At 74.8% G+C, this 225,875-nt stretch carries 196 protein-coding genes, 1 tRNA gene and 14 pseudogenes (1 of these 211 only partly in view); 109 read left to right on the top strand and 102 right to left on the bottom strand.

Annotation, left to right across the window (positions count from 1 at the left end; all coding sequences use genetic code 11):
• The 7 genes in view from IE287_RS17805 to IE287_RS17775 are tightly spaced (at most 1 nt apart) and all read left to right on the top strand, a layout consistent with a single transcriptional unit that may run on beyond the window.
• Positions 1 to 589: the 3' portion of an NAD-dependent epimerase/dehydratase family protein gene (locus IE287_RS17805; RefSeq protein ID WP_189850028.1), read on the top strand. The gene continues 437 nt to the left of window position 1, outside the view; only the last 589 of its 1,026 coding nucleotides appear in the window; its start codon lies beyond the left edge, outside the window; the stop codon is at positions 587 to 589.
• Positions 577 to 1,860 carry a DUF4910 domain-containing protein gene (locus IE287_RS17800; protein ID WP_189850027.1) on the top strand — a complete coding sequence of 428 codons (1,284 nt, stop codon included), beginning with the start codon at positions 577 to 579 and terminating at the stop codon, positions 1,858 to 1,860. The genes IE287_RS17805 and IE287_RS17800 overlap by 13 nt, the downstream gene beginning before the upstream one ends.
• Complete coding sequence (locus tag IE287_RS17795) at positions 1,857 to 3,158, top strand: MATE family efflux transporter (RefSeq protein WP_189850026.1); 1,302 nt, start codon at positions 1,857 to 1,859, stop codon at positions 3,156 to 3,158. The genes IE287_RS17800 and IE287_RS17795 overlap by 4 nt, the downstream gene beginning before the upstream one ends.
• A complete protein-coding gene (locus IE287_RS17790; protein WP_189850025.1) occupies positions 3,155 to 4,111 on the top strand; it encodes a glycosyltransferase family 2 protein in 957 nt (318 codons plus the stop codon). Before IE287_RS17795 ends, IE287_RS17790 begins: the two co-directional genes overlap by 4 nt.
• A complete protein-coding gene (locus IE287_RS17785) occupies positions 4,108 to 5,340 on the top strand; it encodes a polysaccharide pyruvyl transferase family protein (RefSeq protein WP_189850024.1) in 1,233 nt (410 codons plus the stop codon). The genes IE287_RS17790 and IE287_RS17785 overlap by 4 nt, the downstream gene beginning before the upstream one ends.
• Positions 5,337 to 5,888, top strand: a complete 552-nt coding sequence (locus IE287_RS17780; protein WP_189850023.1) for a dTDP-4-dehydrorhamnose 3,5-epimerase family protein — start codon at positions 5,337 to 5,339, stop codon at positions 5,886 to 5,888. Before IE287_RS17785 ends, IE287_RS17780 begins: the two co-directional genes overlap by 4 nt.
• Before the next feature lies 1 nt (position 5,889).
• On the top strand, positions 5,890 to 7,215 hold the full coding sequence (locus IE287_RS17775; protein WP_189850022.1) for a glutamate-1-semialdehyde 2,1-aminomutase: 1,326 nt from the start codon (positions 5,890 to 5,892) through the stop codon (positions 7,213 to 7,215).
• A gap of 7 nt (positions 7,216 to 7,222) precedes the next feature.
• Here IE287_RS17775 and IE287_RS17770 read toward each other — a convergent pair whose 3' ends face one another.
• Positions 7,223 to 7,879: a phosphatase PAP2 family protein gene (locus tag IE287_RS17770; protein ID WP_229883549.1), complete on the bottom strand. Its 657-nt coding sequence runs from the start codon at positions 7,877 to 7,879 to the stop codon at positions 7,223 to 7,225.
• Between the two features lie 151 nt (positions 7,880 to 8,030).
• Positions 8,031 to 9,287, bottom strand: coding sequence for a serine hydrolase domain-containing protein (locus IE287_RS17765; RefSeq protein ID WP_189850021.1), 1,257 nt, complete (start codon positions 9,285 to 9,287; stop codon positions 8,031 to 8,033).
• Positions 9,288 to 9,612: 325 nt separating this feature from the next.
• On the opposite strand from IE287_RS17765, the gene IE287_RS17760 reads away from it, so the two are divergent.
• From IE287_RS17760 to crcB (IE287_RS17745), 4 genes are all read left to right on the top strand, one after another.
• Positions 9,613 to 10,263 carry an HdeD family acid-resistance protein gene (locus IE287_RS17760; protein ID WP_189850020.1) on the top strand — a complete coding sequence of 217 codons (651 nt, stop codon included), beginning with the start codon at positions 9,613 to 9,615 and terminating at the stop codon, positions 10,261 to 10,263.
• 59 nt (positions 10,264 to 10,322) lie between these two features.
• Complete coding sequence (locus tag IE287_RS17755; protein ID WP_189850019.1) at positions 10,323 to 10,802, top strand: SHOCT domain-containing protein; 480 nt, start codon at positions 10,323 to 10,325, stop codon at positions 10,800 to 10,802.
• Between the two features lie 303 nt (positions 10,803 to 11,105).
• Complete coding sequence (crcB, locus tag IE287_RS17750) at positions 11,106 to 11,618, top strand: fluoride efflux transporter CrcB (RefSeq protein ID WP_189850018.1); 513 nt, start codon at positions 11,106 to 11,108, stop codon at positions 11,616 to 11,618.
• Positions 11,615 to 11,989 (top strand): fluoride efflux transporter CrcB, encoded by a 375-nt coding sequence (gene crcB, locus IE287_RS17745; RefSeq protein WP_189850017.1) that lies wholly within the window; start codon positions 11,615 to 11,617, stop codon positions 11,987 to 11,989. Before crcB (IE287_RS17750) ends, crcB (IE287_RS17745) begins: the two co-directional genes overlap by 4 nt.
• Positions 11,990 to 12,032: 43 nt before the next feature.
• On the opposite strand, the gene IE287_RS17740 is transcribed toward crcB (IE287_RS17745), so the two are convergent.
• Positions 12,033 to 12,578: an EF-hand domain-containing protein gene (locus IE287_RS17740; RefSeq protein ID WP_189850016.1), complete on the bottom strand. Its 546-nt coding sequence runs from the start codon at positions 12,576 to 12,578 to the stop codon at positions 12,033 to 12,035.
• A gap of 172 nt (positions 12,579 to 12,750) precedes the next feature.
• On the opposite strand from IE287_RS17740, the gene IE287_RS17735 reads away from it, so the two are divergent.
• The gene (locus tag IE287_RS17735) at positions 12,751 to 13,956 is read left to right on the top strand and encodes a S8 family peptidase (protein ID WP_189850015.1); all 1,206 of its coding nucleotides are present in this window, start codon (positions 12,751 to 12,753) and stop codon (positions 13,954 to 13,956) included.
• Between the two features lie 38 nt (positions 13,957 to 13,994).
• Here the strand turns inward: IE287_RS17735 and IE287_RS17730 are convergent, their stop codons facing one another.
• Positions 13,995 to 15,554 carry an alpha/beta hydrolase gene (locus IE287_RS17730; protein ID WP_189850014.1) on the bottom strand — a complete coding sequence of 520 codons (1,560 nt, stop codon included), beginning with the start codon at positions 15,552 to 15,554 and terminating at the stop codon, positions 13,995 to 13,997.
• Positions 15,555 to 15,780: 226 nt separating this feature from the next.
• Here IE287_RS17730 and IE287_RS17725 point away from each other — a divergent pair, with 226 nt between their 5' ends.
• Entirely contained in the window at positions 15,781 to 16,218 is a 438-nt protein-coding gene (locus IE287_RS17725; protein WP_189850013.1) for an SRPBCC family protein, read from the top strand.
• A gap of 136 nt (positions 16,219 to 16,354) precedes the next feature.
• Positions 16,355 to 17,464 carry a MerR family transcriptional regulator gene (locus tag IE287_RS17720; RefSeq protein ID WP_189850012.1) on the top strand — a complete coding sequence of 370 codons (1,110 nt, stop codon included), beginning with the start codon at positions 16,355 to 16,357 and terminating at the stop codon, positions 17,462 to 17,464.
• A gap of 96 nt (positions 17,465 to 17,560) precedes the next feature.
• Here IE287_RS17720 and IE287_RS17715 read toward each other — a convergent pair whose 3' ends face one another.
• From IE287_RS17715 to IE287_RS17685, 7 genes are all read right to left on the bottom strand, one after another.
• Positions 17,561 to 18,028: a hypothetical protein gene (locus IE287_RS17715; RefSeq protein WP_189850011.1), complete on the bottom strand. Its 468-nt coding sequence runs from the start codon at positions 18,026 to 18,028 to the stop codon at positions 17,561 to 17,563.
• Between the two features lie 72 nt (positions 18,029 to 18,100).
• On the bottom strand, positions 18,101 to 18,928 hold the full coding sequence (locus tag IE287_RS17710) for a DUF1295 domain-containing protein (protein ID WP_189850010.1): 828 nt from the start codon (positions 18,926 to 18,928) through the stop codon (positions 18,101 to 18,103).
• Between the two features lie 49 nt (positions 18,929 to 18,977).
• Positions 18,978 to 20,267, bottom strand: coding sequence for an SAM-dependent methyltransferase (locus IE287_RS17705; protein ID WP_189850117.1), 1,290 nt, complete (start codon positions 20,265 to 20,267; stop codon positions 18,978 to 18,980).
• Between the two features lie 83 nt (positions 20,268 to 20,350).
• Positions 20,351 to 21,172 (bottom strand): DUF1365 domain-containing protein, encoded by an 822-nt coding sequence (locus IE287_RS17700; RefSeq protein ID WP_189850009.1) that lies wholly within the window; start codon positions 21,170 to 21,172, stop codon positions 20,351 to 20,353.
• Positions 21,169 to 22,428: an NAD(P)/FAD-dependent oxidoreductase gene (locus IE287_RS17695; protein ID WP_189850008.1), complete on the bottom strand. Its 1,260-nt coding sequence runs from the start codon at positions 22,426 to 22,428 to the stop codon at positions 21,169 to 21,171. The genes IE287_RS17700 and IE287_RS17695 overlap by 4 nt, the downstream gene beginning before the upstream one ends.
• Positions 22,429 to 22,577: 149 nt before the next feature.
• Positions 22,578 to 23,420, bottom strand: coding sequence for a sigma-70 family RNA polymerase sigma factor (locus tag IE287_RS39445; protein WP_189850007.1), 843 nt, complete (start codon positions 23,418 to 23,420; stop codon positions 22,578 to 22,580).
• Positions 23,421 to 23,597: 177 nt separating this feature from the next.
• Entirely contained in the window at positions 23,598 to 24,971 is a 1,374-nt protein-coding gene (locus IE287_RS17685) for a cryptochrome/photolyase family protein (protein WP_189850006.1), read from the bottom strand.
• A 223-nt stretch (positions 24,972 to 25,194) separates the two neighbouring features.
• Here IE287_RS17685 and IE287_RS17680 point away from each other — a divergent pair, with 223 nt between their 5' ends.
• Positions 25,195 to 27,201, top strand: coding sequence for an ATP-binding protein (locus IE287_RS17680; RefSeq protein ID WP_189850005.1), 2,007 nt, complete (start codon positions 25,195 to 25,197; stop codon positions 27,199 to 27,201).
• A gap of 101 nt (positions 27,202 to 27,302) precedes the next feature.
• Here the strand turns inward: IE287_RS17680 and IE287_RS17675 are convergent, their stop codons facing one another.
• The 5 genes from IE287_RS17675 to IE287_RS17655 all read right to left on the bottom strand — a co-directional run bounded on the left by IE287_RS17675 (position 27,303) and on the right by IE287_RS17655 (position 31,286).
• Positions 27,303 to 27,713, bottom strand: a complete 411-nt coding sequence (locus IE287_RS17675; RefSeq protein WP_229883548.1) for a UBP-type zinc finger domain-containing protein — start codon at positions 27,711 to 27,713, stop codon at positions 27,303 to 27,305.
• Positions 27,710 to 29,215: an SDR family oxidoreductase gene (locus IE287_RS17670; protein ID WP_189850004.1), complete on the bottom strand. Its 1,506-nt coding sequence runs from the start codon at positions 29,213 to 29,215 to the stop codon at positions 27,710 to 27,712. The genes IE287_RS17675 and IE287_RS17670 overlap by 4 nt, the downstream gene beginning before the upstream one ends.
• A 14-nt stretch (positions 29,216 to 29,229) precedes the next feature.
• A complete protein-coding gene (locus IE287_RS17665) occupies positions 29,230 to 29,808 on the bottom strand; it encodes a fasciclin domain-containing protein (protein WP_189850003.1) in 579 nt (192 codons plus the stop codon).
• Between the two features lie 161 nt (positions 29,809 to 29,969).
• Positions 29,970 to 30,563, bottom strand: a complete 594-nt coding sequence (locus tag IE287_RS17660) for an Rv1733c family protein (RefSeq protein WP_189850002.1) — start codon at positions 30,561 to 30,563, stop codon at positions 29,970 to 29,972.
• Between the two features lie 129 nt (positions 30,564 to 30,692).
• Positions 30,693 to 31,286, bottom strand: coding sequence for a TetR/AcrR family transcriptional regulator (locus IE287_RS17655; protein ID WP_189850001.1), 594 nt, complete (start codon positions 31,284 to 31,286; stop codon positions 30,693 to 30,695).
• A gap of 73 nt (positions 31,287 to 31,359) precedes the next feature.
• On the opposite strand from IE287_RS17655, the gene IE287_RS17650 reads away from it, so the two are divergent.
• Complete coding sequence (locus IE287_RS17650; RefSeq protein ID WP_189850000.1) at positions 31,360 to 31,890, top strand: GNAT family N-acetyltransferase; 531 nt, start codon at positions 31,360 to 31,362, stop codon at positions 31,888 to 31,890.
• Positions 31,891 to 31,963: 73 nt separating this feature from the next.
• Here IE287_RS17650 and IE287_RS17645 read toward each other — a convergent pair whose 3' ends face one another.
• The 3 genes and pseudogenes from IE287_RS17645 to IE287_RS17635 form a co-directional block, all read right to left on the bottom strand.
• Entirely contained in the window at positions 31,964 to 32,800 is an 837-nt protein-coding gene (locus tag IE287_RS17645) for an alpha/beta fold hydrolase (protein WP_189849999.1), read from the bottom strand.
• 102 nt (positions 32,801 to 32,902) lie between these two features.
• A complete protein-coding gene (locus IE287_RS17640; RefSeq protein WP_229883547.1) occupies positions 32,903 to 35,014 on the bottom strand; it encodes a helix-turn-helix domain-containing protein in 2,112 nt (703 codons plus the stop codon).
• Between the two features lie 103 nt (positions 35,015 to 35,117).
• Positions 35,118 to 36,857: pseudogene (locus IE287_RS17635) on the bottom strand (amidohydrolase); the annotation flags it as partial.
• Between the two features lie 284 nt (positions 36,858 to 37,141).
• On the opposite strand from IE287_RS17635, the gene IE287_RS17630 reads away from it, so the two are divergent.
• Positions 37,142 to 37,723, top strand: a complete 582-nt coding sequence (locus tag IE287_RS17630; RefSeq protein ID WP_189849998.1) for a Dps family protein — start codon at positions 37,142 to 37,144, stop codon at positions 37,721 to 37,723.
• 202 nt (positions 37,724 to 37,925) lie between these two features.
• On the opposite strand, the gene IE287_RS17625 is transcribed toward IE287_RS17630, so the two are convergent.
• From IE287_RS17625 to IE287_RS17600, 6 genes are all read right to left on the bottom strand, one after another.
• Entirely contained in the window at positions 37,926 to 38,444 is a 519-nt protein-coding gene (locus IE287_RS17625) for a hypothetical protein (RefSeq protein ID WP_229883546.1), read from the bottom strand.
• Between the two features lie 109 nt (positions 38,445 to 38,553).
• Positions 38,554 to 40,020: an amidase gene (locus tag IE287_RS17620; RefSeq protein ID WP_189849997.1), complete on the bottom strand. Its 1,467-nt coding sequence runs from the start codon at positions 40,018 to 40,020 to the stop codon at positions 38,554 to 38,556.
• A gap of 290 nt (positions 40,021 to 40,310) precedes the next feature.
• A complete protein-coding gene (locus IE287_RS17615; RefSeq protein WP_189849996.1) occupies positions 40,311 to 40,976 on the bottom strand; it encodes a DsbA family protein in 666 nt (221 codons plus the stop codon).
• Between the two features lie 408 nt (positions 40,977 to 41,384).
• Positions 41,385 to 42,056: a hypothetical protein gene (locus tag IE287_RS17610; RefSeq protein WP_189849995.1), complete on the bottom strand. Its 672-nt coding sequence runs from the start codon at positions 42,054 to 42,056 to the stop codon at positions 41,385 to 41,387.
• 73 nt (positions 42,057 to 42,129) lie between these two features.
• Positions 42,130 to 42,810, bottom strand: coding sequence for a nucleoside deaminase (locus IE287_RS17605; RefSeq protein ID WP_229883545.1), 681 nt, complete (start codon positions 42,808 to 42,810; stop codon positions 42,130 to 42,132).
• A 13-nt stretch (positions 42,811 to 42,823) separates the two neighbouring features.
• Positions 42,824 to 44,689: a flavin-containing monooxygenase gene (locus IE287_RS17600; RefSeq protein ID WP_189849994.1), complete on the bottom strand. Its 1,866-nt coding sequence runs from the start codon at positions 44,687 to 44,689 to the stop codon at positions 42,824 to 42,826.
• 175 nt (positions 44,690 to 44,864) lie between these two features.
• Here IE287_RS17600 and IE287_RS17595 point away from each other — a divergent pair, with 175 nt between their 5' ends.
• The gene (locus IE287_RS17595) at positions 44,865 to 45,506 is read left to right on the top strand and encodes a PASTA domain-containing protein (RefSeq protein WP_189849993.1); all 642 of its coding nucleotides are present in this window, start codon (positions 44,865 to 44,867) and stop codon (positions 45,504 to 45,506) included.
• Positions 45,507 to 45,677: 171 nt separating this feature from the next.
• Here IE287_RS17595 and IE287_RS17590 read toward each other — a convergent pair whose 3' ends face one another.
• Positions 45,678 to 46,037 (bottom strand): hypothetical protein, encoded by a 360-nt coding sequence (locus IE287_RS17590; RefSeq protein ID WP_189849992.1) that lies wholly within the window; start codon positions 46,035 to 46,037, stop codon positions 45,678 to 45,680.
• A 226-nt stretch (positions 46,038 to 46,263) separates the two neighbouring features.
• On the opposite strand from IE287_RS17590, the gene IE287_RS17585 reads away from it, so the two are divergent.
• A complete protein-coding gene (locus IE287_RS17585; protein WP_189849991.1) occupies positions 46,264 to 46,662 on the top strand; it encodes a hypothetical protein in 399 nt (132 codons plus the stop codon).
• 79 nt (positions 46,663 to 46,741) lie between these two features.
• Here IE287_RS17585 and IE287_RS17580 read toward each other — a convergent pair.
• Positions 46,742 to 47,139 (bottom strand): annotated as a pseudogene (locus tag IE287_RS17580) (RidA family protein).
• Positions 47,140 to 47,321: 182 nt separating this feature from the next.
• Between IE287_RS17580 and IE287_RS17575 the strand changes: the two are divergent.
• Positions 47,322 to 48,298, top strand: a pseudogene (locus tag IE287_RS17575) (helix-turn-helix transcriptional regulator).
• Positions 48,299 to 48,863: 565 nt separating this feature from the next.
• Here IE287_RS17575 and IE287_RS17570 read toward each other — a convergent pair.
• Positions 48,864 to 49,847 (bottom strand): GlxA family transcriptional regulator, encoded by a 984-nt coding sequence (locus IE287_RS17570; protein WP_229883544.1) that lies wholly within the window; start codon positions 49,845 to 49,847, stop codon positions 48,864 to 48,866.
• 252 nt (positions 49,848 to 50,099) lie between these two features.
• Here IE287_RS17570 and IE287_RS17565 point away from each other — a divergent pair, with 252 nt between their 5' ends.
• The 6 genes from IE287_RS17565 (at position 50,100) to IE287_RS17540 (ending at position 58,313) form a co-directional block, all read left to right on the top strand.
• On the top strand, positions 50,100 to 50,939 hold the full coding sequence (locus IE287_RS17565) for a dienelactone hydrolase family protein (protein WP_189849990.1): 840 nt from the start codon (positions 50,100 to 50,102) through the stop codon (positions 50,937 to 50,939).
• A 121-nt stretch (positions 50,940 to 51,060) separates the two neighbouring features.
• Positions 51,061 to 51,570: a DoxX family protein gene (locus IE287_RS17560; protein WP_189849989.1), complete on the top strand. Its 510-nt coding sequence runs from the start codon at positions 51,061 to 51,063 to the stop codon at positions 51,568 to 51,570.
• 406 nt (positions 51,571 to 51,976) lie between these two features.
• The gene (locus tag IE287_RS17555) at positions 51,977 to 53,632 is read left to right on the top strand and encodes a PucR family transcriptional regulator (RefSeq protein ID WP_189849988.1); all 1,656 of its coding nucleotides are present in this window, start codon (positions 51,977 to 51,979) and stop codon (positions 53,630 to 53,632) included.
• A gap of 134 nt (positions 53,633 to 53,766) precedes the next feature.
• Positions 53,767 to 55,134, top strand: a complete 1,368-nt coding sequence (locus tag IE287_RS17550) for a type III PLP-dependent enzyme domain-containing protein (protein WP_229883543.1) — start codon at positions 53,767 to 53,769, stop codon at positions 55,132 to 55,134.
• A gap of 42 nt (positions 55,135 to 55,176) precedes the next feature.
• On the top strand, positions 55,177 to 56,613 hold the full coding sequence (locus IE287_RS17545; RefSeq protein WP_189849986.1) for a Na+/H+ antiporter NhaC family protein: 1,437 nt from the start codon (positions 55,177 to 55,179) through the stop codon (positions 56,611 to 56,613).
• Between the two features lie 59 nt (positions 56,614 to 56,672).
• Positions 56,673 to 58,313, top strand: a complete 1,641-nt coding sequence (locus IE287_RS17540; RefSeq protein ID WP_189849985.1) for an N-acyl-D-amino-acid deacylase family protein — start codon at positions 56,673 to 56,675, stop codon at positions 58,311 to 58,313.
• A gap of 211 nt (positions 58,314 to 58,524) precedes the next feature.
• Here IE287_RS17540 and IE287_RS17535 read toward each other — a convergent pair whose 3' ends face one another.
• Positions 58,525 to 59,379: an NAD(P)H-binding protein gene (locus tag IE287_RS17535; protein WP_229883542.1), complete on the bottom strand. Its 855-nt coding sequence runs from the start codon at positions 59,377 to 59,379 to the stop codon at positions 58,525 to 58,527.
• An 87-nt stretch (positions 59,380 to 59,466) separates the two neighbouring features.
• Between IE287_RS17535 and IE287_RS17530 the strand changes: the two genes are divergently transcribed.
• From IE287_RS17530 to IE287_RS17520, 3 genes are all read left to right on the top strand, one after another.
• A complete protein-coding gene (locus IE287_RS17530) occupies positions 59,467 to 60,063 on the top strand; it encodes a TetR/AcrR family transcriptional regulator (RefSeq protein WP_189849983.1) in 597 nt (198 codons plus the stop codon).
• Between the two features lie 140 nt (positions 60,064 to 60,203).
• On the top strand, positions 60,204 to 60,635 hold the full coding sequence (locus tag IE287_RS17525; RefSeq protein WP_189849982.1) for a hypothetical protein: 432 nt from the start codon (positions 60,204 to 60,206) through the stop codon (positions 60,633 to 60,635).
• A 317-nt stretch (positions 60,636 to 60,952) separates the two neighbouring features.
• Positions 60,953 to 61,900 (top strand): SDR family oxidoreductase, encoded by a 948-nt coding sequence (locus IE287_RS17520; RefSeq protein WP_189849981.1) that lies wholly within the window; start codon positions 60,953 to 60,955, stop codon positions 61,898 to 61,900.
• A gap of 303 nt (positions 61,901 to 62,203) precedes the next feature.
• Here IE287_RS17520 and IE287_RS17515 read toward each other — a convergent pair.
• Positions 62,204 to 62,285: transfer RNA gene (locus tag IE287_RS17515), tRNA-OTHER, on the bottom strand.
• 240 nt (positions 62,286 to 62,525) lie between these two features.
• Here IE287_RS17515 and IE287_RS17510 point away from each other — a divergent pair.
• The gene (locus IE287_RS17510; RefSeq protein WP_189849980.1) at positions 62,526 to 63,695 is read left to right on the top strand and encodes a hypothetical protein; all 1,170 of its coding nucleotides are present in this window, start codon (positions 62,526 to 62,528) and stop codon (positions 63,693 to 63,695) included.
• Here IE287_RS17510 and IE287_RS17505 read toward each other — a convergent pair.
• From IE287_RS17505 to IE287_RS17495, 3 genes and pseudogenes are all read right to left on the bottom strand, one after another.
• Positions 63,633 to 64,115, bottom strand: a pseudogene (locus IE287_RS17505) (helix-turn-helix domain-containing protein); the annotation flags it as partial. The gene IE287_RS17510 and the pseudogene IE287_RS17505 overlap by 63 nt on opposite strands.
• A gap of 17 nt (positions 64,116 to 64,132) precedes the next feature.
• Positions 64,133 to 65,014: a YegS/Rv2252/BmrU family lipid kinase gene (locus IE287_RS17500; protein WP_189849979.1), complete on the bottom strand. Its 882-nt coding sequence runs from the start codon at positions 65,012 to 65,014 to the stop codon at positions 64,133 to 64,135.
• A 31-nt stretch (positions 65,015 to 65,045) separates the two neighbouring features.
• Positions 65,046 to 66,641, bottom strand: coding sequence for an FAD-binding oxidoreductase (locus IE287_RS17495; protein WP_189849978.1), 1,596 nt, complete (start codon positions 66,639 to 66,641; stop codon positions 65,046 to 65,048).
• A 74-nt stretch (positions 66,642 to 66,715) separates the two neighbouring features.
• Here IE287_RS17495 and IE287_RS17490 point away from each other — a divergent pair, with 74 nt between their 5' ends.
• The 3 genes from IE287_RS17490 (at position 66,716) to IE287_RS17480 (ending at position 70,847) form a co-directional block, all read left to right on the top strand.
• Positions 66,716 to 67,315 carry a TetR/AcrR family transcriptional regulator gene (locus tag IE287_RS17490; RefSeq protein ID WP_189849977.1) on the top strand — a complete coding sequence of 200 codons (600 nt, stop codon included), beginning with the start codon at positions 66,716 to 66,718 and terminating at the stop codon, positions 67,313 to 67,315.
• The gene (locus IE287_RS17485; RefSeq protein WP_189849976.1) at positions 67,312 to 68,898 is read left to right on the top strand and encodes a glycerol-3-phosphate dehydrogenase/oxidase; all 1,587 of its coding nucleotides are present in this window, start codon (positions 67,312 to 67,314) and stop codon (positions 68,896 to 68,898) included. Before IE287_RS17490 ends, IE287_RS17485 begins: the two co-directional genes overlap by 4 nt.
• A 215-nt stretch (positions 68,899 to 69,113) precedes the next feature.
• A complete protein-coding gene (locus tag IE287_RS17480; RefSeq protein WP_189849975.1) occupies positions 69,114 to 70,847 on the top strand; it encodes an alpha/beta hydrolase in 1,734 nt (577 codons plus the stop codon).
• Positions 70,848 to 71,091: 244 nt separating this feature from the next.
• Here IE287_RS17480 and IE287_RS17475 read toward each other — a convergent pair whose 3' ends face one another.
• The 5 genes from IE287_RS17475 to IE287_RS17455 form a co-directional block, all read right to left on the bottom strand.
• Complete coding sequence (locus tag IE287_RS17475; protein ID WP_229883541.1) at positions 71,092 to 71,874, bottom strand: CPBP family intramembrane glutamic endopeptidase; 783 nt, start codon at positions 71,872 to 71,874, stop codon at positions 71,092 to 71,094.
• A 172-nt stretch (positions 71,875 to 72,046) separates the two neighbouring features.
• A complete protein-coding gene (locus tag IE287_RS17470; RefSeq protein WP_189849974.1) occupies positions 72,047 to 73,159 on the bottom strand; it encodes a tetratricopeptide repeat protein in 1,113 nt (370 codons plus the stop codon).
• A gap of 188 nt (positions 73,160 to 73,347) precedes the next feature.
• Positions 73,348 to 74,979, bottom strand: a complete 1,632-nt coding sequence (locus IE287_RS17465) for an ADP-ribosyltransferase domain-containing protein (RefSeq protein WP_189849973.1) — start codon at positions 74,977 to 74,979, stop codon at positions 73,348 to 73,350.
• A gap of 70 nt (positions 74,980 to 75,049) precedes the next feature.
• Positions 75,050 to 75,856: a macro domain-containing protein gene (locus tag IE287_RS17460; RefSeq protein WP_189849972.1), complete on the bottom strand. Its 807-nt coding sequence runs from the start codon at positions 75,854 to 75,856 to the stop codon at positions 75,050 to 75,052.
• A gap of 80 nt (positions 75,857 to 75,936) precedes the next feature.
• The gene (locus IE287_RS17455) at positions 75,937 to 76,605 is read right to left on the bottom strand and encodes a class I SAM-dependent DNA methyltransferase (protein WP_189849971.1); all 669 of its coding nucleotides are present in this window, start codon (positions 76,603 to 76,605) and stop codon (positions 75,937 to 75,939) included.
• A 325-nt stretch (positions 76,606 to 76,930) separates the two neighbouring features.
• Between IE287_RS17455 and IE287_RS17450 the strand changes: the two genes are divergently transcribed.
• Positions 76,931 to 77,305 (top strand): hypothetical protein, encoded by a 375-nt coding sequence (locus IE287_RS17450; protein WP_189849970.1) that lies wholly within the window; start codon positions 76,931 to 76,933, stop codon positions 77,303 to 77,305.
• 190 nt (positions 77,306 to 77,495) lie between these two features.
• Entirely contained in the window at positions 77,496 to 77,888 is a 393-nt protein-coding gene (locus IE287_RS17445) for an ArsR/SmtB family transcription factor (protein WP_189849969.1), read from the top strand.
• Positions 77,889 to 78,107: 219 nt separating this feature from the next.
• Here the strand turns inward: IE287_RS17445 and IE287_RS39440 are convergent.
• Positions 78,108 to 78,344, bottom strand: a pseudogene (locus IE287_RS39440) (LysR substrate-binding domain-containing protein); the annotation flags it as partial.
• A 280-nt stretch (positions 78,345 to 78,624) separates the two neighbouring features.
• Here IE287_RS39440 and IE287_RS17435 point away from each other — a divergent pair.
• Complete coding sequence (locus tag IE287_RS17435; protein WP_189849968.1) at positions 78,625 to 80,679, top strand: phosphocholine-specific phospholipase C; 2,055 nt, start codon at positions 78,625 to 78,627, stop codon at positions 80,677 to 80,679.
• Positions 80,680 to 80,820: 141 nt separating this feature from the next.
• A complete protein-coding gene (locus tag IE287_RS17430) occupies positions 80,821 to 81,855 on the top strand; it encodes a saccharopine dehydrogenase family protein (protein ID WP_189849967.1) in 1,035 nt (344 codons plus the stop codon).
• A 76-nt stretch (positions 81,856 to 81,931) separates the two neighbouring features.
• On the opposite strand, the gene IE287_RS17425 is transcribed toward IE287_RS17430, so the two are convergent.
• Both IE287_RS17425 and IE287_RS17420 read right to left on the bottom strand, forming a co-directional pair.
• Positions 81,932 to 82,936, bottom strand: a complete 1,005-nt coding sequence (locus IE287_RS17425) for a HEAT repeat domain-containing protein (protein WP_189849966.1) — start codon at positions 82,934 to 82,936, stop codon at positions 81,932 to 81,934.
• A 3-nt stretch (positions 82,937 to 82,939) separates the two neighbouring features.
• Positions 82,940 to 83,662 (bottom strand): HEAT repeat domain-containing protein, encoded by a 723-nt coding sequence (locus IE287_RS17420; protein WP_229883540.1) that lies wholly within the window; start codon positions 83,660 to 83,662, stop codon positions 82,940 to 82,942.
• Positions 83,663 to 83,928: 266 nt separating this feature from the next.
• Here IE287_RS17420 and IE287_RS17415 point away from each other — a divergent pair, with 266 nt between their 5' ends.
• The 11 genes from IE287_RS17415 (at position 83,929) to IE287_RS17365 (ending at position 95,313) form a co-directional block, all read left to right on the top strand.
• Positions 83,929 to 84,573 carry an SDR family NAD(P)-dependent oxidoreductase gene (locus IE287_RS17415; protein WP_189849965.1) on the top strand — a complete coding sequence of 215 codons (645 nt, stop codon included), beginning with the start codon at positions 83,929 to 83,931 and terminating at the stop codon, positions 84,571 to 84,573.
• 324 nt (positions 84,574 to 84,897) lie between these two features.
• A complete protein-coding gene (locus IE287_RS17410; protein WP_373307861.1) occupies positions 84,898 to 85,752 on the top strand; it encodes an alpha/beta fold hydrolase in 855 nt (284 codons plus the stop codon).
• Complete coding sequence (locus IE287_RS17405; RefSeq protein ID WP_229883539.1) at positions 85,749 to 87,017, top strand: MFS transporter; 1,269 nt, start codon at positions 85,749 to 85,751, stop codon at positions 87,015 to 87,017. Before IE287_RS17410 ends, IE287_RS17405 begins: the two co-directional genes overlap by 4 nt.
• Positions 87,014 to 87,694 carry a 4'-phosphopantetheinyl transferase family protein gene (locus IE287_RS17400; RefSeq protein WP_189849963.1) on the top strand — a complete coding sequence of 227 codons (681 nt, stop codon included), beginning with the start codon at positions 87,014 to 87,016 and terminating at the stop codon, positions 87,692 to 87,694. Before IE287_RS17405 ends, IE287_RS17400 begins: the two co-directional genes overlap by 4 nt.
• 182 nt (positions 87,695 to 87,876) lie before the next feature.
• The gene (locus tag IE287_RS38560; RefSeq protein WP_229883538.1) at positions 87,877 to 88,290 is read left to right on the top strand and encodes a hypothetical protein; all 414 of its coding nucleotides are present in this window, start codon (positions 87,877 to 87,879) and stop codon (positions 88,288 to 88,290) included.
• Positions 88,287 to 89,117, top strand: coding sequence for an SDR family NAD(P)-dependent oxidoreductase (locus tag IE287_RS17390; RefSeq protein WP_189849962.1), 831 nt, complete (start codon positions 88,287 to 88,289; stop codon positions 89,115 to 89,117). Before IE287_RS38560 ends, IE287_RS17390 begins: the two co-directional genes overlap by 4 nt.
• A 159-nt stretch (positions 89,118 to 89,276) precedes the next feature.
• Positions 89,277 to 89,963 carry a hypothetical protein gene (locus IE287_RS17385; protein ID WP_189849961.1) on the top strand — a complete coding sequence of 229 codons (687 nt, stop codon included), beginning with the start codon at positions 89,277 to 89,279 and terminating at the stop codon, positions 89,961 to 89,963.
• 367 nt (positions 89,964 to 90,330) lie between these two features.
• Positions 90,331 to 93,039 carry a class IV lanthionine synthetase LanL gene (gene lanL / locus IE287_RS17380; protein ID WP_189849960.1) on the top strand — a complete coding sequence of 903 codons (2,709 nt, stop codon included), beginning with the start codon at positions 90,331 to 90,333 and terminating at the stop codon, positions 93,037 to 93,039.
• A 43-nt stretch (positions 93,040 to 93,082) separates the two neighbouring features.
• Positions 93,083 to 93,238: a VenA family class IV lanthipeptide gene (locus IE287_RS17375; protein ID WP_189849959.1), complete on the top strand. Its 156-nt coding sequence runs from the start codon at positions 93,083 to 93,085 to the stop codon at positions 93,236 to 93,238.
• 177 nt (positions 93,239 to 93,415) lie between these two features.
• A complete protein-coding gene (locus IE287_RS17370; protein WP_189849958.1) occupies positions 93,416 to 94,462 on the top strand; it encodes an ABC transporter ATP-binding protein in 1,047 nt (348 codons plus the stop codon).
• The gene (locus IE287_RS17365) at positions 94,459 to 95,313 is read left to right on the top strand and encodes an ABC transporter permease (RefSeq protein ID WP_189849957.1); all 855 of its coding nucleotides are present in this window, start codon (positions 94,459 to 94,461) and stop codon (positions 95,311 to 95,313) included. The genes IE287_RS17370 and IE287_RS17365 overlap by 4 nt, the downstream gene beginning before the upstream one ends.
• A gap of 31 nt (positions 95,314 to 95,344) precedes the next feature.
• Here IE287_RS17365 and IE287_RS17360 read toward each other — a convergent pair whose 3' ends face one another.
• Positions 95,345 to 96,295, bottom strand: coding sequence for a helix-turn-helix transcriptional regulator (locus IE287_RS17360; protein ID WP_189849956.1), 951 nt, complete (start codon positions 96,293 to 96,295; stop codon positions 95,345 to 95,347).
• Between the two features lie 39 nt (positions 96,296 to 96,334).
• On the opposite strand from IE287_RS17360, the gene IE287_RS17355 reads away from it, so the two are divergent.
• Entirely contained in the window at positions 96,335 to 96,856 is a 522-nt protein-coding gene (locus tag IE287_RS17355) for a hypothetical protein (RefSeq protein ID WP_189849955.1), read from the top strand.
• Positions 96,853 to 97,383 (top strand): hypothetical protein, encoded by a 531-nt coding sequence (locus tag IE287_RS17350; protein ID WP_189849954.1) that lies wholly within the window; start codon positions 96,853 to 96,855, stop codon positions 97,381 to 97,383. Before IE287_RS17355 ends, IE287_RS17350 begins: the two co-directional genes overlap by 4 nt.
• A gap of 202 nt (positions 97,384 to 97,585) precedes the next feature.
• Here IE287_RS17350 and IE287_RS17345 read toward each other — a convergent pair whose 3' ends face one another.
• A complete protein-coding gene (locus IE287_RS17345) occupies positions 97,586 to 98,230 on the bottom strand; it encodes an NADPH-dependent F420 reductase (protein WP_189849953.1) in 645 nt (214 codons plus the stop codon).
• A 73-nt stretch (positions 98,231 to 98,303) separates the two neighbouring features.
• Between IE287_RS17345 and IE287_RS17340 the strand changes: the two genes are divergently transcribed.
• The 3 genes from IE287_RS17340 (at position 98,304) to IE287_RS17330 (ending at position 99,996) form a co-directional block, all read left to right on the top strand.
• A complete protein-coding gene (locus tag IE287_RS17340) occupies positions 98,304 to 98,690 on the top strand; it encodes a winged helix-turn-helix transcriptional regulator (protein WP_189849952.1) in 387 nt (128 codons plus the stop codon).
• A 110-nt stretch (positions 98,691 to 98,800) separates the two neighbouring features.
• Positions 98,801 to 99,217 carry a VOC family protein gene (locus IE287_RS17335; protein WP_189849951.1) on the top strand — a complete coding sequence of 139 codons (417 nt, stop codon included), beginning with the start codon at positions 98,801 to 98,803 and terminating at the stop codon, positions 99,215 to 99,217.
• A gap of 107 nt (positions 99,218 to 99,324) precedes the next feature.
• Positions 99,325 to 99,996 carry a LamG domain-containing protein gene (locus IE287_RS17330; protein WP_189849950.1) on the top strand — a complete coding sequence of 224 codons (672 nt, stop codon included), beginning with the start codon at positions 99,325 to 99,327 and terminating at the stop codon, positions 99,994 to 99,996.
• Positions 99,997 to 100,032: 36 nt separating this feature from the next.
• Here the strand turns inward: IE287_RS17330 and IE287_RS17325 are convergent, their stop codons facing one another.
• The 6 genes from IE287_RS17325 to IE287_RS17300 all read right to left on the bottom strand — a co-directional run bounded on the left by IE287_RS17325 (position 100,033) and on the right by IE287_RS17300 (position 105,311).
• On the bottom strand, positions 100,033 to 101,268 hold the full coding sequence (locus IE287_RS17325; RefSeq protein WP_189849949.1) for a hypothetical protein: 1,236 nt from the start codon (positions 101,266 to 101,268) through the stop codon (positions 100,033 to 100,035).
• Positions 101,269 to 101,382: 114 nt separating this feature from the next.
• Complete coding sequence (locus tag IE287_RS17320; protein WP_189849948.1) at positions 101,383 to 101,889, bottom strand: hypothetical protein; 507 nt, start codon at positions 101,887 to 101,889, stop codon at positions 101,383 to 101,385.
• A 160-nt stretch (positions 101,890 to 102,049) separates the two neighbouring features.
• Positions 102,050 to 102,937: a hypothetical protein gene (locus tag IE287_RS17315; protein WP_189849947.1), complete on the bottom strand. Its 888-nt coding sequence runs from the start codon at positions 102,935 to 102,937 to the stop codon at positions 102,050 to 102,052.
• A 299-nt stretch (positions 102,938 to 103,236) separates the two neighbouring features.
• Positions 103,237 to 103,500: a helix-turn-helix domain-containing protein gene (locus IE287_RS17310; protein ID WP_229883537.1), complete on the bottom strand. Its 264-nt coding sequence runs from the start codon at positions 103,498 to 103,500 to the stop codon at positions 103,237 to 103,239.
• A gap of 300 nt (positions 103,501 to 103,800) precedes the next feature.
• The gene (locus IE287_RS17305) at positions 103,801 to 104,241 is read right to left on the bottom strand and encodes a VOC family protein (RefSeq protein ID WP_189849946.1); all 441 of its coding nucleotides are present in this window, start codon (positions 104,239 to 104,241) and stop codon (positions 103,801 to 103,803) included.
• A 140-nt stretch (positions 104,242 to 104,381) separates the two neighbouring features.
• Positions 104,382 to 105,311 carry a zinc-binding dehydrogenase gene (locus tag IE287_RS17300; RefSeq protein ID WP_189849945.1) on the bottom strand — a complete coding sequence of 310 codons (930 nt, stop codon included), beginning with the start codon at positions 105,309 to 105,311 and terminating at the stop codon, positions 104,382 to 104,384.
• A gap of 88 nt (positions 105,312 to 105,399) precedes the next feature.
• On the opposite strand from IE287_RS17300, the gene IE287_RS17295 reads away from it, so the two are divergent.
• On the top strand, positions 105,400 to 106,104 hold the full coding sequence (locus IE287_RS17295) for a TetR/AcrR family transcriptional regulator (protein WP_189849944.1): 705 nt from the start codon (positions 105,400 to 105,402) through the stop codon (positions 106,102 to 106,104).
• 56 nt (positions 106,105 to 106,160) lie between these two features.
• Here the strand turns inward: IE287_RS17295 and IE287_RS17290 are convergent, their stop codons facing one another.
• Positions 106,161 to 107,345, bottom strand: a complete 1,185-nt coding sequence (locus tag IE287_RS17290; RefSeq protein ID WP_189849943.1) for a PP2C family protein-serine/threonine phosphatase — start codon at positions 107,343 to 107,345, stop codon at positions 106,161 to 106,163.
• A 215-nt stretch (positions 107,346 to 107,560) separates the two neighbouring features.
• On the bottom strand, positions 107,561 to 108,520 hold the full coding sequence (locus IE287_RS17285; protein ID WP_189849942.1) for an SMP-30/gluconolactonase/LRE family protein: 960 nt from the start codon (positions 108,518 to 108,520) through the stop codon (positions 107,561 to 107,563).
• A gap of 106 nt (positions 108,521 to 108,626) precedes the next feature.
• On the opposite strand from IE287_RS17285, the gene IE287_RS17280 reads away from it, so the two are divergent.
• The gene (locus tag IE287_RS17280) at positions 108,627 to 109,079 is read left to right on the top strand and encodes an Lrp/AsnC family transcriptional regulator (protein ID WP_189849941.1); all 453 of its coding nucleotides are present in this window, start codon (positions 108,627 to 108,629) and stop codon (positions 109,077 to 109,079) included.
• The gene (locus tag IE287_RS17275) at positions 109,076 to 109,525 is read left to right on the top strand and encodes an HAD hydrolase-like protein (protein ID WP_189849940.1); all 450 of its coding nucleotides are present in this window, start codon (positions 109,076 to 109,078) and stop codon (positions 109,523 to 109,525) included. The genes IE287_RS17280 and IE287_RS17275 overlap by 4 nt, the downstream gene beginning before the upstream one ends.
• A gap of 489 nt (positions 109,526 to 110,014) precedes the next feature.
• Here the strand turns inward: IE287_RS17275 and IE287_RS17270 are convergent, their stop codons facing one another.
• The 5 genes from IE287_RS17270 to IE287_RS17250 form a co-directional block, all read right to left on the bottom strand.
• Positions 110,015 to 110,434, bottom strand: coding sequence for a subtilase-type protease inhibitor (locus tag IE287_RS17270; protein WP_189849939.1), 420 nt, complete (start codon positions 110,432 to 110,434; stop codon positions 110,015 to 110,017).
• A 1,253-nt stretch (positions 110,435 to 111,687) separates the two neighbouring features.
• On the bottom strand, positions 111,688 to 112,431 hold the full coding sequence (locus IE287_RS17265; protein WP_189849938.1) for an amino acid ABC transporter ATP-binding protein: 744 nt from the start codon (positions 112,429 to 112,431) through the stop codon (positions 111,688 to 111,690).
• Positions 112,428 to 113,318 (bottom strand): amino acid ABC transporter permease, encoded by an 891-nt coding sequence (locus IE287_RS17260; protein WP_189850108.1) that lies wholly within the window; start codon positions 113,316 to 113,318, stop codon positions 112,428 to 112,430. The genes IE287_RS17265 and IE287_RS17260 overlap by 4 nt, the downstream gene beginning before the upstream one ends.
• 118 nt (positions 113,319 to 113,436) lie before the next feature.
• A complete protein-coding gene (locus IE287_RS17255; protein ID WP_189849937.1) occupies positions 113,437 to 114,309 on the bottom strand; it encodes an ABC transporter substrate-binding protein in 873 nt (290 codons plus the stop codon).
• Between the two features lie 214 nt (positions 114,310 to 114,523).
• Positions 114,524 to 115,366, bottom strand: coding sequence for an SAM hydroxide adenosyltransferase (locus IE287_RS17250; protein WP_189849936.1), 843 nt, complete (start codon positions 115,364 to 115,366; stop codon positions 114,524 to 114,526).
• Between the two features lie 627 nt (positions 115,367 to 115,993).
• On the opposite strand from IE287_RS17250, the gene IE287_RS17245 reads away from it, so the two are divergent.
• Positions 115,994 to 116,287: an SgcJ/EcaC family oxidoreductase gene (locus tag IE287_RS17245; RefSeq protein WP_189849935.1), complete on the top strand. Its 294-nt coding sequence runs from the start codon at positions 115,994 to 115,996 to the stop codon at positions 116,285 to 116,287.
• Here IE287_RS17245 and IE287_RS17240 read toward each other — a convergent pair.
• The 3 genes and pseudogenes from IE287_RS17240 to IE287_RS17230 form a co-directional block, all read right to left on the bottom strand.
• Positions 116,236 to 116,568 (bottom strand): annotated as a pseudogene (locus IE287_RS17240) (response regulator transcription factor); the annotation flags it as partial. The gene IE287_RS17245 and the pseudogene IE287_RS17240 sit on opposite strands and share 52 nt — an antisense overlap.
• A gap of 194 nt (positions 116,569 to 116,762) precedes the next feature.
• On the bottom strand, positions 116,763 to 117,563 hold the full coding sequence (locus tag IE287_RS17235) for a response regulator (RefSeq protein WP_189849934.1): 801 nt from the start codon (positions 117,561 to 117,563) through the stop codon (positions 116,763 to 116,765).
• Positions 117,560 to 118,759, bottom strand: coding sequence for a sensor histidine kinase (locus IE287_RS17230; RefSeq protein ID WP_229883536.1), 1,200 nt, complete (start codon positions 118,757 to 118,759; stop codon positions 117,560 to 117,562). Before IE287_RS17230 ends, IE287_RS17235 begins: the two co-directional genes overlap by 4 nt.
• 778 nt (positions 118,760 to 119,537) lie before the next feature.
• Here IE287_RS17230 and IE287_RS17225 point away from each other — a divergent pair.
• Together IE287_RS17225 and IE287_RS17220 are read left to right on the top strand one after the other, a co-directional pair.
• Positions 119,538 to 120,992 (top strand): Gfo/Idh/MocA family protein, encoded by a 1,455-nt coding sequence (locus IE287_RS17225; RefSeq protein WP_189850107.1) that lies wholly within the window; start codon positions 119,538 to 119,540, stop codon positions 120,990 to 120,992.
• A 35-nt stretch (positions 120,993 to 121,027) separates the two neighbouring features.
• Positions 121,028 to 122,068 (top strand): beta-sandwich domain-containing protein, encoded by a 1,041-nt coding sequence (locus tag IE287_RS17220; RefSeq protein ID WP_229883535.1) that lies wholly within the window; start codon positions 121,028 to 121,030, stop codon positions 122,066 to 122,068.
• Positions 122,069 to 122,352: 284 nt separating this feature from the next.
• Here the strand turns inward: IE287_RS17220 and IE287_RS17215 are convergent, their stop codons facing one another.
• Positions 122,353 to 123,159, bottom strand: a complete 807-nt coding sequence (locus tag IE287_RS17215; RefSeq protein WP_189849932.1) for a DeoR/GlpR family DNA-binding transcription regulator — start codon at positions 123,157 to 123,159, stop codon at positions 122,353 to 122,355.
• A 160-nt stretch (positions 123,160 to 123,319) separates the two neighbouring features.
• Between IE287_RS17215 and IE287_RS17210 the strand changes: the two genes are divergently transcribed.
• The 5 genes from IE287_RS17210 (at position 123,320) to IE287_RS17190 (ending at position 129,426) form a co-directional block, all read left to right on the top strand.
• Positions 123,320 to 124,270 (top strand): SIS domain-containing protein, encoded by a 951-nt coding sequence (locus IE287_RS17210; protein WP_189849931.1) that lies wholly within the window; start codon positions 123,320 to 123,322, stop codon positions 124,268 to 124,270.
• 228 nt (positions 124,271 to 124,498) lie between these two features.
• A complete protein-coding gene (locus IE287_RS17205) occupies positions 124,499 to 125,335 on the top strand; it encodes a class II fructose-bisphosphate aldolase (RefSeq protein WP_189849930.1) in 837 nt (278 codons plus the stop codon).
• A 273-nt stretch (positions 125,336 to 125,608) separates the two neighbouring features.
• Positions 125,609 to 125,902 carry a hypothetical protein gene (locus IE287_RS17200; protein WP_189849929.1) on the top strand — a complete coding sequence of 98 codons (294 nt, stop codon included), beginning with the start codon at positions 125,609 to 125,611 and terminating at the stop codon, positions 125,900 to 125,902.
• A 177-nt stretch (positions 125,903 to 126,079) separates the two neighbouring features.
• Positions 126,080 to 127,210 carry a hypothetical protein gene (locus IE287_RS17195; protein ID WP_373307858.1) on the top strand — a complete coding sequence of 377 codons (1,131 nt, stop codon included), beginning with the start codon at positions 126,080 to 126,082 and terminating at the stop codon, positions 127,208 to 127,210.
• A gap of 68 nt (positions 127,211 to 127,278) precedes the next feature.
• On the top strand, positions 127,279 to 129,426 hold the full coding sequence (locus IE287_RS17190) for a hypothetical protein (RefSeq protein ID WP_189849928.1): 2,148 nt from the start codon (positions 127,279 to 127,281) through the stop codon (positions 129,424 to 129,426).
• Here the strand turns inward: IE287_RS17190 and IE287_RS17185 are convergent.
• Positions 129,416 to 130,891, bottom strand: a complete 1,476-nt coding sequence (locus IE287_RS17185) for an extracellular catalytic domain type 2 short-chain-length polyhydroxyalkanoate depolymerase (protein ID WP_189849927.1) — start codon at positions 130,889 to 130,891, stop codon at positions 129,416 to 129,418. The genes IE287_RS17190 and IE287_RS17185 overlap by 11 nt on opposite strands.
• Positions 130,892 to 131,069: 178 nt before the next feature.
• Between IE287_RS17185 and IE287_RS17180 the strand changes: the two genes are divergently transcribed.
• From IE287_RS17180 to IE287_RS17160, 5 genes are all read left to right on the top strand, one after another.
• Positions 131,070 to 131,522, top strand: a complete 453-nt coding sequence (locus tag IE287_RS17180) for a cupin domain-containing protein (protein ID WP_229883534.1) — start codon at positions 131,070 to 131,072, stop codon at positions 131,520 to 131,522.
• A 590-nt stretch (positions 131,523 to 132,112) separates the two neighbouring features.
• The gene (locus tag IE287_RS17175) at positions 132,113 to 132,685 is read left to right on the top strand and encodes a hypothetical protein (RefSeq protein ID WP_189849926.1); all 573 of its coding nucleotides are present in this window, start codon (positions 132,113 to 132,115) and stop codon (positions 132,683 to 132,685) included.
• Between the two features lie 484 nt (positions 132,686 to 133,169).
• Positions 133,170 to 134,411 (top strand): MFS transporter, encoded by a 1,242-nt coding sequence (locus IE287_RS17170; RefSeq protein ID WP_189849925.1) that lies wholly within the window; start codon positions 133,170 to 133,172, stop codon positions 134,409 to 134,411.
• Positions 134,412 to 134,436: 25 nt separating this feature from the next.
• A complete protein-coding gene (locus IE287_RS17165) occupies positions 134,437 to 134,634 on the top strand; it encodes a hypothetical protein (RefSeq protein ID WP_189849924.1) in 198 nt (65 codons plus the stop codon).
• 14 nt (positions 134,635 to 134,648) lie between these two features.
• Complete coding sequence (locus IE287_RS17160) at positions 134,649 to 135,506, top strand: aldo/keto reductase (RefSeq protein ID WP_189849923.1); 858 nt, start codon at positions 134,649 to 134,651, stop codon at positions 135,504 to 135,506.
• A gap of 142 nt (positions 135,507 to 135,648) precedes the next feature.
• On the opposite strand, the gene fabG is transcribed toward IE287_RS17160, so the two are convergent.
• The 10 genes from fabG to IE287_RS17110 all read right to left on the bottom strand — a co-directional run bounded on the left by fabG (position 135,649) and on the right by IE287_RS17110 (position 145,473).
• Positions 135,649 to 136,461, bottom strand: a complete 813-nt coding sequence (gene fabG, locus IE287_RS17155) for a 3-oxoacyl-ACP reductase FabG (RefSeq protein ID WP_189849922.1) — start codon at positions 136,459 to 136,461, stop codon at positions 135,649 to 135,651.
• A gap of 148 nt (positions 136,462 to 136,609) precedes the next feature.
• Positions 136,610 to 137,296, bottom strand: a complete 687-nt coding sequence (locus IE287_RS17150) for a hypothetical protein (protein ID WP_189849921.1) — start codon at positions 137,294 to 137,296, stop codon at positions 136,610 to 136,612.
• 3 nt (positions 137,297 to 137,299) lie between these two features.
• Positions 137,300 to 137,815, bottom strand: coding sequence for a SigE family RNA polymerase sigma factor (locus IE287_RS17145; RefSeq protein ID WP_189849920.1), 516 nt, complete (start codon positions 137,813 to 137,815; stop codon positions 137,300 to 137,302).
• Positions 137,816 to 137,954: 139 nt separating this feature from the next.
• Positions 137,955 to 138,242: a hypothetical protein gene (locus tag IE287_RS17140; protein ID WP_189849919.1), complete on the bottom strand. Its 288-nt coding sequence runs from the start codon at positions 138,240 to 138,242 to the stop codon at positions 137,955 to 137,957.
• Between the two features lie 73 nt (positions 138,243 to 138,315).
• Positions 138,316 to 139,302 carry a UbiA family prenyltransferase gene (locus IE287_RS17135; protein ID WP_189849918.1) on the bottom strand — a complete coding sequence of 329 codons (987 nt, stop codon included), beginning with the start codon at positions 139,300 to 139,302 and terminating at the stop codon, positions 138,316 to 138,318.
• Positions 139,299 to 140,198 (bottom strand): class I SAM-dependent methyltransferase, encoded by a 900-nt coding sequence (locus IE287_RS17130; RefSeq protein ID WP_189849917.1) that lies wholly within the window; start codon positions 140,196 to 140,198, stop codon positions 139,299 to 139,301. The genes IE287_RS17135 and IE287_RS17130 overlap by 4 nt, the downstream gene beginning before the upstream one ends.
• Positions 140,195 to 141,808 carry an AMP-binding protein gene (locus IE287_RS17125; RefSeq protein WP_189849916.1) on the bottom strand — a complete coding sequence of 538 codons (1,614 nt, stop codon included), beginning with the start codon at positions 141,806 to 141,808 and terminating at the stop codon, positions 140,195 to 140,197. The genes IE287_RS17130 and IE287_RS17125 overlap by 4 nt, the downstream gene beginning before the upstream one ends.
• Positions 141,805 to 143,157 (bottom strand): protoporphyrinogen/coproporphyrinogen oxidase, encoded by a 1,353-nt coding sequence (locus IE287_RS17120; RefSeq protein WP_189849915.1) that lies wholly within the window; start codon positions 143,155 to 143,157, stop codon positions 141,805 to 141,807. Before IE287_RS17120 ends, IE287_RS17125 begins: the two co-directional genes overlap by 4 nt.
• Before the next feature lie 55 nt (positions 143,158 to 143,212).
• Positions 143,213 to 144,394 (bottom strand): DegT/DnrJ/EryC1/StrS family aminotransferase, encoded by a 1,182-nt coding sequence (locus IE287_RS17115; RefSeq protein WP_189849914.1) that lies wholly within the window; start codon positions 144,392 to 144,394, stop codon positions 143,213 to 143,215.
• A complete protein-coding gene (locus IE287_RS17110) occupies positions 144,391 to 145,473 on the bottom strand; it encodes a DegT/DnrJ/EryC1/StrS family aminotransferase (protein WP_229883557.1) in 1,083 nt (360 codons plus the stop codon). Before IE287_RS17110 ends, IE287_RS17115 begins: the two co-directional genes overlap by 4 nt.
• A 338-nt stretch (positions 145,474 to 145,811) precedes the next feature.
• Between IE287_RS17110 and IE287_RS17105 the strand changes: the two genes are divergently transcribed.
• Genes IE287_RS17105 through IE287_RS17080 form a run of 5 tightly spaced genes read left to right on the top strand, consistent with a single transcriptional unit; the run spans position 145,812 to position 151,683 of the window.
• Positions 145,812 to 146,843, top strand: coding sequence for a Gfo/Idh/MocA family protein (locus IE287_RS17105; protein ID WP_189849913.1), 1,032 nt, complete (start codon positions 145,812 to 145,814; stop codon positions 146,841 to 146,843).
• The gene (locus IE287_RS39290) at positions 146,827 to 149,064 is read left to right on the top strand and encodes a M20/M25/M40 family metallo-hydrolase (RefSeq protein ID WP_308436872.1); all 2,238 of its coding nucleotides are present in this window, start codon (positions 146,827 to 146,829) and stop codon (positions 149,062 to 149,064) included. The genes IE287_RS17105 and IE287_RS39290 overlap by 17 nt, the downstream gene beginning before the upstream one ends.
• Entirely contained in the window at positions 149,061 to 150,212 is a 1,152-nt protein-coding gene (locus tag IE287_RS17090) for an Ldh family oxidoreductase (RefSeq protein WP_189849912.1), read from the top strand. The genes IE287_RS39290 and IE287_RS17090 overlap by 4 nt, the downstream gene beginning before the upstream one ends.
• A complete protein-coding gene (locus IE287_RS17085) occupies positions 150,209 to 151,234 on the top strand; it encodes a Gfo/Idh/MocA family protein (protein ID WP_229883533.1) in 1,026 nt (341 codons plus the stop codon). Before IE287_RS17090 ends, IE287_RS17085 begins: the two co-directional genes overlap by 4 nt.
• Positions 151,231 to 151,683 (top strand): DUF6917 domain-containing protein, encoded by a 453-nt coding sequence (locus IE287_RS17080; RefSeq protein ID WP_229883532.1) that lies wholly within the window; start codon positions 151,231 to 151,233, stop codon positions 151,681 to 151,683. Before IE287_RS17085 ends, IE287_RS17080 begins: the two co-directional genes overlap by 4 nt.
• An 85-nt stretch (positions 151,684 to 151,768) precedes the next feature.
• Here the strand turns inward: IE287_RS17080 and IE287_RS17075 are convergent, their stop codons facing one another.
• The 8 genes from IE287_RS17075 to IE287_RS17040 form a co-directional block, all read right to left on the bottom strand.
• Complete coding sequence (locus IE287_RS17075; RefSeq protein WP_189849911.1) at positions 151,769 to 152,308, bottom strand: EF-hand domain-containing protein; 540 nt, start codon at positions 152,306 to 152,308, stop codon at positions 151,769 to 151,771.
• 117 nt (positions 152,309 to 152,425) lie between these two features.
• Positions 152,426 to 153,682 (bottom strand): nucleotide sugar dehydrogenase, encoded by a 1,257-nt coding sequence (locus IE287_RS17070; RefSeq protein WP_189849910.1) that lies wholly within the window; start codon positions 153,680 to 153,682, stop codon positions 152,426 to 152,428.
• Positions 153,683 to 153,724: 42 nt separating this feature from the next.
• Positions 153,725 to 154,024: a hypothetical protein gene (locus tag IE287_RS17065; RefSeq protein ID WP_189849909.1), complete on the bottom strand. Its 300-nt coding sequence runs from the start codon at positions 154,022 to 154,024 to the stop codon at positions 153,725 to 153,727.
• A 72-nt stretch (positions 154,025 to 154,096) separates the two neighbouring features.
• Positions 154,097 to 155,857, bottom strand: coding sequence for a class I adenylate-forming enzyme family protein (locus IE287_RS17060; RefSeq protein WP_189849908.1), 1,761 nt, complete (start codon positions 155,855 to 155,857; stop codon positions 154,097 to 154,099).
• Between the two features lie 226 nt (positions 155,858 to 156,083).
• Positions 156,084 to 157,847: a CoA transferase gene (locus IE287_RS17055; protein WP_189849907.1), complete on the bottom strand. Its 1,764-nt coding sequence runs from the start codon at positions 157,845 to 157,847 to the stop codon at positions 156,084 to 156,086.
• A 292-nt stretch (positions 157,848 to 158,139) separates the two neighbouring features.
• Positions 158,140 to 158,580: a hypothetical protein gene (locus IE287_RS17050; RefSeq protein ID WP_189849906.1), complete on the bottom strand. Its 441-nt coding sequence runs from the start codon at positions 158,578 to 158,580 to the stop codon at positions 158,140 to 158,142.
• A 62-nt stretch (positions 158,581 to 158,642) separates the two neighbouring features.
• On the bottom strand, positions 158,643 to 159,821 hold the full coding sequence (locus IE287_RS17045; protein ID WP_189849905.1) for an amidohydrolase: 1,179 nt from the start codon (positions 159,819 to 159,821) through the stop codon (positions 158,643 to 158,645).
• On the bottom strand, positions 159,818 to 161,263 hold the full coding sequence (locus IE287_RS17040) for an MFS transporter (RefSeq protein ID WP_189849904.1): 1,446 nt from the start codon (positions 161,261 to 161,263) through the stop codon (positions 159,818 to 159,820). Before IE287_RS17040 ends, IE287_RS17045 begins: the two co-directional genes overlap by 4 nt.
• Before the next feature lie 469 nt (positions 161,264 to 161,732).
• Between IE287_RS17040 and IE287_RS17035 the strand changes: the two genes are divergently transcribed.
• The 5 genes and pseudogenes from IE287_RS17035 to IE287_RS17010 all read left to right on the top strand — a co-directional run bounded on the left by IE287_RS17035 (position 161,733) and on the right by IE287_RS17010 (position 171,798).
• Complete coding sequence (locus IE287_RS17035; RefSeq protein ID WP_189849903.1) at positions 161,733 to 162,716, top strand: Lrp/AsnC family transcriptional regulator; 984 nt, start codon at positions 161,733 to 161,735, stop codon at positions 162,714 to 162,716.
• 134 nt (positions 162,717 to 162,850) lie between these two features.
• The gene (locus IE287_RS17030; protein WP_229883531.1) at positions 162,851 to 164,293 is read left to right on the top strand and encodes an acyltransferase domain-containing protein; all 1,443 of its coding nucleotides are present in this window, start codon (positions 162,851 to 162,853) and stop codon (positions 164,291 to 164,293) included.
• The gene (locus tag IE287_RS17020; protein WP_189849902.1) at positions 164,290 to 170,388 is read left to right on the top strand and encodes an SDR family oxidoreductase; all 6,099 of its coding nucleotides are present in this window, start codon (positions 164,290 to 164,292) and stop codon (positions 170,386 to 170,388) included. The genes IE287_RS17030 and IE287_RS17020 overlap by 4 nt, the downstream gene beginning before the upstream one ends.
• Positions 170,375 to 170,887, top strand: a pseudogene (locus IE287_RS39435) (4'-phosphopantetheinyl transferase family protein); the annotation flags it as partial. The gene IE287_RS17020 and the pseudogene IE287_RS39435, both read left to right, overlap by 14 nt.
• A gap of 137 nt (positions 170,888 to 171,024) precedes the next feature.
• Positions 171,025 to 171,798 carry an SDR family NAD(P)-dependent oxidoreductase gene (locus tag IE287_RS17010; RefSeq protein ID WP_189849901.1) on the top strand — a complete coding sequence of 258 codons (774 nt, stop codon included), beginning with the start codon at positions 171,025 to 171,027 and terminating at the stop codon, positions 171,796 to 171,798.
• Positions 171,799 to 171,899: 101 nt separating this feature from the next.
• Here IE287_RS17010 and IE287_RS17005 read toward each other — a convergent pair.
• From IE287_RS17005 to IE287_RS16985, 5 genes and pseudogenes are all read right to left on the bottom strand, one after another.
• Positions 171,900 to 172,106: pseudogene (locus tag IE287_RS17005) on the bottom strand (ROK family protein); the annotation flags it as partial.
• Positions 172,107 to 172,268: 162 nt separating this feature from the next.
• The gene (locus tag IE287_RS17000) at positions 172,269 to 174,182 is read right to left on the bottom strand and encodes a helix-turn-helix domain-containing protein (RefSeq protein WP_189850099.1); all 1,914 of its coding nucleotides are present in this window, start codon (positions 174,180 to 174,182) and stop codon (positions 172,269 to 172,271) included.
• 251 nt (positions 174,183 to 174,433) lie between these two features.
• Positions 174,434 to 175,801, bottom strand: a complete 1,368-nt coding sequence (locus IE287_RS16995) for an MFS transporter (protein ID WP_189849900.1) — start codon at positions 175,799 to 175,801, stop codon at positions 174,434 to 174,436.
• A gap of 191 nt (positions 175,802 to 175,992) precedes the next feature.
• Positions 175,993 to 176,784: a 3-hydroxybutyrate dehydrogenase gene (locus IE287_RS16990; protein WP_189849899.1), complete on the bottom strand. Its 792-nt coding sequence runs from the start codon at positions 176,782 to 176,784 to the stop codon at positions 175,993 to 175,995.
• A 94-nt stretch (positions 176,785 to 176,878) separates the two neighbouring features.
• Positions 176,879 to 178,312 carry a 3-hydroxybutyrate oligomer hydrolase family protein gene (locus tag IE287_RS16985; protein ID WP_189849898.1) on the bottom strand — a complete coding sequence of 478 codons (1,434 nt, stop codon included), beginning with the start codon at positions 178,310 to 178,312 and terminating at the stop codon, positions 176,879 to 176,881.
• 543 nt (positions 178,313 to 178,855) lie between these two features.
• Here IE287_RS16985 and IE287_RS16980 point away from each other — a divergent pair.
• The 3 genes from IE287_RS16980 (at position 178,856) to IE287_RS16970 (ending at position 181,626) form a co-directional block, all read left to right on the top strand.
• Positions 178,856 to 179,635 carry a CoA transferase subunit A gene (locus IE287_RS16980; protein ID WP_189849897.1) on the top strand — a complete coding sequence of 260 codons (780 nt, stop codon included), beginning with the start codon at positions 178,856 to 178,858 and terminating at the stop codon, positions 179,633 to 179,635.
• Positions 179,632 to 180,291 (top strand): CoA transferase subunit B, encoded by a 660-nt coding sequence (locus tag IE287_RS16975; protein ID WP_189849896.1) that lies wholly within the window; start codon positions 179,632 to 179,634, stop codon positions 180,289 to 180,291. Before IE287_RS16980 ends, IE287_RS16975 begins: the two co-directional genes overlap by 4 nt.
• Before the next feature lie 219 nt (positions 180,292 to 180,510).
• Positions 180,511 to 181,626: a substrate-binding domain-containing protein gene (locus IE287_RS16970; RefSeq protein ID WP_189849895.1), complete on the top strand. Its 1,116-nt coding sequence runs from the start codon at positions 180,511 to 180,513 to the stop codon at positions 181,624 to 181,626.
• On the opposite strand, the gene IE287_RS16965 is transcribed toward IE287_RS16970, so the two are convergent.
• Positions 181,583 to 182,059, bottom strand: a complete 477-nt coding sequence (locus IE287_RS16965; protein WP_189849894.1) for a MarR family winged helix-turn-helix transcriptional regulator — start codon at positions 182,057 to 182,059, stop codon at positions 181,583 to 181,585. The genes IE287_RS16970 and IE287_RS16965 overlap by 44 nt on opposite strands.
• Positions 182,060 to 182,381: 322 nt before the next feature.
• Between IE287_RS16965 and urtA the strand changes: the two genes are divergently transcribed.
• From urtA to urtE, 5 genes are read left to right on the top strand one after another with little or no spacing between them, the layout of a single operon-like run.
• Entirely contained in the window at positions 182,382 to 183,635 is a 1,254-nt protein-coding gene (gene urtA / locus IE287_RS16960) for an urea ABC transporter substrate-binding protein (RefSeq protein WP_189849893.1), read from the top strand.
• Between the two features lie 54 nt (positions 183,636 to 183,689).
• On the top strand, positions 183,690 to 184,574 hold the full coding sequence (urtB, locus tag IE287_RS16955; protein ID WP_189849892.1) for an urea ABC transporter permease subunit UrtB: 885 nt from the start codon (positions 183,690 to 183,692) through the stop codon (positions 184,572 to 184,574).
• Positions 184,571 to 185,716 (top strand): urea ABC transporter permease subunit UrtC, encoded by a 1,146-nt coding sequence (urtC, locus tag IE287_RS16950; RefSeq protein ID WP_189849891.1) that lies wholly within the window; start codon positions 184,571 to 184,573, stop codon positions 185,714 to 185,716. Before urtB ends, urtC begins: the two co-directional genes overlap by 4 nt.
• The gene (urtD, locus tag IE287_RS16945) at positions 185,713 to 186,564 is read left to right on the top strand and encodes an urea ABC transporter ATP-binding protein UrtD (protein ID WP_229883530.1); all 852 of its coding nucleotides are present in this window, start codon (positions 185,713 to 185,715) and stop codon (positions 186,562 to 186,564) included. The genes urtC and urtD overlap by 4 nt, the downstream gene beginning before the upstream one ends.
• The gene (gene urtE / locus IE287_RS16940; protein ID WP_373307857.1) at positions 186,561 to 187,262 is read left to right on the top strand and encodes an urea ABC transporter ATP-binding subunit UrtE; all 702 of its coding nucleotides are present in this window, start codon (positions 186,561 to 186,563) and stop codon (positions 187,260 to 187,262) included. Before urtD ends, urtE begins: the two co-directional genes overlap by 4 nt.
• 42 nt (positions 187,263 to 187,304) lie before the next feature.
• Here urtE and IE287_RS38545 read toward each other — a convergent pair whose 3' ends face one another.
• The 4 genes from IE287_RS38545 to IE287_RS16920 all read right to left on the bottom strand — a co-directional run bounded on the left by IE287_RS38545 (position 187,305) and on the right by IE287_RS16920 (position 191,019).
• Positions 187,305 to 187,958, bottom strand: coding sequence for a DUF3592 domain-containing protein (locus IE287_RS38545; protein WP_308436871.1), 654 nt, complete (start codon positions 187,956 to 187,958; stop codon positions 187,305 to 187,307).
• Positions 187,959 to 188,901: 943 nt separating this feature from the next.
• Positions 188,902 to 189,081 carry a hypothetical protein gene (locus IE287_RS16930; protein WP_189849890.1) on the bottom strand — a complete coding sequence of 60 codons (180 nt, stop codon included), beginning with the start codon at positions 189,079 to 189,081 and terminating at the stop codon, positions 188,902 to 188,904.
• Positions 189,082 to 189,229: 148 nt separating this feature from the next.
• Positions 189,230 to 189,859, bottom strand: coding sequence for a GNAT family N-acetyltransferase (locus IE287_RS16925; RefSeq protein WP_189849889.1), 630 nt, complete (start codon positions 189,857 to 189,859; stop codon positions 189,230 to 189,232).
• Positions 189,860 to 189,927: 68 nt separating this feature from the next.
• Positions 189,928 to 191,019 carry an EamA family transporter gene (locus IE287_RS16920; protein WP_189849888.1) on the bottom strand — a complete coding sequence of 364 codons (1,092 nt, stop codon included), beginning with the start codon at positions 191,017 to 191,019 and terminating at the stop codon, positions 189,928 to 189,930.
• Positions 191,020 to 191,061: 42 nt separating this feature from the next.
• On the opposite strand from IE287_RS16920, the gene IE287_RS16915 reads away from it, so the two are divergent.
• The 6 genes from IE287_RS16915 (at position 191,062) to IE287_RS16890 (ending at position 195,796) form a co-directional block, all read left to right on the top strand.
• Positions 191,062 to 191,583, top strand: coding sequence for a MarR family winged helix-turn-helix transcriptional regulator (locus IE287_RS16915; RefSeq protein ID WP_189849887.1), 522 nt, complete (start codon positions 191,062 to 191,064; stop codon positions 191,581 to 191,583).
• A gap of 188 nt (positions 191,584 to 191,771) precedes the next feature.
• Positions 191,772 to 192,491, top strand: a complete 720-nt coding sequence (locus tag IE287_RS16910) for a class I SAM-dependent methyltransferase (protein ID WP_189849886.1) — start codon at positions 191,772 to 191,774, stop codon at positions 192,489 to 192,491.
• 77 nt (positions 192,492 to 192,568) lie between these two features.
• Positions 192,569 to 193,255 carry a VanZ family protein gene (locus tag IE287_RS16905; protein ID WP_189849885.1) on the top strand — a complete coding sequence of 229 codons (687 nt, stop codon included), beginning with the start codon at positions 192,569 to 192,571 and terminating at the stop codon, positions 193,253 to 193,255.
• Positions 193,256 to 193,264: 9 nt separating this feature from the next.
• On the top strand, positions 193,265 to 194,062 hold the full coding sequence (locus IE287_RS16900; protein ID WP_229883529.1) for a response regulator transcription factor: 798 nt from the start codon (positions 193,265 to 193,267) through the stop codon (positions 194,060 to 194,062).
• Positions 194,055 to 195,188: a sensor histidine kinase gene (locus IE287_RS16895; protein WP_189849884.1), complete on the top strand. Its 1,134-nt coding sequence runs from the start codon at positions 194,055 to 194,057 to the stop codon at positions 195,186 to 195,188. Before IE287_RS16900 ends, IE287_RS16895 begins: the two co-directional genes overlap by 8 nt.
• Positions 195,185 to 195,796, top strand: a complete 612-nt coding sequence (locus IE287_RS16890; protein WP_189849883.1) for a GNAT family N-acetyltransferase — start codon at positions 195,185 to 195,187, stop codon at positions 195,794 to 195,796. Before IE287_RS16895 ends, IE287_RS16890 begins: the two co-directional genes overlap by 4 nt.
• Here IE287_RS16890 and IE287_RS16885 read toward each other — a convergent pair.
• Together IE287_RS16885 and IE287_RS16880 are read right to left on the bottom strand one after the other, a co-directional pair.
• Positions 195,780 to 197,021 carry an MFS transporter gene (locus tag IE287_RS16885; RefSeq protein WP_189849882.1) on the bottom strand — a complete coding sequence of 414 codons (1,242 nt, stop codon included), beginning with the start codon at positions 197,019 to 197,021 and terminating at the stop codon, positions 195,780 to 195,782. The two genes, IE287_RS16890 and IE287_RS16885, sit on opposite strands and share 17 nt — an antisense overlap.
• Entirely contained in the window at positions 197,018 to 198,361 is a 1,344-nt protein-coding gene (locus IE287_RS16880; RefSeq protein ID WP_189849881.1) for a GH1 family beta-glucosidase, read from the bottom strand. The genes IE287_RS16885 and IE287_RS16880 overlap by 4 nt, the downstream gene beginning before the upstream one ends.
• Positions 198,362 to 198,770: 409 nt before the next feature.
• Here IE287_RS16880 and IE287_RS16875 point away from each other — a divergent pair, with 409 nt between their 5' ends.
• From IE287_RS16875 to IE287_RS16850, 5 genes and pseudogenes are all read left to right on the top strand, one after another.
• On the top strand, positions 198,771 to 199,376 hold the full coding sequence (locus tag IE287_RS16875) for a VOC family protein (protein WP_373307856.1): 606 nt from the start codon (positions 198,771 to 198,773) through the stop codon (positions 199,374 to 199,376).
• A gap of 269 nt (positions 199,377 to 199,645) precedes the next feature.
• On the top strand, positions 199,646 to 205,897 hold the full coding sequence (locus tag IE287_RS16870; RefSeq protein WP_308436870.1) for a DNRLRE domain-containing protein: 6,252 nt from the start codon (positions 199,646 to 199,648) through the stop codon (positions 205,895 to 205,897).
• Between the two features lie 116 nt (positions 205,898 to 206,013).
• A complete protein-coding gene (locus IE287_RS16865) occupies positions 206,014 to 206,241 on the top strand; it encodes a hypothetical protein (protein WP_189849880.1) in 228 nt (75 codons plus the stop codon).
• Between the two features lie 458 nt (positions 206,242 to 206,699).
• Positions 206,700 to 207,098: pseudogene (locus tag IE287_RS16855) on the top strand (transposase family protein); the annotation flags it as partial.
• A gap of 155 nt (positions 207,099 to 207,253) precedes the next feature.
• Positions 207,254 to 207,667, top strand: a complete 414-nt coding sequence (locus IE287_RS16850; protein ID WP_189849879.1) for an Imm10 family immunity protein — start codon at positions 207,254 to 207,256, stop codon at positions 207,665 to 207,667.
• Between the two features lie 37 nt (positions 207,668 to 207,704).
• On the opposite strand, the gene IE287_RS16845 is transcribed toward IE287_RS16850, so the two are convergent.
• The gene (locus tag IE287_RS16845; protein ID WP_189849878.1) at positions 207,705 to 208,736 is read right to left on the bottom strand and encodes a hypothetical protein; all 1,032 of its coding nucleotides are present in this window, start codon (positions 208,734 to 208,736) and stop codon (positions 207,705 to 207,707) included.
• Between the two features lie 211 nt (positions 208,737 to 208,947).
• On the opposite strand from IE287_RS16845, the pseudogene IE287_RS16840 reads away from it, so the two are divergent.
• Positions 208,948 to 209,482 (top strand): annotated as a pseudogene (locus tag IE287_RS16840) (hypothetical protein).
• Positions 209,483 to 209,492: 10 nt separating this feature from the next.
• On the opposite strand, the pseudogene IE287_RS16835 reads toward IE287_RS16840, so the two are convergent.
• Together IE287_RS16835 and IE287_RS16830 are read right to left on the bottom strand one after the other, a co-directional pair.
• Positions 209,493 to 210,319: pseudogene (locus IE287_RS16835) on the bottom strand (IS5 family transposase).
• Between the two features lie 3 nt (positions 210,320 to 210,322).
• On the bottom strand, positions 210,323 to 210,910 hold the full coding sequence (locus tag IE287_RS16830) for a hypothetical protein (RefSeq protein ID WP_189849877.1): 588 nt from the start codon (positions 210,908 to 210,910) through the stop codon (positions 210,323 to 210,325).
• Positions 210,911 to 211,425: 515 nt separating this feature from the next.
• Here IE287_RS16830 and IE287_RS16825 point away from each other — a divergent pair.
• Positions 211,426 to 211,986, top strand: a complete 561-nt coding sequence (locus IE287_RS16825) for a hypothetical protein (RefSeq protein WP_229883527.1) — start codon at positions 211,426 to 211,428, stop codon at positions 211,984 to 211,986.
• 396 nt (positions 211,987 to 212,382) lie between these two features.
• Here IE287_RS16825 and tpg read toward each other — a convergent pair whose 3' ends face one another.
• A complete protein-coding gene (gene tpg / locus IE287_RS16820; protein ID WP_189849876.1) occupies positions 212,383 to 212,934 on the bottom strand; it encodes a telomere-protecting terminal protein Tpg in 552 nt (183 codons plus the stop codon).
• Positions 212,935 to 213,726: 792 nt separating this feature from the next.
• Between tpg and IE287_RS16815 the strand changes: the two genes are divergently transcribed.
• The 4 genes and pseudogenes from IE287_RS16815 (at position 213,727) to IE287_RS16800 (ending at position 216,514) form a co-directional block, all read left to right on the top strand.
• Positions 213,727 to 214,893, top strand: coding sequence for a DNA topoisomerase subunit B (locus tag IE287_RS16815; protein WP_189849875.1), 1,167 nt, complete (start codon positions 213,727 to 213,729; stop codon positions 214,891 to 214,893).
• A gap of 74 nt (positions 214,894 to 214,967) precedes the next feature.
• Positions 214,968 to 215,261: a hypothetical protein gene (locus tag IE287_RS16810; protein WP_229883526.1), complete on the top strand. Its 294-nt coding sequence runs from the start codon at positions 214,968 to 214,970 to the stop codon at positions 215,259 to 215,261.
• A gap of 31 nt (positions 215,262 to 215,292) precedes the next feature.
• Positions 215,293 to 216,112: pseudogene (locus IE287_RS16805) on the top strand (IS5 family transposase).
• Between the two features lie 28 nt (positions 216,113 to 216,140).
• A pseudogene (locus tag IE287_RS16800) lies at positions 216,141 to 216,514 on the top strand (hypothetical protein).
• Positions 216,515 to 216,522: 8 nt separating this feature from the next.
• Here IE287_RS16800 and IE287_RS16795 read toward each other — a convergent pair.
• On the bottom strand, positions 216,523 to 216,882 hold the full coding sequence (locus IE287_RS16795) for an NUDIX hydrolase (protein WP_268254987.1): 360 nt from the start codon (positions 216,880 to 216,882) through the stop codon (positions 216,523 to 216,525).
• Positions 216,883 to 217,234: 352 nt separating this feature from the next.
• On the opposite strand from IE287_RS16795, the gene IE287_RS16790 reads away from it, so the two are divergent.
• The 5 genes from IE287_RS16790 (at position 217,235) to IE287_RS16770 (ending at position 222,380) form a co-directional block, all read left to right on the top strand.
• Positions 217,235 to 219,004 carry an ATP-binding cassette domain-containing protein gene (locus tag IE287_RS16790; protein WP_229883554.1) on the top strand — a complete coding sequence of 590 codons (1,770 nt, stop codon included), beginning with the start codon at positions 217,235 to 217,237 and terminating at the stop codon, positions 219,002 to 219,004.
• A gap of 142 nt (positions 219,005 to 219,146) precedes the next feature.
• Complete coding sequence (locus IE287_RS16785) at positions 219,147 to 220,031, top strand: phosphotransferase enzyme family protein (protein WP_229883524.1); 885 nt, start codon at positions 219,147 to 219,149, stop codon at positions 220,029 to 220,031.
• Entirely contained in the window at positions 220,028 to 220,504 is a 477-nt protein-coding gene (locus IE287_RS16780) for an NUDIX domain-containing protein (RefSeq protein ID WP_189849872.1), read from the top strand. Before IE287_RS16785 ends, IE287_RS16780 begins: the two co-directional genes overlap by 4 nt.
• A 20-nt stretch (positions 220,505 to 220,524) precedes the next feature.
• Entirely contained in the window at positions 220,525 to 221,799 is a 1,275-nt protein-coding gene (locus IE287_RS16775; RefSeq protein WP_229883523.1) for an MFS transporter, read from the top strand.
• The gene (locus tag IE287_RS16770) at positions 221,796 to 222,380 is read left to right on the top strand and encodes a class I SAM-dependent methyltransferase (RefSeq protein WP_189849870.1); all 585 of its coding nucleotides are present in this window, start codon (positions 221,796 to 221,798) and stop codon (positions 222,378 to 222,380) included. Before IE287_RS16775 ends, IE287_RS16770 begins: the two co-directional genes overlap by 4 nt.
• A 128-nt stretch (positions 222,381 to 222,508) precedes the next feature.
• Here IE287_RS16770 and IE287_RS16765 read toward each other — a convergent pair whose 3' ends face one another.
• The 6 genes and pseudogenes from IE287_RS16765 to IE287_RS16740 all read right to left on the bottom strand — a co-directional run.
• On the bottom strand, positions 222,509 to 222,814 hold the full coding sequence (locus IE287_RS16765) for a sulfurtransferase TusA family protein (RefSeq protein ID WP_189849869.1): 306 nt from the start codon (positions 222,812 to 222,814) through the stop codon (positions 222,509 to 222,511).
• Entirely contained in the window at positions 222,811 to 223,476 is a 666-nt protein-coding gene (locus tag IE287_RS16760) for a class I SAM-dependent methyltransferase (RefSeq protein ID WP_189849868.1), read from the bottom strand. Before IE287_RS16760 ends, IE287_RS16765 begins: the two co-directional genes overlap by 4 nt.
• A gap of 36 nt (positions 223,477 to 223,512) precedes the next feature.
• On the bottom strand, positions 223,513 to 223,821 hold the full coding sequence (locus IE287_RS16755) for a hypothetical protein (RefSeq protein WP_189849867.1): 309 nt from the start codon (positions 223,819 to 223,821) through the stop codon (positions 223,513 to 223,515).
• 30 nt (positions 223,822 to 223,851) lie between these two features.
• Positions 223,852 to 224,154 (bottom strand): annotated as a pseudogene (locus tag IE287_RS16750) (cation efflux transmembrane domain-containing protein); the annotation flags it as partial.
• Positions 224,155 to 224,299: 145 nt separating this feature from the next.
• On the bottom strand, positions 224,300 to 225,013 hold the full coding sequence (locus tag IE287_RS16745; RefSeq protein ID WP_189849866.1) for a VOC family protein: 714 nt from the start codon (positions 225,011 to 225,013) through the stop codon (positions 224,300 to 224,302).
• A gap of 74 nt (positions 225,014 to 225,087) precedes the next feature.
• The coding region (locus IE287_RS16740) for a transposase (protein WP_189849865.1) at positions 225,088 to 225,875 on the bottom strand (788 nt) is incomplete at its 5' end.

The raw sequence follows: 225,875 nt of genomic DNA, 5'->3' as shown, positions 1-225,875 counted from the left end.
GGTCGAGGACGACCTGCACGCGCTGGCCGACGACGACTTCACCCCGGTGTACATGCGCAACGCCACGGCCTTCGGCCACTCCCCCCGGCTGCGCGCCGACATCGTGCTGAACAACCTGGTGGGCCACGCCCTGCTCTCCGGAGAGGTCCTGGTCCTCTCGGACGGCACCCCGTGGCGTCCGCTGGTGCACGCCGACGACATCGCGCGGGCCTTCACGGCCGCGCTGGCCGCGCCCCGGGAGGCGGTGCACGACCGGGCGTTCAACATCGGCAGCGAGACCAACAACGTGACGGTCGCCGAGATCGCCGGGCAGGTCGCCGAGGCGGTGGACGGCGCGAAGGTGGTCATCACCGGGGAGAACGGCGCCGACCCGCGCTCGTACCGGGTGAACTTCTCCCGCTTCCGGGAGGCGGTTCCCGGCTTCGACTGCGCGTGGACGGTGAAGCGGGGCGCGCTCGAACTCGCCGACGCCTACCGGGAGCACGGGCTGACCCGGGAGGACTTCGAGCGGCGCTTCACCCGTCTCGCCGTCCTGCGCTCCGCGTCCGAGGCCGGCACCGTCGACGACACCCTGCGGTGGCGCCGATGACGACGCCCGGCGAGGAGATGCACGCCCTGGTGGAGCGGCTCTACCCGCTCTGCCGGAGCATCACCGGCGACGGGGTGCGCGCCACCCTGGACGTCATCGGCGAGTACCTGCCGCTCCAGGTCCACGAGGTGCCGACGGGGACGCGGGTGCTCGACTGGACGGTGCCGCAGGAGTGGAACATCCGGGACGCGTACGTCGCCGACGCGACCGGCCGGCGGGTCGTCGACTTCGCCGCGTCCAGCCTGCACGTGCTCGGCTACAGCGTGCCGGTGGCGGCGACCATGCCGCTCTCCGAGCTCCGCGCGCACCTGCACACCCTGCCGGACCAGCCGTCGCTGGTGCCGTACCGCACCAGCTACTACAAGCCGGCCTGGGGGTTCTGCCTGGCGCAGGAGACGCTGGACGCGCTGCCGGACGGCGACTACGAGGTGCGGATCGACTCGACCCTCGCCGACGGGCACCTCACCTACGCGGAGCACGTGGTGCCCGGGCAGGTCGCCGACGAGGTGATCGTCTCCTGTCACGTCTGCCACCCGTCGCTGGCCAACGACAACCTGGCCGGCGTCGCGGTGGCGACGTTCCTGGCCCGGGAGCTGGCGGAGCGCACCCCGTACCACACGTACCGGTTCCTCTTCGCGCCCGGCACCATCGGGGCGATCACCTGGCTGGCGCGGAACGCGGAGCGGGTGGAGCAGGTCCGGCACGGCGTCGTGCTGGCCTGCGCGGGCGACCGGGGCGCTCTGACGTACAAGCGGAGCAGGCGAGGCGACGCCGAGATCGACCGGGTGATGCGGCACGTCCTGACCGCCTCCGGACGGCCGCACACCATCAGGGAGTTCACCCCGTACGGCTACGACGAGCGGCAGTTCTGCTCCCCCGGCTTCGACCTCGGCGTGGGCTCGCTCACCCGGACGCCGTACGCCGGGTACCCGGAGTACCACACCTCGGCGGACGATCCCTCCTTCGTCGCGCCGGAGGCGATGGAGGACACCCTGGCGGTCCTGCGGGAGGCCTTCGGCGTCCTGGACCGCAACCGGCGGCACCTCAACCTCAGCCCCTACGGCGAACCGCAGCTGGGACGCCGGGGACTGTACGGGGCGCTCGGCGGCCGCAGCGACACCCAGGAGGCCCAGATGGCGATGCTGTGGGTGCTCAGCCTCTCCGACGGCGGGCACGACCTCCTCGACGTCGCCGAGCGGTCGGGGCTGCCGTTCGACACGGTCGCCACCGCGGCGGACGCGCTGCGCGACGCCGGGCTGATCAAGGCATGACGCGGATGACCACCGGGGAGGGGACGGCGGAGGCGCCGGCCCGGCGGACCGCGAAGCGGGCCGTCGCGGGCCGGCTGTCCTGGGGCCTGGCCGACCAGGCGGCCTCCAGCATCTCCAACTTCGCGGTGGGGATCCACGTGGCCCGGTCGCTGGGGCTGACCGCCTTCGGCGTCTTCAGTCTGGCGTGGGTGACCTACGGCGTCGTGCTGAACGTCTCCCGCGGCCTGGCGACCGACCCGCTCGTGGTGCGCTTCAGCGGCGTGCCGGAGCCGTCCTGGCGCACGGCGGTGACCCGTTCGTCGGGGACCGCGCTCGGCACCGGCGTCGTGCTCGGCGCGGCCTGCCTGCTCGCCGGCCTCGCGGTCGGCGGGCGGGTCGGGACCGCGTTCGCCTGCCTCGGGGTCGTCCTGCCGGGGCTGCTGCTCCAGGACGCCTGGCGGTTCGCGTTCTTCGCGGCCGGGGCGGGGCGGAAGGCGTTCGTCAACGACGTGGTGTGGGCCGTCGCGCTCGTCCCGGCCATGATCGTGGCGGCCCGGGTGGGCAGCGTGGCCGCCTTCGTGCTCGCCTGGGGGGCGTCCGCCGCGGTCGCCGCCGCGTACGGCTGCCTCCAGGCGGGCCTCCGTCCCCGGCCGGGCGGGGCGCGCGCCTGGCTCGGCGACCACCGCGACCTCGGCTCCCGCTACCTGGTCGAGAACGTCGCCAACAGCGGGGCGAGCCAGCTGCGGGCGTACGGACTCGGCGCGATCGTCGGGGTCGGCGCGGTGGGCGTGGTGCGGGGCGCCGAGCTGCTGCTCGGGCCGTTCCTCGCCGTGCTGATGGGGCTGTCCCTGGTCACCGTCGCCGAGGCGGCCCGGGTGCTGCGGCGGGCCCCGCACCGCCTCGGCGCCTTCTGTCTGATGCTCGGCGGCGGGCAGGCCGCCGCCGCGCTGCTCTGGGGCGGGGCGCTGCTCCTCCTCCCCGACCGGCTCGGGGAGTTCGTGCTCGGCGGCGTCTGGGCCGCCGCCTCCGAGCTCGTCGTGCCGGTCACGGTCGGCGTCGCGGGCGCCGGCCTCGGGACCGGCGCGGCGGCCGGACTGCGCGCGCTCGGCGCCGCCCGCCGCAGCCTGCGCAGCCAGCTGATCGCCTCCGCCTGCTACGTCGCCGGCGGGCTGGGCGGCGCGGTCGCGGCCGGCACGGTCGGCTCGGCCTGGGGCGTCGCCGCCGCCACCGTCTGCGGCTCGGCCGTGTGGTGGCTGCAGCTGCGCTCCGCCCTGCGGGAGCACCACCGGAAACCGGACCACGAAGTGAGGACCCCATGACCGCCCGACCCCGGCTGAGCATCGGCCTGCCCGTGTACAACGGCGAGGAGTACCTCGCCGAGTCCCTCGACGCGCTGCTGGGCCAGACGTACGAGGACTTCGAGCTGGTCGTCTCCGACAACGCCTCGACCGACGGCACGCGGGACATCTGCCTCCGGTACGCCGAGAAGGACGCGCGCATCCGGTACATCCGGCTGCCCCGGAACATCGGGGCCGCGCCCAACCACAACTACGTGTTCACCGAGTGCCGCGGCGAGCTCTTCAAGTGGGCCTCGCACGACGACCTGTACGCCCGGGACCTGCTGCGCCGGTGCGTGGAGGCGCTGGACGAGCGGCCCGAGGTGATCCTCGCCCACGCCGACCAGGCGGTCATCGACGAGGAGGGGCGGGTGAAGGTCCCCTACGCCTACGGGCTCGCCACCGCCTCCCCGTCCGCCCCGGAGCGGTTCCGCAGCATGCTCTTCGAGCCCGGCGGCGACGACTTCTACGGGGTGATGCGGGCCGACGTGCTGCGCCGGGTGAAGCCGCACGACAGCTACCACCACGCGGACCGCACCTTCGTCTCCGAGATCGGTCTGCACGGGCCCTTCCACCAGGTGCCCGAGCTGCTGTACTTCCGGCGCGACCACCCCACCCGCGCCGAGCGGGCCAACCCGTCCAAGCGGTCCCGGTGCGTCAACCTGGACCCGCGCCGGGCGGGCCCGCTGCACCCGACGCCCCGGCTGCTCGCCGAGTACGTGGGGGGCTACGTCTCGGCGATCCGGCGGGCGCCGCTCTCCTCGGCCGACCGGCGCGCCTGCTACCGGCACCTGGCCGCGTGGGCGGCCAGCCGGGCCCGGCCGGGGGCCGGGGAGCGGGTCGAGGACCGCGCGCCGGTCGACCCGGCGAAGCTCTCCGTCTCCGTCGACGGCCTGGTCGCCGGGCGCGAGGGCCGTGCGGGGAGGCGGCCGTGACGCCGACCGGCGGGAAGCCGGTGCGGGTCGGCGTGTTCGGCCTGCTCGGCTCCGGCAACCTCGGCAACGACGGGTCCCTCGAAGCCGTCCTTGGCCGGCTCCGCGCCGCGTGCCCCGAGGCGGTCGTGGACGCGCTGTGCGGCGGCCCCGAGACGGTCACCGCCCGGTACGGCGTCCCCGCGACGCGGCTGCACTGGTACCGGGGGGAGTACCGCACCGCGTCCCGCGCGGGCGCCGTCGCGGGCAAGGGGCTCGGCAAGCTCGTGGACGCCGTCCGCACGGCCGCCTGGGTGCGCCGGCACGACGTGGTGGTCGTGCCGGGGATGGGCGTGCTGGAGGCCACCCTGCCGCTGCGGCCGTGGGGCTTCCCGTACGCGCTGTTCCTGCTGTGCGCCTCCGGGCGGCTGCTGCGCACCCCGGTGGCGCTGGTCGGCGTCGGCGCCGGCCCGATCGCCGACCGGCCGACCCGGGCGCTGGTCCGCTGGTCGGCGCGGCTGGCCGCGTACCGCTCCTACCGGGACGAGCTGTCCCGGGACGCCCTGCGCGCGATGGGCGTGGACACCGCGGGGGACGCCGTCCACCCCGACCTCGCCTTCGCCCTGCCGGCGCCGGCGGTGCCGGCGGAGCGTCCGGCGGGACCGCCGGGCCCGGTCTGCGTCGGGGTCATGGACTTCCACGGCGGGAACGACGACCGGGCCCGGGCGGAGGAGATCCACCGGCGCTACCTCGACGGGACGACCCGCTTCGTCCGCGCGCTCGCGGCGGAGGGCCGACGGGTCCGGCTGCTCACCGGCGACGCCTGCGACGCACGGGTGGTCGACGCGATCCTCGACGCGGTGGACTCCCCGCTGGTCACGGCTTCCGGCGCGGCCTCGCTGGCCGAGCTGATGGAGGAGGCGGCCGCCGCCGACGCCGTGGTGGCGACCCGCTACCACAACCTGGTCTGCGCGCTGCGGGCCGGGACGCCGACGCTCGCGCTCAGCTACGCCGCGAAGAGCGACGCGCTGATGGCCGGGATGGGCCTCGGGGCCTACCGCCACCCGGCGCGCGAGGTGGACGCCGACCGGCTCATGGAGCAGTTCCGGGAGCTGGAGAAGGACGCGGCCGGGCTGCGGCGGACCCTCGCCGAGCGCAACCGCTCCGCCGCCCGGCGCCTCGACGCCCACCTGGCCGCGCTGACCGCCTTCCTGTTCCCGCACACCCTTCCCACTCCGCGAGAGGCACCATGAGAGCGACCGAAGTCCCGGCGATCGCCGGGGCGTTCCTGTTCGAGCCGACGCCGCACGCCGACGAGCGCGGCTCCTTCTGCCGGACCTTCGACGCCGAGGTGGTCCGCTCGGTGGGCATCGACCCGGACGCCTTCGTCCAGGACAGCCTGTCCCGCTCGGCGCGGGGCGTGCTGCGCGGCCTGCACCTGCGGTCCGGGGCGGGCGAGGCGAAGCTGGTGCGCTGCTCGTACGGAAGGATCTTCGACGTCGTCGTGGACCTGCGGCCCGGCTCGCCGACGTACCGGACGGTGGCCACCTTCGAGCTCTCCGGCGAGACGCAGACGACCCTGTACGTCCCGGCGGGGTGCGCGCACGGCTTCCAGGCGCTGACCGGTCCCGCCGACGTGTCGTACCGGATCGACCGCCCGCACGATCCCGCCGAGGACGTGACGATCGCGTTCGACGACCCGGAGCTCGCGGTGGAGTGGCCGCTGCCGGTCGCCTCGGTGTCCCGGCGGGACCGGGAGGCGCCGAGCCTCGCCGAGGTGCTGCAGTCGAGGGAGGGCTGAGATGGGCGGGACGGACGGGGAGTTCGGCCTCCCCCGGTCGCGGGCGGCGAACGAGCGGCTGCACGCCCTCGTCCCCGGGGGCGCGCACACCTACGCCAAGGGCGACGACCAGTATCCGGAGGGACTCGCGCCGGTCATCACGCACGGGCGCGGGGCCCACGTCTGGGACGTCGACGGCAACCGGTACGTGGAGTACGGCTCCGGGCTGCGGTCGGTCAGCCTGGGGCACGCGCACCCCCGCGTGGTCGAGGCGGTGCGGCGGGAGATCGAGCGGGGCGGCAACTTCGTCCGGCCGTCCGTCGTGGAGGTCGAGGCCGCGGAGCGCTTCCTGGCGACCGTGCCGACCGCGGAGATGGTGAAGTTCGCGAAGAACGGCTCCGACGCCACCACCGCCGCGGTGCGGCTCGCCCGGGCCGTGACCGGGCGGGCGCGGGTGGCGCTCTGCGCCGACCACCCGTTCTTCTCCGTCGACGACTGGTTCATCGGGACCACGCCGATGTCGGCGGGGATCCCGGAGATGGACCTGACGGTGACGTTCCCCTACGGCGACCTGGCCGCCACGGAGGACCTGCTCGCGCGGCACGAGGGCGAGATCGCGTGTCTGGTCCTCGAACCCGCCACCCACGCCGAGCCCCCGCCGGGCTATCTCGCCGGGCTGCGCGCGCTGGCCGACCGGCACGGCTGCGTCCTGGTCTTCGACGAGATGATCACCGGCTTCCGCTGGTCGGAGGCGGGCGCCCAGGGCCTGTACGGGGTGGTGCCCGACCTCTCCACCTTCGGCAAGGCGCTGGGCAACGGCTTCGCCGTCTCCGCGCTGGCGGGACGCCGCGAGCTGATGGAGCGCGGCGGGCTGCGCCACTCCGGCGAGCGGGTCTTCCTCCTGTCGACCACGCACGGCGCGGAGACGCACGCGCTGGCCGCCGCGATGGCCGTGCAGACCGCCTACACCGAGGAGGGCGTCACGGCCCGGCTGCACGCGCTCGGCGAGCGGCTCGCCGCCGGTGTCCGGGAGGCCGCCTCCGGGATGGGCGTCGGCGACCACGTCCTCGTGCGGGGCCGGGCCAGCAACCTGGTCTTCGCCACGCTCGACGGGGACGGCCGGCCGTCGCAGGAGTACCGCACCCTGTTCCTGCGGCGGCTCCTCGCGGGCGGGGTGCTGGCGCCGTCGTTCGTGGTGAGCGCGGCGCTGGACGACGCCGACATCGAGCGGACCGTCGACGCGGTGGCGCAGGCGTGCGCGGTGTACCGCAAGGCGCTGGACGCCGGCGACCCGACGCCCTGGATGGGCGGGCGGGCGGTGAGACCGGTCTTCCGCCGCCTGGCCTGAGCGGGTGTCAGGCGGGGCCGCGCCGCCCCGTCCCGGCGGGGCGGCCGGCCTCCCCGGCGGCCGCGCGGTCGATCAGCCACGCCGCCGCCGGCACCACCACGAGGGCGGTGCACCAGCCGCCGAGGGCGTCGGTCGGATAGTGCGCGCCCGTCACGACCTGCGCCCAGCCCATGGCGGCGCCGGCGAGCAGCGCCGCGGCGAGGACGAGGCACCCGCCGGCCGTCCGGCCGAGGCGGAAGCGGCCGGCCGCGCCCAGCGCCACCGCGAGGGCGAAGGCGGTGAGGAAGCCGGTGTGCCCGCTCGGGTAGGACAGGAATCCGCCGTGGATGGTCCGGCCCACCAGCGGCTTGAGGAGCGTCGTCGCCGCCACCGTGAGACCGGTGCCGGCGACGACGAGCACCGCCGCGCGCGGGTGGCGCAGCAGCAGCGAGGCCGTGACGGCGGCCGCGACCAGCGCCGCCGCGCCCAGCGGCTCGCCGAGGAAGTCGGTGGCGCGGGCGAGGTGCCATCCGGCCGGGCCCGCGGCGTCGGTGGCCGCCCGGAGCCGGGTGTCGAGCGCGCCGGGCCCGTCGGCACCGGCGTACCGGAGGCCGAGCAGGGCGCCCAGGAGCGCGGCGAGGACGGCGACCGGCCCGAGCCAGGGGCGCGACGACGGGGGCAGCACCGCGGGCGTGTTCCGGATCTCGGCTCCTCGGGTCGGAGGTCGGGCGGGGCCGCACGGCACCCGCCGTCCCAGTCAACCACGGTGCGGGGAAAGGCAGTCGGCGGCCGCGCCGCCTCCGGGCCGGACCTCCGGCGGGGCCGGCGACCCGGGTTCAGGACCGGTCGTCGCCGTACCCGGCGTGCGGGGCGTGCGGGTCCTTTCCTCCCCTGCCGTCCTTCAGGAGCGCGCAGACGAAGCGCTCCTCGGTCGCGCGCAGGCGGGCCAGGAGCGCGGGGTCGAGGGTGACCTGGCTGGTGACGGAGACGGTCACGGTGCGGCGCCCGTCGGGGGTGGCGGCGGCGAACTGGGTGTACCCGGGGGTGTTCCCGGTGTGGCCGTGGACGGTGCCGCAGCGGGTGGTGTAGCGGAAGACGCCGAGCCCGGCGGCGTTGACGCCGGGTCCGGCGGGCTGGGACTCGCCGGGCACGAAGCGGGTCTGCGCGTACCGGGTGGCCGGGGAGAGCAGGGCGGGCCCCGCGTAGCCGCCGAAGAAGGCTCCCAGGTCGGCCGGGGTGGAGACGATGCCGCCCGAGGCCCAGGCGCCGGAGGCGCTGACGGCCTCGCTGACGTCCTCGGGGTCCTCGCCGGGGGCGGTGGAGTAGCCGTGCAGGAAGGGGCGGGGCAGCCGGAACCCCGAGGGGAGGCTGGTGTCGCGCAGGTGCAGCGGCCGGTACACCAGCTCCCGCAGCAGGTCCTCGTAGCGCCGGCCGGTGGCCTGCTCGGCCATGAGGGCGACGGCGATGTTGTCGGAGTTGGAGTAGGCGTACCGGCTGCCGGGCGGGAAGGCGAGCCCCTCGCCCGCGGCGAACTCCAGCAGGCGCCGGGAGACGAAGCGGTGCCGGGGGTCGGCGCGGACGATCGCCTGGAACCGCTCGGTGCGGCTGTAGTCGGGCAGTCCGCTGGTGTGCTGGAGCAGCTGACGCAGCGTCACGGCGTGCCAGGCCTCCGGGAGGTGCGGCAGCCGCTGCCCCAGGGTGTCGTCCAGGCCCAGCGCCCCTCGGTCCACCAGGCTCAGGGCCACGGCGCCGCTGAACGCCTTGGCGACGCTGGCGATCCGCATGTGGTCGCCGGTGCGGGGCGGGCGTCCGGTGCCGACCTCGGCGGTGCCGGCGCGGTAGACCCGCTCCACGCCGTCCCGGGTGAGGACGGCGATCGCGCCGGGCGGTCCGCCGGGGGCGGCGACCAGCTCGGCGAGGGCCCGGCGGAGCTCCCCGTCCGAGGGGCCGGAGCCGCCGGCGCGGGGCGCGGGCCGCTCGCCGGCCGCGGCCTGCGGGAGGAGGGGACCGGTCAGCGCGGCGGCGAGGAGCAGGGCGGTGACGGCGGCCCGGCGCGGGCGGTGCGGGAGCGGGGCCGGGGCGGATCGGGGCATGCGGAACCTCCTGGACGGGTCGGCGGCGGGTCGCGCCGGTCCGTCCAGCTTCGGCGGGCGGTCCGTCCCGGGCGCGCGCTCCTGAGCCACCCGGCGGTGCGGAACCCCCCGGGGGAAGGGCGGGCGGCCCCGGCGGGGGCGCTCCCCCGCCGCCGTGCCGGGAGGCTCCCCCCGCTCCGGTCCTGCGGGCGACAGCCCGTGCCCGGGGCGGTACCGTCGGAAGGCATATACCGGAAGGTACGCACCGAAAGGTGCGTACCGGACACGGTGGCCGGCGCGGGCGGTCCCGCACCGCCGCCGCCGTCCCGGTTCGGGAGGAGGAGGGATGACGACCTCTCCGTACGGCTCCGGCCCCGCCGCGGACACGGCTCCGTCCGGCGCCGATCCGGCGGATCAGCTGGCACGGCTCGGGCGCTCCTGGCTCTGGCTCCTCGGCGCGGCGATCGCGACCCTGGTGCCCGGGATCGTGGCTCTCGTCTGGCCCGACGCCACCCTCCACGTGCTGGGTGTGGTCGTCGGCCTCTACCTGCTGGTCGTGGGCGGCTTCCGCTTCGTGATGGTGTTCGGCCGCCGGACGGCCGGCGAGCGCATCCCGGGGCTGCTGGTGGCTGTGGTGTTCATCCTGGGCGGGGTGCTGTGCCTGCGGCATCCGCTCCAGACGATCGGCGTGCTCTCGCTGGCGGTGGGCGCCGTCTGGCTGGTGTCGGGCGTCGTCACGCTCTACGGCGCGATCGCCGCCGAGGGCCTGCCGCACCGCGGACTGGTCATCGGCGTCGCGGTGCTCGGCATCGCCGCCGGAATCGTGGTGCTGGCCCTGCCGGCGGAGTCGGCCCGGGTGCTGACCCGGCTGCTCGGCCTCTGGCTGGTCCTGCTGGGACTGGCCGAGACGGCGCTCGCCCTGGCGTGGCGCTCCACCCTGCGCAAGGCGGGGATCCCCGGACGTGACGGCCCCGACGGGCCGGTCACACCCGTCTGACGGGCGGGGCGGTGCTCCGGGCCACGCGTCCGGGGAGGCGGCAGAACGGAGAGAGGGACATGTACCTGGCCTACGACTATCCGCTGCTCAGCGTGTTCTGGAGCATGCTCTGGTTCTTCCTGTGGGTCCTGTGGTTCATCCTGCTGTTCCGGATCATCACGGACATCTTCCGGGACCACGAGATGAACGGCTGGGCGAAGGCGGGCTGGCTGGCCTTCGTCATCCTCCTGCCCTTCCTCGGCGTCCTCGTCTACATCATCGCGCGCGGCAAGAACATGGGCCGCCGCGAGATCGCCCAGGCGCGGGCGCAGCAGCAGGACTTCGACGCGTACATCCGCAGGACCGCCTCGGGAACGGCCCGGCCCAGCAGCGCCGACGAGCTGGCGCGCCTCTCCGACCTGCACGCGCGGGGCGCCATCACGGACGAGGAGTTCCGCCGGGCGAAGACCCTGGTGCTGACCGACGACCCGCGCCCGGCGGGCGACGACCGGCCCCCGATGCCCGCCCCCGCCGCGGAAGAGCCCCGGCGGGCCGCCTGACCCCGCGTCCGGGAACGCCCCGCCGCCCCGCGTCCGCCCCCGGACGCGGGGCGGCGGCCGGTTCGCGGTGCCGCTTCGCCCCGAGGCCCGCGGGGGTGGGGGCGGTGGCCCCGCCGGCTCGGACGAGACGGTCCGATCGCCCCCGGGTACCCTGGGGCCGGCGGCCGTCCCGAGGGCCGGTCGCGCGGCGCTGGGGCCCGCCGTACCCCCACCGCGGCAGGTGCCGCCGACGGTCCCTCCCCGCGGTCACGCGCACCCCCCGGCGTGGAGGGCGAGCGGCGAGCAGGAGGAGAAGGACAGCCGATGAAGGTCCCCCGGTCCCCCTCCGACGAGCCGGTCGACCCCGGCGCCGCCCCTGCCGGACACCCGCCCGGCGCCGGTTCCCCGGGCTCGCCCGGGGCCGCCCGGGGCGAGCGGTTCGCGGTCGTGGGCGCGGTCGCGGCGGGCGGTGCGCTCGGCGCCACGGCCCGCTACGCGGCCTCCCTCCTCTGGCCGACGCCCGACGGCGGCTTCCCGTGGACGACGCTGTGGGTCAACGGGGCCGGCTGCGCGGTCATCGGCGTCTTCATGGTGATCGTCACCGACGTGTGGGCGGCGCCCCCTCTGGTCCGGCCGTTCTTCGGCACCGGCGTGCTGGGCGGTTTCACGACCTTCTCGACCTACGCGACCGACGTCCAGCAGCTGGCCGACGGCGGCCGGCCCCTCCGGGCCCTGGCCTATCTGGCGGGGACGCTCCTGGTGGCGCTGGCGGCGGTGTGGAGCGCGGCGTGGCTGACGCGCCGGATCGTGGCGGGGCGCCGGGAGGGGGCGCGGTGAACTGGCTGCTGGTGGTCCTCGGCGCCGCGGTCGGCGCGCCCCTGCGCCACCTGACCGACCGGGCGGTGCGCGGGCGCCACGACTCCGCCTTCCCCTGGGGCACCTTCACGGTCAACGTGTCCGGCAGCTTCGTCCTGGGCCTCCTCACCGGCGCCGCCGTCCACGGCGCCGCGTCCGAGTCGCTGCGGCTGCTCCTCGGCACCGGCCTGTGCGGCGCCCTGACCACGTATTCGACGTTCTCCTACGAGACCCTGCGCCTGGCCGAGACCGGGGCGAGGTTCCTCGCCGCGGCCAACGTCGTCGCGAGCGTCGTCGCCGGACTCGGCGCCGTCCTCGTCGGCACCACCCTCGCGGACGCGATCTGGGCCTGACCGGCGCGGGCGGCGGCACCGCCCGCGCCGCGTCGGTCCGGCGTCAGGTGCGGGCCGGGACGGGGCCGCAGAGCTGGTTGCCCGGCTCGGCGGGATCGTCGCTGGTCCAGAACTGGATCCACAGCGCGGTGAACTCGGGCCGGCTCAGGTGGCCGTCCCCGTCCTGGTCGAGCAGGCCGAAGACCCCGGTGACGTCGACGCTCTCGCCGTGCCAGGTGTCCACCAGCCGCTGGTGCTCGGCGGGCGAGATCCGTCCGTCGCCGTTCTCGTCTACGGCGTCGAAGACGGTCTCCGCGGTCGCGGCGACCTCCTCCCGCAGGGTGGGCAGCAGGTCCACCATGGCGAGGAGTTCGTCCAGGTCGATCCTGCCGTCCCCGTCCGTGTCCACGTGGGCCGCGAGCCGGTCCCACCACCCCAGCATGACCGCGTCCACCCGCGCGGCGAGCCCGGCTCCGGTCCGCACCCTCGGGAGCCTCCGCCACCGCTCCGCGAGGGCCTCGAAGTCCGTCCGGTCGAGATGGCCGTTCCGGTCGGCGTCGAAGGCGCGGAACATGTTGACGAGCTTGTCGCGCTGGAACTCACTGGCCACGATCGGTCTCCCTCCGGCCCCACCGTTCCTGGGGTCCCCACCGATCCTGCCCGGCCCCACCCGCATCCCAACGGCGCCCGGGAGACCCATTGTGATGATGTTTCAGGCATCCGTTTGAATCGGGCGCGGATGTCGTAGGGGCTGATCGTTTCTGCATGATGCGCTCCCCTGTGTGAACACACGTACCCGACTCGCCCTGGCGAGCGTCACCCTCTCCGTCCTGCCCCTCACCGCCCTGACCGCCCCCGCCGCGACGGCCTCCGATCCCGGTGCCGGGCCGGAACCCGTCCCGGCACCGCTCGTCAGCGCCGCCGACGCGGTGCCCGGGGAGTACATCGTGACCCTCGACAGGACGGCCGACGCGGCCGCGGTCGCCGAGAAGCTGGGCCTCACGCCCACATTCGTCTACAAGAAGGCGCTCAACGGCTTCGCCGCCCCGCTGACCGCGGCCCAGCTCGACGCCGTCCGCAGGACGCCGGGCGTGGCGTCGGTCGAGGAGGACGCGGTGACCCCCGCCCCGCCGCGGCCGGCCCTCCCGGACGGCGCCCGGAGCCCGGCCTCCTCCTGGGGCCTGGACCGGATCGACCAGGCGAACCTGCCGCTGGACGGCGACTTCACCACCCTCGGCAGCGGCGCCGGCGTGACCGCCTACATCCTCGACACCGGCATCGACTACGCCCACGACGAACTCCGGGGCCGCGCCTCGTTCGGCTTCGACGCGATGGGCGACGGACGCTCGGGCCAGGACTGCAACGGGCACGGCACGCACGTCGCCGGCACGGTGGCCGGCAAGACGTACGGCGTCGCCCGCAAGGCCGCCCTCGTCAGCGTCCGCGTCCTGGGCTGCGACGGTCGCGGCTCGTACTCGGGCATGATCGCCGGACTGGAGTGGGTGGCGCGCAACGCCCGGCAGCCCGCCGTCCTGAACGGCTCGCTCGGCGGTGCCAGGTCCGCCGCCCTGAACAACGCGACCACCGCCCTGCGCAACGCCGGCGTGCTGCCCGTCCTCGCGGCCGGCAACGACGCGAAGGACGCCTGCGACGTGTCGCCCGCCTCGGCCGAGGGCGCGGTCACCGTCGCGGCCTCCAACGCGTGGGACGAGGAGACGTCCTTCTCCAACTACGGCAGGTGCGTCGAGCTCTACGCCCCGGGCCAGGACATCGTGTCGGCCCGTCTGGGCGGCGGATCCGCCTCCCTGAACGGCACGTCCATGGCCGCCCCCCACGTCACCGGCGTCGCCGCGCTCTACAAGGCCGCGCACCCCTCGGCCGCCCCGGCCGAGGTCGCCGCGTGGCTCGACGAGCAGTCCACCAAGGACGTCCTGACCAACGTCAGCAACGGCACCCCCAACAAGCTCCTCCACACCGGCGGCCTGTAGCCGGGAGCGCCCGCCCCGGCCGGCCGGCAGGACACCCCTCAGCAGCGGATGTCGGTGGCCGGGCGGGTGCCGGTCAGCAGGAAACGGGTGACGGCGCGGTCGCCGCAGGCGTTGCCGGCGCCGCCCGCGGCCGTCAGGTAGACGCCGTGGCCGCCGCGGTCGACCGAGACCAGGCGGGCGCGGTCGCCGAGGGCCTCGCGCATCCGCAGCCCCGAGGAGTGCGGGGTGGAGGGGTCGCGGAGGTTCTGGATCATGAGGATGTTGGACGGGCCGTCGTCGGTGAGGCGGACCGGCTTCTCCACCGCACCGCCCTTCCAGAAGGCGCAGGGGGTGGTGTTGACGGGCATGCCCCCGGTGAGCGGGTGCCGGACCCGGTCGGCGGCGACCGCGCGGGCGTACGCCGGCACGGAGCGGGGCCAGTCGACGTCGTTGCAGATCACGCCCACGGTGATGGCCGCGGCCTCGTCCGGCATCGGCCCGGCCAGCTCGGGCGGCAGCACGGGCACGCCCTCCGGGTCGAGGACCTGGCCGACGAGCCGCGCGAAGCCGGGGAAGGCGGCGTCGGAGTAGAGGGCGCTCTGCAGGGCCTGGCGGAAGGCGGCCCCGGTGAGCGGTGCGCCGGCCGCCCCGGTGGCACGGGGCTCCCGGTCGAGGCGCGCGGCGAGTTCGAGGACGAGCGCCCGCACCCCCTCCGGGGTGTCGGCCAGGCGCGCTCCCCCGGCCGCCCGGTCCGGGTGGGAGGCCCAGGCCGCGAAGTCCGGGAAGCGGTCCTCGGCGCCCTTCGCCATGTCGGCGAGCCAGCCGTACGCGACCCGGCGCGGGTCCGGGTCCGCGCTGCTGTCCAGGACCCAGCGGTCGGTCCGCTCCGGGTGCTCCTGCGCGTACCGGGCGGCGACGTAGGTGCCGTACGAGGTGGCCCAGGCCGACAGCTTCTCCTCGCCGAGGGCCCGCCGGAGCAGCTCCACGTCCCGCACCTGGTTGGCGGTGGTGAGGCTCCGCAGCACGGGGCCGCCGTTGCGGGCGCAGGCGTCGGCGATCCGGCGGGCCCGCTCGGCGGTGGCACCGATCGTCCCGTCGGCGGCGGGCCAGGAGCGCAGGGTCACCATCCACCGGTCCTCGTCCGCGAGACCGCACCGCGCCTTCGCCGAACCGCCGACCCCGCGCGGGTCGAAGGCCACGAGGTCGTACGCCCCGCCGGTCTCCTCCGCGAGCGCGGCGCCCTTCTGGGCGAGCCGCTGCACCCCGGAGCCGCCGGGTCCGCCCGGGATGACGAGCAGCGTGCCGCGCCGCTCCTCCGGGCGGGTGCCGGCGAGGCGCGAGACGGCGAGGCCGACGCGGGGGCCGGTGGGGTCGGCGTGGTCGAGCGGCACCGAGAGGGTCGCGCAGCGCTGCCCGTCCGCGGGCTTCACCGAGGCCGGACAGTCGCCCCACCGGAGCGGGCCGCCGACGGCGGCGTCCACCGTCGCGGCCGCCCGGCCGGCGGCGCGCGGGGCGGGGCGGTCGGCGGTCGCGCTCGCCGGGGCGGCGGAGACGAGCGCGGCCGCGGCGAGGACGACGGCGGAAGCGGCAAGGGGCGTGTGCGCCGGGCGTGTTGTCATGCCCCCACCCTCCCGTCCGACGGCCCGTCACCTCCATCCGGCCTCCGGGCCCGTCCGGGGTGGGGACGGCCCCCGTCGTCGGGGAGGGAGGAAAAGAGGCGGGGGGGTGAAGAGAGGGAGGAGGAACCGCGCGCGGGGCGCATCCGCCGGAGGCCCGGCGCGGGAAGTGGGGGTGTCCGGGGCCGGTGCCCCGGCATCGGAACCGGACCGGAAGGAGGACCGTGCGGTGATCAGCGTGGAACGGGTGATCGTGGTGCGACGCCCCCTGAGCGAGCTCGTCGCCTATATGGAGGACTTCACCCGCACCGAGGAATGGGACCCCGGCACCGTCCGGTGTGTCCGCCTCGACGACGGACCGGTGCGGCAGGGGGCCGGCTGGCGGAACACGTCACGGTTCCGCGGCCGGGAGACCGAACTGCGCTACGAGCTCACCGTGCGCGAGCCCGCACGGCTGGTGTTCGTCGGAGAGAACCGGACGGTGACCGCGGTGGACGACCTGTGGTTCCAGCCGGAGGGCACCGCCACCCGGCTGCGCTACCGGGCCTCCCTGACCTTCAAGGGCCTCGCCCGGCCGCTGGCCCCCTTCCTGCGTCCGGAGTTCGAGCGGCTCGCCGACGCCGTCGCGCGCCGCCTCCCGGAGGCCGCGGGAGAACGGATCCCCTGATCCCGCGCGTCCGACCCGGACCTCGCCCCCGGCCCTGTCCCCGCCCCGTCCGGCCCCGGCCCCTCCCGGGGGCGAGCCGGTGCCCCCATGAACCCGCCCCGAGTTCGCAGCGTTTCCGCATCGTATGGTGGATGACATGTCCGACACCGCTCACGGGATCACGACCGGCGCCGTGGCCCGGCGCCTGGGGGTCTCCCCCACCACGGTGCGCTCCTGGGACCAGAGGTACGGCATCGGTCCCGCCGTCCGCGCCGACGGACGCCACCGGCGCTGGAGCCCCGAGGACGTGGCCCTGCTGGAGGAGATGTGCCGCCTGACCGCGTCGGGCGTCCCGCCCGCCGAGGCGGCGCGGGCGGCCCGGGGCACCCGGCCCCCCACGGAGGGTCCCGGCCCCGCCGGGGCCGCCCCGCACGTGCCGCCCCCGCCGGAGGAACCCGGCCGGACCGGGGGGACCGACCGGCCCGGGGAAAGTGCGGAGCCGGTCACCGCGCCGGAGCCCGTACGGGCGAACAGGGTGAACGGAGCGCACGCCGGAGCGCACGGCGGCGGGCCCGGCAGCGGGCTGCCGCTGGGGGACGTACGGCGGGAGTGCCGGGGACTCGCCCGGGCGGCCGTGCGCCTCGACGGGCCCGCGATGGAGGCGCTGCTCCAGCAGGTGCTGGCCGAGTACGGGCTGGTCACCGCGTGGGAGGAGATCATGGCGCCGACGCTGCACGCGGTGGGCCGGAAGTGGGAGTCGTCCGACGACCGGTACGTCGAGGTCGAGCACCTGCTCTCCTGGCACGTCTCGACCGCCCTGCGGCGGGTCTCGGTCACCGCGCCCGTGGTCGCCCCGACGGCCGCCCCCGTGGTGCTGGCGTGCGTCCCCGGGGAGCAGCACACGCTGCCGCTGGAGGCGCTGACGGCGGGACTGGCCGAACGGGGCCTGCCGACGCGCATGTTCGGCGCGGCCGTCCCCGCGGAGGCCCTCGACGCGGCGGTCCGGCGGTCGGGCCCCGCCGCCGTCGCGCTCTGGTCGCAGGCGCGGTCCACCGCGAGCCACTCCCTGGCCCGGCACGTCGCCGGGACCGCCTTCGGGGTCCGGGGGGCCCGGACCGCCCCGCTGGTCCTGCTGGCGGGACCGGGGTGGCTCGGCCGGCCCCCCGGCCCCGGCATGGCCCGGCCCGCCGGGCTCCGCGAGGCGATCGGCGTGATCGCGCGGCTGTACGGCGGCGGTGGCGGGCCGGGCGGGAACGCCGAGGGCTGAGGAGGTCCCGCCGGGCGGAAGCGGGTTTCCCACGGCCGGCTCCCGGTTCCACGGGGTCCCCGTTCCACCGGGCCCCGGCTCGACGAGGTCCCCGCCCTACGGGACCCCGGCCTCGCCCTCCGCGGAGGCCTCCCGCCCGCCCGGGTGCGGTCGGCAGCACGTGCAGGGGGTGAGCGACGAGGCCCGGATGGCCTCCCGGCCCCCGGGATAGCCCAGGTCGACCTGGGGAGCCCGGTCGAAGGGGAAGCCGACCGGCACGAGCCGCGCGGCCGCCGCGACGTCCGCGGGCAGCTCGGACACCCCGAGCGGTCGTGCCGGCACTCCGGAGCGGACGTAGCGGGAGTCGTGGTGGTCGTCCCAGTCGAACAGGTACGGTGCCCGCCCCAGCCCGACGGGGCAGTGCGAGGGGCAGTCCTCCCCTCCGCAGTCCAGGTCGAACCACTCCGGGTGGCGCTTCCTGGCCCACGCCGCCGCCTCGTCCATCGTCCGCGCCTGCGCGTGGGCCGCGGTGGGCACCTGGCCGAAGGCGGACCGGAACAACCCGACCCGGTCGAACGGGTCCACCGCCCACCAGTGGAACCGGAGTCCCCAGCGGGGATGCACATAGGTCGTGGGGCGAGCGTACGAGGGGCGCCGTCACCCCCTCCGGGCCTCCGTGCCCGGCCCGCGGCGGGGCGGCAGCGGGACGAAGCCGCTGGTGCGGGCCCGGTAGGCGGCGTAGCCGGGGCGGTCGGCCATGTGCTGTTCCAGGAGGCGCTTGCCGCTGCCCCAGATGAGGAGGCCGCTCATGACGAGGGGGGAGACCAGGGTGAGGAGGGCGGTCTGCCAGGTGGCGCAGGCCGTCAGGTACAGGCCCCACCAGACGAGGAAGTCGCCGAAGTAGTTGGGGTGGCGGGTCCAGCTCCACAGGCCCCGGTCCATGACGCGGCCCCGGTTCGCCGGGTCCGCCTTGAAGCGGGCGAGCTGGTGGTCCCCCACCGCCTCGCAGGCGAGGCCCGCCGCCCAGAGGGCGAGCCCCAGCAGGGCGGTCGCCTCCACGGGTTGGGGCAGCAGGACCGCGACCTGGACGGGGAGGGAGACGAGCCAGACGAGGGCGCCCTGGAGGAGGTACACCTTCCGCAGGGCGTAGAGGGTGGGGTTGCCGCGGGCGCGGGCCAGCATCCGCGCGTACCTCGGGTCCTCCCCGTGGCCGCGTCCCCGGCGGGCGATGTGGAGGGTGAGCCGCAGTCCCCAGACGACGGTGGCGAGCGCGACGAGGGTGCGCCGCGTGTCGTCGCCGTGGCCCGCCGCGAGGGACCAGGCCACGACCGCGACGGCGGCGAAGGCGAGGCCCCAGGCGACGTCCACGATCCGGTGCAGGCTCTTCGCCGTGCCGACGGCGAAGGCGACGAGCATGACGGCGAGCGCGGCCGCCGCCGAGGCGGCGAGGACGACGCCGAGGGTCCCGGTGTCGACGGCGCTCATCGCCGTGCCTCCGTCCCGTGGCCGCGTACGGGGGTGCTCGTCGGGCCGCTCATCGGCCCGCTCCCGTCGCGTCGGCGGTCAGCCGCAGCTGGCGCACGTCGAGGTACCGGGCGCGGAAACCGGCCTCGGAGTAGGCGAGGTAGAACTCCCACATGCGCCGGAAGACCGGGTCGAAGCCGAGCGCGTCGACCTCCGCCTCCGCGCGGAGGAAGCGGGCGCGCCACTGGTGCAGGGTCTCGGCGTAGTGGTCGCCGTAGCCCTGGTCGTGGGTGATGCGCAGCCCGGCGGCCGCGCTCTCGCGGGCGAGGGCCGTCGGCGAGGGGATCAGGCCGCCGGGGAAGACGTACTTGCTGATCCAGGTGTGGGTGCGGGCGGTGGCGAGCATCCGTGCGTGCGGCATGGTGATGGCCTGGAGGGCGACCCGGCCGCCGGGGGCGAGGAGCCGGCGGAGCGCGGCGAAGTAGTCGGGCCAGAACTCGGCGCCGACGGCCTCGATCATCTCGACGCTCACGACGGCGTCGTAGCGGCCCCGGACGTCCCGGTAGTCGCGGAGCTCGACGGTGACCCGGTCCGCGAGGCCCGCCCGCTCGACGCGCCGGCGCGCCAGGGCGAGCTGTTCCTCGGAGAGGGTGACGGTGCGGACGCGGGCGCCGCGCGCGGCGGCCCGGATCGCGAGTTCGCCCCAGCCGGTGCCGATCTCCAGGAGCGTGGTGCCGGGGCCGGCCTCCGCCAGGTCGAGGAGGCGGTCGATCTTGCGGTGCTGGGCGGCGGTGAAGTCCTCGTCGGGGAGGAGCGCGGGCCCCTCGGGCAGGGCGTCGAAGACCGCCGACGAGTAGCTGAGGCCGGGGTCGAGGAAGAGGGAGAAGAGCTCGTTGGAGAGGTCGTAGTGGCGCCGGATGTTGGCGCGGGACCCGTCGGGCGTGTTGCGGTCGGCCCCGGGCCTGCGCCGGACCCAGGCGCCCCGCAGGGCGCGCAGCGGGGCGGGGACGAGGTCGTCGACGTGCCGGGCGAGGACGGTGAGGAGCCCGACGAGGTCGTCGGAGTCCCACTCCCCCGCCATGTACGACTCCCCGAAGCCGATCAGGCCGTCGGCGCCGATCCTGCGGTGGAAGGCGTCCGGGTCGTGGAGCGTGAGCGTGGGGAGGGCAGGGGAGCCGGCGGAGACCGGGGCCGGAGGGCCGGGGACGGGGCTCGGGGCGGTCCGTATCCGCAGGGGCATCCGGGAGAGGGCGCGTTCCACCAGGCGGCGGGCGACGGCGGTCCGCGGGGCGGAGGCCCGGGGCGGGCGGGCGACGTCGGGCCAGCGGCCCGGGTCCACCGGGATCCGGTCCGCGGGCATGCGCTGCGCCGGGACCGGGAGGTGGTCCGCCGGGACGTCGCCGGGGTGGGCGGCGGGCGGCGTGGCCGGGGGGAGCGAGAGGGTCACGAGGTGCCTTCCTGCGGGGTGGAGGGGGTACGGGGGCGGACGCGGAGCCCCTTGAGCCAGAGGCGGACGCCGTGGCGGCGGATGCCGAGGGAGACGGCGGCGGTGGACCAGGGGTGGCGGAGCGCGGCGGCGAGCAGGGTGCCCGGCCGGGCGGGGCGGTGGGTGCCCCGGACGGTGGCGGTCAGCGGACGGGTGCCGTCGGAGTGGCGGAGCTGGACGGTGAGGTCGAGGCGGTCGCCCGGGAGCGGGAGCCTCATCCGGTAGGCGCCCTCGACGTCCAGGAAGGGCGAGACGTAGAAGGCCTTGGCGGCCTCGGCCCGGCCCCGTCCGTCGGGGCGCAGCAGGTAGGTGTGGCGCCCGCCGTAGGTGTTGTGCACCTCGGCGACGACGCAGACGGGTCGGCCGGCGCGGTCGTGGCACCAGTAGACGGTGAGCGGGTTGAACACGTGCCCGAGGACGCGCGCGTGGGTGAGCATCAGCGCGGGCCCGTCCGCGTCCCGCACGCCGTGGGCGGCGAGGCAGGCGTCGAGGCCGGCGCGCAGCGTGGGGGCGTGCCCGTCGAAGTGGTCGCGCGGGTCGAACCGGGCCAGCGGGCGCAGGGCCCGGGGCAGTACGGGGAGTTCGTCGACGTCCACCAGCCACATGTACGTGCGGTGGCGGAGCGCGTAGGAGAAGGGCGTGGTGCGGGTGTGGGCGATCTCGGTCTCGTACAGGGCGGGGACCGGGGGCGGGGCGGCGGGCGACCGCCCGGCGGTGGCCGGGGCGGGGGCGGCCGTGCCCTCGGCGGTCGGGCCGGGGGCGGCCGGGGGGACGGTCATCGCGGATCCGCCCCCAGGTGACGGGCGGCCTCGAAGCCCGAGCGGCAGCCGTCCTCGTGGAAGCCCCAGCCGTGGTAGGCGCCGGCGTAGGCGGTGACGGGGCTGCGGAGGGTGGGCAGGAGCCGCTGGGCGGCCACGGACTCCGGCGTGTAGACGGGGTGCTCGTAGGTCATGCGGGCCAGGACGGTGGAGGGGTCGACCCGGTCGCCGGGGTTGAGGGTGACGAGGTGCGGCTCGGCGGCCGGGAGCCGCTGGAGCCGGTTCATGTCGTAGCTGACCTGGACGGATCCCGGGCGGGCGGCGCAGGAGGGCAGCCAGTAGTTCCAGGAGGCGCGGGCGTGCGGCGAGCGCGGCAGGAGGGTGGTGTCGCGGTGCAGGACGGTCGGGTTGCGCGAGTAGGTGAAGGCGCCGAGGACGCGGCGCTCCTGCTCGGTGGGGTCGGCGAGCAGACGCAGGGCCTGGTCGGGGTGGACCGCGACGACGACGGCCGCGTGCTCGGCCGACTCGCCGTCGGCGGTGACGACGGTCGCCCGGTCCGCGCCCCGGACGACGGCGCGGACCGGGGTCGCGGTCCGTACGGAGGCGAGGCCCTTCGCGATCCGCTCGACGTAGGCGGCCGATCCGCCCGTCACCGTCTTCCACTGCGGGGAGCCGGTCACCGAGAGGAGGCCGTGGTGGTCGAGGAAGCGGAAGAGGTACGCGGCCGGGTAGCGCAGCGCGGTGTCGGGGGCGCAGGACCAGACGGCGGAGACGAGCGGGATCGCGAAGTGGCCGACGAAGTACTCGGGGAAGCGGTGGTCGCGCAGGAAGTCCCCGAAGGTCCGGGTGGTGTCGTCGGCGGCCAGCAGGCGGCGCGCGGCGCGGTGGAAGCGGGGGACGTCGGCGAGCATCCGCAGGTGGCGGCCGCGGAGGGCGTTGCCGCCGCCGAGGAGGCCGGAGAGGCCGCGCGCGCCGGCGTACTCGAGGCCGCAGCCGTCGCAGCGGACGGACATGCTCATCTCGGAGTCCTGGGTGGCGACGCCGAGTTCGCGGAAGAGGCGCAGCAGGTGCGGGTAGGTGCGGTCGTTGTGGACGATGAAGCCGGTGTCCACGTGGAGCGTGCCGCCCTCGCGGGCCGGCAGCTCGTGGGTGTGGGCGTGGCCGCCGAGCCGGCCGTCCGCCTCGTAGAGCACCACGTCGTGGGCGCGGGACAGGAGGTGGGCGGCGGTCAGTCCCGCCACACCCGCCCCCACCACCGCGACGGTCCGTCCGTTCATCGTCTCCACCCCTAGTGTCGTTCGTTCTTTTGTTTGTCGATAGGTCGGTACGTCGGCCGCTGTGCGGGCCGCCGCGTCCGCCGGTCCTTCCGGCGGGCGGGCCGGTGGGCCGTCCCGTGCCCGGGCGGGCGCGCCGGTCCGTCCTCCGGTCAGCCGCCGGTGGCGGCGGGCGCGAGGCTGTGGCGCATGCGCTGGAGGCCCCGGCGCGCGTGGCTCTTGACCGTGCCGAGCGGCATGCCCGTGCGGTCGGCGATCTGCGTCTGGGTGAGGTCGGCGAAGTACGCGAGCGCCAGCACGTCCCGCTGGACGCGGGGCAGCCGTGCCAGCTCCTCGGTGACGACCAGGCGGTCGAGGATCCGCTCGGGGCTCTCGTCCGTCCGGTCGGCGTGTTCGAGGGTGGCCCCGAGGGTCGCCGCGAGTTCGACGCGGCGGGTGCGGCTGGTGAGCGCGTCGGCGATCTTGCGGCGGGTGATGCCGATGAGCCAGGCGGGGAGGGATCCCCGCTCGGGGCGGAAGTTGGCCCGCCCGTGCCAGGCGGCGACGAACACCTGCTGGGTGACGTCCTCCGCCTCGCGCGGGTCGCCCAGCGCCCGCGCCGCGAGCGTGTGGACGAGCCGTCCCCAGCGGTGGTAGGCCGCGGCCAGGCAGTGCTCGTCGCCCCGGACCAGCCCGCGGGCGATCCAGTCGAGGTCGTCGTCCGCGGAGGCGGCGGCACGGGCGTCGCCGCGCGCCCCGCCCTCCGCGCGGGAGCCGGCACGGGCCGCACGGCGGTCCTCGCCGTCCGCGTGCTCCGTGGGGCCGGCGTACTCCGTGTGCCCCGCGCGGTCCGCGCGGTGGACCCCGGCGGCCGTGTGCGCGTCCGCGCTGCCCCCGCGGTGGGCGTCGCCGACGACCCGGCCGCCCCCCTGCGCCTCCGCGCGGGGGGCGGCGTGCGGCGGGTGGCCGGACGGGGCGGGGGTCGCGAGGTCGGCGGTGATCCGGGGTGCGGTCATGGCGCTTCCTCCTCCGGGTGGTGGAGCGGGCGTCCACCGGGCTGACCGCCGCTGCGGGAGCGGTGGCTCCGGGACCTCGTCGGCCCCGTGCCCCTCACGTTCCGGTTACCGGCCCCCTCACCACAAGTCGCATCGTTTTCGCATCGAAACGATGCAGCCGGCTCCCCGCGGGCCCGGTCAGCCGATCCCCCGGATCTGCCGGAAGCGGTCCAGGCCGTCCGCGAGCCCGATCAGCGGCTCCGGGTAGTCGAGGGCCGCGCGGTCGGGCCCGGTGAGCTTCCACGGCTCGTGCACGGCCGGACCGTCGAGTCCCGCGAGCTCCGGGACCCAGCGCCGGACGTAGGCGCCGTCGGGGTCGTGGCGCCTGCCCTGCGCCACCGGGTTCAGGACCCGGTTGGGCCTGGTGTCGGTGCCGGTGCCCGCCACCCACTGCCAGTTGAGCTGGTTGTTCGCCACGTCGCCGTCGACGAGCAGGCCGAGGAAGTGGCGCGCGCCCTCCCGCCAGTCGACGCAGAGCGTCTTCGCCAGGAAGGAGGCCGTGATCAGCCGGCCGCGGTTGTGCATCCACCCCTCGTGGGCGAGCTGCCGCATGGCGGCGTCGACCACCGGATATCCGGTCCGCCCCTCGCGCCAGGCGGCGAGGTCCGCCTCGGCGTCGGCGCCCGTCCTCCAGCCGCCGGGGCGCGTGCGGTAGTCCTCGGCCGCCGCCTCGGGACGGGCGGCCAGGACCTGGTGGTGGAAATCGCGCCAGCACAGCTGCCGCACGAACGCGTCGGCGCCCGCGCCGCCCCGCCGGCGCGCCCGGTGCACCGCCTCTGCCGCGGAGACGGCGCCGAAGTGGAGGTAGGGCGAGAGGCGGGACGTGGCGTCGCCGGCCAGGTCGTCGTGGCGGTCCTCGTAGGCGTCGCCGTGGTCGGAGAGCCACGAACCGAGCCGCTTGCGCGCCTCGCTCTCCCCGCCCGCGACGAGGGCCGGCGAGACGTCCGCGACGTCGGAGCGGCGCGGTACGCGATCGGAGCGCACGCCCGGCGGCACCCGCAGCGTCCTCGGGGCCTGCAGCGGCGTCCGGGGCGGCTGGTCGCTCCAGCGCCGGTAGTAGGGCGTGAACACGGCGAAGTGGTCCGAGCCCTGCGGGACGACGTCCCCGGGGGGCACGACGGTGACCACGCCGTCGTGGACGTACAGCCGGCGCCCGTCGTCCTCCAGGACCTTCCGCAGCCGTGCCTCCCGCGCGGCGGCGAAGGCCGTCACCCCGGCGGCCATGTGCACCTCGTCCGCCTCGGTCTGGCGCACCAGGGTCAGCACCTCGGCCACCGTGTCGCCCTCCCGGACCACCAGGCGGCCGCCCCGCTCCGTGAGCCCCCGGTCCAGGTCCGCGAGGCAGTCGGCGAGGAAGGCCAGCCGGTTGGGCGCGGCGAACCCGGCCCGGTCGACGGCCGGGTCGCGGACGAAGACCGGCACCACCTCCTGCGCCCCGTCGAGCGCGGCCCGGAGCGGCGGATGGTCGTGGACCCTCAGGTCCGAGGTGTACAGAACGACGGAGACGGTCATCGCGCCCTCCCTGTTCGGCCGCCGGGGGCGGGCGCGGACGCGCCGGTCCGGCGTACTGCGTACGGACTCCTACACTCGCGCTTCCCGCGCGCGTCGCCCGCCGGATGCACGCGACGCGCCCTCCGGACCCCGCCACCGCCGCCCGGGAGGGCGACCGGCCGAAAACAGTCCCCTCTCGGCGTCCGTGGTCGGAGGGGGGCGCGTTCTGCCGGAGAATGCGCGGATGGATTCGTGGGCGCCGCCGGAGAGCGGTCCGTTCGTCGGGCGGAAGCGGGCCGTCGAGGAAGTCGTGTCCCGCGTGCGGACGGGGCGGCTCGTGACGCTGGTGGGCATGGGCGGGATCGGCAAGTCCCGGCTCGCCGCGCGGGTCGTCGACGTGACCGGGCGGGACGGCTTCACCGGCGTGCACTGGGCGCCGCTCTGGACGATCGGCAACCCCGCGCTGCTGACCTCCCTGGTGGCCGACGCCTGCGGCCTGTCCGACCACTCGTCCGGCGACCCGGTGGAGGGCCTGGCCCGCTGGATCGGTTCCCGTCGCGTGCTGCTGGTCCTGGACTCCTGCGAGCACCTCGTCCGGGCCTGCGCGGCGCTGGTGGGGGCGCTCCTCGCCCGCTGCCCCGCGCTCGTGGTGCTCGCGACCAGCCGCGAGCCGCTGGGGACGGAGGGCGAGGAGCCGTACCGCGTCGGCCCGCTCTCCCCCGACAGCGAGGCGATGGAGCTGTTCACCGCGCGCGCGGCCGCCGCGGGGGCGCGGTGGACGGCGCCGGAGGACCTCGTCGCCGCCGCCGAGGTGTGCCACTGGCTGGAGGGGGTGCCGCTGGCGCTGGAGCTGGCCGCCGCGCAGCTGCGGGAGCGGCCGGTGGGGTCGATGGCCCGGCTGCTGCGCGGCCGGCTGGCGCTCGCCGAGGGACCGGAGAGCCGGATCCAGCCGGCGCGGCACCGCGCGCTGCGGACCACGATCGGGTGGAGCCACGAACTGTGCGAGCCCCGGGAGCGGCTGCTGTGGGCCCGGCTCTCGGTGTTCCGTTCGGGGGCCACGACGGCCGACGTGGCGTGGGTCTGCCGCGGCGGGCCGCTGACCGGGGACGGGCTGGCCGAAGCCCTCGACGGGCTGGTCCGCAAGAGCGTCGTCTCCCTCTCCGGCGACCGGCTGCACGTCTACGACACCGTGCGCGAGTACGGGGCCCTGTGGCTGGCGGAGCTCGGGGAGACGCGGAGCCTGGCCGACCGGCACGCGCTGCGCTTCCACGCGCTCGCCCTGACCGTCGAGGACTCCTGGTGGGGGCCGGAACAGGCGCGCACCTACGCGCGGCTGACCGCCTGTCACGCCGATCTGTGCGCCGCCCTCGAACACCTGCTGGCGACCGATCCGGTCAGGGCCGGGGAGCTGGCCGGTGCCGTCGGCTTCCTGTGGGCGTGCTCCGGGCACCTCCACGAGGCCGCGCACTACCTGGAGGAGTGCCTCCAGGCGGTCGCCGGTCCCCCGGCCCTGCTCTCCCGGCTGTGCTGGGCGCTGGGGGTGGTGCGCTGCCTCCGCGGCGAGTACGTCACGGCGGCCCGGCTGGCCGGGCGCGCCGACGAGGAGGCGGTACGGGCCGGGGACGCGGCGCTGCTCGCGGACGCCGCCTATCTGCGCGGGCTGGTGATGCTGCTGCGGGGCGAGCCGCTGGACGCGCTCGCCGTCGCCGACGCCGCCCTGACCGGACCGGCCCGCCCGGCGCCCTCGGTGGCGCGCTGCCGGCTGGTGCGCGTCTTCGCCCTGACGGCCTCCGGGGCGCTGGGAGAGGCCCGGGCGGAGGCCGAGGCACTGCGGGACGACTCCGCGTCGGCCGGGGAGCACTGGACCCGCTCCTACACCGAGTACCAGCTGGCGGTGATAGCGGTCCTGGAGGAGCGGGCGGCCGACGCCGCCGCGCACGCGCGGGCCATGCTCCGCGACAAGCTCCTCATCGGCGACGCCTTCGGGCTCGGGCTGGGCCTCGATCTGCTGGCGGTCTCCTTGGCCGCGCTGGACCAGGGCGAGGAGGCGGCGGTCGCCTACGGGGCGGGCCAGGTGTTCTGGGAGATGGTCGGGCATCCCCAGCGCGGGACCCCCGAGCTGGGGCCGCTGCGGGTGCGGGCCGAGCGGGAGGCGCGCCGTCGGATCGGCGACGGCGCCTACGAGGAGGCGTACGGTCTGGCCCGCCTGACGGACCCGTTCGTGACCCTGGGGGCGATGCTGGCGGAGTGAGCCCCGGCGGGCGCGGGGGCGTCGCCCGTCCGTGCGGACGGGGTTTCCGGGAGGGGCGGGGCCGTGTCGCCCCCGCCTGCGGGGACCCGGGCGCGGCGGTGTCACCGGCCCGTGCGGGCGGCGCTCCCCGGGCGCGGCGCCGCCCTCCCCGGCTCGTCGTCCCGTGCCCGCAGCAGGAACAGTTCGTCCACGAAGCACCAGGCCCAGTCCTCGTCGGGGGCGAGCGAGACCGCCACCGGATGTCCGGTCGCCGTGTGATGGGCGTGGCTGTGGGCGCCCGGGGAGCTGTCGCAGCAGCCGACGTGGCCGCACGCGGCGCACCGGCGCAGGCGCCGCCAGGCGGTCCCGCGCGCCGCGCACTGCGCGCAGACCGCCCCGGCCGCCGCGCCGGCGGGCGGGACGGGGGCGTCGAGGTGGGCGCAGTGCGCCGGAGCCGTACGGCCGGCGTCGGGGGCCACCGTCCAGGCGGGGCCGTCCGGCGGGGGTGCGGTGCGCTGGTCCGGCGGGGTCACCGCTGCTCCTCCGTCTCCGCGGTGCGGGCGATGTTCCTGGCCATGCCGCCGAAGACGACGGCGTGGAAGGGGGCCACGCTCCACCAGTAGGCCTGTCCCGCGAGGCCCCGGGGGTGGAAGAGCGCCCGCTGGCGGTAGGAGGTGCGGCCGCGGTCGTCGCGGTCGACGGACATCTCCAGCCAGGCGAGGCCCGGCAGGCGCATCTCGGCGCGCAGCCGCAGCAGGCGTCCGCGGTCGATCTCCTCGACGCGCCAGAAGTCCAGCGCGTCGCCGACCCGCAGGCGGTGCGCGTCCCGGCGGCCCCGGCGCAGTCCGACGCCCCCGACGAGGCGGTCGGCCCAGCCCCGCACGGCCCAGGCGAGCGGGAAGGAGTACCAGCCGTTCTCGCCGCCGACTCCCTCGATGACCTTCCACAGGGCTTCGGGGCTCGCGTCGACCGGCCGTGAGCGCCGGTCGGTGTAGAGGCTGCCGCCCGCCCAGTCGGGGTCGGTCGGCAGCGGGTCGCTCGGCGCCCCCGGCGTCGAGGCGGAGGACCAGCGCGTGGTGACCCGGGCCTCGCGCACGCGGCGGAGGGCGAGTCGGAGGGACTCGTCGAAGGGGATGGGTCTGCCCGGTCCGTCGGGGACGTACCGGGCGATGTCGTGCTCGGCGCAGACGACCTCGTGGCGGAGGGATTCGGTGAGGGGCCGCGCGAGGGAGGCGGGGACCGGCGTGACGAGTCCGATCCAGTGGCTGGAGAGCCGGGGGGTGAGGACGGGCACGGGGACGATGAGGCGCTTGCGGAGCCCCGCGGTCTCCGCGTACCGGGTCATCATCTCGCGGTAGGTGAGCACGTCGGGTCCGCCGACGTCGAAGGCCCGGCTGACGTCCGGGGGCATGGCGGCGCTGCCGACGAGGTACCGCAGGACGTCGCGGACGGCGATGGGCTGGACCCGGGTGCCGACCCAGCTCGGGGTGACCATGACGGGCAGGCGTTCGGTCAGGTAGCGGAGCATCTCGAAGGAGGCGGATCCGGACCCGATGACGACGGCGGCGCGCAGCACGGTGGTGGGGACGCCCGAGTCGAGGAGGACGCGCCCCACCTCGGCGCGGGACCGCAGGTGCGGGGAGAGCTCCTCGTCCGGTACGCCGCGCGGGGAGAGGCCGCCCAGGTAGACGATGCGCCGCACGCCGGCCGCCCGCGCCTCGGCGGCGAAGGTGCGCGCGGCGCGGCGGTCGGTGCTCTCGAAGTCGGCGGACGAGCTCATCGAGTGGACCAGGTAGTAGGCCACGTCGACGCCGCGGAACGCGTCCCGCAGGCTCGCGGCGTCGGTGACGTCGCCGCGCACGGTCTCCACCCGGTCGGTCCAGGGGAAGTCGCGGAGCTTGTCCGGATGGCGGGCGAGGCACCTGACGGCGTACCCGCTGTCGAGCAGTTCCGGCACGAGACGGCCACCGATGTAGCCGCTCGCGCCGGTGACCAGACAGCGGGCGCCCTCGGACGGCGGGGTGGGAGCGTCCATTCCCTTCGGCCTCCTCACTTCGGCATGAGCACGGTGTCGATGACGTGGACGGTGGCGTTGGAGGTCTGCACGTCGCCGCAGACGACGGTGGCGGTGTCGTTCACCTTGTAGGCGTCCCCCGAGCCGTCGGTGGTCAGCGTGCCGCCCTGGAGCGTCTTGAAGGAGCCGTCGGCGAGGTCCGCCTTGTCCACCGGTTCGTCGACGACGTGGTAGGTGAGGATCTCGGTGAGGGTGGCCTTGTCGGCGAGCACCTTGTCCAGGTCGGCCTTGGGGATCTTGGCGAAGGCCTCGTCGGTCGGGGCGAAGACCGTGATGTCCTCCGCCTCGTTCAGGGTGTCGACCAGGCCGGCCTTCTCGACGGCCGCGGCCAGCGTCGACAGGGCGGGGTTGTTCGAGGCGGCCGTGGCGACGGGGTCGTCGGCCATGTCGGCGGCGGAACCGGCCCCCTCCTGCGGCAGCGCGGCGCATCCCGGGCCGAACGGCGCGTCGGCCTCCGCGGCGGAGGCGTGCGGCGCGAACGCCCCGAAGGAGACGGCGAGGGCGGCTGCGGCCAGGGCGGACGAGACGCGGCGGCGGGTGAACGTGGTGTTCATGACGTCCTCCTCCCACGGGCCCGGACGGGGGTCCGCGGCCGTGGATCGGGTGTCCTGTCTGTCACCCATGCCTTCCGCCCGAAGGGGCCGTCCGGATGGGGTCGGCGGAACTTTTTCCTCCGGTACCCGGCGGGGGCCGTTCCGTGCGGCCGCCGGCCCGGTCACGCGTCGTCCGCGGGCGGGCCGCTGCCCCGCCGGAGGCGGCCGGTCCAGACGGGCTCCACCTGCTCCCACTCGCGCTCCAGGGCCGCCAGGGTCCGGCGGTCGGCGCAGTACCGGACGAGGGCGACGACGCCGGCTCCCGCCGCGCCGGCCGCCCCGGCGGTCGCGACGCCCCCGGCGAAGGTGACGAGCAGGCGGTCCGCGTTCCCGCCCGTCCGGTGGACGAGCGCGCCCGCGTCGTCCACCCACACGGCCACGGTCCCTCCGGGCGGCGTGCGGGGCGGGACCTCGACCGTCCCGGTGCGGCGGACGTCGTCCGGGTACTCCCAGACGGCGGGTGCGACGGCGACCGGATCCGAGCCGAGGCGCAGGGCGGCCTCCGGCTGCGCGGCCCGCCCCGTGGTGGTGGCGGTCACGCGGTGCAGGTCGGCCGCGCGGGCCCGGTCGACGCCGGTGGCGAAGCTCCACAGGTACGCGCCGCCGAGGACGCCGCAGACGAGCGCGGCGAGGAGGACGAGGAGCACGGCGGTCCGCCGGCCGGGGTCGGCGTACGACGGGTCCGGTGCCCGTCCGTACGGGTCACGCTCGCTCATGGCTCACCTCCGGGCGGGTCCGCCCCGCCGGCCGCGGCCCCTGCGGGGCGACACTCCCAGGCTGGCACCACCTCGGCCGGACGGCGAGGCAGCGGGGTCCCGCCGGTCCGGCCGCCGGCCGCGGGCGGGCTACTCCGGGGCGGCGTCGCCGGACCGGAGGGAGGCCGTGTAGGAGGTGACGGCGGCGGTCGCCCGGAGCGCGTCGTCGGTGGCGAGGAGGTCGAGGAGCGCTCCGCGCAGGACCGCGAGGGTCAGCGTGCGGCGCAGGGTCCCCTCCTCGCTCTCCCGCTCCGGTGCGGGCTGGCAGGCGGCGAGGACGTCGAGCCAGTCGGTGACGGTCGCCCGCGCGAATCCGGCCCAGGGGCCGTCGGGTTCGACGAGGGAGCGGGCGTACGCCTCGGCCCACAGGCGCAGCAGGGCGCGGTGGTCCGGGGCCGCGAGCCACGCCCAGACCTCGTCTGCGGCCTGGGCGAGTCCCGCGGGCCGGTCGGCCCGGAGGCCGGCGAGGAGTTCCAGTTCGTCGGCGCGGGCCCGCTCCAGCAGGGCGTGGACGAGTCCGTCCTTGTTCCCGAACAGGAACATCAGCACGCGGGTGCTGGAGCCGACGGCCTCGGCGAGCGGACGGAGGGACAGGGAGGTCAGGCCGTGGGCGAGGACGTACCGGTAGGCGGCTTCGAGCAGCTCGGTCCGGCGGGCCGAGGGGTTTGCGGCATCGGAGGACATGGATCTAGCCTAGAGCTACTGACACACTCGTGTCAGTAGCTCTCAGTGACGCAGGGGTGCCGGAGTGTGTGAGATGTCAGACGGAGCCGACGACCGGCGGCGGGTCGTGGTCCGCCGCGCCGACCGGCCGGGCGACCTGGGCTGGGTGGTGATGGTCCACGGGGAGGTCTACGCCCGGCAGTTCGGCTGGAACACCGACTTCGAGGCCCTGGTCGCACAGGTGGTGGCCGGGTACGCGGCCGGGCACGACCCCGCGCGGGAGGCGGCGTGGATCGCCGAGGTCGACGGCGCACGCGCGGGCTGCGTCCTCCTCGTCGACGGCGGCGGGGAGGGACTCGCGAAGCTCCGGGTCCTGGTCGTCACGCCGGCGGCCCGGGGCCTCGGCCTGGGCACGCGGCTCGTGGGCGACGCGCTGGCCTTCGCCCGCGAGGCCGGGTACCGGCGCGTGACGCTGTGGACCACCGGCAACCTGACCTCCGCGCGCCGCATCTACGAGCACTTCGGCTTCGCCCTCGCCGACGAGGAGCCGGTCCACCGCTTCGGCCACGACCTCGTCGGCCAGAACTGGACCCTGGCGCTCGACGCCGGTCCCGCCGCGCGCTGACGCGCGAGGACGGCCGTCCGCCGCGGGCCGGCCCCCGGAGGACCGGCCCGCGGCGGACGGCGTGCGCTTCCGCCTACCGGGCCAGGAAGGCCAGCAGCGCCTCGTTGACCTCGTCCGCGTGGGTCCACAGCAGTCCGTGCGGGGCGCCTTCGATCTCCACGTAGTCGGCGGACGGGAGAGCGCGGTGGAAGGGGCGGCCGGTGTGCTCGACCGGGAGGATGCGGTCCGCCGTGCCGTGCAGGATGAGCGCCGGGACGTCCACCGCCGGGATGTCGGCGCGGAAGTCGGTGTACCAGGTGGACGGGGCGGCCGAGGCGGCGAAGGAGCCGCCGCGCGCGGCGGTGAGCCAGCTGTTGCGGAGCGCCTCCTCGCTGATGCGGCTGCCCAGGTTCTCGTCCAGGTTGTAGAAGTCCTGGAAGAACGCCGTGTAGTAGGCGTACCGGTCGGCCTCGACCGCCGCGACGACGCCGTCGAAGAAGTCCTGGTCCGCCGCCCCGTCGGGGTTGTCCTCGGTCTTCAGGAGCCAGGGCTCCAGGGAGGCGAGGAAGGCCACCTTGGCGATCCGCCCGGTGCCGTACCGGGACACGTAACGGGCGACCTCGCCGGTGCCCATGGAGAAGCCGACGAGGACGGCGTCGTGCAGGTCGAGGGTCTCCAGGAGGGTGTGGAGGTCGGCCGCGAAGGTGTCGTAGTCGTAGCCGGTGGCCGGCTGCGAGGAGCGGCCGAAGCCCCGCCGGTCGTAGGTGACGACGCGGTGGCCGGCGGCGAGCAGCGCGGCGGTCTGGCGCTCCCAGGAGCGCCCGTCGAGGGGGAAGCCGTGGATGAGGACGACCGGCTGTCCGGTGCCCTGGTCCTCGTAGGAGAGGTCGATGGGGGCGGAGTTCTCCCGGCCCACGGTGATGTACGGCATCGTGCGTTCCTTACGTCGCTGGATCGGACGCCGTCAGGCTAGGTGCGGCGGCACGGCGCCGCTTGTCCGCGGGCGCACCGCCGGCGGTCCGATCGTGCCCGGTCAGCCCTGCTCCGGAGGGTCCCCGAGGGCGTCGCGCAGCTGGGCCCTGGCGGTGACGCCCAGCTTGGGGAAGATCTTGTGGAGGTGGAAGCCGATGGTGCGCGGCGACAGGTAGAGGCGGGCGCCGATGTCCCGGTTGGTGAGGCCCGCCGCCGCCAGCCGGGCGATCCGGAGCTCCTGCGGGGTGAGGTCGGCGGCCTCGGAGGCCCGGGGCTCGGTGACGGCGACGCCGGCGGCGCGCAGTTCGGCGGCGGCGCGGTCGGCCCAGGGGCGGGCGTCGAGCCGTTCGAAGGCGTCGAGCGCGGCGGTCAGCGGCGCGCGGGCCTCGGCGGCCCGGCGGCGGCGGCGGCGCAGCCACTCGCCGAAGTCGAGCTGGGTCAGGGCGTGTTCGAAGGGCCACCGGGCGCCGGCCGGGTCGTCGAGCGCGGCGCGGAAGTGCGGCTCGGCCTCGTCCGGGTCGGCGAGCAGGGCCGTGGCGCGGTGCACGACGGCGTCGAGGCGGGCGGAGCGGGCGGAGCCGAGCTCGGCGGTGGTGGAGCCGAGCACGGCGCGCGCGTCGTCGGCGCGTCCCGCGCGGACGGCGGCGGCCGCGAGGTCGGCGAGCTGGTGGACCGAGGTGTGGTGGTGCACGGGGACGGGGTGGAAGTCCCGGGTGAAGGAGCGCCGCAGGTGGGCGTAGGCGGTGGCGTGGTCGGCCTCGGCCGCGGCGGCGAGGCCGAGGGCCTGGCGGTGGCGGACGTACAGGCTGCGGGAACCGCGCAGGTCGACGCCGTGGACGGCGCCCGCCGCCCGGGCCCTCGCCCCGTCGCTGTCGCCGCGGACGGCGCGCAGGGCGGCCTGGAGGATCGGCGCGCCGACGGTGACGTTGTCGGCGCCGGCCTCGGTGGCCATGGCGAAGGCCTCCTCGGCGGCGGTGGCGGCCGCGGTCCAGGCGCCGCGCTCGAAGTGGGCGAGGGCGAGGGCCTGGGCGACGGTGCAGTTGGCTCCGGCGGTGGCGGCGTGCCGGTGGTGGTCCCTGGCCCGGCCCAGGAGGCGCACGGCGAGTTCGGTCTCGTCGAGGATCCAGGCCGCGGCGCCGAGGACGACGAGGTCGGAGAGGGTGGGCTGCGAGGTCTCGGCGGTCAGCCGCCGCAGTTCGGCGAGGGTGGCGTCGCGGTCGGCGAAGGGGTCGGCGACGAGCCGGGTCCAGAGACGGCCGGGCGGGAGCGGCCCTTCGGGTATGAGGGCGGCGAGGCGGCGCAGTTCGGCGCGGTGGAAGGGGGATCCCGCGTTGTACGCGGGGGTGGCGCCGGTGCTGAGGGCGCCCATCGCCAGCTCCGGGGCGGCGGTCGCCATCCGCTCGGCGACGGGCAGCAGGAAGGCGAGGGAGTCCTCGTGCCGGAGGGTGACGGCGAGCGACCAGCCGCCGAGCAGGGACGATTCGGCGAGGTGGGCGGGGTCGTCGGTGAGGGTCGCGACGCGGAGGGCGAGGTCGCCGACCCAGCGGGGGTGCCCGGCGAACATCGCGGCGGTGGCGGCGGCGACCAGCCGGCCGGCCCGGCGGTCGGTGTCCGGGGTGAGGTCGGCGGCGCGTTCGAGCGCGGTCGCGGCGGCGGCGTACCCGCCGCGCCTGCGGGAGCGTTCGGCGGTCTCGGCGAGGGCGCCGGCCGCCTCCTCGTCCGGCCCGGGGGCGGCGGCGGCCAGGTGCCAGGCGCGCCGGTCGGGTTCCCGGGCGAGGGCGTCGGCGAGGGCGAGGTGGACGGCGCGGCGCTCGGCGAACGACGCCGCCTGGTAGACGGCGGAGCGGACCAGGGGGTGGCGGAGCCGGACGTGACCGGCCTCGACCCGGATCAGCCCGGCCCGTTCGGCGGGCTGCCACACCGCGGGGTCGTCGAGCTCGGGCAGCGCCCGCCGGAGGTCGGGCAGCCGGTCGGGGCCGGCCGCGGCGGCGGTGAGCAGCGCGCGGCGGGTGACGTCGGGCAGGCCGGGGAGGCCCGCGGCGAAGAGGCGTTCCAGCCGGGCGGTCAGCGGCAGGGTCCCGTCCGGTCCGGCGACGGCGCGGTCGGGGGTGCGGGCCACGGCGCGGGCCAGCTCGACGAGGGCGAGCGGGTTGCCCGCGGCCTGGTCGAGCACGAGGGCGCGGTACTTGCCCCGCGGCGGATGCGGCTGGGCGTCGAGCAGCCGTCCGGCGGCGCTCCGGTCGAGGGGCTCGGCGATCAGGTGGGGGAAGTCGTGGTCGGTAGCCGCCGAAGCGGGCGACCGGGCTCCAGGCGGGGCTGACCGGCGGGAGTTCCTCGTCGAGGCCCTCGTACTCGGCGGCGGCGTACACGATCCGCCCGTCGACCACGGTGAGGAGGGACTCGATGCGGGCGATATCGGGCTCGGGGACGGTGAAGTAGTCGTCGGAGAGGACGGCGAGGTCGCCGAGGAAGCCGGGGCGCAGCACGCCCTTGACGTCCTCTTCGCCGGTGAGGACGGCGCCCGCCCGGGTGAACATCGCGAGGGCGGTCCCGCGGTCGACGCGGTTGCCGGGCGGCCGGAGGACGAGGTCGCCGACGGAGCGGCCGGAGACCAGCCAGTGCAGGGCGATCCACGGGTTGTAGGTGGAGACGCGGGTGGCGTCGGTGCCGCCGCCGACGGTGAGGCCGCGCTCCAGCATGGCCCGCAGCGGCGGGGCGTCGGCGGCGGCGCCCGGTCCGTACCGGCCGAGGAAGGCGCCGCCCTGGAAGGAGAGGCGGTTCTGCACGGCGACGGCGCCGCCGAGCGCGGCGATCCGGTCGAGGCTGGCGGCGGAGACGGTCTCCGCGTGGTCGAAGAGCCAGCGGTTGCCGGCCGGGAAGAGGCCGTCGGCCGCGAGGCGTTCGAAGACGGCGAGGTCGCGGCGGATGGTCTCGTCGTAGGTGGCGTGCAGGCGGAAGCCCCAGCCGTTCTCCATGAGGAGGCGGACGGCCCGCTCGAACTCGTCCTCGTAGCCGGGGGCGAGTTCGGGCCGGGGCTGGGCGAAGTTCTCGAAGTCGGCGGCGGCCCAGGTGAGGTTCTCCCCCGCGCCGTTGAGCCGCAGCCAGGCGTCGCCGTCCCCGGGGCGGACGGTGGCGACCCAGCGGGTGAGGTCGGCCAGTTCCTGCCCGGCGGTCTGCGGGAAGAGGTGGTAGGCGATGCGCAGGGTGAGCCGTCCCGCCGCGGCGAGCCCGACGACCGTGGCGTAGTCGTCGGGAAAGCTCTGGAAGCCTCCGGCGGCGTCGATGGCCGAGGTGAGCCCGAAGCGGTTGAGCTCCCGCAGGAAGTGGCGTGTGGAGAGCGCGCGTTCCTCCTCCGGGAGGGCGGGCGCCTTGGCGAGGGTCGAGTAGAGGACGAGGGCACCGGGGGCCGCGAGGAGCATTCCGGTCGGTTCGCCGTCCCGGCCGCGCACGATCCGTCCGCCGCGCGGGTCGGGGGTGTCGCGGGTGAATCCGGCGGCGCGCACCGCGGCCCGGTTGAGGACGGCGGCCTGGTAGAGGTGGAGGACGAAGACGGGGGTGTCGGGGGCGGCGGCGTTCAGCTCGGACACGGTGGGCATCCGGCGCTCGGCGAACTGCTCCGCCGACCAGCCGCCGACGACCCGCACCCACTGGCCCCTGGGCGTCCGCGCCGCCTGTTCGCGGAGCATGGCGAGCCCTTCGCGGAGGGTGGGGACGCCGTCCCAGCGCAGCTCCAGGACGTAGTTGAGGCCGCCGCGGATGACGTGCAGGTGGGAGTCGTTGAGTCCGGGGACGACGCGGCGGCCCAGCGCGTCGACCACGCGGGTCGCCGGACCGATGTGCCCGGCGACGGTGCGGTCGTCGCCGACGGCGAGGATCCGTCCGTCGCGGACGGCGAGCGCCCGGGCCGCCGGGTGGGCCGGATCGCCCGTGTGGATCTTCGCGTTGCGGACGACGAGGTCGGCCGCGTCTTCCTCGGTGGCGCGGGGCACGAGCCCCTCGACCGGCATGCTGGACACCTTCCGGAACCCTCCTGGGAAGGGGACCGCGCCTCTCCGGACCGGCCCTCCTCGACGGGTCCGTCCCGGAGGCGGTGCCGGTCCGGCCGGGTCCCGCTGACGACCCGAAACGTACGGCGGCGGCCGGCGGGCGCCTTGGCCGTGGGCGCACCGGGTGCGGCCCTCCCGCGCACCGGGGTGTGCGCTCCCGGCCGGGCGTGCGTGCGCCGCCGGACAAGCGGCGGCGCGCCGGCCGCCTAGCGTCCCCTTCCGTACCCGGTGGACCGGACCGCAGGAGGCGGCAGATGGACAGTGCGAACGGACAGGCGTGGGACGGGGGCCGGCCGGCCCTCCCCCAGGAGGGGCGGATCGTCCAGGAGTTCGGGACGGTGAAGGGGTTCCCGGTCGGTCTGGCGCAGGAGGCCCGGACGTACGCGTGCGGGCGGCTGAACAAGGTCCTCGCGGACACCCAGATCCTGTACGGGCTCTACAAGAAGCACCACTGGCTGATGCGGGGCGCGACCTTCTACCAGCTGCATCTGGTGCTCGACAAGCACGCGGGCGAGCAGCTCGCCCTGGTCGACGCGCTCGCGGAGCGGGTCCAGACGCTCGGCGGCGTCGCGGTCGGCGACCCCCGGCACGTCGCGGAGCTCACCACCGTGCCCCGGCCCCCGGACGGCGTCGAGGAGGTCCCGGCGATGCTCTCCCGGCTCCTGGAGGCGCACGAGGCGATCCTGACCGACGCGCACGACGCCGCGGCGCGCACGGCGGCGCTCGGCGACGACGGCACCAACGACCTGCTGGTGTCCCAGGTGATCCGTACGGGCGAGCTCCAGGCGTGGTTCGTCGCCGAGCACCTGGTCGACACGCCGCTGGTCCGGGCCTGACCCCGCGCCGCCGCACCGGCCGGCGGCCTTCCGGCCGTCATCGCCGCGGCCGCCCTCCCGGCCGTCGCCGGCACGGGCGGCGCGCCGGGCGCCGGCGGCCGCCCCGCCCCGGACCGTCGGGGGGCCTCGGCGCCCCGGACCGTCACGGGGCTCCGCGCCCCGGGCGGGCGGGGCCCGTGGTCCCCGCCCCGCCCGGAGGGGGTCACGTGAAGTACCGGCCCGCCTTCTCCAGCACGTGCTTCGTGAACAGCCCGCCCCACACGACCCGGCCCCGGTACAGCGTGGTCCGGCTGACCCCGCGGCCGCACTCGACCGTGACCGGACGGCTGACCACGGTCGAGTCGACGGTCCGGGCGTCGTGGGCCGCCCACTGCGCCGCCTCCGGCTGCACCCGCGCGCTCACGAGCGCGGGCAGCACCAGGGTCACGTTGCGGGCGCCCGGTATGCCGCCCCGCAGGCTCTTGGCCCGCTCCATGGCCCACAGGGTGAACCCCTCCAGCGCGGCCACGTCGGCCTGGGGGACGGCCGCGGCGAGGACGAACAGCTCCGCCTTCGTCCCGAACCACCGCGCCCTGCGGTCCGCCCGGTGGGCGGCCACCACCGGACAGCCGCGCCACTCCGAGTCGGTCACCGTGCAGCCGTCGGCCGTCAGCCGCGCGCGGAGCCCCGCCAGGTAGGCGGCCGACGCCCCGTCCGGCTCGTGGGATGCGTTCTGAGTCATGCCCGGATCCTCCAACGCCCCACGGGGCGAGGGGAAGTGGCGCCGGGGACGAACTTCCGCCGATCCGCGGCCGGACGGCGGCGGACGGCGCGGCGGACGGCGTCCGCGCTCAGAGGGGCGGGCGGCGGGCACTCCACGGACGGGCCGCCTCGACGGCCGCGGCCACCCGGAAGACGGTGGTGTCGTCGTAGGTCCGGCCCACGATCTGGACGCCGGTCGGAACGCCGGTGGAGGCGAGCCCGGAGGGGACGCTCAGGACCGGGCAGCGGCCGGCGATGTTGAAGGCCGTGGTCATCGCGGCCTCCAGGTAGGAGTCCAGCTCGACCCCCTCGATCACGATCCTGGTGGAGAGGTGGTCGTCGTCGGCCTTCAGCGCCGGGACGGCGGTCGTCGGGCAGAGCAGGACGTCGTGACGGGTATGCAGGAGGCCGAGCCTCCGCTGCACGCCCGCCTCCAGCTCCAGGCCGCGCATGACGCTGCCGGGCTCGCGGGCGGCCTCGGCGGTGCGCGCGGCGAAGTCGAGCGCGTACGCGGTGAGCAGGTCGCCGTGGTCCGCGGCGACCGACGCGACGTACGGCCCGAAGACCGTGCCGAAGTGGATCATCGCCGCCTCCCTCACCTCCGCGCGGGTGATCGGCACCTCCACCTCCTCGACGACGGCTCCGGCCGCGCGCAGGGCCTCCGCGACCGCGCGGGTGTGGGCCTCGACCTCGGGGTCGACCGGCCAGTCCCCGAGGGTCACCGACAGCGCCACCCGCAGGCCCTCGACCCCCTCGAAGCCGTCGGGCAGCGTGAACCGGGGGCGCAGCGAGACGGCGTCGAGGGGATGGGGGCCCGCGATGACGTTCTGCAGGAGGGCGCAGTCGGCGACCGTCCGTGCCATCGGCCCGTCGTGGCAGTACGTGTCGAGGTTGAAGGGCGCCATCGCCGGGACCCGGCCGTACGGCGGCTTGTAGCCGACGGTGCCGGTGCAGGAGGCGGGGATCCGGATGGAGCCGCCGATGTCGGAGCCGGTCGCGAGGGTCGTCGTGCCCGAGGCGAGCGCCGCGCCGGCGCCGCCGGACGAACCGCCGGGGCTGAACTCCAGGTTCCACGGGTTGCGCGTCACGCCCCACAGGCGCGACTGCGTGAAGGCCGCGCAGCTGAACTCCGGCGTGGTGGTCCGCGCGTGCACGATGCCGCCGGCCGCCCGGACGCGCTCGACGACCGGGTGCGTCTCGTCGGCGATCTCGTCCCGGAAGGCCAGCGAGCCGTCCGTGCTGCGGCGCCCCGCGATCGGCTGCTCCTCCTTCGTCGCGACCGCCAGGCCCTCCAGCGCCCGGGGTGCCGGCCCCTTGCCCAGGTACCGCGCCTCGGCCTCGCGCGCGGCGGCGAGCGCCTCCTCGAAGGTCCGCTCGGCGAGGGCGTTGACCTTCGGCTCGACGGCCTCGGCGCGGGCGATGACGGCGGTCATCAGCTCGACCGGCGACAGGGAGCGGTCCCGGAAGCGGGCCAGGGCCTCGGTGGCGGGCAGGTAGGCGAGTTCGGCGTGCGCGCTGCCGTCGCCGGGGGCGGCGAGGTCGGTGCGGTGGGTCATGGGCGTCCCTTCCAGGTGCGGCGGAGGCGGCCGGCCGGACGGCCGGCCCCCTCGTCGGCAGCATCGAACCGCCGCCCGACACCGAGCGTCAACGGCGTTGACGTAAGGGGGAGAGGAGGCCGGGACACCGCGAGGACATCGGGATCGCCGACGCCGGAGGACGGCGCCGGTGATCCCGTCGTGCGAGGGGAGGGCCCCCGGCCCTTACGGGCGCGGGGCCTGCGGGCACCGGGCCCCCGGGCACCCGGCGGAGCGGGGACGGCCCGTCCGCCGTGCCGCCGCCGCCCGCCTCACCGGGCGAGCCTGGCGTCGATGAGGGCCTCGAACTCCTCGTACGTCCGCGGGGTTTCGATCCTCAGCCCGTCGACGAAGAAGGTCGGGGTGCCCTGCACGCCGAGGCCGAGGCCGTCCTGCTGGTCGGCCTCGACCCGGCGCAGCGTGCCCGGGTCCTTCACGGCGGCGTCGTACCGGTCCGTGTCGAGGCCGAGGCCGGCGGCGTACTCGCGGAAGAGTCCCTCCTTGGACTCCTTCGACTCGCCCCACTCCTTCTGGGTGGCGAACAGCTTGCGGTACATGGCCTCGAACCCGCCCTGTCCGGCGGCGGCCTCGGCGGCGAGGGCGGCGGCGGTGCTGTTGCGGTGGCCGGGCATCGGGAAGTGGCGGGCGACGAAGGTGACCCGGTCCCCGTACGCGGCGCGCAGCTTCTCCACGGTGGGATGGACGGCGCCGCAGCCCTCGCACTCGAAGTCGAGGAACTCCACCACCGTCAGCTCGCTCCTCGCCGGCGAGGTGAGGCGGTGGCTGGTGTCGCGGACGGCCCTGGCGTCGGCCGCGGGGCCGGTGTAGGGGCCGGTGGCGGGGTCCTGGGGGGCGAACAGCAGGAACGAGCCGAACGCGACGGCGAGCGCGGCGACGAGGACGCCGGCCGCGAGGAGGTTCTTCTTCAGCGTGGTCATGATGCCTCGGAGGGGGAGGGGAAAGGGAAAGGGAGAGAGGAAAAAGAGGAAGGGGGAGAGAGAAGGTGCACGGAGGGGCGCACGCGGAGCGCGGCGGCCCGCGCCGGGCCGAGCGTCCCGCTCCGGACCGAGCGGCCCCCCGTCGCGCTCTCGGGCGCCCCGGTCCGGCCACCCGCCCCGGTCCGACCCGGCCCGGCTCGGCTCGGCTCGGCTCGGCTCGGCTCGGCTCGGCGGGCGAGGGTGCCCGGGGACGCCCGCCGTCGCGGGGACGGCACGCCGCCCCGGCGGGCGAGAGCACGGCGGGTGGGGGGCACGGCGGGTGGGGGCACGGCGAGTGGCTCCGGGACCCCTACGCGGGAGCCGGTCCGCGGGGGACTCGGGCCGGGAGGCTCCGGGCCCCGCCCCCGGTCACGCCGCGAGGGCGAGGGAGGGCGATCGGCGGGCCCCGGCACGGCCGTGGAGCAGGACGCGGCCGGAGGGGCCGCGCGGCGGTGCCCGGCCGGTGACCGGTCGCGGGACGAGGGCGGAGTGCGGGAGCGGCGCGTCGGACGGCCGGCACGCCGGTGCGGGACCGGCGCCCCGGACGACGAGGAGCGGCCGGAGGAGGCCGAGGAGCGCGGCGACCCCGGCGAGGACGGCCGCGGAGTGCCGTCGCAGCCGCGCCTCGGCGCCGATCAGGCGCGCGGCGAGGACGAGGGTGACGAGGTGCCCCGCGAGGAAGGCCTCCGGCGGGATTCCGGCGGCGGTGGCGTGACCGGCCGCCGCGCCGGCCCCGCCGGGGAGGCCGACCGCGGCGCAGGCGCCGGGCAGGGCGTAGGCGAGCTGGTGGGCGGCCTGGGCGCCGAGGAGCGCGGCGAGCCGCTGGGGGTCGGACAGGCGGCGGCGCGTGAGCGCGTACGCCCCGGCGGCCGGTGTGCCGAGCAGGACGGCCGGGAGCGCCCACCGGGGCAGGTGGCCCTGGGCCAGCAGGTGGCCGGCCATGGGGAGGAGGACGCAGAGGGCGGCGACCGCCGATGCCGCGAGCCCCTGTCCGACGCCGCGGGCTCGCGCCGCGGGGCGGGTCGGGAGGGGTGCGGGCATCGGGTCGGCGCTCTCGTCGTCCGGAAGGGCGTCCTCGCGGCGGCGCGGGCGCGCCGGGACGTGTCCGGGCAGGCTATCCCGTGCGGTGGGGCCTGCCGCGGCCGCCTCCCCCGTGCCGGCCGGCGGGCCGGGCGAGCGCGGCGGCGGCGACGCCGGGCCACAGCTCCCGCAGCCACGCCTCGGCGGTGGGTGCCGAGGGCAGTCCGGGCGGCAGGGAGTCGTGCAGGGCGGCGGTCTCGGGCTCCAGTTCCCGGCAGCGGACCAGCGTCGCCGGCTCCTCGGGGCCCCGGGCGGCGACCGCGACGCTCCGCAGGAACATGACGTTGGCCGCCACCAGCCAGGGCTGCTGCTCCAGTCCCGCCACGCCGGAGGAGCCGTGGTTCGCGCTCGCGAGCGCCCACGGGTCGGGGGCGAGGTACCGCACCGCCCCCACGCCCGTGAAGGCCGCGGCGGCGGTGCACATGGAGCAGGGTTCCTGGGTGCTCCACAGGGTGAGGGTGCCGAGGTCCCACTCGGTCCGCGCGGCGGCCAGCGCGTTGAGCTCGGCGTGCGCCAGCGGCGTGCCGCGCAGGGCGCCGGCTCCGGGACCGTCGTCGTACGCCTGGTTGCGCCCCTCGGCGCGTACCGTCCCGTTCGCGTCGGTGAGCACGGATCCCACCGCGAGTCCGCCCGCCCGGAGCGCCTCGTAGGCCAGCGCCAGGCAGCGCCGGACCGCCTCGGGCGCCGCCGGCCATGCCTCGTCGAAGATCGTCACAGCGAGCAAGATCTCACAGCGGGGTCGCCGCGCGGAGCCCGGGGTTCGCCTCGGGACCCCCGAACTCCTCGCCCCCGTAACGCACTTCGCCGGTCTTCCCGTCGGCGTCGAGGTCCTGGGCGGTCTCCTCGGCGAGGGGCGGTCCCCCCTCCCCGTCCACGGGGGCTCGTCCGGGGGCGGGTGCGGGCCCGGCCGGGACGGAGGCGCGGTCGGGCGCGGTCGCGGCACGGGCGGCCCGGTCGGGGACGGGAGCGGTCGCGGCACGGGCGGCCTGGTCGGGCACGGGAGCGGTCGCGGCACGGGCGGCCTGGTCGGGCACGGGAGCGGTCGCGGCACGGGCGGCCTGGTCGGGCACGGGAGCGGCCCGGTCGGGCGCCGGGGCGGTCGCGGCGCGGGTGGCGGGGCCCGAGAAGCGGAGGTGCCCGTCGGCGATCTCCTCCTGCCGGAGCAGCCTGCGGTCGCCGTGGTAGCTCGTCGACGTCGCCCAGGGCGCCTCGGGGCCCTGCCGGGGAAGGTGGTCCAGCGCGCGCCGGACGTAGCCGGCCCCGAAGTCGAGCATGGGGCGGGTGGGCAGGCCGGGTTCGCTCTCGGGCCAGGCGGTGTCGTGGCCGTGCCGGTCCATGTGGGCGAGCAGCCGGCAGACGTACGCGCAGAGCAGTCCGATCTTGAGCGTCCACGAGGCGTGGGTGTACCCGATGGCGAGGTTGAGGTTGGGGACGCCGGACAGCATCGTGCCCCGGTAGAGCAGCGAGTCGGCCGGCGAGACCTCCGTGCCGTCGACGGTCAGGCGTATGCCGCCCAGGAGCCGGAGGTCGAGTCCGGTGGCGGTGACGATGACGTCCGCGGGGAGCTCCCGGCCGGACGCGAGCAGGATCCCGTCCTCGGTGAAGGTGGCGATCCGGTCGGTGACGACCGAGGCCCGGCCGGAGCCGATGGCCTTGAACAGGTCGCCGCCGGGTGCCGCGCAGAGCCGCTGGTCCCAGGGGTCGTACGGCGGGGAGAAGTGTTCGTCGACGGGGAAGCCGGCGGGCAGGAGGCGGGCGTTGGCCGCGCGGATCAGCTTCCGGGTCGCGGTGGGATGGCGGCGGGAGAGCCGCCAGAACAGCTGCTGGCGGACGATGTTCTTGCGGCGGCTCAGGGCGTGGCCGCGCTCGTCGCCCAGCAGACCGCGCAGTAGCCGGGCGAGCCGGTCCTCCTTCGGGACGGGCACGATGTACGTCGGTGTCCGCTGGAGCATGGTGACGTGCGCCGTCTCCTCCGCCATCGCCGGGACCAGCGTGACGGCGGTGGCGCCGCTGCCGATGACGACCACGCGCTTGCCGCGGTGGTCGAGGTCTTCGGGCCAGTGCTGGGGGTGGACGATCCGCCCGCGGAAGCGGTCGCGGCCCTCGAAGCGCGGGGTGTGGCCCTCGTCGTACCGGTAGTAGCCGGTGGCGCAGAAGATCCACCCGGCGGTGAGGTCGACCCGCTCGACCGCCCCCGTCTCCGGGTCGGTGCGCTCGGTCCGGACGGTCCAGCGGGCCCGGTCGGACGACCAGTGGGCATCGAGCACCTTGTGGTGGTACCGGATGTGCGCGTCGAGGCCGTTCTCCGTCACCGTCTCCCGGAGGTACGACAGGACGCGCGAGCCGGTGGCGATCGACTCCCGGTCGCGCCAGGGCTTGAACGCGTAGCCGAAGGTGTAGAGGTCGGAGTCGGAGCGGACTCCGGGGTACCGGAAGAGGTCCCAGGTCCCGCCGGAGGCGCCCCGGGCCTCCAGGATCGCGAACGATCTGCCCGGATGCTCCAGTCGCAGATAGCGGCCGGCGCCGATGCCGGAGATCCCGGCGCCGACGATCAGGACGTCCAGGTGCTCCACGCGCGGCTCGTACGAAGTCATGGGGAAGAGCATGCGTCACCCGCCGCCGCGTCCTCACGGCGGGCCGCCCGCGGGACGGCGGACGGGGCTCCCGGGGGACGGCGGACGGGGCTCCCGCGGGAGGGCGGACGAAGCGCAGGGTCACAACCTGGTGAACCCCGCCCACCGACCGTGACCGCTCCGTCAGGCTGGACCGATGCGCCTCACGAACACCGCTCTCGTCGCCGGCACCGCACTCCTGGTCCTCACCCTCTCCGGTTGCGAGGAGGGCGGCGGGACCGGCTCCGACAAGCCGGCCACCGGCCGCACCGGCACGCCGGCCCGCACGCCGGCCGCCACGCCGGCGACCGGCGACGACGAGGTGGGCACGCTGGCGGACATGACCGGCAAGGGCCTCCAGTCCGCCCAGGACCAGGCCCAGGCCGCCGGCTTCTTCGCCCTGCGCTCCCACGACGCCCTCGGCCGGGGACGCGCCCAGGCGCTGGACCGCAACTGGAAGGTGTGCGGCCAGACGCCGGGCGCGGGCGAGCACCCCACCGACGTCACGGTCGACTTCGCGACGGTCAGGCTGGAGGAGGAGTGCCCCGGGAAGGACCAGGGCGCCGCCGAGCCGGAGACGGCCACCACCATGCCGGACTTCACGGGGAAGTCCGTCAAGATCGCCCGGCGGTCCCTGGACTCCTCGACGAGCCTCACGGTCACCGACGCGTCCCCGCAGGGCCGGATGATCCTCGTGGAGTCCAACTGGCGGGTCTGCACCCAGGACCCGGCCGCCGGGACCGCGCTCGACGGCCGGCCCGTCGCCCTCACCGCCGTGAAGTTCGACGAGACCTGCTGACCCTCGCGGCGGGCGGGCGACAGGCGGGCGAGCGGGGGCGGGCGACAGGCGGTCGAGCGGGCGGTGGGCGGACGGGTGCGGAACCGGCCCCGAGTCCGGTCCGCGCCTTCACCCTCACCCCCGTCCACCCCCTGCCCCCCGCCCACCGCCCACCGCCCACCGCCCAGGGTGTTACCGGGCGGCCGGGGCGTCGAAGCGCACCGAGCGGAGTTCCAGGGTGTCCTTGGCGGGCTTGCCGTGGGCCCGCAGCCGCCACTCGGCCCCGGTGCAGCTCGCGCCCAGGTAGACGGTGACGGCCGCGTCGGTGTCGTTGTGCGGGCCGTAGCCGGGGAGCTCGTCGTCCTCGCCCACGGCGTGGAGGTTGACGCACTTGCCGCCGTGCGGGTCGTGGAGGGTGACGTGGCGCTCCTGGCCGTAGCCGTCGACGTACTTGTAGTGGAACTCGCCCTGGGCCGCCTGGGCGGAACCGGCCGTCGACAGGAGGAGCGCGAAGGCGCCGAGGGAGGCGCCGAGCGTGGTGCGCAGCTTCATGGCGGGAAACCCTTCCGGAGATGATCAAGGAGGAAGGGCCTCACCCTACGAATGGGGCCGGAAGGCGAATCGATCCGCCGGACCGCCCCCTCCCCCGTGTCGCGGCGGCGCCACCCGATCGGCCCCGCCGGAGCCCGCGGACCGACCCCCTCCATACGAGCGGCGGGCCGGACGATCCGCGTGTCGCCGCGAACGAGATCCACTGATGAAACGTATCTCTCATTGCATGACTCCTGACATGGAACACCCGCTGCACGCACACCTGCGCGAGCGCTTCGGCCACGAGGACGGATGGACGGAGGCGACCTCGCTGATCGCGCCCTACCTGCGGATCGTCGTCGACGCCCTGGAGCCGGAGGACGCCGTGACGTTCCTGACGGCGGTGCGCGAGGCGCTGAACGAGGAGGCCGCACGGGCAGGAACGATTCACCTCGGGTTCGGCGCGCACCTCTGGTCCCGGCTCGACGCCGGGTTCTGGGACGCCTCGCCCGCCAAGGCCTCGGCGTGGGAGGCGGCGCTCGCCATGCACCGCCTGGCGACCCTCGTCCCCTCCCCCGGCCTGCCGGACCTGGTCGACACGGGCCTGCGCTGCTGCCGGAGCGTACGGATCCCGGTGGGCCGGTAGCGGCCGGACGGTCCGTCCGCCGGACGCGCGGCGGGGCGGCCGCCTCCGGAGCGCCCGGTGGCGGCCGTCCCTCCGGGCGTCACGCGACGGCCGTTCCCTCCAGCTCCACCAGCTGGCCGGGGACGGCCAGCCGGGTCACCCCGAGCATCGTGGTGACGGGGGCGACGCCCGCCGCGGCCAGCCGGCCAGCACGCCGTAGTGCGGGAGGAGGGCGTCGACGTCGACCGTGTGGACGTTGAGGCGGACGAGGTTCGCGAGGGTCATGCCGGCCCCGGCCAGCACCGCCTCCACGTTCTCGACGGCGACCGCCGGCTGTGCCGCCATGTCGCCGTCGTGCAGGGGCCTGCCCTCGGCGCTCGTCGCCGTCTGGCCCGAGAGGTAGAGGGTGCGGGTCTGACCGGTGACCAGTTCTCCCTGGTTGAAGCCCCATTCCTCGGACCACACCACCGGGTTGACCGCGGTTCGCTCGATCGTCATGTCTGCTCCGTTCCGTTCGTCGCGTGCGCCGCGTCCGTCGGGCTCGATGCGTGCGCCGCGCGGCCGCGTGGTCGCGTGCGATGCGTGTGCTTTCGCGTCTTCGCCGTGCCCGCGGCGTCGTGGGAAGGAGCCTGCCAAGGAATCACGACACCCTTCGTCATGTATGCCGGTACGGTTCCCGCGTGCGCGCCGACCGGCTGGTTTCCCTGGTGCTCCTGCTGCGCCGACGGGGCCGGATGACCGCCGGCGCGCTCGCCCGCGAGCTGGAGGTGTCCACCCGTACCGTGCTGCGCGACATCGAGGCCCTGTCCGCGGCCGGCGTCCCGGTCTACGCCGAACGCGGCCGGCACGGCGCTTCGCACTGCTGCCCGGTTTCTGGACCGAGCCGACCGGGGTGAGCCACGAGGAGGCCATCGCCCTGCTGGCGGCGGGACCGGGGCGCGGGGAGCGGGCGTTCGGTCTCGGGGCGGCCCTCGCCTAGGCGCTGCGGAAGGTGGTCGACGCGCTGCCCGAGGACCACCAGGCCACCGCCGGGGACGCGGCCCGGCGCTTCCTCGTCGAACCGGAGACCGACCTCCTCGCGCGCCGGGCGGTCACGGAGGACGTGCCCGCCACCGCGATGGGCGAGGTCCGGCGCGCGGTGCTCTCCGGACGCAAGCTGCGGATCCACTACGCGGCCGCCGACCGGCCCGCGCGGTGGCGGACCGTCGACCCGATCGGCCTGGTGACCGTGCGCGACCGGACCTACCTGCCGGCCACCCGGGCGGGCGCGGACCGCACCTACCGCCTGTCGCGGGTCCTCGCCGCCGAGGAACTGCCCGAACCGGCGGAGCGGCCCGACCAGGTCGACCTGGACCGGATCTGGCGGGAACGCTCGGCCGTCTTCCTCTCCGGCGGCGACCACCTCACCGTCCTGATCCGGCTGGATCCCGTGCGGCGCGAGGAACTCCTCGACACCGTGCTGGCGGTCCGGGCCGAGGAGCCCGCGGCGGACGGGCGGCTCCGGCTGGAGGTGGTCTTCCAGGACGCGCGCCACGCCCTCTGGGCGCTGTGGCGGCTCGGCACGGACGCGGAGGCCCTGGCGCCCGAGTCCCTCCGCGCCTCGCTGCGCGAACGCGCCGCCGCGTTCGGCGCCTTGTACGGCACCCCGCCACCCTGAGGACCGCCCGGCCCGGGAATCCGGCCCGGGAATCCGGCCGGGGGATCCGGCCCGGGGATCCGGCCCGGGGATCCAGCCCGAGGCTCCGGCGGCCCGGGGATCCGGCCCGAGGCCCGGCCCTGGCGCCGGACCGCCGGAGCCTCGGGTCGCCCGCCCGCCGGTCCTTTCGGCACGCGGGGGCCCGAAGCGCCCGTCAGGCGGAGGCGCGCGCTCCTCGGATCGGGCCCGCTCCACGCGGTCGGTGACCTCGACGCCGATCGGGGCGGCGAGCCGGGCGACGCGCGCGCCGTCCTCGTACCCGTCGGCGTGGACGTGGACCGAGTGGTCCGGCGACGGCTCTTCCGGACAGGGGTCGCGGGAGTGCGGCGAGAGGGTGAGGTGCGCGAACTCCCGGGAGACGGCCAGCAGCCCCGCTTCCGGCACCGCGGGTCAGGCGTCCAGGTCCGAGCGGACGACCGCCGGAGCGTCGCACACGCGGGGAACCCGCGGACCGCCGGGCCGGCGGCCGCGCCCCGGCGCGGGGGCGGCGGCGGGAGCGGCGGCACGGGCGGGCCCGTGTGCGGTGTCAGGTGGCGCGGTGGGGGTCGGGGGGCGTGCGGCAGGCGCTGGGGCGGCGGCCGGTGTGCCGGACGAAGAGGGTGGTGAAGGTGCCCGCGTCGCGGTAGCCGACGTCGGCGGCGATCGCGGCGACGGTCCTGTCGGTGGTCTCCAGGAGGTGGCGGGCCCTGCGAACGCGCGCGGAGTGCAGGTAGGCGAGGGGGGTCCGGCCGGTCTCGGCGCCGAAGCGGCGCAGCATCGTCCGGGTGCTGACGCCGAACTCCCGGGACAGGGCCGGCAGGTCGTACCGCGCGGCGAGGTCCCGGTCGAGCCGGCGCATGACGCCGGCGGCGAAGCCGTGCCCGGGCGCGGGGAGGAGGGCGGTGTCGACGTAGGGCGTCTGGGAGGAGCGCGTGTCGTCGAGGAGGGCCACGCGGGCCGTCGCCCGGGCGACACCGGGGCCCTCCCGGTCGCGGACGAAGGACAGGGCGAAGTCGTACATGGCGCTGAAGGCGGCGGTGGTCGTCACTCCGCGGTCGGTCACCACCAGCCGCTCCCTGCGCAGCAGGACCTCGGGGTACCGGCGGGCCAGGCGGTCCGCGTACAGCCAGCCGGTCGTCGCCCCCCGGCCGCGGAGGAGTCCGGCCTCGGCGAGGAGGAAGGCCCCCACGCAGACGGCCACCACGGCGGTGCCGGCGGCGGCCTGCGCCCGGATCGTGGCGAGCTCCGGGCCGAGGCCGGCGAGCGCCGCTTCCGGCTCGCCCGCCGGGGTGGGTTCGAAGCCCGGCACGACCAGGACGTCGGCCGGGCGCACCGCGGCGACGTCGAGCCGGAAGCCCCCGGAGGCGACGACCCGGCGGCGGGGCGAGACCACGGCGGTCTCGTACGCGGCCCGGCCCGCGCCCCGTGCCGCGGCGACGTGCGCCGCCATGGTGAGGAGGTCGGGGACGCCGTACACCTCGGAGGCGAAGACGCCGGGGTAGGCGAGCACGCTCACGCGCACGGGGGTCACGGGCCACCTCCGACGGGCCGGGGGACAGCGGACGAGGAGCCACGGGCGACGGACGACGGACGACGGACGACGGGCCGGGAACCACGGCACCGCCGTCCGACCGCCGACCACCGACCACCGACCACCGACCACCGACCACCGACCACGATGTACGGACAAGGGAACGACCACCACACCCGTGGCGGGATCCCCCGGGGATCAGGCGACATCGCCGGTTCTCCGGGAGGCGTCGCTCCCCCCATCCTGCCTGTCATGACGAGCGGACAGAAACAGGACGACGACCCGCTGGACGACTTCGGGCGGCGGGACGTCGAGGTGGAGGGCGTCGGCAAGCGCGTGTACGTCTCGGGCGCGGGACCCGCGGTCGTCGTCATGCCGGAGATGCCGGGCATCAGTCCGGACGTGGCGCGGTTCGCGCGGTGGGTGCGGGACGCGGGGTTCTCCGTGTACGTGCCCTCGCTGTTCGGGGTCGACGGGGCCTATCCGCGGACCGCGCCGGCGGAGGGCGTCCTGCGGCGCGCCTGCGTCGCCGCCGAGTTCCGGGCCTTCGCGGGCGGGGGCACGAGTCCGGTGGTGGCGTGGCTGCGGGGCCTGGCGCGGGCGGCGCACGCGGAGCGGGGCGGGCCGGGGGTCGGGGCCATCGGCCTCTGCTTCACCGGCAACTTCGCCCTCTCCATGGTGCTCGAACCCGCCGTCGTGGCACCGGTGGTGAACCACCCGTCGCTGCCGCTCGACGATCCGGCGGGGCTCGAACTGAGCGCGGCCGACGCCTCGGCCGTGGCCGACCGGGTCCGGCGGGACGGCCTGAAGGTGCTCGCGTACCGCTTCGAGGACGACCGGTGGTGCACGGGACGGCGGTTCGCCGCGTACCGCGCGCTGCTCGGTGACGCGTTCGACGGGCGGGTCCTGCCGGCCGGCGCGGCGAACCCGGACCCGCCGCCCTTCTTCCGCGACGCCGTGGGCTCCGCGCACAGCGTCGTCACGGCCCATCTCGTGGACACGGCCGGCCACCCCACCCTGCGGGCCCGCGACGAGATCATCGCCTTCCTCGCGGAGCGGCTCGGCAACCGGGGCACGACGCCTCGCAGGTGAGCCGAAGGAGGCGAACTCCCTTCCCCCACGGCGCCGTTCAACTCCTCGCCCCCCTCAATGGATAGTAGAGAGTGCTATTATCCATTGTTGGCGTCCTCGACGACCGAAAGGGGTCCGCTCCATGTTCGGCACGCTCATGCTGCTCGCCGTCCCCTCCGTGCTCTTCCGGCTGCTCGGCGCGTGCGGCGTCCGCCGCTTCGCGACCTGGCGGGAGTCCGTGGTGCACGGCCTCGCCGTGATGCTCGTCTTCACGGCGAGCGCGCACTTCGTCCCCGCGGACTTCGGGCCGATGCCCGGCCACGCGGATCTCGTGGCGATGGTCCCGCCGTTCGTGCCCCTCCCCCACCTGGCGGTGTACGTCACCGGCGTGCTGGAACTCGCGGGCGCCGCCGGACTCCTCCGGGCGTCCACCCGGCCGGCGGCCGGACTCGGGCTGGCCGCGCTGTTCGTCCTGATGCTGCCGGCCAACATCCACGCGGCCGTCTCGGACGTCCCCTTCGACGGAGGACCGGCCACCCCGCTGTGGTTCAGGATCCCGGAGCAGCTGCTCTTCATCGGCATCGCCCTGTGGGCGCACGGACCGGTGCGACCGACGGGGACGCGGAGGGCCCGCGGGGTCCCCGCCGGTTAGGTCGCGCTTCCGACCGGGTTCCGGTCCGCACCTCGCTTCGCGATGATCATGATGGGGGCATGGGGGGTCTTCCCGACGAGCAGTGGATCAGTGCTGGAGTCCTTGTCGCCTGCGGCGGGTATGCGTCGCAGGTCGCCGGGTCGGCGGCGGCGGGTGGGCGGTGTGCGGCGGCGGGTGTGCGGCGGCGGGCGGGGCGGTCCACCAGCCGCCGGGGCGACAGCGGGTCCGGTCGGCGCGGTGACGGCGGTGCCGGCGTGGTCGTCTGCACCGCCGTCACCGCGCCGACCGCGCCGTTCGCGGCCGGACCCGGCGGTGGGGCGAACCCCGGGGGCCGAGCGTGCGCGGCGTGCGATCAGCCGCCGGGCACCGGCCCGGGGCGGCCGGCACCGGTTCGTATGCTGGCGGCATGATCCCCGCTTCCCCGCCGACGGACGTCACCCTGCGTCAGCTGCTCGCCCACGACGAGGACGGCCTCCTGCGTCTGCTGCTGGCTCCCACCGGGCAGGACGTCGTCGTGCGGGGCGTGGTCATCGGCGACGAAGGGGCCGAGCGGCCGCACGACGGGCGCGTCGTCCTGGCGGCGGGGCCGGGGAGCGAGCCCGGGGCGGCGGCGGGCGCCGTGCGGGAGGCAGCCCGGCGGGGCGCCGCCGCGGTGGTCGTCAGAAGCCGCGGCGCCGAGCCGCCGTTCGAGGAGGTCGTCGCGGCCGCGCGGGAGACCGGCGTCGCGCTGCTGGAGCGGGCCGCGTGGGCGGACTGGGCCGACACCGTCGAACTCCTCCGCTCGGCAATGGCGTTCGCGGCCGTGGGGAGCGGGGACCGGCTCGCGGGGGACATCGCGGGCGGCGGTCTCGCCGTACTGGCCCAGGAGGTGGCCCGCTACTGCCGGGCATCCATCACCATCGAGGACACCCGGTTCCGTCTGCTCGCGCACTCCGCGACCAGCACCGCCGCCGACCCCGAGCGCACCTCGACGATCCTCGGCGGCAAGGTGCCCGACCGGCGCGTCGCGCAACTGCGGCGCAGCGGACTGCTGCGCGCGCTGTGGACCTCCCGCGACGTCATCCACCGCGCCGCCGACGAGGGCGACCCCGAGCGGCTCGTCGTCGCCATCCGCAGCGGTGGGGAGATGCTCGGCTCCATCTGGGCGGCGGCCGACGGCAGCAGCTTCTCCCCGGACGCCGAGGAGGCGCTGCGGCGCGCCGCCGACGTCGCCGTGCCCCACCTCCTGCAGCACCGCCTGCGGACGGCCGTCAACCGGCGCCGGGAGGAGCACGCGCTGCGCGGCCTGCTGGGCGGCGAGGGCGACGCGGGCTCGCACCTGTGGTCGCTCGGACTGGCGCCCGAGACGCCGTGCGCCGTGGTCGTCGCGGAGCGGGACCGCCCGACGGGCGATGCCACCGAGCGCAGCCTTCAGGCCCTGTGGCTGCAGGCGACGGCGCACCGTCCCGACGTGCGGGTCATGAGGGAGAGCGACCGGATCACCGTGCTGCTGCCCCTGCCCGAGGGGGACGGGCGCGAGGCGCTGGGACTTGCCCGCGAACTCGACTCCCTGGCCACCGCCCTGCCCGACGCGCCCCCGGTGTGGATCGGCGTCGGCCCCATGGTCCCGACGCCGATCCACGCCGCGGACTCCTGCGAGCAGGCCCGATGGGTCGTCCGTGCCCTGCGCGAGCGCGCGGCACGCCCCTCCGGGGCGTCAGTCCCTGCCGCGCGGTACGCGGGCCACGGCGACGTGGCGCACACGGTGACGGTGCTGCGGCTCCTCGACGCCGTCCGGCCCGTGTGGCAGCGGCACGGCGGGGCGGTTCACGACCTGCTCACGGCCGACTTCTCCGCCGGAGGAGAGCTGGTCCGCTCGCTCGCCGCCTACCTCGACGCGGGCGGCGACATCCCGCGCGCCGCGCAGCGCCTCGTCGTGCACCCCAACACCCTGCGCTACCGGCTGCGGAGGGCGCGCGAGCGCTTCGGGATCGACCTCGACGACCCCGACACCCGGCTGGTCGTCACCCTGGCGGTCCGCCTCGCCGACACCGCCGACGGACGGCCACCGGAAAGCACTTGATCCGTTTTGTCGCGGTGTTGTTCCTGGTGGACAGGGAATCGCCGCGGTTTTGTCCGGGGCGACGAAGACGCGGAGCCCGCCGACACCGGAAGCTCGTGCCACTTCCTTCCGCACCCCACGACGAAAGCCGGCACGTGAACGCGCATCCTGACGCCGTCCCGCACCCGCCCACCGCATCCGTCGACCGGGTCTCCCGGGTCCTTCGGCACGCGCTCGACCACGGGCTGCTCGGCACCCACCAGCCGGTGGCCGGATTCATCGACACGGACGGCGTCCGCGCCGGCGTCCGCGCCCTGCGCACGGCCTTCGACGCGGTCCCCGACGTGCTGCACACCTTCGCGGTGAAGGCGTCCTCCCTGGTACCGGTGCTGCGGCTCCTCACCGACCAGGGCATGGGCTGCGAAGTGGCGAGCCCCGGCGAACTGCGCCTCGCCCTCGACGCCGGATGCGACCCGGCCCGCATCGTGCTCGACTCGCCCGCCAAGACCCGCGAGGAGATAGCCGAGGCACTCGCCCTCGGCATCGCCCTCAACGCCGACAACCTCGACGAACTCGACCGCATCGACGCGCTTCGCCCCGCCGGCTGCGCCTCCGTGATCGGGCTGCGCGTCAACCCCCAGGTCGGCGGCGGCTCCATCGGCGCGATGAGCACGGCGACGTCGACGTCGAAGTTCGGTGTGGCGCTGCGCGACGAGGGCGCCCGCGAACGCGTCCACCGGGCGTTCGCCGAGCGGCCCTGGCTGACGCGGCTGCACGCCCACGTCGGCTCCCAGGGCTGCCCGTTGGAGCTGATCGCCGAGGGCATCGCCGAGACGTACCGGCTCGCGGAGGAGATCAACGACCGCCTCCGCCGGCGCCAGGTCACGAGCCTCGACATCGGCGGCGGCCTCCCGGTGAACTTCACCGACGACGCGGTGCGCCCCACCTACGACGACTACGTCACCGCGTTGCGCACCGCCGTGCCCGCCCTGTTCGAGGGCCGCTACGGCCTGGTGACCGAGTTCGGCAGGTCGCTGCTGGCCAAGAACGGCTTCATCGCCGCCCGCGTCGAGTACGCCAAGGAGGCCGGCGGCCGCCGGATCGCCGTGACCCACGCGGGCGCGCAGACCGCGACGCGCACGGTCTTCATGCCGGAGGCCTGGCCGTTGCGGGTGGGCGCCTTCGACGCGGACGGCAGGCCGAAGCACGGGCCGACCGTGCCCCAGGACCTCGCGGGACCGTGCTGCTTCGCGGGCGACGTCGTCGCCTCCGCACGCGAACTGCCCGTCCTGGAGGAAGGCGACTTCGTCGTCCTCCGCGACACGGGCGCCTACTACTTCTCGACGCCGTGGGCGTACAACAGCCTGCCCCGCCCCGCCGTCCACGGGTACGCCCTCGACGGCGGGACCGTGCGCTGCGCACCCGTACGCGACGCGCAGACCCTCGACGAGATCGCCGCGGAGAGCGGCGCCCGGCACGCCGACGGGCTGCTCGCCCTGACCACGGCGCGAACCGCCTCCTGATCCCCACGCCCCGCCCCCGCACGCGCGATCCGAGGACCGACCATGCCCGTGTCCGCCGCAAACGGCACCCACACCGACGCCCCTCCCCGCCCAAAGCCACGCCGTCGCGTCGTCCTCCTGCCGGCCGCGGCCGTCGCCCTCGCGGCCAGCCTCGTGGTGGGGCTGCTCACCCACGGCCCGACGGCCTGGGGCCTGTTGCCGATCGCCCTGTACGCCGTGCTCGCCCTGACCGGCATGGACCTCCTCCTGGTCACCGCTCTCGCGCTGGCCGGCTCCGTCCTCGTCGCGCTGCCGCCGCCCGCAGAAACAGGCGACGTCCTCGCGGCATCGGTGATCGACCCGGTCACCGTCATCGGCGTGATCATCGTGTTCGGCGCGGCGACCGGCGAGGTGCTTCGGGTCACGGGCGTCGCCGACGCCCTCGTGCGCGGCATCATGCGGATCGTCGACGGACACGGCACCACGGTCCTCATGTACGGCATGCTGCTCGCCTGCCTGGTGCTGGTCGCCGCGCTCGGCACGCTCGCGGGAGCCCTCGCGATCGCCGCGCCGCTGCTCGTCCCCATCGCCGCGAACGCCGGGTTCACCCGGTCCGCCACGGCCGCGACCATGTTCCTCGGCGGGTGCGCGGGCCTCGCCCTCGCACCGTTCGCCGGCTCGAACATCGCCATCATGAACACCGCGGACGTCGGTTACCTCACGTATGTCACGGTCGGCGCCGGTCCCCTGGTCCTGCTCTCCCTGGTGCTCGCGGCGGTCGTCGTGCCCTGGGTGCAGCGCAGCAGCGCGGCCCGCGAGGACTTCTACCACCCCGGCGAGGTCACCGGACCGAGCGCGAGCACCGGCGCCGGCCCCACGGCCCGCACCCGGCGTGCGACGTGGGCCTTCGCGCTGGCCCTCGCCGTGACGGTCGTCCACGCCACCGCGACCAAGGCGGGCACCACCTTCCCGCTCGTCGCCCTGCCGCTGATGGCGCTGGTCACGGCGACGGCGGCCGGACTGTCGCCACGGCGCGCGGGCCGGGCCCTGCTCACCGGGGCCCGCCGCATGCTGCCGATGCTGGTGCTGTTCTGGATGCTGGCCGCCCTCTTCGGCTTCATCGACCTGCTCAAGCCGTACGACGTCGTCCTGGACACCTTCGGATCGCAGCTGTCCCACATGGCGGCCCTGCCCCTGGCCCTCGCCGTCGCGGCCCTCGGCTGGGTCGGCGTGCCCGGCGCCACCGCCGCCCAGGTCATCCTGATCGGCGAGGTGTTCGGCCCGCTCGGCACGGAGCTGGGCATCGGTCCGGCCGCCTGGGTGATCGTCCTGCTGTGGGCGTCCAAGGCCGACACGTACGGCCCCCTGCCCAACGCCAACATGGTCGGCGCCATGGGCCTGGCCCGCGCCGACCGGCTGCCCTACCTCCTCGGCACCGGCTGGGCCCTGCTCGTCCCGGCGTGTGCGCTGTACACGGCGCTGCTGGCGCTGATCCTGTGAGACCCCGGCCGCCCACCGCCCTTTCCTCGACCGCACCACCCTCCGGAAGCGAGCGCGACATGCCCGAACAGACCGCCCCGTACGACGTGCTGATCACCGGTGGAACGGTGATCGACGGGACGGGCGCGGCCCCGCGCCGCGCAGACCTCGCCGTGCGCGGGGGCCGTATCGTCCACGTGGGGGAGCCCGCCCCGACGGCGACCGCCACCACGGTGCTGGACGCGGCCGGACTCACCGTCACCCCGGGCTTCATCGACCTGCACTCCCACGCCGACTTCTCCGTCCTGGCCATGCCCGACGCCGAGGCCTGTCTGCGACAGGGCGTGACGACCCTCGTCACCGGCAACTGCGGGCTGTCACCCTTCCCGCAGGCCCCCGACGAGGGCCGGGACGCGGCGGGTCCCGGCACGCCCGCCGGTGGCCGGTGGTACGACCTCGACGCCTTCGCGGCCGCAGTGGACGAGGCCCGCCCCGCGCTCAACATCGCTCCGCTCATCGGTCACGGCGCCCTGCGCACCGCCGTGATGGGAACCGGGCGCGCCCCCGCGGGGGACGCGGAACTCGCTTCCATGCGCGCCCTGTTGGCGACCGCCGCCGCTCAGGGGGCCTTCGGGATGTCCACCGGACTGATCTACGCCCCGGGCTCCTTCGCGAGCACCGACGAGATCGTGGCGCTGGCCCGCGAGGCGGCAGCCCACGACCTGCTCTACGCCACGCACATGCGCGACGAGGGCGACCACCTGATCGAGGCCGTGCGGGAAGCCCTCGACGTGGCGACCGCTTCCCGGGTGCGTCTCCAGATCTCCCACCTGAAGGCGATGGGGCCGGCCAACCACGGCGCGGTGGACACCGCCCTCGCGATGATCGACACGGCGGTGCGCGACGGCCTGGACGTGGCCTGCGACGTGTATCCGTACACCGCCTCCTCGACCCGGCTGACCTCCCGGCTGCCCGACTGGGCCATGGACGGCGGACCCGCCGCGCTCCTGGAACGCCTCGCCGACCCCGAGACCCACGAACGGATCCTCGCCGGCCTCCGTCCGGCGGTGGGCCGTACCTTCCTGCCCGAAGGTGTCGTCCTCGCCATGATGGGCCCGGGCCGCTACAGCGACCGGATCGGCGACAGCATCGCCGACGTCGCCCGCGACGAGGACGTCGAGCCGGCCGCCGCGGTCCTGAACGTGCTGGCCGCGCACCGGGGCGAGGTGATGATCGTCAACCACGCGATGGCGGAGGACGACGTCGACACCGTGCTGCGCCATCCTTCCAGTGCCGTCGCCAGCGACGGCTGGGTCCTGCACGCCCCGGGCGACGGCCACCCCCATCCGCGGAACTTCGGCACCTTCGCCCGGGTCATCGGCCACTACGTCCGCGAGAACCGGGTCCTCGAACTCGCCGACGCCGTACGCAAGATGACCTCGCTGCCCGCGTCCCGCCTTCCGCTGCCCGACCGGGGCACCCTGGCCCCCGGCCAGGTCGCGGATGTCGTCGTCCTGGACCCGGCCGCCGTGACCGACCGCGCCACCTTCGCCGACCCGTGGCAGTACGCGACGGGTGTCCGCGACGTGCTGGTGGCAGGGGAGTGCGTGCTGCGCGGCGGCGAGGTGACGGGGGCACGGCCGGGACGCGCGCTGCGCCGGGACGCCGCGCGGAAGAGCCCCATCCGCAACCGGGGAACGATCGCCGGGCGGCCGGCGTGACCATGGCATCGGGCCGCGTCCTCCCGTCGCGGAGCGGACCGGCCGCCACAGAGGACGGCACCGGCGCCGCTCGGTCCACCGCGAGGCCCGAGCGATCAGCCGTCCCCCTGACCGAGCGCGCCGGCCCGGCAGGTCCGCGGTGTCCCGGATACGGCCGGGGCCTCGCGCCCCGCGGCGTTCCGAAGCCTTCCGGACGAGCGGGTTCCTCCGCTCACGGAACCCTCGTGAACGCCTCGGAGTGTTCGACGGCCCACTGGCGAAACGTGCGCGGGGGCGTTCCGAGGACGTCGGCCACCGTGTCGGTGAGGTACGCGGGCCGCTCGGCCGCTGCGCTCCACGCGGCGAGCAGCATGTCGATGACCGGGCCGGGCGCTGCGCCCTCCCACAGGCTTCGGAACTCCTCCGGCGTCATCTCCTCGAACGCGATCCGGCGTCCCAGGACGTCACCGATGACGCCCACCTGCGCTGCCTGAGTCAGCGATTCGGGGCCCGTGAGGACGTAGTCGCGTCCCGAGTGGCCGCCCTGAGAGAGCGTTCGTGCCACAACGGCCGCGACGTCGCGGTCGTCGACCGGCGCCGACTCGGCAGCGCCATGGGGCCATCGGACGACGTCGCCGGCCCGGATCGCGGGCGCCCACCAGGCCAGCGCGTTGGACGCGAACATTCCCGGCCGGATGACCGTCGACTCGAGTCCGGTGGCCGCGATGAGCCGCTCGATGTCGGCGTGGAGCACCGCCATGGGATTGGGCTGCCGGAAGAGGGGGTGCGCGGTCCGGTGCGGGGAGGAGAGGAAGACGACCTTCCGCACCTGGGCCGCCAGTCGCCCGACGACTGGCGCCGCGGTCCGGGGCGGGGCGGTCCAGACGAGGAAGACCGCACCCGTACCGCTCAGGGCGGGGTCGAGCGACTCGGGCACGGTGAGGTCGCCGGTGAAGACCTCGACCTCCGCCGGCAGCGTCACGGCGGCCCGAGGGCGACGGACGAGAGCGCGGACCGGTACGCCCGCGTCGAGGAGGTGGTCGACGACGAGGCGGCCGACCCGGCCCGTGGCCCCGGTGACGAGCACGGGAGGAGTGTCTGTCCGATCCATGGAGCCCATAAAAACGTTACCGGGTTAAAAATGCAACCAGGTACCGAATGTTACGGTGGGCGGGTGAGCGAGTCGCCGGGACTGCGGGCCCGCAAGAAAGAACGCACGCGCGACGCCATCGGCGACGCGGCCGTATCGTTGTTCCTGGAGCACGGCTTCGACCACGTCTCGGTCAACGACATCGCCGCAGCGGCCGAGATCTCCAAACCGACCCTCTTCCGGTACTTCCCCACCAAGGAAGACCTGGTGCTGCACCGGTTCGCGGACCACCAGGGCGAAGCGGCGCGCGTCGTACGCGACCGCACGGCCGGCGTCGGGCCGGTGGCGGCACTGCACCGGCACTTCCGGGCCGGCCTCGATCGACGGGATCCCGTCACCGGCCTCAGCGATCACCCGGAGGTCGTCGCCTTCCACCGACTGGTCTTCACCACGCCGAGCCTGGCGGGACGCCTGATGCGGTACCAGATCGAGGACGAGGAGGCGCTCGCGGACGCCCTTGGCGAGGGCGTCCGGGCGCGTCTGCTGGCCGCCCAGGTGCTCGCGGTCCAACGGGTGCTCGCCCGGAGCAACTGGCAGAAGATCGCCGACGGCCGCACCGCCCACGACGTCCACCCCGAGGCCGTGACCGATGCAGACCAGGCATTCGACCGTCTGCGCTGACCTGGCCGCTCCCCGGCGGGGGGCGGCAGGGCGGCGGCTTTCCCGCACGCCGTCCGGGCCGTGCCCCGAGGATGCCCTGCCGTTGGCCGTACCTCGGAATTCGATGGCCGTCGGCCCTTCGCATGCGGAGATACTTCGGCATGAGCAGAATCGCCGAGGTCATCGTGCTGGCACCGTTCGCGGGCGAGGTGATGGAACCCCTGACGCGGCCGGACGACTCGCGCGAGTGGGGAGGCCGCTTCGAGCGGCTCCACCAGGTCGACGGATGGGTGGCCGAGTTCAACCGTGCAGGGGGGCGATCCGGTCTGTTTCGATGCCTGGAGTCCCTGGCGTGGCCGAACCCCGCGAGCGTGCAGGTGCTCGTCCACGACGAGGAGGACGACTGCTTCGGGCTGTGGATGATTCAGGACGGCGTGCTGACCGAGGTGGCACTTCCCGGCCACAGGCGTCTGCACCCTCCCGCGCCGGCCACCGCGGAGCACCCACCCGAGCCGGGCCTGCTGTGGCGGACGGACACGACCGCTCCGCCCGGTTTCTCCACCGAGCGCCAGGATCCACGCCCGGCCTGGTAGGGCTCGCCCATCCACCCGCTTCCCGGTGCCGGGTGCGGTCGGAGAACCAGTGCATCGCCACCGGCTCCGCCTCCTGGACCGGCGAACGGGTCCGCATCCGATGCGTCGCGGGCGTGTCGGGAACCGGATGCGCCCGCACGACGGACCTCCGGTTCCCCTGGAGGCACGGATCACACCGCGTCCCTGTCGGCACCGGCCCGACCCTCGAAGAGCCGGCATCGCCTCGGCGAGGGGAGATCGGCATGCGCGCACCTGCCGAAGGAAACCCCATGGAAATCCGGACAGTGGTTGTCGGCTTTGGGCGAGATGCTCGGCGCATGGAGAACGCACAGGCACTCGAGGGAAAGATCACCCTGGTCGCGGGCGCGACGCGCGGCGCCGGGCGGGCCATGGCCGTGGAACTGGGACGCGCCGGAGCCACCGTGTACGTCACGGGACGCACGACCCGTACTCACGTCAGCGAGGTCGGCCGGTCCACCGAGACCATCGAGGAGACCGCCGAACTGGTCGACGCGGCGGCCGGCGCCGAAGGCCGGGGCATCGCCGTGCCGACCGACCACCTGGAGCCGGAGCAGGTACGGGCACTCGTCGCCCGCATCGACCGGGAACAGGGCCGTCTCGACCTCCTCGTCAACGACCTCTGGGGCGGCGACGTCCACTTCGACATGGAGTTGCGCGAGCAGCCGAAGCTGTGGGAAATGGACCTCGACAAGGGACTGCGGGTCCTGCGCCTCGGCATCGAGTCGCACATCGTCACCAGCCACTGCGCCCTGCCGCTCCTGGTCCGCAACCGCGGCGGACTGCTCGTCGAGGTCACCGACGGCACCGAGGAGTACAACCGCACCACCTACCGCGAGCCGTTCTTCTACGACCTCGCCAAGACGACCCCGATCCGCATGGCGTACGGCCTGGGCGAGGAGTTGAAGGAGTTCGGCTGCACGGCCGTGTGCCTCACGCCGGGCTGGCTCCGCTCCGAGGCGATGCTCGACAGCGCCTTCCGCGTCACCGAGGAGAACTGGCGGGACGCCTGCGAGCAGGCTCCGCACTTCGCCATCTCCGAGTCGCCCGCGTACATCGGACGGGCGCTGGCCGCTCTCGCCGCCGATCCCGATGTGGCGCGCTGGAACGGGCGGTCCCTCTCCAGCGGGGGCCTGGCCCGGGAGTACGGCTTCACGGACACCGACGGCTCCGCGCCCGACGCCTGGCGCTATATCGCCGAGGTCGATCAGTCGAGCGCGTCCGCGGACGTCACGGGCTATCGGTGACCCGCGCGCCGCAGCACGCCACCGACCGCGCGAAGCGCTACCGCGGTCCGGACGGTCGAGGCCTCGAACAACGCTTGCTGACAGACCGGCCGAGATCTGTCCCTGGACGCGCCGGACGGCAAAAGCTCCGTACCCGGAGTCACGACGGCCGGCGCTTTCGGAAGACGGAGGGAGCCCGGGAAATCAAGGCGGCCCTCGGTGAGGGCGCCGTGGCGGCACAAGGCGGCGAGCGCCCCATGCGCCCTCGCGCTGCGCAGGTCGGGGCGTGATCGCATACGAGCACGCGCCCCCCGGAAGGGGCGTGGTCTCCACCGGGATTCGAACCCGGGTTTCCCGTTCCGGGCGAACCGGAGACGGGTGTCCTCGGCCGCTGGACGACGAAGGCCACGGCAGCAGCGTACGCGCCGCGGGACCGCGACCCGAAGGATTTCCTTCCCGGAGGGCGGCGGCCGGTGCCGTGGACCCCAGCGTGCGGCGGGTGCCCCTGCTGATCGTGTCGGCCCACTCGGCGCACACGGCGGAACGGGCGGACGGTCCCGGCGGCCCGCGCCGGGGCGAGGTGATGGTGATCGTTTCGTGACCGCGCGGCGGGCAACCATCCGCCCCGCGTGACCGTCATCGGAACATGCCCAAGAGAATCGTCCGCTCCGCCGCCGTGCTCGCCACCGTCTCCCTTCCGCTGAGCGCCTGTTCGGCCGGCGGGCAGGGCGCCGCACCACCGTCCCCGTCGGCGGCCGCCGCCCACCCGGTCTTCGGGCAGAAGACGGAACGGCAGGTCTTCCTCGCGGTGCGCGAGACGCAGAAGGCGCCCACGGCGCGCTTCGCCCAGAAGCTGACCTTCACGGGGAAGAAGGGCAGCATCGTCCGGACCACCACCGGCGGCCTGGACTTCGCCGGCGACCGCGGCCACGCCGAGGTCTCCTGGGACCTCCCCGCCAGGACCTCGGGAAAGGCGCGCACCGCCGTCCTCGGCGTCACCCCCGCACGTGAGGACGGCGAGACCGCGGGCACCTATCTGGTCGACCGCCAGCGGATCCGCTACCGCGCGGCCTCCTCCCCGTACTGGATCGACTACGCCCCCGCGGACACCTCCGGCGGCTCCGGCGGGCTCACGGACAACGATCCCCTGGAGTTCATGCGCGGCAGCGAGTCCCCGGTCGGCGGCACCCTCCTGGAGGCGCTGACGGCCGGAAAGGCGACCTCGTACCGGCAGACGCCGGCCGGCGGCCGCGCCTACCGGGCGGAGCTGTCCGACAGCGCGCTGTCCGTGCTCTTCCCTCACGACCTGCACCCCCACGTCGTCCTGTCCGGCCCGAGCGCGAGCCGGCGCCCGCCCGTCCCGCTCACCGTCGAGGTGGACGCCCGGGGCCGGATCACCCGGGCCGGGATCACCGTGGAGGACGCCTTCCGCAAGGACGGCGGCCTGGCGGACTTCACCACCCTCACCCTGGACCTCTCCCTGTCCGGGTACGGGTCCGGCGCACCCTCCCCGGCCGCCGCCGGCCGGGTGCTGAAGGCGGCGGACAGCGTGCGGGACATCGGTGAGGTCCGCAAGGGCGGCTGCATCGACTTCGCCACCGGGCAGCTCAGCAGCCGTCAGGTGGTGACCGTCCCCTGCTCCGGCTCCCACGACGCCCGCGTCCTGGGCCAGCACCGGATCGCGCCCGGCGCGGACGACGACGCCACCCGGGTCCGCAGCCGGGCGGTCTGCGGCCCCGACGCCTGGGCCTGGTGGGCGCGGCCGAAGGACGGCACCGGATCCGAGGTACGCACCACCTGCTACGACGTCTCCTGAAGGGTGCGGCAGGAGGTCCGACTCGCGCCGGACATGCGCGCCGGCCTTGTCGCCCGGCGCCGGGCGGGCCGCCTCGATGACCAGGCGGGTGTCCGCGTCGATGGCGACCCGCACGTTCGCCGGGAACCGGTGGTCGCGGGACGAGTCGCCGGCCTTCCGGTCGCGGACCGGGACCAGGGTGCCGTCCGCGGTCCACAGCCGTTCGGTGTCCGCCACCGGCCGCGGAGCCCGTTCGAGCGCCGGCAGCGGACGGAGTCGCCTGGTGGCCCGGCAGACCGTGGCGGGCGGGATGCCGAACAGCGGTGCCGGCTGCCGCATGGTGAGGTTGGTGCGGCAGTGGACGGCCACCAGCAGGACCCGGTCGGCAGGCGGCAGGCACCACGGCCTGCCGCCGCCGGGACCGTTCCCGCCCCGCTCCTTGTCCGGGCGGGGTCGGGTCAGGCCAGGACCCGGAGGGCGGCGGGTCTGACCCGGAGGGTCACCGGGAGGGTGGCGTCGACCTCGCCGTCCGCGCCGTACGGGAGCGGGCGGTCGGCCTCGATGCGGATCTCCTCGCCGCGCAGGATCTCGACCTGGGGACGGGCCAGGTGCGCCCCCGTCTTCAGCTCGTTCATCATCGCGAAGAAGAGGCGCTTCGGGGCCTGCCGGATCACCACCACGTCGAGCGTCCCGTCGTCGACCCGGGCGCCGGGGGCGATGTTCCTCCCGAAGCCGTAGAAGCCGGAGTTGGCCACGACCACCGTGTAGCCGGTGCGGTCGTGGCGCACCCCGTCGACCGTGATGCGGTAGTCGGCGGGCTTCCAGGCAACGACCGCCCGCAGGCCGCCGGCGTAATAGGAAGCCGCGCCCCGCAGGATCCGGGAGGCGTTGGCGTGGCGGTTGGCCACCGCGTCCACGCCCGCGTAGACGCTGCCCAGGACGCAGGTGCGGGCGTGGGTGGCGGACTCGACCTCGATGGTGTCGACGGCGCGCGGCTCGCCGCCGAGGAGTATCTCCGCGAGGCGCGGGGCGTCGGCGGGCAGTCCGAGGGCGCGGGCGAAGTCGTTGCCCCGGCCGGCCGGCACCAGGCCGAGCACGGTGTCCGTGCCGCTGAGCGCGCCCCCGACGCCGCCGGCCATGCCGTCGCCGCCGACGGCGAGGACGACGTGCCCCCGCTCTCCGGCGCGCAGGGCGAGTTCGCGGGCGTGCTCCAGGCTGCGGCTGTACACGGTGTCGAGCCGGGCGCCCGCCTCCCGCAGCAGACGGGCCAGCGGGAGCAGGCCGGCGGTTCCGCTCGAACCCCCTGCGGTGGGGTTGACGACGGCGGTGAACTGTCGCATGGATCAGACCTCCGGGCGGCAGGAGAGGGGGTCAGCGGACGGGGACGAGCACACCGGGGTTGAGGACGCCCGACGGGTCGATCTCGGCCTTGACGGCCTGGATCATGCGGATGCCGAGCGGGCCGGCCTCCCGGACGTAGCCGTCGCGGTGGTCGGTGCCGACGCCGTGATGGTGGCTGATGGTGCCGCCCGCGGCCAGGATGGCGTCGTTGGCCGCGCGCTTCGCCGGCGCCCAGTGGGCCACGGGGTCCTCGCCCTGCGCCGAGACGACGGTGAAGTAGAGCGAGGCGCCGTTCTCGTACGTGTGCGAGATGTGGCACATGACCAGCGGCGGGGTGCCCGCCTCGGTGAGGGTGGTCGTCAGCGCGTCGCGGACCGCGGCGTAGAGGCCCGGGATCGCGGACCAGAAGGCGGCCGTCTCCAGGGTCTCGGCGAAGGCGCCCGCGTCGAGGAGGGAGTCGCGCAGGTAGGGGGCGTTGTACCGGCCGTGCTCCCAGCGGTCGCCGGGCTCCTCGCCGAGGTACTCGCCGTCGCAGGCGAGCAGGACCTCGCGGGCGGCGGCGCGGCGGGCGGCCGTCTCCTCCTCGGTGCCCTCGTATCCGACGACGGCCATGCAGCCGGGGTCCTGCGGGAGTTCGGCGCTGCCGATGGCGTCCGGCTGGGCGAGCCCGACGAAGGTCTCCGACTCGTCGGAGAGGCGCAGCACGGTGGGCCGGGGGCCGTCCTGGGCGAGCCGGCGCAGCGCCGCCGTGCCGGCCTCGAAGGAGGTGAAGCGCCAGCCCTCGTAGATCCGGCGGGCCGGGAGCGGGCGGACGCGGACGGTCACGGCCGTGATCACGCCGAGGGCGCCCTCGGAACCGAGGATCAGCTGGCGGAGGTCGGGGCCGGCCGCCGAGCGCGGGGCCCGGCCGGCCTCCAGGGTGCCTTCGGGGGTGGCGACGGTGAGGCCGAGGACCATCTCGTCGAAGCGGCCGTATCCGGCGGAGGCCTGGCCGCTGGAGCGGGCCGCGGCGAAGCCGCCGACCGTGGCCCACTCGAAGGACTGCGGGAAGTGACCGAGCGTCCAGCCCCGGGCGTTGAGCAGCTCCTCGCAGCGGGGGCCGCGCAGGCCCGGCTGGAGGGTGGCGGTGCGGGAGACCTCGTCGACGGCGAGGAGCCGGTCCATCCGGCGCAGGTCGAGGGCGACGAAGGGGCGCTCGGTGGTGGGCGCGAGGCCGCCGACGACGGAGGTGCCGCCGCCGAAGGGGACGGCGGCGAGGCCGTGGTCGGCGCAGACGGCCAGCACCGCGAGGACCTCGTCGTGGCCGGCCGGGAGGAGGACGGCGGCGGGGAGGTCCGCGACCTCGCCGGCGCGGATGCGCAGCAGGTCGGGGGTGGACTTGCCGCGGGTGTGCCGGATGCGGCTCTCCGCGTCCTCCCGCAGGGCGTCCGGGGCGGCGACGGCCTTGCGCAGCGCCTCGCGCGCCTCGTCGGTGAGGACGGGGGCGGGCGCCTCGATGTCGGCGAGGGCGGCGGGGCCGCCCTCGCGCGGGGTGACGCCGAGCAGTCGGCGCAGGAGGTCGGTGACCGCGTCGGGCAGGGGTGCCGCCTTGGCCGGGTCGCCCCAGCCGCTCCACAACATGTCCACTTAGAAGGCTTCCTCACGGTCTGTTTCACGGACGGCTCTGCCGCTCGACCCGTACTGGCATTACACTGTGACAGATGACGCCCATTCGTCACAACCATGCAGACGCAGATCCCGTGCTCGACGCCGCACGCGACTGCGTGCTCGCCGTCGGCGTACGGCGAACCACCCTCACCGACGTCGCCCGGCGCGCGGGGGTGTCCCGGATGACGCTCTACCGGCGCTGGCCCGACGTGCGCAGCCTGGTCGGCGACCTGATGACCCGTGAGTGGATCGGCGTCGCCGCGGACGCCATGCCCCCGTCCGACGACGACCGGCCCGAGCGGGAGCGGATCGTCGAGGGGCTCGTCGCCGGAGCCGCCGCCTTCCGGGCCCACCCGCTCTTCCACAAGATCGTCGACGTGGACCCGGAGCTGCTGCTGCCGTACGTCCTCGACCGGCGCGGCGCCAGCCAGGACGCCCTGCTCGGCCTGCTCCACACGGCCCTGGAGGACGGCCAGGAGGACGGCTCCGTACGCCGTGTCCGGGTCGACCTCCAGGCCCGCTCGCTGCTCCTCGTCGTCCAGTCCTTCACCCTCTCGCTGCGGACCATGACCGACGAGACCGATCCCGAACTGAGCGAGACCGCCTTCCTGGGCGAGCTCCGCACCCTGCTGGAGAGGACCCTCACCCCGTGAACCCCACGAGCGGCACCGCCCTGCCCGGCTCCTCGCTCGACGCCGGACGGCGCCGGCGGGAGCTGGACCGGATCGCCGACGGAGCCGACGGCACCGGCGGCATCCTCGACGTCCTCGTCGTCGGCCTCGGCGCCACCGGCGCCGGAGCCGCGCTCGACGCGGCCACCCGCGGCCTGAGCGTCGCCGCGATCGACGCCCACGACCTCGCCTTCGGCACCTCCCGCTGGAGCTCCAAGCTCATCCACGGCGGACTGCGCTACCTCGCCTCCGGCCAGCTGGACGTCGCCCACGAGAGCGCCGTCGAGCGCGGCGTCCTCATGGAGCGCACCGCCCCGCACCTGGTCCGGGCCCAGCCCTTCGTGCTGCCGCTCACCCCGCTCGTCAGCCGCGGCCAGGCGGCCCTCGCCCGGGCCGGCTTCCTCGCGGGCGACCTGCTGCGGGTCGGCGCGCGCACCTCGCGCTCCACGCTCCCCCGGCCGCGCACGCTCTCCGCCGTCGAGACCCGCCACCTCGCCCCGGCCCTGCGGTCCACCGGACTGCGCGGCGGCCTCCTCTCCTGGGACGGCCGGCTCTGCGACGACGCGCGGCTGGTCACCGCGGTCGCGCGCACCGCGGCCGCCCACGGCGCCCGGATCCTCACCCGCGCCCGCGCCCTCGAACTGCACGGCGACGGGGCGCTGGTCCGCGACGAGACCACCGGCGAGACGCTCCGGATCCGTGCCCGCGCGGTCGTCAACGCGACCGGGGTGTGGGCGGGCGGCCTCGTCGGCGACGTCCGGCTGCGGCCCTCGCGCGGCACCCACCTCGTCCTGCGCGCCGAGGACCTCGGCCGCCTCTCCAGCGGCCTGCACATCCCGATCCCCGGCGAGTCGAACCGCTTCGTCCTCGTCCTGCCCCAGGGCGACGGACGCGTGTACGTGGGCCTCACCGACGAACCCGTAGACGGCGACGTCCCCGACGTGCCGGAGGTCCCCGAGACGGACATCGGCTTCCTCCTCGACGTGCTCGGTTCCGCGCTCGACGTCACCGTCCGGCGGTCCGACGTGATCGGGGCCTTCGCCGGTCTGCGGCCGCTGCTCGAGACCCGGGACGCGTCGGGCCGCACCTCCGACATCTCGCGCCGGCACGCGGTGCTCACCTCCCCCGACGGCGTCGTCACGGTCGTCGGCGGCAAGCTCACCACCTACCGCCGGATGGCGCAGGACGCCGTCGACGCCGCCGTCGACGCCCGCTCCCTGGACGCCGGCCCCTGCCGCACCGCGTCCGTGCCGCTCGTCGGCGCCGCCGCGCCGCGGGTCCTCGCCGGACTCGACGTGCCGTCCCGGCTCGTGCACCGGTACGGCTCCGAGGCACCGGCCGTGCACGCCCTCGGCCTCCGGGACCCGGGGCTGGCCGAGCCCGTCGTGCCCGGACACCCCGTCACGGGCGCCGAGCTGGTGTGGGCCGTCCGCCACGAAGGCGCCCTCGACGCCTCGGACCTGCTCGACCGGCGCACCCGGATCGGCCTGGTACCGCGGGAGCGCGCCACGGCCGAGGAGGCGGCCCGCGCGGCGCTCGCCGACGCCCACCACGAGGTGGGCTGACCAGCACGGACGACCGCACGGCAGGGCGGGCGGGCAGGAGGACGGCGGGGCGAGACGGGCCGGGGCGGGCGCCAGCCGGACGACGGGACGAGGCGAGGCGGGCGTACGGGCAGGAGGACGGGGCGGGCGGCGTGCGGACGGTGGGGCGGGACGGGCTGCGGGCCCGGGTGGCACCGCGCACCGCCCCTTGCGACCATGGGCCACGGAGGACAGCCATGACTCCTGACCCGCGCGACTCCGTGCCGCCCGGCCGCCCGGCCGACGAGCGGACGGAGCCGGAGACCGACGACACGAGCCCGGCACCGGCCGCCGGGAAGCGCCGCCGGTCGCTCCGCCTCACGCTCCCGGGCTGCTGGGGCGCCCTGCTGCTCGCCGCCCTCTCCTTCACGCCGTCGCTGCTCCCCCGCGGCGGCGTGCTCCAGGGGCTCGTCTGCGGCATCGGCGCGGCGATCGGCTACGGCCTGGGCGTGACCGCGGCGTACGTGTGGCGCGCCTTCGCCGACCGGAAGGCGCGTACCCCGTCGACCCGGTCGTGGCAGCTCTTCGGGCTCTCCGCGGTCGTGCTGCTCGGCCTCGCCTTCGGGTGGGGGCAGTACTGGCAGCACGAGATCCGCGGGCTGATGGGCGTCACGGACTACAACGTCCTCACCACCCTCGCCTGCCCGTTCGTCGCCGCCGCCGTCTTCCTGCTGCTCCTGGCGGCGGGCCGCGGGCTCCGGCGGCTCTACCGGTGGGTCGCCGCCCTGCTCCGGCGCTGGATCGGTCCCCGGGCCGCCCGGGTGGTCGGCTGGCTCGTCGTGGCGGGCCTGGCCTGGTCCCTGGTCAGCGGGGTGCTGCTGTCCGGGTTCGTGGGCGCGGCCAACGAGGCCTTCTCGCTGCGCGACACCGAGACCCCCGAAGGCGTGCGGCAACCCGTCTCCGCCCTGCGCTCCGGAGGCCCGGGCTCCCTGGTGCCGTGGGACACGCTGGGCCGCCAGGGCCGGGTCTTCACCGGAAGCGGCCCCACGGCCCAGGAGATCACCGCCTTCACCCACCGCCCGGCGAGCGAGCCCGTCCGGGCCTACGCGGGGCTCGCCACCTCCGACGACGCCGAGACGCGCGCGGAACGGGCCGTCGCCGACCTCCAGCGCGCCGGCGGGTTCGCCCGCGCGAACCTGCTCGTGATGACCACCACGGGAAGCGGCTGGGTCAACGCCGCCGCCGTGGACTCCTTCGAGTACCTCGGCGGGGGCGACGCGGCCACCGTGGCGATGCAGTACTCCTACCTCCCGTCCTGGCTCTCCTACCTCGTCGACCAGTCCAAGGCGCGGGAGGCAGGCCGCGAGCTCTTCGACGCGGTCTACGACGTCTGGTCCAAGCTGCCCCGGGACGAGCGTCCGCGGCTCTTCGTCGCGGGCGAGAGCCTCGGCTCCTTCGGCGGCGAGACGGCCTTCAGCGGCGAGTACGACCTGAGGAACCGCACCGCCGGAGCCGTCTTCGCCGGACCGCCGAACTTCAACACCCTCTTCCGCGAGTTCAGCGACCACCGCGAGCCGGGCAGCCCCGAGATCGAGCCGGTCTACAAGGACGGGCGGACCGTCCGCTTCACCGACGACCCGGTCGCCGGCATCGGGCCGGCGGACCGGCCGTGGGACGGCACCCGGGTGCTGTACCTCGTGCACCCCTCCGACCCGATCGTCTGGTGGAGCCCGCGGCTCGCCCTCTCCGAACCCGACTGGATCGGCCAGGCGCCCGGCGGCGACGTGCTGGAGGAGATGGTCTGGATCCCCTTCGTGACCTTCTGGCAGGTCACCGCCGACCTGCCGTTCTCCACGGGCGTGCCGGACGGCCACGGCCACTCCTACAAGGCCGCGTACGTGGACGCCTGGAACGCCGTCATGCGGCCGGCCGACGTGACCTCGCAGGACCTGGAGCGCCTGCGCGAGATCATCCGGTCCCCGGATCGGTGACACGGCCGCGGTGGCGGCCCGGGCGGAACGGCGGAGCGGGACGGGCCGGGCCGGGCGGACGAAGCCGACGGGCCGGGCGGACGGGCAGACAGGCGCACGGACGGACGGGCAGACGGACGGGCGGACGCCGGGGCGGGCCGGGCGGGCGGGCGGGCGGCAGGGGCGTCGGAGCGGGGCGGGCGGGCGGCAGGGGCGCCGGAGCGGGGCGGGCGGGCGGAGCGGGCGGGCCCTCGGGCCAGGGTCCTCAGGGCAGGACGAACCCGGCGACGTAGCCGAAGGAGTTCAGCGCCCAGTGCAGCCCCATGGGGGCCAGCAGGCTGTCGCTGCGGCGGCGCAGCTCGCAGAAGACCGCGCCGCCCGCCGCGGTGAACAGGACGGCGGCCGCCACCGCGAGGGCGGACCCGAGCGCGGACTCCCCGAAGACGTCCGTCAGCACGGGCTTCGCGGTGGACAGGTGCAGGGACGGCACCACGTGCCACAGGCCGAACAGCAGGCTGGACACCACGGTCGCGCGGACCGCGCCCCCGGTCCGCCGCACCAGCCCGTAGAGCACTCCGCGGAAGGCGACCTCCTCCACCAGCACGGTGCCGACCGGGACCACCACGAGCACCCGCACCGCCAGCTCGGCTCCGGACATCCCCTCGTACCGCTGGTCCTCGAAGAGCGGGCGGGTGGCCGGCAGCAGCGCGGCGACGGCGTAGCAGACCCCCACGATCCCCATGAGGGCGAGCGCCCACCGGGCCCCGCGCGCCCGGGTCCCGGGCGCCAGACCGGCGTCCGCCCAGGTGCCGCCCGCCCCTCGCAGCACGCCGAGCAGCAGGGCGGTGACCGCGACGGCCGCCGCCAGCCGGAGCGGACCGGTCCAGTGGTTCAGGAGGAGGTTGGCCGCGGCGAGGACCGCGACGACGAGGACGACCGCCCACCGGGTGCCGAGGGGCCCGCGCCATCCGCTCCGCGGCGGTCGGCGCGCGGAGCCGAGGTCCTGCACGGGGCGCGGCTCGGCGTCGCCCGGATCGCGGGAAGACACAGGGAAGTTCCGTCCTTCGGCGGCGCCGGCGGTTGGTCTCGCCCTCCCCGCCCACTACGCTACCCGCCGCCCTCCCCCCGCGCCCGGCGGCACCGGCGGGGAGGGACGGGGGCGCGGGGCACCGTGCGGTCCCTCCCCGCCGGACGCGGCGGCCCGTGGGTGCCGCGTCGGGTCAGTGACCGATCCCGTGGGTGCGGGCGGCCGGGGCGGGACGGGTGCGGGAGAGCCTCGCGGCGGTGCCGCGCGCCGTCTCGAAGGCCACGACGGCGTTGCCGTCCTTGCGCCAGGGCTGGGCCCCGCACCACGGTCCGATGAGGCGGAACTGCTCCAGGGCGGGGCCGTAGAGCCGGGCCCGGAGCATGGAGTGGGCGAGGAGGTGGCGGAGGGCGGGCAGGCGCTCGTCGTCGGGCGCGACGTGCTCGAAGGAGGCGGCGACCTGCTTCAGCAGCCGCTGCGCCAGGGGGGTGGAGGGCACGGAGCCGGAACCGGAGCGTTCGGCGATCTCGCCCAGCGCGTGGAGGTAGATGCCGGCGAGCGGGCTGCCGGGCGGGGCCTTGCGGACGGCGCCGCGGGCGAACCGCAGCATCAGCCGGTCGCTGCCGAACCACTTGGCGCACCAGTACTGGAGGGCCTGCCAGTGGCCCTCGTAGTGGTGGGGAGCGCGGGCGACGAGCCCGTCCCAGAGCGGCCTGAACCGCGCGCGGTCGTACTGCGCTCCGCGTGCCGCCGTGACCATGACGACCCAGGGGCCCGGGTTCGCGGGGTCGAGCAGCGCGGCCTTCCGGGCCTCCTCGATCGCGGCGGGGAGCATGGCCCGGAAGCGGTCCATGTCGGAGGACATGACCTCGTGGGCGTAGCCGCCGCCGCGGATCGCCCAGGCGCGGTGGACCATGAGGCTCGCCTGGAGCGTCGCCGCGTCGCAGTCGCCGGGTTCGGCGGTCCGCCAGGCGTCGAGCCAGGAGTCGTCCTCCCCGGCGATGTGCTGGAGGAGTTCGATGCGGCTCCAGCGCTCGTCCCAGTCCTCGCCGGCCGCGCGGACGTGTCGTGCGGCGCGCTGCCAGTCTCCCGCCCAGGCGGCGTCGGCGACGGCCTGGCACTCCTCCCCGCGGTGCGGCGGCGGGGGCGGGCCGGCCCGCCGGGCGTCGAGGACCTCGCGGGGCGGGAGGCCGTAGTCGGTGGCGACGAAGTGCTCCGCCACCCAGGCCTCGGCCTGTCGGGGGCCGAGGAAGAGGCGGTACAGCACGACGAGGAACAGGCCGAGCGCGGCGGCGAACAAGAGGGTCACGGCGGGGAATCATTCCCGAAACGATCACTCTCCGCAATAGTCCAGGCCAAAGGAAAGCCGAGGTCAGGGGGCGGACGCCCGCCCGCCCGGCCGCCCGCCGGGCCGGCCGGTCACGGTCGGCGAGCGGCTCCCCCGCGGAGGTCTCCCCGGGCGCGGAGCCGCGTCCGGGGAGACCTCCGCCGCCGGTGTCAGGAGACGAGCCGGGTCTCCACCTCCCTGAGGCTCACCGTGCACAGGCCGCCCCGCTCGGCCTTCACGTCGGTGACCTCCAGCTGGGTGCCGGGGGCGAGGATGTACTCCTCCTCGCCGGTGAAGGCGGAGAAGCTGCGGATGCCCACCGCGCGGGCCGGCGTCACCTCGAACAGGGTCCGCTTGCCCCGGCCGCCGAGGAAGGCGCGGGCGACGCCCAGCTCGGAGGTGCAGGAGGAGACGCCCCACCAGGTGACCGTCCCGCCGACCGGGTACTGGCGGCGCAGGTCCAGGTTGACCCCGCGCCACAGGGGCTCGGTGCGGACCGGCAGCGACTCCACCGCCGAGAACAGCAGCCGCAGGTAGGGCAGGTAGGGCACGACGCGGTCGCGGTCCGGGGAGCGGAGGACGGCGTTGATGTTCCGGTAGAAGCCGGACTCGCAGGTGTAGAGGAAGAGCGCGGCGATGGCGTCGGCGGAGAGCCCCGCGCCGGCCTGCTCGTCGGCGCGCCGCTTGCCGAACTCGCGGGAGCGGTCGATGTGTCCGCCGAGCCCGCGCAGCACCCGGGCGACCGGGGCGACCGCGTCCTCGAAGGGCATGAGCGGGGTGTCGAACACGCCGGTGAGCGGCGGCAGGACGTGGCCCTCGTCGCGGACGCTGGTGAGCCGCTCCAGGTAGAGCTGGTGGAGCTCCATCGTGGAGGCGATGAAGGCGCCCATCCGGGCGGCGACGTCGCCGTCCTGGCCGCCGGAGGCGGCGGTGTCCGCCCCTGCCGGGGGCTGGTTCCAGCCCTTGCTGGGCAGCCAGTCGACCGGGTCCGCGCCGAGCGACTGCAGGGCGTCGTTCACGGTCGCGAGGTGGTCGCCCTCGCAGAACAGGTCGCCCTGCGCGGCCGGGTTGGCGTGGTCGAGGTGACGGACCTCGACGCCCGGGTACTTCTGCTCCAGCCGCCGCACGGTCGACTTCAGGCTGCGGGCGTGGGCGCCCCACCAGGCGAAGACGACGCCCCGGTCCTCCGGGTCCTCGGCCTCCTGCTTGGCGCGCAGGATCTCCTCGACGATCCGCTCGGCGACGGGCCGCCAGAAGCGGGTGTGCTCGTCGGTGGCCATGGCGCCGTCGGCGCTGGCGGTCAGCGAGGCGTTGAGGAGCAGCACGCCCTGGGTGAGCATCGCCTGGAACCACTCGGGCGGCTGGACGGTGTCCCGCTCCTTCAGCAGGGCGCGGACGTCCTTGATGGGGGTCTTCTTGACGATGCCGTACTTCCACATCGCCGCCGCCTTGATGAGGCAGCGGATGCTGACGACCCGTCCGAACTGGCTGTCCTTCCAGTCGTTGAAGGTGTTGTCGAACATGGCGATGCCGGTGGCGCTCTCCGGCCTCGGGTACGGGTTCTGCCCGAAGACGACCACCTTCCACTTGTGCGGCGGGTGGGGCTTCAGCGCCTGGAAGGTGAGCTCGCGGACCGGGACCACCTGCGGGCTGCGGCCCGGTCCGATGAACCGGTCGGCGTCCGCCCGGGCCTCGATGGCGGGCTTCAGGAGGGGCAGCCAGGCCTCTCCGCCGCCGGTGAACAGCCCGGTGAGGGCCAGGGGGTCGTTCGGGTCGGGCTGGGTGGCGGGCGCGTCGCTCATGGCGGGGGAACTCCCGGTGGTCGTGCCTGTGGCGGGCTGGGTCGGTGCGGGGTCGGCCGGTCCGGCCTGCTCAGCAGCGGGGGAAGACCCCGGCGCCGCCTGCGGCGGGCCCTCCTTCGACACCTGCTCCTTTGGCGACTGCTCCTTTGGCGACGGGGCCTCCGACGCCTGCTCCTTTGGCGACTCCCCCTGGGGCGCCTGCTCCTTCGGCAGCCGCTCCGCCGGGCGGTGTGATGCGGACCCGGGTGGTGTGCGGCTTCTGGTCGATGCCCGCGAGCTGGGTGGCGATGGTGGCGCGCAGCTCGTCGTCGTCCTCGAACCAGTGGTCGTGGAAGAGCGTGTACCCGGTCCACATCAGGTTGGCGCAGACCCGCGCCGACACGCGGCCGGTGCGGGCGCCCATCCCGACGAGCGCGACGGAGCGGATGCTGCCCGGCGCCTTCCGGTTCTGCCGGTGCACGGCCTGGAAGGCGGCCGCGCACGCCATGGCCACGTTGAGCGTGTCGCTCACGTTCTGCGAGGAGGCGACCATGGTCGGCGTCGAGATGAGAAAGCGCGGCACGGTCGCCCCCGAGGGGACGCAGACGGCGCTGCCGACCGGCAGGGAGCCGGCGAACCGGTCGGCGATGGCACGGCGCACCCGCAGCTGGATCCCCGCGCCCAGGTGGCGCTTGATCGCGGCGTCGACGCCGCCGTCCATCCGGCCGGCCGCGTTGGTCGGCGTGACCCACGCGTCCACGTCCTCGTCGAGGATGGAGCCCCGCCGGATCTCGATCCCCGGCACGTCGGCGAAGGCGGCGCGCCAGGCCTCCACCACCCCGGCGTTGACATCCGTCAACACCACCCGCAGCGCGGTGTCCACACAGCCGTCGGTCATCGAAGCCCCCTGTCGAAACGGTGTCCTGCAACACCTCCGAAACTAGTGGGCACCACTGACAACGACCCGCTCACGGCCCCTCAGGCGGGCTTCCTCGCCATCACGACCACACCCGGCCCGGTGTGCTCGTCGGCGGGGATCCGGAGCTCGGCGACGGGGGCGAGCCCGGCCCGCTCGATCAGCTCCACGAGCTCCTCCGGACGCCACTTGTGGGTCGTCCACTCCACGGCCACGCCCCCGTAGGCCTCGGTGCGGCGGAGGTCCCCGTCGCCGACGTGGGTCGCGGTGATGAAGAAGCCGCCCGGCTCCAGCGCCCGCGCGAAGTGCGCGAGGACCTGGGGCAGGACCGCACGGGGCAGGTTGAAGAGCGACCACCAGCCGAGGACGCCGCCGAGCGTGGCCTCGCCGAGGTCCAGTTCGGTGGCGGAGGCGACTTCGAAGCGACACTCCGGGTACAGCCGGCGGGCGTTCTCGACCATGCGGGGCGAGAGGTCCACGCCGGAGACGTCCAGGCCGCGCCCGGCGAGGTAGGCGGTGACCGTGCCGGGTCCGCAGCCGACGTCGAGGACGGGCCCGAGGCCGTCCACGCTGTCGGCGAAGGCGTCGATCGACGCCTTCAGCCAGGGGTGCCGGCGGATGTCGCCGATGCCCGTCGTCCGCACCATGTGGACGTAGTTGTCGGCCACCCGGTCGTAGGAGTCGCGCACCGCGTCGAGGTCGGCCGGGCGGTCGATTGAGTGTCTGCTCATTCGGTCCACCCTAGGCCGACGGTCCCGCCGGACGCGATGCCGGCCCGGGAAGGACGCGATGCCGGCCCGGGAAGGACGCGATGCCGGCCCGGGAAGGACGCGATGCCGGCCCGGGAAGGACGCGATGCCGGCCCCGGGAGGGACGCGATGCCGGTCCGGGGAAGGACGGCGCCGGCCGTCCCGTGCCCGGGGCATCTTCTTCCGGCGAAACCGCCCCGGGCGGAGCCCACTTGGTGTCTAGTGGTGCATGTCTGTGATCACCGCCCGGCCGGCCACAGACGGGGAAGCCCGGCCGGGGCCGTCGAGAACCAAGGGAGCACGACAGATGGCGAGTGTGGAGACGTCGCTGAAAGAGGCGATGACCTCGATCGAGGGCAGTGTGGGGGCCGCGCTGGTCGACTACACGAGCGGCATGGCCCTCGGCACGATGGGCGGGGGCAAGGACCTCGACCTGACCGTGGCGGCGGCGGGCAACACCGACGTCGTCCGGGCCAAGATCCGCACCATGGAGATGCTGGGCATCCAGGACGGCATCGAGGACATGCTGATCACCCTCGGCAGCCAGTACCACCTGATCCGGCTGATCAAGAGCCGTGGCAACAACGGCCTGTTCCTCTACATAGTCCTGGACAAGGGCAGGGCCAACCTGGCCATGGCCAGGCACCAGCTGCGGCGCATCGAGGCGGAGCTGGAGGTGTAACCGTCCTCGCGATTCCCGGCTCCGCACGCCCTCGACTTGAAGAACTCTTCAACTCGGCACATCTGAAAGTGATCAGTTGAGGGTGGGCGGGAGCCGGGAGGCGCGAGAATGGCCGAAGTTGTGGATCAAGGATCCGGCAGGTCCGGCCGTCGTCGTCCGGGGCGGACCGGTCCGGGGGGAGAGTCGTCGCATGCAGGTGCCGCTGTACCAGGCCAAGGCGGAGTTCTTTCGCATGCTCGGGCATCCCGTCCGGATCCGCGTGCTGGAACTGCTCCAGCACGGCCCCCTTCCCGTACGCGAACTGCTCAAGGACATAGAGGTGGAGCCGTCCAACCTCTCCCAGCAGCTCGCCGTGCTGCGCAGGTCGGGCATCGTGGTCTCCATCCGCGACGGCTCGACCGTCAGCTACGCCCTCGCCGGCGGCGACGTCGCGGACCTCCTGAAGGCCGCCCGCCGCATCCTCACCGAACTCCTGGTCGGCCAGCGCGAACTCCTGGAGGAGCTCCGCCACGCCGACGTCCCCGCGGCCGCGCAGCCGCAGCCGCGGGCGGAGGAGCACCCGCAGGAGGAACCGGCCGTCTGACGCCCCGCCCCCGCGCTCACGGCCGTCGGACCGCGCGCGGGGCGGGGCGGGCCCGCCGCGCCTGCACGGCCCCGGCCGGAGGCCCGGCGGCAGGCGGGACGCCTCCGCCCAGGCGGCCCCGGCGCGGCCGTCCGGGCCGTCGGCGGAGGCGTCGTCGTCGTCATCGCCATCGCCATCGCCATCGCCATCGCCATCGCCATCGCCGGGGAGCACGTACCGCTCCTCGTCCAGGGGGACCGCCCGGAAGCCCCCGGGCACCCGGCGCGGGCACGTCGCCCCAGTGTCGATCCCGAAGCTCCGCAGCTGCCGGACGACGTCCTCCGCCCCCGGGTCCGCCGTCACCTCGACGGTGACGAGCGGGTGCCGCCCGCGGAAGGGGCCGGTCGGGAGGGCCACCCCGCCCGAGGCGGTGGGGACCGCGCCGATCCGGAGCCGGCCGCTCGGACCGGTCCGCAGCGCGTCGGCCCCGCTCCCGGGGGAGTCGCGGTCGGCGAGGCTCCACCGTGCCCGCGGGACCGCCCCCCGCGCGCCGCCGTGCCGGCACGGCGCGCGGCCGACATGTCCGAAGATGCGCGTTCATGTTGGTGGTGCGTGGGGGATTTCGCCGGGTGTACAGCGGGAAGTCACCGGACGGTCGGGGCGTGGTGGCTCTCGGACGCTCTTCTTGGGGCGCTCCGCGCCGGTCTCCGGCCGCCGTTCCGTTTCCGTCCGCTCGACTCCGGAGGACTACTCCCCCATGGCCGACCTCGATCGCCGCCGGTTCCTTCAGCTCGCCGGCGGCGCCGTCGCCTTCAGCGCGCTGTCCGAGTCCATCGCGCGCGCCGCCTCCATCCCCGCCCAGGGCTCCACGGGCACGCTCCAGGACGTCGAGCACATCGTCGTCCTGATGCAGGAGAATCGTTCCTTTGACCACTACTTCGGAGCGATGAAGGGCGTCCGCGGCTTCGGCGACCCCCGTCCGGTCACGCTCCCCAGCGGGAAGTCCGTGTGGAACCAGTCGGACGGCTCGAAGGTGACGCTGCCCTTCCGTCCGGAGAGCGCGAAGCTCGGGATGGAGTTCCTCCAGGGACTCAACCACGACTGGGCGGGCGGCCAGAAGGCCTTCAACAAGGGCAGGTACGACAACTGGATACCCGCCAAGACCAAGGCGACGATGGCGTACCTGACCCGGGACGACATCCCCTTCCACTACGCGCTCGCCGACGCGTTCACGATCTGCGACGCCTACCACTGTTCGTTCATCGGCTCGACCGACCCCAACCGCTACTACCTGTGGTCGGGCCACACCGGAAACGACGGCACCGGCGGCGGCCCGGTCCTCAACAACGCCGAGGCCGGATACGGCTGGAAGACCTACCCGGAGCGGCTGGAGGCGGCCGGGATCTCCTGGCGCGTCTACCAGGACATCGGCGACGGGCTGAACGCGGCCGGCTCGTGGGGCTGGATCGACGACGCGTACCGCGGCAACTACGGCGACAACTCGCTGCTCTACTTCAACGCCTACCGCAACGCCCAGCCCGGCAACCCCCTGTACGACAAGGCCCGCACCGGTACGAACGCCAAGGCGGGCGAGGGCTACTTCGACCGGCTGCGCGCCGACGTGCGGGCCGGCACGCTGCCGCAGGTCTCCTGGATCGCCGCGCCCGAGGCCTTCTCCGAGCACTCCAACTGGCCGTCGAACTACGGTGCCTGGTACATCGCACAGGTCCTCGACGCGCTGACGTCCAACCCGGACGTGTGGGCCCGTACGGCGCTCTTCATCACCTACGACGAGAACGACGGCTTCTTCGACCACGTCGTCCCCCCGTACGTCCCCGGCTCGGCCGCGCAGGGCCTGTCGACGACCCCGACCGCGCTGGACCACTTCCCCGGCAGGACGGGGTACGTCGCCGGGCCCTACGGCCTCGGGCCGCGCGTCCCCATGCTCGTCGTCTCGCCCTGGTCCACCGGCGGCTACACCTGTTCCGAGACCTTCGACCACACCTCGGTCATCCGCTTCATCGAGCGCCGCTTCGGGGTCCGGGAGCCGCAGATCTCGCCCTGGCGGCGGGCCGTCTGCGGCGATCTCACCTCCGCCTTCGACTTCACCCGCGCACAGACGCAGCCCGTCGCGCTGCCGCCCACGAGCGGCTACTACCCGCCGGACCGCGACCGGCACCCGGACTTCCCGGCCACCGCGCCGGCCGTCGGCACGATGCCCCGCCAGGAGCCCGGCTCCAAGCCCACCCGTCCGCTGAAGTACGCCCCCTACGTGGACGGTTCGGCCGACACCGCGGCCGGCACCTTCCGGCTGGCGTTCAGCGGCGGCCCGTCCGCCGGCGCCCAGTTCCACGTGACCTCGGCGAACCGCACGGACGCCCCCTGGACGTACACGGCGGAGGCGGGCAAGTCGATCGCGGACACCTGGAACACCAAGTACTCCAAGGGCACCACCGACCTCACCGTGCACGGCCCGAACGGCTTCCTCCGCCGCTTCCGCTCCCCCGGGAAGACCGCCGTCCCCGAGGTCACCGCGCGCCACGACGCCGCGAACGGCGCCCTGAACCTCACCTTCACCAACGCGGGCCCCGCGACGACCGTGACCCTCACCCACGCCTACGGGGGCGGCACCCGGACGGTCCCGGTGGGCCAGGGGGCGACCGTCGCCCTCTCGGTGCCGCTGGCGGCCTCCGGCCGGTGGTACGACGTCACCGTCACCTCCGCCGCGCACACCGACTACGTGCGCCGTCTGGCCGGGCACGTGGAGACGGGCGCGGAGGGGGTGACGGACCCGGGCATCCTCACGTACTGACCCCGAGGGGGCTCGGCGGGGCCCGTGTCCGGAAGTGTGCGGGGCATGTCGTTCCCGACACTCGCGGGCCCCGCCCGCGCCGCCCAGGATGGTCCCGGAGCCGACGCCGACCGGGCGCGGCACAGGGCGGGGAGAGACCTCATGGCAGCGGGACAGACGGTGGCGGTGTACGGCGCGTACGGGCACACCGGCCGGTTCGTGGTGGCGCACCTGCGGGAGCGGGGCTTCGTCCCGGTCCTCGCCGGGCGTGACGGCGGCAAGCTGGAGGCGCTGGCGGAGGAGCACCCCGGGCTCGCCGTGCGCCCGGCCGGGGTCGACGACCCGGCGGCGCTGGACCGGGCGCTGGCCGGGGCGGACGCGGTCGTCAACTGCGCGGGCCCCTTCGCGACGACGGCCGCCCCCGTCGTCGAGGCGGCGCTGCGGGCCGGGATCCCCTACGTCGACGTGGCGGCCGAGATCGAGGCCAACGCCGACACCTTCGCCCGCTTCGCGGAGCGGGCGAAGGAGCGGGGAGCGGTCGTCGTGCCCGCGATGGCCTTCTACGGCGGTCTCGGCGACCTCCTCGCCACGGCCGCGATGGGCGACTGGACGACGGCGGACGAGGCGCACGTCGCCTACGGCCTGAGCGGCTGGGAGCCCACGGAGGGGACGCGGCTCGCCGGAAAGGTCTCCGCGGAGCGGCGCGGCGGCCGCCGGGTCCGCTTCGCCGAGGGGCGGCTCCAGTACCACACCGACGAACTCCCCACGCTGACATGGCCGTTCCCGGAGCCGATGGGGCCGCGGGCCGTCGTCGGCGAGTTCACCATGGCCGACGTGGTCACCCTCCCCAGCCACCTCTCCGTGCCCACCGTGCGCACCTACATGTCGACCGAGGCGGCCGGCGGCGTCACCGGGGCGGACACGCCGGCCCCGACGGCGGTCGACGAGCGCGGCCGGTCCGCCCAGACCTTCCTCGTCGACGTGGTGGTGCGCTCCGGCGGGCGGGAGCGGCGCGCTGTGGCCACCGGACGGGACATCTACGCCGTCACGGCCCCGCTCGCGGTCGAGGCGCTGGACCGGATCCTCACCGGACGGACCCGGACGACGGGCGTCGCCTCCGCCGGCGCGCTCTTCGACGCGGCCGACTTCCTCCGCTCCCTCGCCGCCGCCTCGCACCTCGACTGGCGGACGGTCTGACCGGCGCGGGCACGGACCGCCACCGGCCGGCGAGCGGGCAGCGGGCGACCTCATCCGGGGCGCGGTCGCGGTCGGGTCAGGGGGCGTCGCGGAGGCGGCGGAGGTAGAGCGCCGTGAGGGAGACGGCACGGTCCTCGTCGTGGGCCAGGTCGGCGAGGGCCCGGGAGGCGACCGGCCCGGGGACGTCGGCGAGCGCCTGGGTGAGGCGGCCGCGGGCGGCGGGTCCGGCCGAGGGGCGCGCGAGGCCGTCGACGAGGCGGGCCGCGATCGCGTCCGCCGTGGCGGCGTCCGCGGCGAGGACGCCGAGCGCGTCGGCCGCGTCGGTGTCGTTCCTGCCGTCCAGGACCATCGCGACGAGCTCGGGGATCGCGTCGGGTTCGCCGCGGGCACCGAGGGCCAGCGCCCCCTGGGCCCGGACCACCGGGTCGTGGTGGGCGAGGGCGTCGCGGAGCGCGGCGACGGCCCCGTCGCCGGGGAGCGCGGCGAGCGTCCGCACGGCCCGTTCCCGCACCGCCGCCGACGGGGAGCCGAGGGCCCGTGCCAGCAGGCCGGGGCCGCCGTCGCCGGAGCGCGCCAGGGCCCAGCGGAGGGCTCCGGCGACGTTGGGTTCCGGCTCGTTCAGGACCGCCTCGACCAGTGCCTCGACCGGTACGGGGACCTCGTCGCCCGAGGAGAGGGCGGCGCGCTGGCGGGCGTCCTTGCTCGCCGACCCGAGGGCCTGGAGGAGTGCGACGACCTTGAGGGCGTCGTCCCAGTCGGCCGGTCCGGCGGCGTCGATGCGGCGCAGGCGGGTGAGCAGTTCGGTCTCGGCCGCGATGCGGGCGCGGGTCTGGTCGATGAGGTCGCCCACGAGCTGCGCGGGGGTGAAGCCGGGGTCGTCGAGGGCCCGGCCGATCTCCCGCAGCGACAGTCCGAGCGAGCGGAGGCTCTCGACGTGGAAGATCCGCCGGATGTCCTCGTCGCGGTACTCGCGGTACCCCGAGCCGGTGCGGCCCGAGGGCCGCACCAGGCCGAGCGACTCGTAATGCCTGAGCATGCGGGCACTGACGCCGGAGCGCCGTGCCACCTCACCGATCAACACGCCCTAGTGTCCCCCGTCCGGGGCCCCGCCCAGCGCCACGACGCGCTTCGCCTCCTCGATCGCGTGCGCGAACCCCGTGTCGGGGTCGGCCAGGATCCGCGCGGTGGCGAGCGCGTGGGCGCGGACCTCCGGGTCGGGGTGGGAGGAGGCGGCGTCCAGGAGCGGGGCGATCACCTCGCCGAGGTCGATCAGCGCACGGCTGAGGCTGAGCCGCGTCTCCTGCCCGCCCCGCCCCAGCTGTCCGGCGAGCACCGCGGCGAGGGCGGCCTCCTCGCCGTCCGGCACGAGCACCACCGCCGTCCGCCACGCGGCCCGCGCCACCTCGCCGTCCGGGTCGGTCAGGTGCCCCCGGGTGATCGCCGGCCAGGCCCGCGGGTCGCCGATCTTGGACAGCGTGTGCAGGGCCTGGCTGCGCGCCCTCGCCCGCTCCGAGCGGAGCTCGGCGAGCATCCTGGGGAGCGTCAGCTCCACCGGGTGGCGGGTCAGGGCCCAGGTGAGCATGTCGCGGACGAAGAACTCCGGCTCCACCGCGCACCGTTCGGCCAGCGGGTCCACGAAGCGGGGGTCGGGCGCCGTGCCGACCGCCAGCGCGGCCCGCAGCCGCACCGAAGGACGCCCGTCCTCCAGGGCCGCCAGCGCGCCCCGCACGTCCTGCGGCTCCGCCTTCCGGTCCTGCTCCGCGTGCCCGACCTGCCCGTCCTGCCGGTCCTGTCCTGTCATGGTCATCGGGACCACCTCCTCGACCGCAGTCAAAGGCTTGTCACCGTGTCAAGGTCAAGCGGATCCCGCCGCGGCCCCGGCTCTCCCCGCGACCCGGGGTGGTCCCCGTGCTCCCCCTGGCCTCCGGTGATCCGTCAGGGTCCACAGGGATCCGCCACGCTCTTTTCCCCCGGTGATACGCCGTGATCGACGGTGATCCGCGCGGAGGGAAGGGTTCCCGGCAGCGTGCGGTTGTCCCCACCGTCGTCGGACGCCGAAGCGGAGGAACGGTCATGGCGGGAGTGCTGGTCATCGGAGCGGGGCCGGGTATCGGACGGGCGGTGGCACGGCGGTTCGCGCGGGAGGGGCTGCCGGTCGGGCTGGTCGCGCGGACGGAGGAGACGGTGGAGGCGGCGGCCGCGGAGATCGGCGCGCTGGGGGTGCGGGCCGTGCCGCTCACGGCCGACGTGGCCGACGAGGAGGCCCTGCGCACCGCGCTCGACGCCGCCGTGAAGGAGCTGGGCGAACCGGACGCCGTCGTCTACAACGCGGCCGTCATCCGGCCCGACGCCGTCGGCGAACTCCCGCACCGCGCCCACCTGGACACCTACGCGGTGAACGTCCTCGGCGCCCTCACCACCGCCGCGCACCTGCTGCCCGGGATGGCCCGGCGCGGACGGGGCACCTTCGTCGTCACCGGCGGGATGCCGGAGACGAAGCCGTCGTACGTGAGCCTGTCCCTCGGCAAGGCCGGGGTACGGGCCCTCGTCGAACTGCTCGACGCGGAGTACGGGCCGTCCGGCGTGCACGTCGCCACGGTCACGGTCGGCGGGGCCGTCGCGCCGGGGACGGCGTACGACCCCGACGACATCGCGGAGCGGTACTGGCGGCTGCACGCCCAGCCGCGCGAGCGGTGGGAGCGCGAGGTGGTGCACTGACCCGTCCGGGCGGGGCCCCGGGAGACCGGGGCCCCTCGGGAAGGAAGGCGCAGGAGGAGGGAGGGGGGAAGTGTCGGGCCCCCTCCGGAGGAAGGGAGCCTCGGCCGGAAGGGGAAGGCGCCGGAGGGTGCTGACACTTCCCTGACCCCGGCTTTGCGCGGCGCGGACGTTTCCGAGGGAAGCGGCGGGAAGCTCACCGAGTCCTGGACCGGCGCGTCTTGAGGCGGCGGGCGGCGCCTGCCGATGCTGGAGGTGTCGTTTCTTCGGTGTCGGGCGGGGAGGGGTGGGCGGATGACCGCCGTGTCGTCGCGGGTGTCGCCCGGGGTGCGTCGGGTGACGCTCGGTGCAGGTCGGGAGGCACCCGTCACCGGGCTGCTGGCCGAGCCCGAGGGCGGGCCCGGCGCGGCCCGCGCCCTGGTGGTCGCGCTGCACGGCGGCGGGATGAGTTCCGGGTACTTCGACGGGCAGGCGCACCCGGACGTCTCCCTCCTCTCCCTGGGGGCGCGGCTCGGCTACGCGGTGCTCGCCCTCGACCGGCCGGGGTACGGGCCGTACGCGGGCCTGGAGCCGGACGGACGGGACGTGGCCGAGCAGGCCGGGGTGGTCGCGGAGGCGCTGGCGGGGTTCGCCGAGGGGGCCCTGCTGCTGCTCGGGCACTCCTTCGGGGGCAAGGTCGCCCTCGCCCTGGCGGCGGACCGGGCGCCGCGCGGGCTCGTGGCGGTGGACGTGTCCGGGGTCGGGCACCGACTGGCCGTGCCCGCCGGGCGGGCCGCGCGCGGGGACGGCTTCGGGGCCCGGCAGCTGGACTGGGGACCGACCTTCGGGCTCTACCCGCCGGGCACCTTCCGCGCCAGCCGGTCCGTGGTGGCGCCGATGCCCCGGCGGGAGGTGGAGTCGGTGGGCGGCTGGGCCGGCGGCGGCGCGGACGTCCTGGAGAGGGTCGCGGTGCCCGTGCGCTTCACCTTCGCCGAGCACGAGGCGTGGTGGCGGCACGGGCCGGACGACGTGGCCGACCTGACGGGCCGGCTGGCCCGCTCGCCGCGCGTCGTGGTGGACCGGCTGCCGGGGGCGGGGCACAACGTCAGCCTCGGCTGGGCGGCCCGGACGTACCACCTCAGGGTTTTCGCGTTCCTGGAGGAGTGCCTGGCCGCGGGCGGGCCGACGGGGCGGGAGGCGTGAGCGCCCGCTCCGGCGGGGTCTTCAGCGCCCTGCGCGTCCGGGACTTCCGGCTGTTCGTCCTCGGCCAGCTCGTGTCGGTGGCCGGCACGTGGATGATGGTCGTCGCGCAGGACTGGCTCGTCCTCGGCCTCACCGGTGGCTCGGCGAGCGCGCTGGGCACGGTGACGGCCCTCCAGTTCGCGCCCCTGCTGCTGCTCACGCTGTACGGGGGACGGCTCGCCGACCGGTACGACAAGCGGGCGCTGCTGACGGGCGCGAACGTGCTGTCCTGCGCGCTGGCCCTGGGCCTGGCGGTGCTGGTGCTCACGGACGGGGTCCGGCTCTGGCACGTCCACGTCTTCGCGTGCGCCCTCGGGGTGGTGAACTCGGTCGAGGTGCCGGCCCGGATGGCGTTCGTCGGGGAGCTCGTCGGCTCGGAGCTGCTGCCCAACGCCTCGGCGCTCAGCGCCGCCTACTTCAACGTCGCCCGGGTCGTGGGTCCGGCCCTGTCGGGGCTGCTGATCTCGGCGGCCGGGGTGGGGTGGGTGATGCTGCTGAACGCGGCGAGCTACGCGGCCACCGTCGTCGCCCTGCGGCTGATGCGGGGCGGCGCCGGGCGGGCGGGGCGGCGGGGCGGCCGGGTGCGGGTGGTGGACGGGCTGAAGGCGGCGGGCCGCTTCGACCTGGCGGTCCCGCTGGTGCTGGTGGCCGTGGTGGGGCTGTTCGGCCTGAACTTCCAGCTGACGCTGCCGCTGCTCGCCGCGCGGGTGCATCACGCCGGTGCCTCGACCTTCGGCGTGGTGACGGCCGTCTTCGCGGCGGGGTCGCTGGTGGCGGCGCTGGTGACCACCGTGCGGCGCGGCCGTCCGTCGGCCCGGCTGGTGGCCGGATCGGCGGTCGCCTTCGGGGTGCTGGAGGCCGCGGTGGGCGTGGTGTCCTCGTACGGGCCCTCGATGGTGCTGCTCCTCCTGACCGGCGGGGCGTCGATCTTCTTCGTGCAGGCCGCCAACCACCGGGTCCAGCTGGGGGTCGCGCCCGAGCTGCGCGGCCGGGTGCTGGCCCTCTACACGCTGATCCTCCAGGGGTCGACGCCGCTGGGCGCGCTGCTGGTGGGCGTGCTGGCCGACCGGTGGGGGGTGCGGTGGGCGTTCGTGGCCGGCGGTCTGGTGTCGCTGGCGGCGGGGCTCGGGGCCCTCGCCGCCGGGCGGCGCGGCGAGCCGGGGACCGTACCCGCCGGGGCCGTGGCACGGGAGCGGGAACCGTCCGGCGGGCGGGCGCGGCCGTGAGGGGGCCGACGGGGCCGGTCACCGTGGAGGTGTGGCTGCTGGACGTGCCGGCGGAGCTGCCGGAGGGGGCGTGCGGGCCGCTGGACGAGGGCGAGCGGCGCCGGGCCGGGCGGTTCGCGACGGAGGCCGGGCGGCGCCGGTACGTGGCGGCGCACCTGGCGCTGCGGCAGGTGCTGTCCCGGTACACCGGGGTGGCTCCGGGCGAGCTGCGCTTCGGCCGGGAGGGGCGGTACGGCCGGCCGGTGCTCCGGGGCGCGGCGGCGCCGGGTTTCTCGCTGTCGCACGGTCACGGGGTGGTCGCCGTCGCCGTGGCGGCCGGCGCGGTGTGCGTGGACGTGCAGCGGGTGTGCCCGCCGGGCACGGTGGAGGCGTGCCTGCCGCGGCTGCACCCGTGGGAGCGGGCGGAGCTGGAGAGCGTCGCCCCGGCCCGGCGGGCGGCGGAGTTCACCCGGTTGTGGGCGCGCAAGGAGGCGTATCTGAAGGGGCTGGGCACGGGGCTCGGGCGGCCGCCGCGCGCGGACTACCTGGGGGACGCGGCGCCGGCGGCCCGGCCGGCCGGGTGGGGCGTGGCGCAGGTGACCGCCCCGGCCGGGTACGCGGCGGCGGTGGCCGTCCCGGTACCCGCCGGGGAGACGTGGGCGGTGCGGTCGGTGCGGTCGGCCCTCGGCCCGGCGTGAACGACCTGTTTCCGGTCCGGGGGGGGCGGCGAGTCCCCGGCTCTGTGTAGGCGGTGGGCTGCCGGCTCGGCGTGAGCGGTCGGCTTCCGCTCCGGGGGGACGGTCAGTCCCCGGTCCCCCGTGAGCGGCCGCGGCCGGGGACCGCGTCGATCAGTTCCCTGGTCCAGGGGTGGCCGGGTGCGGTGAAGACGGTCTCCACCGGTCCCGTCTCGGGGATCGCCTCCCTCTACCGGACCCTGCCGTCCGCGCTCGTCCCGCAGGGCAGCTCCGTCCTCTACATGCTCAACCAGCTCGGCGCCTCGGTCGGCATCGCCACCGTCGCCCTCGTCGTGCAGACCGCCGGCGACGGCGACGCCGTGCGCGGCTTCCGCGCCGCCGCCTGGACGGTGACGATCGCCCTGGTCGTGACCCTGGCCGCCGCCACCCAGCTCCCCGGCCGCCCCGGACCGCGGCAGCAGCCCGAGGAGTCCGGCCCGCCCGCCGCGGAGGAGTCCGCACCGCCCGCCGGCACCGGCTCGCGGGCCGGCGAGGACCCCGCCCCGTCCACCACCGGGGAGGGCGCCGCGGCCGGCGCCGCCCGAGGGGAGGAACGGTGAGCACCCTCGTCGTCGCCGGCGGGACGGACGGCATCGGCAAGGCCCTCGCGGAGCGCCACCTCGACCGGGGCGACACCGTCTTCGTCATCGGCCGCGACCCCGTCAAGGGCCGCGCCTACCTGGAGCGGGCGCGGGACCGCGGCGCCGCCGGCCGGGCGCACTTCGTCACCGCCGACCTCGGTCTCGTCGCGGACACCACCGCCGCCGTCGACGAGATCGCCGGGCGGGCGCCCGCCGTGGACGCGCTCGTGCTCTGCGCCCGCCACTACCGCTACCGGCGCACCGAGACGCGGGAGGGGTACGAGGAGAACTTCGCCCTCTTCTACCTCAGCCGCTACCTCCTCGGCCACGGCCTGGCCCCGGCCCTGGGCCGTTCGGGACGCGGGGTGGTCGTCAACGTGGCGGGGCCCGGCGCCCCGCTCGACGTGGTGCGCTGGCACGACCTCCAGTTCGGGCGGGACTACCACGGCGGCGCGGCGCTCGGCCACGGCGGCAAGCTCAACGACCTCCTGGGCGTGGCCTTCGCCGACCGGTACGCGGCCACCACGGGCGTCCGGTACGTCCTCGTCCACCCCGGGGTCACCGCGACCGGCTTCTCCGGCGAGTACGACGCCGGGACGCTCCTGCACATCCGGGCGATGCAGCGGGGCGCCAAGCCGGTGTCGGCGGCCCTGCCGCCGATCACCGCCGCGCTCGACGACCCGCCGTCCGCCCCCCTCACCGCCTTCGTCGAAGGACGGCCGCTCCGGGTCGACACCCGCGACTTCGACCGCACGGCCGCGCGCCGCCTGGAGGAGATCACCGAGCGGCTCCTGCACGAGGGATGACGGTGCGGGGAAGCCCGCCGCGCGGGCTTCCCCGCACCGAGCGGAAATCCTCTGGTCGAAGACCTGACGAAGACCTGACACGGCAGCTCTTGGGCGGCCCGGCCGGGACCCGGAGACTTGATCCGTCCCGGACATCCCGCCCTCGCCCAGGAGGCTCCCGTGCCCCACCCGTCGACCCCCGCCACCACCCGGCCGGTCCTCGACAGCCCGCACAGCGCCGTGGCGCTCGTCGCCACCGTGTCCGTCGACTCCTCCGACGGCGGACTCGCCGCGGCGGAGGCGGCGGCGCGCGCCGGGGGCGAGGCCGACGCCTGGCCGCAGGGCCTCCTCTCGTCCAGCGTCTACGTCTCGAACACCGGCGACACCGTCCTCACCTACACCCAGTGGGGCTCGGAGGAGGCCCTCGCCGAGGCACTGGAGGACGCCGGTCCGGCCACCGCCTGGCCCCCCGGCCTCGACGCCCTCCCCGGCGCGGGGACCCCGGCCGGCACGCCCTTCCGCCACTACCGCGCCGTCCTCGGCACCGCCCCCGCCGACCCCGCCGCCCTCACCGAGTCCTTCCCCGTCGCCTTCTTCGACACGGCGGACGCGGCGGCGGCCGAGGAGTGGCTCGACGGCCTGCTGGCGTCCGAGGAGAGCTCGGAGGGGGCCGACCGCGCCTATCCCGGGGCGGTCGCCGCGCACCTGCACATCAGCCTGGACGGGACGAAGGTCCTCAGCTTCTCCGAGTGGCTCTCGGAGGAGCAGGCCGTCGCCCACATCGAGGAGGTCTGGGCGCCGGTGCTCGAGGAGTTCGGGGGCACCGGCACCCTCTACCGGCACGTCGGGACCCGTCTGCGGCCGTGACCCCGGGCGGGGCCGTCCCCGGGGGCCGTCCCCTGGGGGGCGTCCCGGAAGGGGCGGCCCCGCGGCACCCGTTCCGCCGCCGCCGACTCCGCCGCCGGACCGGGCCCACGCCCCTCCCGCACGGCCCCGACCACCCTTCCCCCACAGCCGCGACCACCCTTCCGGCACGGTCGGCCACCCCTCCCGAACGGCCCCGACCGCCCCCGAGCGAGCGGTCGTGCGCCCTTCCGCGCCGGGCGCGCCTCCCGGTGGGACAACTCGGCCGCGCGCTCGCCGTAACCGGTGAATCCGGGGGGTGGGAGGTTCGGATCGGCACGTGCGCCGGGCACGTTCCCGCCAGCGGTTCTCGCCGTTGAGAGGGATGGGCATGACGAGCCACGCCACCGAAGCCGTACTGGAAGAACTCCTGCACCGAGCGCTGCACGCCACGGGTACCGGCGGGCGCTGGACGACCGAGACGGACGACCTGTGGTGCCGGGTGGCACCGACCTCCGGGGAGCGCCGCCGGCAGGGCTGGAAGCTGCACCTGTCGGCGACGGCCGCCTCCGCGCCGGCGGTCCTCGCGAAGGCCCTGGAAGTGCTGCTTCCCGACACGTCGGGGTTCAAGTTCGCCCGCTCGCTGGAGCAGGTGAGCGCGCTCAACTCCCGTGCGACGCCGCGCGGCAGCTCCGGCAAGTTCGTGACCGTGTACCCGCGTTCGGACGCCGACGCGGCCCGGCTCGCCGGGGAGCTGCACCGGGCCACGACGGGGCTCGCCGGGCCGAGGATCCTCTCCGACCAGGCGTACGCGCCCAACAGCCTGGTGCACTACCGGTACGGCGCCTTCGTCGGCCGCCGGCGCCTGTCGGACGACGGACTGCTGGTCTGGTACTTCGAGGACCCCGACGGCAATCCCGTCGAGGACCGGCGGACCGGCGCCTACACCCCGCCGGAGTGGGCGGTCAGCCCCTTCCCCGCCCCCGCGCCCGCCGCCCCGCGCGCGCCCGAGGCGCCGAGCCGCCCGGTCGTGATCGGCGGCCGGTTCTCGGTGCGGGAGGCGATCCGGCACACCAACAAGGGCGGTGTCTACCGGGGCAGCGACGTCCGCACCGGAGCCCCGGTGGTCATCAAGGAGACCCGTCCGCACGTCGAGGCCGACGCCTCCGGCTTCGACGTCCGCGACTGGCTGCGCGCCGAGGCCCGGACGCTGGAGAAGCTCCGGGGCACGGGCCTCGCGCCGGAACCGCTGGCGCTCTTCGAGCACGGCGGGCACCTGTTCCTGGCACAGGAGGAGATCCCGGGCGTCCCGCTGCGCACCTGGGTCGCGGAGCGGTTCCGCGACGCCGGCGGCGAGCGGTACGGCACCGAGGCGGCCGCCCAGGTGGCGCTCCTGGTCGACCTGGTCGCGGCGGCCCACGCCCGCGGCTGCGTCCTGCGGGACCTCACCCCCGGCAACGTGATGGTCCGCCCGGACGGGGAGCTCCGGCTCATCGACCTGGAGCTCGCCGTCCTGGACGACGACGCCCCGCTCCCGACACGGGTGGGCACGCCCGGATTCAGCGCCCCCGAGCGCCTGGTGGACGCGCCGGTCTCCCCGACGGCCGACTCCTACAGCCTCGGCGCCACGGTCTGCTTCGTCCTCACCGGCAAGGTGCCGAACCTGCTGGACGAGGAGCCCGCCGACCGACCCGCCGAGGAGCGGCTCGCCGACTGGCTGACCGCCTGCACCGCCTCCGTACGGCTCCCGGACGGCATGCGGGAGCTCGTCCTCGGGCTGATGCGGGACGAGCCCGCCGCCCGCTGGACCCCCGCGGCGGCCCGCGAGGCCCTCGCGGCGGCCCGCCCGCCGGGAGCGGCACCCGGTCCCGTCCGGCCCGGGGCCCCGGCCGACGCGCACACCGGCGGCCGGACGGACCGGGAGGACCGGACGGCCCGGGCCGTCGAGACGGCGGTGGCGGGCGTGGTCCGGCACCTCCTCGACACGATGGCACCCGGGGAGGACCGGCTGTGGCCCGTCTCCACCCGGGCCGGCGAGAGCGACCCGTGCACCGTCCAGCAGGGCGCCGCCGGTGTCCTGGCGGTGCTGACGCGGTACTTCGAGCTCACCGGCGACCCCCGCCTCCCGGAGGTGCTGTCCACCGCGGGCCACTGGATCGCCGACCGCACCGACCCCGCCTCCGCCCGTCCCGGCCTGCACTTCGGCGCCCGGGGCACCGCCTGGGCGCTGTACGACGCCGGGCGCGCGGTCGGCGACCGGGCCCTGACGGACCACGCCCTGGCCCTGGCCCTGGCTCCGCAGCAGCCGACGCCCAGCCACGACATCACCCACGGCACGGCGGGCGGCGGACTCGCCGCCGTCCACCTGTGGCGGCGCACCGGTGACGCGCGCCTCGCCGAAGCGGTCGCCGACGCGGCCGACCGGCTGGCCGCCGCCGCGCGCCGGGAGGGGACCGGGGCGAGCTGGCCGGTCCCGGCGGAGGCCGTCGCCGAGGAGGCGGGCAAGCGGTACCTCGGCTTCGCCCACGGCACGTCCGGCATCGGCTGCTTCCTCCTCGCCGCCGCGTCCGTCACCGGCCGCCCGGAGGACCGGGAGCTGGCCGTGGCCGCGGGTGAACACCTGCTGGCCCACACCGTGGACGTGGGCGGCGCCGCCCAGTGGCCCGCGCAGACCGGGGACGTCCCCACGGCCCCGTACTGGTGCCACGGCTCGGCCGGCATCGCCTCGTTCCTGCTCAGACTGTGGCGGGCGACCGGCGACGACCGGTTCGGCGCGCCCGCCCGCCGGGCGGCCCGGGCCGTGGTGGAGCGGGCGTCGCGCGCCGCGCTGACCCAGTGCCACGGCCTGGCCGGCAACGGCGACCTGCTCCTCGACCTGGCCGAGGCGACGGGCGATCCCGCCCACCGCGCCGACGCCGGGCGCCTGGCCGACCTCATCGTCGCCGAAGCGGCCCACCGCGGCGGTCACGTCGTCTTTCCCAACGAGTACGGGGACGTCTCGACGGGCTGGAGCGACGGGGCCGCCGGAATCCTGGCGTTCCTCCTGAGGGTCCGCCATCCCACAGAGCCCCGGCACTGGATGGTCCAGCAGCCGGTATGAGCGGCAGAAAACCTGCCGCCGCCTCACAGAGAAGGAGAATGCCATGGAGAACCAGGACCTCGAACTGCTCGCCCGCCTGCACGCCCTTCCGGAGACCGACCCGGTCGGCGTCGACGGAGCGCCGTTCGCCGCGACGTGCGAGTGCGTCGGCCTGCTCACGCTCCTCAACACCGTCTGTATCGGCATCAGCTGCGCGTAGCGCCCGTCGCCTCCCCCGGCCGGTGGCTGTCCCGGGGCAGCCATCGGCCGGGGTGAGGCACCCGCACCGCCCCTCCGGGCGGCGCGGCCGGTCCGGTGCCGCGGAGCCGTCACCCCGACGTCTCCTCCCGCACCGGACCGGCCCTTCCGACGGCGACCCCTGGACGAGGACCGGCCCATGAAGCTCCACGCCCGTGACCACGAGCCCGCCCGCACGGCCGCCGCCGCACCGCGGACCGGTCCCGACGACGCCGGGCTCGCCATCAGCACGCGCGGCCTGGTCAAGAGCTATCGCGGCCCGGACGGCACCACCACCGACGCGGTGCGCGGCCTGGACCTGGACGTGCGCCGCGGCGAGACCTTCGCCTTCCTCGGCCCCAACGGCGCGGGCAAGTCCACGACCATCGCGATGCTGTGCGCGCTGGCCCGCCCCACCTCCGGCCGCGCCACCGTGGCGGGCGCCGACGTCCTCGCCGAACCCGAGCGGGTCCGGCGCCGGGTCGGCCTGCTCTTCCAGCACAGCGCCCTCGACCCGGACCTGACGGCCGAGCAGAACCTCCGCGTCCACGCCCGCCTGTACGGGCTCCGCCGCGCCGAGGTCCGCCGGCGCACGGCCGAGGTGCTCGACCTGGCCGATCTGTCGGACCGGCGGCGCTCCCTCGTCCGCACCCTGTCGGGCGGCATGCGGCGGCGCCTGGAGATCGCCCGGCAGCTGCTGCACTCCCCCGGCGTCCTCTTCCTGGACGAGCCGACCACCGGCCTCGACCCGCACGCGCGCGCCCGCGTCTGGGAGCACCTGCACACCCTGCGGGACCGGCACGGCAGCACCCTCTTCGTCACCACCCACTACCTCGACGAGGCGGAGCACTGCGACCGCCTCGCCATCATCGACCGGGGCCGGCTGGTGGCGCAGGGCACCCCGCGGGGGGTGCGGGCCGAGATCGGCGACGACCGGGTGGTGCTGCGCACCGGCGACGACGCGGAGGCCCGCCGGGTCCTCGGCCCGCTCGTCCCGCCGGACCGGTCCGTCGCCGTGGACACCGACGGCCTGTGGCTGCGGCTGCCCGACGGCAGCGCCTGGATCCCCCGCCTCTGCGCGGCGCTGGAGGTCCACGGCATCGCCGTCCACTCCGCCTCCGCCACCCCGCCCACCCTCGACGACGTCTTCTTCCACCACACCGGCCGCAGCCTGGCCGGCCCGGAGCGGACGGGGGGCGGCCGGTGACGGCGCTCGTCCTGCCCGGAGCGGACGACACCGCCCCGGAGCGCACCGGCCGCCTCCGGCGCGAACTGCGCGCGGTCCACGCCCTGGTCCACCGCGACCTGCTCCGCCTCGCCTGCCAGCGCGTCCCCACCGCGCTGATGCTGCTCCACCCCGTGCTGTACCTGTTCATCCTGGGCGGCGGTCTCGCAGCGCTGATCCCCACGGCCTCGCTGGGCGTCGGCTACCGGACGTACCTCTTCCCCGGCATGCTGATGATGACGGTGCAGACCCCGGCCATCATGGTGGGCATCCGCCTGATCACGGACCGGCAGAGCGGCTATCTGCGCGAGCTCCTGATGGCCCCCGTGGGCCGCACCACCCTCCTGCTGGGAGGCTGCGCCGGCGGCACCCTGGTGGCCACGGTGCAGGGCGCCGTCCTCCTCGCGCTGGCCGGCACGGTCGGCCTGCCGTACGACCCGGTCCTGCTGGCCATGCTCCTGGGGGGCATGGCGCTCGCCTCCTTCGCCCTGACCGCGCTCTCCCTGGCCCTGGCGGTGGGCCTGCGGAGCCCGGAGACCTTCCACACGCTGCTCGGTCTGGTGATGATGCCGCTGCTCTTCCTCTCCGGCGGCTTCTTCCCCCTCACCTCGCTGCCCGGCTGGGCCCAGGCGCTGGCCGCCGCGAACCCCCTCGCCTACGGCGTGGACGTGCTGCGGCGCTCCATCGCCCTGCGGGTGCCGGACGGTGCGGCCGCCGGCTCGGTGGAATGGGCCGGCCGGCAGCCCCCGCTCCTCCTCGAAGCGGGGCTGCTCCTCGCCCTGGGCATCCTGGCCCTGCTGTGGGCGGCGCGCCGCTTCGGCCGCCCGGAGTGACCCGCAGGCCGCCGCGCGCGGCCGGTCCGGCTCACGCGTAGCGCTCGGCGAGGGCGCGGACGGTCGCGGCGACGCGGTCGCGGAGCTCCGCCGGGGCGAGGACCTCGGCCTCGGCGCCCAGGGCGAGGAAGGTGGCGTGGGCGTGGTCGGTGCTCTCCACGGGGAGGGTGGCGCGGGTCCAGCCGTCGGGTTCGGGGACACCCGTCTCGGCGAGGGCGCGGGCGGCGGCGCCGGTGAGCCCGGCGGCCGCGCGCGGGGAGATCCGCACGACGGCCTCGCCCTGGTGGAGCCGGGCGTGGAAGTCCCGCTGGCTCGCCCGCCAGTGGGTGGCGAGGTCGAAACCGGCCGGGACCTCCGCCTCCTCGTCGGTGACGGTGAGGTCGATGATCTGGTCGACGCGGTACGTCCGCGGGCCGGGCGCCGCGACCAGGTACCAGCGGCCCGCCTTGAGCACCAGGCCGTACGGGGCGAGCCGGCGGTCGACGTCGGTCGGCTCCTTCCAGCGGCGGTAGCGGACGGCGATCACCCGTCCCTCGCGGAGGGCCTCGGCGACCCGCGGCAGGAACGGGGCCTCGGTGTCCTCCGCGTACCAGCCGGGCGCGTCGATGTGGAAGCGGGCCCTGAGCCGGTCGACGTGCTCGCGGAGCGGGGCCGGCAGGGCGGCGCGCAGTTTCAGCTGGGCGTCGGCGAAGTGACCGCCGAGCCCGAGTTCGTCGGCGGCGGCGGGCAGTCCGGCAAGGACGAGCGCCTCGGCCTCGCGCGCGTACAGGCCGGTGAGCCGGGACCGGTGACCGGCGAGCAGCCGGTAGCCGCCGCGGTGCCCGGCGTCCCCGTACAGCGGCACACCGGCGGCGTGCAGCGCGTCGACGTCCCGGTAGACGGTGCGGACGGAGACCTCCAGCTCCCCGGCGAGCTCGGACGCGGTCATCCGGCCCCGGGTCTCCAGGAGGAGCAGGATCGACAGAAGACGGCTGGACTTCACTGACACACCGTGTCAGTGAAGTCCTCCTACAGTCCAGCCATGGCTTTCGCGGAGAAGAACCTCATCGTGCCGGAGCCCGTCGAGCTCGCCGGGCGGCACGTCAAGCGCTATCACGTCACCTCCGATCCGGACGGCATCGAGCCGGAGGTGGAGAAGGCGGCCTACGCCCTGCTCCCCGAGCTCCTGCCGGAGCCGGACGGCACGCCGGCCGCGAGCTTCGTCGTGCTCCACCGGGGCGGGGACACGGGCGCGTACCTCAACGTCTACAGCTGGGCGTGGGACAACGTGCTGCACTTCGCCGGCGCCGCGGCCGGTCAGCCCGCGCTCGACTGCCCCGACACCGACCCCGCCCGCTTCGTCCGGATCACCGGCACCGCCCGCGACCGCTCCTGGATCGGCTGCGTCTGGGAACTGGCCCCGCTGGAGCACGAGCGCGCGGCCTGGATCCGCCACGTGCTCGCCCCCGACGTGCCCGACCTGCCCGGTTACCTCGCGGATTCCCTCCGCACGGGCACGACGGGCACGACGGGCACGGCCGGGGACGGGAAGGTCCGCGGATGACCTCCCGGGGCTTCGACTTCCTCGTCGGCGACTGGACCGTCCGCAACCGCCGCCTCGCCGACTTCCTGGACGCGGACTCCGGCTGGGAGGAGTTCGAGGGGCACACCTCCGGCCGCCTCTTCTGGGACGGCCGGGCCCACGTCGACGAGATCGCCTTCCCGTCGAAGGGCTTCGCCGGTCTGACCCTGCGCCTGTTCGAACCGGAGACGGGCGAGTGGACCCTGAACTGGTCCAGCACCCGCACCGGCCGCCTCCTCCCCCCGGTGCGGGGACGTTTCGGCCCCGACGGCACGGGCGAGTTCCACGGGAACGACCACTGGGGCGACCGCGCGGTCCGCGTGCGGTTCCGCTGGTCGGACATCACCTCGGAGTCGGCCCGCTGGGAGCAGGCCTTCGCCCCGGAGGGCACGGAGGAGTGGGTGGTGAACTGGGTGATGGACTTCCGTCGCACGGCCCCCGCCGCCTCCGGCCCGGCCACGACCCCGGCGACCCCGGCGCCCCCGATGGCTCCGGCGGTCACCTCCTGATCCGCCCGCCGCCGGGGGACGGCGGGGACACCGGAGGCCCCCGGCGGGCGTGACGGTCGCGGCGGACGGGGGTCACCGCGACCGTCACGCCGGCCGGAGCCGGCACGAACAGCGTGACGAACGGGGGCGGCACGACGGCCTCGGTGGACGGGACCGGCACGGGCACCCCGACGGACCGGCGGCGGACGGGGGTCGCCGCCGGTCAGCCCGGGCCGGCCGCGTGGGCCAGCGGAGGGACGATCGCCTGGGCGTCCGCGCCCTCGCCGACCCACAGGCCGATGAAGAGCGCGGCCGTCGCCTCCAGGAGGCCCGCCCGGTCGAGGCCGCCGCCGGAGACGGGTGCGCAGCCCGCGTCCCGTACCAGCGTCCGGACGCGTGCCAGGGCGGTCTCGTCGTCGCCGCAGACCGGCACGGCCAGCGGCCGGCCGCCGAAGACCGGCGGCCGCATCCGCCACACGTCCTCGTGGCACAGGTTGAAGGCCTTCACCACGTGGGCGCCGGGCGCCGCGTCGGCGAGGCGCCGCGCGGCGGAGGGTCCCCCTTCCGTCAGGAGCCGGAAGCCGGGTCCGACCGGGTTCGAGCAGTCGACCAGCGTCCTCCCCACCAGCTCCGCCCGCAGTTCCCGGACGACGTCCGCGCCCGCCCCGAAGGGCAGCGCGACGAGCACCGCGTCGCCCGAGGCGGCGGCCCGCAGGCCACCGGAAGCGGCGCCGCCGCCGACGCGCCGGGCAAGCCGGGCGGCGGCCGCCTCGTCCCGCCCCCCGATGGTCACGTGGTGCCCGGCACTCGCCCAGTGGGTGGCGAGCGCGTCGGCCATGTTGCCCGTCCCGAGTACGCCGATCCTCATCGATTACCGCCTCTCCGACCGGATTTCGGTCCCGGACACGACGTTAGGCCGCGGCTCGGGCACCATTCGGTACGTGACCGCCGAACCGTTCCTCGCCGACTGCCGCGCCCGCCTCGCCTTCGACCTGCTTTCGCACACCTGGAACGCCGTGGTGCTCTGGGCCCTGCGCGACGGACCCCGCCGACCGGTCGAGCTCCGGGAGCGGATCGGCGGCATCAGTTCCAAGGTGCTCACCGAGACGCTGCGCAGGCTGGAGTTCAACGGGCTGGTCGACCGCCATGCCCGGCCCGGTTCTCCTCCGCGCGTCGACTACGGGCTCACCCCGCTGGGACGGACGCTGCTGGCGCCCATCGACGCGTTCGGCGCCTGGGCGTTCGAGCACGGCGACGAGGTCCTGGCCGCACAGGACGCGACCCGCCCTCCCGCCTCCGAGGAGCCCCGGCCGCATCCCGGGCCCTGACACCCACGTCAGCCGCGACGAGCCGGCAACGCCTGGCCACCCCGCCCCGCCCCAGCCCTGCCCGATGACCGCGGGTGGGCGGTCGCCTCCGTCTGCCCTACGCTCCCGGCATGATCGCCAAACTGCAGTGCGTGGTGCTGGACTGTCCGGACGTCGCGGTGCTCGCCCGGTTCTACCGGTCGCTCCTCGGCGGCGCGGTGGACCGGCCCGATCCCCGCTGGTCCCTCGACGACGACTGGTCGACGCTCCACACCGAGGGGGGTCTCGTCCTGGCCTTCCAGCGCGTCGCCGACCACCGCCCGCCCCGGTGGCCCGACCCCGCCCACCCCCAGCAGTTCCACCTGGACCTGGGCGTCGAGGACCTGGACGCCGCCCGGACGGAGGCCCTGGCCCTGGGGGCCGGGCTGCTCGACGGCGGCGACCCGGAGCGCGGCTGGAGCGTCCTCGCCGATCCGGCGGGGCACCCCTTCTGCCTGGTACGCGACGGAGGCGGCGGCACCGACGACGCGGAGGGCCTCCCCTCCTGACGAGTTCTCGCCAGGGAGCGCCTGGTTCCGCATGCGGGGCCGGGGGCGGGGGAGCCATCCGGGGACGGTGTCGTCCGATCCGTCGCCGCCTGCCCCGAGGAGCCCCCATGTCCCTGCCTCCCCTCCCCGGAGTCCCGGTCCTGACCGCCGACTTCGGCTCGTCGGCGCAGTGGGTCGCCGGACGGTCCTGGGCCTATCCCGGCGGCGGGCCGGTCAATCCGCTGGACAACAAGCTCGACCACCTGGTGGAGGACCCCGCGTTCAGCCGCTCCGGCGTCTTCCGCGCGCGCCGGCGGCGGGACGGGCTGTGGGACAGCGGACTGCTGACCACCGAGGGCAGCGCCCAGGGCTTCGAGGCGCGGGCCGGGGACGTGCTGGAGGCGCGGGTCCGGCTCCCGGAGGAGACCGGCGCCTGGCCCGCGATCTGGACCTGGCGGGACGGCGGGCAGGAGGTCGACGTCTTCGAGTACCACCCCGACAACCCCGACCTCCTGGAGCTCTCCAACCGGGTGCGGGGCACCCACCACTACTACCGCTCCCCCGCGATCCGCCCGGGCGGCCGGGTGGACCTGCGGACCGAGTTCGGCGCGCGGTCCGTCGTCTGGTGGGTGAACGGCACCAAGGTCTTCTCGGACGGACGCGGCGTGGGACGCGACTGGCACGCCTGCCTGATCGTCAACCTCTCGGTGTGCGCCGGCCGCTACCACCCCGCACCCGATCCGGGGACGAACGAGATGTCCTTCGAGGTCTCCGGCCTCCGCGTCTTCCGCCCCACCTGACCCCCGCGCGCACGAAGCGGGGGCGGACCGGAGGGTTCAGGTCATACCGGCCCGGATGTGGAGGTGGATGTAGTGGTCGTAGGGGTGGGCGGCCTTGAGGGAGAAGTTCGGGTGCGGCTTCTGGAACTCGCCGGTGAGGAAGCCGGGGTCGGCCGCGTACCACCGGTCGACAATGGTGGCCTGCTGCTCGATCCCGTACGCAGACCACGGCCGGCCGGGGTCGCCGCCCGGTTCGTAGGTGCTCTCGGTGACGCCCTGGCAGAAGTACGTGGTCGCCGGCCACCGCTTCGCCTGCCACACGTGCGTCAGTTCGTGTATCAGCATCTGACCGCGTTGGCGGTACTTCCCCCGGGGAGCCATCGGGTCGTCGAAGTGGTCTCCGAGATTGACCAGGTACGAGCCGCCCGCACCGGGGACGACGAACGCGCGGTCGTCCAGGCCGCTGATGTTGGTCAGGATGATCTGTTCGCGAGGGGGGAGGGTGGGTCCGAAGACCTTGACGGCGAAGGCCTCCTCCTCGGTCGACAGGGGCCGGTGGTCGACGAGGGCCTCGACGGCGACGCCTGCGGCCAGTGCCGGAACGATCGCGGCCGGGCCGAAGACGAGCAGCACCCCGGAGGCGATCGTCACGCCGACGGGCAGCCCCGGGAAAGGCCACGGTTCGTGTGCGGCCTCGCCGAGCCGGGAGCCGATGACCAGTGCCGCCGCCATGCCTCCGGATCCGGTCACGGCCGCCGCACCGACGAACTGGGCGACGGCCGTCGCGATGTCCCCCAGTGTCCCGAGGACCCCGGACACCTCCCATTCCTTGCGGACCGTGAGCCGGGCGTCGCGCGCGAAGGTGAGCCAGTTTTGCCGGACGGCTTCGTTGCGACCGTCCTCGGACCAGTTCCGCTGCCGGTCGCCCGGCGTGTCCGTGCCGAAGACGCGGCCTTGGTGCACGGCCAGGGCCCGGAAGCGGCCGCCGCCGCCCTCCACCGTGGGCTGGACGACGAAGGCGAACGACGGAAAGCCCGTGGCGCGCATGTGTCCGGTCGACGTGTAGGTGCCGTTGCTCCGCAGGACCATCTCGGCGCGCCCGCCGAGCGCCGTTCCGGTGGTGACCGGCTCGGCGAGCCTCACCTCACTCGGCACCGCGTCGAGGCGGCGCAGCACCTCGCGCGCGGAGACGGGGCGTTCGGCCCCGACGCCGTCGGCCACTTCACGGAGACTGACGATCCGCGGGGGTGCGTAGAGGTCGAATCGACGGACGCTCTGTTTCAGTGAGGTCATGGTGGACATCCCGATCGGTCAGGACGCACCCGGGAACACGGATCCCGGGTGGTGGGTGGGGGGTGGTGGGTGGTGAAGAGCAGGTGCTCGGTCCCCGGTCGTGGGCTCATGGACTCACGGACACGAGTGGGTGACGGTGTTGCTCCACAGGACACCGGTCAGATCGTTCCGGTCCCGTCGTCCGTCCGTCGCGGAGAAGTGCAACGCCAGGCCGGAGACGCACGGAATGCTCTGGCGCATCCGCAGCACGCCTCCCCCGTCGGAAGGCAGCTGGAAGGCGCGTTGGGCGAGTGCGTCGTCCACGACCCTGACGATCACCGTGGCGTTGCGGGCGAACCGCACGCCGTCGACGACGAAGACGGCGGCTCCTCCGGCACCCTCGACCCGCACCGTGATCTCGGGCCGTGGTGAGACCTGCGGTTCCGGGGGTGGTGGCGCCGGAGACGGCTGAGGCGCAACCACGATGTGCAGGCCGTCGAGGAGCGCGATGAGATGGCGTGTGGAGATCGGGGCCAGCATGTCGAGGCGCCGGACGAGCTGGCGTACGTTCCCGTCCGGTCGGTACTGCGGCAGGACGCCTCTGTCACGGGCACTGTGGATCGCCGTTCGCAGTCTGGGCATGGTCGGTCCATCCCGTCACTTCGATACGGATCAGTGGTAAGCGGCTGGTCGGGCTCGCTCCGAGCGTCGTGCGGACGCGAACGGCGCTCGGAGACGAGTCCGCGGGAGTCCCTCGGCCCCTTCCGGTGCCTCGAGTTCCCCTGGCCCTCGGGTTCCCGGCTCAACCCAGTCCGACGAGGACCAGGACCATGCCGGTCCCCGAGGCCAACGGTGTGAGGGCTTTCCCGAGCACCGCGCCGAACGCGGCCTCGCGGTCGGTCGCGGCCATCGTGTGGCCGGGCGTCGTCGCGGTCGTCAGCAGGTCACCGACATGGATCGGCTTCGACGAGGCGTCAGCCAGGCACCAGACCTTCCCGACGACGGCAACTGCCCTGCGGAGAACGTCTTTCTGCCCTGCGCCGGGCTTCCGACGGTCCAGAATGAGCGCCGGGACACGGTCGCCGGCCCCGGAGACCACACCTGCCACCCGGGGGTCGTACCCCTCCCTGCACGGTGCCAGAGCGCCTTCGTCGTCGAGGACGACGACCGTGCCGGGGTCGATCCCTGTGGTTCCCGCCTCCCTTTCCGCGACGTCGAACTGCTCCGCCACGTCCCCGCCGGTCAGGACCAGGTCACCGGAGACGCCCACGTCTCCCGTTACGAAGACGTCGCCGACGAAGAATCCGGCGTGCCCGCCGCTCCCTCTCTTCTCCGCATACAGCGCGGCACCCGTTCCCCCTTCGTTCGTCGCGAAAGCGGCAACTGCGGCGACATTCGTGGCGTTTGTAGCCGCATGTACGGCCTCACCGTTTTCGCTTTCTCCCCAGACGGCAGCACCGGCGGCATTACCCTTCACGAAGACATTGCCGAGGAAGAATCCGGCATGCCCCTTGTTGCCTTCCTTCTTCGCGAAGAGCGCGGCCCCGCCTCCGTCGGGATTGAGGCCGAATGCGGCGATGGCCGCGACGTCCGCCGCGTTGGTCACGGCGTGCACAGCTTCGCCGGTCGTATGGGTGCCCTTGATGGCGGGCACGCCCGGATCACTTGATTCGCCAACCAGATTCGCCATGGTGACTCCTTCGAGCGTACGACTCCGAACGCCCGCCTTCAACAGGGCTCGCGCCTCTTTTCACGGTCGATGAATGCTCAATAACGAGTCGCCGGCCGCTTGCTGCGAGCGAACAATTCCAAGGATAGGACGGGCTATTCGAGCGCGCATTCCGCTCTGCACGGTGGAAGATCGGCGGCCGCTCGGGGAATCCGTCGGCGCCGACACCGGCACAGCAGGCCCTTCTGCTCGCCATTTCTCCATTCCCACAGAAAAGTTGAAACGATGAACGAGAGGGAAACCATCAACTCCTTCTCAGATCAGCCGACTTCGGGGGCATCGGCCATGCGGTGGCCCACCTCGGGGGTCGTCGTGACGGCCGTTGGGGCGCCCAGTTCGCGGCGGCGGCCGATGGTGACGGTGACCGTGTCGATGCAGGGGTCGGCGTTCTCGTCCCACACCCGTTCCAGGAGGTCCTCGGCGCCGAGGAAGCCGGGGCCCGCGCGGAGCAGGTCCTCCGGGACGGCCAACTCCTCGACGGACAGCTCCGGTGGGCGCCCGTCACGCAGGACGGTCCGGCGCACCGGATCGAGTGCGAGACCGGCGGCGCGCAGGGTGCGGGGCCGGGCGACCGGGCGGCGACGAACTCGGCGAGCGTGCGGGCGTCCTCGACGCCCAGGGCCCCCATCGGGTCCGACCCTCGGGACCGGCCTCCGACGGTGTCGGCGAGCTCCTCGACCCTGCCCTGAAGCGCCTCCCGGAGAGCGGCGCGCGGACGGCTCCAGCGACAGGCGCGCGCCCACGGCCGGTGACCGTCGGGGAGGTCCGAACGGTCCGGACCGCACGGGCCGTACGGACCCGCACCGGCCGCCCGTGCGGGTCCGTCAGCCGATCCGTTCGGCCAGGGCGAGGAGGATGCCCGAAGGGCCGCGGAGGTAGCAGAGACGGTAGACGTCCTCGTACCGCGCCACCTCGCCGATCAGTTCGGCACCGTGGCCGCGCAGGCGGGAGACGGTGTCGTCGATGTCGTCGACGGCGAACATGACCCGGTGCAGACCCAGCGTGTTCGGCGGCGGGTTGCGCGGTCCGTCCGCGATCGCCGGGGGCGTGCGGTACTGCGCGAGCTCCAGCTTCCCGTGGCCGTCCGGGGTCCGCATCATCGCGATCTCGCTGCGCACCCCGTCGAGTCCGACGGCCTGGTCCGCGAAGAGGCCCTCGACCGGCATCCTGCCCTCGACCTCCATGCCCAGCTCGGCGAAGAAGGCGACGGCGGCGTCCAGGTCCTCGACGACGATGCCGACGTTGTCCATCCGCTGGAGCGTCATGCGGGTTCTCCCTCTGTTCGGTCCTGCTCTGCGTGGCACTTCGACGCCCCCGGTATACCGAGGACGGGACCGGCCGCCCCCTTCCGACACCCTGGGACGGGGCGGGAGTTCCCCGGCTGCGGCCGTCCCGCCCGCCCGGGTCAGGAGAAGGTCAGCACCGCCTTGCCGTGGAGGTGCCCCGCGCGCAGGGCGGCCACCGCGTCCGCGGCGGCGCTCCAGTCGCCCCGCCAGGCGATGCCGGGGTCCAGCGTCCCGTCCGCGACGCGGTGGGCGAGCCAGCCCAGATCGCGGCCGAGTCCCGCGCAGCCGAGCAGGAAGAACGTCACCAGGGTCCTGTCATGCCGCCCCTCGTCGCCGAAGAGCGCCCCGAAGGGGAAGGTCTCGCCGCTGCCCGCGGAGTGCCCGACGGCGACGAGGGTGCCGCCCTGGACGAGGGTCCCGTACGCCTCGACGAGCCGTGCCCCGCCGACCAGTTCGACCACTCCGTCCACGGGACGGCGGACCTCCTCCGGGGCGCCGACGACCTCGTGCGCGCCCAGGCGGCCCAGCAGGTCGCCGTGGGCGGCGGGATCGCCCGTGCAGGCCACGACGCGGGCCCCGGCGGCGCGGGCCAGCTGGACGGCGTAGCGGCCGACGCCGCCGGTCGCCCCGGTGACGAGGACGTCCCTGCCGAGCAGCGGGCCGATCCGGTGGAGCGCGCGCAGGGCCGTGGCGCCGGCGACGGGGACGGTCGCGAGCGCCGCGGGGTCGGCTCCGGCGGGTGCCGTCCCGATCAGCGCGGTGTCGACCGCCCGCAGTTCGGCCCAGGCCCCGTCGCCCCTCAGGGTCACCACGGGGGTTCCGGCGGCCGGTCCCGTGCCGTCGGCGGCGGGCCGCTCCACCACGCCCGCGGCGTCCCAGCCGAGGACCGCGCCCGCGGGGGCGGACTCCAGCCCGAAGGCGACCTCCCCCGCGTTGAGGGAGGTCGCGGTGACCCTGACGAGTGCCTGGTGGGGTGCGGGGCGGGGGTCGGGGGCGGTGCCGAGACGCAGGCCGCCGGGGGCGGCGGGGTCGACGAGAAGCGCGCGCATGGGGGTCCTCCATCGGACGTACCGTCAATGTGCCACTGAGTGGCACAAGCCTATAGGGGGCGTTCGCCGCTCCGATACAGTGGGCCCGATGACGGCCGAGATCCCCCCGGCGCTCCCGCTGCGCGAGCGCAAGAAACTGCGCACGCGGCAGACGCTGGTCGCCACCGCGCTCGAACTCTTCGGCGCCCACGGCTTCGACGGCGTGACCCTCGACGGGCTCTGCGAGGCGGCGGAGGTGTCGAAGCGGACCTTCTTCCGCTACTTCGCGAGCAAGGAGGACGTGGCGATGGCCCCCACCCAGGACCTCTGGGCGGCCTTCCTCGACCTCCTGGAGACCGGCCCGGCCGCGGGTCCCGCCCCCCGCCCTGCCGGAGGGCAGCCGGGAGGGAGGCCTGGAGCACAGCCGGAAGGGCGGCCGCTGCTCGGGCTCTTCGAGGACTGCCTCGCCGGGGCGATCGGCCGGATGCCGGCCGGCGGATGGACCGGGCGCGTCCTGGCCAGCCGCCGGCTCGCCGCCCGCACCCCGTCGATGGACGCCCACGGCCTCGCCTTCTGCGACCGCACCATCCGCGCCGCGCTGGTCGTGCTCGACCACCGCCTCGCCCTCGACGGCCCCGGCCGCCTGCGCGCCCGCCTGGCGCTCGACATGCTGGTCTCCGCGTTCCGGCAGGCCCTGGACGCCTGGGTGGCGCAGCCCTCCGGCCACACCCCCGAGGACCTGACGCGCCGCCTGCGCGCGGTCATGGCGGAACTGCCGCACGCGGTCGCGGCGAAGGCCGAACCGCGCGCCTGACGGCCCGGCGGCTCACCGGGCCGACGGACACGGGACACGAGCGTCGGCCCGGCGCCCTACTCCCCCGCCCCGTAACGGTCGGGGTGCCATTCGGCCAGCACGATGGTGGCGTCGTCGCGCAGCCGGTGGTCCTGGTGGTGCAGGAGGTCCCGCACGAGGCGCCGGAGCGCCTCGGGCGCGGGATCGCCGGCGCCGATCGCCCGGATCACCGTGTCGGTGAGGCGCACCTCGCCGAACAGGTCGCCCCGGGTGGACCGCGCCTCGGTGACCCCGTCGCTGTAGAGGAGGACGCGGTCGCCCGGCCGCAGTCGCACCGTGTGCACGGCGGGCGGGACCCGGGTGTGGAACCCCCAGCCGAGGGGCAGGTCCGGCTCGCGTTCGAGCATGCGCGGCAGGACCCGGCCGCCGCGGATCAGCAGCGGCGGCGGATGGGCGCAGTTGATCCAGGTCAGCGTTCCGTCACCGGTGTCCAGACGGGCGATGACCGCGGTCATGAGCCGGTCGGTGAACCACTCCTCCAGGATCCGGTCGATCGCCGGGACGATGTCCGCGAGGCCGCCGCCCGAGCGGCGGGTGGCGCGGCAGGCGGCGAGGCCGGCCGCGCTCGCCCCGCCGGAGGCGAGGTCGTGCCCCATCGAGTCCAGGAGCGTCAGGTGCAGGGCGCCGTCCCCGAAGCTGTGGTCGAAGGCGTCGCCTCCGATGTCGTACGCGGGCTCCAGCACCGCGGACGAGGTCGCGTGCGCGCTGCCGATGGTCCGCGGCGGGAGGAACGCCCACACCAGTTCGGCCTGCACCGTCATCGCCCGGCGGCGTTCGGCCTCGACCAGGGGGTCGTTGTGGGACGACTTGGAGACGAGCAGCAGCGCGACCAGTCCGGCCAGGGCCTCGCACCATCCGGCCAGTTCCTCGTCGACGACGGGGGCCGTGGCCTTCAGGACACCGAGGCGTTCGACTCCGTCGATCATCGGCACCCAGACCGTGCCGCCGTCCCGCGTGTGCTGCGTGCGCTCCAGCCGGTAGGCCAGGCCGGCCGGCGAGTCGTCGATGTCGAGCGCCTCCTCCCCGGCCCGGGAGGTGGGCAGCGCGAGCAGTCGCGCCTGCTGGAGGTCGGTCACGTACATCCGGACCTCCGTCAGGCCCATGCGCCGGCCGACCTCGTCCACGAGCCCGGCCAGGCCCGCTCCCGGTACCGAGCGGGAGCGGACGACCAGTTCCGCCAGAAGCTTCTCTCGCGACTCCATGCCTCGGCCTTCCGCGGGCTCGCGCCGGTCACGGGCCGCCGGACACCGAGCGTAGCGAGGGGCATCCCGGCGGGCGCGCATTGGACACGGCCGGGCGGGTCCTCGGGGGCGGTACCCGGCGGGTGTACCGAACGTCCCGGGCGGGGCGCTCCCCCTCCGCCCTCTCCCCTTCTCCCCTCCCTCTCCTCTCTACTTCTCGCCTCTCCCCCGCAAGGTCAGCGGGCGGCCGGGTCCAGCCAGGGCCGGCGTCCCGGTCCGGTGGGGTGGGTGCCGGTGACGCCCATGACCACGGAGTACAGGCTGGTCTCCGCGGTGATGAAGAGACGGTTCCGTTTGGCGCCGCCCCAGGAGATGTTGGAGACCGCCTCGGGGACGGCGAGGCGCCCGATCAGGGTGCCGTCGGGGTCGTAGCAGTGCACTCCGTCGTCCATCGCGGCGACCCAGAGCCGGCCGCCGTCGTCGAAGCGGAGGTTGTCGAAGCGGGCCTTCTCGCGGGGTGCGGCCTCGGCGAAGACCGTCCCCTCGGAGAGGGTGCCGTCGTCGCGCACGTCGAAGACGCGGATGAGGCCCGCGCGGGTGTCGGAGACGAAGAGCCGCCGCTCGTCGGGCGAGAAGACCAGCCCGTTCGGGGCACCGAAGCCGTCGGCGACCCGCCGGACCTCGCCCGTGGCCGGGTCGATCCGGTAGACGTTGTTCGCGCCGATCTCGCTCTCGGCGCGGTACCCCTCGTAGTCGCTGGTGATGCCGAAGTCGGGGTCGGAGAACCAGACGGAGCCGTCGGACTTCACGGTCGCGTCGTTCGGGCTGTTCAGGCGCTTTCCCCGCCAGCGGTCGGCCAGCACCGTGAGGGTGCCGTCGTGCTCGGTCCGGGTCACCCGGCGGTTGCCCTGCTCACAGGTGACCAGCCGCCCCTCGCGGTCCAGGGTGTTGCCGTTGGTGTGCCCGGCGGAGCGGCGGAAGACCGCGACCGCGCCGGTCTCCTCGTCCCAGCGCAGCATCCGGTCGTTCGGGATGTCGCTCCAGACCACCTGCCGCCAGGCCGGCACGTAGACCGGGCCCTCGGCCCAACGGCAGCCGGTGTGGAGGACCTCGAGCCCGTCGTCCCCGTTCATGCACCTGCCGGTGCGGAACCGCTCGTCCAGCATCTCGTACAGCTCCGGACGCCCGCCGCTCATGGTGACCCCTCCTCAAAAACCCAGCCCGTACCGAATGTGAATCGGTCTGCCGCGCATGTTGCAAGATGGGATACTGACTTCGCCAGTCGATTCCGAATGGAGAGTTGTGGATCACATCGATCGCGCGCTGCTGGCGCAGCTGCAGCAGGACGCCACCCAGCCCTACGCCGCGCTCGGTCAGGCCGTCGGCCTGTCCGCCGGCGCCGCCCACGAGCGGGTGCGGAAGCTGCGGGAGCGCGGCGTCATCCGGCGCACCGGCGTCGACGTCGACCCGGCCGCCGTGGGCAGCGCCGTCCTGGCGTACGTCATGGTCGACTCGACGTCCTGGATGGGCGATTCGGCACCCGCCTTCGCCGCGCTCCCCGAGGTCCTGGAGGCGCACGTCATCGCCGGCAGCGCCTCGGTGCTGGTGAAGGTCAGGACCGCGACCACCGAGCAGCTCCAGGACGTGCTGCGCCGCATCTACGCCATCGACGGGGTGAGCGGCACCCAGGCGACGGTGGTCCTGGAGACCTTCTTCGAGCGCCCGCTCTCCCCGCTGACCGGGGAGCGGCCGTGACCGCCCCCCGCTTCGCCGCCCGCCCCGGGGGCACGACGGGACCGGTGGAGCTCGTGATCTTCGACTGCGACGGCGTCCTCGTCGACACCGAACACCTCGCCGTGCGCCTCCAGATCGCGCTCGGAGCGGAGCTCGGCCGGCCGCTCACCGCCGACGAGGTGGTGGAGCGTTTCATCGGGCGGTCGAAGGAGGCGATCCTCGGGCAGCTCACCGAGCGGACCGCCGGTCTCTGGTGGAGCCCGCTCGTCCGGCGCCACCGGGAGGCGGTGGACCTCGGCCTCGACCCGGTGGACGGCCTGCCCGAGGCCCTCGCCGCCCTCACCGCCGTCTTCCACGACATGCGCGAACCGCCCGCCCTGCTCGCCGGGGTGTCTCGGGGCCGGGCGGAGGACCACGGTCAGGCGTCGCCGGCGGTCCGCGCCGCGGAGGCCCACGGTCCGACGTAGTCGACGGGCCGCGTCGTGCCGAGGCCCTCGTGCTGGAGCCGGTGGCAGTGGGCGAGGGTGCGGCCGGCGCAGTCCTCGTACGCGACGAGGAAGGCGACCGGGTCGACCGGGGCGCCGCCGGGGAGGCCGAGGGTGTCGTGCCGGACCGGGGGCGAGGCGGCGCCCGTCCCGGTGGGCGAGGAGCATCGGGGTGGTGTGCGGGTGGAACCGGTGGCTGTGCGCCGGCAGGGTCTCGTCGGTGCGGACGGTCCAGCGGCTCCACCGTGCCCAGGGGCGGGGCGGGGTCGGCCACCCGGGGGTCGACCGGGCCGTGGGCGGGGTCGCGGGTGAGGGCGCGTCCGGATCGGCCGGGGGCGTCGCGCCCGTGACAGGAGGAGAGGTCGCCGTCGCGTCCGGGCGGCTCACCGTGGCCCTACGAGGTGCCGGGACTTCCGGGAGCGGCGGGCGCCCCGCGCGGGAGCGTGGCGCGCCCGTCCGGGTCGGCGGACGTCAGAACGCGAAGACGCCGTTGCCGTTCAGCGTGGTGGACATGGCGCAGGAGTTGGAGAACGTGTGCTTCCAGGAGACGCGCTGCCCCTGCCACACGCCGTCGGCGGAGACGGTGACCGGGTCGTAGTGCAGGGGGCAGGCGCGGTCCGGCGCGGGAGCGGCCAGCAGGCCGTCGAGGGAGCCGGAGGCCGCGGCGAGCGCCGCGCAGGCGGCCTCGGGGTCGGGGTGGGTGCCCTGGGCGGTCGGCGCGCAGCTGAGGGTGGACGCCCGGACCACGGCGGCCTGCTCGTCGCCCTGGGCGACGGTGAGGACGAGGGCCGACGGGGCGTACAGGCTGTCCGGCCCGGCCTGTGCGACGCCGGCGGAGCCGGCGAGGACGAGGAGGGTGGAGGCGGCGACGGCAGCGATGCGATGACGCACGACGTGACTCTCTTTCGAAGAGAAGGTTCAACGCAAAATATTTTTGCGTCTTGGGGGTTGGACGCCGCAGATACTGTCGCAAACGAAAGTCGCCGCGCACTTCGGTGGCCTCTTTACGGACACGCGACCCGACACCCGGCAACCGAACGGTCGTTCCGGCTGTTCGGCGCGCCGGAGCCGCCCCTCGGACACGCCGGGACGGGTCCGCCGCCGGAGGGGCGCGGCCCGGAAACTCGGGCTTTCCCTTGCGGTCCGGCCTTCCTCGGTTCACCTTCCGTGCATCGATGATGACCGAATGCCACCGCCTTCCGATCGGTACGGTCGCGTGTCGACCATGGAGTACGGCGCCCGGATGGCGTACCGACTTGACGCCGTCGTGGGTGAGTTCGACCGTTTGCGGGCTGGGCCGGAGGGACGCCGGAGGCCGTGGTCGCGCCCCTCGGGCAGCGGCTGGGGCCGCCGCCCCTCTCCGCCGGGCTCCGCGACGGCCTTCCGGACCTGCTGCGGGACCTCTCTCGGGCGGGCCTGTGGCCCCTGTGGAGGCGGACTTCCGGGCGGCGACGGGGAGCGGACCGCCGCCGTGTGGCGAGGCGGTGCGCGGGAGTGGGGGCCGGTGCGCGCCTCGGAGTTCGGCGGACCACGGGAGGAGCGGCCGATCGACGCGACGCTCGCCCGGCTCGGCGTCGCCCCGTCCGGCCCCGGCGCGCCGGACCGCCGCGGCCTGTTCGCGGAAGCGGGCCTCGGCCGGGGGCGGAACGAGGAGCACTGGCGCCGGGCCGCGCTGGACGCGTCCGGCGCGGCCGGCACGACGCGTGGGACGCGGGCGAACGGGCCGCCTGCGCGGCGGAGGAAAGCGCGGCGGCCGAACGGACCCGCTCCCGACGGCTGCCCGGGGTTCCGGTGCCCCTCGACGGCGAGGAGATCATGGCCCTGCTCGGGACGGCCCCGGGCCGCGCGGTGGGAGCCGCGCTCCGCCACCTCCAGCAGCTCCGCCTCGCCCCCGGCCCCCGGTCCCGCCGAACGGCCGAGTCCGCGCTGCGCGCCTGGGCGGCGGCCCAGGGCCTGCCGTCGCCGCGGGGCGGCACCCCGGGCGGCGCCCGAGACGGCACCCGGGCCCCAGCGCCCCGCTCCGGGCCCGGTGTTCGAGACCGGCGGCGTCCACGGCCTTCGGGACCAGCGGTGTCCACGACCACGGACCCCGGCCCGGCGCTCGCCTCCGGCTCACGAGCGGCCTGATCGGCCGGACCGGGAACTCAGGCCCGGTCGAGTGCGCGGGCGAGGAAGCGGCGGGTGGCCTGTTCGCGCGGGGCGGTGAGGACCTGTTCCGCGGGGCCCTGCTCCACGATCACGCCGTTCTCCAGGAAGCAGACCCGGTCCGCGACGCGGCGGGCGAAGTCCATCTCGTGGGTGGCCATCAGGAGGGTGAGGCCGCGCTGTTTCAGGTCGGCGACGACGTCCAGGACCTCGCCGACGAGCTCGGGGTCGAGCGCGGAGGTGATCTCGTCGAAGAGCAGCAGCTCCGGCTCGGTGGCCAGGGCGCGGGCGATCGCGGCCCGCTGCTGCTGGCCGCCGGAGAGCCGGTCGGGGTGTTCGTGGGCCTTGTCGGCGAGTCCGAGGCGGGCCAGCAGCTCGTGGGCCGTGGCCTCGGCCTTCCCGCGCGGGACGCCGTGGACCCGGCGGGGGGCGAGCGTGATGTTGTCGATCACGCTGAGGTGCGGGAAGAGGTTGTACGCCTGGAAGACGATGCCGATCCGCCGGCGGGCCACGTCGGGGTCGAGGCGGGGGTCGGTCAGTTCGCTGTCGCCGAGGTGGACGGTGCCGTCGTCGACGACGTCGAGCAGGTCCACGCACCGCAGCAGGGTCGACTTGCCCGAGCCCGAACCGCCGATGAGGCAGACGACCTCGTGCTCGGCGACGTCCAGGTCGATCGAGCGCAGGACGAGCCGGGAGCCGTACCCCTTGCGCAGGCCGCGGATCCGCAGCAGCGGCCGGCTCATCGGGCCGCCTCCGCCCAGGTGCGCCGGTCGGTGCGGCGCTGGAGCCGGTCGGCGAAGCGGGTCAGGGGGATGGTGACCGCGATGAACAAGAGGGCCGCTCCCAGGTAGGGGGTGTAGTTGAAGTCGTAGTCCGCCTTGATCTGCGCGGCGCGCAGGGCCTCCAGCGGGCCGAGGACGGCGACGAGCGCCGTGTCCTTCTGGAGGGCGATGAAGTCGTTGAGCAGCGGCGGGAGTACGTTGCGGACCGCCTGCGGCAGGACCACGAACCGCAGGGTCTGCCGCTCGCCGAGGCCCAGGGCCCGGGCCGCGTTGCGCTGCGCGGGGTGGATCGAGTTCAGGCCCGCCCGGAACACCTCGGCGACGTAGGCGGTGTAGGAGAGGACCAGGGCGATCACGCCGAGGACCCACGGCTCGGAGGGCGTCCCCTGCAACTGCAGGGCCGGCAGTCCGAAACCGACCAGGAAGACCAGCAGCAGCGTCGGCACGCCGCGGAAGACGTCGACGTAGACGGTGGCGGCGAGCCGCAGCGGCTGGAGGCCGGGGGCCCGGGTCACGCGCACCAGGGCGATCAGCAGCCCCAGGACGAGGATGAGCACCTCGGCGACGAGGAACATCTGGACGTTGAGCCAGAATCCCCGGAGGAGTTCGGGGAAGGCGGCGCGCAGTTCGGCGCCGTCGAAGAACAGGCTGTCGACCCGCTCCCAGCCCGGCGAGGCGACCGCGGCCGCCCCCAGGGCCAGCAGGGCGGCGAGGGTGCAGAGGGTGGAGACCCAGGTGTGGCGGCGCTTGCGGGCGCGGCGGTACCGCTGCCGCGCCCGCTCGTGGTCGCTGGGCCGGTAGGGGAGGTCGGCGCCGTCCGGCGACGCGGCCGGGCGGGCCGGCGGGATCGGGGCTGCGGGCACGGCCGGGCCGGACTCCGCGGCCGGGCCGGACTCCGCGGCCGGGCCGGGCTGCGCGGTCGGGTCGGGCTGCGGGGTCGTCTTGCTGATGTCCACGAGCGGCCCGTCAGCGCTTCAGCTCGGGAACGTTCGCCGAGGCGGAGAGCCACTGCCGCGTGAGCCGGGCGAGCGTGCCGTCGGCCTTGAGGGCGGCGAGCGCCCGGTTCACGCACGGGGTGTATCCGCTGTTCTTCGGCAGGAGCAGCCCGAACTCCTCCGGGGTGCCGCCCGCGTAGCCGAACTGGCCGACGATCTCGCCGTTGTCGAGCTCCGCGCCGGCCAGGTAGAAGACGGTGGGCAGGTCGGTGACGATCGCGTCGATCTGACCGTTCCTCAGCGCGGTGACCTCGTCCTTGGTGGTGCTGAAGACGTGGGGCAGGCGCGTGGGCGCGATCTGCTCCAGGACGGCCTGGTAGCTGGTGGTGGCCACCTGCACGCCGATCCTGGCGTCCTTGAAGGCGCCGAGGGAGGTGGCCTTCGCGAATGCGGATCCTTCCAGGGTCAGAATGGCCTGGTTGGCCGTGTAGTAACTGGTCGAGAAATCGACCGCTTTCGCGCGCTGCGGGGTGATGGAGATCTGGTTGATGTCGAAGTCGAAGGACTTCGCTCCGGGCGCGTAGGAATGGGCGAAAGGTTCGATGACCCATTCCACCTGGTCGCGCTCGAAGCCCAGCTTCCCGGCCACCGCGTAGGCCACCGCGCTTTCGAATCCCTTTCCGTTGGAGGGCTTGTTGTCGGAGAACCACGGTTCGTAGGCGGGGGAATCGGTCGCGACGGTCAGCCGGCCGCGCTGGTGCAGGCTGGAGCTCTCGCTCGTGCAGTCGAGGGCCTTCCGGGAGCCCGCCGCCGGGTCGCTCTGCGGCTGGGGCGCGCAGCCGACGGCGGCCAGCGCGAAGGCGAGGGCGGCGGAAATCGCCAGGGAAATGCGGGTACGGGACATCGGAGGTCCTTCGGAGAAGTCCGGGAGAAGTGCAGGAGGAGAGGAGAGGCTGGTGGTATGCGCTCAGCGACACAGGTCGGCGGCACAGCGCACGTGGTCCACGTGGCGGCGGCGTACCAGCGGGAGGGTTCCGGACATACTTTTCAGTATTCCGGTTCGCGGAGACCGGCGTCCATCCCGAAGTCCGCAGCCCGGGTAACGCATTGATAACATGTCAGCTGGTGAGATGAAACACCCGGTCGCCCTGGTTCAGACCGAATACCTCGGCCGCCGAACCACCCCGCACGACCAGTTCGGCGAATCCGATGCCGGAACTTCCGACGGTGATTCCGGGTTCGCCGAGGGGGACGTCGGGGAGCCGGTCGTAACAGCGCACCTCGACGTCGCGCCCGTCGAGCCGGTTGCGGACGAACAGACTCTTCGCCCCTTCGCGGCCGGGAAGTTCGGCGGCCGGCCGGTCCAGCTTGCAGTTGCCGAAGTTGTCCACGACGGCGACCCTCACCTCGTCCGCCGCGGCCTCCGGGTGCACCGGTGCCGGCCGCGCGGGCACCGGGCGGCCGTCCGCCAGCCAGCGGGCGAGCAGGGGCACGTACCAGAGGCTCCGGAACTGGGTGCGCACCATCTCCTCGACCTCGGCCGCCGACAGCTCCGCCCAGTCTCCGGCGGCGGTCTCCAGCACCTCTCGCACATCGGTGACCTGCACCTCCGTCAGTCCCAGATAGGTGGCCAGCGGGGCGAGCACGCGCCGGTTCAGGGTGCTGATGACCAGGTGTTCCCCGTACCGGAAGAAGCAGAAGGGCACGCCGTTGGGCCAGTGTCCGTCCCTGGGAGCGATGTTGACGAGGACCGTCACCGGAAGGGTCGGCCCGCCGATCAGGTCCGTGGAGCGCAGCAGGTCGAGCAGGGTGAGGGCGGCGGCGCCCTCCGGGTCCGGTCCCGTCAGCGGGAGGACGGTCGGCGTGGAGCCGAAGAGGGTGGCGATCCGGGTGGACTGCCGGGCCAGCGCGTTGGGGTCGGCGCAGTCGGTGAGGGAGACGACCGGAGGCAGGGTGGTCATGGCGGGTGCTCCGCCCTTCTGTCGAGTGGTGGGCCGGCGAGGGGACGCCGGAGGGGAACGGCTGTTTCGGGGGTGCGGCGGTTCGCCGGGGTACCGGGGTCCGGAGGGGTGCGGCGGGATCGGCGGGTATCGGCGGAGTTCGGCGGGTTCGTCGGCCGGTCCGGGACAACAAAAAACGGACCCTCCGTCTCCGGAGGGTCCGTCGCGTCCTGCGCGCACACGGCTTCGCTAGCGAAGCGCCTCCGGGGGCGGGGGCATCATTCGCATCATGGCGAGGGTGGCGGTGTGCTGCATGGGGTGGACGATAGCACTGTGCGGCGACTGCTCCCGCCCCTGTCCGCGGAGTGAACGCGACGGCTCCCCGCACGCCGCCCCGACAGGTCGCCCCCCACCCCCGGCACCACCCCGTACCCCCGCCGCGCACGCCACCCCGTACCCCGCCGGGCGGGCCGTCCGGACGCGCCGGAAGGTGCCTCCTCCGCTCCCGTCCCCTCCGGCGGCCGGGGTCCCGCGAGACTTGGCCGGTCGCCGGCCCTCCGTTGTACGGGGGCTGTACGGGGTGCGGCGAGAGTGGCGGCACCCGGACGCCGCCGCGTCCGCGGACGTCCCCTCGACGCAGGAGTCCTGATGAAGCGCATGTCCCGCACCCGTGCCGTTCTCGCCGGTGGTCTCGCCGTGGCGACCCTCGGGAGCGTCGCCGCCGGCGTCGGCGTCGCGCGGGCCGGCGGGGAGGGCGACGGGCGGGCCCGGGCCGGCGAGCGGGAGATCGCGGCGCTGTTCGACCGGTGGAACGCGGCGCTGCGTTCCGGCGACCCGGAGCGGGTCACGGAGCTGTACGCCGAGGACGCCGTCCTGCTGCCGACGGCCTCCCCCCGGATCCGGGCGATGACCTCGCGCACCCCGAACGGCTTCGACACGTAGTCGTCGGCGCCGACCTCCAGGCCGACGACGCGGTCGGTCTCGTCGCTGCGGGCGCTGATCACGATGATCGGCACGTCGCCGCGCCGCCGCAGCGCCCGGCAGACGTCGAGCCCGTCGGTGTCGGGGAGGCCGAGGTCGAGGAGGACCAGGTCGTAGGGCGTGGCGACGGCGAGCCCCGCGGCCCCCGTGGTGACCCACTCCACCTCGAACCCGTAGCGCAGCAGTCCGCGCCGCAGCGACTCCGCGACCGGCTCGTCGTCTTCCACCAGCAACACACGCACGGCACCACAGCAGTTCGGCTCCCGAGCGCCCGTTCCCCGCCGTTCCCCGCCCCGGGCACCGGGCCGGCGACGCCGGTCGCGCACCGGCCCGGGCCGGCCCGGGCCGGCCCGCGCGCGGAGCCCGGGGGGCCTCCGCGCGGCCGGACTCCGTCAGGTGCGTCCCCGGGCGGGACGCGCGGCTCGGAGGCGGAGCCTCACGGGAGGCAGGCGCCCCGGCCCGGCGCCACGAGGCCCGACTCGTAGGCCAGCACCACGGCCTGGGCCCTGCTGCTCAGGTCGAGTTTGGCCATGGTGCGGTTGAGGTGCGTCTTGACCGTGGCCTCGGAGATGAAGAGCCGTTCCGCGATCTCCGCGTTGGACCGTCCGGTTCCGGTCAGACGCAGCACCTCCGTCTCGCGGGCGGTGAGTTGCTCGATCTCCGGCCGCGGGGCGGCGGTGGCGGCGGTCGCGGGCGCCCGGGTGAAGGCCTCCACCAGGCGGCGCGTCACGCTCGGCGCGAAGAGGGCGTCGCCGCCCGCGACCGCCGCCACCGCGGCGAGCAGCCGCTTGGGGCCCGTGTCCTTGAGGAGGAAGCCGCTGGCCCCCGCGCGCAGGGCGGTGTAGACGTATTCGTCGAGGTCGAAGGTGGTGAGCATGAGGATCCGCGGCGGCGGGCCGGCGCCGGCCTCCTCGCCCCCGACCGCCCCGGCCGCCCCGATCTCCCTGTCGCCCCCGTCGGCGCCGCCGTCTCCCCCGTACCCGTCGTGCCTGTCGTCTCCGCCGTCTCCGCCGGCGCGTCCGCCGAGGATCCTGCGGGCCGCCTCGATGCCGTTCATCCGCGGCATCCGGATGTCCATCAGGATCACGTCCGGCCGGAGGCGGGCGGCCTCGGCGACGGCCTCCACGCCGTCCCCGGCCTCACCGACGACGGTCATGCCGTCGGCCGCCCGCAGCAGTCCGACGATGCCGGCGCGGATCAGGTACTGGTCGTCCACCACGAGCACCCGGATCGTCATGGCCGGCCTCTCTCCTCTCGGCCGCCGGCCGGTGCCTGTCCTCCCGCGAGGGAGGAGGCCGGCAGCGTCAGCCGTACGCGAAAGCCCCCTTCGGGGCCCGGGCCGGTCGTCACGGCACCGCCGTAGAGCTTCGCGCGTTCATGCATGCCGATCAAGCCATGGCCGGTTCTGGAGCCGACTCTGGCCGGATCCCTTCCCGGTCCGTCGTCCGTGACGCTGACCAGGAGACGCCGCGGTTCGTACCGCACCCGGACCACGGCGGCGGCCGGCCGCGCGTGCTTCAGCACGTTGGTGAGGGCCTCCTGCACCACCCGGTACGCGCACAGCTCCACCCCCGGCGGAAGCGCCCGGGGCCTGCCCTCCACGATCAGCTCGACGGGGACCCCGCCGGCGTGCATCCGGGTCGCCATGTCGGCGAGGCCGCCCAGCGTGGGCATCGGGGCGTACGACTCGGGCGCGTCGTCCCCGGCGCGGAGCAGGGTCAGCATGCGCCGCATCTCCTCCAGCGCCTCGCTCGACGTGTCGGCGATGGTGCCGAGGGCCTTGCGCGCGGTACCGGGGTCGGTGTCGAAGACGTAGTCGGCGAGCCCGGACTGCACGGAGATGACCGAGATGTGATGGGCGATCACGTCGTGGAGCTCGCGGGCGATCCGCGCCTGCTCCTCGGCCACCGCACGGAGCGCCTCGGCGTCCCGCTCCCGCTGGAGCTGTTCGGCGAGTTCGGCCAGCCGCACCCCACGGCGCTCGGACTCCCGCGCGGAGTGGCCGAACCGCACCAGCACCGTCGGGACGACGATCCCCAGCGCCGCGGCGGCGGCCACCGAGCCCTCGGGGGCGGCGATGCCCGCGTACAGCCAGATGCCGCCGAGCGCCGCGCCGACGGCGACGGCGGTGCGCAGCGGCCGGGTGGAGGCCACGGTGTAGAGGGCGAGCTGGGCGGCCAGGCTGTTCACCACGGGCCAGTGGCCGAGCGCGATGTAGACCGTCCAGAGGGCGAGGATGCCGGCCGCGACCTCGTCCGGGTACCGGCGCCGCCAGCACAGCAGCAGGTGGACGGCGAGCGTCAGCAGGAGACCGGACGCGCCCAGCGGCGGATAGCCCTCGCCGGAGTCCTGGCGGCCCAGCAGCAGCGCGCAGGCCAGGACGGCCGACGCAATGCCGGTGTCCAGGACCAGGGAGGATCTGAGTATCGGCACTCGCGGACGCTGCATCGGCGCAGCCTAGCGGCGGTCCGCCGGGGCGGCGTCAACCCCGCGCGGTACCGCGGAAGGTGGACGCGGAGGTCTCCCCCGCCACGCGGCCCCGGTCCTCGCCGGGCCTACCGCGAGGGTTTACCCCGTGTCCACCGGCGGGTTGACGCCGGGGCGGCGAGGGCCCGCGTAGCGTCACCGCCATCAGCCCGGCAGGCCGCCGGCGCGGGGTGACGGGGGTCGGGTCGGCCCGCTCCGCCGCAGCGCGAGACCGCGCCGCGGCACGGTCCGACCCGGGACGTGGTCCCACCCCGCCCGGCCCTGCCGGGCTTCCGACGCCCCGGCGGCACGACGCCTCGATGCCTTGGCGCCCCGGCGTTCCGACGCCCCGGCACGGAGTCGCCGCGCGGGCCGCGTCCCTGACGCTCCGACGACGCACCGCCCGCCGCCACCCGCCCGCCCTCCTGCCGCCGCGGATCGCGCGTCACCCCCTCGCGCCCTCGCCCCCGCCTCGTACGTCTCCCGCTTCTCCCGCCCCTCTCGCCAAGCCCCCGGATCCGACCCCGTATCCGTGAGGCGCGCGCTCCGGTCCCGTCCTCCCCCCTACTTCCCCCGGACGGGAACCGGCATGCGCGATTCCGTCGCGTGATTGCGCGATAATGCTTCCAACAGGCACTGAATGAACATCTATTGACATGCCTGTGACCGCCCCGTCAGAGTCGTTGCCGCACCCGCTGCCCGTACCTGTCGAGGAGCGATGACGAACATGCCAGAGATGCCAGACATGCCGGAGATCCGAGCAGTCTCACGCCGCTTGATCCTGGGAGGTGCCCTGGCGACGACCGGGGCCCTCGCCGCCGGGGCGGGAGCCTCACCGGTCGCCTCGGCCGCGACCCCGTCCGCGGCGGGTGCGGCGGTCGCGGCGCCCGCGCCCGGACGGCGGCCAGGACAGACGTCCATGATCGACGTGCCCTACGCCGCCCACCGCACGGTGCGCGTCGGCGTGATCGGGCTGGGCAACCGCGGCTCGGGCATGACCACGGGCTGGTCCGTCGTCCCGGGCTGCACCGTCACCGCCGTCTGCGACATCCGCGCCGACCGGGCCAGGCGCGGCGCCGACGGGCTCGCCGCCGCCGGGAAGCCCCGCCCCGCCGAGTACGGCGGCTCCGCCGACTCCTACACCGAGATGCTGCGGCGGGACGACATCGACCTCGTCTACATCGCCACTCCCTGGGAGTTCCACTACGAGCAGGGCAAGGCCGCGCTGCTGGCGGGCAAGCACGTCATCGTCGAGCTGCCCATCGCCACCGAGCTCGACGAGCTGTGGGACCTCGTCGACACCTCCGAGCGCACCCGCAGGCACCTGATGCTCGCGGAGAACTGCAGCTACGGACGGAACGAGCTGGCCATGCTCAAGATGGCGCACGAGGGCCTGTTCGGCGAGGTCACCAACGGGCACGGCGGCTACCTGCACGACCTGCGCGCGCTGCTGTTCTCCGACACGTACTACACCGACGCCTGGCGCCGCCGGTGGCACACCCGCAGCACCGCCTCCTTCTACGCCATGCACGGCCTCGCGCCGATCGCCGCGGCCATGGACGTCAACCGGGGCGACCGGATGGCCACGCTGACCGCGACCGCGACCGAGCCGAAGGGCCTGGCCGACTACCGGGAGCGGTTCGTCCCGAGGAACCACCCCTCGTGGAACGAGACGTACGTCAACGGCGACCTGGTCACCTGTCTGATCGAGACGGCCAAGGGCCGGATCATCCGCGCCGAGCACGACGTGAGCTCGCCCCGTCCCTACAGCCGGATCAACACCCTCGCCGGCACCCGGGGCATCTTCGAGGACTACGCGGGCGTGGTGTCGGCCGGCGGCGGGCGCGTCTACGTGGAGCCGGACCACAGCGGGCACGCGTGGCGGGACTTCGGCTCCTACCGCAAGGAGTTCGACCACTGGCTCTGGAAGAAGATCGGTGACGACGCCGCGAACAACGGCGGCCACGGCGGCATGGACTACGTGCTCCAGTGGCGGACCGTCCAGCTGATGCGCGCGGGCCTGGTGCCCGACATCGACGTCTACGACTCGGCCGCCTGGTGCGCCCCCGTACCCCTGAGTGTCATGTCCCTGGCAGCCAAGGGCCGTCCGGTGCAGGTGCCCGACTTCACCCGGGGCGCCTGGGTCAACCTCCGCACGGGCCTCGACTCGCGCACCACCGAGATGCCCCCCGTCGCCTGACCGCAGCCTCCGCCCCTCCTCCGAAGGAGCAGCACGTGAGACCAGCAGGACTGATCGGATCGCTCGGAGCGATGGCCGTGGCGGGCGCGCTCACCCTCGTCCCGGCGTCGACCGCGACCGCGACCGCCCCCAGGGCGGGCGCCGGCGGTGCCTCCGCCGCCCCGGTCGCGGCGGAGGCACCGCCGGCCGCCGCCGCGACCCAGGTGGCGATCTCCGCCGTCGACCTGGACGGTCCGGCGATCTCGACGGTGAAGGTGACCGTCAGGAACGCCGGACCGGAGCGCATGCGCACGCTGAAGGTGTCCTTCGCCGGCCCGGTCGGCTGGGCCGTACAGCCCTCCACCGTGCAGGTGGAGGGCTCCCTGGCGGCCGGGGCCTCCGCCGAGGCCGTCTTCCGGATCCAGGTGCCCGAGCGGCGCGCCGGGTTCACCGTCCGCGCGTTCACCGCGACCGCGACGTACAGGGGCGGCGACGGGGCGGGCACGGCCACCGCCACGAGGACGCAGCGCAGCGGCACCCCCCTGGCGAACCTGGCCGCCGCCTACAACAACGTGGGCGTGACCGACGAGAGCGCCACCGGGCCCGGCGACTACGACGGCGAGGGCAACAGTTTCTCCGCGCAGAAGCTGGCCGCCGTCGGGCTGCGCCCCGGAGAGCCGGTCACCGCCCTGGGCGCCACGCTGCGCTGGCCGAACGTGCCGAGCGGCACCAGGAACAACGTCTCCGCCGCCGGACAGGCCGTCACGCTCGACGGCACGGGCGGAAAGCTCGTCCTGCTGGGTTCGGGCGTCACCAGCGGGGCGTCGGGCACCGTGACCGTGCACTACACGGACGGGACGAGCAGCTCGGGCGCGATCGGCTTCCCGAACTGGTCGTTCGACCCGGCGAACGCGCACGGGGCGACCCTCGTGGCGTCCAGCGACGGGCGCAACCGGCCGAGCGGATACGGCAACGCGGGCATCGCGTACCGCGTCTTCGCCCACTCCGTACCGCTCGACCCCGGCAAGCGCGTGGAGTTCGTGGTCCTGCCGGCCAACGGCAACGTCCACGTCTTCGACATGGCCGTCGCCCCCTGACCCCGGGTCGGCCGCCGGCCACCACCCCGGCCGGCGGACAGCCGCCCCGGACGCCCCACGGCGTCCGGGGCGGTCCCGCGCCACGTCCGGGGCGGCACCACTCGACGTCCCGGGCGACGCCACCCGACGGCCGGAGCGGCGCCACCCGACCCCCCGGGCGACACCGCGCCGCACCCCGGGCCGCGCCGCCCGAAGTCCCGGGCGACGCCATGCCGCGTCCGGGGCGGTCCCGTTCGACCTCCGGGGCAGTGCCGTACGGCCTCCGGAGGGGCGCCGCTCGGGTCTCAGACCGTGATCACCTTGATGCCGACGTCCTCCAGCCGCGCGATCGCGTCCGCCGGGGCGGCCGTGTCGGTGACGACCACGTCGACGGCGTCGAGGCCGCAGATCCGGGCGAAGGCCCGCTTGCCCATCTTGGAGGAGTCGGCGACCACGACGACCCGCTGGGCGCGCTCGGCGAAGAGCCTGCTGATGCTCGCCTCGTCCTCCTGGCGGGTCATCACGCCGAGCCGGGGGTCGAGCCCGTCGACACCGAGGACGGCGACGTCGAGGACGACCTCGTTGAGCACGCCCGCCGTCAGCGGACCCACCAGCTCGTACGTCTGGGGGCGGGCGACGCCGCCCGTGACCACCAGCTTGACCTGGGGCCGCACCGCCAGTTCGCCGGCGATGTTGAGGGCGTTGGTCACGACGGTGAAGACGGGCGCGGTGGCGTCCGTGGCGTCGGAGGGGTCACGGCGCCCCCCGCCCGCCCGCAGGGCGAGCGCGCGGGCCACCTCGGTGGTGGTCGTCCCCCCGTTGAACCCCACGACGTCCCCGTCGCCGACGAGTTCGACGGCGGCGGCGGCGATGCGCTGCTTCTCGGAGGCGTTCCGGGTCGACTTGTAGCGCAGCGGCAGCTCGTACGAGACGCCGTGCGCGAGCGCGCCGCCCCGCGTCCTGACCAGCATCTGCTGCTCCGCCAGCTCGTCGAGGTCGCGGCGGATCGTCGCGGACGAGACCTCCAGCGCGGCGGCGGTCTCCTCCACCTCCAGCCTGCCGTCGGTGGCCAGCAGTTCCAGCAGCGCGTTCCACCTCTCGCGTTTGGACATGCGTCGGAACTCCTTCGACCTCTGGACCACGAGCTGTCCGTCCACCATACTCCTCGCATCGAATATGCTCGGAAATGCTTGAAGTGAGCTTGCATCGCGCGCTATCGAACATTCCATGGCGCATCCTCCGCGCCCTGACCCGTCCTTGAGGAGTCGTCCCATGACCACCACGGCGTCGTCCCGCACCGCGCGTGAGATCGCCTCGCAGCCGGACACCTGGCTGCGGGCCGAGGAGTCGCTCGACCGCCACGCCCCGGCGCTGCCCCGCCGCGGCGAGCGCGTGGCCGTCGTGGGCTGCGGCACCTCCTGGTTCATGGCCCTCGCCTACGCCGCGCTGCGCGAGGCCGGCGGCCACGGCGAGACGGACGCGTTCGCCGCGTCGGAGTTCCCGCACGGCCGCCGGTACGACCGGGTGCTCGCGATCACCCGGTCCGGCACCACGACCGAGGTCCTCGACCTGCTGGAACGGCTCGGGGGGAACACGCCCTCCGGCGCCCTCACCGCCGACCCGGCGACCCCGGTCATGGCGGCGGCCGACGCCGTCGCCGTCCTCGACTTCGCCGACGAGGAGTCGGTGGTGCAGACCCGGTTCGCCACGACCGTGCTCGCCCTGCTCCGCGCCCACCTGGAGGCCGAGGACGCGCTCCCGGCGGGTGTGCGCCCGCTCGACCGGGCGATCGCCGACGCCCGGGAGGCGGTGACCCGGGAGCTGGACGCGACGGTGTGCGCGGCCGAACAGTTCACCTTCCTGGGCACCGGCTGGCGCTACGGCCTGGCGCTGGAGGCCGGACTGAAGATGCGCGAGGCGGCCGGGGCGTGGACGGAGGCGTACCCGGCGATGGAGTACCGGCACGGTCCGATCAGCATCACCGGCCCCGGCCGGGTGGCCTGGGTGTTCGGCCCGCCCCCCGAGGGGCTCGGCGAGGACGTGGCCCGGGTCGGCGGCTCGCTGGTCGCGGGGTCCGGCGACGGCCCCGGCGGCCTCGACCCGCTGGCGGACCTGATCCTGGCGCAGCGGCTGGCCGTGCGGATCGCCGAGGCGCGCGGCTACGACCCCGACCGGCCCCGCAACCTGACGCGTTCCGTGGTCCTCGGACCGCGCCCGGAGTGACCCGCCCCGCCACCCTCCCCGCACCCCGCCGGACCACCTGTCGCCCCACCCGTCGCCCCATGCGTCGGGCCACGCGTCGGTCCGGACACCGGGGCGCCGGCCGGACCCTCTGCCGGGACGCCCGTCGGACCCCGGCTCGGCCCCCCGTCGGGACACCCGCCCCGCGACCCGCCGGACCACCCCGTTCCCCGGCGTCCGCACGGACGCCGCCTCCCTGGAGAGAGACCCATGCCCCTGTCCGTCACCCACGAGATCGTCGCCGCCGCGTACGCGGGCACCACCGGCGTCGGAGCGTTCAACGTCGTCCAGATCGAGCACGCCGAGGCGATCGTCGCGGGAGCGGAGCGGGCCGGGCTGCCGGTCATCCTCCAGATCAGCGAGAACACCGTCCGGTACCACGGCTCGCTCGCGCCGATCGCCCTGGCGTCGCTCGCCCTGGCCGACGGCGCCGCCGTCCCGGTCTCGGTCCACCTCGACCACGCGGAGTCGGCCGACCTCGTCCACGAGGCCGTCGACCTGGGCATCACCTCGGTGATGTTCGACGCGTCGAAGCTGCCCTACGCCGAGAACGTGGCGGCGACGCACGAGATCACCGCCCGCTGCCACCGCGCGGGGGTGTGGGTCGAGGCGGAGCTGGGCGAGGTCGGCGGCAAGGACGGCGCCCACGCCCCCGGGGTGCGTACGGACCCGGACGAGGCGGCCGCGTTCGTCGCCGCGACGGGTGTGGACGCGCTGGCCGTCGCGGTGGGCAGCTCCCACGCCATGCTGACCCGCGACGCCGTCCTGGACTTCGCCCTCATAGCCCGGCTGCGGGCGGCGGTCGCCACCCCGCTGGTCCTGCACGGCTCCTCGGGGGTCGGCGACGCGGGCCTCGCGGAGGCGGTCGCCTCCGGCATGACCAAGGTGAACGTGTCCACCCACCTCAACAAGGCCTTCACCCGCGTCGTCCGCGCCCATCTCGGCGCCCACCCCGACGTCGTGGACCCCCGGAAGTACCTCGGGCCGGCCCGCGCCACCGTCGCGGACGAGGTGGCCCGTCTCCTGGGCGTCCTCGCGGGCCGCTGACGCCACCGCTCTCGCGGGGTGCCGACGCCACCGCCGTCCGCTCCGTGAGACGGCCTTGGTGCCGCACCCCCGCCGTGGGACGATCCGGGCATGCAGCGGCGTCTCATTATCAGCGCCCGCGTGCCGGCACCGGAGTGACCCGGGGGTGATCCCTCCCAGGCGACCCCACCGCCCGCACGCAGACCTCTCGTGTCCCACGAGGGGTCTTTTCCTTTTCCGCCCCCCCTGACCCGCAGGCCCACCCGGCCCGGCAGACCTGGACAGGAACACCCCATGGCACACGACACCTTGCTCCGCACCGCACCCGACACCCGCACCGCCACCGACAGCGCCGAGGCCTCCGGCGCCACCGAGACGTGCACGATGGTCGTCTCCCTCAAGGACACCCCCGGCGCCCTCGGCCGGATCGCCGCCGCCCTCGTCGGCACGCCCGTGCTGGCCCTGGCGTACGCGGTCACGGGTTCCGCGCGGGCGCGCGCCGAGATCCGCGTGCCCCGGGCGCACGCGACCCGCGCCCGGCACAAGCTGGCCCGCATGGTGGACACCACGCGCGTGTCGGAGCTCTGACGCTCCGTCCGCTCTTCCGGAGCAGACGGCTCCGTCCGCCCGACCGGCCCGTCCGCTCCGGAAGAGGCACCGGACCGCGTCCCGGCAGGCCCTGTCCTCCGGTCATGCGATCATGCCGATCGGCGCCGGGCGAACCGGCGTTCGAAGGACGCCGGGCGGCGGGGAACGGAGAGCGGTGTGAACGGGGTGGGGGACCGGGGCGGGGAGTCCGTGCCCGACGAGGAGTGGGAGCGGTTCCTGCGCGAGTCGGAGGCGGGTGCGCCCGGCGCGCCCGTGGAGCCGTCGGCACGCGCCCGCGAGGCGGAGCGACGCCTGCGGGAGCGCTCCGGACCGCCGGAGGGCTGGCGGACGTACGCGCCGGCCCGGCCCCGGCGCCGGCGGACGGGCTGGTACGTCACGGGGTTCGCGGCCTCCGCGGCGGTCCTGGTCCTGGCGCTCTTCCCGCACCGGGTCGTGGACTGGTTCGGCGGTGGCGACGGCGGTGCGAGTCCGGCCGCGGCGGCGCCGGAGACGGCGCGCCCGGAGGAGGCGCCCGGCGCCGAGCCCGGCCCGGGCGCCACGATCGCCGAGCCCTTCCGCGGCTCGCCGGCGGCCCGCTGGGCCGACGGTGCCGCCGGGATCTCGGTGCCGGCGGCCCGGGCGACGGGCTGGATGGACGCGGCCCAGGTCGAACGCGCCCTGATCCGCAGCCGTGACTTCATGGTGGCGTCGGGGCTCGACCCCCGGGTCCTGCGCGGCGAGCGGCCGACCGAGGCGATCGCCCTGCTCAACCCGGAGCAGAAGGACGTCCAGGAGTACCTCCGCGCCTCCCTGTCGTCGGCGACGCCCACCGCCGAGACCGATCCGCTGCTCCTGTTCAGCCGCTTCCGCCCGGACCACGCCCGGCTCGTCGGCGACACCGTCAGGACGCGCGGCCGGCTCACGTACCGGGAGGGCAGGCGGGGAGCGGTCGAGGTGACCGCCGACGTCACCTTCGTCTACCCGGTGACGCCGGCCGCGGGTGACGGCGGGAGCGACGCCGAGGTGGTCCGTACGATCGTGCGCCGCGAGGTCGTCATGAGCTGGGACGACCCCTCGAAGGTCGTCACCAGGCCCGGCACCATGTCCCTCGTCTCGTACGCGCTCGACCTGACGAACGGCGGCTGCTCGGCGCCCACCGGCTACTTCGTACCGCCCTTCGGCACGGCCGACGAGGGAGCCGCCGACCCGTCCCACCAGGTCGATCCGTACGATCGCACCGGACCGATCGGCCCGGGCGACACGACGGCGTCCGCGGACGGAGACTGCGCGACCGCCACCCGCTCCTGACGCGCGGGCCCGACGCCGTCGCCCCGCCCCGTCACCACCGCCCGCCCCCGCCCCCCGGAAAGCGCCCCGTGAACGAGACCGTCCCTTCCGCCGCTTCCTCCCCGGCGGCTCCGTCCGCCCGCCCCCGTGCCCGGCGGAAGGCATCGGACCTCTCCCTGGTCAAGGCCTGGTGGCGGGGGCTCGGAGGCGACGGGTTCCTGGTGCTCCCGCCGCCGGGGCGGAGCCGGTACACCCAGTCCGACGGCCACGAGGACGCCGCCGAGCTGGCCGGGCGGCAGGGGCTGACCGGTCCCGTCTCCTTCGCGTACTGGCACTGGCAGTCCCACGGGCGGGCCTTCGACCGCTCCGGCGCCCTCACGGGCGAACTGCTGCTGCACTGGGGCGGGGAGCACGCTGTCGTCCGCGCGGGACTCGGCGGGGGGCCGGACGGCTTCCGCGTCGTCGACGCCGGTCCCGGCGGCGCCTTCCGGCTGGACCGGATCACGCGGCGGGACGGCGCCGGCCTGCCCGATCCCGCGGACCGCGACGGCGTCCGGCAGTTCCTCGACGCGCTCGCCGAGCCGCTGGACCGCGGCGGCCCGTTCCTCCGGTACCGGCCGTTGTCGCCGGCCGAGGCGGCGTGGCTCCACGCACGGCTGGCCGGCCCCCTGGAGCTGACGGCCGCGACCCGGTGCGCGGTCGCGCTGGAGCGCCGGGACGGGCTCACGCCGGACGAGACCGACCGGCTGCTGCACGCCTGGCGGGAGGCGTACCCCGGGCGGCCGGAGAAGTGGACGGGGTGGCGGGAGCTGCTGCACGCCCTGCTGCGCCACGAGCACCGGGAGGTCTGGGAGGTCGTCGCGGCCCTCGGGCCGGAGGCCGCCCGGATCCTCCCCCGGGTGCCGTCCGAACGGGGCCTGGCCGTCGCCCGGGAGCACTCCCGGGCGGGCGAGCGGACCGCGGTGCCGGCCTGGCTGGCGCTGCACCGGTCGCTCCGCGAACCGGACGCGGTCCGGGCGGTGGTCGCGCTCGCGGCGGACCTCGCCGCCCACGACGCGCCGGAGTCCGCGCTGCGCGGGCTCTACACGGCGCTGATCGGCGCGGTCACGTCCGACTGGCGCCGGGAGACGGGCGCGGGGTACGCGGCGGGCCGGTCCCACGCGGCCCTCGCGGCGGTCCGCTTCGCCACAGACGAGCGGCTGCCGCGCCCCCTGCGCGTACTCGCCGCCGAGGCGGCGCGCGACCAGGTGGAACACGTACGCGAGGAAGCGCTCCGCACCGAGGGCGCGCCGCTCCCCGCCGCCCCGGACGCCGCTCCCGGTCCGGCCCGCGGTCCCGGTCCGGCCGACGGGGAGGGGGCGGCGGCCGCGGTCCGGCGGTACGAGGCCGTCCGGGACGAGCTGTCGGCCGGCAGCGGCCCCGACCTCACCGCCCCCGAGACCGCGCTGCGCGACACCTGGTACCGCTACCGGACGCTCACCGACGCCGACGTGCGCCGGCTGCGCGAGCGGGTGGCCGACCCCGGCACCGGGCTCCAGGGGCTCGGCTTCTGCCTCGAACTGCTCCACGCCCACGGCCTCGCCGGTGCGGCGGAGGTCGACGCTCTGCTGCCGCGCCGGCTGAAGGACCTCACCAAGAAGTACCGCACCACGTACACCGAGTGGCGCCACCCGCTCGTCACCCTCACCTGTCTCGCCCTCGACCTGGGACACCCCGCCGCGGACAGGCTCGTCGCCTGGTGGGACGGGCCTCGGCCCGTCTGGAAGGACGAACTGCGGCCCCTGACCCTCCTGGGCGCGCCCGACGAGACCAAGGCCGACGAGCTGTGGCGGCTCGCCACCGCCCGCGGCGCCGACGTGGGCGTGCTGATGACGTGGGTGCTGGCCAGGGCCCGGCTCGACGGCACCCCTCCGCTCCTCGTGGCCGACCGGCTGCTCGGTGACGGGACCGGCACCGGTGTGAACGAGCACCACCTGCGGCAGGTGCTGCTGGGCCTCGCCTTCCCCGAACAGCCCCTGTGGCACTACACCGTGAACCTCCGGGGCCGTGACTGGTGGCAGCGGGCCCGGGCGGTGGCCGAGCATCCCGGCCTCTCCCCCGAGGCCCGCGCCGTCGGCCTCGCCACCGCCCGCGACCACTACCTGCTCCGCCACCCGGACCGGCTGCGTCCCGCCCCGGCCGGGCCGGAGCTCGCGTCGGCCCGGGAGTGGATCGACCGCCACCCGCTCAGCACGTGACCCAGTACCCCGGGGACGTCTCCTTGAGGGTGCTGGTCGCCAGTACGTTCCAGAGGCCGAGGTACTGCTCCGAGCCGTTGGCGTAGGTGTAGCCGCCGGTCTGGTGGGCCCGGCCGGCGACGGTGTGGGCGTAGTTGCTGGCCGTCACGCAGACCGGGGCGGACCCGGTGGTGGTCACGGTGACGGGTGCGCTCCGGGCGCCGACCGTTCCGGAGGCGTCGACGGCCGCGACCGCGTAGCCGTGGCTCGTGCCGGCGGTGAGGCCCGTGTCCGTGTAGCCGGTGGCGCCGGCCGGAGCGGTGCCGACCTCGGCGCCGTCGCGGTAGACCTCGTAGGAGGCCGCGCCCGGGACGGCGTTCCAGGACAGCGAGACGGTGGTCGCGCCGGCCGTGCCGGCGAGGCCGGTGGGGGCGGGCAGGGCGGGGGTGCCCGGCGTGCCGGTCGCGCCGGCGCCGAGCGCCTTGGCCATGTTCATCACGGCCGTCATCTGCGGGCCGCTCTTCTGGGCGTAGTCGGCCGACTTGTAGCCCCACCAGTCCCAGCAGCCGCGCGGGTTGCCGGTCATGGTGGTGGCCTGCGGGTAGAGGACGATCAGGTCGTTCGTGTCGGCGTACTCGTTGAGGTAGGCCTTGTCCATGAGGGCGTTGCCGACCAGGCCGTAGTACTGGTAGCAGCCGTGGAGGGTGACCATCAGCCGGCACGAGGCGCCGTCCCGGCAGGACCGCGGCACGTAGGCGAAGCCCTCGTCGCCCATGCTGATCGCGGAGGCGCTGCCGCCGGGGGCGTACGCGCCCTGTCCGAAGCGGACGAGGGTGCCGGTGAGCGCCGACGAGCTCGCGGGCCTCACGCCGCCCAGCAGGTGGGTCAGCATCTCCTTCACGGGGTCGCCGCCGCAGTTGTTGACGTACGGCGAGCTGGTGGAGGTGCAGGCGTTGGGGCCGATGGGGCTGACCCAGGCGTGGCCGGAGGCCGAGGTGCTGTTGTAGACGACGTCGGCTCCGAGGCCGCGGTAGTAGGTGGCGAGGTCGTCGTTGACCGGCTGCTTGACGGTGGTGTCGTTGGTGCCGTGGAAGAGCCAGACCTTGTCGCCGGAGAGGTTGGCGACGGGGTCGAGCTTCCCGCCCGCCGCCCGGTCCTTGGTCAACTGCACCAGCTGGGCGGGGGACTTGCGCGCCTGGAAGGTGTCCATGCAGGCGTACAGGGCCGTGTTGAGGTTGTTCTGGGCACAGTCGTACGCGCCGGCCGAGAAGATGCCCGCGCCCTGGAACACGTCGGAGTACGCGACGTGCATCTGGTTGGCCATGAAGCCGCCGGACGACAGCCCGCTCACGTAGGTCGCGCTGATGTCGTACCGCTGGAGCGAGCCCGCGGTCGGCGGCGGGACGGCGGCCGTCGCGCCGCCGACCGTCGTCGCGGCGAGGCCGAGGGCCGCCGCGACGGCCACGACGAACTGTCTGATCTTCATACGCTTCTCCAGGACGGGGGGTCGGGATGCCGACATCCTGAAGAGCGCGGGCGATCCCCGCCCACATGTCGTCCCACCACTTCCGCGGACCGCAATGTGGCGCGCGGTGCCATGGCGACCCCGGGGCGACGGCCGCAGCCGTCCGCGCCGGCGCGGACGGCTGCTACCTTCCGGTGCCATGGACGACGGCGTGTACGTGGGCAACGCGGGCACCGACGCGGCCCTGGACCGGGGCTGGCTGCTGGGACACTTCAAGGACGCCTCCGACCCCCGGCACAGCGAGGCCGTGGAGATCAAGTGGGGCGTCCACCCGCCGGGCGACGAACGGGCCCGATGGGTCACGGACGAGCGGCGCACCGCCCTGCTGGTCCTCGTCAGCGGACGCTTCCGGGTGGAGCTCCCCGGCCGCAGCGTCGTGCTCGCCCGGCAGGGCGACTACGTCCTCTGGGGCCGGGGCGTCGACCACTCCTGGTACGCGGAGGAGCACTCCGTGGTCCTGACGGTCCGCCGGCCCTCGACACCCGGCTACGGCTCGGAGGGTGCCTCGGCGACTCCCGCGACCGAAGTGCCCGGATCGGTGGCGCCCGAGACGCCCGAAAGGCAGGACCGAAAGATCCGCCGAAGTGCGTGAGCGACGCGTCGAAACAGCCGGCGGAGCCGGCCAGGAGCTCGAAGTCCGCGCAGAGGGCCATGCGGACGACGGCACTCGGCGTCGGCTGCCGGTGCCGTGCCCGGTGCCGGATGCGCGCCTCTCAGGTCCGCCGTCCGCGGTCTCGCCGCGACGCTCCCTGTCTCCGCGGCCAAGGTCTCCGGCCCGGCCTCCAGGGTGACGACCTGCCCGGCCGGCGCCCCCTCGTCCTCGGTCGGCCGCGCTCGCGGTGCTCCGCCATGGCGGTGACCGACTCGTGGGGGCTGCGGTGCACCGGTCGGTGGGAGCAGCCGAGGTCGGCCGCCGGCGGAGTTCCGTGTCGGCGGCCCGCACCCGGCCGTGCAACGCGCGTCCGGGCGGCCGCTCGTGCCCTGTGCCCCGCCGGCGGTGCGGGGGACGACCCGGTGGAGTCGGCGGGAGAGGCGGACGGTCGCGATCCGGACAATCTGTCACTCGCCGGTGGAATATGCGGAATTCGGCTGCGGCGACCCCGGGCGGACCGGCACCGTGGAGTGGACGGCCACCGGCTGGGCGGCGCGCCGCACCGAACTCGCGGAAGGGGAGGCCGGATCATGTGGGAGCCGGACGGCGCGGACGGACACGTGGGCAGGGTCGGGGTGCTGCTGGAGGACGGCACGACCCCGGGGCCCGTCTACATCGACCTCGACGGCTCGGGGCACGTCCCGGGCTTCACCGGCTGGTGGGTCTACGACGGCACCCTGCGCAGGCCGCTCGCCAACCGGATGCGCGCCGTCTGCGCCTGCGGCTGGGCGAGCGGGACGACGTACCCGATCGCGTGGGAGCTGGTGCCGGACAGCGAGCCGTTCCTCTACGACACCTCCGGCCCGGAGCGGGACTGGGCGGCCCACACCCGGCAGGTCAGCGCGGCCGCGGTCCCGCTGCCCGAGGAGGTCGCGCGGCTCGTCTCCCGGATACGCGAGCGCCTGGACGAGGCCGAGGACACCGACCCGCTCACCGCCCTGCGGATCATCGGCGCCCTCGACGCCGTCATCGAGACCGACGCCCCCTACGTGACCCGGGCCGCGACGCGCAGGCACACCGACGGCGAGATCGCCGCCGCGCTCGGCAGCACCGAGAAGGCCCTCGCCGCCCGCCTTCGCCGGTACGACAGCGACCGCTTCTGAGTCGACGCGGGCGGAGGGCACGAAGGGGCGGGAAGGCAGGGAGGGGGCCCGGGGCCCGCCGAGGTCCGCACCCGGGCTCCCCGTGTCGGGCGAACCGACGGCGGCGGGCACCCTCGGCCTCTGGATGGCAGAGGCCGCGGTCTCCTCGTGCGCACCCCAGACCCGCCCGCGACCTGGCCGAAACCGGAGGCCCCACCGCGAGGCCGAGGGGTGCGGCGTCGGCCCGCTCGACGGAGCAAGGGTGCGATCTCGGCCGCAGGCCGACCGCCGCGCGGGGCGTCGAGGCCGAGGCCGAGACCGCACCCTCGCCGTCGCCGTCACCGTCGCCGCAGAAGCCACGACCGCCCAGGATCGCTTCGACCTCACCCGTACCGCCCGCCCCGCCCGTACCGCTCGCACCGATCTCACCGGCGACCACCCCCACCCCGATCGCACGGCATACCCGCGTTTGCAGATATGGCGCGCATGCAACTATTGTCGAAGCATGCAAAGGGATCGCTCAAGTAATTCCGGGAAGGGGCGGGCCGCGCCTCTCGCCCTCCTCGCCCTGGCCGTCGGGGCCTTCGGGATCGGCACCACCGAGTTCGTGATCATGGGGCTCCTGCCCGAGATCGCCGACGACTACGGCGTCTCCATCCCCACCGCGGGCCTCCTCGTCACCGGATACGCACTCGGCGTGGTCGTCGGAGCACCACTGCTGACCGTCCTCGGCAACAGGGCCGGCCGCAAGAAGATGCTCATGCTCCTCATGGGCCTGTTCGTCCTCGGCAACCTGGTCTCCGCCCTCGCCCCCTCCTTCGGGCTGATGCTCACGGGCCGGGTCGTCGCCTCCCTCGCCCACGGCTCCTTCTTCGGCATCGGCTCCGTCGTCGCCGCCGGCCTCGTCGCCCCCGACAGGAAGGCCGCCGCCATCGCCACCATGTTCACCGGCCTGACCGTCGCCAACATCGTCGGCGTCCCCCTCGGCACCTTCGTCGGCCAGGTCGTCGGCTGGCGCACCACCTTCGCCGCCGTCGCCGCCCTCGGCGTCCTCGGCCTGCTCGGCATCGCCCGCCTCGTCCCCGACACCCCGCGCCCCCGCGGCACCCGTCTGGGCGGCGAGCTCGGAGCCTTCCGCAATCCCCAGGTGCTCCTCGCCATGGCGATGACCGTCCTCGGCTTCGGCGGCGTCTTCGCCGCGATCACCTACATCGCGCCGATGATGACCGAGGTCGCCGGCTACTCCGACGGCGCCGTCACCTGGCTCCTCGTCCTCTTCGGCATCGGCATGTTCCTCGGCAACCTCCTCGGCGGACGCTACGCCGACCGCGCGCTCATGCCCCTGCTGTACGTCACCCTCGGCGGCCTCGCGCTCGTCCTCGCCCTCTTCACCTTCGCCGCACACCACAAGGTCCTCGCCGCGGTCGCGATCGCCCTCGTCGGCGCCCTCGGCTTCGCCACCGTCCCCCCGCTCCAGAAGCGGGTCCTCGACCAGGCCCACGGCGCCCCCACCCTCGCCTCCGCCGTCAACATCGGCGCCTTCAACCTCGGCAACGCCCTGGCCGCCTGGCTCGGCGGACTCGTCATCAGCGCCGGGCTCGGCTACACCGCCCCCAACTGGGTCGGCGCCCTCCTCGCCGCCGCCGCCCTCGGCCTGGCCCTCTGGTCGGCCGTCCTGGAGCGCCGCGCCCCCGTACAGGACGCCGCCGGTGCCACGGCACCCGCTCCCGCCCCCGTACACCACTGACCGCACCGCCCGCAGGAGCACCCTCGTGACCACCCCGCGCAGCCGCGGCCCGGAAGAGGTCTTCGCCGACCACGGCGAGCGCTTCGCCACCGGCGACCCGGACCTCATCGCCGAGAACGACGGCGTGGACACCTTCGTCTTCCGCGACGGGCTCACCGGCGCCCGGACCGCCCACCACACCCTCTCCCCCCGCACCACCGGGCGCCCCGCGCCCACCCACTGAAGGAGCACCGCACCATGGCACCGTCCACCACTCCCGCCGCTTCCACCACCCCCACCGTCCCGACCGTCACCCTGAACAACGGCGTCGAGATGCCCCAGCTCGGCTTCGGCGTCTTCCAGGTCCCCGACGACGCGACCACCGCCGCCGTCACCGCCGCCCTCGAAGCCGGCTACCGCAGCATCGACACCGCCGCCGTCTACGGCAACGAGGCCGGCGTCGGCCGCGCCCTCGCCGCCTCCGGGATCGCCCGCGAGGAGCTGTTCGTCACCACGAAGCTGTGGAACGCCGACCAGGGGTACGACGCCACCCTGCGCGCCTTCGACGCCGGCCTCGCCGAGCTCGGCCTGGACTACGTCGACCTGTACCTGATCCACTGGCCCACCCCGGCCCGCGACCTCTACCGCGACTCCTGGCGCGCCCTGGAGCGGCTCGCCGACGAGGGGCGGATCCGCGCCGCCGGTGTCTCCAACTTCCAGCCCGAGCACCTGCGCCGGCTGCTGGACGGCGCCACGCTGACCCCGGTCGTCAACCAGATCGAGCTGCACCCCGCGCTCCAGCAGTCCGAGCTGCGCGCCTTCCACGGCGAGCACGGGATCGCGACCGAGGCGTGGAGCCCACTGGCGCAGGGCGCGGTCCTCGACGACCCGGTGATCGCCGCGATCGCCGCCGCCCACGGCAAGTCGCCCGCCCAGGTCGTCCTCCGCTGGCACCTCCAGCTCGGCAACGTCGTCATCCCCAAGTCGGTCACCCCGGCCCGGATCCGCGCCAACCTCGACGTCTTCGACTTCGCCCTGACGGACGGGGAGATGACGGCGATCGCCGGTCTCGACCGTGGCCTGCGCACGGGCCCGCACCCCGACGAGCTGAACTGACCCCCCTCCCCCGCCGGCCCCCTCCCCCGCCGGCCCGCGCCCGCGCGCCCCGGCCCCGACCCGGACGCCCGTCCGGGGCGGGGCCGCGGTGCGCATGGGTGTCCGGGGAACCCGCCGCACCCGCCCGGTCTCCCGGGCCGCCTCAGCGGAGACCCGCCACGGCCCCGGGTCCGGCGGCGGCCAGCGCGTCGAGGGACTCCGGGACGGTCTGCCCGCCGTCGACGGTGAGCGTCTGCCCGGTGATGAAGGCCGCCTCGTCCGAGGCCAGGAAGGCCACGGCGTCGGCGACGTCCGCGGGCTCGCCCAGCCTGCCCAGCGGGATCGAGGCGGTCATCCTCCGCAGGTACTCCTCGCCCAGTCCCTCCAGGCCCTCGGTCCGGACGTTCCCCGGCAGGACGGCGTTCACCGTGATGCCCAGCGGCGCCAGCTCCAGCGCCGCACCGCGCAGGAAGCCGAGCTGGCCCGCCTTGCTCGCGCCGTAGTGCGACCAGCCGGCGTATCCGGTGGTGGGGCCGGTGATGGAGGAGGTGAGGACGACACGCCCGCGGCCGACGCGCTCCATGGCGGGCAGGCAGGCCCGGACCGCGAGGATGGAGCCCCGGAGGTTGACCGCCAGGACCTCGTCGACGTCGGCGGCGGTCATCTCCCGCAGCGGCTTCTCGGGGAAGACGCCGGCGTTCGCGCACAGGACGTCGACGTGCCCGTGGAGCCGTTCGGCCTCGGCCGCCATCGCCTCGACCGCGCCGGCCTCGCGCACGTCCACGCCGGTACCGGCGACGCGCCCGCCGGTGGCGCGGGCCACCTCGGCGGCGGCCTCGCGGGCCGCCGCCGCGTCCCGGCCGGTCAGGAGCACCGCCGCCCCGCGCCGGGCGAAGCACTCGGCGATGCCCCGCCCGATGCCGCGCGTGCCGCCCGTCACGACGACGGATCGCTCCTGCCAGGGGGTTCGGGTCATGACTCGCCTGCCTCGTCGCGCGCCGGAGTTCCACGGTGGTGGGTGCCGACCGCACCGGGCCGGCGATCACCCACCGTAGCGCGTCGCCCACGCACAGGCGGACGCTCCGGCCCCCTCTCCGCCACCGTCGGCCCGCGGGCCGGGGACTTCACCCCGAATTCCCCTTTCCCGCAAGGGACTTCGCGTCCGTGACGGCGGTCCGCAGCTGCTCCATCCCCACGCTTGCGGTCCCGCCGTCCCCGCACGGCAGGAGCACGCGGCCGTCCGGGGCGACCGGCAGGATCTCGTGCGGGTCGTAGAGGTAGAGCGGCGTGCCGTCCGTCGCGGGGCTCTCGGCCTCGCTGAGCAGCAGGACGTACCGGCCGGGGTCCGGGTGCTGCGACTCCAGCGCCTCGTACCAGGTCAGGACCGGCCCTGAGGAGGGGATGCCCCCGGCCTGGACGACGGTGCCCGTGATCTCGAAGCGGAAGGTCGACCCCTCGGTGATCCCGTCGCTCGTGTCGATCGCGCCCGCCCTCAGCTCTCCCTGGACCAGGCCGAACCCCCTCCGTCCGGCCTCGCCCAGGCGCTCCGCGGTGCTCCGCAGGCACTCCGCCGACGCCACGGGGACCTCCTCGCCGCGTGCCGGAGCGTCCCGGAGCACGGAGACGGCTCCCGCCGCGCCCGCGCACACCACCACGGCTCCCGCGACGGCCCCCAGTCTCCGTCGCGCCAGACTCCGCCGGGCGCGCGCGGTGAAGTCGGCGCCCGGAGCGGCCGGGCTGTCCGGCCGCTCCGCCGCGACGGCCAGCAACCGGTGGATCCGCTCTTCCTCGCTGTGCCGCCGATCCGTCAACGTCTAGCCCCTCTCGGTGTCGTGGGAGACCGCGGCGAGGACGCCCTGCTCGCGCAGGGTGGCCAGCGCGCGGGCGGCGCGGCTCTTCACGGTGCCGCGCGAGCAGCCCAGCACACCGGCAATCTCCTCCTCGCTGAGCTGGTGGTAGTACCGCAGCACCAGCACCGCCCGCTGGGCGGGCGGGAGCAGCAGCAGCACCTTCCGTACGGCCAGGCCGGTCGCCGTGCCGTCCTCGTGGCCCGGCTCGGCCACCTCCGGCAGCCGTTCCGCCGGGATCTCGGCGTGCCACTTCCGTCTGCGGTCCTTGACCAGCAGCCGCACCATGGTGGTGCGCGTGTACGCCTCCGCCGCGTCCAGCCGCCCGATCCGGTGCCACGCGCGATAGCTGCGCAGCAGTGCCTCCTGGGCCAGGTCCTCCGCCTGTGGCCCGCCGCCGGTCAGCAGCCTCGCCGTTCTCAGGACCGACGGGTAGCGCGCCGCCATGAAGGCCGTGAACGCCTCGTCCCTGCCACTGCGCATCCGTGCCGCTCCCCCGCGGGCCCGTCTTTCGGACCCTTCCCCCTGACAGAGGACCCGGCCCTCCCGGAGGGTTCCCTCCCGGGAGGGCCGGGCGACCGCGGCCCCCGCCCGCTTTCGGGCGGGAGCGCGGCGCCGTCGGTCAGCCGAGGCCTCGATGGGCCGTCCAGAGCGTCCCGGCGCGATCGGCCGCCTCGGACACCAGGGCCGCGATCTCGGGCCGGTCGGGGACGGGGAACGAGACGTACGCGCCCCGGCCTCCGGCCACCGGCCGCCCGTAGGCCTTCACGGCGAGGCGGCCGTCCGGGAGGAGCCGGACGTTCAGGGTGGTCAGGGTGAAGGCCTCGTCGCGCCGGGTGTCCGTCCAGCGGAGCGCCTCCGGGATCGTGACGTTGATCGCCAGCGCGCTCACTTCCGGGTCGCTGCTCATGACCGGATGGTCTCACGGGGCCGGGACAGGGCCGGGGGCACGGGCCGGGGCCGGCCCCGGCCTCGCCGTCCGGTCACCGGCCCGCGGTCGCCACCAGGTTGCCCACGACCATGAGGGCGACGCCGAGGCGGTGGACGGCGAAGCCGGTGCGGCGGGCCCGCATGATGTCGCCCGTGCGGAAGCCCAGCAGGTACTGCCGGAGGCGGAGCAGCGAGGCGGGGAACATCAGGACGACGAACCACCACGGGGCGATGCCGACCGCGCTCGCGGTCGCGATCGTCAGGAACTCGGCCAGCGAGAGCGCGCCGATGAACCGGGCGTTGCCGCGCTCCGAGACCAGGGCCGCGACGGTGGGGCGGCCCACCGCGCGGTCGCCGTCGACGTCGTTGGTGTTGGAGTAGACCCCGAACATCAGGGGCCCGAAGCCGAAGAGGACGGCCTGGACCAGGAGGAATCCGGTGGCCTGGCCGGTGACCATGCCGTACGGCAGGATCACGAGGGCGAAGCCGAGGGCGACGAGGTAGAGCTCCTGGAAGCCGTGGTAGCTGAGCTTGACGCCGTACGAGTACTGGAGGGTCACCACCCACAGGACGACGAGTCCGATGCCGGTCCAGGCCGGCCGGTGGGGGGCGAGGGCGGCGGTCGCCCCGAGGAGGAGCGCCGCCAGGACGGCGCTGGTCCACGCGAACCGCAGGGCCTCGGGCACCGTCAGCGCCCCGGCGACCAGGGGCTTGCGCGCGACGTTGCGCAGCGGGTGGTCGGGGCCGTAGTTGGTGATGTCGCTGCCGTCGCGGAAGCCCGTGACGTCGTCGAAGGCGGTCATCGCCATGAGCAGGAGGACCTGGCCGGCGAGGAAGACCCCGAAGAGCGCCGCGGTGCGCCCGTCGAGCGCGCCGGCGGGCAGCAGGACGGCGGAGAGGGCGATGAAGGTGCCCAGGTAGTAGTCGTAGACGTCCAGCTTCCCGAGCCGGGCGTAGGTGCGGAACCGGCCGTCGGCGCGGGGCGGCGGGGCGGGGCTCCCGGCGGGCGCGGTGGTCGTCGTGAGCGTGGTGTCGGTCATGTCGCCTCGGGGCTGGGGGTGGTGTCCGGGGTGGTGTCGCGCGGCGCCTCGGGAGCGTCGCCGGCGGCGGGGGTACGGAGCGGTCGGCGGCCTTGCACGGAGTAGAGGACGCCCGTCGCGGCGGCGAACCCCGGGTCGCGCATGAGCGCGTCGAGCCGGTCCAGTTCGGCGGGGGTGAAACCGCTGTCCCGCAGGCGGGGCGCGAGGTGGGCGAGGTGGTGGAGCTGGAGGCCGAGCGCGGGTGTCCCGGCTGCCCTGAGCAGGACGTGGGGCCGGATGCGGAGGGCGGTGAGGCCCGCCTCGCGCAGGGCGGCCGGTGCTCGGCGGCCCCAGGTGGGGTCGCCGCCGCCGGCGCGCATCAGCGTCGCCTTGGCGGTGGTGAACCGCTCGTACAGGGCGGCGTCCTGCGGGGTGGGCGCGAGGAGGCAGGGCTCGTGGGCGGCGTCGAACTCGTCGACCTGGAGGAGGCCGCCGGGCCGGAGCGCGCGGACCAGGCGCCGCAGGACGTCCTGCCGTCGGGGCAGGTGCTGGAGGACCAGGCGGGCCACGACGACGTCGTAGGCGCTCTCGGGGAGCGGGTCGGTGACGACGTCGTGGGCGAGGACGGTCAGTCCGGGCGCGGCGGCGATCCGGCCGGGCTTGACGTCGGTGGCGGTGACGGTGCCGCCGGGCGCGACCATGCGGAGGAGGCCGTGCGCGACGCTGCCCGCTCCCGCGCCGATCTCCAGGCAGACCATGCCGGGGCCCACGGCCCCGTCCCGGAGGTGGCCGAGGGTCAGCGGGTCGAGGGCCCCTTCGAGGGAGGCGTGGTGGGCGGCGCTGTGCGGGCTGTCGTTGTCGAAGGCGTAGCCGTGCGGGGTCCGGGCCGGGCTCGGCGCGGGCGGGCTCGCGGTCACGTCCAGCGGCCGGTGCCGCAGGTGTCGGCGCTGCCGGTGAGCCGTTCGAGGAGGACGGCGCGGCGGACCTTCCCGGTACCGGTGCGCGGGACGTCGTCCCACGCGACGACGACGGGTTCGTCGAGCCGGGGGAGGCCCTCCGCGGCGCGCTTCCAGCTCGCGGGGTCCAGGGTGCCGTCCTCGGTGACGACGACGGGCAGCGGGGCGGCGTCGCTGCGGGCGAGGACGACGCACTCCAGGGCCTCGGGCAGCCGGTCCTCCAGCATGTCCTCGGTGCGCAGGCAGCTGAATCCGGGGAGGTGGTCGACCTCCCGGTCGAGGAGGCGGACGCTGCCGTCGCGGGCGATCGTCGCGATGTCCCCGGTGTTCCACCAGTCGCCGTGCCGCTTGGCCGCCCAGCGCTCCCGCTCGCCCGGGTAGTCGGGGGCGAGGGCGCGGGTGCGGCAGAGGATCAGGCCGGGGGTTCCGGCGGGCACGGGGCGGAAGGTGGCGGGGTCGACGGCCTTCAGCCGGGTCTTCAGGGGGACGGGCCTGCCGAGGTCGCGCACGGTGGTGGCGGTGCCGTCGGCGGCCCTGGCGACCGAGCGGCGGGTGTGGAAGGCGAAGGTCAGGGGCCCGGTCTCGCTCTGGCCCCAGCCCTGCATCCAGAGCGGCCGGCGCCGTGTGCTGGCCTGGAGGTAGGAGCGGACGACCGGGGGGTGCACGGCGTCGTAGGTGCTGATGTAGGTCCGTACGTCCCGGAAGGGGTTGTCCAGGCGCCGGGTCAGCGGACGGAGGCGTACGTAGCGGGAGGGCAGGGCCTCGACGACGGTGGGCGGGTGGGCGCGGAGCAGCAGGTCCGTGGTGTCGGGCCGGCCGCTGGAGTCGAGGCTGATGTGGCGGGGCGCGCGGACGGGGGCGACGGCGGTCCAGCAGAGGGTGCGGCCGTGGGCGTAGGAGCTGGCGTTGAAGAGGCTGTCGTCGCGGCGGAGGCCGATGCGCGGGACCGGCAGGGTCTCGAAGCGTGCCAGGTGGTGGACGAGGGTCCGGGTGGTGTGGGAGACGAGTTTCGGCAGGCCGGTGGTGCCGCTGGTGTGGACGATCACGAGGGGCGCGTCGTCGTCGCGGGGGTGGGCTCCGGGGTCGGCGTGGCCGCTGAGGTCGTCGAGGTGCAGGGTGCCGGCCGGGAGGTCTCCGGCGGGGCCGACGACGACGGTGGTGCGGGCGGTCGAGGCGAGGTCCGCCGCCGGGTCCCGGCCGAGGACGTCGAGGTCGGTGACGAGGACGCGGGGCGCGCAGCGGTCGAGCAGGACGCGCAGGGCGTCGGGGGAGAGCCGGTCGGAGAGCTTCACGGGGACGGCGCCGGTGCGGACGGCGGCGCAGGCGAGCAGGTCGTAGTCCCAGTGGTTGGCCTTGACGATGGCGACGCGCTCGCCGGGTCCCGCCCCGGCGGCGGCGAGGGCGGCGGCCGTCTCCCGCACCAGCAGGGCGAGTTCGGGGACGGTCCACGAGGTGGCCCCGGCGCCGGTTCCGGACGGGGCGAGGTCGAAGGGGCGGTCGAGGTGGAAGCGGGTGGGGGTCCCGGCTTCGGCGAGTTCGTCGAAGAGGACGCCCAGGTCGTGCGGGGTCATGCGGCGGTCTCCTGGCGGGCGGTACGGCCCCGGCGCGGGGCGAGGTGGGCGAGGACGCGGGCGGCGGCGTGCGCGCCCGAGCGGGCGGCGCCCTCGCTGGAGGGGCGGGCGGCGACCCAGTCCCCGGCGTACTCGACGGCGCGGGCGGGGCGGCGCAGGAAGGCGGCGCGCAGGGCGAGGGCGCCGGGGGTGAGCTCGGGCATGGCCTGCGGCCAGTGGTGGACGTGGGCGGCGGTGAGGGCGGCGCCGAGTCCGGGTACGTAGCGTTCGGCGGCGGCGGCGAGCCGGCGGGCGGTCTCCTCCTCGCCGGCCGCGACGAGTTCGGGGATGCGGCGCGGTGAGGCGAGGAGGCTGACGAGGCCGCGGCCGGCGGGGGCGCGGTCGGGGCTCTTCAGGTGGTCCGCGAGGACGCAGGAGAGCAGGGGTTCCTCGCACTCGGGGGTGAGGAGGGCGTAGGCGCCCCCGGCGGGGGCGAGCGGCCGGTCGAGGGCGCAGCTGACCTTGAGCATGGGCCGGTAGGTGGAGGCGGCGGGGTAGCCGGTGGCGTCGGGGTCGGCGCCGTCCGTGAGCCGCACCGCCACCGGGGCGGGCACGGCGAGGACGACCGCGCGGGCGGTGAGGGCGGTGCCGTCGACGGTGAGCCGGGCGTGGTCGCCGTGGTCGGTGACGGTCTCGACCGGGTGGCCGTAGCGGGGGCGGAGGTCGGCGGCGAGGCGGGTGGCGAGGAGGTCCATGCCGCCCCGGTAGGTGCGCCAGGCGGAGACGGGGCCGACGGCGAGGAGGAGGCCGACCAGGGGGGACGCGGCGCTGCGGGCGGTGTCCCAGCCGAAGAAGGCTCCGGAGAGGGGCTGGAGCAGGTGGTCGTGGAGGTCGGGGTGGTAGCGGCGGGCGGTGTCGGCGACGGTGTCGGAGCCGAGCGGGGTGTCCTCGGGGTGGTCGTGGTCGAGGGCGGCGCGGTGGCGGCCGCTCCAGCCGAGGAAGCGGGCGAGCGAGGGCCGGGCGGCGGGCCGGAGTCCGGCTCCGGTGAGCACGGCGCGGGGTTCGCCGACGCCGTTGTGGGGGCGGCCGCCGCGCCAGACGGCCATGGGGCGGCCGATGGCGGGGACGTCGTCGGGGGTGAGGCCGGCTCTGCGGATGAGCTGCCAGGTGGCGCGGTAGCCCTGGGCGGAGATCTGTTCGGCGCCGGTGTCGATGAGGTAGCCGTCGCGGCGGAGGCTGCGCATCCGGCCGCCGGGGGCGTCGGCGGCCTCGAAGACGCACACCTCGTGCCCGTTGCGGCGCAGTTCGTGGGCCGCGGCGAGGCCGGCGAGGCCGGAGCCGACGACGGCGATGTCGAGGTCAGGGGTCATGCGGGGGTACTCCGTGCGGGGTGGGGCCGGGGCGCGGTCCGTCGGGGCGGTGCGGTCAGCGGTGGGCGCGCAGGGCGTGGGCGCGGACGGCGGCGGTGACGTGCTCGACCTGGGCGTCGGTGAGGCGGTGGTGGACGGGCAGCGAGAGCTGCCGTCGCGCGGCGTCGCGGGCGTGCGGCCAGCCGGCGCCGGGCCGGCCGGCGGTGAGGGGGGCGAAGGCGGCCTGGTCCGGGAGGGTCTTCGGGTAGTAGACGTGGGTGTCGACGCCTTCGGCGGCCAGGTGGTCGCGCAGGGCGTCCCGGTCGTCCGCGAGCAGGGTGTAGACGTAGTGGCAGCGTCCGTCGGTGCCCGGGGGCGGGGTGGTGACGCCGGGCAGGTCGGCGAGGTGTCCGGTGTAGTGGGCGGCGATCCGGGCGCGCCGGTCGAGGCGGTCGGCGAGTCCGGCGAGCCGGTGGAGCTGGAAGGCGGCCTGGACCTCGTCGAAGCGGCTGTTGACGCCGATCACGTGGTGCAGTCCCCGCCGGACGCCGTCCTGGCCGTGGTTGCGGAGCATGCGGATCCGGCGGGCGGTCTCCTCGTCCCGGGTGACGACGGCACCGCCTTCGCCGGGCATGCCGAAGGCCTTGACCTGGACGAAGGAATAGAGGCCCGCGTCGCCCCACAGGCCTGCGGGCCGGCCGTCGAGGACGGCGCCCTGGGCCACGGCGGAGTCCTCGACCAGCCGCAGTCCGGTGGCGGCGGCCAGGGTGGTGAAGCGGGGCATGTCCGCCATGACGGAGAACATGTGGGCCGGCATGAGCGCCTTGGTCCGCGCGGTGACGCGGGTCTCGGCGTCGGCGGGGTCGAGGGTGAGGGTGCGGGGGTCGATGTCGCCGAAGACGGGGACGGCGCCGGTGTGCAGGACGGCGGCGGCGAGCGGGGCGCAGCCGAAGGCGGGGACGACGACCTCGTCGCCGGGACCGATGCCGAGGGCGGTGAGGATCAGGTGGAGGGCGGAGGTGCCGCTGGAGCAGGCGATCACGTCGGCGGCGCCGAGCCGGTCGCGCAGGGCGTCCTCGAAGCGGCGGGTGTGGTCGCCGAGGATGAACTTCTGGTCCGCGCCGGTGCCGATGTCGTACAGGATCCGCAGGAAGGCGTCGCGGTCCTCGTGGAAGAGGTCGGGCGGGAAGAAGGGGACGCGCTCGGCTCCGGCGGGGTCCGTGTCGGGGGTGGCGTCCCGGTCGCTGGTGGTGGTCATGCGGGGACCCTCCCGGCGTGGAAGGCGCGGACGGCCGCGCAGACGCGGTCCACTTCGGCCTCGGTGAGATCGGCGTACAGCGGCAGGGCGAGGGCCCGGCGGGAGGCGGCCTCGGCGACCGGGAAGTCGCCGGGCCGGTGGCCGGTCTCCGCGAAGCAGGGCTGGAGGTGCAGCGGCCGGGGGTAGTAGGTCTCGGTGCCGATGCCCCGGTCCTGGAGGTGGGCGGCGAGTTCGTCGCGCCGGTCGGTCTCGATCAGGTAGACGTAGAAGACCTCGTCGGGGGCGTCCGTGACGGCGGGGAGCCGGGTGATGCCGGGCACCCCGCGCAGCCCCTCGTCGTACCGGCGGGCGAGGACGGCGCGGTGGCGGATGTCCTCGTCGAGGACGGTCAGCTTGGCGAGCAGGACGGCGGCCTGGAGGTCGTCCATCTTGCTGTTGTGGCCGATGTGCCGGCTCTCGTTGGCGATGCCGGGGAAGTGGGCGAGGGTCCGTCCGGTGCGGCCGTGGTGGCGCAGCGCGGCCACGTGGTCGGCGAGGTCGGCGGCGTCGGTGAGGACGGCTCCGGCGTCGCCGAGCGCGCCGAGGGTCTTGCTCGGGAAGAAGGAGAGCACGCCGCCGCGTCCGTGCAGCCCGGCGTGGACGCCGTGCTGCCGCATCCCGATGCCCTCGGCGCTGTCCTCCAGCAGGGTGATCCCCCGGTCGGCGGCGTAGGCGGAGAGCGCCGTCATGTCGGCCATCCGGGAGAAGAGGTGGACCGGGAGCATGAAGCGGGCGCCGTCGGCGGCCGCGTCCGCGATCCGGTCGGGGTGCATGGCGTACGTGTCGGGGTCGATGTCGGTGAAGACGGGCCGTCCGCCGGCCAGGACGACGGAGCTGGCGGTGGCGACGAAGGAGTACGCGGGGACCAGGACCCGGTCTCCGGGGCGCAGTCCGCACGCCTTCAGGAGGAGGACCAGCGCGTCGGTCCCGCTGTTGACCCCGATCACGTGGCGGGCCCCGGTGTAGCGCGCGAGGGCCATTTCCAGACAACCGACCTGGCGGGAATGCGAGAACTTGCCGTCGGCGAAAATCTCGTCCACTCCGGCCCGGAGGTCCGGCCAGATCCTTTCGAATGTCTTCGCCTGGGAGAAAAAGGGAATGCTGGATGACGTCACGCGGAAACAATTCTTCTAGGCCGGCCCGCGGCCGGCGTCCACTGAGGCCGCCACCAGGGCCTGAGCGGGATCGAAGGGCAGGCCGGAGACCGCCCCGGGAAAGTCTTCACAGCGAAGGTAACAGCACCGGGATTCAAGTCCCGAATCCGGAAAGGAACTTCATACTTTTCGGTGACAACGCCCTTGAATTTCTTGACCGGTGTCGCGCGCACCCGCGAGATTCTTCGCCGCACCCCGCACGCACCACTGGATGGAACAACCGCATGAGACAGCCCCTGATCGTCGGACTGGGCCGTTCCGGGGCAGGCCTGCACCTGCGGGCCCTGCGGGCCGCCCTGGAGCGGTCGCCGGAGGCGTGGCGGGGGCCGGTGGTCGCCGTCGACCCCCGCCCCGGCGAGCGGGCCCCGGTGCCGGACGGGGTCACGGTGACGCCCTCCCTCGCGCGGGCGCGGACGCTGCTGCCGCCGGAGCGCGCCGTCGTCCACGTCTGCACGCCCCCCGTCACCCGGCTCGCCGTCCTCACCGAGCTGTGCGCCGCGGGGTACCGCGATCTGATCGTGGAGAAGCCGCTGGCCACCGACGCCGGTCAGCTGGCCGCCGTGGCCGCGCTGCGCGAGCGGTACGGGGCACGGATGGCGGTCATGGCGCACTGGCCCGCCTCCGCCCTGGCCGGACGCCTGCGCGGGCTGATCGCCTCCGGCGCCGCGGGGCGGCTGCTGCGCGTCGACGTCACCCAGCACAAGCCGCGCTTCACCCGCTCGCTGCGCACCGACGACGGGCATCCCACGGCCTTCGACGTGGAGCTGCCGCACGCCCTCGGCCTGGTCCTGTCGCTCGCGGGCCCCGCCGAGACCACCGGCGCGCTCCTGACCGACCTGCGGCTCGGGCAGGCGGTGCGTCCCGGACTGGGTTCGGCGCTGCTGGAACTGCGGCACGCGAACGGGGTGCGGACCCGGATCTCCTCCGACCTCACCGCTCCGGTGCGCGAGCGCAGGGCCGTCCTCGTCTTCGAACGCGGCACGGCCGTCGCCCACTTCGCGCCCAGCGACGCCGACGACCACGTCCAGCTGGAGGTCGACGGCCGGCGCGAGGTCTTCCGCGACGACGCGCTGACCTCGTTCCTGCTGGGCGCCTACGCCCGCTTCACCGGAGTCCCGGCCGAGGACCCGTCCTGGGCGGCGGACTTCGCGCTGCACGCCGACGCGGTCCGGCTGCTGCTGGACGCCAAGCGGCGCTGCGCGGGCGGCCCGGCCGGCGTCCACCCCGAGGAGGCCCACCGTGTCCCGGTCCTGTGACCTGACGGGCCGGATCACCGGCATCGGCGACGAGGCCGCCCCGGACCTCGCCGGACAGATCGCCGTCGCGCGGGAACTGGGCTGGTCCGCGCTGGAACTGCGCACCCTCGACGGCATCCCGCTGGGCGAGCTGCCGGCCCCCGCCGTACGGGAGGCCGCCGGGCTGCTGCACGCGGCGGGGCTCGGCGTGGTCTGCCTCGACTCCCGGATCGGCAACTGGGCCCGCCCGGTCACCGGCCCCTTCGCGGCCGACCTGGAGGAGCTGGAGCGGCTCGCCGAGCACGGCAGGGTGCTGGGCTGCCGCAGCCTGCGCGTCATGTCGTGGACCGACGGCGGGCTGCCCGAGGAGGAGTGGGGGGCCCGGGCGGTCGACCGGATGCGCCGCCTGGCCCGCCGCGCCGAGGAGCTCGGCGTGGAGCTGCTCCACGAGAACTGCACCGGCTGGGCGGGCTCCGACGCCTCCCGCACCCTCGGCATGCTGGCCGAGGTGGACAGTCCGGCGCTGCGCGTCCTGTTCGACACCGGGAACGGCGTGCCGTACGGGTACGACGCCCACGCGCTCCTCGCGCGGCTGCTGCCGCACGTCGCCCACGTCCACGTCAAGGACGCGCTCCCCGGCGACCGGCCCGGCGACGCCGTCTACACCCTCCCCGGCGAGGGCGTCGCCCGCGTCGCCGACTGCGTGCGGCTGCTGGAGGACCACGGCTACCGCGGCGCCTACTCCCTCGAACCCCACCTCGCCGTCGTCCCGCACGCGGGGGTGACCGGCGCGGCCGCCGACACGGCCGCGCCCTTCGTCCGGGCCGCCCGCCGACTGGCCGCCCTGCCGGTCCCGGCGGCCCCCTCCCCCGCCGTGCCCCCGCCGTCCGCGCCCCGGGCCCCCGGGCGGCGGACGCCCGCCGTCGACGCGGGCCTGCTGCTGCACCTGCTGCACACCCCCACCGCGGGCCCCCTGGAGACCGGACCCGGCGCGCCGCACGCGCTGACGGGGGCGCTGCGCTCCTACGCGACGGCGGCGGCGCGGCTCGGGTTCGCGACGGTACGCCTCGGGGCCCCGGCAGCCGGGACGGTGCTGCGCGACGACACCCCGCGTCCGGTGCGCCGCGCGCTCGCCGCCGATCCGGCGTTCCTGGACGGCCAGCCGAGCCTGGTGCTCCGGCTCGGGCCCGCACTGCCCCGGGAGCGCACGGTGATGTTCAACGTGCACCTCGACACGGTCGCGGGCGGGGAGCCGCCCGCGTTCGACGGGGCGCGGTTCACCGGCCGGGGCGCCGTCGACGCGAAGGGCCCGGCGGTGGCCCTGCTCGCCGGGATCGCGGCCGCCGCCGGGGCGTGCCCCGCGATCGGCCGGGACGTCTCGGTGCTGGTCCAGGCGGTGGCGGGCGAGGAGGGCGGGGCGCTCGGCACCTTCGGCACCCGGCCGCTCGTGGAGGAGGGGTACGTCGGCCGGCTCAACGTCTTCTGCGAGCCGACGGGCCTGCGCCACCTGCCCCGCGCCACCGCCGCGGCCACCGCACGGATCCGGGTCGACGGCGAGGACGCCGTCGACGACCGCCCGGAGGCCGGGCACAACGCCACCGTCCTGCTGGGCTTCCTCGCCCAGCACCTGGCCGCCGCCCTCGGCACGGCCGCCTCCGGCGGGACCCCGTCCACGGTCTGCGTGGCGGGGCTGCACACGGGCACGCTGCACAACAAGGTGCACGGCACGGGCAGCCTGCTGCTCAACCTCGCCTACGCCACGGCCGGGGCCGGGGCCGCCGCCGAGCACGCGCTCGCCCGGGCGCTGGACGAGGGGCTGCGGGAGTTCACCGCCCGCTTCTCCGGCGTGCCCCTCTTCGCGCGGACCGCCTCCGACGCGGCGCGGATCACCCGGCTGGAGTGGGAGAAGCGCGGACTGCCCGCGCTCGACGCGTCCCGGCCGGAGTGGGGCGACGCGCTGCTGGCCCGGGCCGGCATCGAGCGGTGGCCCGACGGCGAACCGGGCTTCACCTGCGACGCGATCTGGCTCGCCGGCACGCCCGGCACCTTCACCACGGTGTTCGGTCCGGGCTCGCTGGACGCCAACCGCGCGCACGCGGCGGGCGAGTTCGTCGATCTGCACGACCTGGAGGCGTTCGCGGCCAAGACCGCCGCGCTGCTCACCGCCTTCGCCGACGACCTCCGGCAGGGGGCGGCCGACCGCCCCTTACCGGTCTCCACCGAGAAAGCAGGAACCGCATGACGTCCACGCTGTCCGACGGCGCCGCACCCCCGAACGCCGGCCCGGCGCCCGGCGACGGAAGGCGGGTGACGGTCCCGTACGAAGCGCTGCTCGACGAGACCGCCGCCTGCTTCGTCCGGCTCGGGGTCCCCGCCCCCCGGGCCCGGCTCGCCGCCGAGGCGCTCTGCTACGGCGACCTGACCGGCATGGACTCGCACGGCGTGTTCAACCTGGACCGCCTCTACCGCCCGCTCCTCGAGTCCGGTGGCGCCGATCCCGCCGCCGAGCCGCTCGTCCTGCGCGACCTGGGCGCCTGTGTGCTCGTGGACCACCGGCGGGCGCTGGGCCTCTGGGCGGCCTCGGCGGCGATGGACCTCGCGGCGGAGCGCGCGGCCCGCTGCGGCATCGGGCTGGTCTCGGTGCGGGGCGCCACCCACTTCGGCTGCGCCGGCGTCCACGCCCGGCGGGCGGCCGACCGGGGCATGATCGGCGTCGTCGCCTCCAACTGCGGCGGCCAGCGCATCGCCCGCCCGCCGCTGGGCGCCGCCGCCCTGCTGGGCACCAATCCGCTGAGCGTGGCCGCGCCGGCCCTGGAGGGGCGCCCGTTCGTCCTCGACATGAGCACCACCGTCGTCCCCACCGGCCGGGTCCGCACGGCGGCCCGCGACGGACGGGAGGCGCCCGAGGGCTGGCTCACCGACGACGCGGGGCGTCCGGTGCGGGACGCGGCCGCCTACGACCGGGGCGAGGCCTGGCTGGGCTGGCTCGGCGGCACCCCGGAGACCGGCGCCTTCAAGGGGTTCGGGCTGGGACTCGCGGTGGAGCTCCTGGCCGCCGTGCTCCCGGGGGCGGCCACCGGCCCCGCCCCGGCGGCGCTGGAGGGCGACGGCAGGCCGGGCGGCAGCGACGACGACATCGGCTTCCTGGTCCTGGCGATCGCGCCGAACGCCCTGCGCGACGGCTTCGACGAGGACGCCCGGGAGATGTTCGGCACGGTCCTGGACTGTCCGCCGCTGCCGGGCCGGGACCCCGTCCGCTACCCCGGCCACCCGGAGGCCGTACGGGCCGAGGAGCGGCGCGCGTCGGGCGTCCCGCTCTCCGCCGCGCTCCACGCCGAACTGACCGCGCTCGGACTGCGGCTCCCCGTCCTCCCCGAGGAGGCGCGGTGACGCCGTCCGACGCACCGGCCGGGGCGGGGCGCCCCGCCGCCCCGCTCCGGCTGGGGATCGCCGGGCTCGGGGTGATCTCCCGCTTCTACCTGGCCGCCGCCGAGCGGCTGCCCGAGTGGGAGACGGTCGCCGTCTGCGACCTGCGGGAGGAGGCCCTCGCCCCGTTCCGGGGCCGGCTCGCCTGCCACACCGACCACCGCGCGCTGCTCGCCGCCGAGCCGCTGGACGCCCTCGTCGTGGCCGTGCCCAACCACGCGCACGCCGAGGTCTGCGCGGACGCGCTGCGGGCCGGCGTCCCGGTCTGCGTCGAGAAGCCGCTCGCGCTGCGGCCCGAGGAGGGACGACGCCTGGCCGCGCTCTCCCGGGAGCACGGCGTCCCGCTCCTCACCGCCTTCCACCGCCGCCACAACGACCGGGTCCTGGAGCTGCTCCGCCGGCTGCCGCCGCCGGGGTCGCCGGTGCGGGTGGAGTCCGTGCGGGTGCGGTACCTGGAGCGGATCGAGGAGCACATCGGCGACGACACCTGGTACCTGGACCCGGTCCGCTGCGGCGGCGGCTGCGTCGCCGACAACGGGCCCAACGCCTTCGACCTGGTCCGGCTGCTGCTCGGCGGGGCGGCGTCGGAGGTCGTCGCCGTGGACGTGACGCGGGACGGGGCGGGCACCGACCGGCAGGCCGTGATCGAGCTGGCCGGGCCGGGCGGCCGGGGGCGGGTGGAGCTGGACTGGTCGTATCCGGGGGAGGTCAAGGACGTGCTGGTGCGACTCGACGACGGCACGGAGCTCTCCGCCGACATGCTCGGCGGCCGCCCCGGCTTCAAGGAGTCGCTGTGGCACGAGTACGAGGGCGTCCTGCGGGAGTTCGCGGACCTGCGCGGACGGCCCGGTCCGGACCGGGCCGTCGAGGGCGGCCTGGCCGCCCTCGAACTGGTCGCCGCGGTCTACGCGGCGGAGGCCGGCCCCGGCCTGCCGGGGCCCCGCGCCTCCGGCTCGCACCTGACGTCCCGGACGGAGTCGCCGTGACCGTGTCCCCCGCCCTCCCCTCGTCCCCTCCCTCGCTCGACGCCGGCCTGCACGAGAACGGCGCCAAACGGGCGGTGCTCGGGACCCTGGTCAAGGTGCTGCTGCACGAGCGCACGGACCGGGGCATGGTGCTGGAGCCCTTCGCGGCGCGCTGCGTGCGCCGGGGCGAGGTCCACGAGCTGCTCACGACGGACGCGTGGACGGACGTGCCCGGCTCCCGGGTCGACCGGGTCGGCTTCCTCGGTTTCGTGGAGCTGGAGAACGGCGGTGTCGTCGACCGGGGCGACACGGTGCTGATCGGGGGCGAGCCGGTGGGCACCGTGCTCGGCTTCGACGGCTGCCACCTGCCCAACCACTACAACATCGTGATCCACGCGGACCGGCTGCTGACCGGGGGTTCCCTGGCGCTGGCGACGGAGACCCCGGTGGTCTTCCTGCCCGCCGGCTGACGGCGGCCCGCCCACGACGACGACGACGGCCGGCCGGCACCCCCTGGGGGGTGCCGGCCGGCCGCTCTCACGCGGGGTGACGGACTCAGCCGAGGAGCTCGACGTCGAGGTCTCCGGTGTGGAAGCGACGCACCGCGGTCAGCAGCTCGTCCTCGGACAGCGTGCCGCTGCCGTCGGTGTCGATCTGCTGGAAGGCCGCGCGGCCCTCCTTCTCGCCGAGGCCGATGACGTGCAGCCAGACGGCGAACTCGGCCTCGTCGATGACCCCGTCGCCGTTCTTGTCGGCGAGGGCGACGATGCCCTTGGTGACCGGGCCGAGGACCGGGTTGAAGGTGGCGGCGCCACCCTCGACGACCTCACCGGCGGCCTGGAGGAACTGCGCGCGGTCGATCGGGCCCTGGGCGCCGACGCCCGCCTTGTCGGCGAGGTGCTCGAACATGGCGATGAAGCCGTCGCGCAGCTGGGCGCCCTTCGCCGAGTCGGGGGTCTCGCCGAAGGCGGTGGCGATGTTGGCGGCCTCGGTGACGAAGTCCGAGGGCTCCAGCACGCCGTCGCCGTTCGCGTCCCACTTGTCGAAACGCTTCGCGAGACGCTCCTGGGCGATGTTGCCGACTGCCATGGTCATGGGGTGTTCTCCTTGTTCTGCATACGGCCGTCCGGACGGGCGTCCGGGCGGTCTGTCCCACGGTCCGGGGGCGCGGTGACGCGTCCCCGGCCGGTGGTCTGTGGGGCGTGGGCGGCGTCAGAGCCGCACCACGCGTCGTCCCTCCGCGGTGCCGCGGGTGTCGAGGACGGGGCAGCCGGCGGCGTCCCAGTCGGCCGACCGGTAGGCGGCGTGGTCCTGGAGCAGCACCACCAGGTCGCTGTCGGCCAGGGCCTGTTCGCGGGAGGTCAGGCGGGGCACGGGGACGCCGTCGACCTCGAAGCGTCCGACGTAGGGGTCGTGGTACGCGAGCCGGGTGCCGAGGGCGCCGAGGGCGCGGGCGACGGGGTAGGCGGGCGACTCGCGGGTGTCGGAGATGTCGGCCTTGTAGGCGACGCCGAGCAGGGTGACGCGGGCCCCCGCGGGGTCCTTGCCGTCGGCGAGGAGCAGGTCGTGGGCCCGGCCGGCGACGTGGTCGGGCATCGCGTCGAGGACGGCGCGGGCGGCGCCCAGGGTCCGGAAGGTGAAGCCCTGCTGGGCGGCCCGGGTCATCAGGTAGCGAGGGTCGACGGGGATGCAGTGGCCGCCCACGCCGGGGCCGGGCCGGAAGGCGGAGAAGCCGAAGGGCTTGGTGTCCGCGCAGCGCAGCACGTCCCAGATGTCGATGCCGACCCGGTCGCAGTAGAGGGCGGCCTCGTCGACCAGGGCGATGTTGACGTACCGGTAGGCGTTCTCGAGCAGTTTGGCCATCTCGGCCTCCCGCGTCCCGGCGGCGACGACGACCTCGTCGACGAGCCGCTCGTAGAAGGCGGTGGCGTGCTTGGCGCAGAGCTCGGTGCAGCCGCTGACGATCTTCGGGGTGGTGCGCAGGTCGTAGTGGCGGTTGCCGGGGTCGATGCGTTCCGGGGAGTACGCCAGGTGGAAGTCCTCGCCGACGCGTAATCCGTGCGCTTCGAGGAGGGGCCGGACGATCTCCTCCGTGGTGCCCGGGTGGCTGGTGGACTCGACGCAGACCAGGGTGCCGGGTTCGAGGTGGCGGGCCACCGTGCGCACGGCCGAGACCAGCGGTTCGAGGTCCGGTTCGCCGGCCGGGGTGAGCCCGGTCGGCACGCAGACGACGACGGTGTGGGCGCCGGAGAGGACGCCGGGGTCGGTGCTCGCGCGGAAGCCCGCGGCGAGCATCTCCCCGATGTCCTCGGACCGGATGTCCTCGATGTGGGACCGCCCCCGGCCCAGCCCCTCGACGACGTCGGCGCCGATGTCGTAGCCGACGGTGGTCAGCCCCGCCTCGCAGGCCCGGCGGGCCAGCGGGAGGCCGACGTAGCCGAGTCCGACCACGGCGAGTTCTGTTGACACGTTTCCCCCATGCTTTCGCTGCGGCTGTTCGCGGTCCGGCCGTCAGGCGCTGAAGCTGCCGCTTCCGGCCACCACGTGGGAGCCGTGGCCCGGCGCGACGACGAAGGCCGGACCGAGACAGAACGGATCGCCGTGGACGCGGACCGGTCCGTTCGTCGCGTTGGTGAGCACGTGCGCCGCGGCCGGCAGCTTGTGACAGCCCCGCGGGTTCTCGTACACGGACAGGGGGTGCGCCTCCGTCTCGAAGACGGTGACGGTCCCCTCGGCCGCGAGCGCGGGGGCCTGGAGGAGACCGAGGGCGGCGCCGGAGGCGAGGACGAGGGTGACGAGGGAACGTCGCATGGAAGGTGCTCCGCAACTGGCGGGGCCGTCGAAGGCGCCCGCCGCGTAAGGAAGTTGAACCAGAAGTTCCGCTTACTGCTCCAGGATTGCATACGAATCCGCGTCTCCGCGCAATTTCCTGCCACGTTCGCCTGCATGAGTGACATCTCCTGCCGGAGGGTTCACGTGGGCCGTGGCCCCGGGCCGCGCGTCGGCGCCCAGGGCGGCCAGGGCCCGGGAGGTGACGGTGCGCCGGCAGACCTTGCCGGTGGGCCGCAGCGGCATCCGGTCGAGCACCACGAGGTACTCGGGGAACTTGCGGCGCTCCAGACCGCGGGCGGCCAGGTGCGCGGTCACGGCGGCCAGGGCCGGCGCGGGGACGCCGGGCGCGGGGCGCACGCACGCGCACAGCCGCTCCCCGAACTCCTCGTCCGGCACCGGGACGCACACCGCCTCGGCGATCCGGGGGTCGGTGCCCAGCTCCTGCTCCACCTCGGCCGGGCTGATCGTGTGACCGCCCCGGATCACGACGTTCTTGATCCGGCCGAGGACCCGCAGGCGCCCCGCCCCGTCGAGCGCGCCGAGGTCTCCGGTGCGGACCCAGCCGTCGGCCGTGCGGTGGCGGGCGTCGAGTTCGGGCGCTCCGGCGTAGCAGAGGGGGGTCATCGGCCCCCGGGCCTGGATCTCCCCGGGCTCTCCGGTGTCCGCGGGGGTCCCGTCACGCCGGACGATCCGGAGCGAGACCACGGCGGGGTCGGGGGTGCCGGCGAGGTCTCCCGAGGGTGCGACGGTGTGGCAGTTGACGCCGTCCGAGGAGCCGTACACGGTGACGACCGGCACCCCGAACCTCTCCCGGCAGGCGAGCGCCGTGGAGGCGGGCAGCGCCGCGCCGCTGGAGACGAGGGCCCGCAGCCGGCCGGTGTCCTCCCCGGGCCGGCGCGGCAGGTCGGCCATCCGCCGCAGCATGGTCGGCACCCCGAAGACGTGCGTCGGCCGGTGCTCGGCGAGGGCCCGCAGCGCGTCCGCGGCGTCGAAGCGGTCGCGCACGATCAGGGTCCCCCCGAGCGCGGCGAGCGTGACGGGCACGCCCAGCGAGCCGTACGAGGAGGCGAGCGGGACGAGCACGAGGAACCGGTGCGGCCCGGTCTGGGCCCCGGCGAGGGCGCGGACGTAGGCGGCCCGGCCGCCGGCCATGGCCTGGTGGCTGTAGGCGACGAGCTTCGGCTCGGTCTCGGAGCCGGAGGAGACCAGGAACCGCGCGGGCGCCCGGGCGGCGGCGGGAGGCTCGGACGGACGGAAGGCACCGGCGGGCGCGGCACGGTCGAGCCGTCGCGCTCCGGCCCGCGCCGCGCCGGGGGATGCCGTGAACACGGCCCGGAGCCAGGGCAGTCCGGCCGCCGCTTCGAGGTCCTCCGGTTCGCCGAGGACGGCGCCGGCGGCCCGGGACCTGCTCAGCAGCGTGCGGGTGTCGCGGACCCCGCCGCCGAGCGGATAGGGCAGGGCGACCGCGCCGAGGGCGTAGACGGCGAGCTCCGCCGCGACGGCGAGCCGTCCGTTGGGCAGGCGGAGCGCGATCACGTCCCGGGCGCCGAGCCCCGCCTCCGCGAAGAGGGCGGCGATGCGCAGCACCTCCGCGTACAACTCCCCGTAGGTGAGGGCCCCTCGGGCTTCCACCACGGCCTCGCGGCCCGGGGAGGCGAGGGCGTGTCCCCGGAAGAGGGTGAAGAGGTCGGCGTCCGGGCAGAGGCCCCGGGCCTCCCAGGCCTCGCGCTCGGCGCGGGGGACCCGGTCGGGCAGGTCCAGGCCGTTCCGGGAGCGCCAGGGGGCCTCGCGCGCGGTGTACGTCGGGGTCATCGGGTCCTGTCTCCTCGGGGTGGGGAAGGGAGCGGGCGGGCCCGCGCGGGCGGCCCGGCGCGGGAGCGCCGCGGACCGCTCGGACCGTTCCGGCCGCGGGCTGTCGGGAAGGGTGCGGGGGGGGCGCGTCGGCGCGCGTCGGCGGTGGGGTGGCGGGGTTCGCGGACGGCGCCGTCCGGGGCGCGGGACCGATCGGGGGGGCCGCGCTTCCGGCCGCCCGCCGGCGTCAGCCGGAGAGGGGGTCCGTGAACGTCCAGGGCGCCGCGGGTCTCGCGTACGGGAGGTGCTCGTCCGCGCGGAGCACGGACCGGGCGAAGGCCGGGTCCGCGGCGAGGGCGGCCAGGTCGGTGCGGACGGCCACGGAGGGAAGTCCGGCCTCGCGCAGGACGGTGAGCCAGGCGTCCGTGGGGCGGCTTCTCAGCCGGGCGCCGACCGCGTCGGCGCCGGCGGCCCCGACGGCGCGGGCCAGCGCGCCGGGGTGGAGGCGCGCCTCGGCGCCCAGGTACAGCAGTCCGTCGGCGGTGGGCAGCGGGCGGTCCAGCGGGGAGAGCCGGACGCGCCGGTCGGCGCGGGGGACCAGGGCCGCCGCGGAGAGCAACGACGACCTGACGCGGCAGCCCCGGCGGGTCCGCTCGCGGGTGAGGAGGCCGGCGAGGGCGGCCTGGGCCAGGACCAGGCCGCCCAGGACGTCGGTGACGGTCATCAGGGAGGGGGCCGGCCCCTCCCCCTCGGGGCGCAGCGCGGCGGCGAGCCCTCCGTGCACCTGGGCCAGGTAGTCGGTGCCGATCGGGGGGCGGGGGCCGAGCGCGGTGCCGAAGCCGGAGGCGGAGGCGTACACCAGGCGGGGGTTGACGGCGTGCAGCGCGTCGGCGTCCAGCCGGAGGTCGCGGGCCTTGCCGGGGGCCCAGTTGTGGAGGAAGACGTCGGCGCGGGCGGCGAGCGCGACGACGGCGTCGCGCCCCCGGCGGGTGGTGAGGTCGGCCTCGACGACGGACTTGCCGTGGTTGAGCGCCGAGAAGCGCACCGAGCAGCCCGCGGCGACCGGGGGCAGGTCGCGCATCGGGTCGCCGCCGGGCGGTTCGACGCGGACGACGTCGGCGCCGAGCATGCGCAGGACGTGCCCGGCCATGGGGCCCTGGACGCGGCGGGCCGATTCGACGACGCGGAGGCCGGCGAGGGGCTGCGCGGTGGGGGCGGACGCGGGCGCGGCCGGGGGGTGGGGGTCCGGGAGGGCGACGGGGCCCGGCACGACGGTCCAGGGGGCGAGGGCGGGCGCGGCGGTCGTCCCGCCGACCACGGCGACCGAGACGCCGTGCGCGTCGCCCGCACGCCGTACCGCTTCCAGGGGGTGGGCGAGGACGGCGGCGCGGAGTTCCGGCGGCAGGGGACAGACGGCCGTGCCGAAGCGGCTCTGGAAGGGGAGCCAGCCGCGTCCCGCCGTGCGGGCGGGCACTCCTAATCGGCGCCAGAACCCGGCCCAGGCGGTGGGGTCGAGGGTCTCGATCTCGACGCGCGCGGCGTCGGCGGTGACGAGGGTCGCGAGCCCGGTGACGGCGCCGGGGGGAGCCGGGTCGCCGTCGGCGACGGTGGCGGCGGCGAGGTACTGGGTGACCGTCAGGAGCGCCCCCTGGGCGAGGGAGGTCACGGTGTGCGGTGCCGGGCCGCCCCGGGCGCGGGCGAGGAGGGAGGCGGTGGCCCCCTGGGCGGCGAGCACGCCGGTGACCGCGGAGACGTACGCGGCGGTCAGGGGGGCGGGGGTGCCGGTGGCCCGGCCGTGCACGTGCATGACGCCGCACGCGGCCTGCGCGGCGCGCTCGTCGCCCGCGTCGATGCCGACCGGGCCGGCTTCCAGGACGGTCCAGCGGGGCCGGCCGGTCCGGTCGCCGGGCGGGGCGCCGACGGTGCGCCGGAGCAGCTCGGCGGCCACCGCGCGGGCGGTACGGGTGGTGGTGGACGGTGTCCGGGGCCGGGTGTCCTGGTCCAGGCTCATCCGCGGTTCCCGTCTTCTCCGCCGGGTCGCGGCACGGCGCGTCTCCCCGCTCGAAACGATCTTTCCGTCGGGATGAACGCGGGAGCGGTCCGCGAGGCACGGTGCCCGCGCGACTCCACTCCCACGGGCGAACATCCGCAAGACCGTCCGATCGGGGCGGCCGTCCGGTCGGGGCGGTGCGGGCGCCCTCGGCGGTGCGGGCGGGGCCCGCCGCGCGCGGCCGCCGGCCGGCGTCACCGGCCGCGACGAACCGGGCGCCCGCGCGCGGCCACCGGGGGCGCGGCGGGGCGGGTCACAGGTCGGCGCAGAGCGCGCGGGCCCGGGCCAGGTCCTTCCTGACCGTCGCGTCGAAGTCGAACACCTGCTGGTGACGGTCCTGCGAGCGGCGGATCGTCTCCGCGAGCTCCTTGTACGCCGGGTCGCCGGCCGCCGCCGCCGCGGAGAGCGTCCCGGCGGCCGCGTAGCGGTTGACCGCGGTCTCGCCCGCCGGGCCCCGGTCGACGTACTTCGCCTCGTCGAAGCCTTCGAGCGCCCGGCACGCCGCGCGCGCGTCGGCGGCGGGGGTGCCCGCGGCCGGGGTGCCGGAGCCGGACGTCAGGGCCCAGGCGGCGCCCACTCCCCCGGCCCCGAGGACCAGTCCCAGGAGGAGGGGGACGGCGACGGCGGCCGTGCGCCCGCGGGGCGCCGGGGGCGTCGTGGCGGCGGGGGCGGGGTGGTTCTGCCGGGGCTGCATCCCCCCAAGGTAGCGGCCCCGCCCGGGCGTTCGAAGGCCGGGCGGGGGAAGGGAGACGTCCGCTACGCGCGCGTGCGCTCCTCCAGGCGGCGGGCGAGGGACGCGCGGTGGGTGTCGTCCGTGGCGAGGTCCAGGACCGTCCAGGCCATCGCCAGGCCTCCGTCCAGGACCGCCCGATCGGCTCCCGGGGTGGTGCCGTAGCGGGTGAACTCGGGATTGTGCATGATCGCGTCGCCGCAGTCGTAGCCGATCATGGGGTGGATGGTCGGGACGAGGTGCGAGACGTTGCCCATGTCGGTCGAACCGCCGCGCAGGGCGGGGTCGATGTCCCGGACGTCGCGGCCGAGGGCGCGGGCGGCGTCCAGGTAGGAGCGGGCGAGGGCGAGGTCCTGGCGGAGGTCGGCGTAGTCGTTGCCGACGGGTTCCAGGGTGAGTTCGGCGCCGGTGGCCAGCGCGCCCGCCTCGAAGCACGCGCGGACCCGGGACCGGAGGGCGCGCAGCTCCTCCATGGTGCCGGCGCGGCAGTCGTAGTCGGCGGTGGTGAGCGCCGGGATGACGTTGGCGGCCTCGCCGCCCCGGGTGACGATCCCGGAGACGACGCCGCCGGGGGGCAGCTGCTGCCGGTAGGCGGCGATGGCGACCTGGGCGATCATCATGGCGTCGGCGGCGTTGGTGCCCCGTTCGGGCATGGCCGCCGCGTGCGCGGCCACGCCGTCGTAGCGCACCTTCCAGCTGCTGATGGCCTGGGAGGTCATGCCGACGGCGTCCTGCGGGGCGGCGTGCACCATCATCGCGGCGGCCACGTCGTCGAAGGCGCCGGCGCGCAGCATGTCGACCTTGCCGCCGCCGGACTCCTCGGCGGGGGTGCCGAGGAGGGCGACGGTGATGCCGAGGTCGTCGGCGTACGGCGCGAGGGCGAGGGCGGCGGCGACCGCGGCGGCCCCGTTGACGTTGTGGCCGCAGGCGTGGCCGATGCCGGGCAGGGCGTCGTACTCGGCGCAGATGCCGATGACGAGGTCGCCGCTGCCGGCGGTGGCCCGGAAGGCGGTCGGCAGGCCGTAGGCGCCGCGCTCGGTCGCGAAGCCGGCGGCCTCGACGAGGTCGGTGATCCGGCGGGCCGCCCGGTGCTCCTCGTAGGCGAGCTCGGGGTCGGCGTGCAGGGCGTGGCTGAGGCCGATCAGGTCGTCGCGGCGGCCGGCCAGGGTGGCGCGGGTGCGCTCGCGCAGCGCGGTGGGGGTCATGCGTGCTCCTCGGCGGGCTTCGGGGTGCGGTAGAGCAGGGCGACGGCGGCCCCCGCGACGGAGACGACCGCGCACAGGGTCCAGGAGGTGGTGTAGGCGCCGAGGTCGGGGAGCGTCCGGCCGGCGGCGGTGTGGCCGGCGAAGACGGTGAGGACGACGGCCGCGCCGACGGAACCGCCGACGTTGATGAGCAGTTCGTTGATGCCGGAGCCGACGGCGGTGCGGTCGTGCGGCACGGACTCGACGGCGAGGGTGCGGGTCGAGTGCTGCATGAACCCGGTGCCGAGTCCGGCCACCGCCGTACCCGCCAGGAAGGCGGCGAGGTGGGTGTGGAAGGCGGCGGAGAGCACGTACCCGCCGGCCATGAGGAGGGAGCCGCAGACCAGCGTGAGCCGGTCGGACAGGAGGCGGGCGACGGCGGGGGCGACGAGCGCGGCGAGCGCGAGCGCCAGGAGGTTGGGGAGCATGGCCAGGGCGATGGCGAAGGGGTCGAGACCGGGGCCGTAACCGTCCCGGGCGGTGCCGGTGCCGAGGAAGACGGGGTTGGCGACCTGGAGCCCCAGCATGCAGAAGGTGAAGGTCAGGGTGGTGAGCGAGACCACGGCGACGTTCCGGCGGCGGAACATCCGGACGTCGATCATCGGTTCGGCGGTGCGCAGCTCCACCAGCACCCAGGCGACCGTGACGGCCGTGCCGCCGATCAGACAGCCGAGGGTGCGCGGGGAGTCCCACTCCCAGCCGGGGGTTCCGCCGAGGCCGAGGCCGAGCATGACGGCGACGAGCCCGGCGCAGAGCAGGACGCCCCCGGCCCAGTCGATGGAGCCGCCGGGCCGGTGGTCCGACTCCGGCAGGAAGCGCCAGCCGAAGGCGAGCGCCAGGGAGGTCGCGACGGCGGGCACCCACAGCGCGGCCGTCGGGCTGTCCACCGAGCGGGCCACCAGGCCGCTGGCGACCAGTCCGAGCGCGAGCCCGCCGACCAGGGCGGCGACCATCACGCTGATGCCCCGGCGGCTCTCGGCGTCGCCGCCCGAACGGTTGCGGAGGATGCCGACGAGGAGCGGGAAGAAGCCGGCGAAGGCGCCCTGGAGGATCTGTCCGGCGAGCAGCGTCGGGAAGTCGCGGGCGACGCCGACCAGGAGCGAGCCGAGCAGCACGATGGCGAGGTTCCAGCGCAGCACGCGCCGGTGGCCGTGCAGGTCGCCCATGCGGGAGAGCACGGGGGTGAAGGCGACGCTGGCGAGCAGGTTGGCGATGCTGATCCAGTTCAGGTCCGCGGCGGAGACGCCGAGGGTGTCCGTGAGACTGCGCAGGACCGGGGAGAGGAAGCCCTGCGTGATGCCGCTGGAGAGCTCGACCAGGATCACCGAGGCGAGCACGGCGGCCGCCGGCGTGGGGCGCGGTGCGGCTCTTCGGGCGGCCGGGGGTGCAGCGGTGTCCGTCATACGTACCACCTGTTCGGTGCGGGCCCTCGCGGGCTGGCAGGGAGGGAGGACAGCGGCGGGTGCGCGGCCGCACGGCGGGGTGCGGCCTGACGCCGTCCGCGGCGTCGACCCCCGCTGCGGCTGCGGCTGCGGCTGCGGCTGCGGCTGCGGGACGATCGGTCACCCGGCGCGATCCGCATCACAATGTCGCGAACGCGGGTGGAGCACGACAAGAGTCGGGGGCAGGATCGGGGGAAGAAGACACCTGGGGGAGGGTCTTCGGTGGAAACTGGCATCAGGACGTCTTCACGGGCGCAGATCCGGCGGAGGATGGACCGGGTTGGCGAGGGGCCGTACGGTACGGCGGACCCCGGTGGGCGGTAGGCGGTAGGCGGTAGGCGGTAGGCGGTAGGCGGTAGGCGGTAGGCGACGGTCGGCCGCCGGTCGGCGGGGCCATGGCGGCGGGCCTTCCCCGGAGCGGAGCGGACACATGAGCGACCCGAACGGTCCCCTGCCGGTCCTGGACGCCGTCGACCACACCGTCCTCCGCGCCCTGCACCGCAATCCGCGCGCGCCCTTCGCCGAGATCGGCGCCACGGCGGGGGTGCACGAGCGGACCGTCGCCCGGCGGCTCGAACGGCTGACCGCCACCGGCCGGGTCCGCTTCACCGCGGCCCTCACCCCGGAGTACCTCGGCGAGGGGGTGACCGCCGAGGTCGCCGTACGGTGCGCCCCCGGCCGCGTCCACGAGACCGCGCTCGCGCTGGCCCGCCGCGCGGACGCCCGCTCCGTCGAGGTCGCCACCGGCGACCTGGAGGTCTACGCCGAGTACACGACTCCGGACCACGACGCCCTGCTCACCCTGATCGACTCCGCCATCGGCCGTCTCGACGGGGTGGTCGACGTCCGTTCCCAGGTCGTCCTCCGGCTGCTGCTGACGGCGAGCGACTGGGCCCCGTACGACGACCTGCCGACCGAGGTGCGCCGCAGGGTGCGGGAGGGCACGCCGCTGCCCGCCGCCCCGGCGGTGGACGACCTGGACCGCAGGCTCGTCGCCCTGCTCGCCACGGACGCCCGGATGTCCACCGCGCGCCTGGCGCACCGGCTCCAGGTCGGCGAGACGACGGCCCGCCGCCGGCTCGCCCGGCTGATGGCCTCCCACGTCCTGCACCTCAGGCTGCACGCCGACCCCGCCGTGCTGGGCTACCCGCTGGAGGCCCGCTTCCGGCTCGCGGTCACGCCGAGCCGGCTGGAGGCGGCGATCCGGCTGCTCGCGGCGGAGCCCGCGATCCGGCACCTCGTCCTCACCACCGGCGCCACCAACATCCTCGGCTACTCCAGCCACCGCGACACCGTCGACCTGCACGCCTTCACCACGCGCGTGTTCTCCGGCCTGGACGGGGTGACGGCGACGGAGACGGCCGTCCTCATGCGCACGTACAAGCGGGCGAACATCGCCGAGCGCCGCACCTGATTCGGACGGACGTGCCCACGGTCATCAGTGTGGGTGGTGACACGGCATATGAGGTGACGGGAGCATTTTCCGGCAAGGGCTTTCGTCCCTTTCTCTCCCATGCCCCTTGACCCGTGCGCCATGGAGGAGTTGCCGTGACGGACTGCGCCGTCCTGTTCCCCGGACAGGGTGCCTACTTCCCCGGGGCCCTCGCCCCACTGGCCGACGACGAACCGCTCGTGCGCGAGACGCTGGAGGTGCTGGACGCGGCGGCGGTCCGGGTGGGCCGGACCGCTCCCTCCCGGCTCCTGCTGGACGAGCGGGCCCCGTCCCTGGCCGAGCTCGTGACCACGTCCCCCGCCGACCTGCACGCGGCGCTGTTCGCCGCCGGGACCGCCCTCTTCCGCGTCCTGACCGAGCGCCACGGACTGCGGCCCAGCGTCCTGGTCGGACACAGCTTCGGCGAACTGGTGGCCCTCACCGCCGCCGGCGTGTTCGGCCCGGAGGAGGGCATGGCCCTGGTCGCCGCCCGCGACGACGCCTTCGCCGCGTGCCCTCCGGCGGACGGCGGGATGGTGGCGCTGGACGTGTCCGCGACCCGCGCCGCCGCGCTCCTGGACGGCCTGGGCGAGTGGGAGGTGACCCTCGCCGCCGACAACAGCCCCCGCCAGTGCGTGGTGTCGGGTCCCGCGGAACCGCTGGAGCGGGTCCGCGGCGCGGCCGCGATGCTCGGCATCGGCGCCACCCGGCTCAGGGTTCCGTACGCCTTCCACCACCGGATGCTCGCCCCGGTCGCCGGGGACTTCGCCGGACGGGCCGCCGCGCTGCGCACCGGCCCCGCGCGGCACGCCCTGCACTCGGCGATCCTGGGACGGCGCCTGGACGACGAGGACGCGGTGGCCGACCTGGTCGCGGCCCACCTCGTACGGCCCACGCGGTTCACGGAGGCGGTGCGCGGCGTGCACGCGGACGGCGTGGACGTGTTCGTGGAGTGCGGTCCGCGCGGCGTCCTGAGCGACCTCGTGGCGGCCACGGTGCCCGGCGTACGCGTCATCGCGCCGCTGCGGCGACGGGCGGGGGGACGGGAGGTGGCCGACGCGGTGGCCGACGCGGTGGCGGGGATGGGGGCGGGAGGTGCACCTTCCCCCCTCCCCCGGACCTCCGATCCGCGCAGGCCTCCTGGTCCTGTCCATCCTTCCGGGGCCTCCGGGGTCCTCGGGGCCTCCGGAGTTCTTGGGGTCTCCGGAACCCACGGAGACCGGGACGGGCACCTCGCCGAGGCCCCGGCCGCGGCTCCCGCGCCCCGTGCCGCCGGGGGCGGTGACCGGCACGGGGTCGTGGAGACGCTGAGGGCCCTGTACGCCGAGGCGCTGGGGTACCCGCCCGAGGTGCTCACGGAGGACGCGGACCTGGAGGCCGACCTCGGCGTGGACTCCATCAAGCAGACCGAGCTCTTCGCCCGCGCGGCCACGCACTACGGACGGGTCCTGCCGGCCGAAGGATCCCGGCTGACCAGCTACACGACCCTCACGGCGCTCGCCGGACTGCTGGGCACGCTGCCCGCCCTGGACGCGTCCGCGGCGGAGGCGACGGCATGAGCCGGCCGTCCGGTCCCGTGCCCCCGGCCGCACCCGGCCTCCAGGGGAAGGTCGCCGTCGTGACCGGCGGCGGCAAGGGCGTCGGCGCGGCCGTCAGCCGCGAACTCGCCCGGCACGGCGCACACGTCGTCGTGAACTTCTTCCACTCCCCGCGTGCGGCCGAGGAGACCGTCGCCGCGATCCGGCGGGACGGAGGGAGCGCCCAGGCCCTGCGGGCCAGCGTCGCCAAGCGCGAGCAGGTGACGGCGATGTTCGAGGCGGTCGCCGCCGAACACGGCGGCGTGGACGTCCTCGTGAACAACGCGGCCCGCGGCGTCTTCGCCCGGTTCGACGACCTCACCGACACCGAGTGGCAGCGCGCGCTCGACACCAACCTCCACGGGGCCCGCTGGTGCGCCCTGGCCGCGGCGCCCCTGATGGCCGCCCGGGGAGGCGGGGCGATCGTGAACGTCTCGTCCATCGGCGCGGGGCTCGCCATGGACAACTACCTGCTGGTGGGGGTGTGCAAGGCGGCGCTGGAGGCGATGACGCGGTACCTCGCCGCCGATCTCGGCCCGCTGGGCATCCGCGTCAACACCGCCTCCGCCGGGCTGCTGGACAACCCCACCGCCGCGCTGTTCCCCGGCGCCGCCGGGCTTCGGGACACGTGCCGGGCGGCGTCGCCGCTGGGCCGGCTGGGCACGGAGGAGGACCTGGCCCAGGTGGTGGCCTTCCTGGTGTCGCCCCACGCGCGGTGGGTCACCGGACAGTGCCTGCTGGCCGACGGGGGGCTGTCGGTGGGCCGGGCCATGCTCACGCCTCGCACGGTTGCGGCGGGGGCGGGGTCGGGGACGGGTGCGCGGACGGATGCGGAGGCCGGGGCGGAAGGGGGTGCGGGGGCCGGCTCCCCGGCCGTACCCGCGTCGCCGGCTTCTCCGTCCGTCCCCACTCCTGCGTCCGTCCCCGCTCCTGCGTCCGTCCCCGCTCCTGCGTCCGCCTCGGTTCCCTCGGCCGCGTCCGCGCCGTCCGTGCGCGCCTCCGCGTCGGGCTCCGGGGAGCGGACCGTGGCCGTCGTCGGGGCGGGGCTCGTCGCGCCCGGCGTGGACGGGCCGGAGACGCTGTGGCAGCGGCTGGCGGAGGGGGTGCCCCGGTTCAGCGAGCCGCGGGAGCGCTTCGCCCTCGACCACTTCTGGTCCTCCCGGGCCGCGCCGGACCGCACGTACAGCCGGGTCGCCGGGTACGTGCGGCCGGTTCCGTCCGACGGCGAGGACTTCCTGACGGCCTGGGCGCACACCGCCCTGGCCCAGTGCGGCGTCCGGGAGCTCGGCGCCGGCGGGGTCCGTGCCGCGTGCTTCGTCGGCGCGTGGGGCGAGGGCTCCCAGCACGTCGAGGAGAGCCTGCTGGTGGAGGCCGCCGCCGAGGGCATCGCCTCGCACTGGCCCGTCCCCGCGGACGGGGACCTCCGCGAGCGGCTGCGGGAGCTGCTGAGGGCCGGCTACCCGCGTGCCGGACGGCTGGCGGAGCACCTGCCGCGGGCCGCCGTCCGGCGGGCCGTGGAGCGGCTGCTGCCCGGGCGCGGGACACCGGTGCGGGTCGTCGACACCGCCTGCTCCTCCTCCCTGTACGCCGTCGATCTGGGGGCGCGGGCGGTGCTGGACGGCGAGTGCGAACTCGCCCTGTGCGGAGGGGTGTTCTCACTGGGCCCCCGTTACAGCGTCCTCTTCTCCCAGCTCGGCGGGCTGAGCCGGTCGGGTGCGGTGCGGGCGCTCGACGCGGGTGCCGACGGGGTGCTGTTCTCGGACGGCGCCGGGTTCGTCGCCCTCAAGCGGCTCGACCGGGCCCGTGCCGACGGCGACCGGATCCTGGGCGTGCTCGCCGGCTTCGGAGCGGCCTCCGACGGACGCGGGCGGGCGGTGCACGCACCGCACCACACGGGCCAGGAGCGGGCGTTGGCGCGCGCCCGGGCCGTGTCCGGCATCGGCGCGGCGGAGGTCGACTGGGTGGTGGCGCACGCCACCGGGACCCCCGTCGGCGACCGGGTGGAGCGCGACGTCGTGCAGCGGCAGCTGCCGGACGCCTGGTGCACGTCCACCAAGTCGGTGATCGGGCACACCGGCTGGACGGCGGGCGTGGCATCCGTCGTCCACGCACTGCAGGCACTGGCCCACAGCGTGATCCCCCCGCAGACGCCCTACACCGCGCCCGCCGAAGGCGCCGGCCCCCGCGTCCCGACCGGGCCGGTGCCGTGGCCCCGGCCCGCCGGGCGGCCGCGGACGGTCGGCGTCTCCTCCTTCGGCTTCGGCGGCACCAACGCCCACCTGCTGCTCCAGGACGCGCCCCGGCCCGGGGAGACCGCTCCGGTCTCCGTGCCCGAGCCCGTCGGCGAGGACCCCGTGGTGGCGGTGGCGTGGGCCGCCCACCTGCCCGGGGAGCCGGACGCGCGGGAGGTGGCCCGCAGGCTCGCCGCCGGGCTGCCGCCGGGCGGGCGCCCCTCCTTCGGAACCGATTTCCCCGCTCCCTCCTTCGCCGACGTCCGCATGCCGTCGCGAACCGTGGAGGCCGTCGACCGCGCCCAGTTGATGGCGCTTCAGGTGGTGGCGAGGCTCGGCGGGCCGGGCGGCTCCCCCTGGTGGGACGGGCTGCGGGAGCGCTGCGGGGTCTTCGCCGCCCACACGGGCGTCCCGTCCCGCTCGCCCGAGGTGACCCTGCGCTGCTACGCGACCTCGCTGACGGAGACCGTACGCCGTCACACCTCGGCTCCGGCCGGGGGCGCACGCGGGGCGGAGGCGTCCGGGCTCGACCCGAAGGCACTCGAAGAGGCCACCGCCGCGCTCCTGGACGCGGTGCGTGCGCGTCCCGCGCCGGGGGAGGACACGCTGGCCGGGCTGATGCCCAACGTGATCCCCGCCCGCGTCGCCTCGCTCCACGACCTGCACGGCCCGACCATGACGCTGGACACCGGCGTCGCCTCCGGCCGCGACGCGCTGCGCGCCGCGGCGGACCGCCTGCGGCGGGACGAGCTGGACATGGCCGTGGTGATCGGGGTGAACGGCGCCTCCGGACCCCTGTTCTCCCGGCTCCGGGAGACGGACTCCTCCACGGTCCGCGAGGCGAGCGAACCGCGCGGGGCGGACGGGATGGACGGGGTGGACGGCCTGAGCGGGCTGAGCGGCGTGAGCCGTGCGGACGCGACGGCCACGGCGGGTGGGGCGGACGGCGCGGGCGGGGCGGACGTGCCCGCCGAGCGGGCCGAGCCGGCCGAGGGCGCCTTCGCGCTGGTGCTCACCCGGGCGTCCGTCGCGGCCGCGCGGGGCTGGACGCCGCTCGGCCGGCTCGCCCCGCTGCTGGCCGGCCTGCCGCCCGAGCCCGTCGCCCTCGGCGGACGCGGCTACCGGGGCGCCGACGACCTGGTCGCGATCCTGCGCCGCGTCACCGCAGCCTCCGCTCCGGCACCGACGACGCGGCGCCACACCCTCAGCTGGCGGCCGCGCGGCGACTGCGCCCCCACGGGGCTCCCCGTGCCGGACCGCACCCTGGTCGTCACCGCCGCCCGGCACGCCGCCGCCCTGCGTCCCCTCGTCCGGGCCGGCGCACACAGCCGTCTCCTGGCGCTGGACGAGGGCCAGGACCCCCAGCAGGCCGTCGACGCGGTCCTGGCCGGGAACCCGGAGGGGTTCGCGCACGTCCGGGTCGTCGCCGACGCCCGCTCCCGCGGCGGTCGGCCCGCCGCGCCCGCCGCCGGGCTGCTGGTGGTGCAGGAGGCCGCGTTCTGGGCCGTACGGCGGCTGCGCGACCGGCTCGTGGCGGACGGGAGCTGTGCCGTGGCCGTGCTGGCGCCGTTCCGTGACGGCCTGCCCGCACCGCACGCCCACCTGTTCACGGGCTTCGTCAAGTCCCTCGCCTGGGAGCTGACCGGCTGCGCGGTGCGCGCCGTGGTCACCGACTCCCCTTCGGCGCGGACCGCGCTGACCGTCCTGGAGGACGAACTGGCCCGCCCCGCCGACGGCCTGCCGGTCGTCCACCACCACGGCGGGACCCGCTTCGCGCAGCGCCTCGCCGAGGACGCGCCCCCCGTGCCGGACGGGGAACTCCCCCTCGCGCCGGGGGCCGTGGTCGTGGCCACCGGCGGAGCCCGCGGCATCACGGCCGCGTGCCTCCTGGGGCTGGCCCGCCGGGTCCGGCTCCGGGTGCACCTCGTCGGCTCCGGCCGCCCCGACGACGTCCCCGCCGCGCTGCTGGACACGCCGGAGGAGGCGCTGCCCGCCGCCCGCGCCCGGTACATCGCCGGGGAGCGGGGCCGCCGGCCCGGCCTGTCCGTGCGGGAGATCAACACGGCCTTCGACCGGCTCCTGCACGCCCGCGAGTCCGCCCTGACGCTCCGCGCGCTGCGGACGCTGTGCGGCGACGACCACGTCCGCTTCCACACCTGCGACGTCACCGACCCGGAGGCCGTACGGCGCCTGGCCGACGCCGTCCGCGCCGACGGGGGCCGCGTCGACCTGCTCGTCAACGGCGCGGGGCTGCACCACCCCGGCGACATCACCCGCAAGACCCTGCCCGGCATGCGGCGCGTCCGCGACGTCAAGCTGTACGGCCACCACCACCTGCGCTCCGCCTTCACCGGGGACCTCGCCCCGCGCCTGTGGTGCAACTTCGGGTCCGTCACCGGAGTCGCGGGACTGCCCGGCGAGAGCGACTACTCCCCCGCGAACGACTTCCTGTCCGGCGCCGCACTCGCCGGCCCCCCGGGCGAATTCACGATCGCGTGGACGATCTGGGACGAGACGGGGCTCGGCTCCGGTGCGGTCGTCCAGGCGTACACCGCGCGCACCGCGCGCCTGTCCCGCATGACCACCGAGGAGGGCGTCGCCCACTTCCTGGACGAACTCCGCCGCAGGCCCGGCTGCGAGGACCGGCTCGTCACCTTCGTCGGCGAGGCCGAACACCACTCCTTCGACCTCCGGTTCCCCGGGCTGTGCGGCCCCCCGGTGACCTCCGGGAGCGGGGAGGACGGAGGGAGCGGGGAGGACGGAGGGAGCGGGGAGGACGGAGGGAGCGGGGAGGACGGAGGGAGCGGGCGAGCCGGCGAGAACAGGGTGGCCGACGGGAGCAGGGAGGCCGACGGGAGCGGCGGGGCTCGGGCGGGCGGCACTGCCCCCGTCGGCACGCCCGGCGCGCACGGCCTGCCGGGGCTGCTGCCCGCCCCCTCCTCGTACCACCGCGACCGTGCTTCCTGGCGGCTCGAACTCGCCCTGGGCAGCCACGGGTTCCTGCTCGACCACCTGGTCGACGGGAGGCCGACCGTGCCCGGTGTGCTGCTCGCCGACATCGCGGTCCAGGCCGCGCGCACCCTGGCCCCCGGCCTGGCGGTCCGCAGCGTCGACGACCTGGTCTTCAGCGCCTGGGTGCGCGCCCGCGCCGACGGCAGGCCCGCCCCGTACCGCGTCGACGCGCGGCGGGTGGACCTCCCCCGGAGCGCGGCCCGGGGCGGCGGGACCGGCTGCGCCGTCACCGTCACGGTCCGCTCCGACACCACCGCCCCCGACGGGCGCGTGCTGGCCCGGGACCGGGAACACTTCCGCGCGACCGTACGCCTCGGAGCGCCGGTCCCCTTCGCCGCCGCGCGCGGACCGCTCGCCGCGCCCCTCCGGCCGGTCGCGGACCCGTACTACGCCCCGGACTCGCCGGTCCTGCTCACCGGCGCCTTCCGGGCCACCGACCAGTGCCACACCACCGCCCTGGGCACCACCGCCCGCTGGCATCCCGACCCGCGGCGGCTCGACGGCCTGCCCCGGCTGGGCACTCCCTGCACCCTGCTCGACAGCCTCGCCCGCACCCCGGCCCTCCGGCCGGATCCCGACGGCCGCCACCCGATCCCGGTGCCCCGCTCCATCGAACGCATCACGCTCCACGAGCCCGGCGACGACCACGCCCTCCTCGGCCGCCATCCCGACGGGCTCCGCCTGCACCACTCCCCCGCCACGGCGACCAGCACCGCGACCGCCGCCGACGGGCGCGTGGTCGCCCGGATCACCGGGATGCGCGCGACCGTCCTCGCCCGCCTGCCCGCCTCCGCCGCCGCCGCGCCGGACGGGCCCGACCGTGCCGCCCGGTGACCCCCGGCACCAGCGCGTCCCCTCGGCGGCCGGCCCGGTGGACGTCTGGTGGCGGCTCGGGCCGGCCGCCGCGGGCCGGGGCGACGGCCGGGCCCTGCTGCGCCACGCCGTCGCCGTCCGCTGCGGCCGGGATCCGGACGCGCTCCGGATCGGCCCCGACGCCCTCGGCCGGCCCGCCCTGCTCCCCGGCCAGGGCCTCCCCCCGCTCCGGCTCACCGCGGCCCGCTGCGGCGCCCTCACCGTCGCCGCGCTGGCCGCACCGGCCGCCGCGTCCGGCACCCGGATCGGGATCGACACCGAGCACCTGACCGCGCCGCCCTCCCCCGCGCTCCTGCTCCACGCGCTCCGTCCGTCCGAGCGCGCCGCCCTGGCCGCGTGCCCGGCGAGCGACCGGCCGGTCGCCTTCCTGTCCCTGTGGACGGCGAAGGAGGCCGTCGCCAAGGTGCTCGGATGGCCGCTGCTCCGCGCCCTGGTGGACGTGGAGATCGGCCTCGTCCCCCGCCCGGCCGTGGCGCGCGTCGGCACCGACCCCGATCCGCGCGGCTGGCACCTGGTGCCCCTGCTGCTGCCCGGCCTGCCGCACACCACCACGCTCGCCCTCCGCCACCGGCCCACCGCACCCGAACGGGAGACCCCATGGACCTCACCGGCAGGACCGCGCTCGTCACCGGCGGCACCCGGGGCATCGGCCTGGCCATCGCCCGGACGCTGCTCGACCACGGCGCCCGGGTCGTCGTCACCGGCCGCGGCGAGGAGCACGGCGCCGAGGCCCTCGCCCGCCTCGACGCCGGCGACGACGTCACCTTCTGCGCCGCCGACGCCACCCGCCGCCCGGACGCCGAACGCGCGGTCGACACCGTCGTGGAGCGCTACGGGCACCTCGACATCGTCGTCAACAACGTCGGTGGAGCGACCGACTTCGCGACCGTCGCCGACATCACCGACGACGCCTGGCACCGCACCCTCGCCCTCAACCTCGACACCGCGCTCTACACCACGCGGCACGCCCTGGCCCGGCTCGTCCCGCAGCGCTCCGGACGCATCATCACCATCTCGTCGATGGAGGGACGGGACCCCGACCCCGGGCTCTGCGCCTACGCCGCCGCCAAGCACGCCCTCATCGGCCTGACCCGGGTCCTGGCCAAGGAGGTGGGCCCGCACGGGATCACCGCGAACTGCGTCTGCCCCGGCGCCGTCGAGACCGACTGGGTCACCGAGCAGGGGCCGAAGGCCGCGCGGGTGCTGGGCACCGACTACGCGGGGCTGATCCGCCACTTCGTCGGGCGCACCGCGACCGGTCGCCTCACCCGTCCGGAGGAGGTGGCCGCCGCCGTGCTGCTCCTCGCGTCGCCCGCAGGCTCCGGCATCACCGGCTCCTGCCTCTCCGTCGACGGCGGCACCACGGTGTGACGGCGCGTACGCCCGGGGGGCGCCCACCCGTTCCTCGGGCACCTCGGGCCCGGCGTGGTCACCGGGGGGCGACCCTCACTGCGAACGTCGTCCCGCCCGCGGGCACGGGCGGGTCGCACGGTGACGTGCCCGATCTCGCCCGCCCGGCCGGCGCCGGACTCGATGCCGCCGTCGAGGCCGATCGCCCCGCCGACGGTCCGGCCCGCGGACACGAACAGGAAGCGGTCCCGCGCGCGGCCGGCCCCGAGGCGGCCTTCGGCGAGGCCCGCGGCGCGGACGCCGTCCGCGAGCGCGACGGGGACCCCACGGAAGCGCGGAGCACGGTTCCGCCCGGAGGGACGAACCGGAGGGGCGAAGACGCCGCTCAGGGGGCGAGAGCGCCGCCCGGGAGGGTGCCGGAATCGCCCGGGGGGACGCCTGGCTCGCCCAGGAGGACGCCTGGCTCGCCCGGGGGGGGACGCCGGGACCGCTCAGGGGAGCGCCGGGGTCGCTCCGGCGGACCGGGAGAGGTCGTGGAGGCGGAGCGCCAGGTGGATCTCCAGGGCGCTGGCGGGGGCGTTCCAGTCGGGGCCGAGGAGCTGCGCGACCCGGTCGAGCCGCTGCACGACCGTGTTCACGTGCACGTGGAGGGCGTCCTTGGCCCGGGAGAGGCTGGATCCCTGCTCGTAGTAGGCGCGCAGGGTCCGCACGAGGTCGGTGCCGCGTTCGGCGTCGTAGGCGAGGACGGGTCCGAGCACGCGGTCGACGTACGCCCCGATGTCGGTCCGGTCGCCGAGCAGCACGCCGATGAAGCCGAGGTCGGCGATGTCGGCGCCCTCGCCGGCGCGCCCCAGCGAAGGGAGCGCGGTGAGGCAGCGCACCGCCTCCGCGTGGAGGGCCGCGTGCTCCGCCGGACCGGTCCCGGGGCCCGCGGCGCCCACGGTGACCGGGGTGCCGACGATCCGGCCGAGGTCGGCGGCGAGGCCACGGGCCAGGGCGCCGGGACGCTCGCAGGGCACGAGCAGGACGGCGTGGCCGTGCCGGGTGCCCGCCAGGCCGCCGAGTCCCCGTGCGGTCCGGGCCGTCTCCGAGGCGAGCCGGGAGCGCAGGGCGGGCTCGCAGTCGAGGACGGCGACGGCGTGCGGGCGGCCGAGGTCGAGCCCGAGCCGGCGGGCCCGCAGGACGAGGCTGCCGGCGTCCCGGTGCGCCGAGGCGGCGGGGGCCGCGAGCAGGTCGTCGAGGAGTTCGCCGCGCACCCGGTCCTCGGTCTCCGCGACCGAGCGGCGGATCAGCAGGAGCATCGCGGTGACCAGCGCGGACCGTTCGAAGAGCCGGCGGTCGGCCTCGGAGAGGTCGCCCCGGCCGGTCAGCACGATGCCGCCCAGCGGCTCCGCGCCGGCGAGGACGGCACACGTCCAGACGCCCCCGGCGCGCACCGCCCGGCCCTCGGCGCGGGAGGCGTCCAGGCTCGCGGGCGACGGCGCCACCGGCGCGGTGCCGACCCGGGCCAGTTCGCTGCCGTCCGTGTCGTGGAGGGCCACTCCCCCGCCGAGCAGCGCGGCGATCTCCGCGGCGACCTCGTCGGTCCCGGCGCCGCGCAGCACCAGCTTGGAGAGCCGGTCGTGGGCGTCGGAGGCCTGGTGGAGGGCCTCGCCGTGGGCGCGGGCGGTCGCGTTGGCGGCTTCGAGGCGGGCGAGGGCGGTGCGGGTGGCCTCCAGCCGGCGGGCGCTGTCGATGGCGACGGCCGCGTGGTCGGCGAGCGAGGCCAGGAGGGCGATGGCGTCGGGGGTGAACTCCCGCGGGGTGCGGTCCGCCGCGAAGAGCACGCCGATGACCTCCTCGCCGAGACGGAGGGGGACGCCGAGGATCCCCCGGAGGCCCTCCTCCGCCACGCCGTCGTCGATGGCGCCGGTGTGCCGGTAGCGGCGGTCGGTCCGGTAGTCCGTGCTGGCGTACGGCCGGGCGGTCTGGGCGACCAGGCCGCCCAGACCCTCGCCCATGCCGAGCCTCAGCTGCTGGAAGGCGGCCGACACGGAGCCCTCGGTGACCCGCATGAACGTGTCCCGCGCGGCCGGGTCGTTGAGGGTGAGGTAGGCGACGTCGGAGCCGAGCAGCGTACGGGCCCGCCGGACGATGGCGCGCAGGACGGCGTCGAGGTCCCGCAGCCGGGCCAGGTCGCCGGCGGTGTCGAAGAGCGCGACGAGCTCGGCCTCCCGCCGCCGCTGCTGGTCGAGCACCCGCCGTACGGAGAGGGCGGCGCGGGTGGTCTCCTCGATCCAGGCGAGCTCCGCCGGCGCGGCACCGGCCGCCCGCGCGCGGGCGGGCTCCGCGGCCAGCTCCTCGCCGGAGGCGTCGGCGGCCAGCAGGTCGAGCACGCGCCGGGCCGCCTCCGCGGCCACGGGCATCCGGGCATCGGTCGGACGACCGGTCGTCACGGGGGCCTCCTCGCGGGGCGGTGGGCGGGGCGGTGAGCGGTGAACGGTGGGGCGATGAGGCGGTGGAGCGATAAGGCGGTGGAGCGATAAGGCGGTGGGGCGATAAGGCGGTGGGGCGATGGGCGGGACGGCCCGGGCGGGGCGGGGGCCGCACGGGGACGGCCCGGGCCGTCGTCCTCCCCCTGGGGACGGCGGGCCCGGGCCGGTCACGGCCCTCGCCGCTAGACCCGGTCGCCCGCGGAGACCGGGGCCTGCGCGGCGGCCGGCGCCTCGTCGCGGCCGCGGGCCAGGTCACGGCCGCGGGTCTCGCGGGTGACGGCGACGGTGAGGGTGGTGACCACGGCCGCCAGACAGAGGTAGACGGAGATCGGGGTGGAGGAGTCGTACTCCTTCAGCAGCTCGACGGCGATGATCGGGGCGAGGGCGCCGGCGACGATGGAGGCCAGCTGGGAGCCCATGGAGGCGCCGGAGTAGCGGACCTTCGTGTCGAACATCTCCGAGATGAAGGCGGCCTGGGGGCCGTACATCGCGCCGTGGAGCAGCAGGCCCGCGGTGACCGCGAGGGCGATCACGGCGAACGACTTCGAGTCGACGAGCCCGAAGAAGACGAAGGCCCAGACCGCCATGCCGACCGAGCCGATCAGGGTGACCGGACGCCGGCCGATCCGGTCCGACAGCGCGCCCCACAGCGGGATGGTGAAGAAGTGGACGGCCGAGCCGATGAGGACCGCGTTGAGGGCGGTGCTCTTCGGCAGCTCCAGGTGGACGGTGACGTACACGAGGAGGAAGGAGGTGAGGATGTAGTACGAGATGTTCTCGCCGAAGCGGGTGCCGATGGCCGACAGCACCTCGCGCCAGCTGCGCCGGAACACCTCGACGACCGGGGCCTCCTCCTTGACGCCCGCGGCGGCGGCCGCCTCCGCCTTCGCCTGGGCCTCCAGGAACACCGGGGACTCGGAGACCGAGACGCGGATCCACAGGCCGATCACCACGAGCAGGCCGGACAGGAGGAAGGGGATCCGCCAGCCCCAGGCCTGGAAGTCGGCCTCCGACTGGACGGCGGCGAGCAGCGCCAGGACACCGGTGGCGAGCAGGTTGCCGCCGGGGGCGCCGGCCTGCGGCCAGGACGCCCAGAAGCCGCGGTGCTTGTCGCCGCCGTGCTCGGAGACGATCAGGACGGCGCCGCCCCACTCGCCGCCGAGGGCGAAGCCCTGGACGAGCCGCAGCACCGTCAGCAGGATCGGCGCGCCGATGCCGATCGTCCCGTACGTGGGCAGGAGGCCCATCGCGAAGGTGGCGCCGCCCATCATCAGGAGGCTGAGCACCAGCAGCTTCTTGCGCCCGATCTTGTCCCCGAAGTGCCCGAAGACGATGCCGCCGAGCGGACGGGCGGCGAACCCGATGGCGTACGTGATGAAGGCGATCAGCGTGCCCACGAGGGGGTCGGCGGTGGGGAAGAACAGCGTGTTGAAGACGAGCGCGGCGGCCGAGCCGTACAGGAAGAAGTCGTACCACTCGATGGTGGTGCCGATCAGGCTCGCTCCGACGATGCGGCCGATGCCGCCTCTCGGCTGGGTGGTGTCAGACATGGGTTCACCGGTTTCACGAACGGGCGGAAGGGGGACGGGGACGAGCGCTCTGCAGGTGGTACGGGGTGAAGCGGGTGGGATGAATGGTGCTTGATGAGGCGGGTGGTGCGGGTGTGACAGATGGTGCAGGTGGGACTGGAGGTGCAGTGTGGGACTGGTGATGCGGTGGGGTGAGCGGGGCGGGCTCGGGGTCAGCCCGCCGTCCAGCCGCCGTCCAGCGGCAGGGACGTGCCGGTGAGGTAGCCGGAGTGGGGTCCGCAGAGCCACAGGACGGCCGCGGCGACCTCCTCCGCCTCCAGCAGGCGCTTGACGGGCGAGCGGGCCAGCATGACGTCGGCCAGGACGTCGCCCTCGCTGATGCCGTGGGCGGCGGCCTGGTCGCGGACCTGTCCCTCGACCAGGGGGGTCCGGACGTATCCGGGGTTCACGCAGTTGCTGGTCACGCCGTGCGGCGCGCCTTCGATGGCGGCGACCTTGCTGAGCCCTTCCAGGGCGTGCTTGGCGGCGACGTAGGCGGCCTTGTAGGCGCTGGCCCGCAGGCCGTGGACGCTGGAGACGTTGACGATCCTGCCCCAGCCCCGTCCGTACATGTGCGGCAGCGTGCGCCGCATGAGCAGGAACGGGGCGGTGACCATCACACTCTGGAGGAGCGCGAAGCGCTCCGGGGGGAACTCGGTGAGCGGGGCGACGTGCTGGAGCCCCGCGTTGTTGACGAGGATGTCGACGTCGGACGGGAGGAGGTCGATCGCGGCCCGGTCCGCGAGATCGGCCTCGTGCGCCTGTCCGCCGGCGGCCTTCGCGACCGCCTCGGCGGCCGGGCCGTCCCGGTCCACGACGTGCACGGTGGCCCCCGCCTCCGCCAGGGCCAGCGCGCAGGCCCGGCCGATGCCGCTGCCGCCACCGGTCACCAGGGCGGTGCGACCGGTCAGGTCGGCCGCCGCGGTGGGCGGCGGGGGGACCGGGGTGGGAAATGTGTTCGTCATGGCCGGAAACAGTAGGGAGAGCTCCGGGCCCCTCCCATGGACGGGACCACCACAAAGAACGGTCCGACAGTGGTGTGCGGCACCACTGCGGCGGCTAGCCGCCGAGGGGGCAGCGGTTCAGGAGCTCGGCCGGGTCCGCCGGGGACGGCATGGCGACGGTCCCGGAGGCCGGCGGGCGGGCGCCGGTGGCGAGCCACTCCTCCAGCGCCGTGAAGCCGCTGCGGTGGCACGGCACGAGCGGCCGCAGCCGGTCGGGGAAGACGTCGTACAGCGCGTCGGTGTGGGTGCCGCCCTCGACGCGGTAGTAGCGGTGCAGCCCTCCCCGGCCCGCGTCGCGCACCATGCGGGCGTAGACGTCGGAGTCCTCGCCGATGGGGAGCAGGACGTCGAGGGTGCCGTGCAGGGTGATCAGGGGCTTGCCGATCCGGCCGGTGAGGGCGATCTTCCCGACGGCCCGCCGGACCTCCTCGGGCCGGGACGCGTAGGCGTAGTCGGTGTCGCAGGCGGGCGTGCCCGTCGCGCAGTACGGGGTGCCGGCCTCGGTCGCGCCGTCGAAGCCGGGGTCCAGCTCCTCGCGGTAGATGCGCTGGGTGAGGTCCCAGTAGACCTGGTGGTGGTACGGCCACAGGAACTCGGAGCCGGCGGGGAAGCCCGCGGCGTGCAGCTCGCGCCGCGCGCGGTCGGCGCCGTCGCCGCCCGCCGCGTAGGCCGGGTAGGCGCGCAGGGCCTTCGGGAGGAAGTCGAGGAGGGTGGGGCCGTCGGCGCGCCAGAGGGTGCCTTCCCAGTCGACGCCGCCGTCGTACAGCTCGGGACGGTTCTCCAGCTGCCAGCGCACCAGGTAGCCGCCGTTGGACATGCCGGTGGCCAGGGTGCGGGCGGGCGGGCGGTGGTAGCGCTGCGCCACCACGGACCTGGCGGCCCGGGTGAGCTGGGTGAGGCGCGCGTTCCACTCGGCGATCGCGTCGCCGGGGGCGCGGCCGTCGCGGTGGAAGGCGAGGCCGGTGTTGCCCTTGTCGGTGGCGGCGTAGGCGTACCCCTTGGCCAGCACCCAGTCGGCGATGGCCCGGTCGTTGGCGTACTGCTCGCGGTTGCCGGGGGTGCCGGCGACGACCAGCCCGCCGTTCCAGCGATCGGGCAGCCGGATGACGAACTGGGCGTCGTGGTTCCAGCCGTGGTTGGTGTTGGTGGTGGAGGTGTCGGGGAAGTAGCCGTCGATCTGGAGGCCGGGGACGCCGGTGGGGACGGCCAGGCCCTTGGGGGTGAGCCCGGCCCAGTCGGCCGGGTCGGTGTGCCCGGAGGCGACGGTGCCGGCCGTGGTCAGCTCGTCCAGGCAGGCCGTCCGCTGGAGTTCGGCGCCGGGAACGCGGACGTGGTTCTGGCGGGCGCAGTGTCCGGCCGGGCTTCCCTGGGCGGCGGTGCCGGGGGCCGCGGCGGCCGGGACGGCGGTGAGCGCGAGGGCGGACGCGGTGAGGAGCGTGAGCGTGCGGCGGCGCAGCGCGCCCGGCGGGGAGCCGGGGGAGAGACGCATCGTGGTGCCTCCGGGGATCGGGTTTCTGGGACGCGCGAGAGGCTATGACGGCGATTCGTTCCGACCCATGGGCGTATCGCCCATTCCTGACGGCCCCGTGGTGGGGCGGGGCACCATCCGCCCGGGGCGGACGGGTGGCCGGGATGCCCGGAGCGGGGCGGGCGGGACGGAGCGCTGTGGGGGGCGGGGAGAGGGGGCACGGTGCGGGGGGGGGCGGGGAGAGGGGGCACGGTGGCGGGCAGGCTGGTGACGGTGCCGGCCGCGCCCCGAGGCCGGGGCCCGGGACCCGGGCTGGGATCCGCGCCCCGAGGCCCCGGCCTCGGGGCGCGGAAGGGCCGCGAAAGGGTGTGCGCGGCGGTCGCGGCCGGGGCGGTCGCCGCCGCACGCGGGAGGTGGTGGGCACCATCTCCCCCGGGGCCGGTGTGTGGACGACCACCATGGCCGGGCCCCCGGCGCCTGCCTAGGCTCGCTGCCCATCGGTCGTATCGGCGGCCCGTGCCGGCGCAGGACGCCGCGGCGGGCCGCCCGAGGGAAAGGGTCCGTATGGGTCTGGACAAGACGGTCGCGAGCGCGGCGGAGGCGGTGGCCGACATCCCCGCGGGCGCCACGCTCGCCGTGGGCGGCTTCGGGCTGTGCGGGATCCCCGGCACGCTGATCGACGCCCTGTGGCAGCGCGGGGTCGGCGGTCTGAGGGTCGTGTCGAACAACTGCGGCGTCGACGACTGGGGGCTGGGCCTGCTGCTCGCCGCGGGACGGATCTCCCGGATGACGAGTTCGTACGTGGGCGAGAACAAGGAGTTCGCCCGGCAGTACCTGAGCGGCGAGCTGGAGGTCGAGCTCGTCCCGCAGGGCACCCTGGCGGAGCGGCTGCGGGCGGGCGGCGCGGGCATCCCCGCCTTCTACACCCCCGCCGGCACCGGCACGCAGGTCGGCGAGGGCGGCCTGCCGTGGCGGTACACCGCCGACGGCGGGGTCGCCGTGGCCTCGCCGCCGAAGGAGACGCGGGAGTTCGGCGGGCGGCCCTACCTCCTGGAGGAGGCGATCACGACGGACTTCGCGCTGGTCCGGGCGACCGTCGGGGACCGGCACGGCAATCTCGTCTTCCGCTCCTCGGCCCGGAACTTCAACCCGCTGGCCGCCATGGCCGGACGGATCACCGTCGCCGAGGTCGACCACCTGGTCGAGCCGGGCGAGCTCGACCCCGACGAGGTGCACCTGCCCGGCGTCTTCGTCCAGCGGGTGGTCCGGGTGACGCCCGGCGACCCCGCCGCCGAGCGGCGCGTCGAGCGTCGTACCGTCCGACAGGAAGGCGCCGTCCGATGACCCTGACCCGCGAGCAGATGGCGGCCCGCGCCGCCCTGGAACTGGCCGACGGCAGCTACGTGAACCTCGGCATCGGGCTTCCGACGCTCATCCCCAACCACCTGCCGCCCGGCGTGGAGGTGGTGCTCCAGTCCGAGAACGGCATCCTCGGCGTCGGCCCGTACCCGACGGAGGAGGAGCTCGATCCCGACCTCGTCAACGCGGGCAAGGAGACCGTCACGACCCTGCCGGGGGCGTCGTTCTTCGACTCGGCGCTCTCCTTCGGGATGATCCGCGGCGGCCACATCCACACGGCCGTCCTCGGCGCGATGCAGGTCTCCTCCTCGGGCGACCTCGCCAACTGGATGATCCCCGGCAAGATGGTGAAGGGCATGGGCGGGGCGATGGACCTCGTCCACGGCGCCGGCCGGGTCGTCGTCCTCATGGAGCACACCGCCAAGGACGGCACCCCGAAACTCGTCGACGCCTGCACCCTCCCCCTGACCGGCCGGGGGGTCGTCCAGCGGATCGTCACCGATCTCGCCGTCCTGGACGTCACCCCCGAGGGCTTCGCCCTGGTCGAACTCGCCCCCGGCGTCGGGGTCGAGGAGGTCCGGGCCGCGACGGCCGCCGACCTCCTGGTCCCGGCCGGAGTGGGGGACGTCCGGACCGGCTGAGCCCTCGGCGCCCGTCCTCCGCCGGACCGGACGCCGCCCCCACCGGCCCGTCGGGACCGTCCTCCGCCGGGCCCGACGCCGCCCCGCCCTCCCGCCGGAACCGCCCTCCGCCGGACCGGACGGTGCCGCCTGTCCGCCCGGCGCGCCGCGACTCTACGATTCGGTCTCGATCCAGGTCGCCGCTTGGGCGCCGCCGCGGGGGCGGCAATCATGGGGGCCATGCACCGGCCGCTCCCCGTCCGCACCCCCGAGTGGTTCACGGCCGACGAGTCGGTGGTGAACGTCGCCCTCGTCTACCCGATGCAGGGGCCCGGCGGCATCTTCGGCCCGACCTGCGAGGCCTGCGCCCGCCTGGCGGCCGAGGAGGTCAACAAGGCGGGCGGCGTGCTGGGCAGGGAGCTGCGGCTGGTCGAGGTCGACGGCGGCGCCGCTCCCCGCCGGGTCGCCGCGGAGGTCGAGGCGCTGGTGGCGACGGGAGCGGTGCAGGGCGTCACCGGCTGGCACATCTCCTCGGTGCGGCGGGCGGTCGCGCCGCGGATCGCGCACCGGGTGCCGTACGTCTACACGGCGCTGTACGAGGGCGGGGAGCACACCGAGGGCGTCTTCCTGACCAGCGAGACCCCCGCCGGGCAGCTGCTGCCGGCCATGACGTGGCTGGCCGAGGCGCGCGGCGCGCGGCGCTGGTTCGTCGTCGGCAACGACTACGTCTGGCCCCGGCACACCGCGCGGGCGGCCCGCCGGTACGCGCGCGCGTGCCGGGGCCGGGTGTGCGGGGAGGCCTATCTGCCGCTGGGCGCCGAGGACTTCGGCGAGGTGCTGCGGCGCGTCGAGCGGACGGACGCGGACGGGGTGCTGATGCTGCTGGTGGGCAGCGACGCCGTCCGGTTCAACCGGGCGTTCGCCGCGTCGGGTCTCGACCGGCGGTGTCTGCGGCTGAGCACGCTGATGGACGAGAACATGCTGCTGGGCAGCGGACCGGACGCCACCGTCGACCTGTTCAGCACGGCCGGTTTCTTCGCCTCGCTCGCGGACCGGAACAGCATGGACTTCCACGGGCTGTACGCCGGGCGCTTCGGGATCGACGCGCCGGTGCCGGGCAGTCTCGGCGAATCCTGCTACGAGGGGGTGCTGCTGCTCGCCGCGCTGATCGAGCGGGCGCGGACCCTGGACGTGTCCGCCATCGGCGCGGCCGCCGAGCACGTCTCCTACGAAGGGCCGCGCGGACTGCTCGGTCTGAGCGGCCGTCACGTGCGCCAGCGGATCTATCTGGCGCAGGCGGACGGCCACGACTTCAACGTCCTCGCCCAGCTGCCCGCTCCGCCCCCGCCCCGGTGAGCGCCGCGCCGCCGCCGAGGGCCTCGGAGAGCCGGGACAGGAGGCCGGCGAGGCGCTCCTCGTCGTCCTCGGCGAGCGCGTCCGCCCACCGGGAGCGGTCGGCCCGCACCGCCCGGGAGAGCAGCCGCCGGTGTTCGGCGCCCCGGGCCGTCAGGGCGACGAGGACGCGCCGCCGGTCGGCGGGGTCGACGCGGCGGTAGACGAGGTTCGCGTCGACGAGCTGGTCGACGAGCTTGGTGAGGGTGGGCGCGGGCAGGAAGGCGTGCTCGGCGAGGGCCGTCATGTGGTGGCCCTCGCCGTCGGCGAGCAGGTCCAGGACGCGCCAGGCCTCCAGGGAGCAGCCGAAGCCGTCGAGCACGGACTGGAGCCGGCGGGCGGAGAGGCGTTCGGCCCGGGTCAGCTGGTGGAGCAGGTCGTGAGGCCGGTCCGTCATCTCGCTCCTCGCGCTCTCGTCTCCGTACGCCCCGGGGTGGGGGACGCGTCGAGCCTACAGCCGCCCGCGGGGTTCCCCCAGAGGCACCGGGAGAACGGATCCTTCCCCCGGAAAGCAATGCCTGCGGGTGGACAACTCCCCTGGCCAGCAAGGTTTCTGAGGGATCCTCTCCTGCCCTCCCCGGCGAATTGCTTCCTGTGGAAACTGTTCTTCAATTGCTCGGAAACGCGGCGGAAACAGATCCGGCCCAGGCTGTGACGCACTTCAGCGATCGGAGTCATCCGCTCCCCTCACCTCGCCCCTCGGGGCACGGAGGTCACGCATGTCCGGGCTCATCCTCACCAGACGCGGTCTTCTCACGAGCATGTCGGCCGTCGGCGCCGCCGGGGTCCTCGCCGCCTGCGGCGCCAAGACCGGCAGCGGCACCTCCTCCGGCGCGGAGGCCAAGGCGGACACGTCGGGCGCCACCGTCAAGGTGGGCCTGCTGAACTCGCTCTCGGGCACCATGGCGATCAGCGAGGTGACGGTGCACAACGCGCTGCTCCTCGCGGTGAAGGAGGTCAACGCCTCCGGCGGGGTCCTCGGCAAGAAGCTGGAGCCCGTCAGCCAGGACGGCGCCTCCGACTGGCCGACCTTCGCCGAGAAGGCCGAGGCCCTGATCACGGACGACAAGGTCGCCGCCACCTTCGGCTGCTGGACCTCCGCCAGCCGCAAGGCCGTCAAGCCGGTCTTCGAGCGGTACCGGTCGCTGCTGTTCTACCCGGTGCAGTACGAGGGCCTGGAGCAGTCCCCGTACATCTTCTACACCGGCGCCACCACCAACCAGCAGATCGTGCCCGCGCTGGAGTACCTCAAGAAGCAGGGGCTGACCCGGCTGTACCTGGTCGGCAGCGACTACGTCTTCCCGCGCACCGCCAACAAGATCATCCAGGCGTACGCCGAGGCGAACGGGATGCGGGTGGTCGGCGAGGACTACGCGCCGCTCGGCTCGACCGAGTTCAGCACCATCGTCAACAAGGTCAAGGGTGCCGGTGCCGACGCCGTGTTCAACACCCTCAACGGCGACAGCAACGTGGCGTTCTTCAAGGAGTACAAGTCGGCCGGCCTCACCGCGAAGGGCCTCCCGGTGCTCTCGGTCTCCATCGCCGAGGAGGAGGTCAAGAGCATCGGCACCCAGTACCTGGAGGGCCAGCTGACCGCCTGGAACTACTACCAGACGACCCCGGGCGCCGCGAACGAGAGGTTCCGCGCGGCCTACCAGGCGGCCTACGGCGCCGACAAGCCGACGAGCGACCCGATGGAGGCCGCGTACAACTCCGTCCACCTGTGGAAGGCGATGGTCGAGAAGGCCGGCTCCTTCGACGTGGCGAAGGTGAAGGCCGCCTCCGACGGCATCACCCTCGACTCCCCCGAGGGCACGATCACCGTCGACGGGGCGACCCAGCACGTCCACAAGACCGCCCGGATCGGCAGGATCGGCGCGAACGGCCTCATCGACGAGGTGTGGAACTCGGGCGGGCCGATCGCCCCGGACCCGTACCTGAAGGGCTACCCCTGGGCCGCCGGACTCTCCTGACCCGGCCCCCGCCCCGCACGCCCCGCCCCGCCCGTCCCCTTCCGGAGCCGCTTCATGACGGTCGTCCTCAACCAGTCCTTCACCGGCATCAGCATCGGTGCGGTCCTCCTGCTCATCGCGCTCGGCCTGACCCTCACCTTCGGGCAGATGGGCGTGATCAACATGGCCCACGGCGAGTTCATCATGGCCGGCGCCTACACCACGTACGTGCTCCAGCAGTCCCTCGGCGGCGCGGGCCTCCCGCTGCTCCTCGCCCTGCCGCTGGCCTTCCTGGTCGCCGGCGCCCTGGGGGCGCTCCTGGAGTGGCTGGTCGTCCGGCGGCTGTACGCCCGGCCGCTGGACACCCTGCTCGTCACCTGGGGCGTCTCCCTGATGCTCCAGCAGCTCGCCCGGGACGTCTTCGGCGCGCCCAACGTCCAGACCCGCGCGCCCGAGCTCCTCACCGGCAACGTCTCCGTCGCGGGCGTCACCTTCGCCACCAACCGGCTCTTCATCCTCGGGCTCGCGCTGCTGAGCGTGCTCGGCCTCACGCTGCTGCTGCGGCTGACGCCGCTGGGGCGCCGCATCCGGGCCGTCGTGCAGAACCGGGACCTCGCCGAGGTCTCGGGGATCGCGACGGCCAGGGTGGACCGGACGACCTTCTTCCTCGGCTCGGGTCTGGCGGGGGTGGCCGGCGTCGCGCTCACCCTGGTCGGCCCGATCGGCCCCACGATGGGCACCAACTTCATCGTCGACGCCTTCCTCGTCGTGGTCGTCGGCGGGGTCGCGCAGCTGAAGGGGAGCGTGATCACGGCCTTCGCGCTGGGGGTGCTCCAGTCCGTCCTGGAGTACTCGACGACCGTCAGCATCGCCAAGGTCTTCGTCCTCGTGGCGATCGTCGCCTTCCTCCAGTGGCGACCCCAGGGCCTCTACACACTGCGTACCCGGAGTCTGGCATGACGACGACCCTCTCCCCCTCCCCACCGTCCGCCGGCGCCGCGCGGAAGCCGGCCGGCGGCCCGCTCGCCGCCCGCTTCCGCGTCCCGGGGGCCTTCGTCCTCGGCGCCGTGCTGCTCGTCGGCGTCGCACCGCTGGTCCTCTCCGACTTCCGGCTCAGCCTCCTGGCCAAGTACCTGTGTTACGCCATCGTGGCCGTAGGCGTCAGCCTCGCCTGGGGACGCGGCGGACTCCTCGTCCTCGGCCAGGGCGTCTTCTTCGGCCTCGGCGGCTACGCGATGGCGATGCACCTGAAGCTCGCCGACGCGGCCGCCGCGGGTTCGACGCTGCCCGACTTCATGCAGCTGTACGGCACGTCCGGGGCGCTGCCGTGGTGGTGGGCGCCCTTCGCCCACCCCGCCTTCGCCCTCGCGATGACGGTGCTGCTGCCGATGGCGGTGGCCGCGCTGCTCGGCCTCTGCGTCTTCCGGCGGCGGGTGAAGGGCGCGTACTTCGCGATCCTCAGCCAGGCGCTCGCGGCGGCGCTGTCGATCTGGCTGATCGGGCAGCAGGCCACCACCGGCGGCACCAACGGACTCACCGACTTCCAGGGCTTCTTCGGCTACGACCTGGACGACCCGGTCAACCAGCGGATGGTGTACTTCGTCATCGCCGCCGTCCTGCTGCTGCTGATGGCGGCGGTCCGGCAGCTCTTCGTCAGCCGCTACGGCGAACTCCTGGTCGCCGTGCGGGACGCCGAGGAGCGGGTGCGCTTCCTCGGCTACGACCCCGCGGCCGTCAAGCTGGTGGCGTACGTCGGGGCGGCCGGCATGGCGGGTCTGGCCGGCGCCCTGTTCGTGCCGGCCGTCGGCATCATCTCCCCCGCCCTCATCGGGATCGTGCCGTCCATCGGCTTCGTCATCGGCGCGGCGGTCGGCGGCCGGGCCTCGCTCCTCGGCGCCGTGCTCGGCGCGATCGCGGTGGCCTGGGCGCAGAGCACCCTGTCCGACGCCTTCCCCGCCGCGTGGACCTACCTCCAGGGGCTGCTCTTCGTGGTGGCCGTCGGCTTCCTGCCCGGGGGGCTCGCCTCCCTGGCGTCCGCCGTCCGCGCGCGGCGCGCCCGCCCCCGCACCACTCCCCCGGCTCCCACAGGAGGGACCGCATGAACGGCGACGGACTGACCGTCCGCGACCTGCGGGTGACGTTCGACGGCTTCACCGCCGTCGACGGCGTCGACCTGGACATCCGCCCCGGCGACCTGCGCTTCCTGATCGGCCCCAACGGGGCCGGCAAGACCACCCTCGTCGACGCGATCACCGGCCTGGTGCCCTCCACCGGCTCGGTCCGCTTCGAGGGCCGGGAGCTGCGCGGGAGGCCCGTGCACCGCATCGCCCGCCTGGGCATCGGGCGCACCTTCCAGACGGCGACGGTCTTCGAGGAGCTGACCGTGCTGCAGAACCTCGACATCGCGGCGGGTGCCGGGCGCGGTCCGCTGACGCTGCTGCGGCGGCGCAAGGAGGTCCCCGAGCCGGTGACGAGGGCGCTGGAGACGACGGGCCTGACCGGGCTGCGGGACCGGCCCGCGGGCGCGCTGGCCCACGGGCAGAAGCAGTGGCTGGAGATCGGCATGCTCCTGGTCCAGGACGTGCGGCTGCTGCTGCTCGACGAGCCCGTCGCCGGCATGAGCCACGACGAGCGGGAGGCGACGGGGGAGCTGCTGCGCCGGGTGAGCGGGGAGCGGACGGTCGTCGTCATCGAGCACGACATGGACTTCGTGCGCTCCTTCGCCCGCAGCGTCACCGTCCTGCACGCGGGGCGGGTGCTCAGCGAGGGCTCGGTCGCCGACGTCCAGGCCGACGCACGGGTCCAGGAGGTCTACCTCGGATCCGCCGCCGGTTCCGGTTCGGTGCCCGGTTCGGTGCCCGATTCGGTGCCCGGTTCCGTGCCCGGTTCCGGTTCCGTGCCCGGGGGCGTTCCCGCCACCGCCACCGCCACCGTCGCCGAAGGGGCGTGAGCACCGTGCTGGAGATCACCGCCCTGCGGGCCGGGTACGACCGCACCACCGTGCTGCACGAGGTGACCGTCACGGTCCCGGAGAACGGCGTCGCCGCCGTCCTCGGCCACAACGGCGCCGGGAAGAGCACCCTGCTGCGGGCCGCGATGGGATCGATCCGGCCGACGGCCGGGACGGTCCTGCTGGACGGCGAGGACATCACCCGGCTCGCCCCGCACCAGCGGGTCGCGCGCGGGATGGCGTACGTCCCCCAGGGGCAGCAGTCCTTCCCCCACCTCACCACCGCCGAGAACCTCCGCCTCGTCGCCGACGGGCGGCCGGACGGCCGGCGGGCCGTCGCGGAGGCGCTGGACCTCTTCCCGGTCCTGGGCGAGCTGTCGGGGCGCCGCGCGGGGCTCCTCTCGGGCGGCCAGCGCCAGCAGCTCGCGCTGGCCCGCGCCCTGATCACCCGGCCGCGGGTCCTCCTCCTTGACGAGCCGACGGAGGGCATCCAGCCGTCCGTCGTCCGGGAGATCGAGGACGTGATCCTGTCGCTCACCTCGCGCGGCGGCCTGTCCGTGCTCCTCGTCGAGCAGCACGTGGGCTTCGCCATGCGGGCGGCGCAGCGGTACTTCGTCCTGGAGGCGGGCCGCGTCACCTCGTCGGGAGCGGGCGGGACCGGAGCGGAGAGCACCGTGCGCGAGGCGCTCAGCGTGTGAGGCCACGCGGGGGGCGGCGCCGTCGTCGGACCGCGGCGGGCGTCAGACCGCGACCGCGCCGACCACGGCCGCGGCCAGGACGACGAGGTGGCCCAGGACGTCCGCGACGGCGCCGCTCCCGCGGGAGCGGCGCGCGGCCTCCGGGTCGAGGACGAACTCGGCCGGATCGTCGGGACGGTGATGGACCGTCAGCTTTCTTCCGTACGCGTTCTCGGGGTCGGGGAAGCCCGTGGCGCAGTGCGCCGTGACGGACGTCCCCGCGCGGGTGGTGAAGGCGACGACCGGGACGACGGTGGTCGAGGTGTGGCCGTCCTCGTCGGTGGTGACGTTCCGGAGGACGGCGACGACGCGCGCGGGAACCGCCTCCATGGCGGCGAGCCCGTCGGCCCGGTGGCGGATCCCGCGGAGGGTGCCGGGCAGGCGGTAGGCGAGGAGGACGGCCCACGGGCCGGCGAACCCGAGCAGCGCCCACGGCCAGCCCCGCTCGACCGTCGCCGCGGCGACCGCTCCGGCGTAGGCCGCGAGGAGCGCGAGGTGCGCGCCGCCGGGACCGCTCCGGGGGGCTTCGGGGCCGTCGGTGAGGCGGTAGGCGTGGGGCCTGCCCCGGGGGTAGTGGACGCCGCGCCGGCCGGGCTCGCCGTCGCCGGTGACGGCGAACTCCTCTCCGGTGGCGGGGTCGCGGAAGGAGACGACCACCGGTATCCCCCCCGCGCGGGGAGCCTCCGTGGCGGGGCGTCGTCACGCGCTCGATCCGGCCGACGGTCCGCACCGTGCGCCGTGCCTTCGACACGCCGAGCAGGTGGCGCGCGTACCCGGTCAGCGCCACCGCCCCGAACACCGCGCACCACAGCCCGAGGTACCCGGGCCCGCTTATGCCGGATCCTTCCGCCGGGCCGTCGGGCAGCAGGTCCGTGCGGGAGAGGTGGACCACGGCGGCCGCGGCGAGCAGCAGGCCGAGGAGCCGGATCCAGCCGACGGCCCGGCCCTCCCGGGGCTCCTCGGCCCTCGGCGTCCACGCGCCGGCGTCGGGGCGGGGGGAGGCGGCGAGGCGCCGCTCCCAGACGGGGGTCGGCCGCCCGACGATCCTCGCCCGCCACGGCCGGTCCGGCGGATACTCCACCACCACGACGCGGCCCGGCCGGTGGGCGGGCAGCTCGACGGCCTCGACGTCCTGGGTGACGGTGACGCGGAACGCCGGTGCGCCGTCCGGCGCGACGGCGAGCCCGCACCGCACCCGGACGTCGCCCGCCCCCGGAGGGACCTCGACGTCGTCCCGGCTCTCGATCACCGCGAGGGCGGTACGGGGCGGGAGGGCGGCCCGCCGCGCGCGCCGCCGCCGGCGGGCGAGGAGGACGAGCAGCCCGTGGCCCGCGGGGAGGGCGAGGCCCCCGGCGAAGAGCGGGACGCTCCCGACGACGACGCCGGCGATGAGCGCGGCGGGCGTCGCCCCGATCACGGCGCCCGTCAGGAACCCGCCGAGCAGGGCGACGGGAGCGCCGCGGCGCAGGGCCGACGGCCCCGTGGTGATCGTCATACCGGCGATTGTGCCGGGCTCGGGCAGGCCCCCGACAGCCCCGCGCGCCGGCCCTCGTCGATGCGCCGGGGCGTGCCGGCCCATGGCGGGACCGCCGGGCGTCGCTCAGTCCCCCAGGAGGTCCAGGGCTCCCAGGGCGACGCCGCACAGGCCCGTGAAGGCCTGGAGGCGGCGGGTGCCGGCCGAGGTGTGGCGCCTGGCGCTGAGGGAGGCCAGGACCAGGAGTCCTCCTCCGACGATGAAGAGCCACGCGCCCACCGTTCTGAGCAGTGCCGCTCCGTCCACTGTCCCGCCCCCTCGTTCGGGCCCCCGGCCCGGTCGACCCGCGCCCCGCGTCGAGGCGCCTCCCCGGCCATGATGCGGTCGACGGGCCCTGCGGGACAGGGAGCCGCCGGGGTGCGGGCGCGCGGGAACCGGCCGCGGGGAGCCGGGGTCAGGGGGTGGCGGGCCGGTGGACGAAGCCGTTCAGGGGCGCGTGGACCTTCCAGCCGAGCGTCTCGTATAGGGCCCTGCCCTGCTCGGTCGCGCCGAGGACGCCCACGGAGGCGCCGTGCGCGAGGGCGGCCCGGGTGAGGGTGCCCATCACGACCGTCCCGAGGCCGCGCCGCCGGTGGGCCGGCTCGGTGACGACCTGGTCGAAGACGCAGGCGGTGCCGGCCCGGCCGGTCCTGCCGCACGCGGCGACCTCGCCGTCGTCGGTGAGGACGCCGACGCGGGTGAGGCCGCCGGAGGTATCGACGGTGGTGGTGTACCCGTCCGGTACGGCCGCGCGCGACGGGCGCAGGTCGACGGCCATCAGGAAGCAGGGTTCGACCGGTTCCCACGCGGCGGGGAACCAGGGGTCCATCTCGCGCCGGGGAAGGAACGCCTTGACGCAGGTGGCGGGTTCGGTGAGCGTGCCGACGAGGCGGCGGGCGGTCTCGCCGTCGGCGCCGAGCAGGACGTGCCGGACGGTCCGGGCCGGCCGTCCGACGTCGATCCTCAGGCCCCAGGGCACCTCCACCGGTTCCGGTGCCTGCCGGGCGACCGCCCAGCCCTCGACCCACAGCCGCTCCACGTCCATGCCCCGCCACCCCCGCGACCCGTCCGACACCGTCCGGCGAGGGGCCGCGACCTGCGCGGACTCCCCCGTCACCGCACTGTACGGGACGGCCTCCGCTCCGAAGCGGGCTTCTCCGCAGGGGACTTCGCGCCCCACCGGCCCCGGCGGGGCACCCGGGCGCCGTCCGGGGAGGCGTCCCGGACGGGCCCCTCGGCGTCGGCAGGGGCACCGGCAGGAACGTCGGCCGGTCCGGAGGCCGGGGCGGGAGCCGGAGCCTGGGCAGGAGCCGGAGCCTGGGCGGGAGCCTGTGCAGTCGCCCCGCGTCCGCCGCGCCCCGGTCCGCCCAGGAGCACTCCGCACAGGACGAGCCCCAGTCCGCACAGCTGCCGCCCCGTCAGGGACTCCCCGGCGACCGCCACACCGAGCAGCACGCCCGTGACCGGGTTGAGCAGGCCGAGCAGGCCCACGGTCGCGGCGGGCAGGCGGCGCAGCCCGGCGAACCAGACGGTGAAGGCCAGGGCGGTGGCGATCAGGGAGACGTACGCGAAGGCGAGGAGCGCGGACGGGGAGAGGGCGGGCGGGGCGCCCTCCACGACGGCGGCGACCGGCAGGAGGAGGAGCCCTCCGGCGGTCAGCTGCCAGGCGGTCGACGCGAGGACGTCGACGCCGGCGTCCGCGTCGGCGCTCCAGCGCGTGGCGAGGATGTGGCCGAAGGCCGACACGAGCATGGCGGCGGCGGAGGCGAGGACTCCGGTCCCGTCCACCCCGCCGGTGCCCGACAGCAGCATGAGCCCGACCCCCGCCAGGCCGACGAGCGCCCCGGCGAGGTGGGCGGCGCCCGGGCGTTCGGCGACGAGCCCCCAGGCGATCAGCATCATCGCGAGCGGCGACACCGCCATGACCGTCGAGGCGATGCTCGTCGGCAGCAGTTGGGAGGCGGCGTAGACGAGGAAGAAGAACAGGCTCACGTTGAGCAGCCCCAGCACGGCCGAGCGCCACCACCACCGGCCGCGGGGCCGCTTCCTCGCCAGGAGCAGCAGGACGGCGCCGGCGGGCAGGGCGCGCAGGGCGGCTCCGTAGAGGGGGCTGTCGGCGGGCAGGTACGCGTGGGTGACGAAGTAGTTCGCTCCCCAGGCCACCGGCGCGACGGCGGTCAGCACGACCCAGCGATTGGCTTCCATGGAAGCCAATATATAGCTTCCCGGGAAGCTATGCTGTCGGCCATGGACGACCAGCCCCCGCCGACACCGGACCGCGTGGCCCGCATCCAGACCGACTGGCGCCGCGAACGCCCCGACCTCGACGTCACCCCCCAGGGCGTCATCGGACGGCTGCACCGGCTGGCCGACCGCCTCACCGCGGAGCTGCACCTGGTGTACGACCGGTACGGACTCGGCGAGGGCGAGTTCGACGTGCTGTGCGCCCTGCGCCGGGCCGGCGCGCCCTACGAGCGCGCGCCGGGCGAACTGGCCGCGCACACCATGGTCACCACGGGCGCCATGACCAAGCGGATCGACCGTCTGGAGCGCGCCGGCCTGGTCACCCGCCGACGCGCGGACGACGACCAGCGGGGCCGCATCGTGGCCCTGACCCGCCCCGGACGCGAGCTGATCGACCGCGCCTTCACCGACCACATGCGCAACGAGCACCAGCTCCTCGGCCTGCTCACGCCCGCCGAGGCCGAGTCGCTGGAGGGGCTCCTCACGACCTGGCTCGGCCGCCTGGAGCCGCCCGCCCCGCAGTGAACCGCCCGGCCGGCCCCCGCCCCGTCCCCTGCTTCCCGCCCCCTGCCCCTGCCCCCGACTGCCGTCCGGCGCCCGGCGCCCGGCGTCGGACGCTTGCCGCGTACCGTCCGCTTGCCGCGTACCGTCCGGCGTTTGCCGTTTCGGCAACAGCGCTGGCCCGTCGGGCCGCGCTGCGCCACGGTGGGCGCATGGCCGACGACATCGCAACCGAAGTCCTTCCCACCGACGGTTCCCCCGCCGGTTCCTCCTCCGCCTCCTCCACGGGCCCTTCCTTCACCGACGGCTACGTCGGCGATCCCGCCGTGCGGGACGAATGGGACGGCCGCTACGCCGAGCGGCAGCGGCTCTGGAGCGGGCAGCCCAACGGGGCGCTCGTCGCGGAGGTCGCCGGCCTCGCCCCGGGGCGCGTGCTCGACGTCGGCTGCGGCGAGGGCGCGGACGCCATCTGGCTCGCCCGGGCCGGCTGGGACGTGACCGCCCTGGAGGTCTCGGGCGTGGCACTGGGCCGGGCCGCCGCCCACGCGCGGGACGCCGGGGCGGACGTCCGCTGGGTGCACGCCGGGCTGGCCGAGGCCGCGCTCCCGCCCGCCTCCTTCGACCTGGTCTCCGCGCAGTACCCGGCCCTGCTCCGCACCCCCGAGGGCGCGGCCGAGCGGGCCCTGCTCGACGCGGTCGCCCCCGGCGGCGTGCTGCTGCTCGTCCACCACGCGGGCATGGACGAGCCCCACGCCGGGCAGGCCGGCGGCTTCGACCCGGCCGACTACGTCTGGCCCTCGATGGTCGCCGCGCTCCTCGGCGACGACTGGCGGATCGAGGTCGACGAGGAGCGGCCCCGCGTCGTCCCCGACGGCGGCGCCGGCGCCCACCACACCCACGACGTCGTCCTGCGCGCCCGCCGCCTGCGCTGACGCGCCGGGCCGCGTATCGCGGGCGTATCGGAAAACGCATACGCCCGCGCGACACCCCGCCCGGTATCCATGGCGCCATGAACGACGACGCCTCCCCGGCCGTACGGCTCCCCCGAGCCCGCGCGCTCCTGCTCCCCGGCCTGCTCCTGCTCGCCGCCGCGGGCGCCCTCCTCGCCCTGCGGCGGCCGCTCATGATGTCGGCCCCGGCGTGCCTGGCCGGGCGGTGGGACCACTGCCTGGGCACCTTCAACGGCGTGGTGCTGATGACGCTGCTCACGGTGCCGCTGTCGCTGCTGGTCGCATGGGTCCTGGCGCGCCGCAGGCGGGCCGCCGGGGCTCCGGACGCGTGGCGGCTGTCGCTGGCCGAGGTGGGCATGGTCCACGGGACGGCGCCGTGGGTGTGGATGACGATGATGCCGGGCCCGGGCGCGGGCGTCGTGCCCGGCCGGGTGACCCTGGTGCCGCTGCGGGACCTGGTCACGATGGGGCCGCTGGGTCTCGGCGGGAACCTGCTGGTCTTCGCGGCGCTCGGGTTCTTCGCCCCGGTGCGGTGGGCGGCGCTCGCGTCCCCGGCGCGGCTGCTGGTGCTCGGGGCGGGCTGTTCGGTCCTGGTCGAGACGGCGCAGTACGCGCTCCGGCTCGACCGGGTGTCGTCCGTGGACGACGTCCTGGTCAACGCCACCGGGGCCCTGCTGGCCGGGCTCGCGTCGCGCCGCTGGTGGCGCGCCCCGGCCCCTGCGCCGGCGCCGGACCGGACTGCCTAGGCTGCGGGGATGCGCGTACTGATCGTGGAGGACGAGCCGTATCTGGCGGAGGCCGTCCGTGACGGCCTCCGGCTGGAGGCGATCGCCGCCGACATCGCCGGGGACGGCGACTCCGCCCTGGCCCTGCTCGCCGTCCACTCCTACGACCTCGCCGTCCTCGACCGCGACGTCCCCGGGCCCTCCGGCGACGAGGTCGCGCGGCGGATCGTCGCGTCCGGCAGCGGCATCCCGATCCTGATGCTCACGGCCGCCGACCGGATCGACGACAAGGAGTCCGGGTTCGCGCTCGGCGCCGACGACTATCTGACCAAACCCTTCGAGCTGCGGGAGCTCGTGCTGCGCCTGCGGGCGCTCGACCGCAGGCGGGCGTACGCGCGGCCGCCGGTCCGCGAGCTGGCGGGGCTGCGCGTGGACCCCTTCCGCAGGGAGGTCTTCCGCGACGGGCGGTACGTCGCCCTCACCCGCAAGCAGTTCGCGGTGCTCGACGTCCTGGTCGCGGCCGAGGGCGGGGTCGTCGGCGCGGAGGAACTGCTGGAGCGGGCCTGGGACGCGCACGCGGACCCGTTCACCAACGCCGTCCGCATCACCGTCTCCGCGCTGCGCAAGCGGCTCGGCGAGCCGTGGATCATCGCCACGGTGCCGGGCGTCGGCTACCGCATCGACACGCCCGGACCGCCCGGTGGCGGCCCGGCACCCGCCGGCGCCGGAGGAGCCCTCGGGGCCGCTGAAGCCGCCGGGACCGTCCGAACCGCGGAAGCCGTCCGAGCCTCGGAAGCCGCCGGCCCCGCCGGAGACGCCGGTGCCTAGGCGTCGCGGGCTCAGCGCCCGGATGAAGCTGGCCCTGAGCTACGCTGGCTTCCTGACCGTGGCCGGTGCGCTGCTGCTGGCGGTGGTGTGGGGCTACCTGCTGCGCTACGTCCCCGACCATCCGCAGGGCCTGCTCGGGATCTCGCCGAACCGCTACCTCCTGGTGCGCACCTTCGCCCCCGCCGCCGCGGTCGCGATGGGGTTCCTGCTGGTGTTCGGCCTGGTCGGGGGGTGGCTCCTGGCCGGGCGGATGCTCGCGCCGCTGACCCGGATCACGGCGGCGGCCCGGACGGCGGGCACCGGGTCGCTGGCGCACCGGATCCGGATGGAGGGCCGCGAGGACGAGTTCCGGGAGCTGGCCGACGCGTTCGACACGATGCTGGAGCGGCTGGAGTCGCACGTCGACGGGCAGCGCCGCTTCGCCGCGAACGCCTCGCACGAGCTGCGCACTCCGCTGGCGATCTCCCAGGCGCTGCTGGACGTCGCCCGCGAGGATCCCGCGCGGGACCGCGAGGAGCTGCTCGCCCGCCTGCGGACCGTCAACGCGCGGGCGATCGGCCTCACCGAGGCGCTGCTGCTGCTCGGCCGCAGCGACCGCGGCCTCACCGCCCGGGAGGACGTCGACCTCTCCCTCCTCGCCGAGGAGGCCGCCGAGACGCTGCTGCCCCTCGCCGAGCGGCGCGGGATAGGGCTCGACGTCACGGGGACGGCGGCGGGGACCAGCGGCTCCGGGGAGCTGCTGCTGCGGATGGTGACGAACCTCGTCCAGAACGCGGTGGTCCACAACCTGCCGTCCGGGGGCACGGTGACCGTGCACACCGGCACGGAGGACGGGGCGAGCGTCGTACGGGTCGAGAACACCGGCCCCCGGCTCGCCCCGGAGCTCGTGCCGACGCTCACCGAACCGTTCCAGCGCGCGACGGAACGCGCCCGCACCGACGAGCACGCCGGGGTCGGCCTGGGCCTCGCCCTCGTGCACAGCATCGTCCGGGCGCACGGCGGCACCCTCGCCCTGCTCCCCCGCCCGGCCGGCGGCCTCACCGTGACGGTCCGCCTCCCCGGCCCGCCCCGGACCCGCCGGAACGCCCCCGCGCCGCACGCTCCCGCCCGTACGATCGGACGATGATCGTCTCCGCCACGCTCGGCGCGCCCGCGACGCCGACCGCCCCCGCCCTCGTCCTCCGCCCCTGGTCCCCGGCGGACGCCACCGCGCTCCTGGAGGCGTACCGCGACCCCGGCATCCGCCGGTCGACGGGCTTCGCGGTGGAGGACGAGGGCGACGCGCTCGACTGGCTGCGCACCCAGGAGCGCAACCGCGCCACCGGCGTCCGCTTCGGCTTCGCCGTCCTGGAGTCCGGTGGCGCCTCCGGGGCGGGCGGGCCGGCGGAGGCGCCGCGGCTGGTCGGCAACGCCGTCCTCAAGCGGCGGACGCCCGGCGGACCGACCGCGGAGGTCGGCTACTGGACGGCGGCCCCGGCGCGCGGCCGGGGCGTCGCCTCCCGGGCTCTGGAGGCCGTCACCGACTGGGCCTTCGCGGCCTTCGGGCCCGGGGGCCTGGAGCGCATCGAACTCCTCCACCAGGTCGACAACGAGGCGTCCTGCCGCACGGCCCTGAAGTGCGGCTACGCCTTCGAGGGCATCCTGCCGTCGTCGCCGCCGGACTTCCCCCTCGACGGGCACCTGCACGTCCGCCCGCACCCCTCGTCCGGGGCCTCGGTCACTCCACGCCCTTGATGCGCCGCACCAGCAGCGCCCCGAGCAGGCCGAGGGCGGCGGCGACCAGGTACAGCGCGCGGTAGCCGCCGAGGTGGTTGACGAGCGGGGCGGCGAGGGCGGGGGCCGCGACCTGGGGCAGTGCGTTGGCGACGTTGACGACGCCGAGGTCCTTGCCCCGGTCCTGCGCCGTCGGCAGGACGTCCGTCATGAGGGCGAAGTCGACGGAGGTGAAGACGCCGAAGCCGATGCCGAGCAGGGCGGCGGCGACGAGCGCCCCGTTCCACGTCTGCCACCCCGCGAGCATCGCCGTCGCCGCGGCCATCAGGACGCCCGACCACAGCACGAACGGTTTGCGCCGTCCGATCCGGTCCGACCAGATCCCGCCGGCCACGACCGTGGCGAGCAGGGTCACGCCGTTCACCGCCGTCAGGACCAGCACGCCGGTCCCGGGGTCCGCGTGGTGCAGCCGGTCGCGCAGGTAGTAGAAGAGGTAGAGCAGCACGAGCGCGTTGCTCAGGTTGATCAGGAAGCGGGTCAGCCAGGCCCAGGCCAGATCGGGGTGGGCGCGGGGACTCAGCCAGAAGCCGGCCGCGAAGCCCCGCCGGGACCAGGCGGGCCGGTCGGCCGCGGCGAGCCGCAGGTCCGGGTGGCGGAGCACGTACGGGGCGATGCCCACCAGCGTGAAGACGGCACAGGCCAGGTACCCCGCCCCGATGCCGCCGGCCGCCGTCGCGAGGCCCGTCCCGGCGACCACGCCGAGGATCTGCGCCGCGCCCAGCCAGCCGCCCACGACGCCGCGTTGCGCGCGCGGCACCCGGTCCGGGACGGCGGCGGTGACCGCGGCGAAGGCCGCGTTGAGGGTCAGCTGGACCAGGCACCAGCCGGCGAAGAGGACCCAGACGGCGTCCGCGGTCCCGAGGAGCAGCAGGGACAGCGCGCCGCCCGCGGCCCCGGCCACGATCCACGGCGTGCGCCGCCCGAACCGGGACGTGGTGCGGTCCGACAGCGCTCCGGCCAGCGGGTTCGCCGCCAGCGAGACCACCGCGCCGACCCCGGTCACCCAGGCGAGCAGCGACTCCTTCGACAGTCCGGTGCCGGGGGCGAACCGTTCGGCCTGCTGGGCGAGCAGGATCTGCAGCGGCCCGTACCAGCCCACCCAGATCGCGCCGTTGGCCAGCGACAGGGCGGCCGTCCAGCCGCGGCCGACCCGTTCGGCCGGTTCCTCCAGGGCGAGGGCGGTCATGCCCGCTGCGCCCGCAGCGCGTCCCGCAGCCAGGCGTACGAGGCCTTCGGGGTGCGCGTCTGGGTGGCGTAGTCGACGTGCACGAGTCCGAACCGCTTGGTGTAGCCCTCGGCCCACTCGAAGTTGTCCATGAGCGACCAGACGAAGTAGCCGCGGACGTCGACGCCCGCCTCCGACGCCCGGTGCAGCGCCCTCAGGTGCCCGTCGTGGTAGGCGATCCGCGCCTGGTCGTCGAGGCCCTCGTACGCGCAGCCGTTCTCGGTGATCACGACGGGAGGCAGCCGGTCGCCGTAGCGGTCGCGGAAGGAGACGAGGAGTTCGGTGAGCGCCTCCGGGACGACGGGCCAGCCGAAGTCCGTGACCGGGTACCCCTCGATCTCCCTTACCGAGAAGGGAAGTTCGGAGGGGAGGGTGAAACCGGAGAACTCCACGTCCTCGGCGCGGGGCGCGCCCACCCTGGTCGGCTGGTAGAAGTTGATCCCGTACCAGTCGAGGGTGCCCTCGGAGATCACCTTGAGGTCGGCGTCCACGTCGCCGCCCGGCATGAGCTCGCCGAACCCGTCCGGGTAGCGGCCGAGCAGCAGCGGGTCGGAGAAGAGCCGGTTGAGGAGGATGTCGTACAGGTCGGCGGCCTCCGTGTCGGCCGGTTCGGCCGAGGCGGGCCACGTCGGGCCGTGGGAGTTGGCGATGCCGATGTCGGTGGCGCCCGCGGCGCGCAGGGCCCCCGCCGCGAGCCCGTGCGCGAGGAGCTGGTGGTGGGCCACCGGCAGCGCGTCGAAGAGCAGCTTCCTGCCGGGCGCGTGCCGGCCGAGCGCGTGGCCGAGCAGGGTGTGCTCGGCGGGCTCGTTGAGGGTGATCCACCGGGTGACGCGGTCGCCGAGCCGCTCCGCGACGACGGCCGCGTGGGCGGCGAACCGGGCGGCGGTGTCACGCTCCAGCCAGCCGCCCGCCTCCTCGATCCGCAGCGGCAGGTCCCAGTGGAAGAGCGTCGGCACCGGCCGCACCCCCTGCGCGCACAGCTCGTCGACCAGCCGGTCGTAGAAGTCGAGTCCGCCCGGGGCGAGCACGCGCGGCCAGGAGATCGAGAACCGGTACGCGTCCACGCCGAGGTCGCGCATGAGCGCCACGTCCTCGCGGTAGCGGGCCACGTGGTCGCAGGCCACGTCCGCCGTGGAGCCGTCCCTGATCCGCCCGGGCTCCCCGCTGAACGCGTCCCACACCGAGCGCGCGCGCCCCGCGACGTCGCCCTCGATCTGATGGGCGGCGGTGGAGACGCCCCACAGGAAACCGGGCGGGAACTGGGGAAGGGGGACCGTGGTGGCTGCCATGGCCGCGATCATCGGTACTGACCAGTACGTAAGTCAACACCTCTGCACAGAAACGCTCTTGAAGCATCAGAGCCCGCTCGCGGGCGGCCCGATCCGCGCGGTTCCCCTACGCCGGGCCGGCATGACGAGCGCTCTCATCGCCGGGGCCACGGGCTTCCCGGGCACGGAACCGGTGCGCCGGCGCGAGGGGTGGGCGCCCGGCCCGTCGCCACCGCCGCCGAACACGCCCGCGCCGCCGGGCGTGCCTGGCCGCACGCCGGCTTCGAGGAGCACCTGCGCCCCTTCCGCCTGGACGCCTGCGGGCTCCGGGAGACCGCGGCCGGGCTGATCGCGCTCCGGGCGCTTTCCCGCCCGCGCGCGGACGCCGACGGCCATCATGGACGGGCGACACCACCGAGGACCGACCGTCGAGGGGACCGGGATGCCGACCGGGATGCTGACCGGGATCGTGATCGACGCGGCGGACGTCGCCCGCATGGACGCCTTCTGGCGGAGCGCGACGCGCGACCTGACGGATGGGCTCCGCCTGCGGTGCGTGCCCGAGCGGGAACCGAAGGCACCGGTCAAGAACCGCCTCCACCTGGACCTGGCCGGAGGGCCGGACTGGCGCTCGGAGGTGGACCGCCTGCTGGACCTCGGCGCCACACGGGCCGACATCGGCCAGGGGGACGTCCCGTGGGACGTGCTGGCCGACCCGGAGGGCAACGAGTTCTGCGTCCTGCGGCCGGGCCACCCCGGGGTGCTCGCCGACGCCGGTCTCGTCGCGATCTGCCTCGACGTGGCGGAGGAGGAGCTCGGTGTCCAGTCGGCCTTCTGGGAGTCCCGGTCCGCCTGGCACTCCGCCGAACGCCACGACGGGGGCGTCCGGTTGCGCCGTGACCCGGTCGCCACGGTCTCCCTGGTGATGGGCCCGCCCGCGGCGCCCGGGGCCGGCCGGAACCGTCTGCGCCTGGAGGTCACCGCACGTGACGGCCTGCCGGGTGAGCACACCGACCCCGCCGGCAACGAATTCCACCTCACCCGCTGACCGTCCACGGCGGACGGAACCCCCGCGTCACGCCCTCCACCAGGGCGTTCGCTCCACGAGCCCGTCGGCACCGCGCACCCGCGTCCGCACCGCCCGCGCCCCTGCACCCCTCCCGTCACCCGTCACCCGTCACCCGTCACCCGTCACCCGTCACCGAGCATGATCAAAATCGGAATATGATCATCCGCTAGTCGCTACAGCGACACTCAAGGGGAGGAATTTTGAGTATGGATGACCGCATATCCGCACCCGATCGGCGAGGGAGGAGATTGCTGACGCGGAGGACGCTGCAGCAGGTGGCGCTCGGCACCGCCGCCGTACTCGCCTTCGAGATGGCTCTGGTCCTGGACAGCGGACTCGCCGTCGCGATGCCCTCCGACAAGCGGGCACCGGCCACCGCCGACACGCCTCACCCGACCGAGGCGGCCGATCTGGCGTCGGCGACGGTCGCGGCCCGCCTGTCGGGCAAGCGGGTGGAGGCGCTGTCCGAGCGCACGGAGTCGACCACGACGTGGGCGAACCCCGACGGGACGGTGACGACGGACTCCGCGTCGGGACCGGTCCGATTCCGGGACGGCGCCACGGGCGTGTGGCGGAACATCGACGTCGACCTGACAAAGTCTCCGGACGGTTCGATCGTCGCGAAGGACCACCCTCTCGGGCTGAAGCTGGGAGGAAGGACCCCCGCCAGGACGGCGGCGAAGGTGCGGGCGTCGGGCGCCGCGGGCGAGGCCCGTACCGCTCCGGTGCCGCTGGTCTCCCTGGACGCCGGTGGGGGCCGGTCGCTGGGTCTTTCGTGGCGCGGTGCGCTGCCCGAGCCCGCACTGTCGGGGACGACGGCGCGGTACGCGAACGTGCTGACGGCGACGGACCTGATCGTCGAGTCGACGCGTACGGGATTCGAGCAGTTCCTGGAGCTGAAGGACCGCAGCGCGGTCGACGCGAACGGCTCGGTGACGCTCACGCTGAACGCCGAGGGAATCGAGGCCCGTCAGAACGCCGACCGGTCGGTGACCTTCCTGGACGCCAAGACCGGCAAGCGGGTCGGTGTGCTGCCGGCGCCGGAGATGTGGGACGCCTCGGTCGACGAGAAGTCCGGTGAGCACACCCGCCGCGCGGACGTCGGGCTGAAGGTGACCCAGAAGGGCGGCGCGATCGATCTGACGCTGACGCCCGACGCGGCGTTCCTGGACGACCCGGCGACGAGGTTCCCGGTGACGGTGGACCCGGCCGTGAACATCGGGGCGAGCTTCGACACGTTCGTGCAGGAGGGCTACACCGCCGACATGTCGGCGTCGACCGAGCTGAAGCTCGGCAACAACGGCTCCGGGCAGGTCGCGCGCTCGTACCTGCACTTCCCGATGGCGCAGATCACGGGCAAGCAGATCCTGAGCGCGAAGCTGAACCTGTGGAACCACCACTCCTGGTCCTGCACGCCCTCGAGCTGGGAGGTATGGGACACCCCGCACGCCTCGACCGCCACCCGGTGGACCAACAAGCCCGGCTTCACCAACAAGTGGGCGACCTCGACGGCGACGAAGGGCTTCTCGTCCGGATGCGCGGACGGCTGGGTCTCGCAGGACATCAAGAACCTCGCCACCGCCTGGGCCGCCAACGGCAACACGTCCAACTCCATGGGCATCAAGGCCACCAACGAGTCCGACCCGTACTCGTGGAAGCGGTTCAACTCCGGCAACGCCGCCTCGAACACCCCGTACGTGTCCGTCACGTACAACACGATCCCGGTCGCCGGAAACCCGATGTCCGCCACTCCGGGCCGTGCCCACGGCGGCAAGAACTGGGTCACCACGACCACGCCCGCCCTGAAGTACGCCGTCACCGACGCCGAGACCACGACCCTGCGCACCAAGTGGGAACTGTGGGAAGGCACCACCAACCTGCTGGTCCAGGACCCGGGCACGCTCTCCCCGGTCACGAACAAGACGGTCTCCTACACGGTGCCCGCCGGCAAGCTGGTCAACGGCCGCACCTACTGGTTCAAGGGCCGCGCCTCCGACGGCAGCGCCTGGTCGAACTGGACGCCGTCGGTGTACTTCACCGTCGACACCACCAAGCCCGCCACCAGCACCACCACCTCCGGCGACTTCCCGGCCAGCACCTGGTCCGGCACCCCGGGCGCCGACGGCAAGTTCACCGGCGCGTTCTCCTTCAAGCCCCCGGCCGGCGACGTGGTCGAGGTGCAGTACAGGCTGGACGCCGGGGCCTGGCAGTCCGCCGCCACCACCGGTGCGACCGTCACCAAGACCCTGTCCTTCGCCGCGGGCAAGCACACGGTCACCGCGCGGACCGTGGACGCGGCAGGCAACGTCTCCGCGGAGACCGGCTACGTCTTCTACGCCGGTTCCGGAGCCGCCCTCCTCACTCCCGGGCAGGGCGAGCGTCCGGCGCGGCGTGTGGCTCTGTCGGCTGAAGGCCAGACCTCCTACACCGGTGTGACGTACCAGTACCGGCGTGGCGAGACCGACACCTGGAAGAACGTCCCGGTCGCCGATGTCCGCAAGGGGACGGAGACGGTGTCGTCGTGGCCGGTCCCGGTGACGAACGGCAAGCCCGCCGGCCTGACCTGGAACATCACCGACAGCCTGGCCGAGGACGGCCCGATCGAGGTGCGTGCCGCCTTCACCGACGGCACCACCACCGCGTACTCGCCTGCCAACGACATCACGGTCGACCGCAACGCCGGCACCGCGCCTTCCGAGGAGGCGGGTCCGGGTTCGGTGAACCTGCTGACGGGCGACTACACCCTGTCCGCAACGGATGTCTCGCTTCACGGGTTGTCGGTGTCGCGTACAGCGTCGTCGCGCCAGGCGGACGCGGGCGCGAAGCAGGAGGGGCAAGCGGCGATCTTCGGTCCGCAGTGGACCTCCGGCACCGTCGCGGAGATCACCGAGTCCGACTGGGCATACGTGAAGAAGACCTCCGCCACATCGGTCGCGCTGGTCGACGTCGACGGCGAGGAACTCGGTTTCACTGCCACCACCGGTGGCGGGTGGAAGCCCGAACCGGGAGCGGAGGACCTGACACTGACCGGTTCTCTGACCGGCTCGTTCACACTGAAGGACACCGAGGGCACCCTCACTGTCTTCACCAGGCAGGATGCCGCAGCCACCACCTGGCAGGTTGCCTCCAGCTCCATGGACGGCCTGGCCCAGTCGACGACCACGGTGATCTCCGAGACCGTGACCGCGACGGACGGCAAGAAGCTGGCCCGCCCGAAGCTGGTCATTTCCCCGACCTCGGCCGCCTCGGCCACGACGTGCACGGCGACGCCTGCCACGAAGGGCTGCCGGGCGCTGGAGTTCGTCTACGCCACTGCCACGACCGCCACCAGCGGCGTTTTCGGTGACTTCGCCGGCCAGGTGAAGGAGATCCGCGGCTGGTCGACCGAGCCGGGCGCGGCCACCGCAAGTACGAAGACGGTGCAGAAGTACGTGTACGACGTCGCGGGGCGACTTCGCGAGACGTACAATCCGCTGATCACGCCGGCTCTGAAGACGCAGTACACCTACGACGCGGCAGGCCGCGTCACCAGCCTCACCCCTGCCGGGCAGCTGCCGTGGTCGTTCACCTACGGCAAGGCCGGCAATGCCGCCACCGCCGGTGACGGGATGCTCCTCAAGGCCGGCCGTGCCGGTCTCCAGCAGGGCACCAAGGACGTCGAGTCAGGCACCGCCTCTACATCCGTCGTCTACGACGTTCCGCTCAGCGGCTCGGGGGCCCCGTACGCCATGAGCGCCGCGGACGTGCAGACGTGGGGTCAGACCGACGCGCCCTCCGACGCAACCGCCGTCTTCCCTGCGGACGCCGTCCCCGCCGCCCACTCCGGTGACGGCCTGGTCGCCGCGGACTACCGCCGCGCGACGGTCACCTACGCCAACGCCTCCGGACGCGAGGTCAACACCGCTGCGCCGGGTGGCCACATCTCTACCACTGAGTATGACCAGTTCGGCAATACCGTCCGCGAACTCACAGCCGGAAACCGTGCCCTCGCGCTCGGCGGAACCGCAGACGACCTGGCCACCCTCGTCGACCTCGGCATCAACGACCTGCCCTCTGCGGACCGAGCCGACCTCCTCAGCACCACGTCGGTCTTCGATGCCAAGGGCCAGCGTGAGCTGGAGGAACTCGGACCGCTAAGCCGTGTCATGGTGAACGGCGAGTCGTCCGTGGCCCGGTCCTGGACGGTCAACGAATACGACGCCGGCCGCCCCACCGACGGCACGGCAAAGGCCGAGGACCAGATCACCAAGGTCACCACCGGTGCCCAGGTCCGAGGCACCACCGCCATGGCAGACCCGCGCGTCACCCAGACCGTGTACGACTGGGTCAAGGGCCTGCCCGTCAAGACGGTCAAGGACCCGGCCGGCCTCGCGATCACCGACACCACCGAGTACGACGCTCAAGGCCGCGTGACCAAGCAGCTCCTGCCTGGTGCGACAGGGACCGACGCGGGCACCCGCGTGACCACCTACTGGTCCGCTACCGGCACTGGTGCCTGCGCTGGACGTCCCGAGTGGGCCGACCAGGTCTGCTCCACCGGCCCGGGCGGTCCGATCACTGGCGGCGGCACCAACCCGCCGGAGCTGCCCGTGACCACCACCGAGTACGACTGGTGGGGCAACGTAGCAAAGCTCATCGAAACCGCCAACGGTGTCACTCGCACCACCACCAGCACCTTTGACGCTGCCGGCAGGCCGACTCGAACCCTCATGACCGGCGGGGCGGGCCAGGCCGTCCCCGAGACCACGCTCGAGTACGACCCGGCCACCGGCCAGGTGGTCAAGACGACCTCCCCGACCGGCGGAACGATCACCAAGGAGTACGACAAGCTCGGCCGCCAGGTCTCCTACACCGACGCCGACGGCGGGGTCACCACAACCGAATACGACCTGCTCAACCGCCCGGTCAAGACGACCGACTCGGCACCGTCCACGGTCACCTACACCTATGACACGGCTGTGGACCCGCGTGGTCTGGCCACGAAGACGACCGACTCCATCGCCGGCGACTTCGAAGCCCGCTACGACGCCGATGGCTCCGTGACCTCGGAAAAGCTTCCCGGGGGCTACACCCTCACCGTCGAAGAGGACACCACCGGCGCCACTCTGTCCCGGGTCTACACCCGTGACAGCGACGGCCAGGTCGTTTACTCCGACACCGTCGAGGAATCCGTCCACGGCCAGGTCATCCGCCACTCCGGCTGGTCCGGTCAGGAATACGCCTACGACGCCGTCGGCCGCCTTGGCCAGGTGAAGGACACCGTCGGCGAGACGTGCACCACCCGTACCTACAGTTTCGACCAGCGCACCAACCGAATCGGCCTCACCACGGCTGAAGGCGCGGCCGGAGCGACCTGTCCCGTCTCCGGAGGGACCACCACCACCCACACCTACGACAGCGCCGACCGCATCACCGACACCGGCTACGTCTACGACGCCTTCGGTCGCACCACCGCACTGCCCGGTACCCAGATCGGCTTCTACGCCAACGACCTGGTCCACCAGCAGACCGCCGGCAACCAGCGCCAGACCTGGCAGCTCGACGCCGGTCTGCGCTTCCGCTCCTGGACCGTCGAAGAGAACACCGACGGCACCTGGACGCAGACTGCGGCCAAGGTCAACCACTTCGACAGCGACGGCGACAACCCCCGCTGGATCACCGAAAATCCCAGCGACGGCAGCATCACCCGCAACGTCGACTCCGCCTCGGGCGACCTCGCCGCCACCACCGGCAACACGAGCGGCACCGTCCTGCAGCTGACCAACATCCACGGCGACATCGCCCTCCAGCTCCCGCTGGACACGGCCGAAGCCCCCCTGGTCCTGGACAGCGACGAGTACGGCAACCCCCGCACCGGCCAGCCCGCCAGCCGCTACAACTGGCTCGGCGGCAAGCAGCGCTCCAGCGAGACCCTCACCGGCCTCACCCTCATGGGCGTCCGCCTCTACAACCCCACCACCGGACGCTTCCTCTCCCTCGACCCCGTCTACGGCGGCAGCGCCAACGCCTACGACTACGTCAACGCCGACCCGCTGAACTCCTACGACCTCGACGGAAGGTGGAGCTGCGGCTGGTGCAAGAAGGGGTGGAACAAGTTCAAGAAGAGCCGCTTCGGCAAGCACGTCCGCAAGTACCGCAAGGTCTACGGCGGAGTCGCGGCCTTCGGTTTCACCATCGTCGGCGGGGCCTGCATCGCCGCGACTGCGGGTATCTGCGCGGGCGCCGGCGGCCTGATCATCGGTGCAGCCATCGGTGCAACCGGCGGCGCGGCCAACTACCGCATCGCCAACTCCAAGCGCACCCGCTCCGGCTACTACAAGCGGATGGCATTCGGCGCGGCGACCGCCTTCGGCGGAGGAGTATGGAGCCGATACCGGCTGCGCGGCGCCCCGCAGAGCCCCAAGCGCTGGATCGACTCCTTCCGGCGCGAGAAGAGCTGGGGCAAACACCGACGCAAGGTCAACGTCCACTGGGGATTCGGCACCAGATGGATCCGATGAGCACGTCACGATAATCCGCGACCCTGACTGCTCAACGCGAGCGATGACTCGCTAGCGTCACCACAGGGGGCCGACTGACCGAAGCCGGTCGGCCCCCTCACCACACAGGAAGAACCATGACCGACGCGACACCCTCACGATTCATGCGACTCGTCCTGCGCATGGACGCCCTCGCCATGTCCAGAATCGGAACGCTTACGCTGATCCCCGTCCTGATCGTGCTGGTCACCACCGACACCCTCGTGGGCTACGTGGTGACGGGAGTTCTCTTCTCCACCATGGTGGCCGTTGGCGTGGCCGGCCGCCGCCACGAGCGACGCAACGGCCGGCCCCCTCAAAGCTGAAGCACCCGAGCCCACCACCTTCGCGGCGGCCCCGGGCTTCGTTCCGCGCACGTGCCGATGCCCTGCCGGGCAGTGTTCGAGGGGCCGGGCTCGGTGAGACCGGCGGGGATCAGGGGGCATCGGACGTCTGATCCCTCCAGCGTCGTGCGGGGGCACCGCCTCGCGCGGAGCGCCGCAGACGCGTCGGCGGCAGCGCAGGGGTCGACCGGGTCGCCTACGCGCTCGGCACCCTGAGCCGGACTGTTCACGGCGAGCCGGCGAACGTGACGACATTCGTGGTGCGGCGGTTCGTCGACCAGGGCCTCCTGGTCGACCTGAGCGCGAACCTGCACCATCCCTACCAGGTCGCGGAGGTCTGCCGGCGCGAGGGCCTGGCGGACCTGGCCGCCACCGACACCCCGCTCGGACCGGAGCAGGCAACCGCCCGGCTCGGGGGCACAGGGTCGATTTCGACCACATGGTCCGGGAAACACAAGCGCCACGGCATGAATGCGCAGGTCCTCACCGACCCGTTCGGCCGACTGCTCTGGGCATCACCAGTCCTGCCCGGCTCCACTCACGACCTGACCGCTGCGCGAAATCACGGCATCGTCGACGCGCTTGCCGGCGCGGGACTGAAGTGCTGGGCGGACAAGGCCCACCAAGGCGCCGACCGGCTCATCCGGGTCCCTTTCCGGGGTCGCCGGCTCAAGCGGTGGAAGCGACGGCACAACAGCAGCCATGCCCAGATCCGGTGCGTCGGCGAGCAGGCCATGGCCGCGCTGAAGGGCTGGCGCCTCCTCCGGAAGCTCCGCTGCGGCACCAACCGGATCACCGACATCGTGAAGGCCGTCCTCGTCCTCCACCACACCTCAACATGGGGTTGGAAAAGGCTCAGTCTGGGCGTGCGCGACCAGAAGGCCAGGGGCAGGGACGCGTGTCGAGGAACGGTGTGGACTGGCCCCGCCTTGGGTGTGATGACGCTGACGCATGTACTGGGCAACCTGTCTGACCGCCTTGATACAACCTCGTCATGACGTACAGATTCACCGCTCGCGTCGCCACCACGGAAATCGATCCTGACGGCTACTTCACCGAGGCCGCCCTCGCGGAAGGCGAGGACGGCAGCGGCTTCATCCTGATGTTCACGGCGGGGGAGGAAGAGCCCGACGAGCAGGAGGTCGCGCTGGGAATGGACACGCACTGTCTCGTCACCGCCGGCCAGGGCACGGCCTACGGGTGCGTGCGCGAAGCCATCCTGGACGGCAACGTCCTTCGTATCTCGCTGGATCCCGAGGCACTGGAGAGCCTCCGGCTGGACAACGGCGAGATCGAGGCCGTCCTGGAGGCGCCGACCGAGGACGTGGCCCGGTTCCGCGAGATCCTTGCCCAAGTGCTCGCCTACGGGCGGGCGGACGCCGTGCCTACGAGACTGACCGTCGTGTGAGCGTCATGACCGGACGCCGCGATTGGTCACTCGTCGCTCAGAGCAGGCTGGCCCAGGGGGCGTCGTCCGGTTCGGGTTCTTCGAGGTGGAGCATGCGGCGAACGCAGCACAGGAGCCCCGGTTCACCGGATCCCGCGGCGGCGGCCATCCACGGCAGGGCGTCCATGGCTTGTGCGCGTACGTCGGTGGCGAGGATGTCGAAAGTGTGGCGGAGGTCCTCGGGGACCGGTACGTCGGTGAGGCAGAGCCAGCCGATCGCTGCGGCCAGGCGGGTTTCGGGGGCCAGTGTCCGGTCTTGCCACCGCTCACGGATCCACAAGGCGGTCGGCGGGTGGGGGTCGGCCCGGCTGGTCTCGGCGGCGGCAAGGAGCAGGGCGGCGCTGACCAAGGCGTCACACTCCTTGGCGAGCCTGGTGGCGAAGGCGGTTCGGACCGTGTGGTCGGGGTCGGCGGCGGTGGCCAGAGCGTAGGCGGCATCGATGCGGAGGGTGGGGTCGGGGTCGTCGAGAAGGGGCAGGAGTACGGGGGTTTCGGCAGTGATCGCAGCGCGGGCGGCGGCGACCGACCAGCCTGCGGGGTAGCCGGTCACCTCGACGCCGTAGTCGTCGTAGTCGTCGGGAGCGTGGCGCCGCGGATCGGTGCGGTGCACAAGGAGTTCATCGCGGGAGGCGATGCCGAAGTGCCGGGCGCGGGCCGGGGCGGAGAGTACGCCGAGGGCGTCGGCACGGTGTGGGTGATGGACATCGGTGGCGATGGGGATGAGGAACGGTACGGCGAGGGCTGCTGCCGCCCGGCTGTCGTTGGCACACAGACCGCCAAGCACGCCCGTCGCGCGGCGAGCGGAGGTGTCGCCGGTGTGCAGCCGATGAGCGGCCTCCCGGGCACGGTCCCCGTGGGGGAAGTTCCTCCACGGGACGGCGTCGAGGAGGAAGGCGCGCTTGGTCTCGGGCCGGATGCCGGCCACCACCGCCCGGACATCGAACGCGCCTCCCACGAACGAGGCGAGATCCGCTCCGTCCACCAGCGCACGGCACATCGCGAACGTCGGGTCAGTCCGCCAGTCCCCCACACCACACCCCCAGCGTCGAAATTTCCAGAGACTCGATCATGCCTTCCCTGACCGCCCCGACAGCCGCCTGCCAGACGTCCAGAACACCGCCCGGCACATGCCGAAATCCGGAAACCCCCTGCTCAGGGCGAACCTTCCGCCATCGGCGGGCCAGTCATCATGCTCAGCCGCCGACTAGGGCGTGTGTCGGAAGTGCTTTAGGTTGGCTGCTGTGAGTGCGCGGGGGCGGAGTTACCGATACGTCGGGCCGGTGGAGCTGAAGGCTGCGGTCCGGCCTGGCAGCGGCGGGTGCCCGATCCGCTCGGCGGCTGACTTCGACGGTTGGATCACTGAGCGATCGGCAGCAGAGCTGACCGAACCGTTCACCTTCGTGGTCGCCACGGACGGTGTGCTTCGGCTGGCGCCGCGGCGAAGCGGGCACGTGGCCTGCGCTGGTGGGGGCATGGTTCTCAGTGCCGGCGAAATCAGCTTCACGCGTGAGGCACGCTGGTGGACCGTGGGAGAGGTCAGCAACCAGTCCACCGGATACTGCCCGGACGTGACCTCCTGGCCGGCAGTCGCTCACGCTCTGGACGACGTAGAACTTGGGCGACCCTCCGCCTTCACCCACGAGGTGGTGTTCCGGCGGTGCCCCGACTGCCAGGAGCACAACATCGTGCGCGAGGACGACTTCGTCTGTGTCTTCTGCGTGTGTCTTCTGCGGCAGCGATCTGCCGGCGATGTGGAACGTGGATCCCACCGCGTGATGGCTAAGGATCACAGCCACTCGTTGATGGCCGCGACGAGGACGGTCGCCTCGTAGCAGACCGCGAGCTTGTCGTATCGCGTGGCGACGGCGCGGTTCCTCTTGAGGCGGTTGATCCCGCACTCGACCGCGTGACGTTCGCGGTAGTCGACCGGATCGAAGTGCGGCGGTCGGCCGCCCTGGGGGCCGAGCTTTCGGCGGTTGCGTGCTTGGTCGGCCTTGTCCGGGACGGTGCAGCGGATGCCGCGGCGCCGCAGGTAGGCGTTGTTCTTGCGGGAGGCGTACGTCTTATCACCCCGCACCCGATCGGGCCGGACGCGCGGCCGACCCGGCCCGATGCGGGGCACTCGGACCTTGTTGAGCACGGGTTCGAACTGCGGCGAGTCCCCGCGCTGCCCGGCCGTGATCACGATCGCCATGGGCTTCTGGCCCTGCTCCACGGCCAGGTGCAACTTGGTGGTGAACCCGCCGCGTGAGCGGCCCGGTCCGTGATCATCGGGCTCGGTGGAGACATCGCCCGGCGGTTCCTTCTGCAGGCCCCCCTTCTTGCGGGCCCCAGCCGCGTGCTGATGAGCACGACAGACCGTGGAGTCGACGCTCAGGTCCCACGTGATCGCATCCTTCACGTCGGCCAAGGACTGCAGCCGGGTCATGATCCGGTGCCAGGTTCCGGTCCGCTGCGACCGGCGGAACAAGTCGTAGACCCGGCCCCACGGCCCGTACTCGACGGGCGCGTCCCGCCACGGCACACCGGTACGGACCGAAACCGTACACCGTCGATCAACCGCCGCCGAGATCAGACAGGCGGCCGGCCCGCCTTCGTGCCCTTCGGCAACAACGGTTAGTAGCCGTGCTGTACCGGTCCCTCCGGCCGCAGGTCGATCTGCCGGGCCAGCCATTCGCCCCGCTCCATGTCGCCTTCGCGAAGGTGGATGAAGAGCGTGTGATCCGTGGAGGGAATCTCCTGGTAGATGTCCTGGCTGTTGATGGCGATCTGGACGCGGGCGTCCTTGTCGCGTTCCCGCAGGCCGAGCTCCGCGACGGCGGGCCAGGCAAAAAAGTCCCATTCGAGATACCCGGTCCTGGAGCCGACCAGACGGATGAACGTCTCCTCGACCAACCTGGCCGGCCGGGTCTCCAGGCAGAACGACACGGGGAGCAGGGACGTCCTCACCCACAGATCTCCCGCCGCGATACCGCGCTTGATCTCGTCGTTCGCCACGGTCCCGTAGTGATCGACCGCGCTCACCACTGCCCCGGGGAGAGAGGCCGCCATGGCCTGCGCCTCCGCCAGGGGCAGCTCCCGGATCTCCGCGGTGACCACGTAGTCCTCCAGGGGAGTAACGAGGTCCAGCAGGCGTCGCGCGGCCCGGTGGACGGTCGGAAGGTCGGCGGTCCGCAGGACCGGCAAGGCGCTCGATGTACTCATGGCCGCTCACCCTGACACGTCCGGCCACGTTCATGCACACCAGGGCGTGTATCGGGCGGTGCGCCACCGTGATGCCGTCATGCGAAACTCCTGAGGCGAGAGAGCAAGGGGGGTCAGCGGGCGAGAATCGCGGCGACCACGACGAGGGAGACGTCGCCAGCGAGGCGCTGCGGGCTGCCATCCGTGAGACGAAGGTCGGCGGATTGCAGTGGGAGGCCACCGGCCTGTTCCTGGTCACCATCGGCGCCGCATCAGCGGCCTTGCCTTCGGTATTCTGCCCGACCTGAGCGTCGGCCGGGCAGTCCGAGTGGCGGCATGACCTGTGTCCTGTCGCATTCAGCTTGTCTGTGGATCTTGTTTCCAGCTGGAGGGCCGCCACGTCGAGTGAGAACGCTCGGCTCGGGATTCTCAGTGCATCCGGCTTCTGCGGAAGCCGGGCGATGCGAGCCGACTCCCCATAGGACCGCCGGGAGGAACCTCTGGCCTGGTCGTGGCGCAACGTGGGCTCACGGGCTGTGAGCCAACTGGATGAAGTCGGGAAGACGCGCTATCTGGTCCTTCATGACTACGGCATGGGCGGTCTGTGGCGGTGGGTGTGGGCGGACTCTGCCGAGGAGATCGTCAGTGCCTGCGCCGAAGTTGAGGTGATCAGGAACCCGGACGCCGTGAGACGTGCCGAGACATGGGACTTGGAGGAGGTCCATCTTGACGCTCCGGATCCGAATCCGCTGTCCAGCTTCCGCGTGAAGAGGGATGCCCAGCGTGGTCAGCCCGGATTCGCCGTCCTGGTGAGACGGGACCGCGTCTACCTGCGCCGGCCGGAGTTCGAGGACGGAGAGGTCTTCTTGATGGAGCTCGGGCCGGACGGACGGCGGTTGCGGCAGGTGGAGATCGGTCCCGACGGTGGTGCGGTCAGGACGAGTGTCGAGGACTGGCCGTTCAACGCGCCGTTCGATCTTCATGATCCGCAGTATCTGGCTATGGAGATCGGCCGGGGTGACTTCGAGGCGGCATGGCAGCGAGTCATCGCGCCAGTACCAGCCCGTGAAGTGCCGCTGCCCGCGGTACGACGTTAACCGCCGCACCGGGAGCACCGACTCGAACCGAACCCGGGACACCGCCTCCAGCACGGACCTCCGCAGCCCGCCACCCTCAGCATCAGCATCAGCCACTCGACATCGACCAGACCGAGATCCATCGCCACCCCCGGCTCGGCGTACCTGCCGAAACGGCCGTGACAGGTACCGCGAGAACCAGACCAGGAAAATGAGATCAAACCCCACGTACGGGGCAAACGTCGTCGCTCAGCGCGCGACACACTGAGAATCCGACAGCTTCAACGCGACAGGACAGCTCGAAAGCTGAAGCGCACAATCACACTGCATCGTCGGTGACAACAACCCTGCCGGTGTGACAGCTATCGTGCCTCGGCTCATGCCGGCCGCACGGCCACTGCGCGGCGGGGGGCTGGTCTACAACTCGAAGGCGATGCGCTCGATGTCGGTCAGCTCGACGTCCAGGCCGGGGGCGCGCTGTCCGCCGTCGCGGAAGTAGACCTCGCCGAGTACGTCGGCGGTGGCCTGCTGGAGCTCGCGGTCGGTGGCGCCGGCGGTCTGGGCGTCGAGGAGGCGGGCGGCGTGGTGGGGCGGGAGGGCGAGGGTGAGGTGACGCATACGGGCGTCGTCGGTACTGCCCGGGGCGGCGGTGAACCCGAACCGCGCACGGACATCGATCATCAGGCCCTCGGAGGTCGAGGCGGCCTTGCGGGCGTGGGCGCGGACCTGCGGCTGCCAGCGGCGGCGGACCTCGGCGGACATGCGGGCGGCGAGCCCGGCGCGGGGCCGCTTGATCTGGTCGCGGACGTAGCGCTCCACGGTGCGCTGGGAGACCCCGAGGAGGGCCGCGACGGCGCGGGTGCCGCCGTGCTGGCGTACGAGGTAGCGCACCTGGGCGCCGGCGGACTTCGGGGCCGGGCGGGTGAACGCGTCCTGGAGGGCGTCGTGCAGGGCGGCGTCGATGGTCACAGACGGGATCCTTCTACAGGTGGGACGGCAAGCCGACACGAAGGAGAGGGCCTGGATGGCGGTCTGAACGCTTCCCGCGCCTCGCCGAACCAGGAGGGGCCCGGAGCCAGGCAGAGGGGCCGTCAGGAGGTTTGGGCGGCCCGGCGGTACTGCCTCCAGAGGGTGGACCTCCTGGGCGCCGGGCCTCGCCCGCGCACGCCATATCGGCACGGGCTGAACCCGACCCTACGGCGCGGTCCGGGCGCGGTGGGGTCGGTACCGGGGTCCGCGGGACCGGCCCCGCGCGGACGCCGGCCGGAGCTCGGCGCGGCCGCAGGGCGGTCCGGGGCGGCGGTCCACTCCGCTGCGGCGGCGAGACCGACGGCGGTGCGGGCCCACCGGTCGGGCGGGAGGCAGTCGGGGACATCGGGACCGGGACCGAGAGGACTGCGTGGGGCGGTATCCACCCGCCCGGTCTGCGTGAAGCTCTGCTGTCAGAGCCCAGTTGGCCTGGCTGGCCGTGTACGTGCTCCGAGAGGAGCCCAGCGGCGAAGCGAGTGGACACTGTGTTTCGGGCGGGCGTGCGACGCATCAAAATCGGGGGTGTCGGGGTCGCTGGAAATGGGGTCTGCCGCGGTCTTCGCAGCCCCTGGGCTGCCCTCCGAGGGCGGTGTGCGATCTCCGGGGCCGGCGGCCTTCGAGCAGGCACCCACCCGCCCGTCCACGCCCTCGGCGAATAAGTTCTGACCTGCCATTTTACCTAGATCCGCCTAGGCTGGAGGTCCCGCTGGGGACACCATTGAGGGGGACTTAATGAGTGACGCCGACAACCCGTACGACGCCAGCCACATCCAGGTACTGGAGGGGTGGGAAGCTGTTCGCAAGCGGCCCGGGATGTACGTGGGCTCGACCGGCCAGCGTGGCCTGCACCAGATCGTGTTCGATGTCGTGGGCCGGGCGGTCAATGAAGTCCTGGCCGGCCGTGCCAGCACCGTCGGCGTCACCCTCACACCCGACGGTGGCGTACGTATCGCCGACGACGGGCCGGGTATCCCCGTTGAGGCTGCAGGGAACACTGGCGGCTCCGACCTCGAAGCTTTGCTGACCCAGATGCACCCCGGGGCGGAGCCAGGCGGCCGCCACGCTGTGGCCATGAGCCTCTTCGGTATTGGGCCCTGCGTCACCAACGCCCTGTCGAGCCGCCTGACAGCCGAGGTGCGGCGTGAAGGAATCCACTGGGTCCAAAAGTACGCGCGCGGTGTCGCGCTCACCCCACCCACCAGCGCAGGACCGGCGACCAGAGGCGGGACCACCATCTCCTTCTGGCCCGACACCGACATCTTCGAGACGACGGAGTGCTCGTTCGACGTGCTGGCCGAGCGTTTCAGGGAACTGGCCTTCCTCAACCGGGGCCTGGACATCACTCTGACCGACGAACGCCCCCCGATGGGATCCCGAACGGAGCGGTACCGGTTTTCGGGCGGGGCCCGGGACTTCGTCACCTTCCTCGACGCGCAGGCGGGAGCTCCCGTCCACCCGGACGTCATCGGCTTCGAGCGGGAGGATCCGCGGATCGCCGGAACGGTCGAGGTGGCCCTGCGGTGGGGCGGCTCCCACCAGGAGCGGCTCCAGAGCTACGCCAACAGCGAGCCCACACCCCACGGCGGCACGCACACGGCCGGGTTCCGCGACGGGGTGGCGGCCGCGGTCAACGCCCACGTGCGAAAGCGGCGGCTCCTGGCAAAGACAGAGCCCGATCTCAGCGTCGACCAGACCGGCGACGGCCTGACGGCCGTCGTGTCGGTCAAGCTGGACCACCCCGAGTTCTCAGGATCCACGCGCGGCATGCTGGGCAACGCCGCAGTGCACACCAGCGTCGCCGAGACCGTACGAGAACACCTCGGCACATGGCTCGAGAAGCACCCAGAACAGGCCACGGCCATCATCAGCCAGATCATTCAGGGCGCTCGCCAGGGCTAGGCAGATTCTTACGGATCACTGCACAAGACCCGAGCTGTGGGTGGTGTGATGGCTTCATGCGACCTGAGCACTGTGTGACCAGGAACCACATCGAGGTGTGGCAAGAACGCGTGCTGCCGTCGGGGCCGGAACGGATCAGGTTCAAGACGGTGCTGCGCGGCTCCCTCCTGCCGATCCTGGTCTGGACCGGAGTCGCGTGCTTCGTATCCTTCGTCTACGACCCGCTCGTAGCGACGGTCCTCGGCGGTCTCTTCGCGTTGTCGTTCCTCGTGGGATTCGCGATGCGCCGCAGGGCGAAGCACTCGGTCCGCTGCAGCGTCTACGGCGCGCTGGGCGGGGTGCTCGACAAGTCCATGACTGGGTTCTGAGGCGTTGGGGCACAGGTGGCCCCTCGTTGTATTGAGCGTGTTGACCGACGTCCAGTGGGCCAGGATCGAGCCCCTGTGGCCGGACCGGACTCCCCGCCGAGGGGGAAGGCGGCGTGATCATCGGCAAATGATCGACGCGATCGCCTGGAAGTACCGGACCGGATCTCCGTGGATGGATCTACCCGCGGAGTTCGGCTCGCGGAAAGGCGCCTACAGCCGTCTGCGGAACTGGGCGATCGACGGGACCTGGGAGCGAGTGTTCACCACCCTGCCGGCCCAAGCAGAGGCCGATGAGGACCTGAGCCGGGTGGTATCCGTCGACTCCACGGTCGTTCGGGCACATCAGCATGCGGCTGGAACCGCCGAGCCAGCGGACCACGCCATCGGACGCTCCCGAGGCGGGCTGACTACGAAGATCCACCTTGCCGCCGACGGCAACTGCCGGCCGCTGGCTTTCGTGCTTACGGCCGGACAGGCCGGCGACGCGCCCGCCTTCACTGAAGTGATGGCAAGTCTGCGCGTCCCCGCCGTGTCGGGCGTCCCCGGATTCGGCCCGACACGGTTCCGGCCGACAAGGTGTATTCGTCCCGCGCCAACCGGGCTTCTCTTCGAAAGCGCGGGAGCCGCTGCACGATCCCGGAGCCCGCCGACCAGGCCGCCCGCCGCAAACGGCGCGGGAGGCCGGCGGGCGGCCTCCGGCCATCGACCGCGAGGACTACAAGGCCCGGCACGCGGTCGAGTGCGGGATCAACCGGCTCAAGCGCAACCGAGCGGTCGCCACCCGGTTCGACAAACTCGCCGTCCGCTTCGAAGCCCCCGTCCTGATCGCCACGATCGGCGAATGGCTGTGACCGGCCCGAGCCGTCGGTTCCTCATGCCATGCTGACCGCGACCAGGGTCGACAGGGTGAGGGAGAGACCACGAGGGGGGCTCAGTACTACGGCGCCGACAGCGAGAACGGCAACCGCATCGAAGGCCCCTCCGAGGACGCGCTGTTCATGATGATCAGCGACCTCAACGACTCCGACAACACCTTCGTCGTCGTCCAGCCCGACGAGGACGGCCCCGTCTGGTTCGCCTCCGTGGCCGTCCTGGACGGAAACGGCTACGAGATCGTTCGCCGTGACACCACCCGCAACGAACACGAGGTCACCACGGCGACCAGCATCAACGACATCGCCCGCGACCTCACCATCTGGATGGCCGCCCGCGACTTCCCCGGACAGCCAAACAGGCAGGTCAGCGCGTTCTAAAACACCGTCTAGGCCGGTGCCGTGACCGCTCGCCTGATGCGGTCTCCGACAAGACGCTCGGCCACCTCCAGCGGGTACCAGCCGGCGCCGGTCACCTCGGACTCCTGAATGCGTCCGACATCACCGCGGACCGTGGTGAAGGCGTATCCGATGTCCAGGTGGTAGTGCTCCGGCTCGTCCTTCTCGGGCCGGGCCGGCACCTTGCCGTACTCGACGTAGACAGGCGTCGGCGAGACCACGGAGACCTGCCGGGGGTCCATGCCGGTCTCCTCCGTCAGCTCGCGCACCGCCGCCTCGACCAGCGAGGTGTCGGTCGGCTCAAGGTGACCGCCGGGCTGAAGGGTGAGGTCGTATGCGAGGTGCTCGATGAGCAGTTCCCCAGCGCGCCCGGTCGTGCGCTAAAGGTTGCCACCCTCGGCGATTCGGCCAACCTCCTTACCTGTCAGCACCGTTGGAAGATCCGGGTCGATGCATCCGCCACGCTCCGACACGCGCCGAATCTCGGGGATCCCGCCGAGACCGAAAAACACCAGTTCGATATCCCGGCGCGGTCGTTGAGCTACCCGACCGCCCCACGCGACCGTCCAGGAGGAACCGCCGTTGACCTCGACTCCCGTGAACGATCAGCACAAGACCACACCGCCTCCTCCGCCGCCGGCGGAGATCACCTACACCGGGCAGTACTCCATCAACCCGCTCGCCGAGGTGTCCTTTTGGCGGATGTGCGCGCAGATTCCCGCCGTCCTGGGCCGGATCGCGCGGCTTTCCTGGCGGATCGACCGGGGGGCCGTGCAGCTGCTTCTCGGCTGCCAGCTGGTCACTGGCGTCTCGGCCGCCGTGCTGCTGACGGCCACCGCCCGCGCCATGGAACCCGTGCTCGGAGCCGGTTCCGCCGGAGACCGCCTGCGGGGTGCCCTGCCGGCGCTGCTCGTGGTGACGGTCGCCGCCGCCGTGGCTCGGACAGCGGGAGCGGTGGCCTCGTACGCGGGGCGGCGGATCACGCCGCGGTTGACGACGGAGATGGATTCGGCGCTGGTCGAGGCGGTGTGCCGAGTGGAGGCGGCTGCGTACGCGGAGGACGGTTTCTCCGACCGGCGTGAGGCGGCCGAGATGGGGGTGATGCGCACCCACGTGATGGTGGCCGACGCGCAGCAGTTCGTGTCGGCGGTGATCCGCCTGGTCACCGCCGGTGGCGTGCTGTCGGTGCTGAACCCGCTGATGCTGCCGCTGCTGCTGCTCGCCGTGCTGCCGGCCGGTGTCGGGGCCGTGCTGAGCGCGCGGGTGGACTACGAGATCCACTACGGCAACATCGCGGATCGCAACGTACGCGGCATGATGCGCTGGTGGGCCACCGAGTCCAAGTACAGCGACGAGGTCCGCGCGAACTCCATGGTCGACTATCTCGTCTACTGGTACCGGGCTCTGTCGGACCGGTGCGATCGGCGCACCCTGGCCGCCGCGCCACGAACCCTGCGGATCGCTCTGTTGTCCGCGCTCGCCGGTGGCATCTGCCTGGCGGCGACGTGGGGTGCACTGGCGTGGCTGGCGGTCTCCGGCCGGATCGACCTCGCGGTCGCCGCGACGGCCGTGATCGCGGTGCAGACCATGCTCGCCGCCTTGACCCAGGTCGTCACCGGCGGCGCCGCGGTGTTCCACACCAGCCTGTACCTCGGCGACATGCAGAGCTTCCTCGACGAGGCCGCCGACCGCGCGCCCCGGCGGGGTCCTTGCCGTCTGGCCGCGCCGGTGGACGAGATCCGTCTGGAAGAGGTGGTCTACCAGTACCCGGGCAAGGACAAGCCCGCCGTCGACGGCGTCTCGCTGACCCTGCGGCGCGGCCAGATTCTCGCGATCGTCGGGACGAACGGTTCCGGGAAGAGCACCCTGACCCGGCTGCTGACCGGCATCTACCTGGCGGACAAGGGCACGGTCTCGTGGAACGGCATCGACCTCGCCGACGCCGACCCGGCCTCGGTCTGGCGCCTGACCGGCCTGGTGCCGCAGATCTTCGGGCAGTGGCCGCTGCGCCTGCGCGAGAACGTGACCCTCGGCCAGCCGCGTACCCACGACGACGCACTGGTGTGGGAGGCCGTCGACGCGGTCGGGCTGCGCGACGCCGTCGAGGACCTCCCCGCCGGTCTCGACACCCTCCTCGCCCGGGACCTGTGGGGCGGCACGGAGCTCTCCGGCGGTCAGTGGCAGCGCATCGCGTGTTCCAGGGCCCTGTACCGCCGGCCCGAGCTGCTGATCCTCGACGAGCCCACCTCCCAGATGGACCCCCGGGGCGAACACCAGATCTTCGAGCAGATCAAGGCCATCGCCGCCGATCGCATCACGATCGTGGTCACCCACCGCCTGGAGAACACCAAGATCGCCGACCACATCATCGTGATGGAGCACGGTCGGATCACCGAACAGGGCCGGTACGACGACCTCACCCACGGCGGCGGAACCTTCGCCGAACTCCTGGAACTCTCCCAGGACCGCTGACCGACCTCACCGCGCCCCCTGTCGCGCCCCGTCAGGCGGACAGGCCACATCAAGGAGGACCCATGCCCCCGTCCCCCGCCACCAGCGCCACCTGTGACTTGCGCTCCTCGTACGCGTCGCACCCGAGCGCGAGGTGCACGGCGTGAGGCAGACGAAATCCCTGCCCATCGCCGTGCAGCGCTGGGCGGAGCAGTTCACCGGGCCGGTCGTGACCGTGCGCGACGCCTCGCACGACTGGCACCGCTCCCGCGTGTGGGAGCTCACCGGTGAGAGCGGGGCCGGCTGGTACGTGAAGGTCGCGCCCTCGGGGAAATTCTTCGCCCGTGAGACCCGGGCCTACCGAGGAGTCGTTCCCGCGCTCGGGCACGGCCGGGCGCCCCGTCTCCTCGCCAGCCGCGCGGACGACTTGGCGCTGCTGCTCACCGTGGCGCCCGGTGGCCCGGCACCTGGGCTGGGACTGACCGCCGCCGAGTGGCGGTCCGTGCACGCGCAGGCCGGCATGCTGTGCGCCCGGCTGCACGACGCCGGTGCGCTCGACCCCCGCGACCGGACGGAAGCCGAAGCGTCGCTGGTGGCGGCGGCCGATGGCGCGGAGAAGTACCTGGGCCGCGCTGGGGACCGGCTCACCGCGGACGAGCAGCAGCTGGTCCGCGACTACGCGGCTCAGGTCCGCCGCGTCGGGCCGGTGCCGCTCGGCTGCATCCACGGCGACAACCAGCCGAGGAACTGGCTGTGGTCCGAGGCGGGGCTCGCGCTCGTCGACTTCGAGCGCACCCGCCCGGCCGCCCGCGTGCAGGACCTCGTCGTCCTCGCCGTCACCGAGTGGCTCGACCACCCGGACCGCGAGAGAGCGTTCCTCCAGGCGTACGGGCGCGGCCTCACCGGCGCCGAACGGCACGTACTGCGCTGCCTGACCGCGCTGGACGCGGTCAACTGCCTGGCCTGGGGCCCGGATAACGGCCATCCCGAGGTCACCGCCAGAGGCCGGCGGACCCTGGAGCGGCTCATGAAGGAGGACCGGCCGTGAGCAACGTCCATCGCAGCATCACGCACGTCATGGTCCTGCTGCGCCATCCAGCCGACGGCCGGGTTCTCACCGTCCGGCACCAGCCGCGGTCGTGGCACTCCCCCGGGCTGCTCACCGTCGTCGGCGGCCGACTCGAAGCCGACGAGTTCTTCGACGCGGGCGCCGCACGCGAGCTCGCCGAGGAGACCGGCGTCCTCATCACCCCGGGCCGTCTCGAGTGCTGCCCGCTGGTCCACCTTCACGCCGCGGACGGGGAACGGGTGACCGGCGTCGTCTTCCTGGCCAGGGAGTGGGAGGGCGAGCCGTACAACAGGGAGCCGGACACCCACAGCGAGCTCGTCTGGGTCGATCCCGCCAGCCCGCCCGACGACTGCCACCCTTTCACCCGCGAGATCCTCCGCTTCTTCGCCGCCGGGCACCGGTACGCAAACGTGATCGCCCCCGAGCTGGCCGTGGGGGGTGAACCCCGGTGACGGTCGCCGCCGGGACCCGTATGACGACCGCCTGGGCGCTGCCGGCCTACCGGTACCTGCTCGGCAGCGAGGCCGTGACCCTGGCCGGGTCGGGCGTGAGCGCCGTCGCTCTGCCCGCGCTCGCAGTCCTGGAACTGCGCGCCACCGCCGGGCAGGTGGCGACGCTCGCGTTCCTCGGCCAGCTTCCCAGCACGCTCGCTCTCTGGGCCGGGGCCTTGTCGGACCGGCACGCCAAGCGTTTCCAGCTCCTCGTCTCGGACCTGGTGGCCGCCGCGGCGCTCACCACGATCCCGGCCGCCGCTCTGGCCGGAGTGCTCACCATCGGCCAGCTGTACGGGGTGACGCTCGCGGTGGGCGCGGCCAAGGTGGTCCGCGACGCCGCGGCCATCAGTCTCCTGCCGGCCATCGTCGCCCCACACCTGCTGCACGACGCCAACTCCCGCCTGGGCGCGGCTTCCTCGGTGGCCGACAGCGCGGGCAGCAACGTCGGTGCGGCGCTCGTGGGAGCCGCCGGCGCCGCACGGTCACTCCTCGTCGACGCCGCCTCCTTCCTCGCCTCCGCCTGGCTGGTCTGGCGCATCCGCGCGCCCGAGCCACACGTGTCCCCCGTCGGGGCCGAGAAGTCACGCGGCCTCACCCGGGACATCGCCGCCGGCGTGCGCTACGTGATCGGGCAGCCGACGATCCGCACGGTGATCGCGGCCCTGGCCGTGCTGTCCTTCGGCCTCGCGCTGATGAACACCTTCTGGGCGTACTACCTGCTCACCGCGCTCGGTGTCTCCCCGACCGCGTTCGGGGTGATCATGGGCGCCGGAGGCATGGGCAGTCTGGCCGGTGCGCTGCTCACCTCACGGATCACGGACCGGTTCGGCGTGGGCCCGGTGATCATCATCGGGTTCGCGGTCAGTCCCCTCGCCCAGGTGCCGCTCCTTCTGGCCGGGCCCGGCCGCGGCTGGCAGATTGTCCTGGCCGCGACGCTCGCCGCCCAGTTGTTCTGGGCGACGGCCGCGGGAGTCAGCCAGCGCACCCTGCGGCAGATCCTGTGCGCCCCGGCCTTTCAGGGCCGGATGCAGGCGGTCAGCACCACCGTGACCGCCGGAAGCCGTCCGCTGGCCGCCGCGAGCGCCGGCGCACTCGCACGCGTCCTGGATGTGCCGGTCGTCCTCGCCATCGGCACTCTCCTCCAGATCGTGCCGGTCCTCTTGCTGCTGGGCTCTCCCGTACGCACTCTGCGCACCATGCCCGTCCTGCCCGCCCCCGCGGCCGTGCCGCCTGCCCGAGAGGGAACCTCGTGACCGCCATCGCATCCACCGCGAGCCCGGCCCACTGGGAGCCGCTCTGGCACAGCCGCCGTCGCTACCGGCCGCTGTGCCAGTCCGAGGAACAGCTGATGACCGAGCACCTCGGCCCCGGCGAGGGCCGCCCCGCCCTCGACATCGGCAGCGGCGACGGCGGCCTCGCCCGCCACCTCCACCACGAGCTCGGCTACCGCACGACCGGCATCGACTGCTCCCCCAGCGCCATCACCCTCGCCGCCGCCCAGGACACCGGGCCCGGACCGACGTGGCAGTGCCTGGACATCGCCACCGGCGACCTCACGACGCTCCCGGACGCCGCCTACGCCCTCATCACCTGCCGCCTGGTCTACCGGTGGATGGACGACAAGCCCGGCTTCCTCAGCCGTGTCCGTCGCCTCCTCGCGCCCGGCGGCACCTTCTGGGTCGTCACCGAGATCGCCGGCCGCCGCGCGACCACCGACCCGGCTCTCCTCGGCCTCGGTATCTCGCCCGCGGACGCCGAACTGCTCACGGCCGGCTGGTCCGTCGCGCGGACCGCCGACCTCGACGTCCTGCGCTGCTACGCCCTGCGCCCCTGATCACCCGCCCCGCGAACGGAAGGAACTCCATCGTGCTGGACGTCGAGAATGCTGGTAGTTCCGGCTATCACAAGCTGCGGAATACCAAGGCGTTCCCGAGCTGCGGACTGGTTGCGCGGTGGCGCGTGTCAGCCCCGGGAGGACGTGGACGCGGGGTGCCAGGGTGCGTCAGCGCGCGTGGCGCGGGCGTTTGCGGTCAAGCGGATTCCGTATACCGGCTGGCTGCCGGGCAGGGGGCCGAGGTAGTCGTGGCCGACCATGTGGCACCAGGCCGGGAGGTCGAGCGGAGCTGCGGGGTCGGTCGCGATGACGTGGACCACGGTGCCGGCTGGTGCGTCTTCGATCTGTTTGCGCAGGCGCAGCAGGAGGGTGACGCAGAGCAGTCCGGTGCCGTCGACGGTGAGGTCGGCTGGGCGTATCGGGTCTGTGGTCATCGGGGCAGGGTCTGGGTGACGCGCCACAGGCGGCGGGGCAGGTCGCCTTCCTCGAAGGCGTGGACGTCGTCGAGGGTCCAGCCGTCGGCGAGGGAGTCGACGAGGTGACGGGGGAAGAAGTGCACGGCGAAGCCGCCGTGTTCGTAGATGTCGTCGCCGTGGGAGGTTCCGGCGCCGTAGTGGGCGTCGCCGGTGTGGCGGACGGTGTAGACGAACGTGCCGCCGGGGCGCAGGACGCGGCGGATCTCGCCGACGAGGGTGTGGATCTCCTTCGTGGACAGGGCCATGCACAGGAGCATGTGCGCGAAGACGGCGTCGACGGATGCGTCCGGCAGGGGCAGCGGCTCGCGCACGTCGTGGACCGCGGTGGTCACCCGCTCCGCGACGCCCTGGTCGTGGGCCGTCCGCTTGAGCTGTTCCAGGCCGGTGGGGCTGAAGTCGGTGGCCTGGACCGTGAAGCCCTCGCGGGCGAAGTAGAGGGCGTCGCGGCCGTGGCCGGCACCGAGCTCCAGCACGTCCTCGGCTCCGGCTGCACGGAAGACCAGTGCGGCGTGGACGGCGGGGGCGGAGGGCTTCTCGCCGTACATGCCTGGGTGGGCGGTGTAGGTGTTCTGCCAGTGCCGCCGCTGGGCCTCGGCCAGGTCTCTGGCGTCGTCGCTCATGCTCGCTCGCTCCTCTTGCCGACTCTGCCGGACAGCCTAGAGGGCGCTGGTCAGAGCCTGTCGCACCTGGTCGGCGGTAGGCACGCCGGCCAGGCCGTCGGGAGTGCGGTAGAGGCGGCAGCCCAGGGCCGGCGTCCGGCCGGGCTCTGCGAAGGGGTCGTGGCCGTCGATCAGGATCGTGGGCGAGCCGGTGAAGCACGCCGCCTCGGCGCCGGCCTGCTCGGCGATGACACGCGTGTTGAACGCCAGGTCGTTCAGGCCGAGTTCGTCGAGTGCCTGGCGGAGCCGGGCGGCTGCGGGCTGGGTGTTCGGGCAGCCCGGCACGACAAGCAGTTCGACTTCCATGGCGTCCTCCAGCGGGTGGTGTCCTGGGGTTCAGCTGCAGCAGTCACAGCCCGGTCGGCAGCCGCACGCGTCGGCCTCGGCGGCGGGCGGGGTCACGGAGGTCGTGGTGGGTGCGCAGCAGCCCTTGCCCTGCCAGGCGTCACGGCCCTCCTTGACGGCGATGGCGGCGATGACGAGGGCGGCGATCGGGTCGGCCCAGGACCAGCCGAGCAGCAGGTTGGCCAGCAGGCCGACCAGGAGCACCGCGGAGAGGTAGGTGCACAGCAGGGTCTGCTTGGAGTCGGCGACGGCGGAGGCGGAGCCGAGTTCGCGGCCGGCTTTGCGCTGGGCGGCGACTCTGCTGCTTAATTCGGGGTTGGGTGTAGCTCTCTCCTCGCAGGATGCTTGAGCTGCCCGTTTGGTGACGGGGACCTGCCCGACCCTCTGTTGCGCTCCCCGCAGCAGCAACCGCCTGGCGCGGCTCCCGTCGGTTCCGGCTTCACCGGCGCGTGAGCACGCGGAACTCGTTGCCGTCGGGGTCGGCCAGTAGCACCGCGCCGTCCCCGCCGTGGCCAGAGTCGAGACGCTTCGCCCCGAGGGAGAGCAGGCGCTCGACCTCCGCTTGCTGATCGTCGTCCGGCGCGAGGTCGAAGTGCAGGTCCTTGCCGGGGTCCGGCATCAGCGGCGGACCGCCCCACGTGATCTTCGTACCGCCGTTCGGTGACTGGATGGCGGTCTCCTCGTCCTGGTCCCATACCAGCGGCCAGCCCAGCGCCTCGCTCCAGAAGTAGCCCACGGCCTGCGAACCATCGCAGGCGAGTGCTCCGATGAAACCGCAGCCGGCGAGGAAATTGTTGCCCGGCTCGATGACACAGAACTCGTTGCCCTCGGGGTCGGCGAGCACCACATGGGACACGTCCGGTCCCTGGCCGACGTCGGCGTGCTGCGCGCCGAGGTCGAGCGCCCTGGCCACGGTCTCCTGTTGGTCCTTCAGGGAGGAGCTGGTCAGGTCGAAGTGCAGCCGGTTCTGGGCGGTCTTCTGCGCCTGGGCGGGACGGAAGCCGAGGCGGTAGCCGGCGTCATTCCCGGACAGCAGGGTGACGCCGTCGTAGGAAACGTCGGTTCTCTCCAAGCCCAGGACGCCGGACCAGAAATGCGCTAGGCGCTCGGGCTGGTGCACGTCGAAGGAGATTGCGAAGAGTCGGCTGCTCATTTCGCCACGCATCCAGGGTCCGTTGGAGTGCCAACTGTCGGCAGGGCGCCGTGTCAGCGCCTCGAACGAGGATCCTATGGGCGGGCCAGCCTTGGTTGCAGCCGAGTATTCCGCGGCCCCGGAACTGGAGCTACACCCTTCGGGTTTCGGGCTGCGAGTTGGTGGCTGAGGCGGGTGAGTCTGCTGGTCCGGGGCGTGAAGGATGGTTGGCTGGGGTTCCAGTGGGCGTCGAGGCGGATGACGTTGACGGCGGTGGCGGAGAAGGCGTGCTGGAGGCGGATCTTGGACAGGCCGCGGTAGCGGGCCCGGCGGAGGCCGGTGACGTCGAGGGCCTGGTTGATGGTGCCCTCGATACCGGCGCGAAGTGCATACTTGGTCTTCCATGTCTTGGTGGTCTGCTCGGCCCGGGCACTGGCCAGGGTCTCGTGGAGTTCCCGGGGGCGGAGGCTGAGGATGCGGGTGCCGCGTGCGGAGGTGGTGCACTTGTCCTGGGCAGGGCAGCCGTGGCAGTCGGTGCGGGCGAACTGGACGACGATGGCGTCGCGGCCGTGCTGCCGGACGGGGAACCAGCCGGTGCTGGTGCGGCCTTGAGGGCAGCGGGCCTGGCGGACCTTCCAGTCGATACGGAAGGCGCTCTTCTGGAAGCCGGCGTCGGCCCTGTCCTGTGGTGAGTGGTCGAGGAGTGCCGGGGTGACCATGGTGATGCCCTGGTCGGCGGCCTCATGGATGAGGTCTGCGGACGGGTAGCCGGCGTCGAGGTAGTACTCACCTGGTGTGAGGCCGCGGTCGGCGAGGTTCTGCTGGACGGGCCGGGTGGCCTTGACGTCCGGGACGCTCGCCTCGGTGGTGAGGACGTCCGTGA

Source organism: Streptomyces omiyaensis, assembly GCF_014650895.1.
Lineage (GTDB): Bacteria > Actinomycetota > Actinomycetes > Streptomycetales > Streptomycetaceae > Streptomyces > Streptomyces omiyaensis.
This window is presented reverse-complemented; position numbering and strand designations above follow the sequence as displayed.

What these genes read in the sequence shown, in the direction of transcription:
- IE287_RS17795 (WP_189850026.1), top strand. Translation starts at nt 1,857, where the DNA reads ATGACGCGGATGACCACCGGGGAGGGGACGGCGGAGGCGCCGGCCCGG.
- IE287_RS17790 (WP_189850025.1), top strand. Translation starts at nt 3,155, where the DNA reads ATGACCGCCCGACCCCGGCTGAGCATCGGCCTGCCCGTGTACAACGGC.
- IE287_RS17780 (WP_189850023.1), top strand. Translation starts at nt 5,337, where the DNA reads ATGAGAGCGACCGAAGTCCCGGCGATCGCCGGGGCGTTCCTGTTCGAG.
- IE287_RS17775 (WP_189850022.1), top strand. Translation starts at nt 5,890, where the DNA reads ATGGGCGGGACGGACGGGGAGTTCGGCCTCCCCCGGTCGCGGGCGGCG.
- IE287_RS17765 (WP_189850021.1), bottom strand. Translation starts at nt 9,287, where the DNA reads ATGCCCCGATCCGCCCCGGCCCCGCTCCCGCACCGCCCGCGCCGGGCC.
- IE287_RS17760 (WP_189850020.1), top strand. Translation starts at nt 9,613, where the DNA reads ATGACGACCTCTCCGTACGGCTCCGGCCCCGCCGCGGACACGGCTCCG.
- IE287_RS17755 (WP_189850019.1), top strand. Translation starts at nt 10,323, where the DNA reads ATGTACCTGGCCTACGACTATCCGCTGCTCAGCGTGTTCTGGAGCATG.
- crcB (WP_189850018.1), top strand. Translation starts at nt 11,106, where the DNA reads ATGAAGGTCCCCCGGTCCCCCTCCGACGAGCCGGTCGACCCCGGCGCC.
- IE287_RS17730 (WP_189850014.1), bottom strand. Translation starts at nt 15,554, where the DNA reads ATGACAACACGCCCGGCGCACACGCCCCTTGCCGCTTCCGCCGTCGTC.
- IE287_RS17720 (WP_189850012.1), top strand. Translation starts at nt 16,355, where the DNA reads ATGTCCGACACCGCTCACGGGATCACGACCGGCGCCGTGGCCCGGCGC.
- IE287_RS17710 (WP_189850010.1), bottom strand. Translation starts at nt 18,928, where the DNA reads ATGAGCGCCGTCGACACCGGGACCCTCGGCGTCGTCCTCGCCGCCTCG.
- IE287_RS17705 (WP_189850117.1), bottom strand. Translation starts at nt 20,267, where the DNA reads ATGCCCGCGGACCGGATCCCGGTGGACCCGGGCCGCTGGCCCGACGTC.
- IE287_RS17700 (WP_189850009.1), bottom strand. Translation starts at nt 21,172, where the DNA reads ATGACCGTCCCCCCGGCCGCCCCCGGCCCGACCGCCGAGGGCACGGCC.
- IE287_RS17695 (WP_189850008.1), bottom strand. Translation starts at nt 22,428, where the DNA reads ATGAACGGACGGACCGTCGCGGTGGTGGGGGCGGGTGTGGCGGGACTG.
- IE287_RS39445 (WP_189850007.1), bottom strand. Translation starts at nt 23,420, where the DNA reads ATGACCGCACCCCGGATCACCGCCGACCTCGCGACCCCCGCCCCGTCC.
- IE287_RS17685 (WP_189850006.1), bottom strand. Translation starts at nt 24,971, where the DNA reads ATGACCGTCTCCGTCGTTCTGTACACCTCGGACCTGAGGGTCCACGAC.
- IE287_RS17680 (WP_189850005.1), top strand. Translation starts at nt 25,195, where the DNA reads ATGGATTCGTGGGCGCCGCCGGAGAGCGGTCCGTTCGTCGGGCGGAAG.
- IE287_RS17670 (WP_189850004.1), bottom strand. Translation starts at nt 29,215, where the DNA reads ATGGACGCTCCCACCCCGCCGTCCGAGGGCGCCCGCTGTCTGGTCACC.
- IE287_RS17665 (WP_189850003.1), bottom strand. Translation starts at nt 29,808, where the DNA reads ATGAACACCACGTTCACCCGCCGCCGCGTCTCGTCCGCCCTGGCCGCA.
- IE287_RS17660 (WP_189850002.1), bottom strand. Translation starts at nt 30,563, where the DNA reads ATGAGCGAGCGTGACCCGTACGGACGGGCACCGGACCCGTCGTACGCC.
- IE287_RS17655 (WP_189850001.1), bottom strand. Translation starts at nt 31,286, where the DNA reads ATGTCCTCCGATGCCGCAAACCCCTCGGCCCGCCGGACCGAGCTGCTC.
- IE287_RS17650 (WP_189850000.1), top strand. Translation starts at nt 31,360, where the DNA reads ATGTCAGACGGAGCCGACGACCGGCGGCGGGTCGTGGTCCGCCGCGCC.
- IE287_RS17645 (WP_189849999.1), bottom strand. Translation starts at nt 32,800, where the DNA reads ATGCCGTACATCACCGTGGGCCGGGAGAACTCCGCCCCCATCGACCTC.
- IE287_RS17630 (WP_189849998.1), top strand. Translation starts at nt 37,142, where the DNA reads ATGGACAGTGCGAACGGACAGGCGTGGGACGGGGGCCGGCCGGCCCTC.
- IE287_RS17625 (WP_229883546.1), bottom strand. Translation starts at nt 38,444, where the DNA reads ATGACTCAGAACGCATCCCACGAGCCGGACGGGGCGTCGGCCGCCTAC.
- IE287_RS17620 (WP_189849997.1), bottom strand. Translation starts at nt 40,020, where the DNA reads ATGACCCACCGCACCGACCTCGCCGCCCCCGGCGACGGCAGCGCGCAC.
- IE287_RS17615 (WP_189849996.1), bottom strand. Translation starts at nt 40,976, where the DNA reads ATGACCACGCTGAAGAAGAACCTCCTCGCGGCCGGCGTCCTCGTCGCC.
- IE287_RS17610 (WP_189849995.1), bottom strand. Translation starts at nt 42,056, where the DNA reads ATGCCCGCACCCCTCCCGACCCGCCCCGCGGCGCGAGCCCGCGGCGTC.
- IE287_RS17600 (WP_189849994.1), bottom strand. Translation starts at nt 44,689, where the DNA reads ATGACTTCGTACGAGCCGCGCGTGGAGCACCTGGACGTCCTGATCGTC.
- IE287_RS17595 (WP_189849993.1), top strand. Translation starts at nt 44,865, where the DNA reads ATGCGCCTCACGAACACCGCTCTCGTCGCCGGCACCGCACTCCTGGTC.
- IE287_RS17590 (WP_189849992.1), bottom strand. Translation starts at nt 46,037, where the DNA reads ATGAAGCTGCGCACCACGCTCGGCGCCTCCCTCGGCGCCTTCGCGCTC.
- IE287_RS17585 (WP_189849991.1), top strand. Translation starts at nt 46,264, where the DNA reads ATGACTCCTGACATGGAACACCCGCTGCACGCACACCTGCGCGAGCGC.
- IE287_RS17565 (WP_189849990.1), top strand. Translation starts at nt 50,100, where the DNA reads ATGACGAGCGGACAGAAACAGGACGACGACCCGCTGGACGACTTCGGG.
- IE287_RS17560 (WP_189849989.1), top strand. Translation starts at nt 51,061, where the DNA reads ATGTTCGGCACGCTCATGCTGCTCGCCGTCCCCTCCGTGCTCTTCCGG.
- IE287_RS17555 (WP_189849988.1), top strand. Translation starts at nt 51,977, where the DNA reads ATGATCCCCGCTTCCCCGCCGACGGACGTCACCCTGCGTCAGCTGCTC.
- IE287_RS17545 (WP_189849986.1), top strand. Translation starts at nt 55,177, where the DNA reads ATGCCCGTGTCCGCCGCAAACGGCACCCACACCGACGCCCCTCCCCGC.
- IE287_RS17540 (WP_189849985.1), top strand. Translation starts at nt 56,673, where the DNA reads ATGCCCGAACAGACCGCCCCGTACGACGTGCTGATCACCGGTGGAACG.
- IE287_RS17525 (WP_189849982.1), top strand. Translation starts at nt 60,204, where the DNA reads ATGAGCAGAATCGCCGAGGTCATCGTGCTGGCACCGTTCGCGGGCGAG.
- IE287_RS17520 (WP_189849981.1), top strand. Translation starts at nt 60,953, where the DNA reads ATGGAGAACGCACAGGCACTCGAGGGAAAGATCACCCTGGTCGCGGGC.
- IE287_RS17510 (WP_189849980.1), top strand. Translation starts at nt 62,526, where the DNA reads ATGCCCAAGAGAATCGTCCGCTCCGCCGCCGTGCTCGCCACCGTCTCC.
- IE287_RS17500 (WP_189849979.1), bottom strand. Translation starts at nt 65,014, where the DNA reads ATGCGACAGTTCACCGCCGTCGTCAACCCCACCGCAGGGGGTTCGAGC.
- IE287_RS17490 (WP_189849977.1), top strand. Translation starts at nt 66,716, where the DNA reads ATGACGCCCATTCGTCACAACCATGCAGACGCAGATCCCGTGCTCGAC.
- IE287_RS17480 (WP_189849975.1), top strand. Translation starts at nt 69,114, where the DNA reads ATGACTCCTGACCCGCGCGACTCCGTGCCGCCCGGCCGCCCGGCCGAC.
- IE287_RS17465 (WP_189849973.1), bottom strand. Translation starts at nt 74,979, where the DNA reads ATGAGCGACGCGCCCGCCACCCAGCCCGACCCGAACGACCCCCTGGCC.
- IE287_RS17460 (WP_189849972.1), bottom strand. Translation starts at nt 75,856, where the DNA reads ATGACCGACGGCTGTGTGGACACCGCGCTGCGGGTGGTGTTGACGGAT.
- IE287_RS17455 (WP_189849971.1), bottom strand. Translation starts at nt 76,605, where the DNA reads ATGAGCAGACACTCAATCGACCGCCCGGCCGACCTCGACGCGGTGCGC.
- IE287_RS17450 (WP_189849970.1), top strand. Translation starts at nt 76,931, where the DNA reads ATGGCGAGTGTGGAGACGTCGCTGAAAGAGGCGATGACCTCGATCGAG.
- IE287_RS17445 (WP_189849969.1), top strand. Translation starts at nt 77,496, where the DNA reads ATGCAGGTGCCGCTGTACCAGGCCAAGGCGGAGTTCTTTCGCATGCTC.
- IE287_RS17435 (WP_189849968.1), top strand. Translation starts at nt 78,625, where the DNA reads ATGGCCGACCTCGATCGCCGCCGGTTCCTTCAGCTCGCCGGCGGCGCC.
- IE287_RS17430 (WP_189849967.1), top strand. Translation starts at nt 80,821, where the DNA reads ATGGCAGCGGGACAGACGGTGGCGGTGTACGGCGCGTACGGGCACACC.
- IE287_RS17420 (WP_229883540.1), bottom strand. Translation starts at nt 83,662, where the DNA reads ATGACCATGACAGGACAGGACCGGCAGGACGGGCAGGTCGGGCACGCG.
- IE287_RS17415 (WP_189849965.1), top strand. Translation starts at nt 83,929, where the DNA reads ATGGCGGGAGTGCTGGTCATCGGAGCGGGGCCGGGTATCGGACGGGCG.
- lanL (WP_189849960.1), top strand. Translation starts at nt 90,331, where the DNA reads ATGACGAGCCACGCCACCGAAGCCGTACTGGAAGAACTCCTGCACCGA.
- IE287_RS17375 (WP_189849959.1), top strand. Translation starts at nt 93,083, where the DNA reads ATGGAGAACCAGGACCTCGAACTGCTCGCCCGCCTGCACGCCCTTCCG.
- IE287_RS17370 (WP_189849958.1), top strand. Translation starts at nt 93,416, where the DNA reads ATGAAGCTCCACGCCCGTGACCACGAGCCCGCCCGCACGGCCGCCGCC.
- IE287_RS17355 (WP_189849955.1), top strand. Translation starts at nt 96,335, where the DNA reads ATGGCTTTCGCGGAGAAGAACCTCATCGTGCCGGAGCCCGTCGAGCTC.
- IE287_RS17350 (WP_189849954.1), top strand. Translation starts at nt 96,853, where the DNA reads ATGACCTCCCGGGGCTTCGACTTCCTCGTCGGCGACTGGACCGTCCGC.
- IE287_RS17345 (WP_189849953.1), bottom strand. Translation starts at nt 98,230, where the DNA reads ATGAGGATCGGCGTACTCGGGACGGGCAACATGGCCGACGCGCTCGCC.
- IE287_RS17335 (WP_189849951.1), top strand. Translation starts at nt 98,801, where the DNA reads ATGATCGCCAAACTGCAGTGCGTGGTGCTGGACTGTCCGGACGTCGCG.
- IE287_RS17330 (WP_189849950.1), top strand. Translation starts at nt 99,325, where the DNA reads ATGTCCCTGCCTCCCCTCCCCGGAGTCCCGGTCCTGACCGCCGACTTC.
- IE287_RS17325 (WP_189849949.1), bottom strand. Translation starts at nt 101,268, where the DNA reads ATGACCTCACTGAAACAGAGCGTCCGTCGATTCGACCTCTACGCACCC.
- IE287_RS17320 (WP_189849948.1), bottom strand. Translation starts at nt 101,889, where the DNA reads ATGCCCAGACTGCGAACGGCGATCCACAGTGCCCGTGACAGAGGCGTC.
- IE287_RS17315 (WP_189849947.1), bottom strand. Translation starts at nt 102,937, where the DNA reads ATGGCGAATCTGGTTGGCGAATCAAGTGATCCGGGCGTGCCCGCCATC.
- IE287_RS17305 (WP_189849946.1), bottom strand. Translation starts at nt 104,241, where the DNA reads ATGACGCTCCAGCGGATGGACAACGTCGGCATCGTCGTCGAGGACCTG.
- IE287_RS17300 (WP_189849945.1), bottom strand. Translation starts at nt 105,311, where the DNA reads ATGCGCGCGCTTCTCGTCGACCCCGCCGCCCCCGGCGGCCTGCGTCTC.
- IE287_RS17295 (WP_189849944.1), top strand. Translation starts at nt 105,400, where the DNA reads ATGACGGCCGAGATCCCCCCGGCGCTCCCGCTGCGCGAGCGCAAGAAA.
- IE287_RS17290 (WP_189849943.1), bottom strand. Translation starts at nt 107,345, where the DNA reads ATGGAGTCGCGAGAGAAGCTTCTGGCGGAACTGGTCGTCCGCTCCCGC.
- IE287_RS17285 (WP_189849942.1), bottom strand. Translation starts at nt 108,520, where the DNA reads ATGAGCGGCGGGCGTCCGGAGCTGTACGAGATGCTGGACGAGCGGTTC.
- IE287_RS17265 (WP_189849938.1), bottom strand. Translation starts at nt 112,431, where the DNA reads ATGAGCCGGCCGCTGCTGCGGATCCGCGGCCTGCGCAAGGGGTACGGC.
- IE287_RS17255 (WP_189849937.1), bottom strand. Translation starts at nt 114,309, where the DNA reads ATGTCCCGTACCCGCATTTCCCTGGCGATTTCCGCCGCCCTCGCCTTC.
- IE287_RS17250 (WP_189849936.1), bottom strand. Translation starts at nt 115,366, where the DNA reads ATGACCACCCTGCCTCCGGTCGTCTCCCTCACCGACTGCGCCGACCCC.
- IE287_RS17245 (WP_189849935.1), top strand. Translation starts at nt 115,994, where the DNA reads ATGAAGCGCATGTCCCGCACCCGTGCCGTTCTCGCCGGTGGTCTCGCC.
- IE287_RS17235 (WP_189849934.1), bottom strand. Translation starts at nt 117,563, where the DNA reads ATGACGATCCGGGTGCTCGTGGTGGACGACCAGTACCTGATCCGCGCC.
- IE287_RS17225 (WP_189850107.1), top strand. Translation starts at nt 119,538, where the DNA reads ATGCCGGAGATCCGAGCAGTCTCACGCCGCTTGATCCTGGGAGGTGCC.
- IE287_RS17215 (WP_189849932.1), bottom strand. Translation starts at nt 123,159, where the DNA reads ATGTCCAAACGCGAGAGGTGGAACGCGCTGCTGGAACTGCTGGCCACC.
- IE287_RS17210 (WP_189849931.1), top strand. Translation starts at nt 123,320, where the DNA reads ATGACCACCACGGCGTCGTCCCGCACCGCGCGTGAGATCGCCTCGCAG.
- IE287_RS17205 (WP_189849930.1), top strand. Translation starts at nt 124,499, where the DNA reads ATGCCCCTGTCCGTCACCCACGAGATCGTCGCCGCCGCGTACGCGGGC.
- IE287_RS17200 (WP_189849929.1), top strand. Translation starts at nt 125,609, where the DNA reads ATGGCACACGACACCTTGCTCCGCACCGCACCCGACACCCGCACCGCC.
- IE287_RS17185 (WP_189849927.1), bottom strand. Translation starts at nt 130,891, where the DNA reads ATGAAGATCAGACAGTTCGTCGTGGCCGTCGCGGCGGCCCTCGGCCTC.
- IE287_RS17180 (WP_229883534.1), top strand. Translation starts at nt 131,070, where the DNA reads ATGGACGACGGCGTGTACGTGGGCAACGCGGGCACCGACGCGGCCCTG.
- IE287_RS17175 (WP_189849926.1), top strand. Translation starts at nt 132,113, where the DNA reads ATGTGGGAGCCGGACGGCGCGGACGGACACGTGGGCAGGGTCGGGGTG.
- IE287_RS17170 (WP_189849925.1), top strand. Translation starts at nt 133,170, where the DNA reads ATGCAAAGGGATCGCTCAAGTAATTCCGGGAAGGGGCGGGCCGCGCCT.
- IE287_RS17160 (WP_189849923.1), top strand. Translation starts at nt 134,649, where the DNA reads ATGGCACCGTCCACCACTCCCGCCGCTTCCACCACCCCCACCGTCCCG.
- fabG (WP_189849922.1), bottom strand. Translation starts at nt 136,461, where the DNA reads ATGACCCGAACCCCCTGGCAGGAGCGATCCGTCGTCGTGACGGGCGGC.
- IE287_RS17145 (WP_189849920.1), bottom strand. Translation starts at nt 137,815, where the DNA reads ATGCGCAGTGGCAGGGACGAGGCGTTCACGGCCTTCATGGCGGCGCGC.
- IE287_RS17140 (WP_189849919.1), bottom strand. Translation starts at nt 138,242, where the DNA reads ATGAGCAGCGACCCGGAAGTGAGCGCGCTGGCGATCAACGTCACGATC.
- IE287_RS17135 (WP_189849918.1), bottom strand. Translation starts at nt 139,302, where the DNA reads ATGACCGACACCACGCTCACGACGACCACCGCGCCCGCCGGGAGCCCC.
- IE287_RS17125 (WP_189849916.1), bottom strand. Translation starts at nt 141,808, where the DNA reads ATGACCCCGCACGACCTGGGCGTCCTCTTCGACGAACTCGCCGAAGCC.
- IE287_RS17120 (WP_189849915.1), bottom strand. Translation starts at nt 143,157, where the DNA reads ATGACCCCTGACCTCGACATCGCCGTCGTCGGCTCCGGCCTCGCCGGC.
- IE287_RS17115 (WP_189849914.1), bottom strand. Translation starts at nt 144,394, where the DNA reads ATGACCACCACCAGCGACCGGGACGCCACCCCCGACACGGACCCCGCC.
- IE287_RS17105 (WP_189849913.1), top strand. Translation starts at nt 145,812, where the DNA reads ATGAGACAGCCCCTGATCGTCGGACTGGGCCGTTCCGGGGCAGGCCTG.
- IE287_RS17090 (WP_189849912.1), top strand. Translation starts at nt 149,061, where the DNA reads ATGACGTCCACGCTGTCCGACGGCGCCGCACCCCCGAACGCCGGCCCG.
- IE287_RS17075 (WP_189849911.1), bottom strand. Translation starts at nt 152,308, where the DNA reads ATGACCATGGCAGTCGGCAACATCGCCCAGGAGCGTCTCGCGAAGCGT.
- IE287_RS17065 (WP_189849909.1), bottom strand. Translation starts at nt 154,024, where the DNA reads ATGCGACGTTCCCTCGTCACCCTCGTCCTCGCCTCCGGCGCCGCCCTC.
- IE287_RS17060 (WP_189849908.1), bottom strand. Translation starts at nt 155,857, where the DNA reads ATGACCCCGACGTACACCGCGCGCGAGGCCCCCTGGCGCTCCCGGAAC.
- IE287_RS17055 (WP_189849907.1), bottom strand. Translation starts at nt 157,847, where the DNA reads ATGAGCCTGGACCAGGACACCCGGCCCCGGACACCGTCCACCACCACC.
- IE287_RS17050 (WP_189849906.1), bottom strand. Translation starts at nt 158,580, where the DNA reads ATGCAGCCCCGGCAGAACCACCCCGCCCCCGCCGCCACGACGCCCCCG.
- IE287_RS17045 (WP_189849905.1), bottom strand. Translation starts at nt 159,821, where the DNA reads ATGACCCCCACCGCGCTGCGCGAGCGCACCCGCGCCACCCTGGCCGGC.
- IE287_RS17040 (WP_189849904.1), bottom strand. Translation starts at nt 161,263, where the DNA reads ATGACGGACACCGCTGCACCCCCGGCCGCCCGAAGAGCCGCACCGCGC.
- IE287_RS17035 (WP_189849903.1), top strand. Translation starts at nt 161,733, where the DNA reads ATGAGCGACCCGAACGGTCCCCTGCCGGTCCTGGACGCCGTCGACCAC.
- IE287_RS17020 (WP_189849902.1), top strand. Translation starts at nt 164,290, where the DNA reads ATGAGCCGGCCGTCCGGTCCCGTGCCCCCGGCCGCACCCGGCCTCCAG.
- IE287_RS17010 (WP_189849901.1), top strand. Translation starts at nt 171,025, where the DNA reads ATGGACCTCACCGGCAGGACCGCGCTCGTCACCGGCGGCACCCGGGGC.
- IE287_RS17000 (WP_189850099.1), bottom strand. Translation starts at nt 174,182, where the DNA reads ATGCCCGTGGCCGCGGAGGCGGCCCGGCGCGTGCTCGACCTGCTGGCC.
- IE287_RS16995 (WP_189849900.1), bottom strand. Translation starts at nt 175,801, where the DNA reads ATGTCTGACACCACCCAGCCGAGAGGCGGCATCGGCCGCATCGTCGGA.
- IE287_RS16990 (WP_189849899.1), bottom strand. Translation starts at nt 176,784, where the DNA reads ATGACGAACACATTTCCCACCCCGGTCCCCCCGCCGCCCACCGCGGCG.
- IE287_RS16985 (WP_189849898.1), bottom strand. Translation starts at nt 178,312, where the DNA reads ATGCGTCTCTCCCCCGGCTCCCCGCCGGGCGCGCTGCGCCGCCGCACG.
- IE287_RS16980 (WP_189849897.1), top strand. Translation starts at nt 178,856, where the DNA reads ATGGGTCTGGACAAGACGGTCGCGAGCGCGGCGGAGGCGGTGGCCGAC.
- IE287_RS16975 (WP_189849896.1), top strand. Translation starts at nt 179,632, where the DNA reads ATGACCCTGACCCGCGAGCAGATGGCGGCCCGCGCCGCCCTGGAACTG.
- IE287_RS16970 (WP_189849895.1), top strand. Translation starts at nt 180,511, where the DNA reads ATGCACCGGCCGCTCCCCGTCCGCACCCCCGAGTGGTTCACGGCCGAC.
- IE287_RS16965 (WP_189849894.1), bottom strand. Translation starts at nt 182,059, where the DNA reads ATGACGGACCGGCCTCACGACCTGCTCCACCAGCTGACCCGGGCCGAA.
- urtA (WP_189849893.1), top strand. Translation starts at nt 182,382, where the DNA reads ATGTCCGGGCTCATCCTCACCAGACGCGGTCTTCTCACGAGCATGTCG.
- urtB (WP_189849892.1), top strand. Translation starts at nt 183,690, where the DNA reads ATGACGGTCGTCCTCAACCAGTCCTTCACCGGCATCAGCATCGGTGCG.
- urtC (WP_189849891.1), top strand. Translation starts at nt 184,571, where the DNA reads ATGACGACGACCCTCTCCCCCTCCCCACCGTCCGCCGGCGCCGCGCGG.
- urtD (WP_229883530.1), top strand. Translation starts at nt 185,713, where the DNA reads ATGAACGGCGACGGACTGACCGTCCGCGACCTGCGGGTGACGTTCGAC.
- IE287_RS16925 (WP_189849889.1), bottom strand. Translation starts at nt 189,859, where the DNA reads ATGGACGTGGAGCGGCTGTGGGTCGAGGGCTGGGCGGTCGCCCGGCAG.
- IE287_RS16920 (WP_189849888.1), bottom strand. Translation starts at nt 191,019, where the DNA reads ATGGAAGCCAATCGCTGGGTCGTGCTGACCGCCGTCGCGCCGGTGGCC.
- IE287_RS16915 (WP_189849887.1), top strand. Translation starts at nt 191,062, where the DNA reads ATGGACGACCAGCCCCCGCCGACACCGGACCGCGTGGCCCGCATCCAG.
- IE287_RS16910 (WP_189849886.1), top strand. Translation starts at nt 191,772, where the DNA reads ATGGCCGACGACATCGCAACCGAAGTCCTTCCCACCGACGGTTCCCCC.
- IE287_RS16905 (WP_189849885.1), top strand. Translation starts at nt 192,569, where the DNA reads ATGAACGACGACGCCTCCCCGGCCGTACGGCTCCCCCGAGCCCGCGCG.
- IE287_RS16900 (WP_229883529.1), top strand. Translation starts at nt 193,265, where the DNA reads ATGCGCGTACTGATCGTGGAGGACGAGCCGTATCTGGCGGAGGCCGTC.
- IE287_RS16890 (WP_189849883.1), top strand. Translation starts at nt 195,185, where the DNA reads ATGATCGTCTCCGCCACGCTCGGCGCGCCCGCGACGCCGACCGCCCCC.
- IE287_RS16885 (WP_189849882.1), bottom strand. Translation starts at nt 197,021, where the DNA reads ATGACCGCCCTCGCCCTGGAGGAACCGGCCGAACGGGTCGGCCGCGGC.
- IE287_RS16880 (WP_189849881.1), bottom strand. Translation starts at nt 198,361, where the DNA reads ATGATCGCGGCCATGGCAGCCACCACGGTCCCCCTTCCCCAGTTCCCG.
- IE287_RS16875 (WP_373307856.1), top strand. Translation starts at nt 198,771, where the DNA reads ATGCCGACCGGGATGCTGACCGGGATCGTGATCGACGCGGCGGACGTC.
- IE287_RS16865 (WP_189849880.1), top strand. Translation starts at nt 206,014, where the DNA reads ATGACCGACGCGACACCCTCACGATTCATGCGACTCGTCCTGCGCATG.
- IE287_RS16850 (WP_189849879.1), top strand. Translation starts at nt 207,254, where the DNA reads ATGACGTACAGATTCACCGCTCGCGTCGCCACCACGGAAATCGATCCT.
- IE287_RS16830 (WP_189849877.1), bottom strand. Translation starts at nt 210,910, where the DNA reads ATGAGTACATCGAGCGCCTTGCCGGTCCTGCGGACCGCCGACCTTCCG.
- IE287_RS16815 (WP_189849875.1), top strand. Translation starts at nt 213,727, where the DNA reads ATGAGTGACGCCGACAACCCGTACGACGCCAGCCACATCCAGGTACTG.
- IE287_RS16790 (WP_229883554.1), top strand. Translation starts at nt 217,235, where the DNA reads ATGTGCGCGCAGATTCCCGCCGTCCTGGGCCGGATCGCGCGGCTTTCC.
- IE287_RS16775 (WP_229883523.1), top strand. Translation starts at nt 220,525, where the DNA reads ATGACGACCGCCTGGGCGCTGCCGGCCTACCGGTACCTGCTCGGCAGC.
- IE287_RS16765 (WP_189849869.1), bottom strand. Translation starts at nt 222,814, where the DNA reads ATGACCACAGACCCGATACGCCCAGCCGACCTCACCGTCGACGGCACC.
- IE287_RS16760 (WP_189849868.1), bottom strand. Translation starts at nt 223,476, where the DNA reads ATGAGCGACGACGCCAGAGACCTGGCCGAGGCCCAGCGGCGGCACTGG.
- IE287_RS16755 (WP_189849867.1), bottom strand. Translation starts at nt 223,821, where the DNA reads ATGGAAGTCGAACTGCTTGTCGTGCCGGGCTGCCCGAACACCCAGCCC.
- IE287_RS16745 (WP_189849866.1), bottom strand. Translation starts at nt 225,013, where the DNA reads ATGAGCAGCCGACTCTTCGCAATCTCCTTCGACGTGCACCAGCCCGAG.